The organism is Streptomyces sp. NRRL S-340 (assembly GCF_000720185.1).
Taxonomy (GTDB): domain Bacteria; phylum Actinomycetota; class Actinomycetes; order Streptomycetales; family Streptomycetaceae; genus Streptomyces.
In genome coordinates this window covers 1-161,817 of sequence record NZ_JOIY01000036.1, presented here as the reverse complement: position 1 = coordinate 161,817, position 161,817 = coordinate 1, and the positions used below count along the sequence as shown (strand labels likewise).

General features: G+C 72.8%; 140 protein-coding genes, 1 tRNA gene and 4 pseudogenes. 58 read left to right on the top strand and 87 right to left on the bottom strand.

The annotated features are described in order from the left end of the window. Positions 1-63: 63 nt before the first annotated feature. Entirely contained in the window at positions 64-795 is a 732-nt protein-coding gene (locus IG64_RS27020) for a ZIP family metal transporter (RefSeq protein ID WP_037860879.1), read from the bottom strand. Positions 796-1,246: 451 nt separating this feature from the next. Between IG64_RS27020 and cbiE the strand changes: the two genes are divergently transcribed. Genes cbiE through cobC form a run of 3 tightly spaced genes read left to right on the top strand, consistent with a single transcriptional unit; the run spans position 1,247 to position 4,391 of the window. Continuing rightward, positions 1,247-2,524: a precorrin-6y C5,15-methyltransferase (decarboxylating) subunit CbiE gene (cbiE, locus tag IG64_RS27015; RefSeq protein ID WP_051813372.1), complete on the top strand. Its 1,278-nt coding sequence runs from the start codon at positions 1,247-1,249 to the stop codon at positions 2,522-2,524. Beyond that, positions 2,521-3,222, top strand: a complete 702-nt coding sequence (locus IG64_RS40670; RefSeq protein WP_420709988.1) for a cobalamin biosynthesis protein — start codon at positions 2,521-2,523, stop codon at positions 3,220-3,222. The genes cbiE and IG64_RS40670 overlap by 4 nt, the downstream gene beginning before the upstream one ends. A gap of 38 nt (positions 3,223-3,260) precedes the next feature. Further along, a complete protein-coding gene (cobC, locus tag IG64_RS27005; protein WP_420709991.1) occupies positions 3,261-4,391 on the top strand; it encodes an Rv2231c family pyridoxal phosphate-dependent protein CobC in 1,131 nt (376 codons plus the stop codon). An 87-nt stretch (positions 4,392-4,478) separates the two neighbouring features. On the opposite strand, the gene IG64_RS27000 is transcribed toward cobC, so the two are convergent. Both IG64_RS27000 and IG64_RS26995 read right to left on the bottom strand, forming a co-directional pair. Next, positions 4,479-5,438 (bottom strand): SCO1860 family LAETG-anchored protein, encoded by a 960-nt coding sequence (locus IG64_RS27000; protein WP_037860878.1) that lies wholly within the window; start codon positions 5,436-5,438, stop codon positions 4,479-4,481. Positions 5,439-5,724: 286 nt separating this feature from the next. Then, positions 5,725-6,822, bottom strand: a complete 1,098-nt coding sequence (locus tag IG64_RS26995; protein WP_037860876.1) for an amidohydrolase family protein — start codon at positions 6,820-6,822, stop codon at positions 5,725-5,727. Positions 6,823-6,979: 157 nt separating this feature from the next. On the opposite strand from IG64_RS26995, the gene IG64_RS26990 reads away from it, so the two are divergent. From IG64_RS26990 to thpD, 5 genes are all read left to right on the top strand, one after another. Beyond that, on the top strand, positions 6,980-8,083 hold the full coding sequence (locus IG64_RS26990) for a pyridoxal-phosphate-dependent aminotransferase family protein (protein ID WP_037860874.1): 1,104 nt from the start codon (positions 6,980-6,982) through the stop codon (positions 8,081-8,083). A 453-nt stretch (positions 8,084-8,536) separates the two neighbouring features. Then, a complete protein-coding gene (gene ectA / locus IG64_RS26985; RefSeq protein ID WP_037860872.1) occupies positions 8,537-9,076 on the top strand; it encodes a diaminobutyrate acetyltransferase in 540 nt (179 codons plus the stop codon). A 206-nt stretch (positions 9,077-9,282) separates the two neighbouring features. Further along, a complete protein-coding gene (gene ectB, locus IG64_RS26980; RefSeq protein ID WP_037860871.1) occupies positions 9,283-10,554 on the top strand; it encodes a diaminobutyrate--2-oxoglutarate transaminase in 1,272 nt (423 codons plus the stop codon). A gap of 90 nt (positions 10,555-10,644) precedes the next feature. After that, positions 10,645-11,049, top strand: coding sequence for an ectoine synthase (locus IG64_RS26975; protein ID WP_037860869.1), 405 nt, complete (start codon positions 10,645-10,647; stop codon positions 11,047-11,049). 7 nt (positions 11,050-11,056) lie between these two features. After that, complete coding sequence (thpD, locus tag IG64_RS26970; protein WP_037860868.1) at positions 11,057-11,950, top strand: ectoine hydroxylase; 894 nt, start codon at positions 11,057-11,059, stop codon at positions 11,948-11,950. A gap of 275 nt (positions 11,951-12,225) precedes the next feature. Here the strand turns inward: thpD and IG64_RS26965 are convergent, their stop codons facing one another. From IG64_RS26965 to IG64_RS26945, 5 genes are all read right to left on the bottom strand, one after another. Continuing rightward, complete coding sequence (locus IG64_RS26965; RefSeq protein WP_199811660.1) at positions 12,226-13,311, bottom strand: aminotransferase class V-fold PLP-dependent enzyme; 1,086 nt, start codon at positions 13,309-13,311, stop codon at positions 12,226-12,228. A 90-nt stretch (positions 13,312-13,401) separates the two neighbouring features. Continuing rightward, positions 13,402-14,124 carry a DsbA family oxidoreductase gene (locus tag IG64_RS26960; RefSeq protein WP_037860867.1) on the bottom strand — a complete coding sequence of 241 codons (723 nt, stop codon included), beginning with the start codon at positions 14,122-14,124 and terminating at the stop codon, positions 13,402-13,404. Between the two features lie 77 nt (positions 14,125-14,201). After that, positions 14,202-14,705, bottom strand: coding sequence for a GNAT family N-acetyltransferase (locus IG64_RS26955; RefSeq protein ID WP_234438621.1), 504 nt, complete (start codon positions 14,703-14,705; stop codon positions 14,202-14,204). A gap of 258 nt (positions 14,706-14,963) precedes the next feature. After that, on the bottom strand, positions 14,964-15,584 hold the full coding sequence (locus IG64_RS26950; RefSeq protein ID WP_037860865.1) for a DUF1349 domain-containing protein: 621 nt from the start codon (positions 15,582-15,584) through the stop codon (positions 14,964-14,966). Between the two features lie 171 nt (positions 15,585-15,755). After that, entirely contained in the window at positions 15,756-17,285 is a 1,530-nt protein-coding gene (locus tag IG64_RS26945; RefSeq protein ID WP_107474368.1) for an aldehyde dehydrogenase (NADP(+)), read from the bottom strand. 196 nt (positions 17,286-17,481) lie between these two features. On the opposite strand from IG64_RS26945, the gene IG64_RS26940 reads away from it, so the two are divergent. The 4 genes and pseudogenes from IG64_RS26940 (at position 17,482) to IG64_RS26925 (ending at position 21,151) form a co-directional block, all read left to right on the top strand. Beyond that, positions 17,482-18,255, top strand: a complete 774-nt coding sequence (locus tag IG64_RS26940) for an IclR family transcriptional regulator (protein WP_037860863.1) — start codon at positions 17,482-17,484, stop codon at positions 18,253-18,255. Between the two features lie 3 nt (positions 18,256-18,258). Beyond that, positions 18,259-18,729 carry a GNAT family N-acetyltransferase gene (locus IG64_RS26935; protein WP_037860862.1) on the top strand — a complete coding sequence of 157 codons (471 nt, stop codon included), beginning with the start codon at positions 18,259-18,261 and terminating at the stop codon, positions 18,727-18,729. Positions 18,730-18,949: 220 nt separating this feature from the next. Then, positions 18,950-19,628, top strand: a pseudogene (locus tag IG64_RS26930) (response regulator transcription factor). A 71-nt stretch (positions 19,629-19,699) separates the two neighbouring features. Then, a complete protein-coding gene (locus IG64_RS26925; protein ID WP_037860861.1) occupies positions 19,700-21,151 on the top strand; it encodes a peptidoglycan D,D-transpeptidase FtsI family protein in 1,452 nt (483 codons plus the stop codon). A 53-nt stretch (positions 21,152-21,204) separates the two neighbouring features. Here the strand turns inward: IG64_RS26925 and IG64_RS26920 are convergent, their stop codons facing one another. From IG64_RS26920 to IG64_RS26855, 14 genes are all read right to left on the bottom strand, one after another. Continuing rightward, positions 21,205-22,005, bottom strand: coding sequence for an HAD family acid phosphatase (locus IG64_RS26920; RefSeq protein WP_037860860.1), 801 nt, complete (start codon positions 22,003-22,005; stop codon positions 21,205-21,207). Between the two features lie 109 nt (positions 22,006-22,114). Then, on the bottom strand, positions 22,115-23,257 hold the full coding sequence (locus IG64_RS26915) for a pectinesterase family protein (RefSeq protein WP_037860858.1): 1,143 nt from the start codon (positions 23,255-23,257) through the stop codon (positions 22,115-22,117). A gap of 85 nt (positions 23,258-23,342) precedes the next feature. Further along, complete coding sequence (locus IG64_RS26910) at positions 23,343-24,629, bottom strand: pectate lyase (protein ID WP_037860856.1); 1,287 nt, start codon at positions 24,627-24,629, stop codon at positions 23,343-23,345. Positions 24,630-24,739: 110 nt separating this feature from the next. Then, entirely contained in the window at positions 24,740-25,570 is an 831-nt protein-coding gene (locus IG64_RS26905) for a rhamnogalacturonan acetylesterase (protein ID WP_037860854.1), read from the bottom strand. Positions 25,571-25,578: 8 nt separating this feature from the next. Further along, positions 25,579-26,937: an ABC transporter substrate-binding protein gene (locus IG64_RS26900; RefSeq protein WP_420709986.1), complete on the bottom strand. Its 1,359-nt coding sequence runs from the start codon at positions 26,935-26,937 to the stop codon at positions 25,579-25,581. Positions 26,938-27,087: 150 nt separating this feature from the next. Further along, positions 27,088-28,620, bottom strand: a complete 1,533-nt coding sequence (locus IG64_RS26895) for a glycoside hydrolase 43 family protein (RefSeq protein WP_037860850.1) — start codon at positions 28,618-28,620, stop codon at positions 27,088-27,090. Further along, positions 28,617-29,462 (bottom strand): PmoA family protein, encoded by an 846-nt coding sequence (locus IG64_RS26890; RefSeq protein ID WP_037860848.1) that lies wholly within the window; start codon positions 29,460-29,462, stop codon positions 28,617-28,619. Before IG64_RS26890 ends, IG64_RS26895 begins: the two co-directional genes overlap by 4 nt. Next, a complete protein-coding gene (locus IG64_RS26885) occupies positions 29,459-30,640 on the bottom strand; it encodes a Gfo/Idh/MocA family protein (protein ID WP_037860845.1) in 1,182 nt (393 codons plus the stop codon). The genes IG64_RS26890 and IG64_RS26885 overlap by 4 nt, the downstream gene beginning before the upstream one ends. Further along, positions 30,637-31,521 carry a carbohydrate ABC transporter permease gene (locus IG64_RS26880; RefSeq protein ID WP_037860843.1) on the bottom strand — a complete coding sequence of 295 codons (885 nt, stop codon included), beginning with the start codon at positions 31,519-31,521 and terminating at the stop codon, positions 30,637-30,639. The genes IG64_RS26885 and IG64_RS26880 overlap by 4 nt, the downstream gene beginning before the upstream one ends. Then, entirely contained in the window at positions 31,518-32,453 is a 936-nt protein-coding gene (locus IG64_RS26875; protein WP_037860842.1) for a carbohydrate ABC transporter permease, read from the bottom strand. The genes IG64_RS26880 and IG64_RS26875 overlap by 4 nt, the downstream gene beginning before the upstream one ends. A gap of 102 nt (positions 32,454-32,555) precedes the next feature. After that, positions 32,556-34,289, bottom strand: coding sequence for an L-arabinonate dehydratase (araD, locus tag IG64_RS26870; RefSeq protein ID WP_037860839.1), 1,734 nt, complete (start codon positions 34,287-34,289; stop codon positions 32,556-32,558). Continuing rightward, the gene (locus tag IG64_RS26865; RefSeq protein ID WP_037860838.1) at positions 34,286-35,197 is read right to left on the bottom strand and encodes a dihydrodipicolinate synthase family protein; all 912 of its coding nucleotides are present in this window, start codon (positions 35,195-35,197) and stop codon (positions 34,286-34,288) included. The genes araD and IG64_RS26865 overlap by 4 nt, the downstream gene beginning before the upstream one ends. Then, entirely contained in the window at positions 35,194-35,877 is a 684-nt protein-coding gene (locus IG64_RS26860) for a GntR family transcriptional regulator (RefSeq protein WP_037860836.1), read from the bottom strand. The genes IG64_RS26865 and IG64_RS26860 overlap by 4 nt, the downstream gene beginning before the upstream one ends. Positions 35,878-36,046: 169 nt before the next feature. Beyond that, complete coding sequence (locus tag IG64_RS26855; protein ID WP_037860834.1) at positions 36,047-36,643, bottom strand: TIGR03086 family metal-binding protein; 597 nt, start codon at positions 36,641-36,643, stop codon at positions 36,047-36,049. A gap of 356 nt (positions 36,644-36,999) precedes the next feature. Here IG64_RS26855 and IG64_RS26850 point away from each other — a divergent pair, with 356 nt between their 5' ends. Then, positions 37,000-38,274 carry an MFS transporter gene (locus IG64_RS26850; protein WP_078884236.1) on the top strand — a complete coding sequence of 425 codons (1,275 nt, stop codon included), beginning with the start codon at positions 37,000-37,002 and terminating at the stop codon, positions 38,272-38,274. Positions 38,275-38,437: 163 nt separating this feature from the next. On the opposite strand, the gene IG64_RS26845 is transcribed toward IG64_RS26850, so the two are convergent. Both IG64_RS26845 and IG64_RS26840 read right to left on the bottom strand, forming a co-directional pair. Further along, positions 38,438-39,601: an alanine-rich protein gene (locus tag IG64_RS26845; protein WP_037860831.1), complete on the bottom strand. Its 1,164-nt coding sequence runs from the start codon at positions 39,599-39,601 to the stop codon at positions 38,438-38,440. Beyond that, a complete protein-coding gene (locus IG64_RS26840) occupies positions 39,598-40,539 on the bottom strand; it encodes a 5-dehydro-4-deoxyglucarate dehydratase (protein WP_037860829.1) in 942 nt (313 codons plus the stop codon). Before IG64_RS26840 ends, IG64_RS26845 begins: the two co-directional genes overlap by 4 nt. A 293-nt stretch (positions 40,540-40,832) precedes the next feature. On the opposite strand from IG64_RS26840, the gene IG64_RS26835 reads away from it, so the two are divergent. From IG64_RS26835 to IG64_RS26805, 7 genes are all read left to right on the top strand, one after another. Next, a complete protein-coding gene (locus IG64_RS26835; RefSeq protein ID WP_037860827.1) occupies positions 40,833-41,642 on the top strand; it encodes an NAD-dependent epimerase/dehydratase family protein in 810 nt (269 codons plus the stop codon). A gap of 430 nt (positions 41,643-42,072) precedes the next feature. Then, a complete protein-coding gene (locus tag IG64_RS26830; protein ID WP_037860904.1) occupies positions 42,073-42,843 on the top strand; it encodes a DeoR/GlpR family DNA-binding transcription regulator in 771 nt (256 codons plus the stop codon). Positions 42,844-42,996: 153 nt separating this feature from the next. Further along, positions 42,997-44,370 carry an ABC transporter substrate-binding protein gene (locus IG64_RS26825; RefSeq protein ID WP_037860825.1) on the top strand — a complete coding sequence of 458 codons (1,374 nt, stop codon included), beginning with the start codon at positions 42,997-42,999 and terminating at the stop codon, positions 44,368-44,370. Beyond that, positions 44,367-45,305, top strand: coding sequence for a carbohydrate ABC transporter permease (locus IG64_RS26820; protein WP_037860823.1), 939 nt, complete (start codon positions 44,367-44,369; stop codon positions 45,303-45,305). Before IG64_RS26825 ends, IG64_RS26820 begins: the two co-directional genes overlap by 4 nt. After that, positions 45,302-46,126 carry a carbohydrate ABC transporter permease gene (locus IG64_RS26815; protein WP_037860822.1) on the top strand — a complete coding sequence of 275 codons (825 nt, stop codon included), beginning with the start codon at positions 45,302-45,304 and terminating at the stop codon, positions 46,124-46,126. The genes IG64_RS26820 and IG64_RS26815 overlap by 4 nt, the downstream gene beginning before the upstream one ends. Next, positions 46,123-47,112 carry a zinc-dependent alcohol dehydrogenase family protein gene (locus IG64_RS26810; protein ID WP_037860821.1) on the top strand — a complete coding sequence of 330 codons (990 nt, stop codon included), beginning with the start codon at positions 46,123-46,125 and terminating at the stop codon, positions 47,110-47,112. The genes IG64_RS26815 and IG64_RS26810 overlap by 4 nt, the downstream gene beginning before the upstream one ends. A 206-nt stretch (positions 47,113-47,318) precedes the next feature. Continuing rightward, entirely contained in the window at positions 47,319-48,539 is a 1,221-nt protein-coding gene (locus IG64_RS26805; protein ID WP_037860819.1) for a TerD family protein, read from the top strand. A 282-nt stretch (positions 48,540-48,821) separates the two neighbouring features. Here IG64_RS26805 and IG64_RS26800 read toward each other — a convergent pair whose 3' ends face one another. The 3 genes from IG64_RS26800 to IG64_RS26790 form a co-directional block, all read right to left on the bottom strand. After that, the gene (locus tag IG64_RS26800; protein ID WP_037860817.1) at positions 48,822-49,400 is read right to left on the bottom strand and encodes a TetR/AcrR family transcriptional regulator; all 579 of its coding nucleotides are present in this window, start codon (positions 49,398-49,400) and stop codon (positions 48,822-48,824) included. A 142-nt stretch (positions 49,401-49,542) separates the two neighbouring features. Beyond that, the gene (locus IG64_RS26795) at positions 49,543-51,126 is read right to left on the bottom strand and encodes a TROVE domain-containing protein (protein ID WP_037860816.1); all 1,584 of its coding nucleotides are present in this window, start codon (positions 51,124-51,126) and stop codon (positions 49,543-49,545) included. Positions 51,127-51,676: 550 nt separating this feature from the next. Then, positions 51,677-53,146, bottom strand: coding sequence for a hypothetical protein (locus IG64_RS26790; protein WP_037860815.1), 1,470 nt, complete (start codon positions 53,144-53,146; stop codon positions 51,677-51,679). Between the two features lie 306 nt (positions 53,147-53,452). Here IG64_RS26790 and IG64_RS26785 point away from each other — a divergent pair, with 306 nt between their 5' ends. Continuing rightward, the gene (locus tag IG64_RS26785; protein WP_037860814.1) at positions 53,453-55,288 is read left to right on the top strand and encodes an endonuclease/exonuclease/phosphatase family protein; all 1,836 of its coding nucleotides are present in this window, start codon (positions 53,453-53,455) and stop codon (positions 55,286-55,288) included. Positions 55,289-55,342: 54 nt separating this feature from the next. On the opposite strand, the gene IG64_RS26780 is transcribed toward IG64_RS26785, so the two are convergent. The 5 genes from IG64_RS26780 to IG64_RS41255 all read right to left on the bottom strand — a co-directional run bounded on the left by IG64_RS26780 (position 55,343) and on the right by IG64_RS41255 (position 58,896). Then, a complete protein-coding gene (locus IG64_RS26780) occupies positions 55,343-56,059 on the bottom strand; it encodes an antibiotic biosynthesis monooxygenase (RefSeq protein ID WP_051813370.1) in 717 nt (238 codons plus the stop codon). A 992-nt stretch (positions 56,060-57,051) separates the two neighbouring features. Continuing rightward, positions 57,052-57,465 (bottom strand): DUF3618 domain-containing protein, encoded by a 414-nt coding sequence (locus IG64_RS26775; protein ID WP_037860812.1) that lies wholly within the window; start codon positions 57,463-57,465, stop codon positions 57,052-57,054. Beyond that, entirely contained in the window at positions 57,462-57,914 is a 453-nt protein-coding gene (locus tag IG64_RS26770; RefSeq protein ID WP_420709985.1) for a phage holin family protein, read from the bottom strand. Before IG64_RS26770 ends, IG64_RS26775 begins: the two co-directional genes overlap by 4 nt. 53 nt (positions 57,915-57,967) lie before the next feature. Beyond that, positions 57,968-58,711 carry a hypothetical protein gene (locus IG64_RS26765; protein ID WP_037860809.1) on the bottom strand — a complete coding sequence of 248 codons (744 nt, stop codon included), beginning with the start codon at positions 58,709-58,711 and terminating at the stop codon, positions 57,968-57,970. Beyond that, positions 58,708-58,896 carry a hypothetical protein gene (locus IG64_RS41255; protein ID WP_158771646.1) on the bottom strand — a complete coding sequence of 63 codons (189 nt, stop codon included), beginning with the start codon at positions 58,894-58,896 and terminating at the stop codon, positions 58,708-58,710. The genes IG64_RS26765 and IG64_RS41255 overlap by 4 nt, the downstream gene beginning before the upstream one ends. A 118-nt stretch (positions 58,897-59,014) precedes the next feature. Between IG64_RS41255 and dapA the strand changes: the two genes are divergently transcribed. Continuing rightward, positions 59,015-59,944 (top strand): 4-hydroxy-tetrahydrodipicolinate synthase, encoded by a 930-nt coding sequence (gene dapA, locus IG64_RS26760; RefSeq protein ID WP_063758842.1) that lies wholly within the window; start codon positions 59,015-59,017, stop codon positions 59,942-59,944. A gap of 369 nt (positions 59,945-60,313) precedes the next feature. Here the strand turns inward: dapA and dapD are convergent, their stop codons facing one another. The 11 genes from dapD to IG64_RS26705 all read right to left on the bottom strand — a co-directional run bounded on the left by dapD (position 60,314) and on the right by IG64_RS26705 (position 68,911). Then, entirely contained in the window at positions 60,314-61,300 is a 987-nt protein-coding gene (gene dapD, locus IG64_RS26755; protein WP_037860805.1) for a 2,3,4,5-tetrahydropyridine-2,6-dicarboxylate N-succinyltransferase, read from the bottom strand. 44 nt (positions 61,301-61,344) lie between these two features. Continuing rightward, positions 61,345-61,899 carry a TetR/AcrR family transcriptional regulator gene (locus IG64_RS26750; RefSeq protein ID WP_037860804.1) on the bottom strand — a complete coding sequence of 185 codons (555 nt, stop codon included), beginning with the start codon at positions 61,897-61,899 and terminating at the stop codon, positions 61,345-61,347. Continuing rightward, a complete protein-coding gene (locus IG64_RS26745; protein WP_037860802.1) occupies positions 61,899-62,219 on the bottom strand; it encodes a DMT family transporter in 321 nt (106 codons plus the stop codon). The genes IG64_RS26750 and IG64_RS26745 overlap by 1 nt, the downstream gene beginning before the upstream one ends. 97 nt (positions 62,220-62,316) lie before the next feature. Next, positions 62,317-62,649: a metal-sulfur cluster assembly factor gene (locus tag IG64_RS26740; RefSeq protein ID WP_010039749.1), complete on the bottom strand. Its 333-nt coding sequence runs from the start codon at positions 62,647-62,649 to the stop codon at positions 62,317-62,319. Further along, positions 62,646-63,113: a Fe-S cluster assembly sulfur transfer protein SufU gene (gene sufU / locus IG64_RS26735; protein WP_037860801.1), complete on the bottom strand. Its 468-nt coding sequence runs from the start codon at positions 63,111-63,113 to the stop codon at positions 62,646-62,648. The genes IG64_RS26740 and sufU overlap by 4 nt, the downstream gene beginning before the upstream one ends. Before the next feature lie 11 nt (positions 63,114-63,124). Beyond that, positions 63,125-64,381 carry a cysteine desulfurase gene (locus IG64_RS26730; RefSeq protein WP_037860800.1) on the bottom strand — a complete coding sequence of 419 codons (1,257 nt, stop codon included), beginning with the start codon at positions 64,379-64,381 and terminating at the stop codon, positions 63,125-63,127. Then, a complete protein-coding gene (gene sufC / locus IG64_RS26725; protein WP_037860799.1) occupies positions 64,378-65,142 on the bottom strand; it encodes a Fe-S cluster assembly ATPase SufC in 765 nt (254 codons plus the stop codon). Before sufC ends, IG64_RS26730 begins: the two co-directional genes overlap by 4 nt. A gap of 7 nt (positions 65,143-65,149) precedes the next feature. Then, positions 65,150-65,473, bottom strand: coding sequence for a non-heme iron oxygenase ferredoxin subunit (locus IG64_RS26720; RefSeq protein WP_037860798.1), 324 nt, complete (start codon positions 65,471-65,473; stop codon positions 65,150-65,152). Next, entirely contained in the window at positions 65,470-66,693 is a 1,224-nt protein-coding gene (gene sufD, locus IG64_RS26715; RefSeq protein ID WP_107474366.1) for a Fe-S cluster assembly protein SufD, read from the bottom strand. The genes IG64_RS26720 and sufD overlap by 4 nt, the downstream gene beginning before the upstream one ends. Positions 66,694-66,752: 59 nt before the next feature. Beyond that, the gene (gene sufB / locus IG64_RS26710; RefSeq protein WP_037860796.1) at positions 66,753-68,174 is read right to left on the bottom strand and encodes a Fe-S cluster assembly protein SufB; all 1,422 of its coding nucleotides are present in this window, start codon (positions 68,172-68,174) and stop codon (positions 66,753-66,755) included. Beyond that, positions 68,171-68,911 carry a helix-turn-helix transcriptional regulator gene (locus tag IG64_RS26705; RefSeq protein ID WP_037860795.1) on the bottom strand — a complete coding sequence of 247 codons (741 nt, stop codon included), beginning with the start codon at positions 68,909-68,911 and terminating at the stop codon, positions 68,171-68,173. Before IG64_RS26705 ends, sufB begins: the two co-directional genes overlap by 4 nt. A gap of 161 nt (positions 68,912-69,072) precedes the next feature. Here IG64_RS26705 and IG64_RS26700 point away from each other — a divergent pair, with 161 nt between their 5' ends. From IG64_RS26700 to IG64_RS26685, 4 genes are all read left to right on the top strand, one after another. Then, a complete protein-coding gene (locus tag IG64_RS26700; RefSeq protein WP_037860794.1) occupies positions 69,073-69,885 on the top strand; it encodes an aminoglycoside N(3)-acetyltransferase in 813 nt (270 codons plus the stop codon). A gap of 31 nt (positions 69,886-69,916) precedes the next feature. After that, positions 69,917-70,840: an ABC transporter ATP-binding protein gene (locus IG64_RS26695; protein ID WP_078884235.1), complete on the top strand. Its 924-nt coding sequence runs from the start codon at positions 69,917-69,919 to the stop codon at positions 70,838-70,840. A 249-nt stretch (positions 70,841-71,089) separates the two neighbouring features. After that, complete coding sequence (locus IG64_RS26690) at positions 71,090-71,806, top strand: ABC transporter permease (RefSeq protein WP_420709990.1); 717 nt, start codon at positions 71,090-71,092, stop codon at positions 71,804-71,806. A gap of 69 nt (positions 71,807-71,875) precedes the next feature. Further along, entirely contained in the window at positions 71,876-72,889 is a 1,014-nt protein-coding gene (locus IG64_RS26685) for a COX15/CtaA family protein (protein WP_037860788.1), read from the top strand. Positions 72,890-73,013: 124 nt separating this feature from the next. On the opposite strand, the gene IG64_RS26680 is transcribed toward IG64_RS26685, so the two are convergent. From IG64_RS26680 to IG64_RS26670, 3 genes are all read right to left on the bottom strand, one after another. Beyond that, positions 73,014-74,120 carry an amidohydrolase family protein gene (locus IG64_RS26680; RefSeq protein WP_037860787.1) on the bottom strand — a complete coding sequence of 369 codons (1,107 nt, stop codon included), beginning with the start codon at positions 74,118-74,120 and terminating at the stop codon, positions 73,014-73,016. An 85-nt stretch (positions 74,121-74,205) separates the two neighbouring features. Continuing rightward, the gene (locus IG64_RS26675; protein WP_037860785.1) at positions 74,206-74,538 is read right to left on the bottom strand and encodes a hypothetical protein; all 333 of its coding nucleotides are present in this window, start codon (positions 74,536-74,538) and stop codon (positions 74,206-74,208) included. Positions 74,539-74,631: 93 nt separating this feature from the next. After that, positions 74,632-75,618, bottom strand: coding sequence for a heme o synthase (locus tag IG64_RS26670; protein ID WP_078884234.1), 987 nt, complete (start codon positions 75,616-75,618; stop codon positions 74,632-74,634). 433 nt (positions 75,619-76,051) lie between these two features. Between IG64_RS26670 and IG64_RS26665 the strand changes: the two are divergent. From IG64_RS26665 to pgl, 5 genes and pseudogenes are all read left to right on the top strand, one after another. Continuing rightward, positions 76,052-78,000 (top strand): annotated as a pseudogene (locus IG64_RS26665) (transketolase family protein). Positions 78,001-78,034: 34 nt separating this feature from the next. Continuing rightward, positions 78,035-79,153, top strand: a complete 1,119-nt coding sequence (tal, locus tag IG64_RS26660) for a transaldolase (RefSeq protein ID WP_037860780.1) — start codon at positions 78,035-78,037, stop codon at positions 79,151-79,153. A 4-nt stretch (positions 79,154-79,157) separates the two neighbouring features. Then, positions 79,158-80,696: a glucose-6-phosphate dehydrogenase gene (gene zwf / locus IG64_RS26655; RefSeq protein ID WP_037860779.1), complete on the top strand. Its 1,539-nt coding sequence runs from the start codon at positions 79,158-79,160 to the stop codon at positions 80,694-80,696. Next, complete coding sequence (opcA, locus tag IG64_RS26650; RefSeq protein WP_037860777.1) at positions 80,693-81,751, top strand: glucose-6-phosphate dehydrogenase assembly protein OpcA; 1,059 nt, start codon at positions 80,693-80,695, stop codon at positions 81,749-81,751. Before zwf ends, opcA begins: the two co-directional genes overlap by 4 nt. Continuing rightward, entirely contained in the window at positions 81,748-82,530 is a 783-nt protein-coding gene (pgl, locus tag IG64_RS26645) for a 6-phosphogluconolactonase (protein WP_037860776.1), read from the top strand. Before opcA ends, pgl begins: the two co-directional genes overlap by 4 nt. A 135-nt stretch (positions 82,531-82,665) precedes the next feature. Here the strand turns inward: pgl and IG64_RS26640 are convergent, their stop codons facing one another. The 11 genes from IG64_RS26640 to uvrC form a co-directional block, all read right to left on the bottom strand. Next, positions 82,666-83,937, bottom strand: a complete 1,272-nt coding sequence (locus IG64_RS26640) for an MFS transporter (protein ID WP_037860774.1) — start codon at positions 83,935-83,937, stop codon at positions 82,666-82,668. A 133-nt stretch (positions 83,938-84,070) separates the two neighbouring features. Continuing rightward, a complete protein-coding gene (locus IG64_RS26635) occupies positions 84,071-84,406 on the bottom strand; it encodes an RNA polymerase-binding protein RbpA (RefSeq protein WP_003957010.1) in 336 nt (111 codons plus the stop codon). Between the two features lie 209 nt (positions 84,407-84,615). Beyond that, positions 84,616-84,852 (bottom strand): preprotein translocase subunit SecG, encoded by a 237-nt coding sequence (gene secG / locus IG64_RS26630; RefSeq protein ID WP_078884233.1) that lies wholly within the window; start codon positions 84,850-84,852, stop codon positions 84,616-84,618. 107 nt (positions 84,853-84,959) lie between these two features. After that, positions 84,960-85,736, bottom strand: a complete 777-nt coding sequence (tpiA, locus tag IG64_RS26625; RefSeq protein WP_037860771.1) for a triose-phosphate isomerase — start codon at positions 85,734-85,736, stop codon at positions 84,960-84,962. Positions 85,737-85,741: 5 nt separating this feature from the next. Beyond that, positions 85,742-86,953: a phosphoglycerate kinase gene (locus IG64_RS26620; RefSeq protein ID WP_037860769.1), complete on the bottom strand. Its 1,212-nt coding sequence runs from the start codon at positions 86,951-86,953 to the stop codon at positions 85,742-85,744. 166 nt (positions 86,954-87,119) lie between these two features. Beyond that, entirely contained in the window at positions 87,120-88,127 is a 1,008-nt protein-coding gene (gene gap, locus IG64_RS26615; protein ID WP_037860768.1) for a type I glyceraldehyde-3-phosphate dehydrogenase, read from the bottom strand. 249 nt (positions 88,128-88,376) lie between these two features. After that, positions 88,377-91,403, bottom strand: coding sequence for a M14 family metallopeptidase (locus tag IG64_RS26610; RefSeq protein WP_078884232.1), 3,027 nt, complete (start codon positions 91,401-91,403; stop codon positions 88,377-88,379). A 650-nt stretch (positions 91,404-92,053) separates the two neighbouring features. Beyond that, the gene (gene whiA, locus IG64_RS26605; RefSeq protein ID WP_037860766.1) at positions 92,054-93,043 is read right to left on the bottom strand and encodes a DNA-binding protein WhiA; all 990 of its coding nucleotides are present in this window, start codon (positions 93,041-93,043) and stop codon (positions 92,054-92,056) included. Beyond that, positions 93,034-94,128 carry a gluconeogenesis factor YvcK family protein gene (locus IG64_RS26600; RefSeq protein ID WP_037860765.1) on the bottom strand — a complete coding sequence of 365 codons (1,095 nt, stop codon included), beginning with the start codon at positions 94,126-94,128 and terminating at the stop codon, positions 93,034-93,036. The genes whiA and IG64_RS26600 overlap by 10 nt, the downstream gene beginning before the upstream one ends. Further along, positions 94,125-95,267 (bottom strand): RNase adapter RapZ, encoded by a 1,143-nt coding sequence (gene rapZ, locus IG64_RS26595; protein WP_037860764.1) that lies wholly within the window; start codon positions 95,265-95,267, stop codon positions 94,125-94,127. Before rapZ ends, IG64_RS26600 begins: the two co-directional genes overlap by 4 nt. Then, complete coding sequence (gene uvrC / locus IG64_RS26590) at positions 95,264-97,408, bottom strand: excinuclease ABC subunit UvrC (RefSeq protein WP_037860763.1); 2,145 nt, start codon at positions 97,406-97,408, stop codon at positions 95,264-95,266. The genes rapZ and uvrC overlap by 4 nt, the downstream gene beginning before the upstream one ends. 399 nt (positions 97,409-97,807) lie before the next feature. Here uvrC and IG64_RS26585 point away from each other — a divergent pair, with 399 nt between their 5' ends. Further along, positions 97,808-98,755 (top strand): hypothetical protein, encoded by a 948-nt coding sequence (locus IG64_RS26585; RefSeq protein ID WP_037860761.1) that lies wholly within the window; start codon positions 97,808-97,810, stop codon positions 98,753-98,755. Positions 98,756-98,782: 27 nt separating this feature from the next. Here the strand turns inward: IG64_RS26585 and IG64_RS26580 are convergent, their stop codons facing one another. Continuing rightward, positions 98,783-99,208, bottom strand: a complete 426-nt coding sequence (locus tag IG64_RS26580; RefSeq protein WP_037860759.1) for a Rieske (2Fe-2S) protein — start codon at positions 99,206-99,208, stop codon at positions 98,783-98,785. Between the two features lie 191 nt (positions 99,209-99,399). On the opposite strand from IG64_RS26580, the gene IG64_RS26575 reads away from it, so the two are divergent. Together IG64_RS26575 and IG64_RS26570 are read left to right on the top strand one after the other, a co-directional pair. Continuing rightward, positions 99,400-100,452 carry a LacI family DNA-binding transcriptional regulator gene (locus IG64_RS26575; RefSeq protein ID WP_037860757.1) on the top strand — a complete coding sequence of 351 codons (1,053 nt, stop codon included), beginning with the start codon at positions 99,400-99,402 and terminating at the stop codon, positions 100,450-100,452. Further along, on the top strand, positions 100,449-101,360 hold the full coding sequence (locus IG64_RS26570; protein ID WP_037860755.1) for a carbohydrate kinase family protein: 912 nt from the start codon (positions 100,449-100,451) through the stop codon (positions 101,358-101,360). The genes IG64_RS26575 and IG64_RS26570 overlap by 4 nt, the downstream gene beginning before the upstream one ends. Positions 101,361-101,579: 219 nt before the next feature. Here IG64_RS26570 and uvrA read toward each other — a convergent pair whose 3' ends face one another. Continuing rightward, positions 101,580-104,600: an excinuclease ABC subunit UvrA gene (uvrA, locus tag IG64_RS26565; protein WP_037860753.1), complete on the bottom strand. Its 3,021-nt coding sequence runs from the start codon at positions 104,598-104,600 to the stop codon at positions 101,580-101,582. 234 nt (positions 104,601-104,834) lie between these two features. Here uvrA and IG64_RS26560 point away from each other — a divergent pair, with 234 nt between their 5' ends. Both IG64_RS26560 and IG64_RS26555 read left to right on the top strand, forming a co-directional pair. Further along, the gene (locus IG64_RS26560) at positions 104,835-105,521 is read left to right on the top strand and encodes a maleylpyruvate isomerase family mycothiol-dependent enzyme (protein WP_037860752.1); all 687 of its coding nucleotides are present in this window, start codon (positions 104,835-104,837) and stop codon (positions 105,519-105,521) included. Between the two features lie 111 nt (positions 105,522-105,632). Then, entirely contained in the window at positions 105,633-106,295 is a 663-nt protein-coding gene (locus tag IG64_RS26555; RefSeq protein WP_078884231.1) for an MBL fold metallo-hydrolase, read from the top strand. A 158-nt stretch (positions 106,296-106,453) separates the two neighbouring features. Here IG64_RS26555 and aroQ read toward each other — a convergent pair whose 3' ends face one another. From aroQ to IG64_RS26520, 7 genes are all read right to left on the bottom strand, one after another. Next, complete coding sequence (aroQ, locus tag IG64_RS26550; protein WP_037860750.1) at positions 106,454-106,927, bottom strand: type II 3-dehydroquinate dehydratase; 474 nt, start codon at positions 106,925-106,927, stop codon at positions 106,454-106,456. 102 nt (positions 106,928-107,029) lie between these two features. Then, entirely contained in the window at positions 107,030-108,130 is a 1,101-nt protein-coding gene (locus IG64_RS26545) for a calcium:proton antiporter (RefSeq protein ID WP_037860900.1), read from the bottom strand. A 148-nt stretch (positions 108,131-108,278) separates the two neighbouring features. Next, complete coding sequence (locus tag IG64_RS26540) at positions 108,279-109,283, bottom strand: TerC family protein (protein ID WP_037860749.1); 1,005 nt, start codon at positions 109,281-109,283, stop codon at positions 108,279-108,281. 267 nt (positions 109,284-109,550) lie between these two features. Further along, positions 109,551-111,605, bottom strand: a complete 2,055-nt coding sequence (locus IG64_RS26535; RefSeq protein WP_037860748.1) for a TerD family protein — start codon at positions 111,603-111,605, stop codon at positions 109,551-109,553. A gap of 53 nt (positions 111,606-111,658) precedes the next feature. Then, positions 111,659-112,237: a TerD family protein gene (locus IG64_RS26530; protein ID WP_037860746.1), complete on the bottom strand. Its 579-nt coding sequence runs from the start codon at positions 112,235-112,237 to the stop codon at positions 111,659-111,661. 249 nt (positions 112,238-112,486) lie between these two features. After that, on the bottom strand, positions 112,487-114,634 hold the full coding sequence (gene uvrB / locus IG64_RS26525; RefSeq protein WP_037860744.1) for an excinuclease ABC subunit UvrB: 2,148 nt from the start codon (positions 114,632-114,634) through the stop codon (positions 112,487-112,489). Between the two features lie 40 nt (positions 114,635-114,674). Beyond that, positions 114,675-115,544 carry an MHYT domain-containing protein gene (locus tag IG64_RS26520; RefSeq protein ID WP_037860742.1) on the bottom strand — a complete coding sequence of 290 codons (870 nt, stop codon included), beginning with the start codon at positions 115,542-115,544 and terminating at the stop codon, positions 114,675-114,677. Positions 115,545-115,862: 318 nt separating this feature from the next. Between IG64_RS26520 and IG64_RS26515 the strand changes: the two genes are divergently transcribed. Both IG64_RS26515 and IG64_RS26510 read left to right on the top strand, forming a co-directional pair. Then, the gene (locus tag IG64_RS26515) at positions 115,863-116,735 is read left to right on the top strand and encodes a glycerophosphodiester phosphodiesterase (protein ID WP_037860740.1); all 873 of its coding nucleotides are present in this window, start codon (positions 115,863-115,865) and stop codon (positions 116,733-116,735) included. A 92-nt stretch (positions 116,736-116,827) separates the two neighbouring features. After that, positions 116,828-117,400 carry a methylated-DNA--[protein]-cysteine S-methyltransferase gene (locus IG64_RS26510; protein WP_037860897.1) on the top strand — a complete coding sequence of 191 codons (573 nt, stop codon included), beginning with the start codon at positions 116,828-116,830 and terminating at the stop codon, positions 117,398-117,400. A gap of 27 nt (positions 117,401-117,427) precedes the next feature. Here IG64_RS26510 and IG64_RS26505 read toward each other — a convergent pair whose 3' ends face one another. After that, positions 117,428-117,856: a VOC family protein gene (locus tag IG64_RS26505; RefSeq protein ID WP_037860738.1), complete on the bottom strand. Its 429-nt coding sequence runs from the start codon at positions 117,854-117,856 to the stop codon at positions 117,428-117,430. A 99-nt stretch (positions 117,857-117,955) separates the two neighbouring features. Between IG64_RS26505 and IG64_RS26500 the strand changes: the two genes are divergently transcribed. Together IG64_RS26500 and IG64_RS26495 are read left to right on the top strand one after the other, a co-directional pair. Then, entirely contained in the window at positions 117,956-118,861 is a 906-nt protein-coding gene (locus IG64_RS26500) for a pseudouridine-5'-phosphate glycosidase (RefSeq protein ID WP_037860736.1), read from the top strand. Between the two features lie 401 nt (positions 118,862-119,262). Further along, positions 119,263-120,156 carry a carbohydrate kinase family protein gene (locus tag IG64_RS26495; protein WP_037860895.1) on the top strand — a complete coding sequence of 298 codons (894 nt, stop codon included), beginning with the start codon at positions 119,263-119,265 and terminating at the stop codon, positions 120,154-120,156. 25 nt (positions 120,157-120,181) lie between these two features. On the opposite strand, the gene IG64_RS26490 is transcribed toward IG64_RS26495, so the two are convergent. Together IG64_RS26490 and IG64_RS26485 are read right to left on the bottom strand one after the other, a co-directional pair. Continuing rightward, positions 120,182-120,976, bottom strand: a complete 795-nt coding sequence (locus IG64_RS26490) for a methyltransferase domain-containing protein (RefSeq protein ID WP_037860734.1) — start codon at positions 120,974-120,976, stop codon at positions 120,182-120,184. A gap of 119 nt (positions 120,977-121,095) precedes the next feature. Continuing rightward, complete coding sequence (locus tag IG64_RS26485; protein ID WP_037860732.1) at positions 121,096-121,728, bottom strand: uridine kinase; 633 nt, start codon at positions 121,726-121,728, stop codon at positions 121,096-121,098. Positions 121,729-121,791: 63 nt separating this feature from the next. On the opposite strand from IG64_RS26485, the gene IG64_RS26480 reads away from it, so the two are divergent. Beyond that, positions 121,792-122,526 carry a DUF2293 domain-containing protein gene (locus IG64_RS26480; RefSeq protein ID WP_051813368.1) on the top strand — a complete coding sequence of 245 codons (735 nt, stop codon included), beginning with the start codon at positions 121,792-121,794 and terminating at the stop codon, positions 122,524-122,526. Positions 122,527-122,633: 107 nt separating this feature from the next. Then, positions 122,634-124,121 (top strand): glutamate synthase subunit beta, encoded by a 1,488-nt coding sequence (locus tag IG64_RS26475; protein WP_037860731.1) that lies wholly within the window; start codon positions 122,634-122,636, stop codon positions 124,119-124,121. A 96-nt stretch (positions 124,122-124,217) separates the two neighbouring features. On the opposite strand, the gene IG64_RS42905 is transcribed toward IG64_RS26475, so the two are convergent. From IG64_RS42905 to IG64_RS26465, 3 genes are read right to left on the bottom strand one after another with little or no spacing between them, the layout of a single operon-like run. Next, entirely contained in the window at positions 124,218-124,343 is a 126-nt protein-coding gene (locus IG64_RS42905) for a hypothetical protein (RefSeq protein WP_267883415.1), read from the bottom strand. Positions 124,344-124,397: 54 nt separating this feature from the next. Next, positions 124,398-124,688, bottom strand: a complete 291-nt coding sequence (locus tag IG64_RS26470) for a DUF397 domain-containing protein (RefSeq protein ID WP_037860729.1) — start codon at positions 124,686-124,688, stop codon at positions 124,398-124,400. Further along, positions 124,689-125,549 (bottom strand): helix-turn-helix domain-containing protein, encoded by an 861-nt coding sequence (locus IG64_RS26465; protein WP_037860728.1) that lies wholly within the window; start codon positions 125,547-125,549, stop codon positions 124,689-124,691. 260 nt (positions 125,550-125,809) lie between these two features. Here IG64_RS26465 and IG64_RS43325 point away from each other — a divergent pair. Both IG64_RS43325 and IG64_RS26455 read left to right on the top strand, forming a co-directional pair. Continuing rightward, positions 125,810-126,295, top strand: a pseudogene (locus IG64_RS43325) (ATP-binding protein); the annotation flags it as partial. 578 nt (positions 126,296-126,873) lie between these two features. Then, positions 126,874-127,350 (top strand): hypothetical protein, encoded by a 477-nt coding sequence (locus tag IG64_RS26455; RefSeq protein WP_199811658.1) that lies wholly within the window; start codon positions 126,874-126,876, stop codon positions 127,348-127,350. A 152-nt stretch (positions 127,351-127,502) separates the two neighbouring features. Here IG64_RS26455 and IG64_RS41250 read toward each other — a convergent pair whose 3' ends face one another. Beyond that, positions 127,503-127,688, bottom strand: a complete 186-nt coding sequence (locus IG64_RS41250; RefSeq protein ID WP_158771644.1) for a hypothetical protein — start codon at positions 127,686-127,688, stop codon at positions 127,503-127,505. 176 nt (positions 127,689-127,864) lie between these two features. Next, complete coding sequence (locus IG64_RS26450) at positions 127,865-128,650, bottom strand: nucleotidyltransferase domain-containing protein (protein WP_037860723.1); 786 nt, start codon at positions 128,648-128,650, stop codon at positions 127,865-127,867. 520 nt (positions 128,651-129,170) lie between these two features. Here IG64_RS26450 and IG64_RS26440 point away from each other — a divergent pair. Then, entirely contained in the window at positions 129,171-129,635 is a 465-nt protein-coding gene (locus IG64_RS26440; RefSeq protein WP_037860721.1) for a GNAT family N-acetyltransferase, read from the top strand. Between the two features lie 23 nt (positions 129,636-129,658). Here IG64_RS26440 and pip read toward each other — a convergent pair whose 3' ends face one another. Continuing rightward, positions 129,659-130,627, bottom strand: coding sequence for a prolyl aminopeptidase (gene pip / locus IG64_RS26435; RefSeq protein WP_037860720.1), 969 nt, complete (start codon positions 130,625-130,627; stop codon positions 129,659-129,661). A gap of 140 nt (positions 130,628-130,767) precedes the next feature. Beyond that, positions 130,768-131,457, bottom strand: a pseudogene (locus IG64_RS26430) (uracil-DNA glycosylase); the annotation flags it as partial. 340 nt (positions 131,458-131,797) lie between these two features. On the opposite strand from IG64_RS26430, the gene IG64_RS26425 reads away from it, so the two are divergent. After that, positions 131,798-132,265 carry an RNA-binding S4 domain-containing protein gene (locus IG64_RS26425; RefSeq protein WP_234438622.1) on the top strand — a complete coding sequence of 156 codons (468 nt, stop codon included), beginning with the start codon at positions 131,798-131,800 and terminating at the stop codon, positions 132,263-132,265. Between the two features lie 325 nt (positions 132,266-132,590). Here the strand turns inward: IG64_RS26425 and IG64_RS26415 are convergent, their stop codons facing one another. Beyond that, positions 132,591-133,061 (bottom strand): DoxX family protein, encoded by a 471-nt coding sequence (locus tag IG64_RS26415; protein WP_037860716.1) that lies wholly within the window; start codon positions 133,059-133,061, stop codon positions 132,591-132,593. Positions 133,062-133,386: 325 nt separating this feature from the next. Here IG64_RS26415 and IG64_RS26410 point away from each other — a divergent pair, with 325 nt between their 5' ends. Continuing rightward, on the top strand, positions 133,387-133,653 hold the full coding sequence (locus IG64_RS26410) for a DUF6343 family protein (protein WP_037860715.1): 267 nt from the start codon (positions 133,387-133,389) through the stop codon (positions 133,651-133,653). A gap of 51 nt (positions 133,654-133,704) precedes the next feature. On the opposite strand, the gene IG64_RS26405 is transcribed toward IG64_RS26410, so the two are convergent. From IG64_RS26405 to rpsA, 4 genes are all read right to left on the bottom strand, one after another. After that, the gene (locus IG64_RS26405) at positions 133,705-134,085 is read right to left on the bottom strand and encodes a tetratricopeptide repeat protein (RefSeq protein ID WP_037860714.1); all 381 of its coding nucleotides are present in this window, start codon (positions 134,083-134,085) and stop codon (positions 133,705-133,707) included. Between the two features lie 275 nt (positions 134,086-134,360). Then, positions 134,361-134,990: a dephospho-CoA kinase gene (gene coaE, locus IG64_RS26400; protein ID WP_037860713.1), complete on the bottom strand. Its 630-nt coding sequence runs from the start codon at positions 134,988-134,990 to the stop codon at positions 134,361-134,363. Between the two features lie 45 nt (positions 134,991-135,035). Beyond that, complete coding sequence (locus tag IG64_RS26395) at positions 135,036-135,974, bottom strand: PAC2 family protein (protein ID WP_037860712.1); 939 nt, start codon at positions 135,972-135,974, stop codon at positions 135,036-135,038. A gap of 227 nt (positions 135,975-136,201) precedes the next feature. After that, positions 136,202-137,695 carry a 30S ribosomal protein S1 gene (gene rpsA / locus IG64_RS26390; protein WP_037860711.1) on the bottom strand — a complete coding sequence of 498 codons (1,494 nt, stop codon included), beginning with the start codon at positions 137,693-137,695 and terminating at the stop codon, positions 136,202-136,204. A 226-nt stretch (positions 137,696-137,921) separates the two neighbouring features. Here rpsA and IG64_RS26385 point away from each other — a divergent pair, with 226 nt between their 5' ends. After that, positions 137,922-138,878: a class I SAM-dependent methyltransferase gene (locus tag IG64_RS26385; RefSeq protein WP_234438617.1), complete on the top strand. Its 957-nt coding sequence runs from the start codon at positions 137,922-137,924 to the stop codon at positions 138,876-138,878. A 75-nt stretch (positions 138,879-138,953) separates the two neighbouring features. Further along, on the top strand, positions 138,954-141,806 hold the full coding sequence (locus IG64_RS26380; RefSeq protein WP_037860710.1) for an ATP-dependent RNA helicase: 2,853 nt from the start codon (positions 138,954-138,956) through the stop codon (positions 141,804-141,806). Between the two features lie 5 nt (positions 141,807-141,811). Here the strand turns inward: IG64_RS26380 and IG64_RS26375 are convergent, their stop codons facing one another. The 3 genes from IG64_RS26375 to polA form a co-directional block, all read right to left on the bottom strand. Continuing rightward, positions 141,812-143,617: a lytic transglycosylase domain-containing protein gene (locus IG64_RS26375; RefSeq protein WP_037860709.1), complete on the bottom strand. Its 1,806-nt coding sequence runs from the start codon at positions 143,615-143,617 to the stop codon at positions 141,812-141,814. Positions 143,618-144,249: 632 nt separating this feature from the next. Beyond that, positions 144,250-144,618 carry a hypothetical protein gene (locus IG64_RS40655; RefSeq protein WP_051813364.1) on the bottom strand — a complete coding sequence of 123 codons (369 nt, stop codon included), beginning with the start codon at positions 144,616-144,618 and terminating at the stop codon, positions 144,250-144,252. 264 nt (positions 144,619-144,882) lie between these two features. Then, the gene (gene polA / locus IG64_RS26365) at positions 144,883-147,609 is read right to left on the bottom strand and encodes a DNA polymerase I (RefSeq protein ID WP_037860708.1); all 2,727 of its coding nucleotides are present in this window, start codon (positions 147,607-147,609) and stop codon (positions 144,883-144,885) included. Positions 147,610-148,184: 575 nt separating this feature from the next. Here polA and IG64_RS26360 point away from each other — a divergent pair. The 7 genes from IG64_RS26360 (at position 148,185) to IG64_RS26330 (ending at position 157,687) form a co-directional block, all read left to right on the top strand. Then, positions 148,185-150,464: an FdhF/YdeP family oxidoreductase gene (locus IG64_RS26360; RefSeq protein ID WP_037860707.1), complete on the top strand. Its 2,280-nt coding sequence runs from the start codon at positions 148,185-148,187 to the stop codon at positions 150,462-150,464. Between the two features lie 50 nt (positions 150,465-150,514). Beyond that, positions 150,515-151,003, top strand: a complete 489-nt coding sequence (locus IG64_RS26355) for a hotdog fold thioesterase (RefSeq protein WP_037860706.1) — start codon at positions 150,515-150,517, stop codon at positions 151,001-151,003. A gap of 1,029 nt (positions 151,004-152,032) precedes the next feature. Beyond that, positions 152,033-153,259 (top strand): branched-chain amino acid ABC transporter substrate-binding protein, encoded by a 1,227-nt coding sequence (locus IG64_RS26350; RefSeq protein WP_199811657.1) that lies wholly within the window; start codon positions 152,033-152,035, stop codon positions 153,257-153,259. Between the two features lie 108 nt (positions 153,260-153,367). Next, the gene (locus IG64_RS26345) at positions 153,368-154,300 is read left to right on the top strand and encodes a branched-chain amino acid ABC transporter permease (RefSeq protein ID WP_037860704.1); all 933 of its coding nucleotides are present in this window, start codon (positions 153,368-153,370) and stop codon (positions 154,298-154,300) included. Positions 154,301-154,305: 5 nt separating this feature from the next. Continuing rightward, complete coding sequence (locus IG64_RS26340; RefSeq protein WP_037860880.1) at positions 154,306-156,078, top strand: branched-chain amino acid ABC transporter permease; 1,773 nt, start codon at positions 154,306-154,308, stop codon at positions 156,076-156,078. 5 nt (positions 156,079-156,083) lie between these two features. Beyond that, complete coding sequence (locus IG64_RS26335; RefSeq protein ID WP_037860702.1) at positions 156,084-156,974, top strand: ABC transporter ATP-binding protein; 891 nt, start codon at positions 156,084-156,086, stop codon at positions 156,972-156,974. After that, a complete protein-coding gene (locus IG64_RS26330) occupies positions 156,971-157,687 on the top strand; it encodes an ABC transporter ATP-binding protein (protein ID WP_037860700.1) in 717 nt (238 codons plus the stop codon). The genes IG64_RS26335 and IG64_RS26330 overlap by 4 nt, the downstream gene beginning before the upstream one ends. An 82-nt stretch (positions 157,688-157,769) precedes the next feature. On the opposite strand, the gene IG64_RS26325 is transcribed toward IG64_RS26330, so the two are convergent. After that, a complete protein-coding gene (locus tag IG64_RS26325; RefSeq protein ID WP_037860698.1) occupies positions 157,770-158,453 on the bottom strand; it encodes an ANTAR domain-containing response regulator in 684 nt (227 codons plus the stop codon). 105 nt (positions 158,454-158,558) lie between these two features. On the opposite strand from IG64_RS26325, the gene IG64_RS26320 reads away from it, so the two are divergent. Further along, positions 158,559-158,633 (top strand) — tRNA-Leu (locus IG64_RS26320). A 106-nt stretch (positions 158,634-158,739) separates the two neighbouring features. Further along, complete coding sequence (locus tag IG64_RS26315) at positions 158,740-159,516, top strand: helix-turn-helix domain-containing protein (RefSeq protein ID WP_037860696.1); 777 nt, start codon at positions 158,740-158,742, stop codon at positions 159,514-159,516. 8 nt (positions 159,517-159,524) lie between these two features. On the opposite strand, the gene pyk is transcribed toward IG64_RS26315, so the two are convergent. Both pyk and IG64_RS26305 read right to left on the bottom strand, forming a co-directional pair. After that, complete coding sequence (gene pyk / locus IG64_RS26310; RefSeq protein ID WP_037860694.1) at positions 159,525-160,961, bottom strand: pyruvate kinase; 1,437 nt, start codon at positions 160,959-160,961, stop codon at positions 159,525-159,527. 172 nt (positions 160,962-161,133) lie between these two features. After that, the coding region (locus tag IG64_RS26305) for an SIMPL domain-containing protein (protein WP_037860693.1) at positions 161,134-161,817 on the bottom strand (684 nt) is incomplete at its 5' end.

Sequence of the window (161,817 nt, the reverse complement as noted above, 5' to 3'; positions counted from 1 at the left end):
CTGCCGGGCCGGGCGGGGCGGCGGGCCGGGGGGCCCGCGGGCCGGGCCCGGGGGCGGCTGCGCTCAGGCCGCCAGGCCCACCACCAGCCAGATGAACGCGGCGCCCGCGACCGTGCACAGCACGGTCGAGCGGGCGGGGTGCTCGTGGTGGGCCTCGGGCAGGATCTCGGCGGCGGCGAGGTAGAGCAGGACACCGCCGAACAGGCCGAGATAACCGCCGAGAAACCATTCGGGGATGCTGATGAACGCGGTCGAGGCGGCGCCCACCACCGGCGCCAGGGCGTCCGCGACCAGCATGGCTATCGCCCGGCGCCGGGCGTTGCCGTACAGGCTGGTGAGGGTGAAGGTGTTGAAGCCGTCCGCGAAGTCGTGGGCGATGACCGCGAGCGCGACGGCGGCGCCCATGCCGCCGCCGACCTGGAACGCGGCGCCTATCGCCACGCCGTCCATGGCGCTGTGCCCCACCATGGCCGCCGCCGCCGTGAGGCCCACCTCGGGCGCGCGCTGGTGAGAGTGCTCGTCACCGCCGTGCGCGGCCTGCCGGGCGGCCAGCAGGCGCTCCACCAGGTGGGCCAGCAGGAAGCCGGCCACGAACAGCAGCAGAGCCGCCGGTACGCCGAACACCTCGCGGCCCACCGCGCGCAGTGCCTCGGGCAGGAGGTCGAGACCGACCACACCGAGCATCAGGCCGCCGGCCAGTCCGAGGACCAGATGGCGGCGGTCGGTGACCCGCTGTGCCGTCCAGCCGCCGGCCAGCGTCATCAGGAACGCGCCGAGCGCGACGAAGACCGCCATGTGCCCTTGCTATCCGATCAACCCCCGATCGCGCACATCCGGCCACTGTCCGACCCCCACAGACCGTGACATTCCGTACGAGAGGACTCGACCCCATGGCCGATGCCCCCACCGCTGAGGTGACCTTCGTCGGTGCCGGTCCCGGCGCCGCCGGCCCCCTGACGCGCGTCGCGTGCGCCGTGCACCGCGCGCCCACGGCGCACGACGGGTACATGGCGCACGGCGCGCACGGCGCGCGCGGCGGACAAGACAGGCAAGACGCGCACGGCGGCGCCCGTTCGCGCCCGGCCCGCCGCCCCGCGCGCCCCCACGACTGCCCCGGGGCGGCCCCGGGAGCCCGCAGGACCGCCCCCGCGGCCCGCCCCCGGGTCCGTCCCGAGGCTCCCGGGGCATCCGGGGCATCCGGGGCCTGCGGCGCTCCCCGGGCCCCGTTCGGGCAGGGGGCGGGCGCGTGATCACGGTCGTCGGTACGGGTACGGGGGCGCCGCCGGAGCACGGGGTGCTCGACGGCGCGGAGCTGGTCGTGGGCGGACGCCGGCACCTGGAGGCCGTACGGCTGCCGGAAGGTGCCCGGCGGGTCGTGCTGGGGCCCCTGCCGCCCGCCCTCGACGTGATCGCGCAGTATGCCGGGCAGGGGCGGCGCGTGGTCGTGCTCGCCTCGGGCGACCCCGGGTTCTTCGGGATCGTGCGGGCGCTGGCGGAACGGTTCGGCTCCGCGCTGCTGGACGTGCGGCCGGGCGTCTCCTCCGTCGCCGCCGCCTTCGCGCGCGCCGGGCTGCCCTGGGACGACGCCGTGGTGGTCAGCGCGCACGGGCGGGAGCTGCGGACGGCCGTCAACGTGTGCCGGTCCCGGCCGAAGGTCGCCGTGCTGACGGGTCCCGGCACCGGGCCCGCCGAGCTGGGGGCCGCGCTGGCCCGGACGCCGTCCGGGGAGCGGGTGCTGGTCGTCGCCTCGGCGCTGGGCGACCCGGACCACGAGCGCGTCGAACGGGTCACGCCCGCCGAGGCCGCCGCCCGGGACTGGGGCACGGCGGTGAGCGTGGTGCTGTGCCTGGACGAGGCCCGTGCGCTGGGTGCCGTACGGACGCTGGCCGGGCCGGACGTGCCGGCAGCGGGCTGGGCACTGGCGGACGACGTCTTCGCGCCGCGCGACCCGGTCGGCGCCGGGCCCGAGGTGCGGGCGCTGGCCCTGGCCCGGCTCGGGCCGCGCCTGGGCGATCTGGTCTGGTGCGTCGGCGCCGGGTCGGGGCCGGTGGCCGTGGAGTGCGCCCGGCTCGGCGCGGCGGCCGTCGCGGTCGAGCGGACGGCGGACGGTGCCGGACGGGTGCGGGCCGGCGCCGCCGCCCGGGGTGTCGACGTCGCGGTCGTGCACGGGGCGGCGCCCGGCGCGCTGTCCGCACTCGCCGACGATCCGGACGCGGTGTTCGTGGGCGAGGCGGGCGGCGACCTGGCCGCCGTCGTCGGCGTCTGCGCGCGCCGGGCCCGGCGGACCGTCGTCGTCGCCCTCGCCTCCCCCGACCGGGTGCCCGCCGCCCGCGAGGCGCTCACCGGCGCCGGACTGGCCTGCGACGGCGTCCTGCTCCAGGCGTCACCGCTGGCACCGCCGCCGGGGGACACGACCGGAGCGGCGGCCCCCGGCCCGGTGTTCCTCCTGTGGGGCGTACGGCCCCCGGCGCCCCCGCCGCCGCCCGGAGCCGCGTCCGCCCCCGGGCAAGGGCGTGCCCGGTGACCGGTCTCCTCGGGCCCGGCGCCCTCGGGCTGCCGGCGGAGGGGGACGTGGCCGCCGTGTCGCGGGCGCTGCTGGAGGGTGAACCGGTCGTCCTGGACGCCGAGGTGCCGTGGCCGCTGCCCGTCCTGGCCTCCCTGGCCGCGCTCGCGCCGCGGCCGGGCGTGTCCGGAGGTACGGAGGCGGTCTGCGCCGTCCGGGTGACGGACCGGGCGGTCGCGCCGGGCGAGCGGGAGGTGGTGCTCCGGCCGCCGTCCCTCGCCGTCGGTGTGGGCGCCTGCGCCGGAGCGGCGGCCGAGGAGGTGCTGGGGGTGGTCGAGGGCGCGCTGCGGGAGGCGGGACTGTCCGTGCGCAGCGTCGCCCTGCTGGCCACCGTCGACACCAAGGCCGCCGAGCCCGGCGTCGTAGCGGCGGCCGCGCGGCTCGGTGTGCCCCTGGTGACGTACTCCGCCGGGGAACTGGCCGCCGTGACCGTGCCGAACCCGTCGGACGCCTCGCGCGCCGCCGTGGGCACCCCGTCGGTCGCGGAGGCCGCCGCTCTCGTCGGCGGCGGTGAACTCCTCGTCCCCAAGACGAGGTCCGCCCCGGCCGACGGGGGTCCGGCGCGGGCGACGTGCGCGGTCGTACGGCGCCCCGCCCCCTCGCCGTCCTCCCTCCAGCAGGAACTCCCTCCAGGAACTCCCCCGGGGACACCGCCATGAACACCGTTCCGGACACCCCCTTCACGACGGGCACACGCATGCGCACGCACATCGAGGACCACGGGATGCCGTGGCAGGGCGGCGGGCACGACCTGCGGCACCACGGGGACGCGGAGGTACGGGACGACGGTTCGGCGCTGGTCGACCTCGCCGTGAACGTACGCACCGGCACCCCGCCCCCCTGGCTGCGGGAGCGGATCGCCGGCTCGCTCGCCTCCCTCGCCGCCTATCCGGACGGGCGGGCCGCACGGGCCGCGGTGGCCGCCCGGCACGGACTGCCGGTGGACCGCGTGCTGCTGACGGCGGGTGCGGCGGAGGCGTTCGTGCTGCTGGCACGCGCCCTGGAGGTCCGCCGGCCGGTCGTCGTGCACCCGCAGTTCACGGAGCCGGAGGCCGCGCTGCGGGACGCCGGGCACCGCGTGGACCGGGTGCTGCTGCGCGCGGAGGACGGCTTCCGGCTCGACCCGGCGGACGTCCCCGAGGACGCGGACCTCGTGGTGGTCGGCAACCCGACCAACCCCACTTCGGTGCTGCACCCGGCGGCGGCGCTCGTGGGACTGGCCCGGCCCGGCCGGACGCTGGTGGTCGACGAGGCGTTCATGGACGCGGTGCCGGGCGAGCGGGAGGCGCTGGCCGGGCGGACCGACGTGCCCGGCCTGGTCGTCCTGCGCAGCCTGACCAAGACCTGGGGGCTGGCCGGGCTGCGGATCGGGTACGTGCTGTCCTCCCCGAAGATCATCGCCGCGCTGGAGCGCGCCCAGCCGTTGTGGCCGGTGTCCACGCCGGCGCTGGCGGCGGCCGTGGCGTGCGTGGAGCCGCGCGCGCTGGCGGAGGCGGCGCACGCGGCCCACCGGATCGCGGCCGACCGGGCCCACCTGGTGGCGGGCCTGGCGGCCTTCGCCGAGCGCGGGGTGCGGGTGGCCGGGCCTGCCGAGGGTCCGTTCGTCCTGGTGCGGATGGAAGGAGCGGCGCGGGTACGGCGGCGGCTGCGCGAACGGGGTTACGCGGTGCGGCGCGGTGACACGTTCCCGGGGCTCGGGGAGGACTGGGTGCGGGTGGCCGTACGGGGGCGGGGGGTGGTGGAGGGGTTCCTGGACGCACTGGGGGCCGCGCTGGACTCGCAGGACACGGGGGACACGGAGGAGAGGGAGGCCGCGGAGGGGCCGTGAGGCGCCGCCTCCGCCGCTCCGCCTCCTCCTCGGTCCCGCTGCCTCAGCCCCTCCGCCGTCCGCCCGGCCACCCCTTCCGCCGTCCGGTCAGCCCCTCCGCCGCCGGGTCAGCGCCACCGCCGCCCCGCCCGCGGCCAGCAGGACCGCCGAGCCCGCCGCGAGGTACGGGGTCATGGAGCTGCCTCCGGTCTCCGCGAGGCCGGCGCCCGCGGTCTTCGTGGGCTTCGCGGCGGACGGTGCCGGCGCGACGGGCTCGGTGGCGGAGGCGCCCTGGGGCTTCGGGTCCGTCGCGGGGGTGGTGGCGGGCTGCGGTGACTTCTCCGGTGCCGCGGGGGACTCACAGGTCGCCCGGGCGAGCGTGACGGTGCCCTCGACCTCGGCCACGTTGAGCTTCAACGGGTTGACGGAGACCCGGAGTTCGAGGGCGGTCGCCGCGGCCGTGCGGGACGTGGTCGCGCGGCGGGACAGGTCGAGGCGGACCTCTCCGACGCCGGGCACCCGGACGTCGGTGGTGCCGCCCGCGGTGAGCGTCACCTTCCTGCCGAGGACGGTCACGCCGCCCAGGACGTCGCTCGTCGCCGACGGCGCCCTGCCCGTCCGGCAGGTCGCCCTGGCGGTGACCTGGTCCACCTCGATGAGGGAGAGCAGGGGCAGGCCGGGCACGTGGAGGCGGGCGTGGGCGAGGTCGACGCTGCCCTCCGCGCCGCTCGCCGAGACCCTCGCGTCCGCCGTGGCCACGTCCGCGCGCAGCACGCTGAACGGCTTGCCGCCCTCGACGCCGTCGAGGCGGGCGCTGAGCGCGGTCCGCCGGGCGCTCGCCGGTGCCTGGACCTCGTCGAGGGAGAGGGTGAGCGGGAGGTTCACCGTCTTGTTGAGCAGGGACACGTCGAGGCCGGCGCGCAGGACGGAGGCGCCTGCGCGGCCGTGGCCGGTGGTCGCGTGGGCGGAGCCCGCTCCGGCCAGCGTCACCGGGCCGGCGGCCAGGGCGGTGGCCGCGGCGGCGGTGACGAGGCGGCGTGCGGGCATGCGGAAGGTATGGCCGTTCACGGTGTGGGACCCCCAGAGAGGAATGCTTGGGACCCGGAAAGAATTACGCACCGAGAGTGAACGGTCAGCCATCCTGGGTGACTTCACTCCTTCGAGGGGTTTCCGTCCTCGTTTTCGATTCGCCCGGTACGGGTGTTCGCTTCCTTCACCCTCGTGTCCCCCTCCTGCCCCCGGTGCGGACACCCCGCTCGGCGCACCGGCGCACGACACGGGGTGCACAACGAGCCGGCCGGGGCATCGGTCACCTCCCGTCAACCCGCCGCCCGTCCGGTCCGCGGTCGTCCGGTCAGCCGACGATCCGGCCGTTCAGCACCACCCGCCGCGGTTCCGCCAGCACCCGTACGTCCGCCCGCGGATCCGCCTCGTACACCACGAGGTCGGCGGGCGCGCCCTCCTCCAGGCCGGGGCGGCCGAGCCAGGACCGGGCGCCCCAGGCCGTCGCCGACAGGGCCTGGAGCGGCGGGATGCCCGCGGTGACCAGTTCCGCGACCTCGGCCGCCACCAGGCCGTGCGGCAGCGCGCCGCCCGCGTCCGTGCCGACGTACACCGGGATCCCGGCGTCGTGGGCGGCGCGGACGGTGTCGTAACGGCGCTCGTGGAGCCGGCGCATGTGGGCCGCCCAGCGCGGGAACCTGGCCTCGCCGCCGGCCGCGAGGCCGGGGAACGTGGCGATGTTGACCAGCGTGGGCACGATGGCGACGCCGCGCTCCGCGAACAGCGGGATCAGGTCCTCGGTGAGTCCCGTGGCGTGCTCGATGCAGTCGATGCCCGCCTCCACCAGGTCGCGCAGGGAGTCCTCCGCGAAGCAGTGCGCGGTCACCCGGGCGCCCAGCCGGTGCGCCTCGGCGATGGCGGCCCCGGCCGCCTCACGGGGCCAGCAGGCGGAGAGGTCGCCGAGGTCGCGGTCGATCCAGTCGCCGACCAGCTTGACCCAGCCGTCGCCGCGCCGGGCCTCCCGGGCGACGTAGCGGACCAGGTCCCCGGGTTCGATCTCGTGGGCGTAGTTGCGGATGTAGCGGCGGGTGCGGGCGATGTGGCGGCCGGCCCGGATGATCTTCGGCAGGTCCTCGCGGTCGTCGGTCCAGCGCGTGTCGGACGGTGAGCCCGCGTCCCGCAGCAGCAGCGCCCCGGCCTCCCGCTCGGTGAGCGCCTGCTTCTCGGAGACGTCCTCGGGCACCGGGCCGTGCGCGTCGAGACCGACGTGGCAGTGCGCGTCGACCAGGCCGGGCAGGACCCAGCCCCCGACGGTCCGCACGTCCCGGGCGCCGGGCGGGCGCTCGTAGGAGATGCGGCCGCCCACCACCCACAGTTCGTCACGGACCTGGTCGTCGTCGGGGCCGACGAGGACCCGTCCCTTCACGTGCAGCACCGCGCCATCGCTCATGTACCGCACCCTAGTAGGGCCTGTCGCCGCCCCGGCAGGGCCTCTCGCCCGCCCCCGCCGGGGCGGGGCGGTCACCGGTGGGAGCCGGGCCGGGGCCGCCGGTTACCCTCGACTCCGTCGACTCCACCGACCTCGTGACCGAGAAGAGAGCACTGCCGTGACCCACCCCCTCCTGGACCTCGCCCCGCTGAGCGCCGCCCGCTTCGCCTCGATCGAGGACCGGGTGGCGCGGCTGCTCGGCACCGGGCAGGACGTCGTGATCACCCAGGGCGAGGCGCTGCTGCCGCTGGAGGGCGCGATCCGTGCGACGGCCGGTCCGGGCACGACGGCCCTGAACGTGATCACCGGGCCCTACGGGCAGACCTTCGGCGACTGGCTGCGTGACTGCGGTGCGACGGTGTACGACCTGTCGGTGCCGTTCCACACGGCGGTGACCGCCGGGCAGGTCCGCGCGGCGTTCGCCGAGCACCCGGAGATCGACTTCGTGTCGCTGGTGCACGCGGAGGCCGCGACCGGCAACACCAACCCGGTCGCCGAGATCGGCGAGGCCGTACGGGAGCAGGGCGCCCTCTTCTACCTGGACGCGGTGGCCTCCATCGGTGCGGAGCCGGTGCTGCCGGACGCGTGGGGCGTCGACCTGTGCGTGATCGGGGCGCAGAAGGCGATGGGCGGTCCCGCCGGGGTGTCGGCGGTGTCCGTCAGCGAGCGGGCCTGGGCCCGGATGGCGGCGAACCCGCGGGCGCCGCGCCGCTCCTACCTGTCCCTGCTGGACTGGAAGGAGCGCTGGATCGACGGCGGGCGCACCACGCTGCTGCACGCCCCGGCCCAGCTGGAGATGCTCGCCCTGGAGGCGTGCCTGGAGCGCATCGAGGAGGCCGGCCTCGACGCGGTGACGGCCCGTCACCGCCGCGCCGCGGCGGCGACCCGGGCCGGCGTCCAGGCCCTCGGCGGGGGTCTGGAGCCGTACGTGCGCAAGGCGTCCGAGGCGGCGCCGGTGGCGACGACGCTGCGCGCTCCCGCGGATGTCGCGGCCTCCGACCTGGTGGCCCGTGCCCTGGAGTCGGACCCCGCCCTCCCGCTGGCCGCGGGCGGCGGCGCGCTGGCCAAGGAGATGATCCGCGTCAACCACTACGGGCCGGCCGCGGCCCCGGAGACCGTCGAGGCGGTGCTGACGGCCCTGGCCTCCGCCCTGACCGCCGCGTCCGGCGCGGACGTCGACCTGCCGGCCGCCCGTGCGGCCGCCGCCCTGGCCTGGCGGTGACGACGGAGGACGCCCGGGTGCCCCGGCGCCCCCGGGAGCGGGCAGAGCGCGTGCGGGGGCAGGGCGCGACACGCCCGGCGCGGCAGGCACTCGGGCATTCCTCGGGAACGGATCGACGGGCTCACCGGGACGCGAATACAAAACAGGTAATTCCTGGAATTCACTAGGGATAGTTTCCCGTCTTCTTCTGCCCCGTTTCCCTATTCCTAAACGCAGCGATTTTCCTGGCCTTCGGCAGCGTAATTCCGAAGCCGTCACGAGCGCGTCCGGGGAGTTACTCCATTGTGATGCACTCCACAAAGCTGCCCTTTTTGTACACGTAATACCTGAACCAAACGGGCATATCGCACCCTCCTCGCGCGGTCGCGCACCCGCGCGATAACACATACGGCCGCTGCACGTAAGGGCAACGGCCGATGCATTTTTCAATTCAGCTCGGTAAGTTCAATTCGCATGACTGCCGCACAAGCAGACCTGCGAACCGACCGCGTGGAAAGAGCGGACGACGTGTCCATCGAGCCCCCCTCCGTCGCCGACGGCGCCGCACTGTGGAGGCTCGCCAAGGACTCCGGAACCCTGGACGTGAACTCCTCCTACAGCTATCTGCTGTGGTGCCGCGACTTCGCCGCCACGTCCGCCGTGGCGCGCGACGCCGACGGCGAGACCGTCGGTTTCGTCACCGGCTACGTGCGGCCCGACCGTCCCGGCACGCTCCTCGTGTGGCAGGTCGCGGTCGACGCACGCCACCGCGGCCGCGGCCTCGCCGGCCGCCTGCTGGACGCGCTCGCCGCCCGCGTCGCCGCCGAGCGCGGACTGACGGCCCTGGAGACCACCATCACCCCGGGCAACACCGCCTCCGAACGGCTCTTCGCCTCCTTCGCCGACCGGCACGGCGCCCGGGTCGAGCGGGAGGTCCTGTTCGGGACGGACCGCTTCCCCGACGGGCCGCACGACCCCGAGGTCCTGCACCGCATCGGCCCGCTCGCCCTCTGAGGGCCGCTCGTCGCCGAGCCCCCCCGCTCACCCGACGGGTCCCGGCTCACCCGACGGGCCCGGCTCGCCCTCCGAGCCCAATCGCTCGTCCGAGCCCCCTCCCGTGCGGGCCCCCGCCGGGCCCGGGCCGCCGGGCCCCGCGGACCCCACTCCCGATCCGCCGACCCGACCGATCTCCCACTCCCCCACCCGAGGAGCGATTCGTCGTGACCATCACCCAGCCCGACCTGAGCGTCTTCGAGACCCTGGAGTCCGAGGTGCGCAGCTACTGCCGCGGCTGGCCCACCGTCTTCGACCGGGCGCGCGGCAGCCGCATGTACGACGAGGACGGCCACGAGTACCTCGACTTCTTCGCGGGCGCCGGCTCCCTCAACTACGGGCACAACAACCCGGTGCTGAAACGGGCGTTGATCGACTACCTGGAGCGTGACGGAGTCACGCACGGGCTCGACATGTCCACCACCGCCAAGCGCCGCTTCCTGGAGACCTTCCAGAACCTGGTGCTGCGCCCGCGCGACCTGCCCTACAAGGTGATGTTCCCGGGCCCGACCGGCACCAACGCCGTGGAGTCCGCGCTGAAGCTGGCGCGGAAGGTGAAGGGGCGCGAGGCCATCGTGTCGTTCACCAACGCCTTCCACGGGATGTCGCTGGGCTCGCTGGCGGTGACCGGCAACGCGTTCAAGCGGGCCGGCGCCGGCGTCCCGCTGGTGCACGGCACTCCCATGCCGTTCGACAACTACTTCGACGGCACGGTCCCCGACTTCCTGTGGTTCGAGCGGCTCCTGGAGGACCAGGGCTCCGGCCTGAACAAGCCCGCCGCGGTGATCGTGGAGACCGTGCAGGGCGAGGGCGGCATCAACGTGGCCCGGCCCGAGTGGCTGCGCGCGCTCAAGGAGCTGTGCGAGCGGCAGGACATGCTGCTGATCGTCGACGACATCCAGATGGGCTGCGGACGCACCGGCGCCTTCTTCTCCTTCGAGGAGTCCGGCATCGTCCCCGACATCGTCACCGTCTCCAAGTCCATCAGCGGCTACGGCCTGCCGATGTCGCTGTGCCTGTTCGGGCCCGAACTGGACGTGTGGGAGCCGGGCGAGCACAACGGCACCTTCCGCGGCAACAACCCCGCCTTCGTCACCGCCACCGCCGCCCTGGAGGCGTACTGGACGGACGGCGCGGCGATGGAGAAGCAGACCCGCACCCGCGGCGAACTCGTCGAGCAGTGGCTGGTCTCCCTCACCGAGGAGAACCTCGCCGACGTCAAGGAGTACCGGGGCCGCGGCCTGGTGTGGGGCCTGGAGTTCCACGACAAGGACCGCGCCGGACGGGTCGCCCGGCGCGCCTTCGACCTCGGCCTGCTCATCGAGACCTCGGGTCCCGAGAGCGAGGTCGTCAAGCTGCTGCCGGCCCTGACCACCACCCCCGAGGAACTGGACGAGGGCATGAGCACCCTCGCCCGCGCGGTCCGCGAGACCGCCTGAACGGCTTCCGGCCCCCGCCCCACGGTCCCCGGGGCGGGGCGCCGGAAGGCGCTGACCACCGAGAAACCCCGCAAGGAGGCACGTACCACCGTGATCGTCCGTTCGTTCAAGGAGATCGAAGGCACCGACCGGCACGTGAAGGCGGCGTCCGGCACCTGGGAGAGCAAGCGCATCGTCCTCGCCAAGGAGAAGGTCGGCTTCTCCGTGCACGAGACGATCCTCTACGCCGGCACGGAGACGTCGATGTGGTACGCGAACCACATCGAGGCCGTCGTCTGCACCCGGGGCGACGCCGAGCTGACCGACCGCGAGACCGGGAAGACGTACCACATCACGCCCGGCACCATGTACCTCCTCGACGGCCACGAGCGGCACACGCTCAAGGTCAAGGAGGACTTCCACTGCATCTGTGTCTTCAACCCGCCCGTGACCGGACGGGAGGACCACGACGAGAACGGCGTCTACCCGCTGCTCACCGAGCCCGAGGAGGTGTGAGGACCCCATGACCACCGCCACCGTGAAGGACCTGTACCCCACCCGCGGCGCCACCGAGGTGAGCGTCCCCCGCCAGGACCCGGTCGTCTGGGGCTCCCCGGACGCGCCGGGGCCCATCGCCCGCGCCGACCTGGAGGCGTTCGAGCGCGACGGGTTCCTCGCCGTCGAGGAGCTGCTCGGCGCGGACGAGGTCGCCGTCTGCCGGCAGGAGCTGGACCGGCTGGTGGCCGACCCGGCGATCCGGGCCGACGAGCGCTCGATCGTCGAGCCGAAGTCCCAGGAGATCCGCTCGGTCTTCGAGGTGCACCGGATCAGCGAGGTGTTCGCGAACCTGGTGCGCGACCCGCGCGTGGTGGGCCGGGCGCGGCAGATTCTCGGCTCGGACGTGTACGTCCACCAGTCCCGGATCAACGTCAAGCCGGGCTTCGGCGCCAGCGGCTTCTACTGGCACTCGGACTTCGAGACCTGGCACGCCGAGGACGGCCTGCCGAACATGCGGACGGTGTCCGTCTCGATCGCGCTGACCGAGAACCTCGACACCAACGGCGGGCTCATGATCATGCCCGGTTCGCACCGGACGTTCCTGGGCTGCGCCGGGGAGACGCCGAAGGACAACTACAAGAAGTCGCTGCAGATGCAGGACGCGGGCACGCCGTCGGACGAGGCGCTGACCGCGCTCGCGGGCGAGCACGGCATCAAGCTGTTCACCGGCAGGGCCGGGTCGGCGACCTGGTTCGACTGCAACTGCATGCACGGGTCGGGCGACAACATCACGCCGTACCCGCGCAGCAACGTCTTCATCGTGTTCAACAGCGTGGAGAACACGGCGGTGGAGCCGTTCGCGGCACCGGTCCGGCGCCCCGACTTCATCGGCGCCCGGGACTTCACTCCGGTGCGGTGACCGCCGGACGGTGAACCGGCCACGAGCCGGGAAGGGGCCTTCTCGTGTGGGACGGGAGGCCCCTTTCCCGTGCCCGCGCGCACCCGGGTCCGCGTGCGGCGGTGTCCGTGGGCGGCCCGGACCGTGCGCGGCGGTCTCCGGATGCGCGCGGGTCCGTGGGCGTGCCCGGACCGTGCGCGGCGGTCTCCGGATGCGCGCGGGTCCGTGGGCGGCCGGGGCGGTGTGCGGCCGTCCGCGCGTGCGCCCGGGGCCCGCGCGGCCGTGACGAGCCCTGTTCAGCCCGCCAGGACGTCCAGCAGGCGGTCCACGTCCGCTTCCGTGTTGTACAGGTGGAAGGCGGCCCGCAGGTTGCCCGCGCGGGCGGACAGTTCGATGCCCGCGGCGCTCAGCTCGCCCTGCCGGTCGCCGAGTCCGGGCACGGACACGATCGGGGACCCGGGCGCGGGGACCGGCTCATGGCCCAGCCGGCGCAGCCCGGCGCGGAACCGGTCGGCCAGCGCGAGGTCGTGGGCCCGTACGGCGGCCACGCCCAGCTCCTCCACGAGTTCCAGGGAACGGCGGCCGCCCGCGTAGGAGAAGAGCGCCGGACTCTCGTCGAAGCGGCGTGCCGAGTGGGCGAGTTCACCGACCGGTCCGTAGCAGCTGTCCCAGGGCCGCTCCCCCGCCACCCAGCCCGCGAACAGCGGGTGCAGACCGCCGAGGTCGCCGGGGACGACGAGGAAGGCCACGCCCCGGGGGCACAGCAGCCATTTGAAGGCGACGGCGGCGACGTAGTCGTGGGCGTCCGCGTCGAGGTCCAGCCAGCCGGCGGCCTGGGAGGCGTCGACGTAGGTGCGGGTCCCGTGCTCGCGCGCCGCCGCGCGCAGGGCGGAGAGGTCCGCGATCCGGCCGTCCGCCGACTGCGCGGCGCTCACCGCGACCAGCGCCGTCCCGGGCCGTACGGCCTCGGCCAGCCCCTCCAGCGGCACAGTGCGCACCTTCAGGTCGCCGCGCAGGTGGAACGGGTTCACCACGGAGCTGAAGTCGCCCTCGGCGGTGAGGACTTCGGCGCCCTCGGGGAGCGAGGCGGCGATGAGCCCGCTGTAGACGGCGACCGAGGCACCGGCCGCCACCCGGCGGCCGGGGACCCCGGTCAGCCGGGCGAAACTCGCGCGGGCCGCCTCGACGTCGGCGAACATGTCGGTCGGCCGCCCGGCGGCGGCCGCCTCCACGGCGGTGCGCAGCGCCGTCACCGCACGGGCCGGCAGCAGCCCGAGGCTCGCGGTGTTCAGGTAGGTGTTCTTCGGGGCGAACTCGGCACGGACGAGGGTCTCGAAGGTCTCCATGGGACCACTGTGCGGCCCGGCGAAGTCGAAGTCCATCGCGAATTCCTGCCCGGTTCCCCCAAGGAACACTTATGCACGGGCCCCGACCTCGGCGGATGGCCGCACACGCCGAGGGTCGGCCCGCGCTCAGTCCCGCGGGACCGCGCAGCCGTCCGGCCCGCAGGCCTCGGCGCCGCCGTTCGCGTCCTGGAGCAGGGTCAGCGGCGCGCGGTCGCCCCACGCCCGGGTGAGGGCCTGGGCGAACACCTCGGCGGGCTGGGCGCCGGAGACGCCGTAGGCGCGGTCGAGGACGAAGAAGGGCACCCCGGTGGCGCCGAGCTGTGCGGCCTCCTGCTCGTCGGCGCGGACCTCGTCGGCGTAGGCGGCCGGGTCGGCGAGCACCGCGCGGACGGCGGCCGCGTCGAGCCCGGCGGCCACGGCCAGCTCGACGAGCCGGTCGTCGCCCTCGGAGAACACGGACCGTTCCTCGGCGAAGTTCGCCCGGTACAGCGCGTCCAGCAGCTCCTCCTGCCTGCCGTGCTCTTTGGCCAGGTGCAGCAGGCGGTGCATGTCGAAGGTGTTGCCGTGGTCGCGGTCCCGGGTGCGGTACTCCAGCCCCTCGGCTGCGGCCTGGGCGCCGAGGTTGTCCTCACCGGCCTGCGCCTGCGCCTGGCTCATGCCGTACTTCCGGGTGAGCATGGTGAGCACGGGCGTGACGTCGCCCTTGGCCCGGTGCGGGTCCAGCTCGAAGGACCGGTGCACCACCTCGACCTGGTCGCGGTGCGGGAAGGCGGCCAGCGCCTTGTCGAAACGGGCTTTTCCGACATAGCACCAGGGACAGGCGATGTCCGTCCAGATCTCGACGCGCATGCTCTCGGCTCTTCTCCAGGTCGTACGGGGGCGGAGGGGGTCTCGTCGCCGGTGCGTGAACGTTCAAGCAGCCGCGTTCATTCCCCGGTCACGGTGAACCGCAGGTCCAGGTGGTGGTCCCCCGGGGCGGGCGGGTTCCCGGGGTCGGGGAACCAGCCCTGGCGGGCGTAGAAGGCCCGGGCGCGGGCGTTGTCCGTGTGGACGTCGAGGACCGCCGTGCGCCTGCCCTCCGCCCGCCACCGTTCCACGCAGGCCCGGTGCAGGGCCGTGCCGATGCCGGAGCGCCAGCGGCCGGGGTCGACGTGGAACTGGAAGAGCTTGACGGTGTCCGGGTCCGCGCCGTCCGGGGTGCGGAAGGAGGCGACGCCGACGATCCGGTCCCCCTCGACGGCGCACAGCACCCGCGCGTCGGGGCGTTCGATGGAAGCGCGCCAGGCCTCGCGCCAGTCGAAGTCCGCCTGCGGGACACCGTCCGGGTAGTACGTCGAACGGGCCCGGAGGTGGAGATCGGCGATGACCCCGGTCTCGGCGGGCAGGGCGGCGCGGATCACCAGGGCGCCGTCCGCGGGCCCGCCGCTCACGTGCCCACCGTTCACGTGTTCACCGGTCCCGTGTCCGCCGCTCCCGCGTTCCCCGTTCGCGTGTTCCCCGTTCACATGTCCCCCGGCCGGGCTTTCCCCGGTCCCGTGCTCCTCGGTCCCGTGCTCTTCGATCATGAGGGGGAGGACGGCACCGGCGGCCGGAGCGGTTCCGGCGTGGCCGGGACCGGTGCCGGGCGGGACCGGTGCCGGGCGGGCGGCTCCGGTCCGGCCCCCGACGGTTCTGGCTCCCGTCCCGCTCTAGCTCCCGTCCCGCAGGTCCGTGAGGCCCCGCGGCCGGAACTCGACGCGGTCCCAGGTCACCGTGCACCCCTCCCCCACCGGCGACTGCGCCATGAAGCCGACCAGGGTGCCGCCGGCCGCCTCGGCGCCGTCCAGGGTGAAGACGCGGACGAAGGTCCAGTGCGCGCCGTCGCGGGAGGCGTGGAAGGCGAACGCCCGGCCGGTGCGGCTCACCCGCAGCCACACCGAGTCGCCGTCCACGGTGAAGGAGTTGGCGTCGTCGGAGTGCCCGCGGGTGACCACCGTGCAGATGGTGGGCACGTCCGGGGAGTTCTCCAGGCAGAGCTTGGCCCAGGCCCGTTCGCCGACGTGCACGTAGAGCACGCCGGCGTCGAAGGCGGCGCGGAAGCCGACCGTGACGCGGGCGATCAGCTGGAAGTCCCCCTCGGGCGGCGCGCCGAGCAGGCGGGGCGCGTCCGAGGCGGGGTCCAGGGCGTCACCGGCGGGCGGCACGAAGCGGTCCTGGCGGGGGCCGGCCCGGCCGGTGAGGGCCCCGTCCGCGACGGACCACCGGCCGTCGGGCCCGCGGGGACTCAGGGGGAAGGGGAGGGCGGGCAGGTCGAGAAGTTCGGCGTCCATCGGCGCAGTCTCCCAGTGCCGTGCGGCCCGCCCATCGGCGGCCCGTTCGGAGCCGTCCCCGTGCCGCCCCGCCGGTCCGCCGGTCCGCCCCCCAGGGGGGCGCTGGGGCGGCCGGGGACGGCACCGCCCAGGCGGTCCGCCCGAGCCGTGCCGTCCCCGGCGGCCCCGCGGTCAGCGTTCCAGGCGGCCGTCGTAACGGCGCGGCAGGCCCAGCGGATTGTCGTCGCGCAGTTCCGGCGGCAGCAGGGCCTCGGGGGCGTTCTGGTAGGCCACCGGCCGCATCCACCGCTCGATGGCGGTGCCGCCCACGGAGGTGGACGTGGAGGTCGTCGCCGGGTAGGGGCCGCCGTGGTGCTGGGCGGGGGCCACGGCGACACCGGTCGGCCAGCCGTTGACGAGGACGCGGCCGGCGAGCGGGGTCAGTTCGGCGAGGAGTTCCGGACCGCGTCCCTCACCGGCCGCCTCCTCGCTGGAGAGGTGGACCGTGGCGGTGAGGTTGCCGGGGAGCCGGGACAGGACGGCCGTGGCCTCGCTCTCGCCGGTGTAGCGGGCCACCACGGTGACCGGCCCGAAGCACTCCTCCAGGAGCAGGTCGTGGGCGCCCTCGCCGGTCAGCCTCCCGGCCGGGACGGTCAGGAAGCCGGCGCTCACCGTGTGCTCGTCGCCCGCTCCGGGGGCGAGGGGGGACTCCACCTCGGGGAGCGCGGCGCGCTCGGCCACGCCGGCGAGGAAGTTGTCGCGCATGCGGTGGTCGAGCAGGACACCGTCGCCGGTGCTGCCGACGGCGTCCGTCAGGGACTTCACCAGACGGTCGCCGGCCTCCCCCGCCGGGGCGAGCACCAGGCCGGGCTTGACGCAGAACTGCCCGACGCCCAGGGTCATCGACCCGGCCAGACCGGCTCCGATGGCCTCCGCCCGCTCCGCGGCCGCCGCCTCGGTGACGAGGACGGGGTTGAGGGAGCCCAGTTCGCCGTGGAAGGGGATCGGCACCGGGCGGGCCGCCGCCGCGTCGAACAGGGCCCGGCCGCCGCGTACGGAACCGGTGAAGCCCGCGGCGGCGACCAGCGGGTGGCCGATCAGTTCGACACCGGCCCGGAAGCCGTGCACGAGGCCCAGCACACCCGCGGGGATGCCGTGCTCGGCGGCGGCGCCGCGCAGCACCTCGGCGACCTGCTCGGACAGGGCCGGGTGGTCGGGGTGGGCCTTGACGACCACCGGGCAGCCGGCGCCGAACGCGCTGGCGGTGTCACCGCCGGCGACGGAGAAGGCGAAGGGGAAGTTGGAGGCGGAGTACACCGCGACGACCCCCAGGGGCACCTTGTAGCGGCGCAGGTCGGGGATCGGCGGGGTGGCCGTGTCGTCGGGGTGGTCGATGACGACGTCCAGGAAGGCGCCCTCCTCGACGATGTCCGCGAAGGCCCGCAGCTGGTAGCAGGTGCGGGCCAGTTCCCCGGTGAGCCGGGCCGGGCCGAGCGCGGACTCCGCGTCGGCGGTCTCCACGAGCCCGTCCCGGGCCGCCTCCAGGCGGTCGGCGGCCGTGCGCAGGAAGGCGGCCCGCACGGCGCGGTCCGCGAGCGCACCGCGCGCGTCGTGCGCGGCGCGGACGGCGGCGTCCACGTCCTGGGCCGTGGCCTCCACCGCAACCTGTTCGCGCTGCTTCCCGGTACGGGGATCGACACTCCAGACTGGTGCTGCTGCCACCGCGGGTCCCTCCACAACGTCCTGCCGCTCTTGCTGTACTTGCCGGGTCTGCCGTGCTCGCCACCACGTAGGCCCGGTCCTCACCACGTGGGTCATCCTCGGGTCATCCACCAGAGGTGTTCGATATACTGAACGCTGTCTCTGATGATGAATGCACCAGGAGACTATTTCTCGTCGAACGAAGGGGTCAAGGGCGATGTCGGCAGGCGAGACAGGCGGCGGGGCACAGGTCAAGTCCGCCGTGCGGACCGTGGAACTGCTCGAGTACTTCGCCGGCCGGCCCGGCATGCACTCCCTGGCCGCGGTCCAGGAGGCCGTCGGCTACCCCAAGTCCAGCCTGTACATGCTGCTGCGCACCCTCGTCGAACTGGGCTGGGTGGAGACCGACGCGACCGGCACGCGGTACGGCATCGGCGTGCGCGCGCTGCTCGTGGGCACCTCCTACATCGACGGCGACGAGGTGGTCGCGGCGGCCCGGCCCACGCTGGACCGGCTCTCCGACGACACCACCGAGACGATCCACCTCGCCCGGCTGGACGGCACCAACGTCGTCTACCTCGCCACCCGCCAGTCGCAGCACTACCTGCGTCCGTTCACCCGCGTCGGACGCCGGCTGCCCGCCCACTCCACCTCGCTCGGCAAGGCGCTGCTGAGCACGTACACGGACGAGCAGGTACGCAAGATGCTCCCCGAGACGCTGCCCGCGCTGACCGAGCACACCATCACCGACCGCGAGAAACTCATCGAGGAACTGCACCAGATCCGCGAACAGGGCTTCGCCGTGGACCGCGAGGAGAACACGCTGGGCCTGCGCTGCTTCGGCGTGGCGATCCCGTACCGGACGCCGGCGCGGGACGCGATCAGCTGCTCGATCCCGGTGGCGCGCCTGACGCCCGCACACGAACAGACGGTGAAGGATGCGCTCTTCGACGCCCGTGACCGTCTGACGCTCGCCACCCGGAGGCTCTGACCCATGCACGTCGTACTCCGCGAGGTCCACGACAGCGACCTGCCGGTGTTCTTCCGCCAGATGAACGACCCGGAGTCGCTGCGGATGGCCGCCTTCACACCGAAGGACCCCGCCGACCGCGACGCCTTCGACGCCCACTGGGCGAAAGTGCGCGCCGGCGGGGACGTGCTGCGCACGATCCTGGCCGACGGGGACGTCGTCGGCAGCGCAGCGGTGTACGGCGAGCCGGGCGAGCGCGAGGTCACGTACTGGGTGGACCGCGCCTACTGGGGTCAGGGCATCGCCACGGCGGCCCTGCGGGCCCTGCTGGCCGAGGTCCCCGAACGGCCGCTGTACGCACGGGCGGCGGCGGACAACACGGGTTCGCGCCGGGTCCTGGCGAAGTGCGGTTTCCGGCAGACCGCGACGGCCCGCGGGTACGCGCCGGCCCGCGGGGAGGAGATCGACGAGGTGGTCCTGACCCTGCAGGGCTGACCGGACCCTCGCCCGACCGGTCGCTTCGCCTGGGCCGGGCGCTTCGCCCGACGGGCGCTTCGCCCGACGGGGCAAGTCGGGTCGGGCCGGATCGGGTCAGGCCGGATCGGATCACGCCGGGCCGGTCGACTCAGGTCGGCTCAATTCCGGTCAGCCCGGGCCGGGAGGAGGGCCGGCCGCCGCGCCGCCCCTGCGGATCGTGGTCGCCGACGACGAGCTCATGGTCCGCACCGCCCTGCGCGCCATCCTCGCCGCCGAGCCGGACCTGACGGTCGTCGGCGAGGCGGCGACCGGCGCGGAGGCGGTGTCCGTCGTGCGGCGGACGCGGCCGGACGTGGTGCTGATGGACGTCCGCATGCCCGGTGCCGACGGCATCCGGGCCACCGAACGGATCCTGGCCGAGGCAGCCGGACCGGCAGGGCCCCCAGAGACCTCACAGGCCGCGGAGCCCGTGGGGACCGCAGGGCGGCCGGCCGGCCCGCGCCCCCGCGTCCTCGTCGTCACCACCTTCGAGAACGACTCCTACGTCTACGACGCCCTGCGCGCCGGGGCCGCCGGCTTCCTGCTCAAACGGGCCGACGCCGACACGCTGGTGCGGGCGGTGCGGGCTGGTAGCGCACAGCGACACGCTGCTGTTTCCCGCGGCGGTGCGGGCGCTGGCCGTGGAGCACGCGCCGAGCGCGCCCGCGCCCTGGGTGGCGCGGCTGACCGGCCGGGAGGGCGAGGTGCTGCGGCTGGTGGCGGAGGGGCTGACCAACGCGGAGATCGCCCGGCGGATGGGGGTCGGCCCGGCCACCGTGAAGTCGCATGTGGCGGCGGTCCTGTCCAAGACCGGTGCCCGGGACCGCACGCAGGCGGTCATCGCCGCGTACGAGGCGGGATTCATGAACATGCGATGAGAAAACAGCGGAACAGGAACGATTCGCCCCGTTCCGTTCGTCGTCCTGGGCGCGATGACTGGGATGAACGGATGAACAAGACGATCAGGCGGGTGTCCGTCTTCACGCTGCTGCTCGTGTTCGCGCTGCTGCTCAGGGCGACCTGGGTGCAGTTCTACGACGCCACGGCCCTCGCGGACGACAAGGGCAACCGGCGCGGGGTGATCAAGACGTACAGCGGGCCGCTGGGGAACATCGTCGTGGGCGGCAGCGCGGTCACCGGATCCGCGCGGACCACGGGCGGTGACCTCCGGTACAAACGGACGTACGAGGACGGCAAGCTGTACGCGGCGGTCACGGGTTACAGCTCGCAGGTCTACGGCGCGACCCAGCTGGAGGGCGTCTACCAGGACCTGCTGAACGGCTCGGACAGCAGGCTGAAGAACCCGCTGGACGCCCTCACCGGCGAGCGGGCCACGCCCGGGGACGTGATCACGACGATCGACCCGGACGTCCAGAAGGCCGCCTACAAGGCGCTCGGCGACAAGAAGGGCGCGGCCGTGGCGATCGACCCGGCCACCGGGAGGATCCTCGCGGTGGTCTCCACGCCGTCGTACGACCCGAGCGTGCTGAGCACCGGTGACGGTGCCGCGTGGAAGAAGCTGACCGGGGACCCCGACAAGCCGATGACGAACCGGGCGCTGCGCCAGCCGCTGCCGCCGGGCTCGACGTTCAAGCTGGTGGTCGCGGCGGCGGCGCTGGAGGACGGCCTGTACCGGTCGGTGGACGTGCGGACCGACAGCCCGGACCCGTACCGGCTGCCGGGCACCACCCGCGACCTGGCGAACGAGAACCCCTCCGCGCCCTGCGAGAACGCCACGATCCGCACCGCCCTGCAGTACTCCTGCAACAACGTCTTCGCGAAGATGGCCGTCGACCTCGGCCAGGACAAGGTGCGGGCGATGGCGGACAGGTTCGGTTTCGACGACACCTCGCAGGACGTGCCCGTGCGGGCCTACCCGAGCGTGTACCCGTCGGGGATGGACAAGGCGCAGACCGGTCTGAGCGGCATCGGCCAGTTCGACGTGACTGCCACCCCGCTCCAGATGGCCATGGTGTCGGCTGCCATAGCCCACGGCGGCACCCTCGTCTCCCCGCACATGGTGTCGCGCACCACGGACGGTGGCGGCGACGTGCTGCAGAACTACGACCACGCCCCGGAGAGCAAGCGGGTCGTGAGCGCCGCCACCGCCGCCCAGCTCCGCTCGGCGATGCGCACGGTGGTCGAGCAGGGCACCGGCACCAACGCGCGGATCGACGGCGTCACGGTGGGCGGCAAGACGGGCACCGCGCAGCACGGCGAGAACAACAGCCAGGTGCCGTACGCCTGGTTCACCTCGTACGGCACGTCGGACACCACGGGCAAGCAGGTCGCGGTCGCGGTGGTCGTCGAGCAGTCGGACGCGGCCCGCTCCGAGGTCAGCGGCAACGGCCTGGCCGCGCCGGTGGCCCGCGCCGTGATGCGGGCGGCGCTGGAGAACTGACACTCCGCTCCAGTCCCGTACGGGGGCGCCCGGAGGCACCCCCGTGGCCCGTCCTAGCCGACGAAGTAGGTCGGGTTGGGCAGCTTGTAGGTCCGGTCGGCGTAGCCGCCCTCGAGGTCGGAGTACTGGTCGCCGAAGTTGGCGACGATGTCGTACCCGAGGCTCTCGATGTGCTTGCGGGTGCCGGACTTGAACTGCACGGTGGTGCACTTCCAGGCGCCCGGCGCGGCGCAGCCGCTCAGGTACGCGGGCGGGTTGGCCGCGTCCTTGAGGAACATGTGGCCGGCGTCGAGACCGACGTCGGCGCCGACCTTCTTCAGGTTCTCGACGGCGGCGGAGCGCTGGGCCTCGCTCAGACCGGAGTTGTAGAAGACGGCGACGCCCTTCTCCGCGGCGTAGCGCACGAGCGCGGGGCTGCCGAAGACCTCCGGCCGGTCGGCCTTGTCGACGTACGCCGCCCAGGTGGTGCCGTTGTAGCCGTAGTTGTTCTTCTTCTCGTAGTCCAGGCTGAGCAGCAGCGTGTCGTCGATGTCGAACACGACGGCGGGCTTCTTCGCCCGGTGCCCGTGCTGCGCCGCCCGCGCCGCCTTGTCGATCTGCCGCCGGGCCTCCGCGTCGATCCGCGCCAGGTCCTTCGCGTACGGGCTGTCCGCCGACGCCTGGTAGACACCGTCGGCGTCGAGCGCGGTGCCGTAGTAGGTGTCGATGTCCTTGGTGAGCAGCCCGATGTTGTACGGCTCATGGGTGGAGTTGACGGTGGCCTGCCCGGCGGTGGCGGCACCGGCACCGTAGAGGGCACCGCCGGCGAGGGCGCAGGTGGCGGCGATCGCCGCGAGACGCAGTGGCTTATTCATGACAGGGTTTCTACGCGCGTCACCCCCATGGGCGCGAGCCTCGTTGCCTGATCGATATCCACCGGTGCGCGTGCCGTCGTCCGCCGGCCCCGTGCGCGGGCGGCCGTCCTCACCGGTGCCGCCACGGCGCCCAGTCCCCCAGGTGCGCCTCCCGGGTCGCCGTTCTCGCCTGGGCGCCCGTGAGTTGGGGGCGGTTGGCGGGGAAGGGGATGGCCGCGCCCGGGCCCCTGTCGTGGTGTTCGGCGAAGCGCTGGGACTGCCACGGGTGGGCGGCGGACATGTCGGTGTACGGCGCCGCGGCGTCGACGGTCCGGCCCAGCCAGGTGTCACGGACCGTCAGCATGGGGCGGGCGGTGGGGTCGGAGCTGGGGACCCAGGGGCGGGCCAGTTTGTAGGAGGCGGCCGGGGCCTCGCCGGTGACGCGGCAGGCCGTGACCAGGTAGCCGCGCGGATCGGCCACCGCCGTGGAGGGGGCGAAGACGAAGCCGTAGGGGGGCGCCGCCAGGTCGGTGCGGTTCAGGGTGCGGAACTCGCACCCTTCGAACACCGCCGTCGCGCGGCCGAAGACGAAGTCGACGTCGCCCTCGACGTAGCAGCGGGCGTAGTACTGGCGGGCGAAGACCGTCAGGGAGGCCGTGTCCGCGTACAGGGTGTCCTGGTGGCCCAGGAAGCGGCAGCCGAGGAAGGCCGAGCGGTCGCCCAGGACCTTCGCGGCCACCGCCTGGGTGCCGATGACTCCCGGGTGAGCGGCGCGCAGCCAGTCGTTGGCGAAGGTGATCCCTTGTGCGGTGAAGCCGTCGGCCTTCAGGGTGGCCGTGGCCGAACCGGAGGTGCCGTAGGGGCCGGAACCGTCGGGTTTCGGGGTGCCGGCCGCGTTGTCGTACACGATCGTCACGTCGCGGGCGTCGTCCGTGGCGCCGAGCCAGGTCATGCCGGTGAGGGCGGCGGGGACGGTGACCGTCTCACGGTAGGTGCCCGCGGCCAGGACAAGGGTCCAGCCCGTCCCGGTCGCCGCGTCCACCGCCGCCTGGACCGTGGTGACGTCACCGCGGCCGTGCGGGTCGGCGTACAGGGTACGGGGCGTGCGGCGGGCGGCCGGTGAGCCGTGGCGGCCGAACGGGCGGGGGTGCCCGGCGGCGGCCCGCGCGGGCGGTGCGGTCAGGCCGAGCGCGGGCGGTGCGGGCAGTGCGGTCAGGCCGAGCGCGGCGGCCGCGGCGGCCGAGCCGAGCAGCAGGTCCCTTCTGGAGGGCATGCGGGTGCTCCTTCACGTCTCGGGATGTGGGGGGCAGGGCGGGCCGGGGCGGCGGGCGCCGCCCCGGCCCCCGGGTCATCTCGCGTCAGCGCAGGCGACCCGCGCCCGCGCCGCGGCCGACGAGGGCCGGGACGGAGCGCGGGGGGTCCACGTGCGTGCGCAGGACGGGCGTCCAGCCCGCGCCCGCCCGGAGGATCTCGGAGGGGACCTCGGCGTTGTGGACGGCGATCAGATCGGTGCGCCTGCCGTTGACGTAGTTGTCGGCGGCGGTGACCGGCGCCTCCTTCCACTTCTTGAGGATCGTGCCCGCGCCGGTCCCGGCCGGCAGGGTGAACGCGTTGTGCTCGGCGACGAGCTGGGACTCCATGCCGATGCCGTAGCTGTAGCCGTAACCGGGGCCCGCCACGAAGTGGTTGTCGTAGGAGTCGACCTGGCCGAAGCGGATCCGCGGGGCGCGCTCGACCAGGCCGGTGAACAGGTTGTGGTGGAAGGTGACCTTCAGGTGGCCGCGGTCGACGGCGGCGGTGGCGGCGCTGTCGCTGTTGCCGATCAGGATGGTCTTGTCGTGGTCGGCGAAGACGTTCCAGGACGCGGTGACGTAGTCCGCGCCCTTGACGATGTCCAGCTCGCCGTCGTGCTGTTCGTAGATCCGGCCGTAGTAGTGCGGCAGCGTGCTGTCCGGGTGGTCGCCGTCGGTGAAGGTGTCGTGGTCCATCCACACGTGGGTGGAGCCGTGGACGACGGCGCTGTCGTACTCGGAGTTCCAGTTGCCGTCGGCGGTGTCGGTCGGGTCCCACTGCGGGAAGCAGTCCAGCGGGCTCTCGAAGGTGAGGTTGCGGACGATGACGTCGTCGACGCCCTTGATCTGCAGGCTGGCGCCCTTGAAGCCGGCGTCCTCGCCGACGCCGATGATGGTGGTGCGGGCGGGGACGTAGGCCTTGACGAAGGCGTCCTGGCGCGCCTGCGAGGCGCGGCGCAGGCCCTCGGGGCTGTCGTCGGGCTCGGCGGACAGGTCCTTGTCGCGGCCCCAGGTCTCGGGGGCGTACGTCTTCAGGTAGGTGCCGAAGTCGTAGCCGGGGACGGCGAAGGAGTCGCAGCCCGGGCCGTCCGCGTCGATGGTCCCCTCGACCTTGATGATCTTCGGGGCGTCCCCGCCGGCGGCGAGGGCGGCCTTGAAGGCGTCCCAGGTGGTCACGGTGTAGACGTGCGCGGCGTCGGCCCGCGCACCGCCGGCCGTGCCGGTCCCGTAGGCGCCCCAGCCGTCCTCGGCGGCCAGCACCTGGCGGGCGGGGTCGGTGTGCTGGGGGCAGGGCCGGGCGGACGCGGTGGCGGTGGCGGCCGCCAGCACCACGGCTGTGCAGCCCGCGGCCACCGCGGCCGTCCGGCGGACGCGGGCCGCGGACCTCCCGCTGCCGCGCCCCGCGGCGCCGTCACTGACGCGATCATGACATCTCAGGGTACGCACTGTGCGGTTCTCCTCGGTTACGGGGCCGAAGCCGGCCAGGTGATCCAGGACGGAGGAATCTCGTCGTGCAGCCGGACGACGTCGTGCGGCGCGAGCACACGGGTGCGCAGCAGCTCCCGCGCGACCAGCCGTGCCACGGCGATGGCGCCCGGCGGGTCGAAATGCGTGTTGTCCTGCTCGGTGGCGGTCCAGTTGAAGTACGTCTTGGTCTCCTCGGCGCCGAGCCGCTGCCACAGCGCGAGCGACAGCGCCTCGACGTCGAGCAGCGGCACGCCCTCCGCCGCGGCCAGCGCGCGCATCGCCGCCGGGTAGTCGCCGTGGGTGGGCACGGCGTCGCCGGCCGCGTCGAACCTGCGCCGCTCCACCGGCGTGGCGAGGACCGGACGGGCACCGCGGGCGCGCGCGCCCTCGACGTACAGGCGCAGATGGTCCTGGTACGTCGTCCAGGGCTCGGTGTACCGGGCGGGGTCGGCCCTCTTCTCGTCGTTGTGGGCGAACTGGACGAGCAGGACGTCGTGCGGGCGGATCACGGAGAGGACGGCCGCGAGCCGCCCCTCGTCGACGAAGCTCTTCGAACTGCGCCCGTTCACGGCGTGGTCGGCGACGGTGACCCGGTGCCCCAGGAAGAACGGCAGGGCCATGCCCCAGCCGGTCTCGGGGGCCTCGCCGGCGTACTTCTGGGCGGCGGTGGAGTCACCGGCGATGTGGAGGGTGCGGGCCGGATAGTGGCGGCCCGCGGCCCGCGCCGTGCCGGGCGCCGCGAGGGCGGCCGGCACGGCGGCGAGGGCCGCGGCGGTGAGCTGTCTGCGGGAGGGGCCGGCAAGGCCGGCGGGGCCGGTGAGGGACATGCCGCCGGTCAGCCCCTCTGCTGCTTCCACTCGGCCTGCGCCTTGTTCAGCTGGCCGGCCAGCGTGTCCAGGAACTGCTTCGCGGTCATCTTGCCGAGCAGCAGCTTCTGGAAGTTCGGCTCGTTGTCGGCCTTGGAGATGGTGTTCCAGTCGGGCAGGTAGTACGGCAGCTGCACGATCTTCGTGTTGCCGCCGTTGAGCGCCTCGGCCGCCAGCTTCGTCGGCTCGGACCGCTGGATCCAGGCGTCCTTGGCGGCCTCCGTGTTGGCGGGCACCTGTCCGGCGGCCTCGTTGAACTTGGAGTTCTCCGCGGCCGAGACGGCGAACTCGATGAACTTCCAGGCCGCCGTCTTGTTCTTGCCGGCCTTGAACAGGCTGAGTCCGTCCACCGGGTTGGACACCTGCACCCGGCTGCCGTCGGCCAGTGTCGGGTTGGGGATGCCGCGGAACCTGCCCTTGCCCAGCGCCTTGAGGTGGTCCTGGTAGGAGCCGAGGTTGTGGCTCAGCATGCCGATGGTGCCGCTGTCCCACTGGGCGACCATCTTGGTGAAGTCGTTGTTGACGTCGGCGGAGGGGGTGTCCTTCTTGTAGAGCGCGACGTACTTCTCCAGGGCGGCCACGTTCTTCGGGTCGTCGACGGTCGTCTTGTCGCCGTCCCAGAACGAGGTGATGCCGCTCTGCCCGTAGACCGCGTCCAGGGCCGGGGCGATGGCGCCCTCGCCGCCGCGGATGGTGAAGCCGAAGGCGTTCCTGCCCTTGTCGGTGAGCTTGTCCGCGGCCCGGTAGAACTTCGGCCAGCTGGTCGGGGCGTCCAGCCCGGCCTTCTCGAACAGGTCCGTGCGGTACCACAGCGTGCCGTTGTTCACGGAGGTCGGCACCTGGTAGAGGGTCTCGCCGCCGCCCGCCGCCTTGCTCACGCCGAGCAGGTTCTGGCTGAGCTTCCCGTTCAGCGTGCTCTTCGCCAGCCGCCCGTCCAGCGGCTCCAGCGCGCCCTGGGCCGCCAGCTCGGCGAGCATGGCGGTGCCCACGCCGCCGACGTCGGGCAGTCCGCCGCCCTGGATCGCGGTGTCGTACTTGGACTGGGCGCTCGCCGCGGGGATGCCGACGTAGTCGACCTTGATGTCCGGGTACTTCTTCTCGAAGTCGGCGATGACCTGCTTCCAGATGTCGGTGCGCACACCGCCGTTGTTGTCCCAGAAGGTGATCCGGCCCTTGCCGGACCCCTCGGCCCCCTTGGCGCCGCCCGAACCGCTGCCGTCGTCGCCGCAGGCGGTGGCGGTGAGCGCGAGCGCGGAGCCCAGTGCGACGGCGAGGGCGGCGCGGCGCCTGCTTCTGTGGAGGGTGGTCTTCACTGACCGGCTCTTCATGGATCGGCTCTCTTCTTCCGGATACGACGAGAAATCGTGAAGCGGTGCGGAGCGGGAAGTCGTTGAGATCGGGAGATCGGTGAGGTCGGGAGATCGGTGAGGTCGGGAGATCGGTGGGATCGGGCGTTCGTCGAGGTCGCGGGGGGTGTCTTACGGAGCGGTGACGCGGAACCGGGTGAAGCCGGCCGTCCCGGCGTGCCCCGGCCCGGCGGGCGCGCACGCGAACAGGCCGAGCAGGGCACCGACCCAGCGCCAGGGGGTGGCGGCGAAGACCTGGCCGGAGGGGCGCAGGCCGTCGCCGAGGTCGTAGAAGAAACGGCAGCGCGCCCCGGCACCGATCTCGACGCGCAGCCCGACCCGCCCGCCGGGTGCGGGGCGCGCGGGGCCGGCGTCGCGTTCGCCGCCGCCGTCCCCTTCGGCGAACCGGTGCACCAGGCGGACGGTGCCGTCGCCCTCGCGCCGCAGCCCGATCCAGCAGTACGCGTCCCCGAGGACGGCCAGTCCCGCCCGCGCCCCCGGACCGGTGCCGTCCAGGCGCAGTTCCGTCTCGACCGTGCAGGGCCGGCCCGGCAGCCGCTGGGTGAGGACATGGGGCAGGGTGCGCAGGTCGTCCGCGCCCTGCGAGCGGACGCAGGTCAGCCGCAGGCCGTCGCCCGAGTGGTGGGTGGCCCAGCCGTCGCGGGGGTTGGCGGTCCACTGCCACTGCCGGCCGTACCGGCCGCCGGGGAAGTCGTCGTCGGTGGCGGGCGCGGCGGGCGGCTGCGGCGGCAGGGCGGGTTTGCGGTGGACGGCGACGGGGGCGCCGTCGTCACCGATGACCGGCCAGCCGTCCCCGTCTTCCCAGCGCATCGGCTGGAGGTGGACGACCCTGCCGTACGCGCCGCGCTGCTGGAAGTGCAGGAACCAGTCCTCGCCCTGCCGGGTGCGCACCCAGCCGCCCTGGTGGGGGCCGTTGACGCCGGTGTCCTTCTGCTCCAGGACGACCCGGTACTCGTAGGGCCCGAAGAAGTCGCGCGCGCGGAAGGCACCCTGCCAGCCGGTCTCCACTCCCCCGGCGGGCGCCAGGATCCAGAACCGGCCGTCGTGCCGGTACAGCTTGGGCCCTTCGAGGGTGAACCAGCCGGGGATCCGGTCGGCGTCGACGATCACCTTGCCCTCGTCGAGGAGTTCGGTGCCGTCGGGGTGCATGCGGTGGCCGGTGAGCCGGTTCTTGACGCCGGAGCGGGAGCGGGCCCAGGCGTGCACGAGGTAGGCCTCGCCGGTCTCCTCGTCCCACAGCGGGCACGGGTCGATGAGTCCCTTGCCCGCCTTGACGAGGTGGGGGCGGGTCCAGGGGCCGCGGAAGGCGGGGGCGTTGATCTGGAAGATGCCGTGGTCGGGGTCGCCCCAGAAGATCCAGAAGCGGTCGTCGTGGTGGCGCAGGGCGGGCGCCCACACCCCCCGGTCGTGGCGGGGCAGGCGGAACCCGGCGTCCGGTTCGAGGCGTTCGAGGGCGTGCCCGACCAGGGTCCAGTTGACCAGGTCGCGGGAGTGCAGCAGCGGCAGTCCGGGGGCGCGGCCGAAGCTGGAGGCGGTGAGGTGGTAGTCGTCGCCGACGCGCAGCACGTCGGGGTCGGACCAGTCGGCGTCCAGGACGGGGTTCGCGTAGGTGCCGTCGCCGAGGTCGGCGCCGGGCAGGCTCATCGGGTCACCGCCTCGCGGGCCAGGGCCGCCGCCTCGGCGCGGCCGAGCCGGCCGTCGGCGACGACGGTGACGACGCGGCGTACGACGCTCTCGCCGGGCGCGACGGCCAGCCGTTCGGCGCCGGCCAGCGAGGAGCCGACGCCCGGGTAGTCGGCGGCCCGTACGAACCAGGGGTCGCGGCGGGTGGCGTCGGTGGCCCCGGCGAACACCAGGGTCCAGGTGCGTCCCGCCAGGGCCAGCCAGTCGGCGCGGGTGCCGTGCACCGCCGCCTCGCCGTCGGCCGCGCCGGTGAAGGCGTGCGCGGGCTCGTCCTCCTTGCGGGCGCGCCAGAAGAAGCCGCCGTAGGCCGCGCCGGGGCGCCCGTTGGTGGCGGGGCTGCCGAGGGAGAGCGGGGCGCCGGTGACGTTGGTGAGGGAGAAGGAGAGGTCCAGTGACCAGGCGGTGCCGGTGAGCGGGGCGGCGGTGACGGTGCGGTGTTCCCTGAGCAGTTCGCGGCCGGCGGCGACCCAGCGCAGCTCCTCCTCGAAGCGGTCGCTCCCGCGGAGCGGGAACCCGGTGTGCCGCTGGGCGCCGTGGTTGTCCAGTTCGACCGGGCCCCGGTCGCGGACGAAGGTCCGGCCGCCCCAGAAGTTGTGCCCCTCGACGTCGGGGACGGCGACACCGACGCCGAGGTGGTGGAGGTGGTCGGCGGGGCTCAGTTCGGTGACGGCGGTGCCTGCCAGGGTGGTGACGGGGTGCAGGTAGGGGCGGGGGGCGAGCCGTTCGGGCAGTCGTGGCCGGGTGACGCAGCGGGCGACCGGGCGGCCCGCGACCCGCAGCACCGGGGAGTCGTCAGCCGTCATCCGCGGGTCGCCTCCTTCGGCCGGGCCCAGGCGGCGCCTAGTTCGGAGTAGAGGGAGAGGGTGTCGGCCGCGGCCGCGACGAGTTCGTCGACGCCGGGCACGGTCCGCCGGTGCTCGCCGGGGGGCGTCCGCCAGGCCGCGGCGGGCAGCGGCGCGGGGCCGGGGGCGGTGCGGACGGCTTCGACGAGCCGCATGAAGGCGCCCGTGGCGTCGGGCGGGACCAGCAGGTCCGCCCCGGAGGTGAGGTGCGCGAGCAGGTTCTCCAGCAGGTCGGTGCGGCCGTGGTGGAACTCCTGCGGGCCGTGGCCCGCGCGTTGCAGCAGCACCCTGTCCTGCTTGTACCAGAAGGTGATCCGGCCGCGGCTGCCGTGCACCAGGACGTACGGCTCGCCGGGGTGTTCGGCGCACAGGGTCGCGGCGACGGTGAGCGGTGCGCGGGTGGTGGTGAGGCGGGCGCAGGAGGTGTCGTCGGACTCGATGGCGTTGGCCCGCCACAGCTCGGTCTCGATGCCGGTGACGTCCTGTGCGCGGGTGGTGCCGAGCAGGGCGAGGGCGGTGGCGGTGATGTGGGCGAGCGGGTTGGTGAGGACGCCGTCGACCACGTCGGTGCCGTTCAGGCGGCGCCTGCCGGCCCAGGGGGCGCGCCGGTAGTACGCCTCGTCGCGTGCCCAGGCTCCGGCGCCGCCCGCTCCGGTGACCTCTCCGATCGCGCCCTGGGCGATCAGTTCCCGGACGGCGGGCACGGCGTGCGAGCCCAGTGACTGGAAGCCGATCTGGCAGGCCACGCCGGCGGCTGCGATCCCGTCGCACAGGCGCCGGAACTCGGCCATCGACGGCGTGGGCGGCTTCTCCAGGAGGATGTGCACGCCCCGCGCGGCGGCGGTGAGCGCCAGGCCGGTGTGGGTGGGGATGGGGGTGCACAGGACGGCGACGCGCGCGCCGGTGGTGCCCAGCAGGGCGCCGAGGTCGGCGGACTGCGCGGGGCTGCCCAGTCCGGCGGGGATCTCGCCCGCAGTGAGCGGGGCCGGTTCGCAGATGCCCACCAGCCGGACGAGGCCCTTGCCCTGGAGGCGGCGGAGGTTGTCGAGGTGGGTGCGGCCGTGGCCGCGGGCCCCGGCGAGCACGACCGGGACGGGCAGGGACAGGGGTGCGGGGGTGGGGGCGGGTGTGGTCGTCATCCCTTCACCGCCCCCGCGCTGAAGCCGGTGATCAGCCACTTCTGGATGAAGGCGAAGACGACGACCACCGGGACGGCGGCGATGATGCCGCCCGCGGCCAGGGCGCCGAGGTCGACGCTGTCCGCGCTCATCAGGGTGTCGAGGCCGACGGGGATGGTCTGTTTGCCCTGGTCGGACAGGAACATCAGGGCGAACAGGAAGTGGTTCCAGGCGTGCACGAACGCGAAGGAGCCGACGGCGATCAGTCCGGGCCGCAGCAGTGGCAGGACGACGATCCGGAAGGCGGCGAACCGGTTGCAGCCGTCCACCCAGGCGGCCTCCTCCAGGGAGGGCGGCACGTTCCGGATGAAGCCGCTGATCAGGATCATCGACAGCGGCAGCTGGAAGACGGTCTCGGCGACGATGACACTGCCCAGCGAGTTGATCATCGACAGCTTGGCGAAGATCTGGAAGAGCGGGACCAGCAGGAGCGCGCCGGGGACGAACTGCGAGCACAGCAGCCCCAGCATGAACGCCCGCTTCAGCCGGAAGTCGAACCGGGCGAGCGCGTAGCCGCCGGCCAGCGCCACCACCGTGGTGAGCACCAGCGTCGCCAGGGCGACCAGGACGCTGTTCTGGAAGTAGGTGCCGAAGCTGCGCTCGGTCCACACCTTCTCGAAGTGGTCGAAGGTGACCGGCCAGGGCACCAGTGAGGTGGAGCCCGCCGGGCGCAGCGCGAACAGCAGGATCCAGTAGAACGGGATCAGGGTGAAGACCAGGTAGACCGACAGCGGCAGGTAGATGTGCCGGCGCGGTACCTCGTCCCAGGCGCGGCGCCTGCCGCGCGGGCGCTCGGGCGCGGGGGCCGCCCGTTCGGGCGCGGGGGCGATCTCGGTGATCACTTCTCGTCACCTCCGAACTTGCTCAGCCGCAGATAGACGATCGAGCAGAAGAGCAGGATCACGAACGCCACCGTGGTCAGGGCGGAGGCGTAGCCGAAGTTGTGGGCGTCGACGCTGGTGTTGGCGATGTAGAGCGGGAGCGTGGTGGTCTCGCCCGCCGGGCCGCCGCCGGTGAGGGTGTAGAGCAGGTCGACGTTGTTGAACTCCCACACCGCGCGCAGCAGCGTGGACAGGACGATGGCGTCCTTCAGATGGGGCAGGGTGATGTGCCGGAACTGCTTGAGGCGGCTCGCCCCGTCGACCTCGGCGGCCTCGTACAGGTCCTTGGAGACGGACTGGAGGTCGGCGAGGATGAGGATGGCGAAGAAGGGCACGCCCCGCCACAGGTCGGCGACGACCGCGGCCGGGAAGACGGTGGAGGTGTCCGACAGCCAGCTGGTGCCGTAGGAGCCGAGGCCCATGTCGGCGAGGTAGCGGCTGATGCCGGTCTGGGAGTTGTAGAGGAGCACCCAGATCGCGGAGGTGAGCACCCCGGAGACGGCCCACGGGGAGAACACCAGCGCCCGGCCGAGCGAGCGGCCCACGAAGGTCTGGTTGACGATCAGGGCGAGGGCGAGTCCGAACAGGAGCTGGAGGCCGACCTCGACGACGACCCACTTGGCGCTGAAGGTCAGCGTGTCCCAGAACTGGGGGTCGTGGCGGAAGGCCTGGGTGAAGTTGTCGAGGCCGGCCCAGCCGTTGCGCCACGGTTTGGTGGGGTTGTAGTTGCGCAGGCTGTAGTAGAAGACGCTGAGCACCGGGTAGGCGATGAAGCCCAGCATGAGCAGGGCGGCGGGGGCGACCAGCAGGTAGGGCAGCCTGCGCGGCGTGGCGGAGGCACGGCGCCGCCGGGGTGGCGCGGGCGGTTTCGCCACGGCTGCGGCTTGGGCCATGACTGTTCTCCGTTCGCAGTGGGGCAGATACAGCGCGTGCGGGAAGCGCTTGCTACGTACACGTGACCGAGGGGTCCGGGGGCTTCCCCGGTACGGGGGGAGTCAGCCCGCGTACGGGTCCGGGACGTTGCCCGGCCGGGCCAGGAACTCGAAGTCGCAGCCGGTGTCGGCCTGGGTGATCTGGTCGGCGTAGAGGGCGCCGTAGCCGCGTTCGTAGCGCGCGGGCGGCGGGGTCCATTCGGCCCGGCGGCGCGCCAGCTCCTCGTCGTCGACCTCCAGCCGGAGGGTGCGCGCCTCGACGTCGAGGGTGATCGCGTCGCCGGTGCGGACCAGGGCGAGCGGTCCGCCGACGTACGACTCGGGCGCCACGTGCAGCACGCACGCGCCGTAACTGGTGCCGCTCATCCGGGCGTCGGAGATGCGGACCATGTCCCGCACGCCCTGCTTGAGGAGGTGGCCGGGGATCGGGAGCATGCCGTACTCGGGCATGCCGGGGCCGCCCTGGGGGCCCGCGTTGCGCAGCACCAGCACGCTGTCGGCGGTGATGTGCAGCGACGGGTCGTCGATGGTGCGCTGCATGGTCCGGTAGTCGTCGAAGACGACGGCCGGGCCGGTGTGCCGCAGCAGGTGCGGTTCGGCGGCGATGTGCTTGATGACCGCTCCGTCGGGGCAGAGGTTGCCGCGCAGGACGGCCACCCCGCCCTCGGGCGCCACCGGGTTGTCGCGGGGCCGGATCACGTCGTCGTCGTGCACCCGGGCGCCGGCGAGCTGTTCGCGCAGGCTGTCGTGGGCTGCGGTGGGCCGGTCGAGGTGGAGCAGGTCGGGGATGCGGGAGAGGAAGCCGGGCAGGCCGCCCGCGAAGTGGAAGTCCTCCATCAGGTACTTCCGACCGCCGGGACGGACGTCGGCGAGGACCGGGACCGTGCGGGCGATGCGGTCGAAGTCGTCGAGGGTGAGCTTCACCCCGGCCCGGCCGGCCATCGCGATCAGGTGGATGACCGCGTTGGTGGAGCCGCCGAGCCCGAGGACGGTGGTGACGGCGTCCTCGAAGGCCTCGCCGGTGAGGATGTCGCTCAGCCGGCGGTCCTTGTGGACGAGTTCGACGATCGTCATCCCGGCCCTGGCCGCCATCCGGTCGTGACCGGAGTCCACCGCCGGGATGCTGGAGGCGCCGGGCACGGTCACGCCGAGCGCCTCGGCGGCGGCCGTGAGGGTGGAGGCGGTGCCCATGGTCATGCAGTGGCCGGGCGAACGGGCCAGGCCGCTCTCCAGTTCGGCCATCTCGCAGTCGCCGATGAGACCGGCCCGCCTGTCGTCCCAGTACTTCCACATGTCGGTGCCCGAACCGAGGACCTCTCCCCGCCAGTGGCCCGGCAGCATCGGCCCGGCGGGCACGAACACGGCGGGCAGGCCGACGCTGGCCGCGCCCATGAGCAGGGCGGGCGTGGACTTGTCGCAGCCGCCCATCAGGACGGCGCCGTCGACCGGGTAGGAACGCAGCAGCTCCTCGGTCTCCATGGCGAGCAGGTTGCGGTAGAGCATCGGCGTCGGCTTCTGGAAGGTCTCGCTGAGGGTGGAGACCGGGAACTCCAGCGGGAAGCCGCCCGCCTGCCACACCCCGCGCTTGACGGCCTGGGCGCGCTCGCGCAGGTGGACGTGGCAGGGGTTGATGTCGGACCAGGTGTTGAGGATCGCTATGACCGGCTTGCCCAGGTGCTCCTCGGGCAGGTAGCCGAGCTGGCGGGTGCGGGCGCGGTGGCTGAAGGAGCGCAGGCCGTCGGTGCCGTACCACTGGTGGCTGCGGAGGTCCTCGGGACGCTTGCGGGGCGCGCTCATATCGACCACCCGGCGGCGATGGCGGCGACCTCGGCGCGCCGGCTCTCGGGCAGCGGCTTGCTGGGCGGGCGCACGTCCCGGCGGCACAGGCCGAGCGAGGCGAGGGCCTCCTTGACCACCGTGACGTTGTCGGCGGAGCCGCCCGCCGCGCGCAGTTCCTCGAAGCGGCGGATCTGCTCCCACACCTTCATCGCGGCCGGGTAGTCGCCTGCCCGCAGCGCCTCCAGCATGTTCCGGGAGACGGCGGGGGCGACGTTGACCAGGCCGGAGGTGAAGCCGGTGGCTCCGGCGGAGAAGTACGAGGGCGCGTACGGCTCGGCGAGACCGGCCACCCAGACGAAGCGGTCCAGGCCCGCGTCCCGGGCGAACGCGGCGAAGCGGGCCGCGTCGGGAACGGCGTACTTGACGCCGACGACGTTGGGGCAGGCGTCGGCGAGTTCGGCGAGGCGGGCGCCCGGCAGCTGGGCGTTGCGCAGGTAGGGCACGACGCCCAGGTCGGGCACGGCCTCCGCGATGGCGCGGTGGTAGTCGACCCAGCCGCCCTGGGAGACGTAGGGGTGGACGGGCTGGTGGATCATGACCATCTGCGCGCCCAGTTCGCGGGCGTGCCGGGCGGAGGCGACGGCGGTGGGGATGTCGTGGCCGACGCCGACCAGGACGCTGGCCCGGTCCCGGCTCTCCTCGACGGTCAGTTCGGTGACCAGCCGGCGCTCCTCGGGGGTGAGGGCGTAGAACTCGCCGGTGTTGCCGCACGGGGTGAGGGTGGTGATGCCGCCGTCGAGCAGGCGGTGCAGCAGGGCCCGGTGGGTGCGGCGGTCGACGGAGCCGTCCTCGGCGAACGGTGTCACCGGGATCGCCACCACGTCGGCCAGGGCCGCCCGCTGGGTCTCGAAGGCCGCGCCGCTCATTTCCGGCCCTCCTCGGCGGGGGTGCCGAGGGCGTCCGGGGTGTCGAGGACCCCGGGGAAGGCCCGGTGCACGAAGGAGGCGATGTGGGAGTGCAGGGCGCGGGCCGCGCCGTCGGCGTCGCCGTCCAGGGCGAGCCGCAGGATCTCCCGGTGCTCGGCGGCCTCCTGCTCCCAGGAGGGGTCGGCGGACCAGGCCACCGCGGAGACCAGGGCGGCCTGGTCGCGGACCTCGTCGAGCATCCGGCCGAGCAGCGGGTTGCCGCAGGGCAGGTACAGGGCGCGGTGGAACTCGCGGTTGGCCAGCGAGCGTTCGGCGGTGTCCGCGGCCTCGTCGGCGCGCCGCAGGGCGTCCTGGGCGGCGTCGAGGGAGGCGGCGCGCCGGACCGAGCGCCGCAGCGCCTCCGGCTCCAGCAGCAGGCGTACGTCGTAGACCTCGCGCGCCATGTCCGCGTCCACCATGCGCACGGTCACGCCCTTGTACTGGTTCATCACCACCAGTCCGGTACCGGCCAGGGTCTTGAGCGCCTCGCGCACGGGGGTCTTCGACACCCCGAACTGTGCGGCGAGTTCGGTCTCGACCAGCGCCTGCCCGGGGGTCAGCTGCCCGGTGAGGATGCGGTGTTTGATCCCCTCCTGCACGTACTGCGTGCGGGAGGGGATGGGCGTGGGCACAGAGGTCATGCGCGCCTCTCGGATCTCGCGTATCGCGTCTCATATATGACGTACGAAGTACGACGCGATGAAAGTAAGAGGGGCACGGGGCTTCGTCAACGGTTCTGACAGGAAAAGGGGTTGGGGGATATCGCCGGGTGCGGAGGGGAGCCGGCGCGGACGGGCGGGAGCCGGCTGGTCAGGGGCGGGGCTGCCAGTCCGGGTTCCGGCCGCTCAGGCCCACCGCCCGGTCCAGGAGCGGGGCGTGCTCGGGGACGGGGACGACGGGCCCGAAGATGCCGGCGCCCCGCTCCGGGGCCTGGTCGGCCGCGGCGCGCAGGAAGCCGTACGCCGCCTGGAGCGCGGCCGGATCCGGCTCGTAGTCCTGGCCGGTGGCCCGGGCCAGGTCCCAGCCGTGGATCACCAGTTCGTCCGCGACGACGGCGCCGGCGACCTCTCCCGGCAGGTCGACTCCGCCCGCTTGGGTCATGCCTGTCCAGGCGGCCGGATCGCGCCATGCCTCGGCGAGGTCGTCGAGCACGCGGGGCAGTTCCTCGCGCCAGCCCGGCCCGACGTCCGGCACGGTCGTGTCCGGGCGGGTGTCGGTCGTGGCGCCCAGGTTCTTGCGGGCGGCGTCACGGAAGGCGACGGACAGGCCCAGCAGGTGGCCCAGGAGATGGCGGACCGCCAGGTCCGGGCAGGGAGTCGGGGCCGGGAGGTGCTCCTCGCGCACTCCCCGCGCCAGCCGTGCCACGACAGCAGCCTGTGGTCCCAGATCGAAGATCGGTTCGGTCATCGCCTGCTCCTTGAGATCGCGGGAGGTCTTCCTCGCCGCAGGGGCAGACCGCCCCCGGCCCCGGATCTCATCGGCCGCCCGCCCGGCAGTACGCGCGCGGTTCCGGACGCCGAAGTCCGGCGGGTCCGGCCGCGCCGAACCCCGTCACCCGAACCGTCCGCTCCACGCTTCCGCCCGGGCCGGCCCCGGCCCCCGCTCGGGCCGGCAGACGGGTGCGCCCCGCATCACCGCAGGCCGGGACCGCCCGCCCCCGGAACATGACGGATGCCGCACCGCGGTCCCCCGCCAGCGCGGCGCGCGCACCGGGGCACCTGCCCGATCCGCACGGCGGGGCCTTACCCCCACGCTCAGCAGGCATGACGACGACCGACGTGACGTTGCCGCCCCTGCTGCGCGTGCTGCGCGACCGGCGGGCGGGGCTGTGCCTGGCGGCCGTGGTGGTCTCCGGCTTCGGGACGTCCGCGCTGTGGCTGGTGTCCGGCGTGTGGGCCAAGGACCTCACCGGCTCCACCGGGCCGGCCGCACTGTGCCTGGTCGCGATGTGGGCACCCACCCTGGCCGGGCCGCCGCTGGGCGCACTCGCCGACCGCGCCCGCCGCAAACCCCTGCTGATCACCGCGAACCTGCTGCTCGCGGCCCTCCTCCTGCCCCTCCTCGCCGTGGCTTCCCCCGGCCGGCTCTGGCTCCTGTACGCGGTGCTGTTCCTCTACGGTGCCCTGGGCGTGGTGGTCGACGCCGCCCAGTCCGCGCTGGTCGCCGAGGCCGTCGGCCCGGCGCTGCTGGGCGACTTCAACGGGCTGCGGACGACCGCGACGGAGGGCATGAAGCTGCTGGCCCCGCTCGCCGGGGCGGGCCTGTACGCCGCGTACGGCGGCGCCTGCGTGGCCCTGCTCGACGCGGTCACGTTCGTGCTGGCGGCGGCCCTGTACGCCCTGCTGCGCGTCCGCGAACAGCCGCCGCGGCGACCGGCCGGCTCCTGGCGGGCGCACACCGCCGAGGGCGTGCGCCGCCTGTGGTCCGATCCGCGCCTGCGCTCGCTGGTGCTGGCCGGCGCGGCCACGATGCTGTGCGCGGGCGTGAACGGCGCGCTGGTCTACACGGTCGTGGACTCCCTCGGGCACGCACCCGCGTACGCGGGCGTGCTGTACGCCGTCCAGGGCGCCGGTTCGGTGGTGACCGGGCTCGCCTCGGGCGCCGGGCTGCGCCGTCTGGGCGAGCGCCGGTTCGCGGCGTACGGGATCGCCCTGACGGCCGTCGCGGTGGCCCTGCGGGCCGTTCCGGCCGACCCGTTGGTGCTGGGCTGCTGCGCGGCGATCGGGGCCGGGCTGCCCTGCGTGCTGATCGCGGCGTTCACGGCCGTGCAGCACGGGACACCGGGTGCGCTGGTCGGCCGGGTGACGGCGACGGCGCACACCCTCGTCCTGGTGCCGAACGTCGTGGGCCTGGCACTGGGCGCGTGGCTGGCCGGGAGCGTCGGCCATCGGCTCCTGCCGGGCGTGCTGGGCGCGGTCCTGCTGACCGTGTCGGCCGCCCTGGCGGCCCCGGCCCACGGGCCGCAGGACCCCCCGACGGCGGCCACCGCCACCCCAGACCCCGACCCAGCCGCCGGCACCGGCACGGGCAGCACCTGACCCGGCGTCCGGCCCGGCACGGGCAGCACCTGACCCGGCGCCCCGTGCCGGCGCCCGTCCGTGCCCGTGCCGGCGCCCGTCCGTGCCCGTGCCGGCGCCCGTCCGTGCCCGTGCCGGCGCCCGTCCGCGCCCGGCCCGGCGTCCCGTCCCGGCGCCTCCCGCCTCACACCCGCGCGAGTGCGGCCCGCGTCGCCGCCAGGTCGGCGTCCGAGGCCAACCCGGCGTGATAGAGCCGCAGTTCGCTCGCGCCCAGGTCCCGGGCGCGGGCGGCGTCGGCGGCGAGGCCGGCCGGGTGGCCGCCCATGCCGGAGACGATCGTCAGGTTGGCGGCCAGGACGGCGTCCGCGCGTCCCTGCTCGGCGAAGGGCGCGAGCAGGCCCGCCCCGCCCGTGCAGGGCACCACGACCCCGTCCGCGACGGACAGGACGTGCGCGGGGTCGACGCCGGCGTTGGCGCCGCAGTGGTAGGAGACCGGGTCGGCGTGCAGCAGCACCCGGAAGCCCTCGGGCGCCGCCGCGCGGACCGCCGCGACCGCCTCCTCCTGGAGGGTGCGCGCCCTCTCGTCGCGCCACGCGCGCGTGCCCGCCGCCTCGCGCGCGCCGAGCAGCTTCTCGACCGCGGGCCAGCCGTCCCCGGAGGGCGCCCCCCGCCACACCGGCTCCAGCGCGGTGCGCACGGCGTCCGCCAGGGCGTCCGCGTCCAGCCCCTGTCCGTCGTAGCCGGCGCGGCAGGCCGGGCAGAAGCACAGGGACATCAGGTACTGCCCGGCGTCGCCCAGGCCGACCCCGGCGGTCTTGTCGTGGGCGTGCAGGTGGGCGAGCCCGTACCAGCCGAGGGACTCCAGTTCGGTGCCGCGCGCGCCGGGCCGTACGGCGGCCTCGGCGGCCAGGTCGACGAGGTACGCGCGGGTGGCGGGCTGGGCGATGCAGGGCGCCCACGGGTAGCGGTCGCCGTAGGCGTTGACGACGGAGGTCCCGGGGTGTTCGGCGCCGAGCCGCGAGTTGTGCGCGAGGACGACCCAGGTGTGCACCTCCAGCCCGGCCGCGGCCAGTGCCCGCGCCGCCTCGCCGTACGCGTCCCCCGGCGCCCAGTCACCGGCGGGCCGGGGCCGCAGCGTCCGCCCCTGCCAGCGGTCGCCGGGCGGGTAGAGGACGGCCGCGTACTCGGCGGTGACCACGCGGTGGCGCGGGTGACGGGGGGTCAGCGCCCGCGTGGAGTGGTAGGCGGCGGCCAGGGTCGCCCCTCTCACGCCGAGCCCGGCGATGCGCTCGGCCGCCGCCGGATCGCCGTTGACGTCCCAGGAGTAGACGAACGCCGACGCCCTCACACGTCACCCCCGAGCAGCGCGTACCCGCGTTCGATGAGCCGGGCGAGCCGCTTGACATGGTCCTCGGCCGGTTCGTGCAGCGGCGGCCGCACCTCGCCCACGTCCAGCCCCCGCAGCCGTACGCCCGCCTTGACCAGGGAGACGGCGTACCCCCTGCCCTGGGCGCGCAGTTCGACGAAGGGACGGTAGAAGCCGTCCAGGAGCCGGTGGGCGGTGGTGTCGTCGCCGTCGCGCAGCGCCCGGTGGAAGGCGAGGGCGATCTCGGGGACGAAGCAGAAGACGGCGGAGGAGTAGAGGGTGATGCCGAGGCCCCGGTAGGCGAGCTGGGTCTGTTCGGCGGTGGGCAGGCCGTTGAAGTACAGGAAGTCGCCGGGAACCTCGGTGCGCACCGCGCTGACGACGCGCTGCATGAGGTCCAGGTCGCCGAGGCCGTCCTTGAGCCCGATGACGCCGTCGGTGCGGGCCAGGGCGACGGCGGTGTCCGGGGTGAACACCGCGTTGTCGCGCTGGTAGACGATGACGGGCAGCGCGGTCGCGGCGGCCACTTCGCGGTAGTGCCGCAGCAGTCCCTCCTGTGCGGCGGCGACGAGGTAGGGCGGCATGGCGAGCAGCCCGTCGGCCCCGGCGGCCTCGGCGAGGCGGGCGTAGCGCACGGCGAGCGCGGTGCCGTACCCGGCGCCCGCCACGACCGGGGCACGGCCCTCGGCCGCCTCGACGGCGGCACGGACGCAGGTCTCGAACTCCTCGGGTGTCAGCGCGTGGAACTCGCCGGTGCCGCAGCACGCGAAGACGGCGGCGGCACCGGCCTCGACCCCTTGGCGCACATGGGCGCGGTAGGCGTCGAGGTCGAGGGCGCCGTCGTGGCCGTAGGCGGTGACGGGGAAGAACAGCGGCCCGCTGGGGATGCTGAGGCGTTCGGCGAGGGGGGCTGACGGCACGGGCTCTCCCTAGGGGCAGGCACTCACGTTTCTGATCGACGTCCATATTCATGAACAGGGCCACGCTAAGCGGCCCTCACCTGGCCGGTCAAGCGGGCGGACCGGCAAGCGGCAGCGGATCCCGCCCGCGCGCGGCACACTTGACGGCGTGCGCCCGCGATCCCTAGCGTGTCCATGCATGTGAATGGCGTCCACGCATACGGCTTTCCGTACTCCCGTGCACGTGGCTCCCGCCGCCCCGTGCACCCGGTTCACGTCCCCGCACACGGCTGGTTGACGCAAGGAGACCGTAGATGCCCGCTCCCCGCACCGTTCTGCTCACCGGCGCCGCCGGCGGGCTCGGCACCCTGATGCGGGACCTGCTGCCCGAGTACGGCTACACGCTCCGCCTCCTCGACATCCGGCCGATCGAGGGCGAGCCGGACGCCGTCACCGCCGACCTCGGCGACAAGGCGGCCCTGCGCGCCGCGGTCCGGGGCGTCGACGCGGTCGTCCACCTCGCGGGGATCTCACTGGAAGCCCCGTTCGAGAAGATCCTCAAGGCCAACATCGAGGGCACGTACAACCTGTACGAGGCGGCCCGCGAGGAGGGCGTCGGACGCATCGTCTTCGCCTCCTCCAACCACGCGATCGGCCACACCCCCCGCCCGCGCGGCGACGACCCGCTGATCCCGGTCGACACCCCGCGCCGCCCCGACACCTTCTACGGCCTGTCGAAGTCGTTCGGCGAGGACCTCGCCCAGCTCTACTGGGACAAACACGGCCTGGAGACCGTCTCCGTGCGCATCGGCTCCTGCTTCCCCGAGCCGACCAGCGTGCGCATGCTCTCGGTGTGGATGAGCCCCGCCGACGGCGCCCGCCTCTTCCACGCCGCCCTCACCGCCGAGAACGTCGGCCACACCGTCGTCCACGGCTCCTCCGCCAACACCCGCCTGTGGTGGGACCTGTCCACCGCGCGGGCGCTCGGCTACGAACCGCAGGACGACTCCGAGCCGTACGCCGCGAAGCTCATCGCCGAGCAGGGCGAACTCGACCCGGACGACAAGGCGCACGCCTACCTGGGCGGCCACTTCGTGACCGACCCGCCGATCTGGCCCTACTGACGGCCCCGCCCGCCGGGCTCCCCTGACGGCCCCCCGCCCCGGTGCCGTTCACGGCCTCCGGCTCCCCTGACGGCCCCGCCGATCCGGCGCCGCTGACGCCCGCGCCGATCCGGCCACGCCGGCCGGCCCGACGGCCGGCCGAGGGCCGCTCCGCACGGCCGGGAACCACCCCTGCCCTCTCCTGTCCGGGGGCGGGCGGGCACCGAACGGGCCCGCCCGCCCCCGCGTGCGGGCATCCGCCGTGCCCGATCCCACCTCCGACCGGGCAGCCCCGCAGGTCCGAGACGGGCACGCACCCCGGCAAACGGGCACACCCGGGCAGCATCGAGCCCGCAACAGACCTGGTCGGCGCCGCGCACCCGCTGTACAACTGTGCCCCGAGGGCCCCACCGGGCCCGAACGGGCAACGCCAGGAGGGCAGGTGCAGACCATGGGCGCGCGGACCGCGGAGGAACGGCAGCGGGAGATCGTGCGGACCGCGCGGGCCACCGGCCAGGTCGACGTCACCGCGCTGGCCGGCGAACTCGGTGTGGCCAAGGAGACCATCCGCAGGGACCTGCGCGCCCTGGAGGACCACGGTCTCGTGCGCCGCACCCACGGTGGCGCCTACCCGGTGGAGAGCGCCGGCTTCGAGACGACCCTCGCCTTCCGGGCCACCAGCCACGTCCCCGAGAAGCGCCGGATCGCCGCGGCGGCGGCCGATCTGCTCGGGGACGCCGAGACGGTCTTCGTGGACGAGGGGTTCACCCCGCAGCTCATCGCCGAGTCCCTGCCGAGGGACCGGCCGCTGACCGTGGTCACCGCCTCCCTGCCGGTCGCGGGCGCCCTCGCCGAGGCCGCGAACGTGTCGGTGCTGCTGCTCGGCGGCCGGGTCCGCGCGGGCACGCTGGCCACCGTCGACCACTGGACGACGAAGATGCTCGCCGGTTTCGTCCTCGACCTCGCCTACATCGGCGCCAACGGCATCTCCCGCGAACACGGTCTGACCACCCCCGACCCGGCCGTCAGCGAGGTCAAGGCACAGGCGATGCGGGCGGCCCGGCGCACCGTCTTCGCCGGAACGCACACCAAGTTCGGCGCGGTCAGCTTCTGCCGGTTCGCCGAGGTCGGCGCGGTGGAGGCGATCGTGACCAGCACCCTGCTCCCGGCGGCCGAGGCCCACCGCTACGCCCTGCTCGGCCCGCAGGTCGTCCGGGTCTGAGACCCGGCCCGCCCGGCCACCCGGCCCGCGCCCGTCCGGGCACCCGGTCCCGGCGGCCCCGGTCGCGGAAGACCCGCGCCCGCCGTGGCGGCACACCCTGCCGCACCCCTTGTCTCCCCGTACATCCCACTCCCCTACGTCCAGGAGCGATCCATGCGAACCCAGAGCCGACGGCGGCCACCGCGAGCGACACTCGCCCTGGCCGCCGCAGGGACGCTGCTCGCCCCGCTGCTCTCCGGCTGCTGGGTCGGGGCGGGCGGAGCCGGTTCCGGCGGCGACTCCATCAACGTGCTGATGGTCAACAACCCGCAGATGACGGAGTTGCAGAAGCTCACCGCCGCGCACTTCACCAAGGAGACCGGCATCAAGGTGAACTTCACCGTGCTGCCGGAGAACGACGTCCGCGACAAGATCAGCCAGGACTTCGCCAACCAGGCGGGCCAGTACGACGTGGCCACACTCTCCAACTACGAGATCCCGATCTACGCCCGCAACGGCTGGCTGCACGCGATGGACTCCTACGTCGCCCGCGACCGGGGCTTCGACCAGCAGGACGTCCTCGCGCCGATGCGCCAGTCCCTCACCGCCGACGACGGCAAGCTCTACGGCGAGCCCTTCTACGGCGAGTCGTCCTTCCTCATGTACCGCAAGGACGTGTTCGCGGCCAAGGGCCTGACCATGCCCGCCCACCCCACCTGGCAGCAGATCGCCGCCCTCGCCGCGAAGGCCGACGGCGCCCGGCCCGGGATGAAGGGCATCTGCCTGCGCGGACTGCCCGGCTGGGGCGAGCTGATGGCACCGCTCACGACGGTCGTGAACACCTTCGGCGGCACCTGGTTCGACAAGGACTGGAAGGCGCACCTGGACTCCCCCGAGTTCACCGGGGCGACGAAGTTCTACGTCGACCTGGTCCGGCAGCACGGCGAGTCGGGCGCCGCCCAGTCCGGGTTCGCCGAGTGCCTGAACAACATGACCCAGGGCAAGGTCGCCATGTGGTACGACGCCACCAGCGCGGCCGGCTCCCTGGAGGCCAAGGGCTCGCCCGTCAAGGGCAAGGTCGGCTACGCCCCCGCACCGGTGGAGAAGACCCGGTCCTCGGGCTGGCTCTACACGTGGGCCTGGGGCATCCAGCAGGCATCCCGCAACCCGGACAAAGCCTGGAAGTTCGTCTCCTGGGCGTCCGGCAAGGAGTACGAGCAACTGGTGGGCAGGACGTACGGCTGGTCGAACGTCCCGGCCGGCAAGCGCGCCTCCACCTACGAGAACCCCGCCTACCGCGCGGAGGCAGCCGCCTTCCAGGAGATGACGAAGAACGCCATCGAGAGCGCCCGCCCCAACGATCCGGGCGTCCAGCCGCGGCCCGCGCCCGGCATCCAGTTCGTCGACATCCCCGAGTTCACCGACCTCGGCACCAAGGTCTCCCAGGAGATCAGCGCGGCCGTCGCCGGACGCCAGTCCGTCGAGTCGGCCCTGAAGAAGTCCCAGCAGCTCGCCGAGAAGATCGCCAAGGAGTACGAGGGACGATGACCGCCACGACCACGGCCCCCGTGGCCGCCACCGAGCCGCTCGCGCCCCGGCGGCCCTCCCCCCGGCTGCGCGCCTGGGCGACCCGCGCCCCGCTGCTGCCCGCCCTCGTCTTCATGATCGCCGTGACCCAGCTCCCGTTCGTGGCCACGCTGGTGATCTCCTTCTTCGACTGGAACGCGCTCTACCCCAAGGCCCGCCGCTTCACCGGCCTGGACAACTACCAGCAGGTGCTCACCGACGCGGACCTGCGCCACTCGGTGTGGACGACGGTCCTGCTGACCGTGGCGGTGGTGCTGGCCAGCCTGGTCCTGGGCCTGGCCCTCGCCCTCCTCCTGGACCGCCGCTTCCCCGGCCGGGGAGCCGTGCGCACCCTGCTGATCGCCCCCTTCCTCGTCGTGCCGGTCGCCGCCGCCCTGCTGTGGAAACACGTGCTCTACAACCCCGAGTACGGCCTGCTCAACGGCCTGCTGCACTACGTCGGCGGGCCCCAGCCGGACTGGATCTCCAACACCCCACTGCTGGCGGTCGAGGCCTCACTGGTGTGGCAGTGGACGCCCTTCATGATGCTGATCCTGCTGGCCGGCCTGCAGAGCCGCGACCAGCAGCAGATCGAGGCCGCCCGGGTGGACGGCGCCGGCGACTGGCAGATCTTCGTCCACCTCACGCTGCCTCACCTGCGCCGCTACCTCGAACTGGGGGCGCTGCTCGGCTCGATCTACATCGTGCAGAACTTCGACGCGGTGTTCACCCTCACCTCCGGGGGCCTGGGCACCGCCAACCTGCCCTACACCGTCTACCAGAGCTTCTACCAGGCCCACGAGAACGGGCTGGCCTCGGCCGCCGGTGTCCTGGTCGTCATCGGCTCGATCGTCATCGCGACCTTCGCCCTGCGCGTGGTCTCGTCCCTGTTCCGCGAGGAGGCGTCCCGCGCATGAACGTCCTCAAGCGCAACGGTCTCGGCCTGGTCGCCTGGCTGGCCGGCATCGTCTTCTTCCTGCCCATCGCCTGGATGGCGCTGACCTCCTTCCACTCGGAGGCGGACGCGGCGACCAACCCGCCCTCCTTCGCCGCCTCCCTCACCCTGGACGGCTACCGCGACTTCTTCGGCAGCGGCGGCGGCCCCAGCCCCTGGCCCGCGCTGGTCAACTCGGCGGTCGCCTCGGTGGTCTCGACGCTGTTCGTCCTGGTCCTGGCCCTCCCGGCGGCCTACGCGCTGTCGATCCGGCCGGTGAGGAAGTGGACGGACGTGCTGTTCTTCTTCCTGTCCACCAAGATGCTGCCGGCGGTGGCCGGACTGCTGCCGATCTACCTGTTCGCCAAGAACGCCGGGATGCTGGACAACATCTGGCTGCTCGTCGTCCTCTACACCTCCATGAACCTGCCGATCGCGGTGTGGATGATGCAGTCCTTCCTCGCCGAGGTGCCGGTCGCGGTGATCGAGGCGGCCCGCGTCGACGGCGCCCGCCTGCCCACGATCCTGGCCCGCGTGGTCGCCCCCATCGCCGTCCCCGGGATCGCGGCGACGGCGCTGATCTGCTTCATCTTCAGCTGGAACGAACTGCTCTTCGCGCGGGTGCTCACCGGCGTGGTCGCCGAGACCGCCCCCGTCTTCCTGACCGGTTTCATCACCAGCCAGGGCCTGTTCCTGGCCAAGGTGTGCGCCGCGTCGCTCGTCATCTCCCTGCCGGTGCTCGCCGCGGGGTTCGCCGCCCAGGACAAACTGGTCCAGGGCCTGTCGCTTGGAGCCGTGAAATGAAGGCCGCCGTCATCGAGTCCGTGGGCCGTGCCGTCGTCACCGAGGTCCCCGACCCGACGCCCGGGCCGCGCGAGGTCGTCGTGGAGGTCGCCGCCTGCGGCCTGTGCGGGACGGACCTGCACATCCTGCAGGGCGAGTTCGCGCCCAAGCTGCCGATCGTGCCGGGCCACGAGTTCGCCGGCCGCGTCGTCGCCGTCGGCACCCAGGTCACCGAGGTCGCGGCGGGCGACCGGGTGGCGGTGGACCCGTCCCTGTACTGCTACGAGTGCCGCCAGTGCCGCACCGGCCACAACAACCTGTGCGAACGCTGGGCCGCGATCGGCGTGACGACGGCGGGCGGCGCCGCGCAGTACGCGTCGGCCCCGGTCGCCAACTGCGTCAAGCTCCCCGAACACGTCCGCACCCAGGACGCGGCCCTGATCGAGCCGCTGTCCTGCGCGGTGCGCGGCTACGACGTCCTGCGGTCCCGGCTCGGCGCCCACGTCCTGATCTACGGCTCCGGGACGATGGGCCTGATGATGCTGGAGCTGGCCAAGCGGACCGGCGCGGCGAGCGTCGACGTGGTCGACGTGAACCCCGCCCGGCTGGAGACGGCCCGCGCTCTGGGGGTCTCGGCGTCGGCCGCGAACGCGGACGAACTGGACCGGCCGCAGGGCTGGGACCTGGTCATCGACGCCACCGGCAACGCGGCGGCCATCCAGGACGGTCTGGGCCGGGTCGCCAAGGCGGGCACGTTCCTCCAGTTCGGCGTGGCCGACTACGCCACCCGGGTGGAGATCGACCCGTACCGCATCTACAACCAGGAGATCACCATCACGGGTTCGATGGCGGTCCTGCACAGCTACGAACGCGCGGCCGAACTCTTCGCCAACGGCGTGCTGGACCCGGACGTCTTCATCAGCGACCGCCTCCCGCTGGAGAGCTACCCGCAGGCGCTGGAGCAGTTCGCGGCGGGGGTGGGCCGCAAGATCGTGGTGGTGCCGTAGGGCACCGCGTCCGGGCCCGTCCGGCGTCCGAGGAGGACGCCGGAGGCCGACAGGGAGGCCTGGGGGAAGCGCCCGGGGACGGGAGGAGCGGGGTGGAACGGGGCGGCAAGACCCGTCGGGCCGCGCCCGCCGCCACCCGGACGGCCTCTTCCCGCTGGGTAAGGGAACGGCAAAGTCCCCTCGCTCGTTCACCCGGCATGACAGCTATGACCCCCGGCTCGAACATTCCTCTCTCCGCCGCCCGTGTCACGGTCGACGTGGCCGCGCCCGTGCGGCTGGACGTTTCGGGCCTGCTGCTCACCGGCGACGGCAAGGTGCGCTCGGACGACGACTTCATCTTCTACAACCAGCCCTCCGGCCCGGGCGTGACCTACCGCTCGGGCGGCGGCACCGCGCCGGACGCGATCACCGTCGACACGGCCGCGGTGCCGCCCGGCATCGAGAAGATCGTGGTCACCGCCAGCCCGGACGCCGCCGGGCAGACCTTCCAGGGCATCGAGCCCACGGCCACCATCCGCGACGCGGACGACGGCTCCCCGCTGGCCACCTTCACCCCGCCCCGGCTCGGCACCGAGACGGCGCTGGTGATCGTGGAGATCTACCTGCGCGGCGGGCAGTGGAAGGCACGGGCCGTCGGCCAGGGGTACGCCGACGGGCTCGCCGGCATCGCGACCGACTTCGGCGTGAGCGTGGAGGAACCGCCGGCCGCCCCGCAGCAGCCGGTGGCCCCGCCGCACCCGGGCACCCCGCCGCAGCCGACGGCCCCGCCGCCCGCCCCCCACACCCAGGTCACCGGGCCGGTCGCGCCGCCCCCGCCCGCGCCGTCGGCCCCGCCCGCCGCCGGCACCGGGAAGGTCAACCTCGACAAGGGCCGGGTCAGTCTTCAGAAGAACCAGACGGTGTCCCTCGTCAAGGGCGGCCGGCCCCTGCTGTCCCAGGTGAAGATGGGCCTCGGCTGGGAGCCCGCCTTCCGCGGCGCGGACATCGACCTGGACGCCTCGGTCATCGCCTACGGCCCGCAGCGCAACCACATCGACAGCTGCTACTTCGGCAAGCTGTCCATCCTGGGCGGCGCGGTGAAGCACTCCGGCGACAACCTCACGGGCGAGGGCGCTGGTGACGACGAGGTCATCGTGGTCGACCTCGGACGCCTCCCGCAGGAGGTCACCGGCCTCGTCTTCACGGTCAACTCCTTCTCAGGCCAGAAGTTCACGGAGGTCGCCAAGGCGTACTGCCGGCTCCTGGACGCCGGAACCGGCGAGGAACTGGTCCGCTTCGACCTCACCGGCGCCGAGGCCCAGACCGGCGTGATGATGGCCAAGCTGATCCGGCAGTACTCCGGCGAGTGGGAGATGACGGCCATCGGCGACTTCGTCAAGGCGCGCACCGTACGGAACATGGTGAAGCCGGCCGCCCAGGCACTGTAGGCACCACGGCGGCGCGGTGCCCGGCGCACCTCCTGGCCCCGCGCCGCGCCGGCACGCCCGCCACCCGGAGCCGGTGCTTGGCCGTACCCGGAGCCGGGCCCCTCCGGTACCGGACCAGACGCTGCGCCCGGGCCCCGCGGCCCCGGCACCTCCCGGGAGCCGGCCACCGCGGCCCGGGCACCGGCGTACCGGGCCGCCCGATCCCGTGACCGGCCGAGCCCCCCACCTGCCGTGCCCTGCCGCGCCCGCCCCTGCCGTGACCGCCGCCGGGCACGGGTGCGCTCAGGCCCGCAGGCCCTCCAGCAGCAGGGACAGATAGCGCCGGATGTGCGCCCCCTGCCCCGCCTGCTGTCCGTCGGCCAGTTCGGACGCCGTCGCCACGCCGTGCGCCAGCCGCAGCAGTTCGAGCGGTTCCAGGTCCGCCCGCAGGGTCCCCTCCCGCTGCGCGGCCTCCGCCAGCCGGGCCGCGGCGCCCTTGAGCGACGTACCGCACACCGTGACCGCCGCCGCGCTGCCGTCCGTGACGGCCGACCCGAGCAGCGCCTTCAGACCGCGCACCTGGATCGTCCAGACGCACAGCTCCTCCAGCCAGGCCGTCAGCGCCCCGCCCGGCGGCAGGTCCCGCGCCAGCTCGTCCGCGCGGGCGGCGATCGCCTCGATCCGGTCGACGTAGGCCGCCTCCAGCAGCGCCTGCCGGTTCGGGAAGTGCCGGTACAACGTGCCGGAGCCGACGCCGGCGCGCTTGGCGATGTCGTCGAGGGACGCGTTCTCCCCGTGCTCGGCGAAGGCCCGCGCCGCCACCTCGAGCAACCGCTCGTAGTTGCGCCGGGCGTCCGCGCGCATCGGCCTGACCTGCGTCATCCAGACCCTCCTCGCGAACCGGGGACCATCTCCGTAATTTACCGGAGCCCCGGACGCGGGGGCGGGCCCGGCCCCGGACGACGGACTCGTCCGGGGCCGGGGGCCGGCGGTCCCGTGCTCAGCCGGTCGGTCGGTCCCGTCCTCAGCCGGTCCACGGCCAGTCGGCGTCCCGCCCGGCTTCGAGCAGCTGCACCATCCGGAAGGCCGCGTCCGACAGGCCGCCGAAGGTGTGCCGTCCGTCCCGGCCGGACGGCCCGTGCCCCGCGCGGTACCCGGCGAGGTTCCAGGTGTAGACCGGCACGTGCGGCGGGATCTGCTCGGTCGGGTCGCCGTGCCGGCTGGGGGCGTACTGCTCGTCGGTGACGATCAGCACCCGGTCGTGCCCCCGGTAATGGCGCCGTACCGCCTCGGTGGTGTCGGTGCCGCCGAGGTCGCCGAAGCGGTCCAGGATCTTCAGCACCGACTCGCCCCGCCGGAAGGGCACCGGGTCGCTCGACGACCCGAACTGGACGAGGTCCGCGTGCGCCGCGCGCAGCGCCAGCGCCGTGCCGAAGACGGCCGCCGCGTCCGCCCGGTTCAGTTCGGAGCGCTCCGACATCCGCGACCAGAACATCGACCCCGAGCGGTCCACGAGCACCAGCGTCCGGCCCGGCAGCGCGGGCACGTTGGCCAGCGAGTGGCCGAGCGCCTGCTCCAGCGGGTACGCCCAGCGCAGCGACGGCGCGTGCTGGTAGGCGGCCAGGTACCGGAAGGGGAACTGCCGTGAGCGGGCCACCTGCTCCGGGTCGCTGATCTTCGCCGCGACCCGTGCGGCGGCCTCGTCCGAGACGCCGGCCTGGTCGAAGTTGCGCAGGTTGCGCACGAGCGCCATCACGCCCATGGACCCGATGACGGCCTCCCAGGCCGCCCGGTCCATCGGGCCCTGCAGCCAGCCGGCCAGCGCCTCCCAGGTCAGGCCCGCCGCGGCCAGCCGCTCGGCGCCGTCGGCGGAGGTGACCACCGCGCGCCGCTCGGCCACCGGCAGCGCCATCAGCTCCCGGTGCGCGGTGAGCACCGGGTCGGACGCCGGCGGCACCGCCGTCTCGGGGTGGTGCCGCCGGTCCAGCGCGTACCGGAACAGTTCGCCCTGCCCCGGCTTGTCCGGGTCGGGCACCGCGTGCACGAGGTTGAGGATGTCGCCGAAGCGGTAGCCCTTGGAGGCGGTGTCGTACTTCAGCAGCGACCGGGCGTGGTACAGCCGGCGTACGGCGTCGGCGATCCCGCGCTTGACGGGCTTGGGCACGGCCCGCCCGTACGTCGCCGTCCAGTACGCCAGCAGTTCACCGGGCTCGTCCGGCCGCCGCAGCACCGAGTCCACGACCTGCCGGTTGGCGGGGCCATCGGTCGCGCCCGCCGCCAGCCGGGCGTGCACGTACTCGGCGGCGCCCACGACCGCGGCGGTGCGCAGGTTGCCCTCGCCGCGCAGCCAGCCGAGCAGGCCGGCCGTCCAGGCCGGGTCGGTGACGGCGAGTTCGCGCACGAGCCGCACGAACCGGTCGTCGCGGTCGGCGCCGTCCTCGTAGAAGGTCCGCTGCGACACCATGTGGGAGACCGCGAGCAGGAAGAGTTCCGAGCGCGCGTCCCGCTCCCGGCCCCGGCCGCCCTCGTGGGTGCGCAGCACGCGCCCCGTGGACGTCACCCGGGAAACGGGCTGCGGACGGGCGGTCCTGGTGTTGAATCGCGCCATCGTGAATTCCCCCGAATTCGTTTCACCGTGTTTTCGCGGTGTTCCGGAGGGAGGCGCGGCAGAAGGAGGGTGCCCGAGATCAGGGGTCGGCGACGGACTGTGTCAGATGCTCTGCCTGTTGAGCTACACCGGCCCTGAGCCGATGACGGGACTCGAACCCGCAACCGTCCGATCCGGAAGAAGTAACCGTTGCCTGCGCACCGGGCACCCACCATGAGCCGCGCCTCCCGAGATCAGTTCGGCAGCGGCGTGGATTCTGTGCGAAGAAGTAGCCGCGGCCGGCGCACCGGGAGGTGCGTGAAGCTTTCGGTGTCCAGAGATCGAGGGCGGCTGAACCGACGTGTGGTGCTCTGCCTCTGAGCTACACCGGCGCGTGGTGCCGGTGGCGGGATTCGAACCCGCGGCCTCCCCATGATGAGTGGAAGTAGGTCCTGCCTGTCGCACCTGGACGTGCATCACTCTAGGAGGGAGACCGCGGGCCGGGCGAACGAATTTGTTCCGCGGCCCGCTCGCCCGTGCTCGGGCCGGGGAGGCGTTCGCCCCGGTTCGTTCAACCGCCCTGTGCGGAGCGCGCCTTGAAGGCCGCCTTGCGGGCCTCCTTCGCGATCTTCTTGTCGGGGTGCAGCCGTCCCATGGCCTCCAGGACGTCCGCAGTCCGCGGGTGGTCCACCCGCCAGGCCGCGGCGAAGAACCCGCTGTGCTGCTCGGCGAGGCCCTGCACCAGTGCGTGCAGTTCGTCGGACTCGCCCTCGGCGGCCAGTTGCGCGGCCACGGTGTCGATGGTGAGCCAGAAGATCATGTCCTGGGTCGGCGGGGGCACGTCGGGAAGGCCGCGCTCGGTCAGCCAGACCCGGGCGAGACCGCCCAGTTCGGCGTCGTCGAGCACCTCGCGCAGCGCCGGTTCGGCCACGGCGCCCACCAGGGACAGCGCCTGCTGGCAGCGCAGACGGCGCAGCGGGGCCCCGGCGTCCGTGCCGCGCGCCGCGGCGAGCAGTTCGCGGGCGGCGGCCAGGGGTTCGCGGCGCGCCAGCCACTGCTCGGTCTCGGCGTGCGTGGCGGCGGGCGGGAAGGCGGCGGTGCCGTCGAGCAGCGCGTCCGCTCCCTTGTCCGCGAGGTCGCCGACGGCCGGGGCGTCGTGGCCGGCCTCCAGGAGCCGGGCGCGCATGCCGTACAGGCCGAGCGGGGTGAGCCGCACCATGCCGTACCGGGCGACCTCCACCTCGTCGTCGGTCACCGGCGTCCCGGCGGCCTCCCCCGTCCGCTCCGCGCCCTCGCCGTCCGCGGCCTCCCCGGTGTCCTCCAGAAGGGCCTCGTCCACCGGCCGGTAGTCGACGAGCCCGACCGGCTCCAGCAGCCGGAACTGGTCGTCCAGCCGCATCATCGCGTCGGAGACCTGTTCCAGTATGTCGTCGGTGGGCTCCCCCATGTCGCTGGGCACGATCATGGAGGCGGCGAGCGCGGGCAGCGGCACGGGAGCGCCGGCGGGGCCCTCCTCGCCGACGGTGAGCAGGTACAGGTTGGCGAGCACCCCGTCCAGGAACTCCGCCTCGGCCTGCGGGTCCCAGTCCAGCGTGGAGAGGTCGACGGCGCCGCCCTCGTCCATCGCGTCGATCAGGCCGTCCAGGTCGGGCACGCTCGCGTCGGCCAGGACCGCGTCCAGCGCGGACAGCCAGACGGTGAGCACGTCGTGCGGGGAGCCGCCGGTGAGCAGCCGCAGTTCCGCGCCCGCCGTGACGGTGCCCTCCTCCTCGTCGGTGATCTCGACGAGCCCGGTGTCGACGGCCAGCCGCCACGCCTCGCTCGCCCAGGCCGCCGCGTCGTCGCCGTCGAGCCCCAGTTCCCCGGCGGCGGCGGGCAGTTGCTCCGGCACCAGCGCGCCGCCGGCGTCGACCCGGGTCGCGGGTCCGGCCCACCGGGCGAGCCGGGCGGCCCGGGACAGGAGCGGGGTGGCGAGGGCGTCCCGGGCCAGTTCCGGTTCGGAAGCCAGCCGCACCGGCGGCAGCGGGGACGTGTCTGACATCGACTGGTTCTCCTAGGACCTGGTGGCCGGGGGTGCGCGCCCCCCGGGCCGAAAAAGCCTGACGACTCAACCGCTCAGCCTAGACGGATTTCCACCCATGCCGACCGGTTCATCTGCCGGACCCCTCGCGTACATGGCCGAAACCTTGACAACCACCCTGGCCGCGCAGGAGATTGACGCGCGTAGAAATTCGGGGGGCAGCTGTTCACCGACCGCTCTGCGCGCCGCGCCGCCCGCCGGTCGCGGCGTCCGGTTCCACGCACCACCCTCGTCCCGGCGCTCCTGTACGTCCCCGGAGGGATTCCGTTGCCCAGCAAGTCTTCCGCGCGGCTGGCCGCGCTGACCGTCGCCGCCGTCTGCTCCGCGGCGGCGGTCACCCAGATGATCGTGCTCCCCGCGCCCGCGCACGCGGACTCAGTGCGCATCCATGACATCCAGGGCACCACCCGGATCTCCCCGTACGCCGGCCAGAAGGTCTCCGACGTGGCCGGAATCGTCACCGGGGTCCGTACCTACGGCTCCTCGAAGGGCTTCTGGATGCAGGACCCCGACCCGGACGCGGACCCGGCCACGAGCGAGGGCGTCTTCGTCTTCACCAGCTCCGCCCCGAAGGCGGCCGTGGGCGACTCGGTGACGGTCACCGGCACGGTCTCCGAGTACGTCCCCGGCGGCACCTCCTCGGGCAACCAGTCGGTCACCGAGATCACCAAGCCCGCCGTCACCGTGCTCTCCGCCGGCAACGCCGTCCCGGCCCCGGTCGTCCTCGACGCGGAGTCGGTGCCCGCGGCCTACGCCCCGGCCGGCGACAGCGCGGCGAACGGCTCGGTCAACGCCCTGCCGCTGCGCCCCGATCACTACGCCCTGGACCGCTACGAGTCGCTGGAGGGCATGAACGTCCAGGTCCAGGACGCCCGCGTGGTCACCGCCACCGACCCGTACACCGAGCTGTGGGTGACGGTGAAGCCGCACGAGCACGCCACCCGGCGCGGCGGCACGGTCTACGGCTCCTACGACTCCCAGAACACCGGCCGGCTCCAGATCCAGTCGCTGGGCCCCACCGCCGGCTTCCCCGTGGCGGACGTCGGGGACACCCTCGCGGGCGCCACCACCGGCCCGCTGGACTACAACCAGTTCGGCGGCTACACGCTGGTCGCCGACCGGCTCGGCACGCTGGAGAGCGGCGGTCTGCGGCGCGAGACGACCCGCGCGCAGTCCCGTGGCGAGCTGGCGGTGGCCACCTACAACGTGGAGAACCTGGACCCGTCCGACACCACCTTCGCGGCGCACGCCTCGGCGATCGTGCACAACCTGCGCTCGCCCGACATCGTGTCGCTGGAGGAGATCCAGGACGACAACGGCGCCACCGACGACGGCACGGTCACCGCGGGCGTGACGATGACCAAACTGATCGACGCGATCGTCGCGGCGGGCGGCCCGCGGTACGAGTGGCGCTCCATCGACCCGGTCGACGACCAGGACGGCGGCGAGCCCGGCGGCAACATCCGCCAGGCCTTCCTGTTCAACCCGGCCCGGGTCTCCTTCACCGACCGCCCCGGCGGTGACTCCACCACCGCCGTCGGCGTCACCCGGGTGCACGGCAAGGCCGCCCTGACCGCCTCCCCGGGCCGCGTCGACCCGGCGAGCGGGGCCTGGAAGTCCAGCCGCAAGCCGCTGGCGGGCGAGTTCGTCTTCCACGGCCGCACGGTCTTCGTGATCGCCAACCACTTCGCGTCCAAGGGCGGCGACCAGGGGCTGACCTCGCAGTACCAGCCGCCGGTGCGCGGCTCGGAGACGCAGCGCCACCTCCAGGCCGCCGAGGTGAACTCCTTCGTCAAGGACATCCTGAAGGTCCAGCGGAACGCGGACGTGATCGCCCTCGGTGACATCAACGACTTCGAGTTCTCCGGCACCGCGCAGATCCTGGAGGGCCGCGGCGAGCTGTGGTCGGCGATCAAGTCGCTGCCCAGGAGCGAGCGGTACACGTACGACTACCAGGGCAACGCGCAGGTCCTGGACCAGATCCTGATCAGCCCCTCGATCCGGCACGGCCACCGCTTCGACTACGACAGCGTGCACATCAACTCCGAGTTCCACGACCAGATCAGCGACCACGACCCGCAGGTGCTGCGGCTGCGCCCGTAGCGGGCGGCTGCGGCCGGGCGGCGACGCGCCCGGCCGCGGCCGGGCCGGCCGGCTTCAGGCGGGGACGAGCCCGAGCGCGTGCTCGTAGCGGCTGACGGTGCTGCTCTTGATGCCGGGCCAGGTCTGGACGCGCTTCCACTGTCCGGTCGGTGACCCGACGCCGTCGCCCGGGGCCGCGAGTGCTTCCCGGTGCGCCCGGGCGCTCTCCCACTCGGCGTAGTTCAGGACCCGTGTGCCGTCGGTGCTCAGGTGGAAGTGGGCGGCGATCCCGCCGGGGTGCGGGTCCGGCTCCCCGTCCAGGGCCTCGAGGACCGCGTCGGCCCAGGCGCGCTGCCGGCCGGGGTCGGGGCCGTCGAACTCGACGTCCACGATCACGATGCTCCCGGGCACCCGTCCGGGACGGCCGACGGAACCGCGGTGGTACCGGTAGCGGCCGAGCCGCACCCGCTCGATGCCGGGGACGGCGGTGTCGATCTCGTCGACCCGCTCCTCCCGGTGGGTCTTCACGAACGCCTCGAACGCCTGCTCGCTCGCCCACTGCGAGTGGTGGAGCAGCGTGGAGCCGTCCTCGCCGGTGTAGACGTGGTACGAGAGCAGGTCGCGGGCGGGCCAGGGGCGGCGGGTCCAGGTCTCGGCGATGGCCTCGACGGTCTGCCGCTGCCGCTCGGGGGTTCCCACCCGCCACGTGCTGAAGAGGGGCGCGCCCACGCGCGGGTCGGTGAGGACGGGGTGCGCGGTGGTACGGCGGGTCGTACGGGGTACGGACATCATCTGAGCGGGCCTCCATGCTCGCGGGAGACGGCGGACGGCACGGCGTCCGACCGGGGCGTCCCCCACTCTCGGACCTCAACCAAAGTCGAGGTCAACCCCTGCTCCGCGCGGCACCGCCCCACCGGGCGCGACCCGCGTGCCGCGGCACCGCCCCACCGGAGCACGACCCCCGCGCCCACCGCACCGCCCCGCGAGCCCAGACTGAAGCCACCCCGCGCCGACGAGGACGGGCAGCGCGGGCCCCGGAGCACGAACGCGAGGGACACGTACGTGGCCCACCCGGCACCGCACCCTGGCGGAACCGGAACCACCCGGCGGCCAGAGCGCGGTCCGTGTCGGCGCGCGGACCGTATCCGGGGACGGCCGTCTTCGCGGGCAACCCTGACCGCGCGCGGGACCAGCCCCGTCCGCGAGCGGGCCGTATCCGGGGACGGCCCGTCTCCGCGCGGGCAACCCTGTCCGCGCGCGGACCGTGTCCGCTACCAGCCCGTCCGCGAGCGGGCCGTGCCGCGTACCAGCCGTCCCCGCGAGGCAACCCTGTCCGCGCGCGGGGCCGTACCCGAGCACACCAGCCCCGCCCGCGAGCGGACCGTATCCGGGGACGGCCCGTCTCCGCGCGGGCAACCCTGTCCGCGCGCGGGGCCGTACCCGAGCACACCAGCCCCGCCCGCGAGCGGACCGTACCCGCGTACCAGCGGTACCCGAGCACCCAGCCCGGCCCTGCCCGGCGAGCGGGCCGTGCCGCGTACCAGCCGTATCCGCGCGCCGGCCCTCTCGGCGCGCGGGCCGTGCCCGCGCCGGCCCTCTGCGCGTACCAGCCGTATCCACGCACCAAGCCGTATCCGGGCGGGGTGCCCCTTCCGCGAGCGGTGTCCGGTACGGCACGCCGCCGCCCCTCCTGCCGCCCGCGCCGCCCACGCGCGCCCCGGCGCACGTGGGCGGCGCGCCACTCGCTCGTGGCGCGCCGCACCTCGGCCGTACGCAGCGTCCTCTCAGTTGTGCGCGCGCCGCCGCCGCAGCAGTCCCGCCGTCAGCGCGACCATTCCCGCCGCGCCCAGGATCAGCAGCGGGCGCGGATGGCGGCGGCAGGCGCGGGCGGCGTCGCTCACCGGCCGGCCGGCGGACTGCCGTGTGCGCCGCAGCGCCTGGGCGGCCCGTTCCTCGGCGCGGTGCCCGGCCTGCGCGGCACCGCTGCGCATCTGGACGCTCATCGCCCCGGCGCGGTCCCGCAGGTCGGCCGCGCGGGCCCTCGTGCGGCCCTTGACGTCGGCCTTCGCCGCCAGTTCCTCGACGGTGTCACCGAGCCGGGTCCTGGTCTGCTCGATCTGCCGGCGCAGTTCGTCCGGCCCCTTCGCTCCCAGGGCCCGCGCGGCCCCGCCGGCCGCCCCCTGCCTGCCGTCGGTCATCGGTGGTGTGCCCTTTCCTTGAGTTCCTCGACGTCCGCCTTGACGCTGCCGAGCGCCTGCTGCGGTGTGGGCGGTCCGGCGCGCCGCAACTGGGCGCGTCCGGTCAGGGCCAGCAGGCCCGCGAGCGCGAACAGCACGCCGGTCACGATGAGCGCGGCGGCCCACACGGGCAGCACCAGCGCGAGCGCCGCCACACCCGTCCCGGCGAGCGCGAACACCCCCACGTACGCGAGTGCGCCCGCCGCGCCCAGCAGTCCGCCGCCGCGCCCCATGCGCCGCCCCTTGACGGTCAGCTCCTCCTTGGCGAGGGCGACTTCCTGCCGTGCGAGCAGGGAGAGCTGTTCGGTGGCGTCGTGGACGAGTTCGCCCACCGACCGGTCGTGCGCCGGGCGGTCGCCCGCCACAGGGTGCCGCGCGCGGACAGGTCTGGCATCGATGGTCCCGGTCACGGTGTCCCGCCTCCTCTCGGTCCGGGAGGGCCGGGTACCCGTGGACGCCTCCGCTACCCCTGGCCCGTGCCGCCCGGGCCGCGCTCGCCGAGCAGGGCCAGCTGGGTCTGGAACCAGTCGAGCCGGGCCTGCAACAGGGCGGCTTCCGCGACGAGTTCGGGCAAGCCCGGGCCTTCGCGGCCGTCCGGACCGGCCGCGTCCGCGAGGCCCGCCGGACGGCCCGCGGCGGTCGGGGCGGCCTGACCGGCCACCACCGCCGGGCCGGGTTCGGCGAGGACCCGCAGGCCGTCCCCGGCCAGCCGGGCGAACCCGGTGAGGGTCAGGGCCGTACGGCCCCGCACGCAGCCCGCGCAGGCGGCGGCCAGGGCCCGCCGGCCGGGCCGGCCCCAGCCCGCGTCGGCCAGCGCGGTGGCGGGCGCGCCGCACGCGCAGGGTCCGACCGTCATCGTCCGCACCCGCTGGCGGGCATAGCGGTACCCGCGTTCGAAGCGGATGTAGGCGCCGAGGACGGACACCTCCAGGAGCACCGCGGACCGGTGCTCGGCGGTGCACAACAGTGCCTGCGCGGCGGCGCGTTCGTGCACGCAGTGGAAACCGCAGTCGCAGAGCCGGGCGGGCGGCCGGTGCCGGCGGCCGTAGACGCAGCCGGCGTCCGCGACGACGCCGTACGGCAGCGCACCGCCGAGCGACACTCCGGTGAACCCGGCCCGGGTGCCGTCCCGCGACAGCACCGGGTGGGCGATCTTGTAACCGGTCGGCGGCTCCGTCGGGTGTTCCGTCGGCAGCCGCAGCCTCATCGGGCGGCCGGGACCTCTTCGGGCGCGGTGGCGGCCGGTGTCTCCTCCGGGACCCGGACGGCCTCTGCGGGAGTCTCCTCCTCAGCCGGCCGCGGCTGCTCCTCCTCCTGCGCGACTCCGGTGGCCAGTGCCTTGCCGAGCTTCATGACGCCTCCCATGAGCTGCCGGTCAGTGACCTTCACCACCCATGGTGACCCAAACGGCGGACTTTGGACACAGCACACCTTCGTTCCAGCATTGCTTACCAATTCCCCGTAGAAGAATTAAGTGGAGCTTCATGAAGGGTCGGCCGAGACTACCTCCATGACGACGATCGCGAAGAGCACACCGGGTGCCGGTGAACCCGCCCGCCCCGTCGGCCGCACCCTGTGCGCCATGGTCACGCCCTTCACCCCGTCGGGCGCCCTCGACCTGGACGGCGCCGGACGCCTGGCCGACCGCCTGGTGAGCGAGGGGTGCGACGGGCTCGTCCTGAACGGCACCACCGGCGAGTCGCCGACCACCACGGACGCCGAGAAGGCGGACCTGGTCCGCGCCGTCCGGGAGGCCGTCGGGGACCGGGCCACGCTCGTCGCGGGCGTGGGCACGGCCGACACCCGGCACACCGTCGAACTCACCCTGGCCGCCGAGAAGGCCGGTGCCGACGCGGTGCTGGTGGTGACGCCGTACTACAGCAGACCGCCGCAGGACGCGGTCGAGGCGCACTTCCGCACGGTCGCGGACGCCTCGGGGCTGCCCGTCGTGCTCTACGACATCCCGGCCCGCACCGGCACCCGCATCGAGGCCACGACGCTGCTGCGACTGGCCGCGCACCCGCGCATCGTCGCCGTCAAGGACTGCTCCTACGACTTCCTCGGCGTCCAGAAGCTGCTGGCACGCACCGACTTGGCGTTCTACGCGGGCTGCGACGAGCACAACCTCGCCCTCTACGCGGTCGGCGGTGCGGGATACGTGAGCACGGTCGCGAACGTCGTCCCCGGCCGACTGCGCGCCGTCCTGGACGCGTTCGACGCGGGCGACACGGCGCGCGCCGCCCGGCTGCAGCAACAGGCCATGGAACTGGTCGAGTCGACGATGAACGCGGGACTGCCGGGCGCGGTCACCGTCAAGGGCCTGCTCAATGCGCTCGGGCTGCCCGCGGGCCCGGTCCGCGCGCCCCTGCGCCCCGCGGACCGGGCGACGGTCGGCGGCCTGCTTGCGGCCTGCGAACGGCTCCTGGCGTCGGCGCCCTGACCCCGCTGGACGCCCGGAGCGGTCACGGAGTACGCGGCGGGCCGTCCGGTCGCCCGGCGTCACGGAGTACGCGGCGGGCCGCCCGGTCGCCCGGCGGTCACGGAGTACGCGGCGGGCGGCCCGGTCGCCGGGGCGGGACGACGGGCAGGGCCCGGCGGACCCCGCGCCCGTGACGGCAGAGCACCCCGGGGTCGCCCTGCCGCACCACGTGGGCCCGCGCCGGGGCCCGCGCGCCCCGGACCTCGCGGCGCCGGCCGCCTCCGCGGCCCTCGTCACCCCGCGGGGCCCGCCTGCGTCACCGCTGGAAAAGCATGCGGCGCCCCTCCTGACGGAAAGGGCGCCGCACCGTGACGACCGCTCGTCGCGACCTCAGTTGTGGCTGTGCAGGATCTCGTTGAGCCCGCCCCAGACCGCGTTGTTCGGGCGGGCCTCGACGGCGCCGGTGACCGAGTTGCGGCGGAAGAGGATGTTGGAGGCGCCGGAGAGTTCACGGGCCTTGACGATCTGCCCGTCGGGCATGCTGACGCGGGTGCCCGCGGTGACGTACAGGCCGGCCTCCACGACGCACTCGTCGCCGAGCGCGATGCCCACGCCCGCCTCGGCGCCGATCAGGCAGCGCTCGCCGATGGAGATGATCACGTTGCCGCCGCCGGAGAGCGTGCCCATGGTGGAGGCGCCGCCGCCGATGTCCGAGCCGTCGCCCACCACGACACCCGCCGAGATGCGGCCCTCGACCATGGAGGTGCCGAGGGTGCCCGCGTTGAAGTTCACGAAGCCCTCGTGCATGACCGTGGTGCCCTCGGCGAGGTGGGCGCCGAGGCGGACCCGGTCGGCGTCGGCGATGCGGACGCCCTTGGGGGCCACGTAGTCCGTCATGCGCGGGAACTTGTCGATGGAGGTCACCTGCAGGTGCAGGCCCTCGGCGCGGGCGTTGAGCCGCACCTTCTCGACGTCGTCGACGGCGACCGGACCCAGCGACGTCCAGGCGACGTTGGCGAGGAAGCCGAACATGCCGTCCAGGCTCAGGCCGTGCGGCTTGACCAGGCGGTGGGAGAGCAGGTGCAGGCGCAGGTAGACGTCGTGCGCGTCGATCGGCTTCTCGTCCAGCGAGGCGATGACCGTACGGACCGCGACCACCTCGACGCCCCGGCGGGCGTCCGGACCGGTCGCCGCGGTCGCGCCGCCGCCGAGCAGTCCGGCGGCGCGCTCGGCGGACAGCCGTTCGGTCCCGGCCGGGCCGGGCTCGTCCGTCAGTTCGGGGGCGGGGAACCACGTGTCGAGGACGGTGCCGTCGGCGGCGATCGTGGCGAGTCCGGCGGCGACGGCGCCGGTGGTGCGGGGAGCAGTGTCGGTCATGGGGAAAACCTAACGTGGGGGCGGGTGCGGGAGCGAACCGTGTCTCACGTGCCGGGCGGCCTCGGTGGGATCACCCGAGCCAGCACCTCGCGGGCGTACTCCTCGTCGTACGAACCGCCCGTCAGCAGCACCTGGAGGCAGATGCCGTCCACCAGGGCGACCAGGGCCCGGGCGGTGACCGGGTCGGTGTGCCGGGACAGGAGGGCCGCGAGGCCGTCGGCCCACTCGGCGGCGACGGGACGCAGGGCGGGGCGGCGCAGGGCGGCCAGATACAGCTCGTACTCCAGCTCGACCCCGGTGCGGTCGCCGGCCAGCCACTCCCCCGTCACGGCGGCGAGTTCGCGCGCCAGGTCGGGGTGCGGGGCATCCAGCGCGCCGCGCGCGGCGACCGCCTCGGCGAAGCCGTCGTCGGCCTGGCGCAGGGCGGCCACCAGCAGGTCGTCGAGGGTGGCGAAGTGGTACGTCGTGGAGCCGAGCGGCACATCGGCCTCGGCGGCGACGGTGCGGTGGCTGAGCCCGGCGATGCCCCTGGCCCCCACGACCCGGATCGCCGCGTCGATGATCCGCTGCCGTCGGCCCGGATCGTAGCGCCGGGGCATCAGTGGGCGCCGCCCAGGTTGAGCACCACCACGCCGAGGATGATCAGCGCGATCCCGGCGATCTTGGTGAGGGTCATCCCCTCCCCCAGGAAGGCCACGCCGATGGCGGCGATGGCCGCCGTGCCGATGCCGGACCAGATGGCGTAGGCGGTGCCGACGTTGAGGGTCTTGAGGGTCTGGGCGAGCAGCGCGAAGGAGATCAGGTAGCCGAGCGCGGTCAGTACCGAGGGGCCCACCCGGCTGAACCCCTCGCTGTACTTCATGGCGGTGGTGCCGGCGACCTCGGCGGCTATGGCGCCGGCCAGGAAGAGGTATCCCATGTGTACGAGCGTACATAACGGCGGAGGCCGGGGGCAGGGGGCGCGGACAGCGGAACGGCGGCACCCGAGGGGTGCCGCCGTTCCGTTGCCGCGTCCGTCAGACGTTGAACCCGAGCGCCCGAAGCTGCTCGCGGCCGTCGTCCGTGATCTTGTCCGGACCCCACGGCGGCATCCAGACCCAGTTGATGCGCAGCTCGTTGACGAGACCGTCCGTGGCGGACTTGGCCTGGTCCTCGATGACGTCGGTGAGCGGGCAGGCCGCCGACGTCAGGGTCATGTCGACGGTCGCGATGTTCGACTCGTCGACGTGGATGCCGTAGATCAGGCCGAGGTTGACGACGTCGATGCCCAGTTCGGGGTCGACGACGTCCATCAGGGCCTCGCGGAGCTCCTCCTCCGAGGCCGGCTTCATCTCCACGGTCTCGCTCATGCCGTCTTCCTTTCGGCGTCGGCGCCGTCCAGCGCCTGGGCCGTCGCGTCCTTCCAGGCCATCCAGCTCAGCAGGGCGCACTTGACCCGGGCCGGATACTTGGACACCCCGGCGAACGCGACCGCGTCCTCCAGGACCTCCTCCATCGCGTCGTCGGGCTCGATCTTCCCCTTGGACTGCATCAGCTCCAGGAAGGTCTCCTGGATCCTCTGCGCCTCGGCCAGGTCCTTGCCGACCAGGAGGTCGTTCAGCACCGAGGCCGAGGCCTGGCTGATGGAGCAGCCCTGCCCCTCGTAGCTGACGTCCTCGATCGTCGTACCGTCGTACTTCACACGGAGGGTGATCTCGTCGCCGCACGTCGGGTTGACGTGGTGCACCTCGGCGTCACCGTCCCGCAAGCCCCGCCCGTGCGGGTGCTTGTAGTGGTCCAGGATGACGTCCTGGTACATGGAGTCCAGCTTCACGCCTCAGCCCCTCATCCGAAGAAGTTCCGTACGTGCTCCAGGCCGTCGACCAGGGCGTCGATCTCGGCCGGCGTGGAGTACAGATAGAACGACGCTCGCGTGGTCGCAGGAATTCCGTAGCGCAGGCAGACCGGGCGGGCGCAGTGGTGGCCGACCCGGACGGCGATGCCCTGCTCGTCGAGGACCTGGCCCACGTCGTGCGGGTGGATGTCGCCGAGCGTGAAGGAGATCGCGGCGCCGCGGTCCTCGGCCGTGGTCGGGCCGATGATGCGCAGGTCGGGGACCTCCGCGAGCCGCTTCACCGCGTACTCGGTGAGGGCGTGCTCGTGCGCGAGGACCTTGTCCATGCCGATCGCGTTCAGGTAGTCGATCGCCGCACCCAGGCCGATGGCCTGCGAGATCGGCGGGGTGCCGGCCTCGAACTTGTGCGGGGCGGGGGCGTAGGTCGAGGAGTGCATCGACACCGTCTCGATCATCTCGCCGCCGCCGAGGAACGGAGGCAGGTCCTCCAGGAGTTCCTGGCGGCCCCAGAGCACGCCGATGCCGGTCGGGCCGCACATCTTGTGGCCGGTGAAGGCCACGAAGTCGGCCTGCAGGGCCTGCACGTCCAGCGGCATGTGCGGGGCGGCCTGCGAGGCGTCGACGCAGACCAGGGCGCCGACCTCCTGGGCGCGGCGCACTATCGCCTCGACCGGGTTGAGGGTGCCGAGGATGTTGGAGACCAGCACGAAGGAGACGATCTTCGTCTTCTCGGTGATGACCTCCTCGATGTTCGACAGGTCCAGGCGGCCGTCGTCGGTCAGGCCGAACCACTTCAGCTTCGCGCCCGTGCGCTGCGCCAGCAGCTGCCACGGCACGATGTTGGAGTGGTGCTCCATCTCCGTGATGACGATCTCGGTGTCGTGGTCCACCCGGTAGGGCTCGTCGGCCCAGCCCAGCATGTTCGCCACGAGGTTGAGCGACTCGGAGGCGTTCTTCGTGAAGATCACCTCGTCGCGGCTGGGCGCGTTGATGAACGCCGCGACCTTGTCGCGGGCGCCCTCGTACAGCGCCGTGGCCTCCTCGGCGAGCACGTGCACACCGCGGTGCACGTTGGCGTTGTGCTGTTCGTAGTACTCGGACAGCACGTCGAGCACCTGGCGCGGGGTCTGGGAGGTCGCCGCGTTGTCCAGGTACACGAGCTTCTTGCCGTCGTGGACCAGTCGGTCCAGGACGGGGAAGTCCTTGCGGATCGCCTCGGTGTCGAGGAGGCCCGGCAGCTGTGTCACGCGGATGCGCCACCCTTCACGTATGCCTCGTAGCCCTCGTTCTCCAGCTTGTCCGCCAGCTCCGCACCGCCGGACTCGGCGATGCGGCCGTCGGCGAACACGTGGACGAAGTCGGGCTTGATGTAGCGCAGGATGCGCGTGTAGTGCGTGATCAGCAGGGTGCCGACCTCGCCGGTCTCGCGGACGCGGTTCACGCCCTCGGAGACGATCCGCAGCGCGTCGACGTCCAGGCCGGAGTCGGTCTCGTCGAGGATCGCGACCTTCGGCTTGAGCAGTTCCAGCTGGAGGATCTCGTGGCGCTTCTTCTCACCGCCGGAGAAGCCCTCGTTCACGTTGCGCTCGGCGAAGGAGGGGTCCATGTGGAGCCGCTCCATGGTCTCCTTGACCTCCTTCACCCAGGTGCGCAGCTTGGGGGCCTCGCCGCGGATGGCGGTGGCGGAGGTGCGCAGGAAGTTGGAGACCGAGACGCCGGGGACCTCGACCGGGTACTGCATCGCCAGGAACAGGCCGGCGCGGGCCCGCTCGTCGACGGACATCTCCAGGACGTCCTCGCCGTCGAGGGTGACGGTGCCCCCGGTGATCGTGTACTTCGGGTGACCCGCGAGCGAGTAGGCGAGGGTCGACTTGCCGGAGCCGTTGGGGCCCATGATGGCGTGCGTCTCGCCCTGCTTCACGGTGAGGTCGACGCCCTTGAGGATCTCCTTCGTGGCGTTGTCGGCCTCGACGGTGACGTGCAGGTCTCGGATTTCAAGCGTTGCCATGGATGCCTCAGGACTCCTGGGAGAGGGAGACGAGCACGTCGTCCCCTTCGATCTTTACGGGGTATACGGGGACGGGACGCGTCGCCGGAAGACTGTCGGGCTTGCCGGAACGGAGGTCGAAGCGCGAGCCGTGCAGCCAGCACTCGATGTGGCAGTCGTCGACCTCGCCCTCGGCGAGCGAGACGTTCGCGTGCGAGCAGATGTCGTGGATGGCGAACACCTCGCCCTCGGTGTGCACCACGGAGATGGGCGTGCCGTCGAGTTCCACCCGCTTCGGGGTGTCCGCCTCCAGCTCGCTCAGCGCGCACACGCGTACAAAGGCACCGCTCATGCGACGGACGCCTCCAGCTCCTCCTCGATCTTGGCGAGCAGGCGCTCCTCGATGTCCTCGACACCGATCTGCTGGACCAGTTCGGCGAAGAAGCCACGGACGACGAGGCGGCGGGCCTCGTGCTCCGGGATGCCGCGGGCCATCAGGTAGAAGAGCTGCTCGTCGTCGAAGCGGCCGGTGGCGCTGGCGTGGCCGGCGCCGACGATCTCGCCGGTCTCGATCTCCAGGTTGGGCACGGAGTCGACACGGGCGCCGTCGGTCAGCACCAGGTTGCGGTTCATCTCGTAGGTGTCGGTGCCCTCGGCCCGGGCCTCGATGAGCACGTCACCGATCCACACCGCGTGCGCCTGCTCGCCCTGGAGGGCGCCCTTGTACACGACGTTCGACTTGCAGTGCGGGGCGTCGTGGTCGACGAAGAGGCGGTGCTCCTGGTGCTGGCCCGAGTCGGTGAAGTACAGGCCGAGCATCTCGACCTCGCCGCCGGCCCCGGCGTACGTCACGCGCGGGTGCAGCCGGACCACGTCGCCGCCGAAGGTGACGACGACCGACTTGAAGGAGGCGTCCCGGCCGACCAGCGCGTTGTGCTGGCCGACGTGGACGGACTTGTCGTCCCAGTCCTGGACGGAGACGACGGTGAGCTTGGCGCCGTCGCCCAGGAGGTAGTCGACGTTGGCGGCGAGCACCGCGTCACCGGTGTGGTCGATGACGACGACGGCCTCGGCGAAGGCGCCCAGCTCGACGACCTGGTGGCCGTAGGCGACCCCGCCCTCGCCGTGCACCGCGATGCGGATCGGCTCGGTCAGGACGGTCTCCTTGGGGACGGTCACGACCGAGGCCTGCTCGAAGGAGGAGTAGGCCTGGGCGGCGACGCGGTCGACCGGGGTGCCGGCCTTGCCGAGCCGCGCGTCGTCACGGCCGACGCTCTCCACGGTCACGCCCTCGGGGGCCTGGATGTCCACCTTCACGCCGGTGCCGGTGGCGGTCGCGGTGCCGTCGTGCAGACCGCGCAGCCGCTCCAGCGGGGTGAAGCGCCATTCCTCCTCCCGGCCGTGCGGGACCGGGAAGTCCGCCACGTCGAAGGACGGGGGCGCGCTCATGCGGGTCGCGACGGTCGACTCCGCGGCCACCGCGATCTGGCCGGCGGTGGTGGAACCCACCGGTGGGGGCGCCCCCTGTCCGAGCGGAGTCGGGGACTGGGGGGAGTTCTGGGCCTCAGCCATGGCTGTCGGTCTGCTCTCTTCCTACGTCAGTGTTCGCTGGCTGTCTCGGCGGGCGGTCGTCAGCCGACCGCGCCTTCCATCTGCAGCTCGATCAGCCGGTTCAGCTCCAGCGCGTACTCCATGGGGAGTTCCTTGGCGATCGGCTCGACGAAGCCGCGCACGATCATCGCCATCGCCTCGAACTCGGACAGACCGCGGCTCATCAGGTAGAAGAGCTGGTCCTCGGAGACCTTGGAGACGGTCGCCTCGTGGCCCATGGACACGTCGTCCTCGCGGACGTCCACGTAGGGGTAGGTGTCGGAGCGGGAGATGGTGTCGACGAGCAGCGCGTCGCACAGCACGTTGGACTTGGAGCCCGCGGCGCCCTCACCGATCTCGACCAGGCCGCGGTACGAGGTGCGGCCGCCGCCGCGCGCCACCGACTTGGAGACGATGTTGGAGGAGGTGTTCGGCGCCATGTGCACCATCTTGGAACCGGCGTCCTGGTGCTGGCCCTCGCCCGCGAAGGCGATGGAGAGGGTCTCGCCCTTGGCGTGCTCGCCCATCAGGTAGACGGCCGGGTACTTCATCGTCACCTTGGAGCCGATGTTGCCGTCGATCCACTCCATGGTCGCGCCCTCGTAGGCGACGGCGCGCTTGGTGACCAGGTTGTAGACGTTGTTCGACCAGTTCTGGATGGTCGTGTAGCGGCAGCGGGCGTTCTTCTTGACGATGATCTCGACGACCGCGGAGTGCAGGGAGTCCGACTTGTAGATCGGCGCCGTGCAGCCCTCGACGTAGTGCACGTAGGCACCCTCGTCGACGATGATCAGGGTCCGCTCGAACTGGCCCATGTTCTCCGTGTTGATGCGGAAGTAGGCCTGGAGCGGGATCTCGACGTGCACGCCCTTCGGCACGTAGATGAAGGAGCCGCCGGACCACACGGCGGTGTTCAGCGCGGCGAACTTGTTGTCACCGGCCGGGATGACCGTGCCGAAGTACTCCTTGAAGAGCTCCGGGTGCTCCTTCAGGGCGGTGTCGGTGTCCAGGAAGATGACGCCCTGCTCCTCCAGGTCCTCGCGGATCTGGTGGTAGACGACCTCCGACTCGTACTGGGCGGCCACGCCGGCGACCAGGCGCTGCTTCTCGGCCTCGGGGATGCCCAGCTTGTCGTAGGTGTTCTTGATGTCCTCGGGCAGGTCCTCCCAGGACTCCGCCTGCTTCTCCGTGGAGCGCACGAAGTACTTGATGTTGTCGAAGTCGATCCCCGACAGGTCCGAGCCCCAGTTCGGCATGGGCTTCTTCTCGAAGAGCTTCAGGCCCTTGAGGCGGAGCTTGGTCATCCACTCCGGCTCGGACTTCTTCGTGGAGATGTCCTTGACGACGTCCTCGTTCAGACCGCGCCGCGCGGAGGCGCCGGCCTCGTCGGAGTCGGCCCAGCCGTATTCGTACTTGCCCAGGCCCTCGAGTTCGGGGTGGGCAGTCTCCGTGGGGAGAGTCATGCGGGGTTCCTCCCGGCCGTGCTTGCGGATGCGTTGTCTGTCTGGGAAATCCTGGGGATGAACGTCGTGCAGACGCCGTCGCCGTGGGCGATGGTCGCCAGTCGCTGGACGTGGGTACCCAGCAGCTCGGCGAAGATCTCCGTCTCCGCCTCGCACAGCTGGGGGAACTGTTCCGCGACGTGGGCGACCGGACAGTGGTGCTGGCAGAGCTGCTCGCCGACCGGTGCGCTGCGCGCCGTAGCAGCGTACCCGTCCTGGCTCAGGGCCTTGGCGAGCGCTTCGGCGCGTTCACCGGGACCCGCCGCCTCGACCGCCCGGCGGTAGGCGCGCGCCTGAGCGGCGATGCGGGCCCGGGCGAAGGCGGTGACCGCCTCCTGGCCGCCCTCGCGCTCGGCGATCCAGCGCATGGCGTCCGCGGCGAGCTTGTCGTACGACTGGTCGAAGGCGTCCCGGCCGCAGTCGGTGAGCGCGAAGACCTTGGCGGGCCGGCCGCGCGTCCGCGCGCCGTACACCCGCCGCTCGCGTGCCTCCACGACGTCGTCGGCGACCAGCGCGTCCAGGTGGCGCCGCACGGCCGCCTGGGTGAGCCCCAGCCTGCCGGCCAGCTCGGCGACGGTCGAGGGACCGTGGTCCAGGATGGACCGCGCGACCCGGTTGCGCGTGGAGCGCTCCCCGGTCGCGAACTCCTCCTGCGGGGGCCCCGTGGGGGTCTCCCGAGCCTCGCCGACGTTTTTCACAACGCCATTGTTGCGTAATTCCTCGGACCCTGACAAGCGCCGCCGGTCAGGGCGGCCGGTGCCCTGCGTCACTTAGGCAAACCTAATCCGACCTGCGGAAACGATCTGTGATCGATCAAACGGGTGGCGGCTTCCCGCCCGGTGCGCCAGACTCCCCGGCCATGCCCACACCCCCGCCGACCGGCCCTCTTGTGACCCGCGACACGGTCGCCGCCGCCCTGCGCGCCCTCGGGGTGAGGCCGGGCGGGATCCTTCTGGCCCACACCTCCCTGAAGTCCCTCGGCTGGGTCTGCGGCGGCCCGGTCGCCGTCGTCCGGGGACTGCTCGACGCCCTCGGCCCGGACGGCACCCTCGTCGTCCCCGCCCACAGCGGCGACCTCTCCGACCCGGCCCTGTGGGGCAACCCGCCGGTGCCCGAGGAGTGGTGGGACACCATCCGGGCCACCCTGCCCGCCTACGACCCCGCCACGACGCCCACCTGCGGCGTAGGCATCGTCCCCGAGACGGTCCGGACCTGGCCGGGCGCCCTGCGCAGCGCCCACCCCCAGACGTCGTTCGCGGCGATCGGCCCCCGCGCGCGGGAGATCACCGACGGTCACGCCACCGACTGCCGGCTGGGCGAGCGGAGTCCCCTGGCCCGGCTGGAGGCCGCCGGCGCCCGCGTGCTCCTGCTCGGCGCCGGATACGACACCTGCACCTGCTTCCACCTCGCCGAGTACCGCATCCCCGCGCCGCGCGTGCGGGAGGGCAGGCCCGGACCGCACGGCTGGGAGACCGTGACCGAGGTGTCGATCACCTCCGAACGGTTCGGCGAACTCGGGCACGACTTCGAACGGGACCGGCCCGTCGCCACCGGAAAGGTCGGCGCGGCCGACGCCCGGCTCTTCCCCGTGGCCGACGCGGTCGCCTACGCCGAACGCTGGCTCGCCCTGCACCGTCCCCGTGAGGAGGACATCGCGCACCCGCCCGCCTGAAGCGCCCGGCGCGTCCCTAGACTCTGGACCCATGCGAAGTGAGCCAGTGGTCCAGGTGCAGTCCCTGGTGAAGCGGTACGGCACCAAGACCGCGGTGGACGGCCTCGACCTGGTGGCCCGGGCGGGTGTGACCGCCGTCCTCGGTCCCAACGGCGCCGGCAAGACGACCACGGTCGAGGCCTGCGAGGGGTACCGGAAGCCGGACTCCGGCACGGTGCGCGTCCTGGGCCTCGACCCGGTCGGACAGTCCGCCGCGCTGCGCCCCCGCATCGGCGTGATGCTCCAGTCCGGCGGCGTCTACTCCGGGGCCAGGGCCGACGAGATGCTCCGGCACGTCGCCAGGCTGCACGCCCACCCCCTGGACGTGGACGCCCTGATCGAGCGGCTGGGGCTGGGCGGCTGCGGGCGGACCAGCTACCGCCGCCTCTCCGGCGGCCAGCAGCAGCGCCTCGCGCTCGCCATGGCCGTCGTCGGCCGCCCCGAGCTGGTCTTCCTCGACGAACCGACCGCCGGCCTCGACCCGCAGGCCCGCCGGGCCACCTGGGACCTGGTGCGCGACCTGCGCGCCGACGGGGTGTCCGTGATCCTCACCACCCACCACATGGACGAGGCCGAACAACTCGCCGACGACGTCGCGATCATCGACGCCGGCCGGGTCATCGCGCAGGGCTCCCCGGAGGAGCTGTGCCGCGGCGGCGCGGAGAACACCCTGCGCTTCAGCGGCCGCCCCGGCCTCGACGTCGCCTCCCTGCTCAAGGCCCTGCCCCCCGAGTCCTCCGCCGCCGAGCTGACGCCCGGCGCGTACCGGGTGGTCGGCGAGATCGACCCGCAACTGCTCGCCACGGTGACGTCCTGGTGCGCGCAGCACGGGGTGATGCCCGACCGGATCTCCGTGGAGCGGCACACACTCGAGGACGTCTTTCTGGAGCTGACCGGCAAGGAGCTGCGTTCATGATTCCGTCCCGCACCGAGGCCGGCCGGGGGTCCGGGGGTCGCCCCCCGGGAGAACACAGCCTGGAGCTGACCGGCAAGGAGCTGCGTTCATGATTCCGTCCCGCACCGAGGCCGGCCGGGGGCCCGGGGGTCGCCCCCCGGGAGAACACAGCCTGGAGCCGACCGGCAAGGAGCTGCGCTCGTGACCACCGCCACCGGCTCACCGACGGGCACGTACACGCCCGATCCCGGCGCCGCCCCGCTGACCCGCATGATCGCGGCACAGGCGGCGCTGGAGACGAAGATGCTGCTGCGCAACGGCGAGCAGCTGCTGCTCACCGTCGTCATCCCGGCCCTGCTGCTGGCGCTGTTCAGTTCCGTGGACATCGTGGACACCGGCGCGGGCAAGGCCGTGGACTTCCTCACACCCGGCGTCCTGGCACTCGCCGTCATGTCGACGGCGTTCACCGGGCAGGCCATCGCCACCGGCTTCGAGCGCCGCTACGGCGTCCTGAAGCGGCTGGCCTCCTCCCCGCTGCCGCGCTGGGCCCTGATGACCGCCAAGACGGTGTCCGTGCTGGTCACCGAGGTGCTCCAGGTGATCCTGCTGACCGTGATCGCCTTCGCGCTCGGCTGGTCCCCGCACGGCGACCCGCTCGCCGTGCTGGTACTGCTGGTGCTCGGCACGGCCGCGTTCTCCGGGCTCGGCCTGCTGATGGCCGGCACGCTCAAGGCCGAGGCGACCCTGGCCGCCGCCAACCTGGTCTTCCTGCTGCTGCTCGTCGGCGGCGGCGTGATCGTGCCGCTGGACAAGTTCCCCGCCGGCGCCCAGGACGTGCTGGGCCTGCTGCCGATCTCGGCCCTGTCCGACGGGCTGCGGGACGTGCTCCAGCACGGCGCCGCGATGCCCTGGGGCGACGCCGGGATCCTCGCCGTCTGGGCGGTGGTGGCCCTGGCCGCCGCCGGGAAGTTCTTCCGCTGGGAGTAGGGACCGCAGACCCCCATGGACCCTCGTGAGACGGACCCTCGTGAAAGTGTGCACAAGCGGCGGCCTACGATGGAACGCGTGCCGAACCTGACCCGCGACGACGCCGTATCCGCCGTGCGCAACCCGCTCGCCTTCATCGCCGAACGCTGGACCCCGCAGCCCAGGACCGTCCAGCGGGCGGCCATGGCCGCGCTCGTCATGGCGGTGATCATCGTCGTCACCGGCGGCGCCGTGCGGCTGACCGGCTCGGGCCTGGGCTGCCCCACCTGGCCGACCTGCACCGACGACTCGCTGACCACGACCCGTGCGATGGGCTTCCACGGCGTCATCGAGTTCGGCAACCGCATGCTGACGTACGTGCTGTGCGCCGCCGTCGGCTGGGCCGTCGTCGCCGCCCGCGCGCAGAAGCCCTGGCGGCGCGGCCTGACCCGGCTGGGCTGGGCTCAGTTCTGGGTCGTCATGGGCAACGCGGTGCTCGGCGGCATCGTCGTCCTCGTGGGGCTGAACCCCTACACCGTCGCGGCGCACTTCCTGCTCACCACGGCGCTGATCGCGGTCGCCACCGTGATGTGGCAGCGCACCCGTGAGGGTGACGGGCAGCCGCGTCCGCTGGTCGGCAAGGCGGTGCAGCAGCTGGTGTGGTTCCTGGTCGTCGCGAGCGTGCTGCTGATCGCGGCGGGCACGGTGGTGACCGGGGCGGGTCCGCACGCGGGCGACTCCGCGGAGGTCGACCGCATCCCGCTCGACTGGGAGACGGTCGCCAAGGCGCACGCGGTGCTGGCCTGGATCGTGGTGACGCTGACGTTCGCCCTGTGGTTCGTCCTCAAGGCCGTGGACGCGCCCAAGGGACCGCTGCACCGCACGCGGGACCTGTTCCTGGTCCTGCTCGCCCAGGGCGTCATCGGTTACGTGCAGTACTTCACGCACCTGCCGGAGGTCCTGGTGGCCCTGCACATGCTGGGGTCCTGCCTGATGTGGATCGGTGTGCTGCGGGTGCTGCTGTCGCTGCGCGAGCGGCCGGAGACGGTGAGCGGCGGGCTGCCGGAGGCGTCCGTGGAGACGGCCTCGCTGACGAAGGCGTGACGCCGCCGGGCCGCGTCGCAGCGGCCCGCCCCCAGGGCGCCTGCGGGCAACGGCGCCCGCGGACAGGGCGCCCTCGCACAGTGCCCCGCGCAGGGGCGCCCGCGGGTTCCGGAAGCCGGCGGGGTCACCCCAGCCCGTACACCCGCCGTGCGTTGCCCGCCGCGACCATCCGTGCCACCCGCCGCGCGTCCTGCGCCGACCAGGCGCCCTCCGCGACCCAGGCGCCGAGCACCCGTTCCAGCGCCTCACGGAACAGCCGGGCCCCCACCAGGTGCAGCTCGGGCAGACCGCCGGCGCCGCTGGAGAAGAGCACCTTGCCGAAGGGGGCCAGCTCCAGGACCTCGGCGAGCACCGTGGCGGCCCGTGCGCCGGTGCGCGCCGGCGCGGCGCCCGAGTCGGTGTACACGTGCGGGAAGACCGCGGCGAGGTGCGCGGCGTTGCGGTGGTACGGGTAGCCGTGCAGCAGGACCAGGTCCGTGCCCAGGCCCGCGGTCGCGCGGACGAAGTCCGTCAGCAGCACCGGGTCCGTGCGGTCGGCGCGTCCGCCCGGCCCGGCAGGCCCGGCGTGCAGCTGGAGCGGCCGCCCGGAGGCCACCGCGGTCCACAGCAGGTGGCGCAGCAGCACCGGATCGCTCAGCTCCCCGCCGACCTCCCGCCGGGCCAGCCAGCGTCCCGCGGCGCCGCGCACCTGACTGGGCCCCGGCGGCTCGGGCGCGAGCGCCAGGCCGTGCCGCAGGCCCGCCACGGAGGTGAAGGCGACCGCCTGGGCCGCCGCGCCGTGCACCGACTCGGCGAGGTTCGCCAGGAAGGACCCGACGGTTCCCGAGGTGTCGGCGACCTGCTCGGCGAGGAGTTCCAGGCGGACGACCTCGTGGGCGGCGGCGGCCCCCGCCGAGGCCATCTCGCCCGGCCCCGTGAGGTCGCCGGGGAGCCCGGTGTCCACCAGGTAGGCGGTGACGCCGCTGCCGCGCAGCAGTCTGCGGCCGGCCTCCAGGACGCCCAGCTCGCGGCGCCGGGCGAGGTAGCGCGCGGGCGGGCAGTGCGGTTCCAGGCCGAGCAGCGGGGGGCACCAGCGGCGTACGGCGAAACCGGTCTGGGTGTCGAAGAGGGTGGTCCCCGGGGCGGGCGGGCCCTCGGTGCGCGCCAGCTGGGCCTCGAAGGTGCCGAGGCCCAGTTCCGTTCGCAGGACGCCGTGGCAGTGCTGGTCCACGAGGGACGGCGTTTCGATCATCCGGTCTCCCCCGGCTGGACCACATCCTCCGTAAGGTCCTAACGGGTGAACCGGCTCTCAGGTGTTGCCCGCCCCGCGGCTTTGTTCAGCCGTTGGCCGGGCCGCCGAGCTGGATGCCGGCCATCCGCTTCCACTCGTACGGACCCGTCCGCACCTTGGCGGCGAACTCGCCGTCGAAGGACTCGTGGACGGTGATCCCGGACTCGCGCACGGCCTGCTCGGCGATGGCGTAGGTGGGGGCCACGACGTCGCCCCAGGTGCCGTCCTCGCCGACGAGGACGATCCGGGCGCCGCGCTGTCCGATGTACGCGACCTGTCCCTCGGCCCCGCCGTGCGCCTTGGCGAAGGAGCCGATCCGCTGGGCGAGGCGGGCCGCCTTGCGCTGGGCCTTGGGGTCAACCTGCTGCGTGTCTGCCATGGCCAGGATGCTACCGACGGGTAGACCGGACGGCGACGGGCGGGGTACGTGGCCTTGACCACGTGCCCCGCCCGTGGCGGACGTCAGGGGATGTCAGCGCAGGAAGGGGTCCACCGCCACCGCGACGAAGAGGATCGACACGTAGGTGATCGACCAGTGGAACAGGCGCATCTCCTTCAGCTTCGCGCCGGTCACCTCGGCCTTGGCGCGGTTCTGCAGCCCGTGCGCCTCCCACAGCCAGAAGCCGCCGGCCAGCAGGGCGACCACCGTGTAGAACCAGCCCGTGTAGCCGAGCGGGGTCAGCAGCAGCGAGACGACGACCATCACCCAGCTGTAGATGACGATCTGCCGGGCGACCACCTTGTTGGAGGCGATCACCGGGAGCATCGGCACGCCCACGCGCGCGTAGTCGTCCTTGACCTTCATGGACAGCGGCCAGTAGTGCGGCGGCGTCCAGAAGAACATGACGAGGAAGAGGATGACGGGCGCCCACGACATGGAGTTCGTGACCGAGGACCAGCCGATGAGCACCGGCAGGCAGCCGGCGATGCCGCCCCACACGATGTTCTGCGACGTGCGCCGCTTGAGGATCATCGTGTAGACGACGACGTAGAAGAGGAGCGCTCCGAGCGACAGCCACGCCGACAGCCAGTTGACGGTGAGACCGAACAGCAGTGTCGAGACGACCGCCAGGGTGATGCCGAAGGCGAGGCACTCGCGCGGGCTGACCATCCCGGTGACCAGCGGGCGCTGCGAGGTGCGGTCCATGAGCGCGTCGATGTCACGGTCGATGTACATGTTCAGCGCGTTGGCGCCGCCCGCGGACAGGTAGCCGCCGACGCAGGTGAGCAGCACCAGTTTCAGGTTGGGCACACCCTGCTGCGCCAGGAACATCACCGGAACGGTGGTGATGAGCAGCAGCTCGATGATCCGCGGCTTGGTCAGTGCCACGAACGCCTTGACACGGGCCCCGAACGACCGGTTGCTCGGGCTCTGACCTGCACCGAGTACTCCCTCCCCCAGGGCCTTAAGGGCCTGGGAGGGACCCCCAGGACGGGATTCGACGGCCGTCACGCACACCCCTGACAGAGACTCCCAGCGAGCCCCGCCCCTGTGAACAAGGGGTAAAGACTCGCGCGTACCACGCCACTGTAGACGTTGCCCAGACCCGGACATTCGCGGGGGTGGGTCGTGTTGGCGCCGCCCGCCCGGCAGCCGCCGGGCGGCGGTCGCGGGGGCCCGCCGGCGCGGGCATCCGGAAATGGGTTTCCGACGGGCGCGCGACGGCTCGAATGAGCGATCGGATGAGCGCCCCCGTATTCACTTGCCGAATAGGGGAAGGAGCCGTCGGGAGGCGGATTTCCCGGAGTCCCGGCAGTCTTGAATGACTCGAAAAAACGCACGTCTTTACGGGGGTAGGCTCAACAGCGGCCGGCCGGCGCCAGAACGCCGGCAGCCGGTGCCCGGACACGCGCACCGGCATCCGACATGTGGAGAGGAGCCCTGAACCAGGGTGAGCACCAAGCCGACCACCACAGACCTCGAGTGGACCGAGTTGGACCAGCGTGCGGTGGACACCGCGCGCGTCCTGGCCGCCGATGCCGTACAGAAGGTCGGCAACGGCCATCCGGGTACGGCGATGAGCCTGGCTCCTGCCGCCTACACCCTGTTCCAGAAGGTGATGCGGCACGACCCCGCCGACCCGCAGTGGGTGGGCCGCGACCGCTTCGTGCTGTCCGCCGGTCATTCCTCCCTGACCCTCTACACCCAGCTGTACCTGGCCGGGTTCGGCCTGGAGCTGGAGGACCTGGAGTCCTTCCGCACCTGGGGCTCCAAGACCCCGGGCCACCCGGAGTACGGGCACACGGCCGGTGTGGAGACGACGACCGGTCCGCTGGGCCAGGGCGTGGCCAACGCCGTGGGCATGGCGATGGCGTCCCGCTACGAGCGCGGCCTGTTCGACCCGGAGGCCCCCGCCGGCGAGTCCCCCTTCGACCACTTCATCTACTGCATCGCCGGTGACGGCTGCCTCCAGGAGGGCATCTCCGCCGAGGCGTCCTCGATGGCCGGCCACCAGAAGCTCGGCAACCTGATCCTGCTGTGGGACGACAACCACATCTCGATCGAGGGCGACACGGAGACGGCCGTCTCCGAGGACACCGTCAAGCGGTACGAGGCCTACGGCTGGCACGTGCAGCGCGTGGAGCCCAAGGCCGACGGCGACCTGGACCCGCAGGCCATCTACGCGGCGATCCAGGAGGCCAAGGCGGTCACCGACCGGCCGTCCTTCATCGCGATGCGCTCGATCATCGCCTGGCCGGCCCCGCACGCGCAGAACACCGAGGCCGCGCACGGCTCGGCGCTGGGCGAGGACGAGGTCGCCGCCACCAAGCGCGTCCTGGGCTTCGACCCCGACAAGCACTTCGACGTCTCCGACGAGGTCATCGGCCACACCCGCCGGGCGCTGGAGCGCGGCCGGCAGGCGAAGGCCACCTGGGAGAAGTCCTTCCAGGCCTGGCGCGAGGCGAACGCGGAGCGGGCCGCCGAGTTCGACCGCATCGCCGCCGCCGAGCTGCCGGCCGGCTGGGCCGAGAAGGTCCCGGTCTTCGAGGCGGGCAAGAGCGTGGCCACCCGTGCGGCCTCCGGCAAGGTGCTCCAGGCTCTCGGCGAGGTGCTGCCCGAGCTGTGGGGCGGCTCCGCCGACCTGGCCGGCTCGAACAACACCACGATCGACAAGACGTCGTCGTTCCTGCCCGAGGGCAACCCGCTGCCCGAGGCGAGCCCCTACGGCCGCACGATCCACTTCGGCATCCGCGAGCACTCGATGGGCGCCGAGCTGAACGGCATGAGGACGGCCCCACCCACCAGCCGGTCGAGCACCTCGCCTCGCTGCGCGCCATCCCCGGCCTCAACGTGGTCCGCCCCGCCGACGCCAACGAGACCGCCATCGCCTGGACCGAGATCCAGCGCCGCTGGACCAAGGAGTTCGGCAAGGGCGCCCCGCACGGCCTCGCGCTGACCCGCCAGGGCGTGCCGACCTACGAGCCGAACGACGACACCGTGCGCGGCGGCTACGTCCTGTTCGAGGCCGAGGGCGGCGAGCCGCAGGTCATCCTGATCGCCACCGGCTCCGAGGTGCACGTGGCCGTGGAGGCCCGGGAGCAGCTCCAGGCCGACGGCGTTCCCACCCGCGTGGTGTCCATGCCGTGCGTCGAGTGGTTCGAGGAGCAGGACCAGGGGTACCGGGACAGCGTGCTGCCCCCGGCCGTGCGTGCCCGCGTCGCGGTCGAGGCCGGTGTCGCCCTGACCTGGCACAAGTACGTCGGGGACGCCGGACGCATTGTTTCCCTGGAGCACTTCGGTGCTTCCGCCGACGCCAAGGTGCTGTTCCGCGAATTCGGTTTCACCGCCGAGAACGTGGCCGCCAAGGCGCGGGAATCCCTCGCCGCCGCCCAGCGCTGACGCTCATATACGACACGTAGGAGATGCAATTTCCATGACAGACGCACTCAAGCGCCTCTCCGATGAAGGCGTCGCGATCTGGCTGGACGACCTGTCGCGCAAGCGGATCACGTCCGGCAACCTCGCCGAGCTGATCGACCAGCAGCACGTCGTGGGCGTCACCACCAACCCGACGATCTTCCAGAAGGCGATCTCGCAGGGCGACGGCTACGACCAGCAGGTGTCGGACCTCGCCGCCCGTCGGGTCACCGTCGAAGAGGCCATCCGCATGATCACCACGGCGGACGTCCGCGACGCCGCCGACATCCTGCGCCCGGTCTTCGACGCCACCGACGGCCAGGACGGCCGGGTCTCCATCGAGGTCGACCCCCGCCTGGCGCACAACACCAAGGCGACGGTCGCCGAGGCCCGCCAGCTGGCCTGGCTGGTGGACCGCCCCAACACGCTCATCAAGATCCCGGCCACCCGGGCGGGTCTGCCGGCCATCGCCGAGACCATCGGCAACGGGATCAGCGTCAACGTCACGCTGATCTTCTCCCTGGAGCGCTACCGCGCGGTCATGGACGCCTACCTGACCGGCCTGGAGAAGGCCAAGGAGCGCGGCCTGGACCTGTCCAAGATCCACTCGGTGGCGTCCTTCTTCGTCTCCCGCGTCGACACCGAGATCGACCGGCGCATCGACGAGATGGGCACCGACGAGGCCAAGGCCCTGCGCGGCAAGGCGGGCGTGGCCAACGCGCGCCTGGCCTACCAGGCCTACGAGGAGGTCTTCTCCTCCGACCGCTGGAACGCGCTGGAGAACGCGGGCGCGAACAAGCAGCGCCCGCTGTGGGCCTCCACCGGTGTGAAGGACAAGGCGTACAAGGACACCATGTACGTCGAGGAGCTGGTGGCGCCGAACACGGTGAACACCATGCCGGAGGCCACCCTGGAGGCCACCGAGGACCACGGCGAGATCCGTGGCGACGCCGTCCGCGGCACCTACGAGCAGGCCCGCGCGGACCTCGACGCGCTGGAGAGGATCGGCATCTCCTACGACGAGGTGGTCCAGGTCCTGGAGGACGAGGGCGTCGACAAGTTCGAGGGCTCCTGGAACGACCTGCTGAAGTCGACCGAGGCGGAGCTGGAGCGCCTCGCCCCCGCGGAGGGCTGACGCCTTGTCGCCTCTTTCCGGCACCGGGGCGAACCCGCTCCGTGACCCCGCCGACCGACGGCTCCCGCGTATCGCGGGGCCGTCGGGCCTGGTCATCTTCGGCGTGACGGGCGACCTGTCGCGCAAGAAGCTGATGCCCGCCGTCTACGACCTCGCCAACCGGGGGCTGCTGCCGCCGGGCTTCTCGCTGGTCGGCTTCGCCCGGCGCGACTGGGAGCACGAGGACTTCGCGCAGGTCGTGCACGACGCCGTCAAGGAGCACTCGCGCACACCGTTCCGCGAGGAGGTCTGGCAGCAGCTCAGCCAGGGCATGCGGTTCGTGCAGGGCACCTTCGACGACGACGAGGCGTTCGAACGGCTGCGCGGCACCATCGAGGAACTCGACAAGGCCCAGGGCACGGGCGGCAACTTCGCCTTCTACCTGTCGGTCCCGCCGAAGTCCTTCCCGGTCGTCATCCAGCAGCTGAAGAAGCACCAGCTGGCCGACCAGACGGGCGGCTCCTGGCGGCGCGCGGTCATCGAGAAGCCGTTCGGCCACGACCTGGAGTCGGCCGAGGAGCTGAACAAGGTCGTCCACGAGGTCTTCGCCCCGGACCAGGTCTTCCGCATCGACCACTACCTGGGCAAGGAGACCGTCCAGAACATCCTGGCGCTGCGCTTCGCCAACACCATGTTCGAGCCGATCTGGAACCGGTCCTTCGTGGACCACGTGCAGATCACCATGGCCGAGGACATCGGCATCGGCGGCCGGGCCGGCTACTACGACGGCATCGGCGCCGCCCGTGACGTCATCCAGAACCACCTGCTCCAGCTGATGGCGCTCACCGCGATGGAGGAGCCCGCCTCCTTCGGCGCGGACGCGCTGGCGGCGGAGAAGGAGAAGGTGCTCGGCGCCGTCCGGCTGCCCGGGGACCTCGGCTCGACGACCGTGCGCGGGCAGTACGCGGCCGGCTGGCAGGGCGGCGAGAAGGTCATCGGCTACCTCGAAGAGGACGGCATCGACAAGAAGTCGAAGACCGACACCTACGCGGCCGTCAAGCTGGAGATCGACAACCGCCGCTGGGCGGGCGTCCCCTTCTACCTGCGCACCGGCAAGCGGCTGGGCCGCCGGGTCACCGAGATCGCGGTGGTCTTCCAGCGCGCCCCGCACTCCCCCTTCGACACCACGGCCACCGAGGAGCTGGGCCAGAACGCGGTCGTCATCCGCGTCCAGCCCGACGAGGGCGTGACCGTGCGCTTCGGCTCGAAGGTGCCGGGCACGTCGATGGAGATCCGGGACGTCTCGATGGACTTCGCCTACGGCGAGTCCTTCACCGAGTCCAGCCCGGAGGCGTACGAGCGGCTCATCCTGGACGTGCTGCTCGGCGACTCCAACCTCTTCCCGCGCACGGAGGAGGTCGAGCTGTCCTGGAAGATCCTCGACCCGATCGAGGAGTACTGGGACACCCACGGCAGGCCCGCGCAGTACGCGTCCGGGACGTGGGGGCCGGCCGAGGCGGACGAGATGCTCGCACGAGACGGACGGAGCTGGCGCCGGCCATGAAGATAGACCTGACCGACACCACCGCCGGGAAGATCAACAAGGCGCTCGTGCAGGGCCGCCGGGCGATCGGCACGCCTGCCGTGGGCATGGTGCTCACCCTCGTCATCGTCACCGACGAGGAGAACGCCTACGACGCCCTCAAGGCCGCCGGCGACGCCTCCCGCGAACACCCCTCGCGCACCCTGGTCGTCATCCGGCGCGTCTCGCGCACCCTGCGCGACCGCACGGCCTCTCGGCTGGACGCCGAGGTACGGGTGGGCGCGGAGGCCGGCACCGGTGAGACGGTCGTCCTGCGGCTGTACGGCGAGGTCTGCGACCACGCCCAGTCCGTGGTGCTGCCGCTGCTGCTGCCGGACGCGCCGGTCGTCGTCTGGTGGCCGGTGAACGGCCCGCTGGCCCCGGCCGAGGACCCCCTCGGCGCGCTGGCGCAGCGCCGGGTCACCGACGCCTACGCCTGTGAGGACCCGGTGCGGGAACTGGCCGCGCGGGCCGAGGCGTACACCCCCGGCGACACGGATCTGGCGTGGACCCGGATCACGCCGTGGCGTTCCATGCTGGCCGCCGCGCTCGACCAGGTGACCTGCGAGGTCCGGTCGGTCGGGGTGGAGGGCGAGGAGTTCAACCCGAGCTGCGAGCTACTGGCGATGTGGCTCGCGGATCGGCTGGACGTGCCGGTGAAGCGCTCGCTGTCCTCCGGGCCCGGGCTGACCGCGGTCCGCATGGACACCACCTGCGGTCCGATCGAGCTGGGCCGGGCCGACGGCAGGCTGGCCACGCTCTCCGTCCAGGGGCAGCCGGAACGCGCGGTGGCCCTCAAGCGGCGGGAGACGGCCGAACTCATCGCGGAGGAACTGCGGCGGCTCGACCCGGACGACACCTACGCGTCGGCGCTGCGCTTCGGGGTGGAGCGGCTGAACGGCTCCGCGCCGCAGGTCACCGCCGGGGCGGCGGTCGCGGTGGCCGTCTCCGAGGAGGAGACGGCGAAGGCGCCCGCACGGCGCGCCGCCGCCAAGACCGCCCGCAAGGCCCCGACCCGGAAGGCGGCGTCGAAGTGAGCACTCCGCAGCTGGTCGTCCACCGTGACAAGGAGCTGATGGCGCAGGCCGCCGCGGCCCGGCTGATCACGAAGATCGTGGACGCTCAGGCCTCCACGGGCTCCGCGTCCGTGGTGCTGACCGGTGGCCGCAACGGCAACGGCGTGCTGGCCGCGCTGGCCGCGGCGCCCGCCCGGGACGCCGTCGACTGGGGCCGGCTCGACCTGTGGTGGGGTGACGAGCGGTTCCTGCCCGAGGGCGATCCCGAGCGCAACGTCACGCAGGCCAAGGAGGCCCTGCTGGACTCCGTCCCGCTGGATCCGAAGCGGGTGCACGTGATGCCCGCCTCGGACGGCCCGTGGGGTACGGACGTCGAGGCGGCGGCGGAGGCCTATGCCGAGGAGCTGGCCCGCGCGGCCGGCCCCGCCAACCACGGCTCGGTCCCCACCTTCGACGTGCTGATGCTGGGCGTCGGCCCGGACACGCACGTGGCGTCCCTGTTCCCGGAGCTTCCCGGAGTGCGGGAGACGGAGCGGACGGTCATCGGCGTGCACGGCTCGCCGAAGCCACCGCCCACCCGTGTCTCCCTCACCCTGCCCGCGATCCGCTCGGCCCGTGAGGTGTGGCTGCTCGCGGCGGGCGAGGACAAGGCGAACGCGGTGGCGATGGCGCTGTCCGGCGCGGGCGAGATCCAGGCCCCGGCGGCGGGCGCGTACGGCCGCGCGCGCACGCTGTGGCTGCTGGACACGGCGGCGGCGTCGCAGTTGCCGAGGTCGCTGTACCCGCCGGCGTCGGCCTGACCGGCGACGACGGATCGGCATCCGGGGGCGGCACGGGCAGGACGGCCCGTGCCGCCCCCGTCGTATGCGCTCGGCCGGACCGGCCCAGCACCCTCACGGCCGGGAGGGCGCCACGCATGCCTGGCCCCCGCCCGCTCAGCGGGTGTCCTGTGCGCCCGCCGCGCCGTCCCCGGCGGCGCCGCCGGGGAGGGGCTGCTCGCGCACGCGTATCAGCGCGGCGACGGACAGGACGAAGAACCCGGCCGTGAGCAGCGCCGGTGTGCCGGGGCCCCAGGCGGTGGCGACGGCACCGCCCAGCAGGGCGCCCAGCGGAGCCCCGGCGACGGCCAGGGTCCGGAAGGCGGCGCTGACCCGGCCCAGCATCGGGGCGGGGCTGCGCTGCTGCATCAGCGTGGTCGTGTTGACGTTCCACACCATGCCCATGAGGCCGAAGACGGCCATCGCCGCCACCAGAGCGGTCAGGCTGCGCACCGTGCCCATGACGGTGAGGGCCGCGATCTGCGTCGTTCCGGCCAGCAGTACGGCCCGCATCCGGCCGAGGCGGGCGACGATCGGGCCGTTGGCCGCTCCCCCGGCCAGACTGCCGACCGTGTAGGCGGTCATCGCGGCCGCGTACCCGCCGGGTCCGGCGTGCAGCCAGCGCGTCACCAGCACGACCAGGGCGGCGATGAGGGCGGCCATGCCGATGTTGCACAGGGCGGTGGCGGTGCACAGCCCTCTCAGGGCCCGGTCCCGCCCCAGCACGCGCAGACCGTCGGTGATCTCCCGGCGCAGGGTGCTGCCCGCCGGTCTCGGCCCGCGCTCGGGTGCCGCGGTGCGCAGCGAGGCCACGAGCGCCGCGGCCAGGACGAAGGTGACGGCGTCGGCGGCGAAGGGCGCGGCGGCGCCGGCGCCGAGCAGGGCGGGCACCACCGGGCCGCCCAGGAGGCCACCGGCGATGCGCTGCCCCGTCATCAGCCGGGCGTTGGCGCGGCCGAGCGCCGTCCGGTCCACCAGGGCGGGCAGCAGGGCCGTCGCCGCGTTGTCGAAGAGGGTCTGGAGCGTGGTGAGCGCGAAGGCCAGGGCGATGAGCAGGGCGATCGAGGCGTGCCCGAGGGCGACGGTCACGGCGAAACCACCCACCAGCAGGCCGCGTACCGCGTCCACCGTCCACATCGCGCGCCGCTGGTCCACCCGGTCGGCCACCGCTCCGCCCAGCAGCCCGAAGAGGATCCAGGGCAGATAGCCGCAGGCCGCGACGGAGGCGATGAGCAGGGGGTCAGTGGTCAGGGAGGCGGCGAGCAGGGGCAGCGCGGCCGTGCGCAGCGCGTCTCCGAAGCTGGAGAGCACGGCGGCGCTCCACAGCCGTCCGAAAGCCCCGCCCCACGCGGGCCGTGTCACGGCCTCGGCCGCGTCCAGCGTCGTCATCGCCGCCCCCCTCACGATTCGCCGATGCACAAACCGTAGAGGGCACCACTGACAATCGCCTCGGCGGTGGCCGGCCGGGGAGGGCGCGGCCTCGTCGCGAGTGCCGGGACGGCACCCGACGGGGCGTCAACTGCTAGATCTCGCCCCGCAGTTTGGCGAGCGCCTCGGCGAGGATCGCCTCGCCGTCCGCGTCGCTGCGCCGCTCGCGCACGTAGGCGAGGTGCGTCTTGTAGGGCTCGGTGCGCGGCGGGTCCGGCGGGTTGTCCCGGTCCTGGCCGGCCGGGAAGCCGCAGCGCGGGCAGTCCCAGGTGTCGGGCACCTGTGCGTCGCTGGCGAAACTGGGCTGCGTCTCGTGCCCGTTGGAGCACCAGAAGGAGATGCGCAGGCGCGGCGCGGACTCGCCGCGCTCGGCCTCGCCCATCGGCCCCGCTCCGACCCGGCTCCCCCGGATCGCGTTGCCACTTGCCACGGTCGTAACTCCCTGCGTGATGGTGCCGCGAAACGAGTCGGCGTACCGCTTCGCTGCGAGCGCCTCAGTCTACGTAAGGCCCAACGCGCGTCCAGTGATGGGAGTTACCGCCCCCCGCACACAGACGCAAGCCCCATGATAGGCCGCGCTCGTGAGCGCGTACCGACCATGGGGCCTTCCGTGCGGAATGTACGGCGTTCGCCCGCTCGTCAGCTGTTGGACTTCATCAGGATGCCGAGGACGATGATGCACGCGAGCCACAGCAGACCGACCACGACGGTGATGCGGTCGAGGTTGCGCTCGGCGACGGAGGAACCGCCGACGGACGACTGCATGCCGCCGCCGAACATGTCGGAGAGGCCGCCGCCCTTCCCCTTGTGCATCAGCACCAGCAGCATCAGCAGCAGGCTGAAGACGATCAGGGCGATCGAGAACCCCAAAACCACGGCTGGACCAACTTCCTCGGATACGGATGGACGACGGGGGCACAGCACCTCGGCTGTGCCCCCGCCAGGGTACGACGTATCGCCGCTACCGCCTACTCACGTCCGGCTCACTGCTCGCGGAACCTGACGATCTTGACGAACTCGTCGGCGTCCAGCGAGGCGCCGCCGACCAGGGCGCCGTCGATGTCGGCCTGGCCCATGATCTCGGCGACGTTGCCCGACTTGACGGAGCCGCCGTACTGGATGCGGATCTTGTCGGCCACGTCCTGCGAGTACAGCTCGGCGAGCTTGGCACGGATGGCGGCGCAGACCTCCTGGGCGTCCTCGGCGCCGCAGACCTTGCCGGTTCCGATGGCCCAGACGGGCTCGTAGGCGATCACGACGGACTCGGCCTGCTCGGCCGGGACGTCCTTCAGACCGCCCTCGACCTGGGCGAGGGTGTGGGAGACGTGGTCGCCGGCCTCGCGGACGTCCAGCTCCTCGCCGACGCACAGGATCGGGGTCAGGCCGTGCTTGTAGGCGGCCTTGACCTTGGCGTTCACCAGCTCGTCGGTCTCGTTGTGGTACTGGCGCCGCTCGGAGTGCCCGATCGCCACGTAGGTGCACTTGAGCTTGGCCAGCATCGGGCCGGAGATCTCGCCGGTGTAGGCGCCGGAGTCGTGCTGCGAGATGTCCTGGGCACCGTACTTGATCTTGAGCTTGTCGCCGTCGACCAGGGTCTGCACCGAGCGCAGGTCGGTGAAGGGCGGCAGGACGGCGACCTCGACGGCGTCGTAGTCCTTGTCGGCCAGGGCGAAGGCGAGCTTCTGGACGTGCGCGATGGCCTCGAGGTGGTTGAGGTTCATCTTCCAGTTGCCCGCCATCAGCGGCGTGCGGGTGGTCATTGAGGTCAGTCCTCCAGTGCGGCGAGGCCGGGGAGCGTCTTGCCCTCGAGGTATTCGAGGGAGGCGCCGCCGCCGGTCGAGATGTGGCCGAATGCGTTCTCGTCGAAACCGAGCGTACGGACCGCCGCGGCGGAGTCACCGCCACCGACCACGGTGAATCCGCCGGAGTCGACGAGGGCCTGGGCGACCGCCTTGGTGCCCTCGGCGAAGTCGGGGTGCTCGAAGACGCCCATCGGGCCGTTCCAGAAGACGGTGGCGGCGTCGGCGAGCTTCGAGGCGTACAGCTCCCGGGTCCGCGGCCCGATGTCCAGGCCCTCCTGGTCGGCCGGGATGGCGTCGGCGGCGACCGCGGTGGGGTGCGCCGGGGCCTTGGTCTTCAGGTCCGGGAAGTCGGGCGAGACCAGCGCGTCCACCGGCAGCACCAGCTCGACGCCCAGCTTCTCGGCGCGCTCCATGTACTCCTTGACGGCCGGGATCTGGTCCTCCTGGAGGAGGGACTTGCCGACCTCGTAACCCTTGGCCTTGAGGAAGGTGTACGCCATGCCGCCGCCGATGAGCAGCCGGTCGGCCTTGCCGAGCAGCTGGTCGATGACGGCGAGCTTGTCGGAGACCTTGGCGCCGCCGAGGGCGACGACGTAGGGGCGCTTGACGTCCTCGGTGAGCTTCTTCAGGACGCCGACCTCGGTGGCGATGAGGTAACCGGCGTAGTGCGGCAGCCGGGCCGGCAGGTCGTAGACCGAGGCGTGCCCGCGGTGCACCGCGCCGAACCCGTCGCCGACGTAGACGTCCGCGAGAGCGGCGAGGGCGTCGGCGAAGGCGCCGCGCTCGGCGTCGTCCTTGGCGGTCTCGCCGGGGTTGAAGCGCAGGTTCTCGATGACCGCGACCTGGCCGGGCTGCAGGCCGTCCACCGCGGCGTGCGCGGCGGGGCCGACGGTGTCCTGGGCGAAGGCCACGGGGGCGCCCAGCAGTTCACCGAGCCGCTCGGCGGCGGGCAGCAGCGAGAAGGCGGGGTCCGGGGCACCCTTGGGGCGGCCCAGGTGCGAGGCCACGATCACCTTGGCGCCGGCGCCGGCGAGCGCCTTCACGGTGGGCAGCACGGCGCGGATGCGGCCGTCGTCGGTGATGACACCGTCGGCCAGCGGCACGTTGAGGTCGGCGCGGACGAAGACCCGCTTGCCGTCCACACCTTCGCTGAGAAGTTCGTCGATCGTCTTCATGGGAATGGGACTCCTGGGAGGAGGGGCTCTTGATCGTACGAGGGCCGGTCGATCCGCACGCGGGCGGGCCGCAGGAAGCGGCCCGCCGTACGTGCGTCAGGGCCCGGACCGCGCGGTGGTGCGCTGCCCGAGCCCTGTTCTCACATCGAGGTGCCTGCTCTGCCGATCAGAGCTGGTTGCCGATGAAGACCGTGAGGTCGACGAGGCGGTTGGAGTAGCCCCACTCGTTGTCGTACCAGCCGATGACCTTCACGTTCTTGCCCTCCTGGACCATCGTCAGGGAGGAGTCGAAGGTGCAGGACGCCGGGGCGTTGACGATGTCCGAGGAGACGATCGGGTCCTCGGTGTACTCGAGGATGCCCTTCAGCTCGCCCTCGGCGGCCTTCTGGAAGGCGGCGTTGACCTCTTCCTTGGTGACCTCGCGGGACAGCTCGACGACGAGGTCGGTGACCGAGCCGGTCGGGACCGGGACGCGCATCGCCATGCCGTCCAGCTTGCCCTTGAGCTGCGGGAGGACCAGCGCGGTGGCCTTGGCGGCACCGGTGGTGGTCGGGATGATGTTCTCGGCGGCGGCGCGGGCGCGGCGCAGGTCCTTGTGCGGGAAGTCCAGGATCCGCTGGTCGTTCGTGTACGCGTGCACCGTGGTCATCAGGCCGCGGACGATGCCGAAGTTCTCGTCGAGGACCTTCGCCATCGGCGCCACACAGTTGGTGGTGCACGAGGCGTTGGAGATGACGTTGTCCTTGGCGGCGTCGTACTTGTCCTGGTTGACGCCCATCACGATGGTGACGTCCTCGTTCTTCGCCGGAGCGGAGATGATGACCTTCTTGGCGCCGCCGGCGATGTGCTTCTCGGCGTCTTCCTTCTTGGTGAAGATGCCGGTGGACTCGATGACGATGTCCACGCCCAGCTCACCCCAGGGGATGTCGGCCGGGTTGCGCTCGGAGAGGACCTTGATGGCCTTGCCGTCGACGGTGATGGTGTCCTCGGTGTGCGTGACCTCCTGCTTGAGGCGGCCGAGGATGGTGTCGTACTTCAGCAGGTGAGCGGTGGTCGCGGTGTCACCCAGGTCGTTGACAGCCACGATCTCGATGTCTGCACCCTGCTCCAGCAGCGCGCGGAAGTAGTTACGACCGATGCGGCCAAAGCCGTTGATGCCTACGCGGATCGTCACGAACCGATCTCCTCGTTGGTACGCCGGTTTCGACGCCGGCGAGCTGTATTGGGATGTCCCCGACCACCCACGACCCTACCTCCCTGGAGCCTCCTGAGTGACATTCGGAGACCCCCTGGAGGGCATGGCGAGCCGTACGCGCCAGTAGGGGTCCGGGCCGTCGCGGCCGGGCGCCCGAATCACTCCATTAGAGTACGGAGTGTCCGTGCGCGTTGACCGTATTCATCACTCTTTCGTGCGGGCCCCGGCTCACTTGTCGAGTGCCGCCATCGCGCGCCCCACGAGGGCCGCCCGGCCGGCCGCCGAGCGGAGGTGTCCGAGCCCGAACCCGAGCAGCACGGAACGGTCGGTGGTGACCGCCGCGTACGTCCGGAAGAGGGTGCCGGTGCGGGCCCAGTCCTTGCGGACGGCCGGGCTGCCCGGAGGCGGTCCTGACACCTTCCAGGGGCCGAGCGACGTCTCGAAGCCCTCGGTGTCCCGCGCGGTGCCGCCGACGACGAGCGAGGTGTCGTCGGCCAGGACGCCGTGGCCGCCGGTGCCGGGGTCGCTGACGTAGGCGAGGGAGACCTCGACCGTCCGCCCGGCGTACGCGCTCAGGTCGAAACTCGCCTGCTGCCACCCGCCGGAGGAGCCGGTGAAGCTGTTCCACGCCCCGCTGGTGCCGTGGGCGGCGCAGCCGCCGGAGGCCGGCGTCAGGTAGTGCCTGAGCCAGGGGTGGTCGGCGATCAGGAACCCGGCCCCGCACTCGGCGGGCACGGCCGCGGTGCTCCTGCCGCCCGCCTCCGGCAGCGTCGTCCAGTCGTCGGCGCCGGTGGTGTGGACCTCCAGCAGCGCGTGGTCGTAGCCGCGCTCGGTGTCCCACAGCAGGCGGGTGCTGAGGGTGGGCCGGTCCGCCGCGGTGACCCCGGTGAGGTCGACGGTGCGGGTGAGGCGCTTGTAGGCGTCGTCGGTGTGCACGGCGGCGGCCATGAAGGAGCCGGTGTACGGGCTGTACGGGTCGGCGGTACCGGTGAACCGCCCCGCCGCCTCGCTCGCGAACGACGGGTGGTCGGCCGCCGGCAGCTCCTGTGACGTCACCCCGTAGGCACCGGCCCCGTCGAGCGGCTCGCCGGGCGCGTCGCCGAGCGCGCCGGAGAAGCCTGCCAGCTTCCCCGCGCCGGTGAAGCCGGTTGCCCCGGGGGCCGGGGTGCGCGAGTAGGCCCCCAGGTAGTACTGGCTGAAGTCGTCCGAGAGGTTCCCGCCACCGAGGTCGACGCTGCCGCCGGCCTGCTCGCCGGCCTCGATCAGCCGTCCGCCCTCGTTGAGGTAGGAACGCAGCTGGAGCTGGGTGGCGTTGCCCGGCCCCGGGGCGCCCGAGTAGTGCACGACCGTCCTGAAGTGCTTCAGCACGCCGAGCGCGTCGGGCGCGCCCTGGGTGGCGACGTCCCAGACGAGCGCCCGGTGGCCGTTCGCCCGCAGGGCGTCCACGTACACGGCCGCCCGGACGGCCGGGGCGCCCTCCTCCGCGACGACGAGGGTGTCGGCGCGGGTGTCCGCGTGCGTGCCTGCACGGGTGCTTGCGTGCGGGCCGGCGGACGGGAGGCGCGCCACGGTGTAGGTGAAGTGCTCGCTCGCCGTCCGCTTCCCGGTCCCGGGTCCGCTGCCCGTGCGGCCGGTGAACCACACCTCGACCCGGTCGCCCGGAGCGGCGCCGTGGACGTGGGCCCGGTACTCGTCGAAGTAGAGGTGGTCCGCGCCGCCGTAGGTGGTGCCGCCCTTCCAGGGCCGCAGGGCTCCCGTCCGGACCGGCCCGCCGTCGACGCGGTAGCGCAGTTCCTTGTCCCGCACGGACTTCCGGACGACGACCGAGACCTCCTGTGCGGCGCCGCGCGCGTACGACGTCGAGAACTCGGCCGGGGTGAAGTCGGCGGCCGGCGGGCCGGCCGGTGAACTCGGCCGGTCGGGGTGGGCGGCGGTCTCGGCGACGGCGAGCGCGAAGGGGACGTTCTTCTCGAACTCCCGCCGGATCAGCTTCTCGTCGTCGGGGAAGGTGAAGACCGACCGGCAGTCGGCGGCGTTCCAGGCGTCGTCCGGGTCGGAGTCGGAGGCGGTCTCGCACGTGGACATCTCGGGCGTGAACATGGCCGTGCCGTTGACGTTGCCCGCGTGCCCGTCCGCCTCGCCGTTGGTGGTGTACAGCTCCGAGGAGAGCTGGGAGCGGTAGCCGGGGATCGCCGGGTGGTCCGGGGTGCCGGCGAGCGCCCGGTAGAGGACGTCGTCCGGTGTCGGGGTCGCCACCTGCCAGCCGACGCCGTAGAGCAGGAGTTCGGCCGCGGAGTGGTAGTTGACGGCGTACCGGAAGCGGACTCGCTTCTCGAACCGGTCGAGCGCCCGCGTCTCGGGCTCGCTCGCCGGTGCCGGACCCCGGTAGGTCTCACCGGCGGGCTCCGGTGACGAACCCTCGTCGTCGTAGCCCCACTTGTAGGGGAAGTTGCGGTTGAGGTCGACGCCGTCGCCGCTGGAGACGACGCCGTCGCCGTTGGCGTCCCGCAGGTTCTTGCGCCACAGCCGGGTGCTGTCGTCCTTGAAGGTGTAGTCGTAGCCGTCGGGGTTGGCGGAGAGGACGAACCACAGTTCGGTGGTGTCGACGATCCTCCTGATCCTGCGGTCGGTGCGGTAGTGGTCCAGGTAGTAGTGCATCAGCCGGCGCGTCATCTCCGGCGTGATCCACTCGCGCGCGTGCTGGTTGGACAGGTACAGCACGGCGGGCTTGGCGCCGTCCCTCGTCTCGCGCGCGCGGCCGGTCAGCTTCAGGGCGAGGATGTCCTGTCCGCGCACCGTCGTGCCGAGGGAGACGACCTTGGTGAGGCCGGGGTGGGCCCGGGCGGTGCCGAGGATCTCCTCGCGCAGGCCGCCCTTGCCGCTGTAGGGCCGGAACACGCCCTGGCCGGCCGTGGCCACCCGCCTGCGCGTCGCGGCCGTGAGCGAGTGCTCGGCGAGCCGGACGCCCTGCTCGCGCAGCTTTCCGGCCTGCGCGTCGGTGAGGTACAGCTCGACGGTGCTTTGGCCCTCGCCGGGCACCCGGTTCCCCAGTTCGTGGGCGTCCTGACCGGCTTTCAGCAGCAGGGGCACCTGCCGCGCGGTGACGTCGGCGCGGAACACCTTCACCTCGTCCGGAGCCGGCCGGGGTGAGGCAGCGCCCTGCGCCTGGGCGAGGGGCGCGAGGCCCGCTCCGCCGAGCAGGAGCGCGCCGACGGCCAGAACCGATCTCGCTCCGTGTCTCGTGCTGCGTCTCATGAACCCCCCTGACGGTGGTCCGCCGGACCGGCGGAGACCTGCCAGGTTCATGTCACTCGGGCCACGGGTCAAGGGTGCCTCCTCAGTCACGGTGACGGACATCAGGGTCGGCGCGGGGGGGTGGGTGGGTCTGCGGGCCTGAGGCCTGGGGCCCGCGGACCTGGGGGCCTCCGGACCAGGCCGGGTCCCGGGGACGGCCGTCGGCCGGCCGGGGGCCGGGGGCGGCCGTCGGCATCCGGGGTCGGCGGGCGGGTCTGCGGGTCAGGCGCCTGGGCACGGCCGGCGGCGTCCGGGGGCGACGGCCCGCAGGCCGGGCCAAGTCCCGTGTACGGCCGCCGGCCGGCCGGGGCGCGGCCCTCGGCCGGCCGGGGCCGGCGGCGGGTCTGCGGGTCCGGGGCGCGGGCACGGTCGGCGGCCTTCAGGCCCGCGCGCCCGCCCGGTGTCCCGGCCGTGGAGCGGCCCTCGGCATCCGGAGCCGGCATACAAGCCTGCGGGTCAGGCCCGGTCCCGTGCGCGGCCGTCGGCTATGAGACGAAGGCGCGGCCGGACCGGCCGGGCGGGGGCGGCACGTGGTCCGACGGTGCCCGTCCGAAGGGGTGGCCGGACCCGGCCGTCCCGGCGGACGGGCCCTGCTGCGCGGCGCACGCGGCTCAGCCCGCGAGGTTGTCCGCCAGTTCCTCGCTGAGGTTGGCCTCCGTCCCGGGGATGCCCAGGTCGGCGGCGCGCTTGTCGGCCATGGCCAGCAGCCGGCGGATGCGGCCGGCGACGGCGTCCTTGGTCAGCGGCGGGTCGGCGAGCGCGCCCAGTTCCTCCAGCGAGGCCTGCTTGTGCTCCATGCGCAGGCGCCCCGCGGCGGCCAGGTGCTCGGGGACGTCGTCCGCGAGGATCTCCAGGGCGCGCTGCACCCGGGCACCGGCGGCGACCGCCGCGCGGGCCGAACGGCGCAGGTTGGCGTCGTCGAAGTTGGCCAGCCGGTTCGCCGTGGCGCGGACCTCGCGGCGCATCCGCCGCTCCTCCCAGGCCAGTACGGACTCGTGCGCGCCCAGACGCGTCAACAGCGCGCCGATCGCGTCACCGTCACGGACGACCACCCGGTCCACTCCACGCACCTCGCGGGCCTTGGCGGCGATGGAGAGTCTGCGGGCGGCGCCGACCAGGGCGAGCGCGGCCTCCGGGCCCGGGCAGGTCACCTCCAGCGAGGAGGAGCGGCCGGGCTCGGTGAGCGAGCCGTGCGCGAGGAACGCGCCGCGCCAGGCGGCCTCCGCGTCGCAGGTGGCCCCCGAGACCACCTGCGGGGGCAGGCCGCGGATCGGGCGGCCGCGGCCGTCCACCAGGCCGGTCTGGCGGGCGAGCTGGTCGCCGCCCGCGACGACCCGGACCACGTAGCGCGAGCCGCGGCGCAGGCCGCCGGGCGCCATCACGATCAGCTCCGAGCTGTGCCCGAAGATCTCCAGGATGTCCCGCTTCAGGCGCCGCGCCGCCATCGCGGTGTCCAGTTCCGCCTCGATCACGATGCGCCCGCTGACCAGGTGGAGGCCGCCGGCGAACCGCAGAATGGCGGAGACCTCCGCCTTCCTGCAGCAGGTCCGGGTGACGGGGAGCCGGGAGATCTCATCCTTCACCGCTGCCGTCATCGCCATGGGCCGATCCTTCCATGCATCCGAAAAATACGGTCGTACGCGGCGGCCAGCAGCTCCGGGTCGTGCCGCGGAGTTCCGTCCCTCCGGGCCACCGGCGCCAGCTCGACCGCGGCGCCGAACCGCTTGGCGGCCTCGGTGAGGACTTCGCGGTCGGGCACGGCGGCCTCGTCGGCCAGCACCACGTCCAGGGCGAGTTTAGGGGCGTGTCGTCCCAAAACCTCCAAATGACGCTGCGGGGAGAAGCCGGCGGTTTCTCCCGGTTGCGGGGCGAGGTTCAAGGAGAGGACCCGGCGCGCCTTCGTCTCGGTGAGCGCGTCGAGGAGCTGGGGCACGAGCAGGTGCGGGATGACCGAGGAGAACCAGGAGCCGGGGCCGAGCACCACCCAGTCCGCGTCCAGGACCGCCTCGACGGCCTCGGGCACGGCGGGCGGGTCGTGCGGCACCAGGTGCACGGACTGCACCTCGCCCGGGGTGAGCGCGACGGTCGCCTGGCCGCGGACCGTGTCGACGTCGTCGGGCCGGTCCACGTCGTGGCCCTTGACCAGGGCCTGAAGCTCCAGCGGCACGGCGGACATGGGCAGTACGCGCCCGTGCGCGCCCAGCAGCTTGCCGACCAGGTCGAGGGCCTGGACGTGGTCGCCGAGCTGTTCCCACAGCGCGACGATCAGCAGGTTGCCGACCGCGTGGTCGTGCAGGTCGCCCTGGGAGGTGAAGCGGTGCTGGATGACGCGCGCCCAGGTCTGGCCCCAGTCGTCGTCCCCGCACAGCGCCGCCAGCGCCTTGCGCAGGTCGCCGGGGGGCAGCACGCCCAGTTCGTCGCGCAGCCGCCCGCTGGAGCCGCCGTCGTCGGCCACGGTGACGACGGCGGTGAGGTCGCCGGTGATCCGGCGCAGGGCGGCGAGCGAGGCGGACAGGCCCATGCCGCCGCCGAGGGCGACCACCTTGGGCTGGGCGCCCCGTCGGCGCGGCCGTGCGCCGCGGGCCTCGGCGGGCCGGCCGGCCCGCCCCTCGGCCGCCAGACGTGCCGCGCGCCCCTCGGGGACCGCGCGGCGCAGTCTGCTCAGCCGCGGAGTACGTCCGGTCACTCGCGCCCCATGTCCCGGTGGACGACGACGGTCTCCACACCCTCGGCCGCCAGTCGCGCGGCGAGCTTCTCCGACATGGCCACCGAGCGGTGCTTGCCGCCCGTGCAGCCGATGGCGATGGTCACGTACCGCTTGCCCTCCCGGCGGTAGCCGGCCGCGACGAGCCGCAGCAGTTCGGCGTAGCGGTCCAGGAACTCCTTGGCGCCGGGCTGGTTGAAGACGTACCCGGCGACCTCCTCGTTGAGCCCGGTGTACGGGCGCAGCTCCGGCACCCAGTGCGGGTTGGGCAGGAACCGCATGTCGGCGACCAGGTCGGCGTCGACCGGGAGGCCGTACTTGAAGCCGAAGGACATCACGGTGGCCCGCAGCTCGGGCTCCTCCTCGCCGGCGAACTGGGCGTCCATCTTGGCGCGCAGTTCGTGCACGTTGAGGCTGGAGGTGTCGATGACGAGGTCGGCGTCGCCGCGCAGCTCGCGCAGCAGCTCCCGCTCGGCGGCGATGCCGTCGACGATGCGGCCGTCGCCCTGGAGGGGGTGGGGGCGGCGCACCGACTCGAAGCGGCGCACCAGGGCCTCGTCGGAGGACTCCAGGAAGACGATCCGCCGCGTGACGTCGCGCGCCTCCAGGTCGGCCAGGGACTCGCGGAGGTTGTCGAAGAAACGGCGGCCGCGGACGTCGACGACGACCGCGATGCGCGCGACGTTGCCCTGCGAGCGGGCGCCCAGTTCCACCATGGTGGGGATCAGCGCCGGCGGCAGGTTGTCGACGACGAACCAGCCGAGGTCCTCCAGGCACTTGGCGGCCGTCGACCGGCCCGCCCCCGACATGCCGGAGATGATCACCAGTTCGGGGATGGCCGCGTCGGGGACGCCTGCCGTGTCGATGCCCGTACTCACCTGTGCTCCGTGTTCCTGGACCGGGTGCTGCCGCTGGTCCTCGTGCGATTGCGGGGGCGCGTCCGCGGGCGTCTGCGTGTGCGTGTCCCCGTGCGCCGGCGCGCTCCTGTCCGCGTGCGTGTCCGCGGCCGCTTCCCGGTGCGCCGGCGCGGGTGTCTGTTCCCGGGACGCCGTGCGGGCCCGGTCGGGTTGCGCCGCTGTCTGATCTCGTGGCGCTGTGGGCTGCGTCTCGTCCTCGGTCATGTCTCCTGCCCCCGTCGTTCGGCCGGGGCGCCCGTGGGCACGGGTTCCCCTGCGGCCCCCGGCGTCGTCCCGGGTGCCGTCTCTTCCTCGTCTTCCATGATCTCTCCGGTCGCCGTGTTCACGGCGGGTGCGGCCGGGGCCGCCTGGGCCAGGGCCACGGCGATCGTCTCGGCCGTCTTGCGGCCTATGCCGGGCACCTCGCAGATCTGGTCGATTGTGGCGGACCGCAGCCTCTTCACCGAGCCGAAATGCTTGAGCAGCGCCCGCTTGCGCGTCTCGCCCAGACCGGGCACGTCGTCCAGCGGGCCCGCCCGGAAGCGCTTGGCGCGTCTGGTGCGCTGGTAGGTGATGGCGAAGCGGTGGGCCTCGTCACGGACGCGCTGCAGCAGGTACAGCCCCTCGCTGCTGCGCGGCAGGACCACCGGGTCGTCCTCACCGGGCACCCAGACCTCCTCCAGGCGCTTGGCCAGCCCGCACACCGCGATGTCGTCGATGCCCAGCTCGTCCAGGGCCCTCTGGGCCGCGGCGACCTGCGGCTGGCCGCCGTCGACGACGACGAGCTGCGGCGGGTAGGCGAACCGCTTGGGGCGTCCGTCGTCCTCGGTGAAGGCGCCGGCCGGGCCGGCGGCCGTGCTGCCGGCCGGCCCTCCGGATGCTTCGGCGGGCGAGCCGTCGACGGTGGCGGCGGCCGTCCCGTCGGGCACGGCCCCCTCCTCGCCGTCGGCCCACTCGCCGGTGCGCTCCTTCTCCGCCAGGTACCGCCTGAAGCGCCGGGTGATCACCTCGTGCATGGAGCGGACGTCGTCCTGCCCCTCGAAGCCCTTGATCTGGAAGCGCCGGTACTCGCCCTTGCGCTGGAGCCCGTCCTCGAAGACGACCATGGAGGCCACCACGTCGTCGCCCTGGAGGTGGGAGATGTCGTAGCACTCGATCCGCAGGGGGGCGCTGTCCAGGCCGAGGGCGTCGGCGATCTCCTCCAGGGCGCGCGAGCGGGTGGTCAGGTCCGAGGCGCGCCTGGTCTTGTGCAGCGCGAGCGCCTGCAGCGCGTTGCGCTGGACGGTCTCCATGAGCGCCTTCTTGTCGCCGCGCTGGGGGATGCGCAGGGACACGTTCGCGCCACGGCGGTCGGTGAGCCACTGCTGGACCGGCTCGACCGGGTCGGGCAGGGCGGGGACGAGGACCTCCTTGGGGACGGCGTCCCCGCTCTCCTCGCCGTACAGCTGCTGCAGGGCGTGCTCGACGAGGGCGCCGGTGGTGACCTCCTCCACCTTGTCGGTCACCCAGCCGCGCTGGCCCCGCACGCGTCCGCCGCGCACGTGGAAGATCTGCACGGCGGCCTCCAGCTCGTCCTCGGCGACGGCGATGAGGTCGGCGTCGGTCGCGTCGGCGAGCACGACCGCGCTCTTCTCCATGGCCTTCTTCAGGGCCCCGATGTCGTCGCGCAGGCGGGCGGCCCGCTCGTACTCCATCTCCTCGGCCGCCTGCGCCATCCGCTGCTCCAGGCGGCGCAGGTACGTCCCCGTACGGCCGGCCATGAAGTCGCTGAACTCCTCGGCCAGCTCCCGGTGCTCCTCGGCGGAGACCCGGCCGACGCAGGGCGCGGAGCACTTGCCGATGTACCCGAGGAGGCAGGGGCGGCCGGTGCGGGCGGCGTTCTTGAAGACGCCGGCCGAGCAGGTGCGGACGGGGAAGACCCGCAGCAGCAGGTCGACGGTGTCGCGGATGGCCCACGCGTGCCCGTACGGCCCGAAGTAGCGCACGCCCTTCTTCTTGTGGCCGCGCATGACCTGGACGCGCGGGAACTCCTCGTTCATCGTCACCGCGAGGTACGGGTAGCTCTTGTCGTCGCGGTACTTGACGTTGAACCGGGGGTCGAACTCCTTGATCCAGGAGTACTCCAGCTGGAGCGCCTCGACCTCGGTGGACACCACGGTCCACTCCACGGAGGCGGCCGTGGTCACCATGGTGCGGGTGCGCGGGTGGAGGTTCGCCAGGTCCTGGAAGTAGTTCGCCAGGCGCTGGCGCAGGCTCTTCGCCTTTCCGACGTAGATCACCCGGCGGTGCTCGTCACGGAACTTGTACACCCCGGGAGAGTCCGGGATGTCTCCCGGCTTGGGGCGGTAGCTGGAGGGGTCGGCCATGTCTCACACCCTACTGGCGCGGGGTGACAGGGCGGTGAGCCTGTGGACAACCCGGCCCGGGCCCCCGGCCGCTGCCCGGACACACGTACGGCTGCCTGCCGTGACCAGCGGTCTTCGCGCGGTGCGCGGTGCCGCACGAGAGCACCGGACCCGGCCGGCGCCGGGGTGCGGACTCGGCCAGGACCGCCGTCCGCGGGGTCACAGGTGTTGTCGGGGCTTGGCCGACACGCTTCAATGCGGGGGACGTCGGGGCCGCGGACGACGGCACACGCACGTGTACGGACGCGCACGGCTCCACCGCTCCTGCCCGCGGGCGGTCCCGGCGATCCGCGTGAACGGTCTGACCAGCCGTCGTGCACCTTTCCCGCAGTCGTGCACCCTTCACAGAGAGGCCCCTGCATGCCGCACGCCCCCCAGCAGGCGGACGTCGCCACCGCGGAACTGGACACGGCCCTGCGGGGCGGTCCGTTCCACGTGGCGCTGCGCGCCGCGATCGCCGCCCGCGGGCTGCCCTTGCAGCGCGTGCAGCACCATCTGTCGCGCCACGGCGTCAGGGTCGGGGTCACCAGCCTGAGCTACTGGCAGCAGGGCGCCCGGCGCCCGCAGCGCCCCGAGTCTCTGCGGGCCGTGCGGGCCCTGGAGGAGATCCTGCGGCTGCCGGACGAGTCGCTGATCCGGCTGCTGGCCGAGACCGGGGAACGTACCGTCGCCCACAGGCCCGGCATGCGCCCCTACCGTTCCCTCGTCGAGACGTCGGACGCCCTGCGCCGCCTGCTGGCCGGGCTGGACGCCCCTCTCGACAGCGGACTGCGGGCCCTCGGCCACCACGAGCGCGTACGGCTCGGGGCGCGCCGGGAACTCGCCGGGCACGAGTCGCAGCACATCGTGCGTGCCCACCGGGACGGCGTGGACCGGTTCGTGGCCGTCCACCAGGGAGACCCGCAGTGCGTGCCGGAGTCCATGCGCGTGCACGCGCTGGAGAACTGCCGCGCCGGGCGCGTACGCCGTGACCACGGCACGGGACTGCTCGTGGCGGAGTTCCTCTTCGACACCAGGCTGCGGGCCGGGGACACGTTCCTCTTCCGGTACGGCGTCGAGGACGGCACCGCGGGTGTGTGCCGGGAGTACCTGCGGACCTTCGAGTCGGCGGGCGGCCAGTACGCCCTGCAGGTGCGCTTCGACGGGGGTGCGCTCCCGGCGCGCTGCCACCGGTTCACCCAGCCGTCGGCGGCGGCCCCGCGCGGTGGCCGGCAGGAGCTGGTGGTGAGCGCGCGCCACCGTTCCGTCCACGTCGTCGAGCCGCGGGTGCGGCCGGGGATCATGGGGATCGCCTGGGACTGGGACTGAGGGACCGGGAGCCGGCCGTACGCCCGGTCAGGCGCCGGGACCCGCGACGATCTTGCCGCCTTCGGCGCGGACCGGCAGTTCGGACAGCGGAGTGGTGGCCGGGGACTGCACCACCTTGCCGGTCGTGGCGTCGAACTGACTGCCGTGGCACGGGCACTCCAGTGTCGTGCCCTCCAGCTTGCTGATCGCGCACCCCGCGTGCGTGCAGATCGTGCTGAACGCCTTCAGCGTGCCGTCGGCGGTCCTGCTGACCACCACGTTGTGGTCCTGGAACAGTTTGGCGCCGCCCTTGGGGACGGCGCTCTCGGCGCCGAGGTCGACGGGCGCCGTCGGCGCCGCGGAAGAGGCACTGCCGCCGCCCGGCCCGCAGGCGGCCAGCCCGAGCCCGGCGACGGGCGTGACGGCCGCCGTCCGCAGGATCGTACGGCGGCTCGCGGCGGAACGGCCTGACATGGGGACTCCCCTGGATCGACGGGTGGTGCAGGCCCGACGATACCGACCGGCCTCCCCCGGCCGGGGAGCGGGGCGGCGGCGCGGGACGGGAGGCGCGTAAACGCTTGCGCAAGCGTTTACGCCGACCCGGTGATGCGATACCGTCCCGGCCACGGGCAACCGCCGGACGCGGTTTCCGGGGAGGGGACACGATGCCGACCATGGCCGACGTCGCACGCAGCGCCGGGGTCTCCGTGGCGACCGTCTCGCACGTGCTGAACGGCACCCGCCCCGTGCTGCCCCACACCCGTCAGGCGGTGCTCGACGCGGTGGAGCAACTCGGTTACACGCCCAACGGTCTCGCCCGTTCCCTGGTCACCTCGCGGACGCGGTCCATCGGGCTCGCGGTGTCCGCCATCAGCAACCCGTACTTCACGGAGATCCTCCAGGGAGTCGAGGCCGCGGCCCTGGAGCGGGGATACAGCCTGCTGATCGCCGATCCGCACGACGATCCCGCGCATGAGCGCACCGTGGTGCAGCTCCTGCACGAGCGCCGGGTGGACGGCATGATCGTCGTCCCTTCCGCCCACCCCCACGACCTCGTCGCGTACCTCGCGCGGCACGCCGTACCGACCGTTTTCCTCGACCGCCTGATCAGCAGCGGACCGGACACCGAAGCCGGTGGCGGGCCGCCCTTCGACCAGATCTGCGCCGACAGCGCCGGGCCGACCGCGCGGCTCGTCACCCACCTCGCCGGTCTCGGGCACCGCCGGATCGGCCTGGTCGCGGGTCTGCCCGGCCTGAGCACGACCCGGGAGCGGATGACCGGCTACCGCCACGGCCTGGCCGCAGCGGGACTCCCCCACGACGAGCGGCTCGTCGTGCACGGCGACTCCGCCGAGGACGGCGCACAGCGGGCGACCGCCGCGCTGCTGTCCCTCGCCGTACCGCCCACGGCGCTCGTCACGGCCAACAACGCGATGACCATCGGCGCCCTGCGCGCCCTGCGCGAGCGGGGCCTGTCCGTGCCCGAGGACATGGCGCTGTGCTGCTTCGACGACTTCGAGTGGGCCGACCTGTTCTCGCCCCGGCTGACCGTGATCGCCCAGCCCGGCAGGGAGCTGGGCGCACGGTCGGTCCGACTGCTCCTGGACCGGCTGGCCGCGCCGGAGCGGCCCGCCCGCACGGTGCGTCTGCCCTGCACGTTCGTCCACCGCACGTCCTGCGGTTGCCCCGCACAGCCCGAGGAAGGAACCGACTCGTGATCGTCGTCGCCGGTGAGGCCCTGATCGACCTGGTACCGCGGGGCACCGGTGCCCTCGCCGACCTCAAGCCGGCGCTCGGCGGCGGCCCCTACAACACGGCCGTCGCGCTCGGCCGCCTCGGCTCCCCCACCGCCTTCTGTTCCCGCACCTCGCGCGACGCCTTCGGTGAGGCCCTGCTGGACGGGCTGCGGCGGGCCGGGGTGGACGTCTCGGGCGTACAGCGCGGCAGCGAGCCGACCACGCTGGCGGTCGCGACGGTCGGGACGGACGGATCGGCCGCGTACTCCTTCTACGTCGACGGCACCGCCGACCGTCTGTTCACCGCCCCCGCCGCGCTGCCCGCCAGTACACGCGCGGTGTCGTTCGGCACCTGTTCGCTCGTCCTGGAACCGGGTGCGAGCGCCTACGAGAAGCTGCTGCGGGCCGCGGCGGCCGAGGGGGTGTTCACGGCGCTGGACCCGAACATCCGGGCCGGGCTGATCCCGGACCCGGACGCCTACCGGGCGCGCTTTCGCAGCTGGCTGCCCTCGGTGTCGTTGCTGAAGCTCTCCGAGGAGGACGCACGGTGGCTGGGGGGCACCCCGCGCGAGTGGCTGGCCGAGGGGCCGGCGGCCGTCGTGATCACCCACGGCGGGGACGGGCTCACGGCGTTCACCCAGGACGGCGCGGAGCACTCGGTTCCGGGCGAGAAGGTGACGGTCGTCGACACGATCGGCGCCGGTGACACCGTGAACGCGGCCCTGCTGCACGGCCTGGCCGTCCGCGACGCGCTGTCCCGCGAGGCCCTGGCGGGCCTCGGCGCGGCGGGCTGGACCGCGCTGCTGCGGTTCGCGGCCCGTGCGGCGGCGATCACCTGCTCACGCCCGGGCGCGGAGCCCCCGTACGCGTCCGAGGTGGGCGAGCCGTAGGCGGGAAGGAACCCGGTTCAGGGCGGAGGGGGCCAGGCGCAGGCCCGGACGGGGCCGGGCCTGGGGTGCAGGCGGTCCGGTGCGGTCCGTCCGGAGGAGGCGGAAAGCAGGCCCGGAGGGGGCCGGCCCTGGGCGCAGGCGGTCGGGCGGTCGGGCGGAATAGGCAGGCGCCCCGCGGGAGGTCCCGCGGGGCGCCTGCTGGTGCGGCCGGGAGGGCGTTCAGGCCTTGCGCGTACGCGTGGTCTTCTTCGCGGGCGCCGCCTTCTTGCTGCCCGTGCTGCCGGACGTCGTCCTGGCGGTGGCCGTCCTGCGGCCCGTCGACGCGGCCGCCACCGCCTTCTTGGCGGCGGCCCTGCGCGGGGCCTTCACCGCCTTCACCGGCTCCGCGTCGCTGACCCGGTCCGCGCCCAGGATCTCGCGCAGGAACTTGCCGGTGTGGCTGGCCGGTACCCCGGCGACCTGCTCGGGCGTGCCCTCCGCCACGACGAGGCCACCGCCCGCGCCCCCCTCGGGACCCATGTCGACGATCCAGTCGGCGGTCTTGATCACGTCGAGGTTGTGCTCGATGACGATGACCGTGTTGCCCTTGTCGACCAGACCGGACAGGACCTTCAGCAGCTTGCTGATGTCCTCGAAGTGGAGGCCGGTCGTCGGCTCGTCCAGGACGTAGACCGTGCGCCCCGTGGAGCGGCGCTGCAGTTCGCTGGCGAGCTTCACGCGCTGGGCCTCGCCGCCGGACAGGGTGGTCGCCGACTGGCCGAGCCGGACGTAGCCCAGGCCGACGTCCTTGAGGGTCCTGAGGTGCCGGGCGATCGCCGGAACCGCCTCGAAGAAGTCGGTCGCCTCCTCGATGGGCATGTTCAGCACGTCGGCGATGGACTTGCCCTTGTAGTGGACCTCCAGGGTCTCCCGGTTGTACCGGGCCCCGTGGCAGACCTCGCACGGGACGTAGACGTCCGGGAGGAAGTTCATCTCGATCTTGATCGTGCCGTCGCCCGCGCAGTTCTCGCAGCGGCCGCCCTTGACGTTGAAGGAGAAGCGGCCGGGCAGGTAGCCGCGGACCTTGGCCTCGGTGGTCTCGGCGAACAGCTTGCGGATGTGGTCGAAGACGCCGGTGTACGTCGCCGGGTTGGACCGCGGGGTGCGGCCGATGGGCGACTGGTCGACGTGCACGACCTTGTCGACGAGGTCGTCGCCGTCCACGCGCGTGTGCCGCCCGGGGACGTTGCGCGCGCCGTTCAGCTCGCGGGCCAGGTGGGTGTAGAGGATGTCGTTGACCAGGGTCGACTTTCCGGAACCGGAGACGCCGGTGACGGCGGTGAAGACGCCCAGCGGGAAGGACACGTCGATGTCCTGGAGGTTGTTCTCCCGGGCACCGTGCACCGTGAGCTGCCTCGCAGGGTCGAGCGGTCGCCTGATGCCGGGCAGCGGGATCGACTTCTTGCCGGCGAGGTACTGGCCGGTCTGCGACTCGGCGTTGGCGAGCAGTTCCTTCAGGGAGCCGCTGTGCACGACCTTGCCGCCGTGCTCGCCCGCGCCTGGGCCGATGTCCACGACCCAGTCGGCGACCTTGATGGTGTCCTCGTCGTGCTCGACGACGATGAGCGTGTTGCCCATGTCGCGCAGCCGGACGAGGGTCTCGATCAGCCGGTGGTTGTCGCGCTGGTGCAGGCCGATGGACGGCTCGTCCAGCACGTAGAGGACGCCGACGAGGCCGGAGCCGATCTGGGTGGCCAGGCGGATGCGCTGGGCCTCGCCGCCGGAGAGGGTGCCGGCCGCGCGGTTCAGCGAGAGGTAGTCCAGGCCGACGTCGACCAGGAACCGCAGCCGCTCGTTGACCTCCTTCAGGACCCGCTCGGCGATCTTCTTCTCGCGGCCGTCGAGCTTCAGCTCGCGCAGGAAGTCCGCGCAGTCGCTGATCGACATGGCGGAGATCTCGGCGATCGACCTGCCCATGAGCGTGACCGCGAGGACGACCGGCTTCAGGCGCGTGCCCTCACAGGTGGGACAGGGCACCTCGCGCATGTAGCCCTCGAAGCGCTCGCGGCTGGCGTCGCTCTCGGCCTCGCTGTGCCGGCGCTTGACGAAGGGCACCGCGCCCTCGAAGGGGGTGGTGTAGACGCGCTCGCGTCCGTACCGGTTGCGGTAGCGGACCTCGATCTGCGTCTTGTGGCCGTACAGCAGGGCCTTCTTGGCGCGCTGCGGCAGCCCGGCGAAGGGGATGTCGGTACGGAAACCCAGCGCGTCGGCGAGGGCGCCGATCAGGCGGCCGAAGTAGTCCTTGGTGTGCCCGTGCGACCAGGGGTGGATGGCGCCCTCGTCGAGGGACTTGTCCTCGTCGGGGACGATCAGCTCCGGGTCCACCTCCATGCGCGTGCCGATGCCGGTGCACTCGGGGCAGGCGCCGAAGGGCGAGTTGAACGAGAAGGAGCGGGGCTCCAGCTCCTCGAAGGAGAGGTCGTCGTACGGGCAGTACAGGTGCTCGGAGAACATGCGCTCGCGCTCGGGGTCGTCCTCGGGGAGGTCGACGAAGTCGAGCACGACCATGCCGCCGGAGAGGCCGAGCGCGGTCTCCACGGAGTCGGTCAGACGCCGCTTGGCGGAGTCCTTGACGGTGAGGCGGTCGACGACCACCTCGATGGTGTGCTTCTCCTGCTTCTTCAGCGTGGGCGGGCTGGAGAGCTGGACGGTCTCGCCGTCGACGCGCGCACGGGAGTAGCCCTTGGTCTGGAGGTCGGCGAACAGGTCGACGAACTCGCCCTTGCGTTCGCGCACCAGCGGCGAGAGGACCTGGAAGCGGCTGCCCTCGGGCAGTTCGAGGACCCGGTCCACGATGGCCTGCGGCGACTGCCGGGAGATCGGCCGCCCGCACTCGGGGCAGTGCGGCTTGCCGATGCGGGCGAACAGCAGGCGCAGGTAGTCGTAGACCTCGGTGATGGTGCCGACCGTGGAGCGCGGGTTGCGGGAGGTCGACTTCTGGTCGATGGAGACCGCCGGGGACAGCCCCTCGATGAAGTCGACGTCCGGCTTGTCCATCTGGCCGAGGAACTGACGGGCGTACGAGGAGAGCGACTCCACGTAGCGCCGCTGGCCCTCGGCGAAGATCGTGTCGAAGGCCAGGGAGGACTTGCCCGAACCGGACAGGCCCGTGAAGACGATGAGCGAGTCACGAGGCAGGTCGAGCGACACGTTCTTCAGGTTGTGCTCGCGCGCGCCACGGACGATGAGACGGTCGGCCACGCCGGTCCGCACCTTTCTTGAGAGAAGTGACAGGGGCGGGGCCCCCGTGCTTCTTCAGACTAGGGGGAGCCACTGACAACGCCGGGTGGGATTCCCGGATCCGCCCGGACGGTCAACAATCCCCGGCTCTCCAGCATGCCCGACGCCGCCGCCGACGATATCGCACATGCATTCGATTCACGGCCGCGCTCGGCCACCTTCACCCGAAGGGGTGGCGCCGCTAGGGTCGGGCGCATGATGGATCACGCACGTGACCTGGCGTCTGTACAGGAAGCCACCGAACGACTGCTCACCGCGGTCGGCGAACTGGACAACGCGGCTGTGACCGACCAGTCACGCCTGCCCGGCTGGACCCGCGGCCATGTCCTCGCCCACCTCGCCCGCAACGCGGACGCGCTCGTCAACGTCCTCGAAGGGCGTCCCATGTACGCCTCCGCCGAGGCGCGGGACGCGGACATCGAGCGCGACGCACGGCGTCCGCTGGACGCGCACATCGCGGACGTGCGCGAGAGCGCGGCCCGCTTCCACGCGGCGGGCCTGGTGCCGGCCGACTGGTCGCGCACCGTGGAGCTGCGCAACGGGGTGACCGACACCGCATCCCGGCTGCCGTTCCGGCGCTGGGCCGAGGTCGAGCTGCACCACGTGGACCTCGGCATCGGCTACGAGCTGGAGGACGTGCCGCAGGAGTTCACGGAGCGGGAGATCGACTTCCTCGCCCAGCGGTTCGCGGGCCACGCCGACGTGCCCGCCACCAGGCTGACCGACGGCACGCGCGCGTGGAGCACGGGCCGGGAGCGGGACGAGGAAGCGGTCACCGTCACGGGAACCGCGGCGGACCTGCTCGGCTGGCTCGCCGGCCGGCGGGACGGCGCCGCGCTCACCGTGGCGGGCGGCACGCTTCCGGCGCTCCCGCCCCTGTGACGGCCCCTGCCCGGCACGGTCTCCTGGTGACAGGCGCGTGCGGCGCTCCGGTCTCCTCGTGAAAGGCGCGTGCGGCGCTCCCGCGCCGTACGCGCCTATAGGCTGACGACCATGACGTACAGCGGAGAGGTGACGGTCGGCGGCCCGGCGGACGTGCACGAGCTGAAAGACCTGATGATCACCAAGATCGCGGTCGGCCCGATGGACAACAACGCCTACCTGCTGCGCTGCCGGGCCACCGACGAGCAACTGCTCGTCGACGCGGCCGGCGACGCGCACACGCTGCTCGGCATGATCGGTGACGACGGCATCGCCTCCGTCGTCACCACGCACCGGCACGCGGACCACTGGCAGGCGCTGGCCGAGGTGGTGGCGGCCACGGGCGCGCGGACGTACGCGGGCCGGGACGACGCCGAGGGAATCCCCGTGCCGACCGACGTCCTCGTGGAGGACGGCGACACGATCAGCGTGGGGCACGTGCGGCTCACCGCCCGCCACCTCGTGGGGCACACCCCGGGTTCCATCGCGCTCGTCTACGACGACCCGCACGGGCACCCGCACGTGTTCACGGGCGACTGCCTCTTCCCCGGAGGTGTGGGCAACACCTTCAAGAACTCCCGGGCCTTCGCGAGCCTGATCCACGACGTCGAGACGAAGATCTTCGCACCGCTGCCGGACGAGACCTGGGTCTACCCCGGGCACGGCAACCTGGTAGCTCCGCTACAAGGACCTTCCGGCGCCTTGCGATCGCACGCACCGGACGCCGCGAGCTGACCGGACTCCCCTTTTGTTCGCAACTCTTAGACCAGCCCCGCTCAGGAAGACGGCTCCTGCGCGGCACGGGCCGCCGGTCCTCATTCCCCGCCCTCGACCGGCGGCCCCGGCGTGTCGTGGACGCCGCCGGGTCCCGGGCAGCGGAGGCCGCGCGGACGCTACGCCTGCGGACCGTCCCCCGCGGCCAGTGCCGCCACCCGCTCCACCGCGAACGCGTAGCCCTGTACTCCGCAGCCGGCGATGACACCGTCGGCGCGCAGGGAGACGTAGGAGTGGTGCCGGAACGACTCGCGCCGGTGGACGTTGGAGATGTGGACCTCCATCACCGGCATCCCGTCGCAGGCGTTGAGCGCGTCGAGGATCGCCACGGAGGTGTGCGAGTAGGCGGCCGGGTTGATGACGATGCCGCAGTGGTGCAGCCGTGCCTCGTGGATCCAGTCGACCAGTTCTCCCTCGTGGTTGGACTGGCGGAAGTCCACCGTGGCGCCGCGCGCGGCCGCCGCCTTCACGCACAGGGCCTCCACGTCCGCGAGCGTGTCGGAGCCGTAGATCTCCGGCTGCCGCTGCCCGAGCAGATTGAGGTTGGGGCCGTTGAGGATCATGATCGGGGCGCTGGCCAGGGTGCGGGGCACGGTTCCTCCGGGTCCGTCGGTGCACGGCGGTCGGCTGCGACCGCCGCTGGCCCCGGTCTATCACGGCGCACCGACCGCGCGGCCGGGGGCCGGACGGCCGTCTCAGGGGTTGATGGCCAGTTCGAGGTAGGCCGCGAAGATGACGAGGTGGACGCCGCCCTGCAGGGGGGTGGCCCGGCCCGGCACCACGGTCAGGGAACTGACCACCACCGTGAGCAGGAGCAGCAGCATGTGGGTGGAGCCGAGGCCGAGCACGAGCGGCCCGGAGAGCCAGACGGAGGCCAGGGCGACGGCCGGGATGGTCAGGCCGATGCTGGCCATCGCGGAGCCCAGGGCGAGGTTGAGGCTGGTCTGCACCCGGTCTCGGCGGGCTGAGCGGAGGGCGGCGATGGTCTCCGGCAGCAGCACCAGCAGGGCGATGATCACACCGACGACCGCGTGGTGCAGACCGGCGGACGCCACCCCGGCCTCGATGGTCGGCGAGACGCCCTTCGCCAGTCCCACCACGCCGATCAGGGCGAGCGCCAGCAGCCCCAGGCTGGTCCAGGCCATGCGGGAGGAGGGCCGCTCCGCGTGGTCGTCGGAGGTGATCACCTCGCCCTGCCGGGTGATGGGCAGGAAGTAGTCCCGGTGCCGGACGGTCTGGGTGGCCACGAACAGGCCGTAGAGGATCAGGGAGGACAGGGCGGCGAAGGTGAGCTGCACACCGGAGAACTCCGGTCCGGGCTTGCTGGTGGTGAACGTCGGCAGGACCAGGCTGAGGGTGGCCAGGGTCGCTACGGTGGCCAGTGCCGCGCCCGTGCCCTCGGCGTTGAAGACGGCCGTGCCGTGCCGGAGCGAGCCGACGAGCAGGCACAGTCCGACCACGCCGTTGCAGGTGATCATGACGGCTGCGAACACCGTGTCCCTGGCCAGGGTGGCGCTCTTGTCGCCGCCGTCCAGCATGAGGGTCACGATGAGGGCGACCTCGATGACGGTGACGGCGATGGCCAGGACCAGGGACCCGAAGGGTTCACCGACCCGGTGGGCGACCACCTCGGCGTGGTGCACGGCGGCGAGCACCGCACCGGCGAGCACCACGGTCACCAGCACGACGACAGCCGCGGGCAGACTCCGCCCCCAGGTGAGGACCAGCAGGACGACCGCGAGCACCGGCACGGCCGTCGTCCACGCCCTGGCAAGTCCCCTGAGCCGCGTGATCATGCTGTGATCGTCGCAGAGGCCCGGCTCGTTCGCATTCCGGTGGGCCGCCGGGGCGGTGGCCCCCGCACCGCCCGGGTGCGGGGCCCCGGAGCCGGTGGCGGGGCCGGGGTGCGCGGTCCTGGAGCGGAGGTGCGCGGTCGGGGAACGGTCAGGCATCGATGCGGTCCTTGTGCTCGGTGTCGCCCTGCCCTTCTCGCACCTCCTCCGTCGCGGCCCGGCCCCTGGTCGTCATCAGGCTGGTGACGGTGGTGACGATCAGGACCGCGCAGATCACGCCGAGGGAGACGGGGATGCTGATCTCCGGGACGTGCACACCGGCCTCGTGCAGCGCGTGCAGCACGAGCTTGACGCCGATGAAGCCGAGGATGACGGACAGGCCGTAGGAGAGGTGGACCAGTTTCTTCAGCAGGCCGCCTATCAGGAAGTACAACTGCCTGAGCCCCATCAGCGCGAAGGCGTTGGCGGTGAAGACGATGTACGGGTCCTGGGTGAGGCCGAAGATCGCGGGGATCGAGTCGAGGGCGAACAGCACGTCGGTGGTGCCGATGGCGAGCATCACGACCAGCATCGGCGTCATCACGCGCTTGCCGTTCTCCCGGATCCACAGCTTGGTGCCGTGGTACCGGTCGGCCACGCCGAAGCGACGCTCGGCGGCCTTGAGCAGCTTGTTCTCCTCGAACTCCTCGTCCTCCCCGCCGGAGCGGGCCTCCTGGACCAGCTTCCATGCGGTCCAGATGAGGAAGGCCCCGAAGAGGAAGAACACCCACGAGAAGCCGGCGAGGATCGCGGCGCCGGCGGCGATGAAGGCGGCCCGCAGCACGAGGGCTATGAGGACGCCGACCAGCAGCACCCGCTGCTGGTACTGCGAGGGCACGGCGAACTTCGCCATGATCAGCACGAAGACGAAGAGGTTGTCGACGCTCAGCGACTTCTCGGTGATGAAGCCCGCGAAGAACTCTCCGGCCGGCTGCCCGCCCGAGAAGAGGAACAGGCCGAGCCCGAAGAGGCAGGCCAGGGCGATCCAGACGACGGTCCAGACCCCGGCTTCCTTGACGGACACGTCATGGGGTTTGCGGCCGATGAAGAAGTCGACCGCGATCAGGGCGGCCAGGCCGACGATGGTCAGGGTCCACAGGGTGATGGAAACTTCCACTGCGCCTCCGGCAGGTGCGTCACGGGCAGATGAGTCAGCGTCGTCGCTGCCGGAGGTCTCTTCCACCCGGGACGGGCCGGCGCCCCGGGATCTGGTCCGATCCGTATTGACGGGTACGCCGCAGCAGACAGGGAGTACTCCCCTCCGTACGGAAAACAGTACCCGAATCACCAAGGAAAGGTAAAGTGGAAGGCAAAGAAAAGATCAAAGACGCTGATCAGAGTGGCTTTACTTTTCCTTGACGCTGGTCTGTCCGGTGGCCAGGTGTCACCGGTTCCAGTCGCGGCGGGCCGCGGCGACCCGTGTGAGCACCCGCTCGACCACCTGGCTGCCGGGCGGCACGAGCGGCGGCTCGTACGTCCAGGCGTGGCCGACCCAGGGGTCGGCGAGGTGGTCGTCGGGTACCGGGGTGAGGCGCATCAGCGAACGCCACAGGGGATCGAGCAGCGGACCGTAGGCGGCGGCGTCCTCCCGGTCCGCGACCACCATCAGATGGACACCGACCGCCGGGCCCTCGTCCGCCAGGTAGCGCAGCCGGGTCACGGCGCGGTCGTCGAAGCCGTGCGGGAAGTCGTTGACGATCAGGAGTTGCTCAGCCGTGTCGAGATCCTGCGGCAGCGAGTCGGGCGCGCCGGCGCGCACCGCCATCTGCACCAGGTCGACCCTCTGGGTGAGGCGGCCCAGCACGTCCGCGACCCCGGCGGCGCCGGGCGCGGGCGGCGTGGCGAGCACACCCGTCCGTACCAGGGGCGCGAGCGTTTCCGCCGCGGACCCCGCGGGATCGATGACATGGACACCGAACTCGCCTGCCGGGTAGACGGCGAGCAGCCGGGCCGCGTGCGCCACGGCCGCCTCCATCGCCGACCGCCTGGCTTCCGCCTCGTCGGTGAACGCGCCGCCTGATCTTCCGGAACGACCGCTGTCGATCCACAGTCCGCGCTCCAGCGGCAGCCGGACCAGCATGGGGATGCGCAGGGAGGGCGCCTCGGGCAGGCAGAGGTCGCCGAGCCGCACGGCCATCGGGATCTCCATCGGCACCCGGTACCCGTGCCAGACGGGACTGTCCCAGCCGGCGTAGGCGGGAGGCAGTGCGGGCTCGACCACCTCGGACTCGGCGGTCAGCTGGGCGAGGTCGCGGTCGAGGGCGTCCCTGGCCCGGTCGACCAGCTCGGTGTGCCGGACGCGCGCCGCCTCCCGAGCGGCGTCGCCCTGGCCGCTGAGGCGGCTGCGCGGGTCGGACAGGACCTGGTCCAGCTCCTTCTCCCTGCGGGCGTCGGCGAAGTCGACGGCACTGCGGTAGGCGGCGGTGGTGCGGGCCAGGTCCTCGAACATGCCCCAGACCTGGTTGTAGAGCCGTTCCTCCATGGACCAGCCGGTCGCGTCTCCCGCGACGGGCGTGGCGGGCGGGTCCGGTGCGGCGCGGGGCGCGGCGGGCGCCGGTGGCGGCGGGGCCGCCGTCCGCCGCCGGGGGTGGCTGTAGTCGACGGGGCCGCCGGTGGGGGCCGCCGGCCGGGAGGCCGCCGCGGGCCGGGGCGTGGTGCCGCCGTCCTGGCCGGCCGGCTGCGGCGGGGCGCCGTCCACATGCGGCGGCTGCGCGGGGGCGCCAGGTGCCCGGTCTCCGTACGAGGGCCCGGAAGGCGCGGGCACGGGACCCGTGGCGGCCGGGGAGCCCGCGGGGTCCCCCGGGGCCGCGCCGGGGGCCGGTGCGGTCGCCTGCCGGGAGCGACCGCCGTCCGCGGCGCGCGGCGGAGGGGCCGCCACCGAGCGGGCCAGTCCCCGGCTCACCGCCGCTTCGACGGCGTCCGCCAGTCCGCGGGCCTGCGAGAGTCCCTGGTCGGTGAGGAGTTCGGCGAGGCCGCCGGAGTAGCCCTGCCCGACGGCACGCACCTTCCAGGCGCCCTGCCGGCGGTACAGCTCCAGGGCGATCACGGCCGACTCGGCGTCCAGCCCGGTGAGGGTGTAGCTGACGAGTTCGGTGCCGTCCAGGCCGGTGACGGCCACGAAGGGGGCGGCGACCGCTCCGAACCGGGCCGGTCCCCGGCCGCCGCCGGGCAGGGTGAGGAGCACGCTCACCCGGTGCACCGCTTCCGGGAGCGCGTCCAGGTCGACGGCGAGCCGGTGGTCGGCGGCCGCCTGCCGGGGGACTTCCAGGCCGGGCAGCACCGGGGCGCCGGGGTGGGCCACCCCGGCGCTGCCCGCGACCCTGCCGTTCTCGTCACCGGTCGCGGCCAGGGCCACCACCGGTGTTCCGGCCGAGACCCGCACTTCCAGGCGGGTCTCGGAGAGCGGGTGGTTCTGCCCCCGCACCAGCTCGGCCGTCATCGCCTTCTCCCCCTGGGCCGTGCCCCGCTCGTGCCGCTGCTCGCCGTTCCGTCCTACAGGTGCGGCAGGATCGCGGGCATCAGGTCCTGGAACGTGCGGCCGTTGGCCGGGACGCCGAGGGCCGTCATCGTCCAGCCGGTGCCCGCGCGGTGCACCTTCGCCATGAGCTGGGCCGTGTAGTTGCCGCCGCCCGCGAGGGTGTAGCGGGCCAGCTCCTGGCCGTTGGTCTCGTCCACCAGGCGGCAGAAGGCGTTCTGCACCTCCTGGAAGGTCTGGCCCGTGAAGGAGTTGACGGTGAAGACGATCTGGTCGATGTGGACCGGGACGCGCTGCAGGTCGACGAGGATCGCCTCGTCGTCCCCGCCCTGGCCGACACCGCCGACCAGGTTGTCGCCGGTGTGGCGCACCGAACCGTCGTCGCTCACCAGGTGCCGGAAGAAGACGACGTCGACCGGGTTCTTCTCGGCGAACAGCACCGCCGAGGCGTCGAGGTCGATCTCGCGCGTGCGGGAGCCGAACAGGCCGCGGCGCGGGGCCGCCTGCCAGCCGAGACCCATACGGACCGCGGTCAGGCTGCCTCCGTCGTTCTTCTGCAGACTGATGGCCTGACCCTTGGTCAAGTTGACGGTCACGGCTGATTCCCCTCTCGGACTGCTCCCCTGTTGCCGCGGATTCGCGCGGTTGATCAGAACCCTACGCAGAGGCACTGACATCGCCGCACTCCGGTGCGTACTTTGTGTCGCTCTTGCAACACAGCGCGGACGCGGATGCCGGGGAGGTGTTCCCTCCGCGGCATCCGCGTCCGGCTCCGGGGCCGCGCTCGCGCCCGCGTCCGCGTCAGTGCCCGCGTCCCCCGGCCGCCCGGGGCGGCCGCCGCTCGGTCAGGCCAGGCCGGCCTCGCGCATCTGGCGCAGTTCCTTCTTCATCTCGGAGACCTCGTCGCGCAGCCGGGCCGCCACCTCGAACTGCAGCTCGGCGGCGGCCGCGCGCATCCGCTCGGTCATCTGCTCGATCTGCTCGGCGAGCTGGGCCGCGGGGCGATCGGTGGGCACCGTCTCCTTCGCCTTGCCCTTGGCGGACTTGCCCGCCCTGGCACCCTTGACGGCCTGGTCGCCGAGGGCCGGGACGGGGGCCTTGGCGCCCTTGCCGTCCTTGCCCTTGCGGTAGCCGGTGCCGAGCAGCTGCTCGGTGTCGACCTCCTCGCGGGCGATCTGGGCGACGATGTCGTTGATCTTCTTGCGCAGCGGCTGGGGGTCGATGCCGCGCGCCTTGTTGTAGGCGATCTGCTTCTCGCGGCGGCGGTTGGTCTCCTCGATGGCCTTCTCCATCGCCGGGGTGATCTTGTCGGCGTACATGTGGACCTGTCCGGAGACGTTGCGCGCCGCGCGGCCGATGGTCTGGATGAGCGAGGTGCCCGAGCGCAGGAAGCCCTCCTTGTCGGCGTCGAGGATCGCCACCAGGGAGACCTCGGGCAGGTCGAGGCCCTCGCGCAGCAGGTTGATGCCGACCAGGACGTCGTACTCGCCGGAGCGCAGTTCGCGCAGCAGCTCGATACGGCGCAGGGTGTCGACGTCGCTGTGCAGGTAGCGCACCTGAATGCCCAGTTCGAGGAAGTAGTCCGTGAGGTCCTCGGCCATCTTCTTGGTGAGCGTGGTGACCAGGACGCGCTCGTCCTTCTCGGTGCGCTTGCGGATCTCGTGCACCAGGTCGTCGATCTGGCCCTCGGTGGGCTTGACGACGACCTCCGGGTCGACGAGTCCGGTGGGGCGGATGATCTGCTCGACCTGGCCGTCCGAGCGCGACAGCTCGTACTGCCCCGGGGTCGCGGACAGGTACACCGTCTGCCCGATGCGCTCCTGGAACTCCTCCCACTTCAGCGGGCGGTTGTCGAGGGCGGAGGGCAGCCGGAAGCCGTGCTCCACCAGGGTGCGCTTGCGGGAGGCGTCGCCCTCGTACATCGCGCCGATCTGGGGCACGGTCACGTGCGACTCGTCGATGACGAGGAGGAAGTCGTCCGGGAAGTAGTCCAGCAGGGTGTTGGGCGGGGTGCCCGGCGCGCGGTCGTCGAAGTGCATCGAGTAGTTCTCCACGCCCGAGCAGGTGCCGATCTGGCGGAGCATCTCGATGTCGTACGTGGTGCGCATCCGCAGCCGCTGGGCCTCCAGCAGCTTGCCCTGCTTCTCCAGCTCGGCCAGGCGCTCCTTCAGCTCCTCCTCGATGCCCCGGACGGCTCGCTCCATGCGCTCGGGGCCGGCGACGTAGTGCGAGGCGGGGAAGATGTAGAGCTGCTGGTCGTCGCTGATGATCTCGCCGGTGATCGGGTGCAGGGTGGACAGCGCCTCGATCTCGTCGCCGAACATCTCGATGCGGACGGCCAGCTCCTCGTAGACCGGGAAGATCTCGATGGTGTCGCCGCGGACCCGGAAGGTGCCCCGGGTGAAGGCCATGTCGTTGCGCGTGTACTGGATGTCGACGAAGCGGCGGAGCATCTCGTCGCGGTCCATCTCGTCGCCGACCCGGAGGGGGACCATGCGGTCGACGTACTCCTGCGGTGTGCCGAGGCCGTAGATGCAGGAGACGGAGGCGACCACCACGACGTCACGGCGGGTGAGGAGCGAGTTGGTCGCGGAGTGCCGCAGCCGCTCCACCTCCTCGTTGATCGAGGAGTCCTTCTCGATGTAGGTGTCCGACTGCGGGACGTAGGCCTCGGGCTGGTAGTAGTCGTAGTACGAGACGAAGTACTCGACCGCGTTGTTGGGGAGCAGCTCGCGGAACTCGTTCGCCAGCTGCGCGGCCAGGGTCTTGTTGGGGGCCATCACGAGCGTCGGGCGCTGGAGCTTCTCGATCATCCACGCCGTGGTGGCGGACTTGCCGGTGCCGGTGGCGCCGAGCAGGACGACGTCCTTCTCGCCCGCCCGGACGCGCCGGGCCAGCTCGGCGATGGCCTGCGGCTGGTCGCCGCTGGGCTGGTAGGGGCTGACGACCTCGAAGGGCGCCACCGTGCGTTCGATCTGGGAAACGGGCCGCATGTCATCCACCGTACGACCCGCCACTGACAACGGGGGCCGCTCAGCGGTTCTGCGGGGTGCGCGACCCGCCCGCGGCGGGGGCGCGGCGGGCGTCGGCGGACGAGGGCCGGGCGGAGTGGCCGACCAGTTCGCGGGCCGGTACGCCCGGTTTCTGCTCGACCGGGACCCAGTCCGCTCTGCCCATGACCATCAGCGGATCGCGCATGACGACGACCCCGGCCAGGAGCAGGAAGGCGAGCGGACCGACGAGCATGGGGGCGAGCAGCGCCGCCGGTGACTCGCCGGGGACGGCGCCGCCGCCCGTGCCGTGCAGGTGCACGGTGAGCGCCGCCATGCCCGTGTAGTGCATGCCGCTGACGGCCAGACCCATGACGAGGCTCGCGCCGACGCTCCAGAGGAACCCCCTGACCTGCCCGGCCGCCCACAGGGCCGCGGTCGCCGCGACGACCGCTATGGCGACCGAGGCGGCGACGGTGAGGGTGTTGTACTCGAACGTGCCGCCGAACTGCATCCCGGCCATGCCCAGGTAGTGCATCGAGGCGACGCCCAGTCCGGTGACCGTGCCTCCGGTGAACAGCGCCGACCCGGTCGCGCCCTTGTAGCCGACGATGAAGATGCCGACGCCCACCATGACGATGGCGAGGGCCAGGCTCGCGTAGGTCGTCGGCCTGTCGTAGTGGATCGGCGCCCCCTGGACGGTGAATCCCATCATCGCCACGAAGTGCATGGTCCAGATGCCCGAGCCGATGGCCGCCGATCCGAGGGCCAGCCAGCCGGGGCGCCAGGAGTGGGCGACGAGCAGGGCGCGGGTGGTGCAGCGCAGGCCGAGCGCCCCGCCCAGGCAGGCCATGAGATAGGCCACCAGCGGGGTGACGATCCCGTAGCTGAATCCGTCGACCGTGCCGTGCATGCGCGGTTGCCCTTCCGCCCTGTTGAGTCCCGGAATGTGGTGAAGTCGCCCCCGCCTCGTGACCGCCCCCGCGGTCGGCGCCGACGCAGAGAGTATGACTGCCGCCGGAATGGTCGAACGATTTTCCGGCAAAGAAGCACGACCCTTCCTCAATGTGAAGCACCGCCTCCCGGGAAGCACTGCCCGACCCCCGGGCGACAGCGGTGAGCGCCCCTCGGTGACTCCCTCGATCGCGTGACGCCCCGCCGACATCCCCACATGGTGACGCCACGCTGTCAGTCTTGCACTGTCAGTGATCGGATCATGTGAGGAGTCCGCATGCACGCGCGCGCGATCGCCGCCACGGCCACCGCACTTCTGGGAGCGGTGGCACTGTCACCCACCGCCGAGGTCCGGGCGGCCGGCAGTCACGAGCGGCCGCTGGTCGTCGGTCACCGGGGCGCCGCCGCCTACGCACCGGAGAACACACTGCCCTCCATCGACAAGGCGGCCGCCCTCGGCTTCCGCTGGGTGGAGAACGACGTGCAGCGCACGAAGGACGGCGAACTCGTCGTCCTCCACGACGACAGCCTGCGGCGCACCACCGACGTCGAGCAGGTCTTTCCCGGCCGGGCACCGTGGAAGGTGAAGGACTTCACCGCCGCCGAGATCGCCCGTCTGGACGCGGGCAGCTGGTTCTCCCCCGCGTACGCGGGCACGCGCGTGCCGACGCTGAGGCAGTACATGCGCCGGGTGGAGCACAACCACGAGAAGCTGCTCCTGGAGGTCAAGAACCCGGAGCTGTACCCCGGCATCGAGCGCCAGACCCTGAACGTGCTCCGCGCCGTGGGCTGGCTCGACCACCGGCACCTGGCGGACCGGCTGATCGTGCAGAGCTTCAGCGCGGACAGCGTACGCACGGTGCACCGCCTGGAGCCCGCGGTCAGGACCGCCTTCCTCGGCCGGCCGGCGACGGCGGACCTGCGCCGGTACGCGGGGTTCGCCGACCTGATCAACCCCTCCTGGACCGAGGTGACCGCGGCCTACGTCGCCGACGTGCACGCGGTCGCCGGCCCGCACGGCAGGCCGCTGGAGGTGTTCACGTGGACGGTCGACGACGCCCCGCGCGCCCGGACCGTCTCGGGGTACGGCGTCGACGGCATCATCTCCAACAAACCGGACGTCGTGCGCACCGCCTTGGACGCTCCCTGACCCCGGCCACGGCCGGCCGCTAACGGCCCGGCACCCGGCAGCGAACGCGCAGGTCGGGGGCGTTGTCAGTGGCGGGCCGTACGGTGGTCGGCATGGACAACCACGAGCAGGACGAGCACAGCGGACCGCGGGTCGTGTGGGCCGTGGTCGGCAGCGGCATCGGCCCCCTGCTGCTGGCGGCGACCCGCGACGGCCTGGTCAACGTCGTGTTCCACGCCACCGACGCGGTCCGCGACCGGGCACTGGCCCGGCTCGCGTCACGGCTGGGCGGCGAGCCCGTCGAGGCGCCCGGCTCGCCGCTGCTGGCGGAGGCCGTACGCCAGCTGGAGGCCTATTTCGCGGGCGAGCGGCGGGACTTCGAGCTGCCGCTGGACTGGTCCATGCTCTCGGGGAGAGCCGGCTTCAACGGGCAGGCGCTGCGCGAACTCGCCGCGACCGTGCCGTACGGCACGGTCGTCGGGTACGGCGAGCTGGCCGGGCGGGTCGGCCAGCCCGGCGCGGCCCAGGCGGTGGGCGTGGCGATGGGTTCCAACCCGCTGCCGGTCGTGGTCCCGTGCCACCGGGTCGTCGAGAACGACGGCGGCATAGGCGGCTTCGGGGGCGGCCTGGAGACCAAGCGCGCGCTGCTCGCGCTGGAGGGCGTGCTGCCCGAGCCGCTGTTCTGAGGCGGGCCGGGCGGGGCCCGGGTGGGTTCAGTCGTAGTGCCGGGCCTCGAAGACGTTCCCGTCCGGGTCGCGGAAGTAGAAGCTGCGCCGGGCCGCTCCGCGGGCACCGTAGGAGTCCTGGGAGACACCGGAAACGGGTACGTCCCCCTCCTCCAGGCGGGAGCGCAGGGCGTCGAAGGCGGCGGCCGGCAAGGACAGGCAGACGTGGTTCACCGGGTGGCCCGCGCTGCCGGCCGCACCGGGAAGCATGTTCATGCGGGGGACGAGGTCCAGCGGCGCGAGGTCGAAGATCGTCTCGTCGTTGAGGCGTACGGAGGGGAAGGGCGCCTCGCCCGCCGCGAACTCGGTGACGCGCAGCGGCTCCAGGCCGACCGTCTTCTCGTAGAAGCCGGCCGCCGCGAGCGGGTCGCGCACCCAGAGGACGACGTGGTCGAGACGTGTGGTGTGGTCCGTCATGGCTCTCAGGCTGGTGCCGCGCCCGCCGGGCCGCAAGGGTTTGACCGGGGCCGCCGCCCGCCAGAGATGAGGGGAGAGCGGCAGACGGGAGGCAGGCACGTGCTGGTGGTGTCCGAAGAGGTACGGGAAGCGCTCGCCGGGCGACGCCCCGTGGTGGCCCTGGAGTCGACGATCATCGCGCACGGGCTGCCCCGCCCGCGCAATCTCCAGGTGGCGCTGGAGCTGGAGGAGGCGGTGCGGCAGGAGGGCGCCGTACCGGCGACGATCGCCGTGCTGGACGGGCGGCCGCGTGTGGGTCTGGACAAGGAGCAGTTGGAGCGGGTCGCGAACGAGGAGGGGATGCGCAAGCTGGGCCACCGCGACCTGCCGCCGGCCGTGGCCGCGGGGGCGAGCGGGGCGACGACCGTCTCGGCGACGGCGCTGCTGGCCGCGCTCGCGGGCATCCGCGTCTTCGCGACCGGCGGGCTCGGCGGAGTGCACCGGCAGTGGACGGTGACCCAGGACGAGTCCGCCGACCTGGGCCTGCTCGCGCGCACGCGGATCACGGTGGTGTGCGCCGGGGTGAAGTCGATCCTGGACGTGCCCGCGACCCTGCAGCGGCTGGAGACACTGGGCGTCACGGTGGCGGGCTACGGCACGGACCGCTTCCCCGGCTTCTACCTGTCGGACTCCGGCCGGCCGGTGGACTGGACCCTGCGCACGCCCGAGGAGGTGGCCGAGGTCATGCGCGCGCAGAACGTGCTGCGCACGCCCGAGTCCGCGCTGATCGTCGCCAACCCGGTCCCCCGGGAGGAACAGCTGGACCCCGCGCTGCACGCGCGGGTGCTCGCCGACGCCCTGCACGCCTGCGAGGAGCAGGGCATCACCGGGCAGGCGGTCACGCCGTTCCTGCTCGACTTCCTCGTGCGGCACACGGACGGTGCTTCGCTCCGGGCCAATCTGGCGGCCGTGCGCGGCAACGTCCGGCTGGCCGCCCGCATCGCCGCCGCCTGGGCCCGGGTGTGACGACGGGCCGCGCCGGCAGGCAGCGGACGACGGGGGCGGCGCCGGCGGCGGGGGTGGTCACCGGGGGCTGGGAGGCGGTTCCGGCAGCGCGCAGCGAGACAGCCCCGGCCGGGGGCTGGGACGTGGTCCCGGCCAGGGGCTGCGAGGCAATCCCGGCCGGGGGCTCGGGCATGGGGAACGGCACGGACTGCGAGGCAGCTCCGGCAGCGGGCTGCAAAGCGGTTCCAGCCGCGGGCGCCGAAGAAGCTCCGGCCGGGGGCTCGGGCACGGGGCCCGGCACGGGCGCTTTCACGGGGTCTGCGCCGGGAGCCGGTACGGGGCGGCCTGCCGCAGGCTCCCGTACGGAGCCTGCCACGGGCGCGGGGGCGGGCGCGGCAGCGGGCCGCGCCGGGGACGGTGCGCTGCTGGTGGCCGGGGACGTGGTGACGGACGTCGTCGCACGGCACCGGGGGCCGCTCGCGCCCGGCACCGACACGGCGGCCGCGATCCTGCTGGTGCCGGGCGGCGCGGGGGCGAACGTGGCCTGCTGGGCAGCGCATCACGGGTGCCCGCGGGTGCGGCTGCTCGGCCGGGTCGGCGCGGACACGGCGGCCTGGCACGAACGGGAGCTGATCGCTTCGGGGGTGCTTCCCCGGCTCGTCGTGGACCCCTGCGCACCGACCGGCACGGTGGTCGCTCTGGTCGACGACGCGGCAGCGGCCGAGCGTACGTTCCTCACGGACAGCGGGGCGTCGCTGCGGCTGGAGCCCGGCGACTGGTCGGACGGCCTGCTCGACGGTGTGGCCCGGCTGCATCTGTCGGGTTACCTGCTGTTCTCCCGGCCGGGCCGGGCCTTCGTGGCGGTGGCCGTCGCGGCGGCACGCGCGCGTGGCGTGCCGGTGAGCCTGGATCCGGCCTCGGCGGGCTTCCTGGCGTCGCTGGGCGTGGACCGGTTCCTGGCGCTCACCGAAGGGGTGGACGTCCTGCTGCCCAGCCGTGACGAGGCGTGTCTGCTGACGGGGCTGTCCGATCCGGCGGACGCCGCGGCCGAGCTGAGCCGGCGGTTCCCGCTGGTGGTGGTGAAACACGGCCGGGACGGCGCGCTGGTGGCCCGCTCGGGCGCCGTGTGCGCCAGGGTGCGGGGCCGGCCCGCGGTGCCGCTGGACACCACGGGCGCCGGTGACGCGTTCACCGGCGCCTTCCTCGCCGCGCTGCTCGGCGGCGCCGGGCCCGAGGCCGCGGCGGTGGACGGGTGCGGTGCGGGTGCGCTGGCGGTGACGCGCGTGGGCGGGAGACCTCCGCGGCGGACTCCTTGACGACCTGCTCCTCGGGCCCCGGCCGCTACTCTTTCCGGCCCCAGGCCGAGAACATCGGGGCCGTGGCCAGGTCCATGGTGCCGGTGGCCACATTGGCCAGGTGGCGGTCGATCTCCTCGTCGGTGGCCAGGCCCGCGGCGACGAGCCGGTCACGGATCTGACGGACCGTGGCGGACTCCAGGGCGGCGCACGCAGCCGAGGTGACCGGGAAGTAGGCGTCGGCCTCTACCTGGTGCAGCCCCGCCTCGCGCAGCAGACGCGGGAGCGTGCGCCCGTACGACAGATCGGCTCCGCGGTCGGCGAGCAGTCGGCGGAACCCGCGCCGCAGCCGGTTCGCCAGTTCCTCGGCGGGACCGTGTTCGTCGGGACAGAGCAGCGGCTGCAACGCGGGGTCGGCGTCCTCCAGCAGCAGGCGTCCGCCGGGACGCAGCGCCGCGATCATGGACCGCAGCGCCTTGTGCCGGTCGGGTACGTGGACCAGGACGAGCCGGGCGTGCACCAGGTCGAAGCCCTCCCCCGGCGGTTCCTCGGCACCGACGTCGTGCACGCGCACCTCGACCGGCGGCCGGGCGGCTGCGGCGAGCCGGGTGGTGTCGATGTCGGTCGCGACGACCTGGCCGGTGGGGCCGACGCGATCGGCCAGCCAGGAGACGACGGACGTGCCGCCCGCGCCGACCTCCCAGCACCGCCACCCGCGCTGCACTCCGAGCGCGTCGAGGTGCCGGAAGGTCGTGGGGTCGAAGAGGTGGGCGAAGGCCTCGAACCGCTCGCCCGCCTCGGTCTGCCGGTTGCCGAGGAGGTATCCGTCGCCGTGGGTCATACCCCGATCATGCCGCCGCACCGTCGAACGGACGAACGCCGGACGGTCGGAGCCGAGACGGACGCCGCACGGTCGCAGCCGGAGCCGAGACGGACGCCGGACGGTCGCAGCCGAGGCGGTCAGCCGTTCCATGCCGGGTGGCGTGGGTCGTCGGCGCGGACCAGGACGTCCGCCGTGGCGGCCGGGTCGGTCTCGGCCTCGTAGCGTTCGAAGGCGGGCAGCGTCCAGTGCTCCGTCTCCGGCGTGCGGCGGCGCAGGGCACCCGGCGAGAGCAGGACGTGGACGCTCAGGTCGAACGGGAACCAGTGCCGCAGCAGCAGGGGGCCGTGCAGCAACAGCAGCCCGCCGGGCGGGAGCGGGACGCGGGAGCTGCGGGTGGCCCGGTCGGTGCCCGGGTCCCACAGGTCCGGCAGGACCCGGCCGTCCCCGCCGGGCTCGAGCGGGCCGAAGACCTCGCGCCAGAGGGCGCCCGTGTCGAGCCAGCCGTCGTAGTAGGAGTCCACGTCCCGGTGGCCGTGTTCGAGCCGGAGGGAGGCCGGGCGCAGGAACCCCTCGGTGCCGATGACGAGGGACGGTCTGCCGCGCACCCGCAGCGTCTCGCTGACGCGTTCGGCCAGGTCGCCCGGGCGGGCGGCGGGAGCACCGTCGAAGGCGACGCGGGGCCAGACACCGCCGTCGCCCGGTTCCAGGTCGAGCAGCCGTTCGACCAGGAGGTCGCCGAGTCGTTCCCAGGTGATCGCTTCGAGTCGCACAGGGTCATGATGCGGCAGGCGGCAGGGCGGGTGGCCGGGGGCCGCTACGGGAATGAACCTCCCATGGGCCGCCCTCCGCCTCCCCCGCCCCCGACCGCCCCGCTCACGCCGGGGCTCCTCGTCGTCCAGCCGCTGCGGAAGAAGCACTGTGCGGCATGCCGCCGCGGGCCCCTGTCCCTGCTCGTCCTGGAGGAGGGGCGGCCCCGCTGTCTGGGCTGTGCCGACCTCGGCCACCTGCTGTTCCTGCCGCGCGGCGACACCGCACTGACCCGCAGGGCGCGTGAGGAGAGCACGCTGTCGGCGGTGGTGGTGCGGTTCAGCCGGCGCCGCGGCCGGTACGAACGGCAGGGACTCCTCGTGGAGGAGGCGGCTCTGGCCCGGGCGGAGGAGCGGTGCCTGGCGGACGCCGAGGCACGTCGGCGGCGGCGGGCCCGGGACGCGCGGCGGCGGGCGGCGCAGGACGTACGGTTCACGGAGGCCTTCGCGGCGGAGATCCGACGGCTGTTCCCCGGCTGTCCGGCCGGGCGTGCCCACGACATCGCGGCGCACGCCTCGGCGCGCGGCAGCGGCCGGGTCGGGCGCAGCGCGGCGGGCCGGGCGCTGTCCGAGGGCGCGGTCCTCTGCGCGGTGCGGGCCTCGGTCCGGCACCTGGACACCCCCTACGACCGGCTGCTGATGGAGAAAGTGGCACGGCACGAGGCCCGTCGGCTCACGGCGGACGCCGTGGAGTCGGTGCTGCGGGCGTGGCGGGAGGAGCGGGAGGAGCGGGAGGAGGACGGCGTGCGCCGCGCGGCCTGAGAGGGAGGGGCCGCGCACTCTGCGCGTGCGGCCGGGGCGACGTATCGTGGCCGCAGGAGTGCCGCGCGTGGCGGGAAGGGTGCCGCCCGATCACAAGGGAGACGGCCATGGCCGATCCCAAGGGTTTCATGAACACGCCCCGCGAGGAGTGGCCCCGCAGGCCGGTCCGGGAACGGGTGGGCGACTGGGACGAGGTGTACGTCCCAGGGGCGCTGCTGCCCATCATCAGTCGGCAGGCCGACCGTTGCATGGACTGCGGAGTCCCGTTCTGCCATGACGCCTGTCCGCTGGGCAACCTGATCCCCGAGTGGAACGACCTGGTATCCAGGGAGGACTGGCGGGCGGCGAGCGACCGGCTGCACGCGACGAACAACTTCCCCGAGTTCACCGGGCGGTTGTGCCCGGCGCCCTGCGAGGCGGGGTGCGTGCTCGCGATCAACCAGCCGGCCGTCACCATCAAGAACGTCGAGTGCGCCATCGCCGACCGCGCCTGGGAGGAAGGTTTCACCCCGCCGCGCCCGCCGGACCGGCTGTCGGGGCGCACGGTGGCGGTGATCGGCTCGGGCCCGACCGGACTCGCCGCGGCCCAGCAGCTCACCCGCGCGGGACACACCGTCGCCGTGTACGAGAAGGACGACCGGCTCGGCGGCCTGATGCGGTACGGCATCCCGGAGTTCAAGATGGAGAAGCGCCGTCTGGAGCGCCGGCTGGAGCAGATGCGGACCGAGGGGACCCGGTTCCGTACGTCGACCGCGGTCGGGCGGGACGTCGCGGCGGCGGAGCTGCGCGCGCGCTACGACGCGGTGGTGATCGCCACGGGGGCGACGGCCTGGCGGGAACTCGACGTGCCGGGCCGTGAGTTGTCCGGGGTGCGGCAGGCGATGGAGTACCTTCCGCTGGCCAACCGGGTGTGCGAGGGCGACCTCCGGGTCTCACCGCTGTCCGCGGCGGGCCGCCATGTGGTCATCGTGGGCGGCGGTGACACGGGCGCCGACTGTCTGGGCACGGCGGTGCGGGAGGGCGCCGCGTCCGTGACCCAGCTGGACATCTACGCCCAGCCCGGCACGGAGCGCGACGAGGAGAGCGAGCCGTGGCCGACCTACCCGAAGCTCTACCGGCTCTCGGCCGCGCACGAGGAGGCCGGTGCGCTGCGGACGGCGCCCGCCGCGGACGCGGACGCACGCCTGTTCGCGGCGTCCACGCTCCGTTTCACCGGCAACGGGCAGGGACACGTGCGCGAGCTGCACCTGACCGAAGTGGACGCGCGGCGACGCCCGTTGCCCGGCACCGAGCGCACGCTGCCGGCCGATCTGGTGCTGCTCGCGCTCGGTTTCTCCGGACCGGACCGGGAGGACGGTCTCGTGGACCAGCTGGGGATCGAACTCGCGCCGCGGGGCACCGTCGTGCGGGGACCCGACTTCGCGACCTCTGTTCCCGGCGTGTTCGCGGCCGGGGACGCGGCACGCGGGCAGTCGCTGATCGTGTGGGCCATCGCGGAGGGACGGGCGGTGGCGGCGGCGGTCGACCGGTACCTGACGGGCAGTTCACACCTTCCGGCACCGATCGGGCCCTACGACCGTCCCATGGCGGTGTAGTCCGTCACCGGCGCGCGAGCCGGCGGCCGGTGACGGTCAGGGCAGCTCAGGTGCGGGGCAGGGCAGCTCAGGCAGTTCGGTTCCAGTCGGGTCAGCTCATGCGGCGCTCCGTGAGCGGCTGACGCCGTCGGAGCCGCAGGAGTCGTAGGAGTCGTAGGAGCTATCGGGGTCGTAGGGGCCATCGGGGTCGTGGGGGCTGTCGAAGCCGCCGGGGTCCGACATGATCAAGTCCGTACCAAAATTAGGAAGTCGAGCAAGCAGAACGGCGCACGCCGGTCAGGAGAGCAGGAAGTCGGCCACCCCCGCCTTGGCGCCTTCGATGAAGGCGGTCATCTCGTCGGTGGTGTAGATGAGGGCCGGCCCGTCCGGGTCGGTCGACTGGCGCACCGCGATCCGGCCGTCGGCCAGCTTCATCGCCTCCAGGCAGTTGCCCCCGTTGCCGCCGCTCCACGGCTTGTGCCAGCCTTCACTGCCCAGTTCCCTGGCAGGCATGCCGTTGTAGATCCGCTCGCCGCGGAGCCGCCGGCCGCGACGGCTCGGCGAGGGCTGGGACGTGATGCGATCCATTCACAGCTCCTTGCGGAGATCCCGGAGGATCTCCTTCGTGCGATGTGCCGTAGCGGCCTGCGCCGCCATGCGGTCCATGACCTCGAGGTGGGTCGCCACCTCGCTGCGCGCGTCCAGGTAGACGGCGCCGGTCAGGTACTCGCTGTAGACCATGTCCGGCAGTTCGGGCATGGCGAATCGGAACAGCACGAAGGGCCCGTACGTGCCGGGGTGCGGCCCCGAGGAGAACGGGGCGACCTGCAGCGTCACGTTGGGCAGCTTCGTGGCGTCGAGCAATCTGTCGATCTGGGCACGCATCACCTCCGGGCCGCCGACCGGGCGGCGCAGCGCGGTCTCGTCCAGGACGACCCAGAACCGGGGCGCGTCGGGACGGGTGAGCAGGTCCTGGCGTTGCATGCGGAGCGCGACATGGCGCTCGATGTCCTCGGGGCTGGTCTGTCCTATGGCGCCCGAGGTGAGCACTCCGCGCGCGTAGTCCTCGGTCTGGAGGAGTCCGGGCACGAAGTGGGGTTCGTAGGAGCGGATGAGCGCGGCGGCGCCCTCCAGGCTGACGTACATCGAGAACCAGCCCGGCAGGATGTCGTGGAACCGCTGCCACCAGCCGGGCCGGTTGGCGTCCTCGGCCAGTTGCACGAAGGCCTCGGCCTCGTCGTCCGGGATGCCGTACGCCTTCAGCAGCAGTTGCAGGTAGGGGATCTTGAGGGCGACCTCGGCCATCTCCATCCTGCGGACGGTGGCGGGGGCGACGCGGAGGATGCGAGCCGCCTCCTCACGCTTGAGCCCCGCGCGTTCCCGCAGGTCGAGCAGGCGTCGGCCGAGCACGACCTGGCCGACCGTCGGCGCGGACCGCGGTTCGCTCACACTCCACCTCCACCTGAGAAGTCCCGAGGGCTCCTCGCGGGTCCGCTGACCCGCGACGGGCCCGGACGGCCCTGAAGAATCCCGACAGGCCTGCGGCGCCATTCGAAGATTCATTCGAGGACCCGGCGGATCCTCGGACGATCTCAACTGGCGCCGCGCGACATGCTGTTGCGAGCAGTGTGCCACGGCCCCTCACCGCGTCACACAGCACTCTGCATTTTTCATAGTGACACTTGCCAAGTGTTCACGGCGGGGAGATAGTGGCAAGCGTGATTCCGTCCCCGCCCTTAGGAACAGACGCCGCCGCGGGCCTCCTCGCCCCCGGCGCCGCCACGGGAGCGGGCCCCACCGGGGCCGTTGCCGAGCGCCGGTTCCGTTTCGAACTGGCCGCACATCCGGGTTCCCCCGCACAGGCCAGACAGCTGACCAGACGCCGGCTGACCGGCTGGTCGGTGTGCGAGGACACCTGCGACACCGCGGCCCTGGTCGTCTCCGAGCTGGTCACCAACGCCATCGTGCACACGGCGAGCAACCAGATCGTCTGCGAGCTGCTCGACGGTGACGACCTGGTGCGCATATCCGTGCGTGACGAGGGCTGCGCCCCGGGTGAGCCCCACCCGTCGCCGCAGCGGCCGGAGGAGGAGCACGGCAGGGGCCTGCTTCTCGTCGAGGCCCTGTGTCGCGCCTGGGGTGCGCAGGAACAGGGTCCCGGGCTGGTGGTGTGGGCGGAGCTGCCCCGCGCGGCCGGCGCGGCGGAGGCGAGCGACGGTCTGCCGGACACGCGGGAACTCCCGGCACCGCACGGAGTCCCGGCACCGGCGGGAGTCCCGGCCGCCGTGCCCGGCGCGGTCCCGGACCCGCACGGGGCGGAGGAAGCGCAGGACGTACGGGAAACGCAGGACGTACGGGAAGACGTACCGGAGGTCCGCGGGGACCTCGGCTGGGGAGCCCGTCCCAAGCCGGCACCGGCCCGCCAGCCCGGCCACGAGGACGACCCCCGGGCGGCACGGGAGACCCGGAAGACGGCGCAGGCGGGGCACGCGGGACAGACGCGGGGGGCGGCGGCGCACCCCGTCCTGCCCGGACCGCAGGGCCCGCACGTCCCGCACGGCCACAGTCCCCACCTGCCGCACGCCCCGCAGCCCCCGCACGGGATGCACGGAGCGCATGGACCTCAGACACCTCACGGGCCCCACTCGCCCCAGGCGCATGTCGGGCCGCAGGCGCCCCATGGCTGGCAAGGGCCGCATCCCGCGCAGACATCCCACTTCCCGCAGGCAGCACAGGGAACGCGACCGCAGGAACCTCATGGAACGGGGGCCGTATGGCTGTGAGCGGTGCTTCCGGCTCCGGTCGGGTGATCAGCCTGGACACCCTCGTACGCCTCGGGCGCGCGACGCGTGCGCCTGGCGCTCCCGGTGGTCCGGACCGGTCCGGTCCGCCGCTCCGGCTGGCCCTTCCCGAGGGCATGACCCTTCCGCTGGGCTGTGACGCGGTGGCGGTTCCCGCCCGCTTCGGCCCCCAGCTGATGCCCCGGCTGCCGCGCGTGGGCTGCGTCTACGCCGACGCGACGCACTGGTGGTGGATCGTGCCCTCGGACTCCGACTACGCGCTCCGCTGGCCGGCCGCCGCGCACTACGCGACCGGCGCGGTCCTGCCGGACACCGCACGCGACCGGTTGCCCGCCCTCATCCACCGCCCCGACGGACCGGTGCCCTACACGCCGCCGATCCCGCTCTACCTGGCAGTGTGCCGGGTGACGGGCGCGACACCGGCCTGGTCCCGCCCCGTCAGCGCCTGAGCTGCCGCCCCCGACGGACGTCCGCACACCCTCGCGCCACCGCGCGCCTCCCGGACGCCCGCGCTCCCGCACGCCCTCCGGCAGGCGTCCGCGTGCCGGGGCACGCGCCGGGATCAGACGGCCGCGCCCGCACGCCGGGGTACGCGCCGGGTTCAGGCGGTCACGTCACCGCCGCCCTCGGCGCCCCTGACGATCACCAGGAAAGTGTCCGTCGCGAGGTCCATCACGACCTCGGCGGGCAGGCCCTCCAGACGCCGCGCATGCGCGAACTCCTCCGCCGGCCACGATCCGCGCGGACCACCGGCGGGAAAGCGCTCGAGCACCGTTCGCCCGTTCACCCTGCACCTCCTGTCGAGCTGTTCTCCTAGAGTTAAACGCCAAGCATGGGGTGAACGCCTCGCCCAGTGACGGTACTGAGACGTAGTTGACACGAGTTCAACGCCGAAAGTGGGTCTCACCTCACACTTTCGGCCCAGACGATCACCTTCCGCTTCGCTCCGTGCACCGTTCGTGTTCACACGTTCGTGTCTTTCGGCAGGGCGCCCACCGCGTCGCCGAGGACGTGTCCGGCCTCGGCGACGGCCCGTCTCAGCGCCGTGGGGGAGGCGGTCAGGCCGGTGAGGATGCCGTCGACGCGGCCCAGGCCCGCGCGGTCGACCAGCCCCTTGTCGTTGGTGACCCACTCTCCCCGCGCGGCCAGCACCGCGTGGGCCGTCTGAGTCGTGGCGAGGGCGATCGCACCGGCGGTCTGGACGAGCGCGCCCTTGGCCGCGTGCCCGTCCTCCGCGTAGCCGAGGGTGGCCGTGGCCAGGCCGTACCAGTGTCCGGGCGCCGTCCGGCGCAGCTTCTCCGGGTACGCCGCCGGCTGCCGCAGCTCGCCGCGCAGCACCCGGTTGACCGCGAGTTCCGCCACCACCAGGTAGCTCGGGATCCCGGCGAGGTGGAAGAGCAGCGGTTCCACCCGGAACCGGCCCTCCTCCGCCTCGGCCCACTCGTGTTCCACGACGTCCAGGTCGCGGTAGTGGACGTCGACGTGGCGCCCGTCGACGGTCAGCCACGCGCCGCCGTTGAAGACGCCGCCACCCCAGCCGCCGATCGCGGAGACTTCGCCCGGCCAGCCCACGGCCCGCAGGTCGGCGGGGTCGAAACGTCCGCGGTAGTAGACCGCGAGGTCCCAGTCGCTGTCGGACCGGTGGGTGCCCTGGGCGCGCGAGCCGCCGAGGGCCACGGCCCGGACGCCGGGGAGCGCGGCGAGGCGGTCCGCGGTGGTGTCGAGGAAGACCTCGTCCGAAAGCTCCATACGCACCTTGTTCTCCGTTCTCCGTCTTCTAGTCCCCCGGCGTCCGCCGTTCCCCGGCGCCTTCAGATCGCCCGGCGCCCGCCGTTTCCCGGCGACTACTGACTCCCGCTGTCCGCCGCTCCCCGGCGCCTGCCCTTGTCCGCGTCCGCCGGGACCGCCGGTCGCGGGAAATTCGGGTGCGGCCACGTCCCCGGACGCGCATCATCGGCGGGTCGTCCGCCGTCCACCGCCGCCAACCGGCCGCCCCGGGAGCCCCGTTGATCCAGCACGTCACAGCATCCCGCCTCTGTCCGCCGCCCCGGCACTCGCACGTCCGCGTCGCCGAGGCGGGCACGCAGCCGGCCTTCCGCGCCGGATCCGTGCCGTGCGACGCCGGAGGCAACCTCGTCGGAGCGGATGCTCCCGTGCGCCGGGCCGGGCAGGTGAGCGCCCATCTCCCTGAGCGGCTCCGCGCGGTGGGCAGCGACCCGGCGCAGGTGCCGGCGACCGGCGCGGGGGCCGCGGGAGAGGGGCACGGCGCATGAGCGCGGCGGGCTCCGTGGTGCTGCGGCGGGCCGGTGCTCCCGATGCCCCGGCCGCGGCCGGCGTCTGGCTGCGGTCCTTCGCCGCCGCGCTGCCGACGGTCGTGCGGCCGCACTCCGACGACGAGGTGCGCGCGTACTTCCGGGACGTGGTGGTGCCCTTCCGGGAGACATGGGTCGCCGACGACCGCGGCGGGGCCGGTGTCGTCGGGCTCATGGTGCTCGACGGCGAGGAGTTGTCCCAGCTCTACCTCGAACCGGGGTGGCGGGGGCGGGGGTTGGGCGACCGGTTCGTCGCCCTGGCCAAGGAGCGCGTCCCGCGGGGGCTGACGCTGTGGACCTTCCAGGTCAACGAGCCCGCCCACCGTTTCTACGAGCGGCACGGCTTCGTCGCCGCCGAGTACACCGACGGCAGCGGGAACGAGGAACGGGAGCCGGACGTACGGTACGTCTGGCGCCCGTGAGGCCGGTCCCGCGGTCCGTTCCTTCAACCGCCGGTGCCGTACCGGTCCGTGGCCGCGACGAGCGCGTCCACCACGCCGGGCGCCGCCGCGTTGTGCCCCGCCTGGTCGACGATCACCAGTTCGCTGCCCGGCCAGGCCCGGTGCAGGCGCCAGGGCGTGCCGAGGAGGTTGCCGAGGTCGAGGCTGCCCTGGACCAGGGTGCCGGGGATGCCTCGCAGCAAGGGGGCGTCGCGCAGCACGACGCCCTCGTCGTTCCCCGCGCCGAGGAAGTGGTCGTTGCCGAAGTAGTGCGTCACCGTACGGGCGAAGGCCATGCGGAACGCCGGGTCCTCGTAGCGCGCCACGGAGCGCGGCGGTGCGGGGATGATCGCAGTCTCCCAGTCGGTCCAGGCGCGTGCCGCCCGCTCCCGTACCGCCGGGTCGGGCGACTCGATCAGCCCGTTGAAGGCGGCGGCGAGGTTGCCGGTGCGGTCGGCGTCCTCGGGCAGTGCGGCCAGGAACCGGGCGAAGGCGTCGGGGAAGATCCTGCCCAGACCATGGGTCAGCAGGGCCACCTCGGCGTTCGAACCGGTCGCGATCCCGGTCAGGACCAGTTCGGAGACGGCACCGGGACGGGTCTGGGCGTACCGCAGCGCCAGCACCGCCCCCCACGAGGCACCCCACACCAGCCACCGTTCGATGTCCAGGTGCCGGCGCAGCAGCTCCAGGTCGGCCAGCACGTGCGCGGTCGTGTTGACGCGCATGTCGGTGTCGTACGCGCTCGCGTGCGGTGTGGAGCGTCCGCAGCCGCGCTGGTCGAGCACCACGATCCGGTAGCGGGCCGGGTCGCAGTAACGCCGGTGGCCCGGGGTGCAGCCGGAGCCCGGCCCGCCGTGCAGCATCAGCGCCGGCTTGCCGTGCGGGTTGCCGCAGACCTCCCAGTACACGCGGTTGCCGTCACCGACGTCGAGCAGGCCGTGGTCGTACGGTTCGATCTCCGGATACAAGGGCATCGGCGCACCCTAGCCGCCGGCTACGGGCCCGTCCCCTCGTTTTCCGCCGCGCCCTCCTCCTTGTCCGCGTCCCCGGCCCCGGCCCCGGCTTCCGCCCCGGCCCCGGCCCCCGCGGACGGTGTGGCCGGCACCGGCGTGGTCGGCAGTCCCGCCGCTCGTGCCGCCGTCCGCAGGACGTCCCGGAGCATTCCGGGGGTGAGCCGGCCGGTGAAGGTGTTGCGCTGGCTCACGTGGAAGCAGCCGAAGAGGTCGAGTCCGTCGAGCGGCACGTGGGCGCCGTGGGCGAAGGCGGGGCGGGGACGCGGCACCGTCCAGCCCGCCTCGGTGAAGGCGGGCAGCGCGGCCTGCCAGCCGAACGCCCCGAGCACCACGACCGCCCGGAGGGTGGGCCGCAGCAGGTGCAGTTCCTGGACCAGCCAGGGTCGGCAGGTGTCCCGCTCGCCGGGCGTCGGTTTGTTGGCGGGCGGGGCGCAATGCACGGGCGAGGTGATGCGCACGCCGTACAGTTCCAGGCCGTCGTCGGCGGAGACGGAGGTCGGCTGAGAGGCCAGCCCGACGTCGTGGAGTGCCTTGTAGAGGACGTCACCGGAGCGGTCCCCGGTGAACATGCGGCCGGTGCGGTTGCCGCCGTGCGCGGCCGGTGCGAGCCCGACGATCAGCAGCCGTGCGTCCGGCGGCCCGAAGCCCGGCACGGGGCGGCCCCAGTACGTCCAGTCGGCGAACGCGGCCCGTTTGGTGCGGGCGATCTCCTCGCGCCAGGTCACCAGGCGCGGGCAGGCCCGGCACCGGGTGATCCGCTGGTCGAGAGCGGCAAGGCTGCTGGTGTCCATGCCTCCACCGTAATTTCGTGCGGGACGGTGGGGTCGGGAGACTAAGGTCGGGACCATGGCTTCGGGAGACGACATGGACCGCGACCAGGGCAGGGGCGGCGGGCGCGGACGGACGCGAGGGGCCTCCCCGCGGTCGTCCGCGGCGGCGGACGAGGCGGCGGCCGGTGGCGGCGCGGATGCGAAGGCCCGTGACACGGCCATCGCCACGGCCGGTGACACCGCGGATGTGACGGCTGGCGCCGCCGCGGGTCCGAAGACCGGTGCGGCCATTGTTCCGAAGACCGGTGGTGCTGAGGCCGACGGGGCAGGTGGTGCGGCGGAACCGAAGGGCACCGCCGGGATGGATCCCAAGGTCGCCGCCGCCGTCGCCGCCGCCGAGGCCGCCGGTCCGGGGCCTGGTGAGACCGTGCGGATCGACAGCTGGATCTGGGCCGTCCGCCTGGTCAAGACGCGCTCGGTCGGCGCGACCGCCTGCCGTGGCGGCCATGTCCGCGTGAACGGCGAGCGGGTCAAGCCCGCGCACTCCGTCCGGGTCGGCGACGAGGTCCGCCTGCGCGGCGAGGGCCGGGAGCGGATCGTCGTCGTCACGCGGCTGATCCGCAAGCGGGTCGGCGCGCCCGTGGCCGTCCAGTGCTACGTCGACAACTCGCCGCCGCCCCCGCCCCGCGAGGCCGTCGCTCCCGCGGGGGTCCGCGACCGCGGTGCCGGGCGCCCGACGAAGCGGGACCGTCGCGAGCTGGAGCGACTGCGCGACATGGGTGGCCTGGACGGGCCGAGCGGACCGGCGGGCCGGCCGCGGAGCCGGTAGCCCGTCCGGCGCGCCCGCGGCCGTGGAGACCGGCCGGGTCCCGCCACGGCCGCCCGGCGCCCGACGGCGCCAGTGGCGCCTGACGGCCGGAGCCACCACGGCCCGGCTCCACTCCCCGGGCCCTGACACCGGAGCCACCACCACCCGGCAGCACCGCCACGGTCCCGGAGCCACCACCGCCCGGCAGCACCGCCACGGTCCCGGAGCCACCACGGCCCTGCGTCGCCTTGTCGCCACGGCGGCGCCGTGACACCCCGGCTGCCCCATGGCTGCCCGGGCGGCAGCGCGGCCACCCGCTCCGTCGGCGGCCTGGCGCGGGGCGGGTTCAGCCCTGCCGGCGGGCCGTCCGCAGCAGGCGCGCGGTGGCGCCCCGCCGGGCCCACGCTATGAGGAGGAGCGGGACGATCAGGACGACCGGGGTCGCAGCGTTCTGCCCGTCGAAGACGGTGAGCTGGACGACGAACGCGCCCACCATCAGCGCGCCGAGGGCCAGCGCCGCGACCGACTGCAGCACCGGGACCAGCAGTGCGACCGCACCGGCCAGTTCGAGTGTGCCGATGACGTACATGCCCGCGCTGCCCCAGCCCATCCGGTCGAACGATTCGACGGCCGAAGGGTGCGCGATGAGCTTGGGAAGGGCGCTCGCGAAGGCGTAGAAGAGCGCGAGCAGCACCTGGACGGCGCGCAGGGCCACGGCGCGGGCGCGGCGGCCTCGGGCACCGGGTGCGGCGCCCTCGGCGGCGGCCGGGACCGGGGAGAGGAGGGAGGCTGCGGGGGCGGCGACGGTCTCGGGCATGGGGGTCTCCTGCGGGAAGCGGTCAGCGGGCTGCTGTACAGAAGGAAGACCGGTCTCCGTGGCGGAACTCATCGCCGTCCGGTCTGTTCCTCGGGTGACGGCCGCACCAGGTGCAGTCCGAGGGGAGCCGCGTGTCGGTCTTCGGGCCGGCCAGCCGGTCCGTACAACGGGCCGTGTCCGCGCCGCCGTTCCGCGGCCTGGCACGGTTCACCCGGTCGGGTGAGACCCGGTGGCGCGGGCCCCCGGCGAGCGGTGCGGCCGCCGGTGGTCCCTTTGGTGTACGCCCCGCAGAAGAGTACGTTGCAAGGAGAAGTGGTGAGCGGTGATGCGTACCGGCAGTGAACCGACGACCGCGCGCAGTGCTCTGCGGGCGCGCTTCTGGCTGTGCCTGTGGGGGCTGGCCTGGGCGATGTTCGGCACCGCCGTGTTCGTACTGCTCGGCCGGCCCGGGTGGGCGGCGGCGTGCGGTGTGCTGTGGCTGGTGATCGCCGTCGACTTCGCGGTCGTCGTGCGGCATCTGCGGCAGGGGGCGCACTACCAGCCGGGCCGTGACGTCCCGCCGTACCGGCCTCCGGAGGGGCGGGACGGGTAGCCGCCCGAGGGGCCGCGGCCCGAAGGCGCGGCGGCGCGTCGGGCGGGACGGTCAGGTGTCGAACTTGGCGCGCTGAAGGTACTCGGGGTTCGGGTCCAGTGCGGCCGCCAGCCGGAAGTGACGCTTGGCCAGGTCGGCACGGCCCTGCCGCTCGTAGGTGCGGGCCAGCGCGAAGTGCGCGAACGCGTTGTCCGGCTCCCGCTCCAGGACGATGGTGAACTCCAGCTCGGCGGGTCTCAGTTGCGCGGCGGCGAAGAACGCGCGGGCGCGCAGCAGCCGGGCCGCCGTGTTCTCGGGGTGCGCGGCGATGACTCCGTCGAGCAGCTTCACCGCGCCCCGTGGGTCCCGCGCGGCGAGCAGCTGTTCGGCGGCACGAAAGTCGATGACATGCGTCTCCGGAGTACGTCCGGGGGAACCGCTGGTCTCGGGCACGGCAAAGTCCTTCCCTTGCTGGAAGGGTTCAACGCCCCGGCCGGACAACCGTATTCCGGCGGGCACCCGGGGTGAGGTGCGGCACAGGCGGGCACCGGACGTGGCGGACGGCTGTCCGTGCGGCCGTCGGACGCCGCGCGCGCCGCCCCCGGCCCGTCCCTGGGTTTCCCCGGTGGCCTGGCCCCGGGTGTCCGCCGGGCCGGGCCGGGCCTCCCCCGGTGTCTCCAGCGCGTGTCCCCGGGTGTCTCCGCGGACCTGGCCCTGGGCCTCCGGACCTATCCCTGGGTCTCCGCGGACGGGCGGTGCGGGCCGCGGGCCCGGTGGACCAGTTCCGTCCAGACCTCCCGGACCCGCTCCCGAAGCCGCTCCAGCGGGACGTCGTTGTCGATGACGATGTCGGCGATCTCCAGGCGCTTGCCCCGGGTGGCCTGGGCGGCCATGCGGGCGCGTGCGTCCTCCTCGGTCATGCCGCGCAGCCGTACGAGCCGGTCGAGCTGGGTCTCGGGGCTCGCGTCGACGACGATCACGAGGTCGTACAGCGGTGCGAGGCCGTTCTCGGTGAGGAGCGGGACGTCGTGGACCACGACGGCGTCCTCGTCGGCGGCCTCTTCGAGCAGGCGGGAGCGGGCACCCACCAGGGGGTGCACGATCTTGTTCAGCACGGCGAGCCGCTCGGGGTCGGCGAAGACGATGGCTCCCAGGCGGGGCCGGTCCAGGCTGCCGTCCGCGGCGAGTACCTCCTCGCCGAAGGCGTCGACGACCGCGGCGAGGCCGGGCGTGCCCGGGGCGACCACCTCCCGGGCGATGCGGTCGGCGTCGATCAGCACCGCGCCGCACTCCACGAGCAGCCGTGACACCTCGCTCTTACCGGCTCCGATGCCCCCGGTCAGGCCCACCTTCAGCATGTGCCGCAGCTTAGGCCCTGGCGTGCGCGGCCGGCCCGGCGGGCGTCAGTTCTCGCCCTCCCGCTCGGCCAGGAAGCGTTCGAACTCGCGGCCGATCTCGTCGGCGGACGGGATCTCGACGGGCTCGGCGAGCATGTTGCCCCGGGTCTCGGCGCCCGCGGCGGCGTCGTACTGGTGCTCCAGTCCCTGCACGAGGGAGGTGAGTTCCTCGTCGCCCTCACGGATCTGCCGGTCGATCTCGGTCTGCGTGCGGTGGGCGTCGTTGCGCAGGGAGTGGGCGACGCTCGGCAGGACCAGGCCGGTGGCCGCCGTGATGGCTTCCAGCACGGTCAGTGCCGCGTCGGGGTACGGAGAGCGGGCGATGTAGTGCGGGACGTGCGCGGCGACGCCCAGGACGTCGTGCCCGGCCTCCATCAGCCGGTACTCCACCAGGGCCTCGGCGCTGCCGGGGACCTGCGCCTCGTCGAAGGGGCTGCGGTGGCCAGGGACGAGGTCGCTGCGGTTGCCGTGCGGGGTGAGACCGACCGGGCGGGTGTGCGGGACGCCCATGGGAATGCCGTGGAAGTTGACCGCCAGGCGCACGCCCAGCCGCTCCACGATCTCCCGCACGGCGGCGGAGAAGCGCTCCCACTCGACGTCCGGTTCGGGGCCGGACAGCAGCAGGAACGGCGCTCCCGTGGCGTCCTGGACGAGGCGCACCTCGATCGCCGGCTCCTCGTACTCGGTCCAGCGGTCGCGCTTGAAGGTCAGCAGGGGGCGGCGGGCCCGGTAGTCCACGAGCCGGTCGTGGTCGAAGCGCGCCACGAGCTGGTGGGGCAGGGAATCGAGCAGCCGGTCGACGATCTGGTCGCCGGTCTCCCCCGCGTCGATGTATCCGTCGAAGTGGTAGAGCATGACGAGCCCGGCCGACTCCTGTGCGAGCGCCATGTCGACGACCGCCAGGCCCTTCGGCTCCCATGCGTACAAACCCTGCGGATCAAGCACTGTGACCGCCCCTCCTCGTGTTCGTAGGTTCACAACGAGGAACGGGGCGCGGGCATTCCCCGACGCCGCACGATCACCCGGAATCGTGACGACGGAGTCTTCCGCCGCGGTCACGGGCGAGGCGGGCGGGTGGGGCGGGCGCCTTGTGCGGGTACGGCCGCGGCCCGTACCCCCGGGCGGGGGGTACGGGCCGCGGTCAACGGCTTGCGCCTAGCAGCGGTGAGCGGTCAGCTCTGGCCGCCGGCCAGCTTCTCGCGCAGGGCAGCCAGGGCCTCGTCCGAAGCGAGCGCGCCGGAGCTGTCGCCACCCTCGGAGGAGTACGAACCGCCACCGGAGGCGGCCGGAGCGGCAGCCTCGCCACCCTCGGCAGCGGCCTTCTCGTCCGCCTCGCGGGACTTGATGACCTGCGCCTGGTGCTGCTCGAAGCGGGACTGCGCCTCGGCGTACTGGCGCTCCCACTCCTCGCGCTGCTTCTCGTAACCCTCGAGCCAGTCGTTGGTCTCGGGGTCGAAGCCCTCGGGGTAGATGTAGTTGCCCTGGTCGTCGTAGGACGCGGCCATGCCGTACAGGGTCGGGTCGAACTCGACCGCCGACGGGTCGGCACCGAAGGACTCGTTGGCCTGCTTCAGCGAGAGGCTGATGCGACGGCGCTCGAGGTCGATGTCGATGACCTTGACGAAGATCTCGTCGTTGACCTGGACGACCTGCTCCGGGATCTCCACGTGGCGCTCGGCCAGCTCGGAGATGTGGACCAGACCCTCGATGCCCTCGTCCACGCGGACGAACGCACCGAACGGAACCAGCTTCGTGACCTTGCCGGGCACGACCTGGCCGATCTGGTGGGTCCGGGCGAACTGCTGCCACGGGTCTTCCTGGGTCGCCTTCAGCGACAGGGAGACGCGCTCGCGGTCCATGTCGACGTCGAGGACCTCGACGGTGACCTCCTGGCCGACCTCGACGACCTCGGAGGGGTGGTCGATGTGCTTCCAGGACAGCTCGGAGACGTGGACCAGACCGTCGACGCCACCCAGGTCCACGAAGGCACCGAAGTTGACGATCGAGGAGACCACACCGGAGCGGACCTGACCCTTCTGCAGGGTCGTGAGGAACGTCTGGCGGACCTCGGACTGGGTCTGCTCCAGCCAGGCACGGCGGGACAGGACCACGTTGTTGCGGTTCTTGTCCAGCTCGATGATCTTCGCCTCGAGCTCCTTGCCCACGTAGGGCTGGAGGTCGCGGACGCGGCGCATCTCGACCAGGGAGGCCGGAAGGAAGCCGCGGAGGCCGATGTCGAGGATGAGACCACCCTTGACGACCTCGATGACGGTACCGGTGACGATGCCGTCCTCTTCCTTGATCTTCTCGATGGTGCCCCAGGCACGCTCGTACTGGGCGCGCTTCTTCGAGAGGATCAGGCGGCCTTCCTTGTCCTCCTTCTGGAGAACAAGGGCCTCGATCTCGTCACCGACGGCGACGACCTCGTTCGGGTCGACGTCGTGCTTGATCGAGAGCTCGCGGCTCGGGATGACACCTTCGGTCTTGTAACCGATGTCGAGCAGGACCTCGTCCCGGTCGACCTTCACGATGACGCCGTCGACGATGTCGCCGTCGTTGAAGTACTTGATCGTCTCGTCGATCGCGGCGAGGAATGCTTCCTCGTTACCGATGTCGTTGACCGCTACCTGCGGGGTGGTGGCGGTGGTCTCGGTGCTGCTCGTCATGTGGGAAAGGGCTCCGGTACGGACATTGAAGTCGTAGGTACTGCTTACGCCGGGAGCCCGTTTCGCTCTGCAGAAGCCGGACAGCCAAGGAAGCCCCACACAAAACCGCTGGTGGCGCCTCGAAAACCGAGGGGACATACAACAGATGCGAGCGCAGCCTGCTCCGTCTGAGGCGCGCAGGCCCGCAGCGCAACTTGTAGCATACGGGGGCAGCCGGGCAGGGTCAATGCGCGAAGCCGCACACCCGGGACAGAACGCCGCATCCCCGGCACAGAACCTGTCTCCCGGAGCCCTGCCGGCACCGCGGCGCCCGCCGAGGGCGCCCGCCGGGGGCTGCACGGAAGAGCCGCAGACTAGTACGAGGGAGCCGATCATCCAAGAGCCCGAACTGCCCGAGCCCGAGGCCACCCGACGTGCGGCCTCGGTCACCGAGAGCGCCCGCGCCAACCGGGGCTGGTGGGACCGGAACGCCGACGACTACCAGGTCGAACACGGCACCTTCCTCGGCGACGACCGCTTCGTGTGGTGTCCCGAGGGCCTGGACGAGGTCGAGGCGGAACTCCTCGGTCCGTCGGAGGAGCTGAAGGACCGGGACGTCCTGGAGATCGGTGCCGGCGCCGCCCAGTGCTCGCGCTGGCTGGCCGCGCAGGGCGCACGCCCGGTGGCGCTCGACCTCTCCCACCGCCAGCTGCAGCACGCGCTGCGCATCGGCGGACCCGTCCCCCTGGTGTGCGCGGACGCCGCCGTGCTCCCCTTCGCCGACGGCTCCTTCGACCTGGCCTGCTCGGCGTACGGGGCGCTGCCCTTCGTCGCCGACCCGCGGCTGGTGCTGCGCGAGGTGCGCCGGGTACTGCGGCCGGGCGGGCGGTTCGTGTTCTCGGTGACGCACCCGATCCGGTGGGCCTTCCCCGACGAGCCCGGTCCGGAGGGTCTGTCGGTGTCCGCCTCCTACTTCGACCGCACGCCGTACGTGGAGCAGGACGAGGACGGCCAGGCGGTCTACGTCGAACACCACCGCACCCTGGGCGACCGGGTCCGCGACATCGTGACCTCGGGTTTCCACCTCGTGGACCTCGTCGAACCGGAATGGCCGGACTGGAACACCTCCGAGTGGGGCGGCTGGTCCCCGCTGCGCGGGCACCTGATCCCGGGGACCGCGATCTTCGTCTGCGAACGCGACTGACCCGCAGGGCGAACGCCCTCCACGCGCGCGTGGAGGGCGTTTCCCCGTCCGTGCGCCACTGGCGACACTAGGGGGGTGATCCGTTACGACGCCCTCGACGCACTGCCCGTACGCGGGGCCCTCCCCGGCCTGAACGACGCGCTCGACACTCACGGGAGCGCCGTCCTGGTGGCGCCGCCCGGTACCGGCAAGACGACGCTGGTGCCGCTCGCCCTGGCCGGACTGCTCGGGCGCGGACCGGCCCGGCGGGTGGTCGTGGCCGAACCGCGGCGGATCGCCGCCCGCGCCGCGGCCCGGCGGATGGCGTGGCTGCTGGGTGAGCGCGCCGGCGAGAGCGTCGGCCACACCGTCCGCGGGGAACGGGTGGTCGGACGCCGCACGCGCGTGGAGGTCGTCACCACCGGTGTGCTGCTGCAGCGGCTGCAGCGCGACCAGGAGCTGGCCGGGATCGACGTGGTGGTGCTCGACGAGTGCCACGAACGGCATCTGGACGCGGACACGGCCGCGGCCTTCCTGTGCGACGTACGGGAGGCGCTGCGGCCCGAGCTGCGGCTGGTGGCGGCGTCCGCGACCACGGACGCGCAGGGCTGGGCACGGCTGCTCGGCGGCGCGCCGGTGGTCGAGGCGCAGGGCGTGTCGTACCCGGTGGAGGTGGTCTGGGCGCCGCCGGCACGCCCCGTACGCCCGCCGCACGGCATGCGCGTCGATCCCGCGCTGCTGTCTCATGTGGGTTCCGTGGTGCGGCGCGCGCTCGCCGAGCGGACGGGGGACGTGCTCTGCTTCCTTCCCGGTGCGGGCGAGATCGCGCGGGTCGCGGGCGGGCTCGGGGACCTGGACGGGGTGGACGTGCTCCAGGTGCACGGGCGGGCCCCGGCGGCGGTGCAGGACGCGGTGCTGGCGCCGGGCCCGCGGCGCCGCGTGGTGCTCGCCACGTCCGTGGCCGAGTCGTCGCTGACCGTGCCCGGGGTCAGGGTCGTGGTCGACGCGGGGCTCGCCCGGGAGCCGCGGGTGGACCACGCGCGCGGTCTGGGCGCGCTGACCACGGTGCGCGCATCCCGGGCGGCCGGACGGCAGCGGGCGGGCCGCGCCGGACGCGAGGCGCCGGGCACGGTCTACCGGTGCTGGACGCAGGCCGAGGACGGGCGCCTGCCGCGTTTCCCGGCACCGGAGATCAAGGTGGCCGATCTGACGGCGTTCGCCCTCCAGGCAGCCTGCTGGGGCGATCCGGACGCCTCCGGACTGGCGTTGCTGGATCCGCCGCCGGCCGGCGCCATGGCGGCGGCCCGGGAGGTGCTGACCGCCGTGGGCGCGGTCGACCCGGCCGGACGCGCCACGCCGCGCGGAACGCGGCTGGCGCGGCTGGGCGTGCCCGTGCGGCTGGGACGGTCCCTCCTCGACGCGGGTGCCCTCACCGGGGCGGCGGGCGCGGTCGCGGACGTGGTCGCGCTGCTCAGCGAGGAAGTGCCCCGGGAGTACGGCGACGATCTCGCCGCCGCCCTGCGCCGCGTCCGGCGTGACGGCGACGCGTACGCGGGACGGTGGCGCGCGGAGGTGCGCCGGCTGCGGGCCGCCGCGGCGGCGGCCACCGGGACGGCGGACGCGCCCGCGCCGGGGGGCGCCTCCTCACCCGCGGAGAGGCCCGCGTCCGGGGACGCCCCGACCGGCGTGGGGAGGTCCCTGTCCGGGGACGCGGCGTCCGGAGGCGTCACGGCCGGGGTGGGAAGGCCCGCCCCCGGGGACGCACCGCCCGGCGACGCCGCCTCCAGGGTGGGCAGAGCCGCGTCCGGGGACGGGTCCCGGGCGGCCGACGCGCCGGGGGCCGCCGGTGCGTCGCCTGCTTCCGGTGCGCGGCGGGCTGTCGATGGGGTGTCGGTCTCCGGTCTGTCGTCGGTTCCCGGTCTGTCGGCGGGTGCGTCCGGCCGGGGTTCCGCGGGGGCCGGGGCACCGGCCGCCGGGGAGGACGGCGTTGCCGGGCTCGTGGCCGCTCTGGCCTTTCCCGAGCGGGTCGCCAGGCTGGAGGGCGGGTCCTACCTCATGGTCTCGGGGACGCGTGCCGAACTCGCCGAGGGGTCGGCGCTGCGCGGGGTGCCGTGGATCGCGGTCGCCGTGGCCGACCGGCCGCTCGGCAGGGGGCACGCGCGCGTGCAGCTCGCCGCGGCCGTCGACGAGGACGTCGCCCGGCTCGCGGCCGGGGCCCTGTACGAGGAGCGTGCGGAGGTCCGCTGGGCCGACGGGGACGTGGTCGCCCGGCGGGTCGAACGGCTCGGGGCGGTGGAGCTGAGGGCCCGGCCGCTCGCCGGCCCGGCGCCCGCGCTCGTACGCGACGCGCTCCTTCAGGGGCTGCGGCAGGAGGGGTGGCGGCTGCTGCGCTGGTCGCCGGGGGCCGAAGTGCTGCGGCAGCGGCTCGCCTTCCTGCACCAGCGGCTCGGTGAACCCTGGCCCGACGTCCGCGACGAAGCCCTCCACGCGCGCGTGGAGGAGTGGCTGGAGCCGGAACTGGGCCGCGCCCGCCGACGCGCGGACCTGGCGCGGATCGACGCCGGGCAGGGGCTGGCGCGGCTGCTGCCGTGGGCCTCCGGCGAGGCGGCCCGGCTGGACGAACTCGCCCCGGAGCGGCTCACCGTGCCCAGCGGGTCGGCGGTCCGGGTCGACTACAGCGATCCCGCACAGCCGGTCCTCGCGGTCAAACTCCAGGAGATGTTCGGGCTGGACGCCTCGCCCGCCGTGGCCGGGGTGCCCGTCCTCGTGCACCTGCTCTCCCCCGCCGGGCGGCCCGTCGCCGTCACCGCCGACCTCGCCTCCTTCTGGCGGGACGGCTACAAGGGCGTACGGGCGGAGCTGCGCGGCCGGTACCCGAAGCACCCGTGGCCCGAGGACCCTGCGACCGCGCAGCCGACCCGGCACACCAACGCCCGGCTCAGGAGATGAGGGCGCTACGAGGACGGGGAGGCGGACGCCGACGGGGACGAGGACGGGGACGCGCCCGTCGACGGCTCGGCGGAGGGGTCGGCCGCCGCGACCTTCAGTTCCACGGTCAGCGTGGCACCACCGGCGGTGGTGATGCGGAGCAGGAAGGTGCCGGTGGTGTCGTCCGCGTACAGCCGGGGCAGCTTCAGCAGTCCCTTGGCGTCCGCCTGAAGGCCCTTCAGGGTGCGTACGGGCTTGCCGTCCGCGTCCTTGAAGTAGGGACCCTTGTCGTTCTCGGCTGGGTCGTCGGCGGACTTGACCAGGGTGGCGGTCGCGGCGACCTTGCCGGCGACGGCGCCCTTGTAGGTGGCCTTGACCTCGACCTGGTCGGTGAACTCGCCGCCCGGCGTGCACGCCAGCGGGGTGTCGCTGGTGCGGACGAGCGCGTCGGCGGTGCGCGCGGTGACGGTGGCCTTGTACGGGAGCGCGGAGACCGCGCGGCCGACGACCACGGCACGGACGGTGAAGTCGCCCGTCTTCTCGCCCGCGCGGAGCACGGGTGCGAGGGCCACACCGGAGGCGTCCGTGACGACGGTGGCGACCTTCTCGCCGCCGGTGAAGGCGGTGTCGGTGTCGCCGGTGATCAGGAAACGGACCCTGACCTTGGCGACCGGCTTGCCGGCCTTGGTCTCGGCGCGGGTGCTGATCCTCTCCGAGAAGGCCTCGCCTGCGCGGGCGGTGAGCGTGTCCGTGCCGGCGTCCTCCAGGTGGTCCACCGTGTCGGTGGGCGTGGGAGGGATGGGGGGAGGCGTCACGGGCGGCCTGCTCGGCTCGCCCGGGGTGCCGCCGGGCGAGCCGGGGGTGGTTGGTTTGCCCGGTGTGCCGGGCTTGGCGGGGGTGCCCGGCTTGCCGGACCCGCCCGGCCGGTGGCTCGGCGTCGGGGAGGAGGGCCGCGAGGGCGTGGTGGACGGCCCGGGGTGGGTGCCGGCGGAGTCGTCGCTGTGGTGGACCGGCAGCTGGCCGGTGCCGTCGGGCACCGAGTGGGTGCCCCTGCGGTAGTACTCCAGCCACGACAGGACGGTGTTCAGGTACTCCTGCGAGTGGTTGTAGCTGAGGATCGCGCTGCTCAGGTCGGCGTGGTCGGACAGGTCCCAGTCGTTGCGGCAGAGGTAGTGGCCGGTGGCGAGGGCGGCGTCGTAGATGTTGTTGGGGTCCTTCTTGCCGTCCCCGTTGCCGTCGCGGCCCGCCCACTGCCAGGTGGAGGGGATGAACTGCATGGGGCCGACCGCACGGTCGTAGGTGCTGTCGCCGTCGTAGAGGCCGTGGTCGGTGTCGCTGATGTTCGCGAAACCGCTGCCGTTGAGGACGGGGCCGAGGATCGGGCTGAACGTCGTGCCGTTCGCGTCGACCTGGCCGCCGCGCGCCTGTCCCGACTCGACCCGGCCGATGGCGGCGAGGAGTTGCCAGGGCAGGTTGCAGCCCGGCTTGGAGGAACGCAGTTCGGCCTCGGCCTTCTTGTAGGCGTCGAGCACGGTGGCGGGTATGCCCGCCTCGGCCGAGGCCTGCGAGGCCGGGGTGCCGGTACCGGTGTGGGGGGCCGCCGGGTCGGGGCTGTTCAGCGGCGGGAGGTCCGTGTAGTAGTGCGTGTCACCGGTCGCACTGTCGCCGACGGGCGTGTCGGGGACGGACGTCGCACCGGCGGCGGGCTGTCTTCCCTCGTCGCCGACCGTCACACCGGGAGCCTCGGAAGCGGAGAGCGCCGCGACCGCCACCGCGGCCACGGCCGTGGTCGCCGCCCCCTTGTACAGCCTCCTGCCGAAATGCGCCGCCATGGAGTGAACCCCTCCCGTGAACGCCCGAGCGTCCTTCTGTGCTTGCCTGTTCGCCCTGTTGTGACGGTTGACTCGCGGTACTGGTTGCCCTCGTGGAGCCTTCCGGATGCACGACCCAGGTGACCCTACGACAACTTCCTTTGAGCGGGGAGCGGTTCGTGCCCGGTTTCCGCCGCTTGTCCGTCTTCGGTGGCAAGGGCGGTGGGCCGCGGCACTCGGGCGTCCGGACGGGGGGTTGTGTGCCGCTCCCTTCTAGGCGTGCGGGGGCAGCACTGCCTGGGGGCGCCGGGGAGGACGGGGAAACGGGGAGGGGCGGGCCGGAGCGCGGCGGGGTGCGGGTGGCCAGGGGCCCGGGTGCCCCGGGGGCGGGGCTGGGAGGGGTGCGGGTGAGAGGGGTGCGGGTGGGCCGGGGTGCCCCGGGCCCGCGTTACTCGGCGGGGGTGCCCCAGGGGGCGAGGCGCGGGTCCGGCTGCGCGGGGGGGCGCAGGGCCCGGCGGCGCGCGGCCCGGGCCACGATGGCCACGGACTGGGATGGCACGGGGCGCGGCCCGGGCGGGCGCGGGACGCGGGGGCCTGGGGCAGCGCGGGGCAGGACTGCTGGTGGGTGAGGGGCTTCCAGGGCCTCAGTGGGCTCAGGGTGCGCGGTCCGGGCGGGGTTCCCGTGACGGTGGGCCGCCGGGGCGGCCGGGTTCGGCGGTCATGGCCGCGACGAAGACGGTGAGGGTGCGGGCGGGGACGGGGCGCGGCATCCGGGCGAGCAGGAGCGCTACGTAGCCGCGGGTGAGGTCGGCCCACAGGGGCCAGGGAAGGCGTGGACCTGGGGTGAGCCGACGGCGGAGGTCTCTCGCGGCGCGCCGGAGGGTGACCGCCAGGTCGGTCGGGATGCGGGCGGTGCTTGCGTCGGCCGCGAGGGCCGGGACCGGCGGGGGCGGCGCGGCCGGGGCCGTGCCGACGGGTGTCTGGGATACCGCCGGCCGGTGGTTGAGCATGCGTATACCCATGCCCAGATCCTGTCGGGCCGGGGTGGCGGGTGCGTCTCTGCGGGGGCCACGTGAGTGACGGCCCCGACACGGACGGCCGGGGACAGGGAAAGGCCGGGTGGGCCGACAGCCGCGGGCCGGGAACGACTGGAGCGTCCACCGGACCGGGAACAATCGCGACATCCACGGGACCGGGAACGGCCGGAGCGTCCACCGGACCGGGAACGGCCGGGGGGCCGCCCGGGCCCGTACGGGCCGGTGGACGCCCCCGCCTCCGCCTCTGGCTCAGTGCGCCGCCGACTCCCAGTCCGGGCCCACGCCCACCGAGACGTCCAGCGGCGCCCGGAGCCGGACCGCTCCGGACATCTCACGGCGGACGATCTCCTCGGCCGCCGCGCGCTCGCCGGGAGCGATCTCCAGGACGATCTCGTCGTGGACCTGGAGCAGCATGCGGGACTTGAGACCGGCCTCGCCGAGTGCCCGGTCCACGTTCAGCATGGCGATCTTGACGATGTCCGCGGCCGTGCCCTGGATCGGGGCGTTGAGGGCCATCCGCTCGGCCGCCTCGCGGCGCTGCCGGTTGTCGCTGTTGAGGTCGGGCAGGTAACGGCGGCGGCCGAAGAGCGTCGCCGTGTAGCCCGTCGCGCGCGCCTCGTCGACCGCCCGGCGCAGGTAGTCCCGCACACCGCCGAACCGCTCGAAGTAGGCGTCCATCAGCGCGCGGGCCTCGGCGGCCTCGATGTTCAGCTGCTGGGAGAGACCGAAGGCGGACAGGCCGTACGCCAGGCCGTACGACATCGCCTTGATCTTGCGGCGCATCTCCGCGTCGACCGCCGAGCGCTCCACGGCGAAGACCTGGGAGGCCGCCGTGGTGTGCAGGTCCTCGCCGGAGGTGAACGCCTCGATCAGGCCGGCGTCCTCCGACAGGTGGGCCATGACCCGCAGCTCGATCTGGCTGTAGTCGGCCGTCATCAGCGACTCGAAGCCCTCGCCGACGACGAAGCCGCGGCGGATGGCCCGGCCCTCGTCGGTGCGGACGGGGATGTTCTGCAGGTTCGGGTCCGTCGACGACAGGCGGCCGGTCGCGGCGACCGTCTGGTTGAACGTGGTGTGGATGCGGCCGTCCGCCGCGATGGTCTTGATCAGGCCCTCGACGGTGACCCGGAGCTTGGCCTGCTCCCGGTGGCGGAGCATGATCACCGGCAGCTCGTTGTCCGTCTGCCCGGCCAGCCAGGCCAGGGCGTCGGCATCGGTGGTGTAGCCGGTCTTGGTCTTCTTGGTCCTGGGCAGCGCCAGCTCGCCGAAGAGGACCTCCTGGAGCTGCTTGGGCGAGCCGAGGTTGAACTCGTGCCCCGCCGCCGCGTGGGCCTCCTTCACGGCCTGCTGCACCGCACCGGCGAACATCTGTTCCATGGCTTCGAGGTGGGTCCGGTCGGCGGCGATGCCGTGGCGCTCCATACGGGCGAGCAGCGCGGAGGTGGGCAGCTCCATGTCGCGCAGCAGGTCCGCCGCGCCGACCTCCTCCAGGCGCTCCTCGAAGGCCCCGCCCAGGTCCAGGATGGCGCGGGCCTGGATCATCAGGGCCTCGGCCTCGGCCGCGTCGTCCGCGCCGAAGGCCAGCTGGCCGTCGGCCGCGGCGGCCGGTGCCAGCTCGCGGTGCAGGTACTCCAGGGAGAGCGCGTCCAGGTCGAAGGAGCGGCGGCCGGGCTTCACCAGGTAGGCGGCCAGCGCGGTGTCCATGGTGACGCCCGCCACGCTCCAGCCGTGCTCGGCGAAGACCCGCATGGCGCCCTTGGCGTTGTGGAACACCTTGGCCCGGCCGGCGTCGGCCAGCCAGTCCGTGAACGCGCGCTCGTCGGCCTCGTCGAGCTGGGACGGGTCGAACCAGGCGGCGGGTCCGCCGGCGGCGGCCAGCGCGACCTCGGCGACCGAGCCCGCGCCCAGCGCCCACGCGTCGACCGTGGCGACACCCAGGGTCTGCGTGCCGTGCTCGGCGAGCCAGGCCGTCAGCTCACCGGTGCCCAGCACCGTGCCGTCCAGCTCCACACCGTCCGCCGCGATCGGCGTGGCCTCGGCCTCCTCGGCCCCCGGATCGACGGCGAAGAGCCGCTCGCGCAGCGACGGGTTGCGGATCTCCAGGGTGTCCAGGACCATCGCGACGGCCTTGCGGTCGTACGCCGTCCTGGCGAGGTCGGTGACGCCCTTCGGCAGCTCGACGTTGCGCTCCAGCTCGGTGAGGCGGCGGTTGAGCTTGACGGCCTCCAGATGGTCGCGGAGGTTCTGCCCGGCCTTGCCCTTGACCTCCTCGGCACACTCCACGAGCTGGGCGAACGAACCGAACTGGTTGATCCACTTCGCCGCCGTCTTCTCGCCCACGCCCGGGATGCCCGGCAGGTTGTCCGACGGGTCGCCGCGCAGGGCCGCGAAGTCCGGGTACTGCGCCGGCGTCAGCCCGTACTTCTCGAAGACCTTCTCCGGGGTGAAACGGGTCAGCTCGGAGACGCCCTTGGTCGGGTAGAGCACCGTGGTGTGCTCGGAGACCAGCTGGAAGGAGTCGCGGTCACCGGTGACGATCAGCACCTCGAAGCCCTCGGCCTCGGCCTGGGTGGCGAGCGTGGCGATGATGTCGTCCGCCTCGAACCCCTCGACGGCGAAGCGGGAGGCCTGCATCGCGTCGAGCAGCTCGCAGATCAGCTGCACCTGGCCCTTGAACTCGTCCGGCGTCTTGGAGCGGTTCGCCTTGTACTCGGTGAACTCCTCCGAACGCCAGGTCTTGCGGGAGACGTCGAACGCCACCGCGAAGTGCGTGGGCGCCTCGTCACGCAGGGTGTTGGCCAGCATCGACGCGAAGCCGTAGATCGCGTTCGTCGGCTGGCCCGTCGCGGTGGTGAAGTTCTCCGCGGGCAGCGCGAAGAACGCGCGGTAGGCCAGCGAGTGCCCGTCCATGAGCATCAGCCGCGGACGGGAGCCGCCGGAAGGGGTGTCGGTCTTCTTCGATGCTGTCTCTGCCACGCCCCCGATCCTGCCACGACCCACTGACACTCGGAGGACGGCCGGTCCTCGGCGGCGGATGCGCGGCCCGGCCCGGCCTCGCGGCCGCGCCCAGGAACGGGCCGGGACGCGCCGGGCAGGGGCGGGCCCACGCCCCGGCCCGGGGAGCGGCTGGAACGGGCGCGCCCCCGACCCGGGCCCGCATGCGGCTGGGGACGGCCGGACCCCCGGCCCGGGCCCGGAGGCGGCCGAGGAGGGTCAGACCCCACCTCAGCGACGGAAGGGGCTTAGGACGGTCAGGCCCCACCTCAGCGACGGAAGCGGCTGGGGACGGGCAGGCCTCACCTCAGCGACGGAAGGGGCTGGGGACGGGCAGGCTCCCACCTCAATCCCGGAAGGCTGAGGAAGTGCGGGCCCCTCCTCCCTCTTCCCTCTTCCTCTCTTTCCTCTCTCTTACGCATCCCCGGCCGGGGTCACTGTCACTGCCGCGTGCGAGGATCGGAGGCGTCCGGGATCCGGGTCCGCGGCGCCCTCACCGGTGCGCCCGCGAAGCCGCCCCGGGAAAGAGCACACGCGCAGTCGAAGGAGAGCGTGCGATGGCCACCAAACCGCCCAAGGGCGATCCGATCCAGGACGCGCCGCAGGTAGACGGGCCCCAGCACGCGGCCGCCGGACTCCCCGCGGTCCGCCACTCCCTGCGCATGGCCCAGCAGCAGATGGGCATCAAGCGCACCGCGCTCACCCTGCTGCGGGTCAACCAGAAGGACGGCTTCGACTGCCCCGGCTGCGCCTGGCCGGAACCGGAGCACCGGCACACCGCGGAGTTCTGCGAGAACGGCGCGAAGGCGGTCGCCGAGGAGGCCACCCTGCGCCGGGTCACCCCGGAGTTCTTCGCCGCGCACCCCGTCGCCGACCTGGCGACCCGCAGCGGCTACTGGCTGGGCCAGCAGGGCCGGCTCACCCACCCCATGTACCTGCCCGAGGGCGCCGACCGCTACGAGCCGGTCACCTGGGAACGGGCCTTCGACATCGTCGCCGAGGAGATCGCCGCCCTCTCCTCCCCCGACGAGGCCGTCTTCTACACCTCCGGCCGTACCAGCAACGAAGCGGCGTTCCTGTACCAGCTGTTCGCCCGTGAGCTGGGCACGAACAACCTGCCCGACTGCTCCAACATGTGCCACGAGTCCTCCGGCTCGGCCCTGTCGGAGACGATCGGCATCGGCAAGGGCAGCGTCCTGCTGGAGGACCTCTACCAGGCCGACCTGATCATCGTGGCCGGCCAGAACCCGGGGACGAACCACCCCCGCATGCTCTCCGCCCTGGAGAAGGCCAAGGCCAACGGCGCGAAGATCATCAGCGTGAACCCGCTGCCCGAGGCCGGCCTGGAGCGGTTCAAGAACCCGCAGACCCCCAAGGGCCTGACCGCCGGCGCCGCCCTCACCGACCTGTTCCTGCAGATCCGCATCGGCGGCGACCAGGCCCTCTTCCGCCTCCTCAACAAGCTGATCCTCCAGACCGAGGGCGCCGTCGACGAACTGTTCGTACGCGAACACACCCACGGCTTCCAGGAGTTCGCCGCCGCCGCCCGGGCCGCCGACTGGGACGAGACGCTCGCCGCGACCGGTCTCACACGCGCGGAGATCGACCGCGCCCTCCAGATGGTGCTCGCCTCCCGGCGCACCATCGTGTGCTGGGCGATGGGCCTCACCCAGCACAAGCACTCCGTGCCGACCATCCGCGAAGTGGTCAACTTCCTCCTGCTGCGCGGCAACATCGGGCGCCCCGGCGCGGGCGTCTGCCCGGTGCGCGGCCACTCCAACGTGCAGGGCGACCGCACGATGGGCATCTTCGAGCGCCCCGCCCCGGCCTTCCTCGACGCCCTGGAGAAGGAGTTCGGCTTCGCCCCGCCCCGCGACCACGGCTACGACGTGGTCCGCGCCATCCGCGCCCTGCGCGACGGCGAGGCGAAGGTGTTCTTCGCCATGGGCGGCAACTTCGTCTCCGCCTCCCCCGACACCGACGTCACCGAGGCCGCCATGCGGCGCGCCCGGCTGACCGTGCACGTGTCGACCAAGCTCAACCGCTCGCACGCCGTCACCGGCGCCCGCGCCCTCATCCTGCCGACGCTCGGCCGTACCGAGCGGGACGTACAGGGCGGCGGCGAGCAGTTCGTCACGGTCGAGGACTCCATGGGCATGGTGCACGCCTCCCGCGGCCGGCTGGAGCCCGCCGGCCGGCACCTGCTGTCCGAGCCGGCCATCGTGTGCCGGCTGGCCCGCCGCGTGCTGGGCGAGAACAGCGTGGTGCCGTGGGAGGAGTTCGAGAAGGACTACGCGACGATCCGCGACCGCATCGCCCGGGTGATCCCCGGCTTCGAGGACTTCAACGCCCGGGTGGCCGCCCCGGGCGGCTTCGCGCTGCCGCACGCCCCGCGCGACGAGCGCCGCTTCCCGACGGCCACCGGCAAGGCCAACTTCACGGCCGCGCCGGTGGAGTACCCCGAACTGCCCGAGGGCCGGCTGCTGCTGCAGACGCTGCGCTCGCACGACCAGTACAACACCACGATCTACGGCCTCGACGACCGCTACCGCGGCATCAGGAACGGACGGCGGGTGGTGCTGGTCAACCCCGAGGACGCGCGGCGGCTCGGGGTGGCCGACGGGTCGTACGTCGACCTGGTCGGCGAGTGGAAGGACGGCGTGGAGCGGCGGGCCCGCGGCTTCCGCGTCGTGCACTACCCGACCGCGCGCGGGTGCGCGGCCTCCTACTACCCCGAGACGAACGTCCTGGTGCCGCTGGACGCCACCGCGGACACCAGCAACACCCCGGCCAGCAAGTCCGTCGTGGTGCGTCTGGAACAATCGGCGGCCGACTGAGCGTTCGCTCAGCGAAGCAGTGCCGATCGACGACGAACGGAGCCGGGCCCATGGGCGAGCAGCACGACGTGAAGTTCCCGCAAGAGGTCATCGACGAGTACGCCGCGCTCGGCGTCGACCTGCCCGCCCTGTTCTCCGCCGGGCACCTGGGCGCCCGCATGGGCGTCCGGATCGTCGAGGCCTCCGCGGAACGCGTCGTCGCCACCATGCCGGTGGAGGGCAACACCCAGCCGTACGGACTGCTGCACGGCGGTGCCTCCGCCGTGCTGGCCGAGACCCTGGGCTCCGTCGGCGCCATGCTGCACGGCGGCAGTTCCAAGATCGCCGTCGGGGTCGACCTGAACTGCACCCACCACCGCGGGGTGCGCTCCGGCCTGGTCACCGGCGTGGCCACCCCGCTCCACCGGGGGCGCTCGACGGCGACGTACGAGATCGTCGTCAGCGACGAGCAGGGGCGGCGGGTGTGCAGCGCACGCCTGACCTGCCTGCTGCGCGAGGTGCGGCCGGCGGATGCCGAGCAGGTCCCCGCCACGAACTGATGCCGCGGGGGCGATCCGACGGACCGCCCCCCGGCCTCCGCAGGCCCCGGGGACGGCCCTGGACCTCTCCCGAACTCCGCCAGTTCCCGGACCCTCCCGGACTCCCCCCACCCCGGCCCCTCCCGGACTCCCCCGGACTCCGGCGCCCCGGGGCCCGCGCCCGGTCCCCGGACTCCGCCCCGGGGCTCGCCCAGGCCCCACAGGCCGCCCCGTCCTGGGCTCCCGGCCTCCGGGCGAGCCACGGCCACGCCCGCCACCCGGACCCCGGCCGCCCCTGCGCCCGCCCCAGGGCTCCCGGACTCCCCCGCGCCCCGGAGCCCGCCCCACCCCGGACTCGCCACCGGCGGCCCCAAGGCGCCCGCCCGGTCTTCGACCTCCGGCACGCCCGGCCCCAGCCCGCCCGGTCTTCGGTCTCCGGCACCCCCAAGGCACCCGCCCGCCCCGAAAACCGCGGCGGCCTCCGCCCGCGCCCAGAACCGCGGCGCCCCGCACAGTCCGGCAACCCCGCGCCCGGATCTTCCGAAAACCGCGGCCCCCAACCCGCCCTTTCTCCCGCATGCCCGGACAACACGGCGTATCGCGCTCGAGATATCCGTATTCGCGTGTTCCCACCTGTTCTCGCCCATCGCTGAATGCGATCTTCCATTTTTTCACGTAACACTGCGTAACGCATACGCAATATAGAGGCGCGGATTCCGCTTACCGGGCGCCCCCTCCGGTGATCTTCCCGGGGTGCTCCGCCCCTCCCGCCCCGCGACGCCCGGCACGCCCCCGCGACGGCCAACCGGAAGTGCGCATTCTCAGAATGCGGAACGGACGGGAATTCCGCCAAACCGGCCGAGAGTGGCCCTCCGAGAAGCCCCTGAACCGGAACGGCATAACAAGAAAGTCACAAGCCAGTCCACCACCATGCCCATGGCCACAACCAGGCTTAGAGTCACGGCCAGTCACCGCTCCACCGGGAGTTCGGTACCAGCGCGGCATGCGCCACCCCCACCGGGGCAGCCCTGCCTGCGGAAAGGACTGATTGTGCGACAGCGTTCCCTGGTGATACTCACCTCCGTCCTCACAACCGGAGCTCTGGCCCTCACCGCGTGTGGCTCCCGCGGCAGCGACGACAAGGACAGCAGCAAGGGCGGCACCACCGTCGTCATCGGCGTCGACGCCCCACTGACCGGTCAGAACTCCGCCACCGGCCTCGGCATCCAGTCGGGCGTCGAGATCGCCGTCAAGGACGCCAACGCGAAGAAGCTCGTCCCCGGCGTCACCTTCAAGGTCGTCGCCCTCGACGACAAGGCCCTGCCGCCGACCGGCCAGCAGAACGCCTCCCAGCTCGTCGCCAACAAGGACGTCCTCGGCGTCGTCGGCCCCCTCAACTCCGGTGTCGCGCAGACCATGCAGAAGGTCTTCGCCTCCGCCAACCTCGCCGAGATCTCCCCCTCCAACACCGCGCCCGAGCTGACCCAGGGCAAGAACTGGGTCTCCGGCAACAAGACCCGCCCGTTCAAGACCTACTTCCGCACCGCCATCACCGACGAGGTGCAGGGCGGCTTCGCGGCCGACTACGTCTTCAAGACCCTCAAGAAGAAGAAGGTCTTCGTCGTAGACGACAAGCAGACCTACGGCGCCGGTCTCGCGGGCATCTTCGGCAAGAAGTTCAAGGAGGCGGGCGGCACCGTCGTCGGCACCGACCACGTCAACGTCGGCGACAAGGACTTCGCCACCCTCGTCACCAAGATCAAGAACAGCGGCGCCGAACTCCTCTACTACGGCGGCCAGTACGACGAGTCGCAGGTCCTCACCAAGCAGCTCAAGGACGCCGGCGCCAAGATCCCGCTCATGGGCGGCGACGGCATGTTCACCCCGACCTACATCCAGACCGCCGGCAAGGCCGCCGAAGGCGACCTCGTCACCTCCGTCGGCGTCCCCGTCGACACCCTGCCCGCCGCCAAGGACTTCATCGACAAGTACAAGTCCGGCGGCTACAAGGGCGACTACGGCACCTACGGCGGCTACTCCTACGACGCCGCCACCGCCCTCATCAAGGCCGTCGGCAACGTCGTGAAGGACGGCAAGGTCCCCGCCGACGCCCGCCAGAAGGTCGTCGACGAGGTCCAGAAGATCGACTTCGAGGGCATCGCCGGCCCCGTCGGCTTCGACCAGTACGGCGACACCAAGAACAAGCAGCTCACCCTGTACCAAGTCACGGGCGGCGTGTGGAAGTCCGTCAAGACCGGTACGTACGACGCCGGCTGACCGGCACCAGCAAGGACGACCCCAGGGCCGCGCGGCCACGACGACCCGTCACCGCGCGGCCCGACCTCTCTCCCCCGTCACTCTCCGCACCCACATGGAGGCCTTGCGGTGCACACCCTGCCGCAACAGCTGGCCAACGGGCTGATCCTCGGCTCGATGTACGGGCTGATCGCCATCGGCTACACGATGGTGTACGGCATCGTCCAGCTCATCAACTTCGCCCACGGCGAGATCTTCATGACCGGCGGCTTCGGCGCCCTCAGTGTCTATCTCGTCCTGCCCGACGGCACATCCATGTGGATCGCCCTCCCCCTCATGCTGATCGGCGGCGGCCTCGTCGCCGTCCTCATCGCAGTGGGAGCGGAACGATTCGCCTACCGGCCGCTCAGAGGCGCACCACGCCTCGCCCCCCTCATCACCGCCATCGGCCTCTCCCTCGCCCTCCAGCAGGCCGTCTTCAACTGGTACCCCCACGCCGACAACGCCCGCAAATTCCCCCAGCTCCCCGGCGGCCCCTTCAACATCACCGACAACCTCAAGATCCAGTCCGGTGAACTCTTCGTCCTCATAGCCGCCCCCCTCTGCATGGCCGCCCTCGCCTTCTTCGTCCGCACCTCCCGCACCGGCCGCGCCATGCAAGCCACCGCACAGGACCCCGACACCGCCCAGCTCATGGGCATCGACACCAACCGCATCATCGTCATCGCCTTCGCCATCGGCGGCTTCTTCGCCGCCGTCGCCGGCGTCGCCTGGGGCTTCCGCGTCGGCAGCGTCAACTACGACATGGGCTTCGTCGCCGGCCTCAAAGCCTTCACCGCCGCCGTCCTCGGCGGCATCGGCAACATCTACGGCGCCATGCTCGGCGGCATCGTCCTCGGCCTCGCCGAAGGACTCGCCACTGCCTACATCGCCGATATCCCCGGCATGGACCAGTTCGGCGGCCAGGGCTGGGCCTCCGTCTGGGCCTTCGTCCTCCTCATCCTCGTCCTCCTCTTCAGGCCACAAGGCCTGCTCGGCGAACGCGTCGCGGACAGGGCGTGACCACCATGACCGACACCACCCGCCCCACCCAAGGCACCCCCCTCATCCCCCTGCCCCACAGCGCCGCCCGCCTCCTCACCGCCATCGGAGCCCTCGCCACCATCGCGAGCACCATGCTCGCCTGGACCTGGACCTCCCAGTTCCCCGGCGACCTCACCGTCACCGCCTACCCCGCCGGGCTCCAACTCCTCACCCTCACCGGCGGCGTCCTCACCCTCCTGTACGCCCTCACCCTCTGGAACATCCGAGGACTGCGCTGGCTCAACCCCGCCCGCGCCACCGCCCCCGTCTTCCTCACCGCCCTCGCCGCCTTCGCGGTCACCTGGTACACCATCCTCGCCATCGCCATCGAACTCGGCGGCCTCGCCAACCTCGAACCCGGCGGCTACGTCGCCGCCATCGCCTCCCTCCTCCCCGTCATCGGCACCCTCGCCCTCCCCCGCCCCGGCGACACCTGGAAGTCCTACTTCGCCAAAGCCGACCCCATCCCCCGCGCCACCCCCGTCCCCGCCTGGGCCGAACGCATCACCATCACCCTCTCCCTCGCCCTCGGCCTCATCGTCTTCACCTACGGCATCAGCACCCCCGACGACGAATACGGCGAAACCTTCAGCGGCTTCGGACTCCTCGTCGTCTTCGCCGCCTGGGCCCTCTTCACCGCAGGCCTCACCGACCGCTTCGCCGCACTCAACGCCCGCCACAAAGGATTCGCCACCTCCATGGCCTTCCTCGCCGCGGCGGTCTTCCCCTTCACCCAGTCCGAGGACCACAACGCCAACATCGGCGTCAACATCCTCATCTTCGCCACCGTCGCCCTCGGCCTGAACATCGTCGTCGGCCTCACCGGCCTCCTCGACCTCGGCTACGTCGCCTTCCTCGGCGTCGGCGCCTACGCCGCAGCCCTCGTCTCCGGCTCCGAGTACTCCCGCTTCTCCGGCACCCAACTCCCCTTCTGGGGCGCCGTCCTCGTCGGCATGGGCGCCTCCCTCGTCTTCGGCGTCCTCATCGGCGCCCCCACCCTCCGACTGCGCGGCGACTACCTCGCCATCGTCACCCTCGGCTTCGGAGAAATCTTCCGCATCGCCGTCAACAACCTCGACGGCTCCTCCGGCCCCGACATCACCAACGGCCCCAACGGCATCGCCAACATCCCCGACCTCGAAATCTTCGGATTCAACTTCGGCGAGCCCCACGACATCGGCTCCTTCACCCTCGGCCGATTCGCCAACTACTTCCTGCTCATGCTCCTCTTCACCGCCGTCGTCGTCCTCGTCTTCACCCGCGCCGCCGACTCCCGCATCGGCCGCTCCTGGGTCGCCATCCGCGAAGACGAAACCGCCGCCACCGCCATGGGCATCAACGGCTTCCGCGTCAAACTCATCGCCTTCGCCCTCGGCGCCGCGCTCGCCGGCCTCGCCGGCACCGTCAGCGCCCACGTCAGCTACTCCGTCGTCCCCACCCCCTACCAGTTCGCCGGCGCCGCCCCGCCCAACTCCGCCTTCCTCCTCGCCGCCGTCGTCCTCGGCGGCATGGGCACCGTCAGCGGCCCCCTCCTCGGCGCCAGCATGCTCTACCTCATCCCCGAAAAACTCCAATTCCTCAAGAACTACGAACTCCTCGCCTTCGGCATCGCCCTCGTCCTCCTCATGCGATTCAGGCCCGAAGGCATCATCGCCAACCGCCGCCGCCAACTCGAATTCCACGAGAACGGCCAACTCGACATACCCGAACAGAAAACACTGCCCGAAGACCAGGCCGTCACCAAGGCAGGGGCGTAAGAACGATGACGACACCTGTACTCCAAGCCCGTGACGTCACCATGCGCTTCGGCGGCCTCACCGCCGTACGCTCCGTCGACCTCACCGTCAACAGCGGCGAGATCGTGGGACTCATCGGCCCCAACGGCGCAGGCAAAACCACCTTCTTCAACTGCCTCACCGGCCTCTACATCCCCACCGAAGGAACCGTCTCCTACAAAAACACGGTTCTCCCGCCCAAACCCCACCTCGTCACCCAGGCCGGAATCGCCCGCACCTTCCAGAACATCAGGCTCTTCGCCAACATGACCGTCCTGGAAAACGTCCTCATCGGCCGCCACACCCGCACCAAAGAAGGACTCTGGTCCGCACTCCTCCGCGGCCCCGGATTCAAAAAGGCCGAAAAAGCCAGCGAAGAACGAGCCATGGAACTCCTCGAGTTCATCGGCCTCGCCCACAAACGCGACCACCTCGCCCGCAACCTCCCCTACGGCGAACAGCGCAAACTCGAAATCGCCCGCGCACTCGCCAGCGAACCCGGCCTCCTGCTCCTCGACGAGCCCACCGCCGGCATGAACCCCCAAGAAACCCGCACCACCGAAGAACTCGTCTTCGCCATCCGCGACCAAGGCATCGCCGTCCTCGTCATCGAGCACGACATGCGGTTCATCTTCAACCTCTGCGACCGCGTCGCCGTCCTCGTCCAGGGCGAAAAACTCATCGAAGGCACCTCCGACGTCGTCCAGGCCGACGAACGCGTCGTCGCCGCCTACCTCGGCGAACCCTTCGAAGGCGCACCCGGCCAAGCCGAAGCCGCAGAGGTCGAAGCAGCCGAAGCCGCCGCCGAGACCCCCTCCGCAACGAACACGGGCACCGGCGCGAACACGGCGAACAGCACCAAGGGAGAAGCCCAGTGACCGCACTCCTCGAGGTCGAGGACCTCCGGGTCGCCTACGGCAAGATCGAAGCCGTCAAAGGCATCTCCTTCAGCGTCGAAGCAGGCCAGGTCGTCACCCTCATCGGCACCAACGGCGCCGGCAAGACCACCACCCTGCGCACCCTCTCCGGCCTCCTCAGACCCACCGCCGGAAAAATCACCTTCGACGGCAAACCCCTCACCGGAATCCCCGCACACAAAATCGTCGCCCTCGGACTCGCCCACTCCCCCGAAGGCCGCCACATCTTCCCCCGCCTCAGCATCGCCGAAAACCTCCAGCTCGGCGCCTTCCTCCGCAAGGACAAAGAAGGCATCGAAAAAGACATCCAGCGTGCCTACGACCTCTTCCCCATCCTCGGCGAACGCCGCAAACAAGCCGCCGGCACCCTCTCCGGCGGCGAACAGCAGATGCTCGCCATGGGCCGCGCCCTCATGTCCCAGCCCAAACTCCTCATGCTCGACGAACCCTCCATGGGCCTCTCCCCCATCATGATGCAGAAGATCATGTCGACCATCGTCGAACTCAAGTCCCAGGGCACCACCATCCTGCTCGTCGAACAGAACGCCCAGGCCGCGCTCTCCCTCGCCGACCAGGGACACGTCATGGAAGTCGGCAACATCGTCCTCTCCGGCACCGGACAAGACCTCCTCCACGACGAATCCGTCCGCAAGGCCTACCTCGGCGAAGACTGAACCGACCACCACACCAAAAGGCCCGCACCCCCGGTCAGGGATGCGGGCCTCGTCATTCGAACCCGGGCGCCGGGCCTCCAGGTCAGTCCTGCCCGGACTTCCCCGCCTTCCCGCCCTTCGCCGCCTTCTTCTCCTCGCTGTCCTGGATGACAGCCTCCGCCACCTGCTGCATCGACATACGACGATCCATCGACGTCTTCTGGATCCAACGGAACGCCGCCGGCTCCGACAGCCCGTACTCCGTCTGCAGCACCGACTTCGCCCGGTCCACCAGCTTCCGCGTCTCCAGCCGCTGGGAGAGGTCCGCGACCTCCTTCTCCAGCTCCTTCAGCTCCGTGAACCGCGACACCGCCATCTCGATCGCCGGAACCACGTCACTCTTGCTGAACGGCTTCACCAGGTACGCCATCGCACCCGCGTCCCGCGCCCGCTCCACCAGATCCCGCTGCGAGAACGCCGTCAGCATCAGCACCGGCGCGATGCCCTCCTCGGCGATCTTCTCCGCCGCCGAGATACCGTCCAGCTTCGGCATCTTCACATCGAGGATCACCAGATCGGGCCGGTGCTCACGAGCCAGCTCCACCGCCCGCTCACCGTCCCCGGCCTCACCGACGACGCTGTACCCCTCCTCCTCCAGCATCTCCTTCAGATCAAGACGGATCAGCGCCTCGTCCTCGGCGATGACGACACGGGTCGTCAGCGGCGGGACGTGCGACTTGTCGTCGTCGACGGCGTCAACGGGCTGGGGCGACTCGGGGGCGGTCACGGGGGCGCTCCTTGTTCCGGGGGAGGCAGATACTGCTCCCAAGAGCCTACCTAGCTGCGGTAAGGTGGTCAGGCAGCGGGTCGGGGGTTGCCTTCGATTCGTTTGGCCCCGGTAGTCCAATCGGCAGCAGACAGTGGTCTCAAACACCATACAGTGTGGGTTCGAGTCCCACCCGGGGCACTTTTCCTTGGTTTCCAAGGTCGTGACTAGGAAGCGGATGTCCACGTTCTCGTGAACATCCGCTTTTTCTTGCGCGGCATCGCGATCACTCCTCGAGAGTGTTCATATGTACGGCCTCAGCACACGCAAGCACGCCCTGGCCCTGGTCGCCCAGGGCCGCAGCCTGAACTCGGTCAGCAGGCAGACCGGCGTCTCCCGTGCCGCGATCCGCTCCTGGCAGACACGGATCGAGCCCTTGGGATGGACCCGCCCACGGCCCTGCCCGCGGTGCGGCGACGTCCCGGAAGACCCCGAAGATCCCGTGGCCTACACCTACCTGCTGGGCCTCTACCTGGGTGATGGATGCATCAGCCTCCTACGCAAGGGCGTCTACTTCCTCCGCATCACCTGCGACGACAACTGGCCCGGCCTGATCGACGCCTGCGCCGAAGCCATGCAGCGCGTTCGCCCGGACAACAAGGTGTTCCGCGTCCAGCGCGAGGGCTGCCAGAACGTCACCTGCTACAGCAAGCACTGGCCCTGCCTCTTCCCCCAGCATGGCCCCGGCAAGAAGCACAATCGCCGCATCGCACTCGAACCCTGGCAGCAGGAGATCGTCGATGCGCACCCCTGGGAGTTCCTCCGGGGGCTCATCCACTCCGACGGCTGCCGGATCACCAACTGGACGGCTCGCCTCGTCGGCGGTGAGCGCAAGCGCTACGAATATCCCCGGTACTTCTTCACCAACACATCGACCGACATCATCCAGCTCTTCACCGACACTCTCGACAAGCTCGGCGTCGAGTGGAAGTCACTCCACCAGAGCCGGGCTGCCGTGACGATCTCCGTAGCCCGCAAAGCCTCCGTGGCCCTCATGGACGCCCACATCGGCCCCAAGTACTGAGGGCTCCCCTACCGGGGCCGGTCGTCCTCGCCGATGTGGTGGACCCGGACCAGGTTCGTGGAGCCCGGCACCCCGGGCGGGGAGCCCGCCGTGATGACGACCACGTCGCCCTTCTCGCAGCGGCCGTACTTGAGGAGCAGTTCGTCGACCTGGGCGACCATCGCGTCGGTGGAGTCGACGTGGGGGCCCAGGAATGTCTCGACGCCCCAGGCGGTGCTGAGCTGGGAGCGGGTGGCCGGTTCGGGGGTGAAGGCGAGGAGGGGGATGGGTGAGCGGTAGCGGGAGAGACGGCGGGCGGTGTCGCCCGACTGGGTGAAGGCGACGAGGAACCTGGCTCCGAGGAAGTCGCCGATCTCGGCTGCGGCGCGGGCGACGGCGCCGCCCTGGGTGCGGGGTTTGTTGCGGTCGGTGAGGGGCGGCAGGCCCTTGGCGAGGATGTCCTCCTCGGCGGCGGTGACGATCTTCGCCATGGTGCGGACGGCGGCGACGGGGTGCCTGCCGACGCTGGTCTCGCCGGAGAGCATGACGGCGTCGGTGCCGTCGATGACGGCGTTGGCGACGTCGCTGGCCTCGGCGCGGGTGGGGCGGGAGTTGTCGATCATGGAGTCGAGCATCTGGGTGGCGACGATCACCGGTTTGGCGTTGCGCCTGGCGAGTTTGACGGCGCGTTTCTGGACGACGGGGACTTGTTCGAGGGGCATTTCGACGCCGAGGTCGCCGCGGGCGACCATGATGCCGTCGAAGGCGTCGATGATCTCGTCGATGGCCTCGACCGCCTGGGGTTTTTCGATCTTGGCGATGACGGGGAGGCGGCGGCCTTCGTCGTCCATGATGCGGTGGACGTCGAGGATGTCGCGTCCGCTGCGTACGAACGAGAGTGCGATGACGTCGAAGCCGGTGCGCAGGGCCCAGCGGAGGTCGTCCTCGTCCTTCTTGGAGAGGGCGGGGACGGAGACGGCGACGCCGGGGAGGTTGAGGCCCTTGTGGTCGGAGACGATGCCGCCTTCGGTGACTTCGGTGTGGACGTGTGGGCCGTCGATGGCGGTGACCCGGAGGGCGACTCTGCCGTCGTCGACGAGGATGCGTTCGCCGGGGGTGAGGTCGTCGGCGAGGCCGGCGTGGGTGGTTCCGCAGTGGTGGCGGTCGCCTTCGACGCCTTCTTCGACGGTGATGGTGAAGGTGTCGCCGCGTTCGAGGAGTACGGGGCCTTCACGGAAGTGGCCGAGGCGGATCTTCGGGCCCTGGAGGTCGGCGAGGAGGCCGACGCTGCGGCCGGTTTCGTCGGCGGCTTCGCGTACGTGCTGGTAGCGCGCTTCGTGTTCGGCGTGTTCGCCGTGGCTGAGGTTGAAGCGGGCTACGTCCATTCCGGCGTCGACCAGGGCTTTGATCTGGTCGTAGGTGTCGGTGGCGGGCCCCAGGGTGCAGACGATCTTCGCTCGGCGCATGGTGTGAGCCTAGGCCTTACCTGTCGGTAGGGGTTTGGTGTGAGGTGACTGTTCAACGGCCTTTGGATGAAGGGGTGTTGACAAGTGCGGAGGTGTGCGGGGTGGTGCTCCTCCGAGCGTTCGGGGGTGGTCGGTGGTGGGCTGCGGTCGGCGGGTCGGGCGGCTGACGTGTTTACAGTTTGGGCGGTTTCATGGTGAATCGCGCGTTGAGTTGCGCATGGACGTGCTGGCGCTGGGGTTCGAGGTCGAGGGGGGTCGCCTCGTCGGGGGCGCCGGCGGGGGCCCCGTAGGCGGCCGCTCGGCGGGCGCGGGCGGGGTGGGGCGGGAAGGAGGCGTTGTCCTCGGCGCCGATGTCGGCGATCTCGATGAGTGCCGCGAGGCTGGTGCCGAGTGCTTCGGCGTACTCCTTGGCGCGCTGGACGGCGGCGTGTACGGCTTGCCGGCGGGCCTGCCGGTGGGCGGGTGAGTCGGGGCGGAGTGTCCACCAGGGGCCGTCCACTCGGGTGAGGTCCAAGTCGGCCAGTCGGGTGGTGAGTTCGCCGAGGGCGGTGAAGTCGGTGAGGGTGGCGGTGAGGTGGACGGTGCCGTGGTAGGTGCGGACGCGTTCGGTGCGGCCGTGACGGGTGAGTTCGGGGGTGAGGGAGAAGGCGCCGGTGTCGAGGTGTTCGACGGCGGGACCGTAGGACCTGACGAGGTCGAGGACGGTGGTGTTGCGGCGGGTGAGGTCGTCGAGGGCGGTGCGCCGGTCCTTGCCGCGGGCGGTGACGGTGATGCCGATGCGGGCGATCTCGGGGTCGACTTCGAGGTGGGCTTCGCCGCGGACGGCGATGCGGGGGGCGTCGGGGGTGCCGGAGGG

Coding starts and splice junctions, on each gene's coding strand:
- IG64_RS27020 (WP_037860879.1), bottom strand. CDS start 795: ATGGCGGTCTTCGTCGCGCTCGGCGCGTTCCTGATGACGCTGGCCGGC.
- cobC (WP_420709991.1), top strand. CDS start 3,261: ATGCGCACGCACATCGAGGACCACGGGATGCCGTGGCAGGGCGGCGGG.
- IG64_RS26995 (WP_037860876.1), bottom strand. CDS start 6,822: ATGAGCGATGGCGCGGTGCTGCACGTGAAGGGACGGGTCCTCGTCGGC.
- ectA (WP_037860872.1), top strand. CDS start 8,537: ATGACTGCCGCACAAGCAGACCTGCGAACCGACCGCGTGGAAAGAGCG.
- thpD (WP_037860868.1), top strand. CDS start 11,057: ATGACCACCGCCACCGTGAAGGACCTGTACCCCACCCGCGGCGCCACC.
- IG64_RS26965 (WP_199811660.1), bottom strand. CDS start 13,311: ATGGACTTCGACTTCGCCGGGCCGCACAGTGGTCCCATGGAGACCTTC.
- IG64_RS26960 (WP_037860867.1), bottom strand. CDS start 14,124: ATGCGCGTCGAGATCTGGACGGACATCGCCTGTCCCTGGTGCTATGTC.
- IG64_RS26950 (WP_037860865.1), bottom strand. CDS start 15,584: ATGGACGCCGAACTTCTCGACCTGCCCGCCCTCCCCTTCCCCCTGAGT.
- IG64_RS26940 (WP_037860863.1), top strand. CDS start 17,482: ATGTCGGCAGGCGAGACAGGCGGCGGGGCACAGGTCAAGTCCGCCGTG.
- IG64_RS26935 (WP_037860862.1), top strand. CDS start 18,259: ATGCACGTCGTACTCCGCGAGGTCCACGACAGCGACCTGCCGGTGTTC.
- IG64_RS26925 (WP_037860861.1), top strand. CDS start 19,700: ATGAACAAGACGATCAGGCGGGTGTCCGTCTTCACGCTGCTGCTCGTG.
- IG64_RS26920 (WP_037860860.1), bottom strand. CDS start 22,005: ATGAATAAGCCACTGCGTCTCGCGGCGATCGCCGCCACCTGCGCCCTC.
- IG64_RS26915 (WP_037860858.1), bottom strand. CDS start 23,257: ATGCCCTCCAGAAGGGACCTGCTGCTCGGCTCGGCCGCCGCGGCCGCC.
- IG64_RS26905 (WP_037860854.1), bottom strand. CDS start 25,570: ATGTCCCTCACCGGCCCCGCCGGCCTTGCCGGCCCCTCCCGCAGACAG.
- IG64_RS26900 (WP_420709986.1), bottom strand. CDS start 26,937: ATGAAGAGCCGGTCAGTGAAGACCACCCTCCACAGAAGCAGGCGCCGC.
- IG64_RS26895 (WP_037860850.1), bottom strand. CDS start 28,620: ATGAGCCTGCCCGGCGCCGACCTCGGCGACGGCACCTACGCGAACCCC.
- IG64_RS26890 (WP_037860848.1), bottom strand. CDS start 29,462: ATGACGGCTGACGACTCCCCGGTGCTGCGGGTCGCGGGCCGCCCGGTC.
- IG64_RS26885 (WP_037860845.1), bottom strand. CDS start 30,640: ATGACGACCACACCCGCCCCCACCCCCGCACCCCTGTCCCTGCCCGTC.
- IG64_RS26875 (WP_037860842.1), bottom strand. CDS start 32,453: ATGGCCCAAGCCGCAGCCGTGGCGAAACCGCCCGCGCCACCCCGGCGG.
- araD (WP_037860839.1), bottom strand. CDS start 34,289: ATGAGCGCGCCCCGCAAGCGTCCCGAGGACCTCCGCAGCCACCAGTGG.
- IG64_RS26865 (WP_037860838.1), bottom strand. CDS start 35,197: ATGAGCGGCGCGGCCTTCGAGACCCAGCGGGCGGCCCTGGCCGACGTG.
- IG64_RS26860 (WP_037860836.1), bottom strand. CDS start 35,877: ATGACCTCTGTGCCCACGCCCATCCCCTCCCGCACGCAGTACGTGCAG.
- IG64_RS26855 (WP_037860834.1), bottom strand. CDS start 36,643: ATGACCGAACCGATCTTCGATCTGGGACCACAGGCTGCTGTCGTGGCA.
- IG64_RS26850 (WP_078884236.1), top strand. CDS start 37,000: ATGACGACGACCGACGTGACGTTGCCGCCCCTGCTGCGCGTGCTGCGC.
- IG64_RS26835 (WP_037860827.1), top strand. CDS start 40,833: ATGCCCGCTCCCCGCACCGTTCTGCTCACCGGCGCCGCCGGCGGGCTC.
- IG64_RS26830 (WP_037860904.1), top strand. CDS start 42,073: ATGGGCGCGCGGACCGCGGAGGAACGGCAGCGGGAGATCGTGCGGACC.
- IG64_RS26825 (WP_037860825.1), top strand. CDS start 42,997: ATGCGAACCCAGAGCCGACGGCGGCCACCGCGAGCGACACTCGCCCTG.
- IG64_RS26820 (WP_037860823.1), top strand. CDS start 44,367: ATGACCGCCACGACCACGGCCCCCGTGGCCGCCACCGAGCCGCTCGCG.
- IG64_RS26815 (WP_037860822.1), top strand. CDS start 45,302: ATGAACGTCCTCAAGCGCAACGGTCTCGGCCTGGTCGCCTGGCTGGCC.
- IG64_RS26810 (WP_037860821.1), top strand. CDS start 46,123: ATGAAGGCCGCCGTCATCGAGTCCGTGGGCCGTGCCGTCGTCACCGAG.
- IG64_RS26805 (WP_037860819.1), top strand. CDS start 47,319: ATGACCCCCGGCTCGAACATTCCTCTCTCCGCCGCCCGTGTCACGGTC.
- IG64_RS26800 (WP_037860817.1), bottom strand. CDS start 49,400: ATGACGCAGGTCAGGCCGATGCGCGCGGACGCCCGGCGCAACTACGAG.
- IG64_RS26795 (WP_037860816.1), bottom strand. CDS start 51,126: ATGGCGCGATTCAACACCAGGACCGCCCGTCCGCAGCCCGTTTCCCGG.
- IG64_RS26790 (WP_037860815.1), bottom strand. CDS start 53,146: ATGTCAGACACGTCCCCGCTGCCGCCGGTGCGGCTGGCTTCCGAACCG.
- IG64_RS26780 (WP_051813370.1), bottom strand. CDS start 56,059: ATGATGTCCGTACCCCGTACGACCCGCCGTACCACCGCGCACCCCGTC.
- IG64_RS26775 (WP_037860812.1), bottom strand. CDS start 57,465: ATGACCGACGGCAGGCAGGGGGCGGCCGGCGGGGCCGCGCGGGCCCTG.
- IG64_RS26765 (WP_037860809.1), bottom strand. CDS start 58,711: ATGAGGCTGCGGCTGCCGACGGAACACCCGACGGAGCCGCCGACCGGT.
- dapA (WP_063758842.1), top strand. CDS start 59,015: ATGACGACGATCGCGAAGAGCACACCGGGTGCCGGTGAACCCGCCCGC.
- dapD (WP_037860805.1), bottom strand. CDS start 61,300: ATGACCGACACTGCTCCCCGCACCACCGGCGCCGTCGCCGCCGGACTC.
- IG64_RS26750 (WP_037860804.1), bottom strand. CDS start 61,899: ATGCCCCGGCGCTACGATCCGGGCCGACGGCAGCGGATCATCGACGCG.
- IG64_RS26745 (WP_037860802.1), bottom strand. CDS start 62,219: ATGGGATACCTCTTCCTGGCCGGCGCCATAGCCGCCGAGGTCGCCGGC.
- IG64_RS26740 (WP_010039749.1), bottom strand. CDS start 62,649: ATGAGCGAGACCGTGGAGATGAAGCCGGCCTCGGAGGAGGAGCTCCGC.
- sufC (WP_037860799.1), bottom strand. CDS start 65,142: ATGGCAACGCTTGAAATCCGAGACCTGCACGTCACCGTCGAGGCCGAC.
- IG64_RS26720 (WP_037860798.1), bottom strand. CDS start 65,473: ATGAGCGGTGCCTTTGTACGCGTGTGCGCGCTGAGCGAGCTGGAGGCG.
- sufD (WP_107474366.1), bottom strand. CDS start 66,693: ATGGCTGAGGCCCAGAACTCCCCCCAGTCCCCGACTCCGCTCGGACAG.
- sufB (WP_037860796.1), bottom strand. CDS start 68,174: ATGACTCTCCCCACGGAGACTGCCCACCCCGAACTCGAGGGCCTGGGC.
- IG64_RS26700 (WP_037860794.1), top strand. CDS start 69,073: ATGCCCACACCCCCGCCGACCGGCCCTCTTGTGACCCGCGACACGGTC.
- IG64_RS26695 (WP_078884235.1), top strand. CDS start 69,917: ATGCGAAGTGAGCCAGTGGTCCAGGTGCAGTCCCTGGTGAAGCGGTAC.
- IG64_RS26690 (WP_420709990.1), top strand. CDS start 71,090: ATGATCGCGGCACAGGCGGCGCTGGAGACGAAGATGCTGCTGCGCAAC.
- IG64_RS26685 (WP_037860788.1), top strand. CDS start 71,876: ATGGAACGCGTGCCGAACCTGACCCGCGACGACGCCGTATCCGCCGTG.
- IG64_RS26680 (WP_037860787.1), bottom strand. CDS start 74,120: ATGATCGAAACGCCGTCCCTCGTGGACCAGCACTGCCACGGCGTCCTG.
- IG64_RS26675 (WP_037860785.1), bottom strand. CDS start 74,538: ATGGCAGACACGCAGCAGGTTGACCCCAAGGCCCAGCGCAAGGCGGCC.
- tal (WP_037860780.1), top strand. CDS start 78,035: ATGACAGACGCACTCAAGCGCCTCTCCGATGAAGGCGTCGCGATCTGG.
- opcA (WP_037860777.1), top strand. CDS start 80,693: ATGAAGATAGACCTGACCGACACCACCGCCGGGAAGATCAACAAGGCG.
- IG64_RS26640 (WP_037860774.1), bottom strand. CDS start 83,937: ATGACGACGCTGGACGCGGCCGAGGCCGTGACACGGCCCGCGTGGGGC.
- tpiA (WP_037860771.1), bottom strand. CDS start 85,736: ATGACCACCCGCACGCCGCTGATGGCGGGCAACTGGAAGATGAACCTC.
- IG64_RS26620 (WP_037860769.1), bottom strand. CDS start 86,953: ATGAAGACGATCGACGAACTTCTCAGCGAAGGTGTGGACGGCAAGCGG.
- IG64_RS26610 (WP_078884232.1), bottom strand. CDS start 91,403: ATGAGACGCAGCACGAGACACGGAGCGAGATCGGTTCTGGCCGTCGGC.
- whiA (WP_037860766.1), bottom strand. CDS start 93,043: ATGGCGATGACGGCAGCGGTGAAGGATGAGATCTCCCGGCTCCCCGTC.
- rapZ (WP_037860764.1), bottom strand. CDS start 95,267: ATGACCGAGGACGAGACGCAGCCCACAGCGCCACGAGATCAGACAGCG.
- uvrC (WP_037860763.1), bottom strand. CDS start 97,408: ATGGCCGACCCCTCCAGCTACCGCCCCAAGCCGGGAGACATCCCGGAC.
- IG64_RS26585 (WP_037860761.1), top strand. CDS start 97,808: ATGCCGCACGCCCCCCAGCAGGCGGACGTCGCCACCGCGGAACTGGAC.
- IG64_RS26580 (WP_037860759.1), bottom strand. CDS start 99,208: ATGTCAGGCCGTTCCGCCGCGAGCCGCCGTACGATCCTGCGGACGGCG.
- IG64_RS26575 (WP_037860757.1), top strand. CDS start 99,400: ATGCCGACCATGGCCGACGTCGCACGCAGCGCCGGGGTCTCCGTGGCG.
- IG64_RS26560 (WP_037860752.1), top strand. CDS start 104,835: ATGATGGATCACGCACGTGACCTGGCGTCTGTACAGGAAGCCACCGAA.
- IG64_RS26555 (WP_078884231.1), top strand. CDS start 105,633: ATGACGTACAGCGGAGAGGTGACGGTCGGCGGCCCGGCGGACGTGCAC.
- IG64_RS26545 (WP_037860900.1), bottom strand. CDS start 108,130: ATGATCACGCGGCTCAGGGGACTTGCCAGGGCGTGGACGACGGCCGTG.
- IG64_RS26535 (WP_037860748.1), bottom strand. CDS start 111,605: ATGACGGCCGAGCTGGTGCGGGGGCAGAACCACCCGCTCTCCGAGACC.
- uvrB (WP_037860744.1), bottom strand. CDS start 114,634: ATGCGGCCCGTTTCCCAGATCGAACGCACGGTGGCGCCCTTCGAGGTC.
- IG64_RS26520 (WP_037860742.1), bottom strand. CDS start 115,544: ATGCACGGCACGGTCGACGGATTCAGCTACGGGATCGTCACCCCGCTG.
- IG64_RS26515 (WP_037860740.1), top strand. CDS start 115,863: ATGCACGCGCGCGCGATCGCCGCCACGGCCACCGCACTTCTGGGAGCG.
- IG64_RS26510 (WP_037860897.1), top strand. CDS start 116,828: ATGGACAACCACGAGCAGGACGAGCACAGCGGACCGCGGGTCGTGTGG.
- IG64_RS26505 (WP_037860738.1), bottom strand. CDS start 117,856: ATGACGGACCACACCACACGTCTCGACCACGTCGTCCTCTGGGTGCGC.
- IG64_RS26490 (WP_037860734.1), bottom strand. CDS start 120,976: ATGACCCACGGCGACGGATACCTCCTCGGCAACCGGCAGACCGAGGCG.
- IG64_RS26480 (WP_051813368.1), top strand. CDS start 121,792: ATGGGCCGCCCTCCGCCTCCCCCGCCCCCGACCGCCCCGCTCACGCCG.
- IG64_RS26475 (WP_037860731.1), top strand. CDS start 122,634: ATGGCCGATCCCAAGGGTTTCATGAACACGCCCCGCGAGGAGTGGCCC.
- IG64_RS42905 (WP_267883415.1), bottom strand. CDS start 124,343: ATGTCGGACCCCGGCGGCTTCGACAGCCCCCACGACCCCGATGGCCCC.
- IG64_RS26470 (WP_037860729.1), bottom strand. CDS start 124,688: ATGGATCGCATCACGTCCCAGCCCTCGCCGAGCCGTCGCGGCCGGCGG.
- IG64_RS26455 (WP_199811658.1), top strand. CDS start 126,874: ATGGCTGTGAGCGGTGCTTCCGGCTCCGGTCGGGTGATCAGCCTGGAC.
- IG64_RS26450 (WP_037860723.1), bottom strand. CDS start 128,650: ATGGAGCTTTCGGACGAGGTCTTCCTCGACACCACCGCGGACCGCCTC.
- IG64_RS26440 (WP_037860721.1), top strand. CDS start 129,171: ATGAGCGCGGCGGGCTCCGTGGTGCTGCGGCGGGCCGGTGCTCCCGAT.
- pip (WP_037860720.1), bottom strand. CDS start 130,627: ATGCCCTTGTATCCGGAGATCGAACCGTACGACCACGGCCTGCTCGAC.
- IG64_RS26425 (WP_234438622.1), top strand. CDS start 131,798: ATGGATCCCAAGGTCGCCGCCGCCGTCGCCGCCGCCGAGGCCGCCGGT.
- IG64_RS26415 (WP_037860716.1), bottom strand. CDS start 133,061: ATGCCCGAGACCGTCGCCGCCCCCGCAGCCTCCCTCCTCTCCCCGGTC.
- IG64_RS26410 (WP_037860715.1), top strand. CDS start 133,387: ATGCGTACCGGCAGTGAACCGACGACCGCGCGCAGTGCTCTGCGGGCG.
- coaE (WP_037860713.1), bottom strand. CDS start 134,990: ATGCTGAAGGTGGGCCTGACCGGGGGCATCGGAGCCGGTAAGAGCGAG.
- rpsA (WP_037860711.1), bottom strand. CDS start 137,695: ATGACGAGCAGCACCGAGACCACCGCCACCACCCCGCAGGTAGCGGTC.
- IG64_RS26385 (WP_234438617.1), top strand. CDS start 137,922: ATGCGCGAAGCCGCACACCCGGGACAGAACGCCGCATCCCCGGCACAG.
- IG64_RS26375 (WP_037860709.1), bottom strand. CDS start 143,617: ATGGCGGCGCATTTCGGCAGGAGGCTGTACAAGGGGGCGGCGACCACG.
- IG64_RS40655 (WP_051813364.1), bottom strand. CDS start 144,618: ATGGGTATACGCATGCTCAACCACCGGCCGGCGGTATCCCAGACACCC.
- IG64_RS26360 (WP_037860707.1), top strand. CDS start 148,185: ATGGCCACCAAACCGCCCAAGGGCGATCCGATCCAGGACGCGCCGCAG.
- IG64_RS26355 (WP_037860706.1), top strand. CDS start 150,515: ATGGGCGAGCAGCACGACGTGAAGTTCCCGCAAGAGGTCATCGACGAG.
- IG64_RS26340 (WP_037860880.1), top strand. CDS start 154,306: ATGACCGACACCACCCGCCCCACCCAAGGCACCCCCCTCATCCCCCTG.
- IG64_RS26335 (WP_037860702.1), top strand. CDS start 156,084: ATGACGACACCTGTACTCCAAGCCCGTGACGTCACCATGCGCTTCGGC.
- IG64_RS26315 (WP_037860696.1), top strand. CDS start 158,740: ATGTACGGCCTCAGCACACGCAAGCACGCCCTGGCCCTGGTCGCCCAG.
- pyk (WP_037860694.1), bottom strand. CDS start 160,961: ATGCGCCGAGCGAAGATCGTCTGCACCCTGGGGCCCGCCACCGACACC.